Below are 228,404 nucleotides of genomic sequence, written 5' to 3' on the forward strand. Positions count from 1 at the left end.
GTGAACGTATGGGTCCGGGTACCCGACGAGGCGGTGGCGGTGGCCCGGCTCATGGGCAGCGGCTGGGCGGTGACCCCGGGCAGCAGGTTCCGAACCGACACCGCGCCCGGAATCCGCGTGACCATCTCCAACCTCGACACCGGGGACATGCCCGGGTTGGCCGACGCGGTGGCCGACGCGGTGAACGCCGCCGGGCCCCACGTCTAGCGGTATTGCCCGATCGAGGGAAAGCCCGGGGTTACCCCTCGTTGAGCCGCGGGTATGGGCGCAGCGATCATTTTGACGCCGTATCGGGGGGTAACGGCATGACCGACTATGGACCCGACGTCGGAAACGAACGACACATCAACACGGCGAGGCTGTGGACAGGGGGGCTGGCGACCGCCGTCGTGGCCGCGCTGGTCATCTTCGTCGGCACGCTGATCGTCAGGGGCGTCTTCGACATCCCGATCCTGGCCCAGGAGGAGGTCGGCTCCCTCGGCGATGCCGGGACCGCCGTCTACGCACTGCTGGCAGCCGTGGCAGCTCTCATCGCCACCGGGCTGCTGCACCTGTTGATGCTGAGTGCCCCGCGCCCCCTGAACTTCTTCGGCTGGATCGTGGGCCTGGCGACCGCGGTCGCCGTGGTCACCCCCTTCGCGCAGAACGCGCCACTGGCGAGCGCGGGAGCGACGGCGCTGATCAACCTGGTGACCGGCCTGGTGGTCATGTCACTGCTGACCGGCGTGGGCGCCTCGGTGTGGTCGGCTCGGCGGGTTCAACGGCGTCCCACCCGGGACGACGGCTCGCTGCCCGGCAGCGGCTACACCCCCGGCGTTCCCCGACAGGCCGGCTCCGTCCCGGAGCAGACGGGCGGCGGGCGCCACCGCAAGATCGCTTCGCGCCCGTACCTGCCCCACGACTGACCCCGAACGGTACAGGCGGTGGGGGCGACCGATGCCGCCCCCACCGCCTGTGTCCGGCTGTCGGCGTTCAGGCGTGCCGGCGGGACTGGACGAAGTGGAAGCGGCCCGCGACGAAGGACGGGTCGGTGAGAGAGGCGGTGGCGGCCGGGTTCGCCCCGCTGCCGTGGTAGTCGCTGAACGCGGCGGACTGGTTGACGAAGACCTGGCCGGTGAGGTTGGCCGACAGGTTGACCCCGGCCTCCAGTGCGGCCCGTTCCGCTGCCACCAGCACCTCCTCGTCGGTGGAGTAGACCGCTGCGGTCAGCGCGCCGCGTTCGGTGACGGTCTCACCGAGCAGCCGGAGCGCGTGCGCGGTGTCCTCGGTCGTGATCACGAAGGAGACCGGGCCGAAGTGCTCCCGGCCGTAGACGTCGCCCCGGGCGGCGTCCAGACGCACGACGGCCGGCGTGCGCAGGATCGCGTCGGCGAAGTCGGGGTGCGGGATGCGCTCGGACTTCAGCACCGTCTCACCGAGCCCGTCCGCCGCCTCGACCCTCTCCAGGACGTCGTCGTTGGCGAGCGCTCCCAGGATCCCGGCCGCACGGGCGGGATCGCCCAGCAGTCCCCGCACCGCCTCGGCGAGGTCGGCGGCGAACTGCTCGGGGCTCTTGTGCCCCTCGTCGGTGGCGATGCCACCGGTCGGGACGAAAAGGTTCTGCGGGGTAGTGCACATCTGCCCGCTGTACAGCGACAGGGAGAAGGCCAGATTGGCCAGCATCCCGGCATAGGCGTCGGTCGAATCGACGACGACCGCGTTCACCCCGGCCTTCTCGGTGTTGACGAACGCCTGGGTGGCGTTGGCCTCCAACCAGTCGCCGAACGAGGTGGAACCGGTGAAGTCCACGACCCGCACCTCCGGGCGGACGGCCAGTTCCGCGGCCAACCGCTCATCGGGACGTTCCGCCGCCAGGAGCACGACGTCGGGGTCGAGGCCGGCCTCGACGAGGACCTCGCGGGCCACCGCCACGGTGATGGCGAGCGGCAGCACCGCGCGCGGATGCGGTTTGACGATCACCGGGTTGCCGGTCACCAGGCTGGCGAACAGTCCGGGATAGCTGTTCCAGGTCGGGAAGGTGGTGCAGCCGATGACCAGCGCCACTCCGCGCGGTACGGCGTGAAAACGCTTGTCCATGACGATCGGGGCGCCCTTGCGCTGCGGCTTCTCCCACCGGACCTCGGGCGCGTAGGACGCGATCATGTCGTAGCCGTAGGCCAGCGCTTCCAGACCGCGGTCCTGGGCCTGCGGGCCGCCCGCCTGGAAGGCCATCACGAACGCCTGGCCGCTGGTGTGCTGGACGGCGTGGGCGACCTCGAAGCTGCGTTTGTTGAGGCGGTCCAGGATCTCCAGGCACACACCGGTGCGGGCGCGCACGCCTGCGTCGCGCCAGCCGGGCAGCGTCGCTCGGGATGCCGCCACCAGGGTGTCGGCATCGGCGTGCGGATAGCCCACCCCCAGTTCGATGCCGTAGGGGGAACGCTCGGTGACCACCCGGTCGTCGTCGCCGGCCTGGTCGAGGGGGAAGTCCCGACCGAGGTAGGCGTCGAAGGCCGCCTGCCCCTCGGCAGCGGCGTCGGGGCCATAGACCTTGGGGCTGGGCGACTCCGGGTAGGCGCTCCAGAAGTGCCGGCCGCGAATGGCGTCGACCGCCTGCCGCAGCGTCGTGTGGTGCCGGTCGAAGAACTCCATCGGGTCTGTTGCCACGGATCCGCACTCCAGGTCTGTTGCGCCGGCGGCGCTGCCGCGCTGACTGTCCAGCACCATTACTAACCGACCATTCGTTCAGTTTGCAAGCCCCGCAGCAGCGGCCTCCCGGACCGACGGAGCCGCCGGCGCCCTGACGTGCACCCGCCGGCGCCACCTAGTATTCAGAGCTGTGGCTACTACCTCTGTTCCGGACTCATCCGCCAAGCGCCGCTCGGGCCGTCCCGGCCACGACGCCGAGTCGGTGCTGCGCGTAGCGGTCGCGGTCTTCAACGAACGCGGATACGACGGCACCAGCATGGAGGACCTGGCCCGCGCGCTCGGCGTGACCAAGTCCGCGATCTACCACCACGTCGCCGGCAAGGAGGACCTGCTGCGCCAGTCCCTCGACCGTGCCCTGGACGCCCTGTTCGCCGTGACCGAGGAGCCGGGGGCCACGACCGGGCCGGCCATCGACCGGCTGGAATACGTGCTGCGCGGCAGCGTTCGGGTGCTCGCCGACGAGTTGCCGCACGTCACCCTGCTGCTTCGGGTCCGTGGCAACACCGGGGTCGAGCGGCAGGCGCTGGAGCGCCGACGCGCGTTCGACCGGTTCGTCGGCGAGCTGGTCCGCGAAGGAGTCGGCGAGGGTGACATCAGGCCCGACATCGACCCGGTCCTCGCCAGCAGGTTGCTGTTCGGGACGGTCAACTCCCTGGTCGAGTGGTACCGCCCCGAGCGCGGGCTGACCGCGGACCAACTCGCCGACACGCTGGCGGCGGTGGCCTTCACCGGAATCCGCACCCGCTGACCGACCGGCCCCGATCGACTCTCCGACGGCCCGTGCCCTCCGGTTCCGCGTACCTGTTCCCTACTTGCCCGTACCGGCCCGGAGGCGACGACCAGGGTCGTCCTCCACGGCCGACCACCCCAAACCCCGCGCGCTGACCTGCGCAAACGAATCCCACCCACTGACCGGTGTCCCGGATACCGCCGCAACCGCGAAAAGGCCGGCCCCGTGGGGCCACCGGTTTGGTGGGAAAGGGTGCGCAAGCGGACGGGGCACGGGCAGGGACGGGTCGGCCGGGGTGGAGCGGGTGGCGGTCATCCAGGGCGGTCAAAACGGCGGTTAGTGTGAGTCGGACGCTGCCTGATCATCAAGGGGGGACTGGGCGTGGCTCTGGGCAGGTGGCTTTCGCGGGCCGGGGCAACGCTCGCGACGATATGCGCGGCACCGCTGCTCTGGACTCCCGGTGCCGCGATCCAGCCCGCGCCCAAGGCGCCGTCCGGCCCGGTCGTCCTGGTCGGCGTCCCCGGGCTCTCCTGGCAGGAGATCGCCCCGGACCGGACCCCCAACCTGTGGTCGCTCGCCGAAGACAGCGCGATCGGCGACATGTCCATCCGCACCGTCACCTCGCGCACCTGCCCCGTCAACGGCTGGTTGACCGTCTCCGCCGGTCAACGCGCCTCCAGTGAGCGCCAGACCTACTCCATCTGCGAGCTTCCCGCCCGGCCCGAGATCGACGGGGCGGGCGCGGTGGCGCGGGACTACGCCGACCATGTCTCCTACAACGCCTCCTCCAAATACGCCGCCCAGGTGGGCCTGCTCGGGGACACCGTGCACGCGAACGGTGGAAGGACACTGGCGGTGGGGCCCGGAGCGGTGCTGGCCGCCGCCGACAGCGACGGCCGGGTGGACCACTACCTCGGCGGCGTGCGCAGTCTGAAGAGCGGCGACTGGGACGGCGTGACGCTGGGCGTCGTGGACCTCGACGACCTCGCCTCCCTCTATCTCGAACGCCCCGTCAAACCCGAAGCGGTGGAACCCGACGAAGTCGAGGAAGAGGAGGAACCGGAGCCTTCCCCGGGCTCCGCCGAGGACCGTCAGAACCGTCAGGACCGCTTGGAGTCACTCGACGCCGACATCGCCGCGGTACGGGCGACCCTGCCGCCCGGCGCCACCCTCATGGTGGCCGGGATCTCCGTGGAGGCGGGGACCTCCAGCCTCAACGCGGCACTGCTGCACGGTGTCGGCCCGGCCGGCGAGAACTTCGACCAGGGCTTCCTGACGTCGGAGTTGACCCGGCGGGCCGGGCTGGTGGCCCTGACCGACATCACCACCACGCTCCTGCACACGATGGGCCTGGAGGCCCCACCCGGCATGGTCGGACGCGCGTGGCACGAGCTGCCCAGACCGCCCGACACCGCCGAAGCGGTCAACGAACTGGTGGAGTTCACCACCGCGGCCGAGGTCGTGGAATCGCTCACCGCCGGGTTCTTCAGCGGCCTGGTGGCCCTCCAGCTCCTGATCTATCTGGCCGCGGCCCTGGCCCTCAAGCACTACAGCGACCGGGACCGCTCCAAACGCCATCTGGTGCTGTCAACGACCCGCGTGGTGGCCCTGGCCGGGGCCGCTTTCCCGGTGTCCAGCTACCTTGCCAACCTCATCCCTTGGTGGTCGGCTCCCGTTCCACACCTGACCCTGTTGGGCAGCGTGCTCCTGGCCGACGCCGTGGTGGTCGCGCTCGCGCTCGCTGGGCCGTGGCGGCGACACATCCTGGGGCCGATCACGGTCGTGGCGGGGATCACCACCCTGGTGCTGTTCGTCAACCTGTGCACCGGGGCGAACCTACAGATGAACTCGCCGACGGGCTACACGCCGATCGTCGCCGGCCGGTTCTACGGTCTGGGCAACATCGCGTTCGCGACGTTCGCCACCGGAATGCTCATGACGATCGCCGGACTGGCCCACCCGCTGCTGGCCAAGGGACGGCGCGGATGGGCGGTGGCGATGGCCCTGGCCATCGGCACCGCCACGCTCTTCGTGATCGGCTGGCCGGGGCTGGGCACCGACTTCGGCGGGGTCCTGGCGATCGTCCCCGGTCTGGCCGTCACGGTACTGATGCTGGCAGGGCTGCGGGTGACGCTGGTGCGGATGACCGTGATCAGCGGCGCCGCCGTCGCGGTGATCGGCGCGCTGGCCTACCTCGACTACCTGCGGCCGCCCAACGAGCGCAGCCACTTCGGGCTGTTCGCCGGGCAGGTCCTGGAGGGTGAGGCGTGGACGGTGGTCGCGCGCAAACTGGGCGCGATGCTGGGGTCCCTGGGCAACTGGCAGCTGACCCTGCTGTCGGCCTGCGCCCTGCTGTTCCTGTTCGTCGTCCTCAACAAGCCGACGAACTGGCGCATGGGTGTGCTGCAACAGGTGTACGACTACGCCCCGACCCTGCGGGCGGGGCTCACCGGCTCCCTGGTGACCGCCCTGGCCGGGTTCGCGCTGAACGACTCCGGGATCGCGATCCCGGCGCTGGCGCTGACCGTGGCGGTGCCGCTGACCTTGGCCGCCTGTACCTGGGTCCTGCAACGCGAAGGGCCGACCCGTGAGCCGGCGGGGAGCAGCGGGCCCGGCGGTTCGACCGCATCGCGCGTACTCGGGGTCGGCTGACTGCTTTTCCCGGCCCCACGCGTGAACCGGACGGGTCTCCGGCGTGTCCTAGAGTGCGGTAGGCAGCCGAGAGGGAGATGAAAAGCAGATGGAAGCGACCTCGTTCGCCGAAGTGTGGCAGGACGTGTTCTCCGTCCAGCCCGACCCGCCCCAATGGCTGATCATCGCCACCGGCGTGATCGCACTGTCCGTTGTGCTGGTGCGCGGCCCCTGGCGGGTCGCCCGCAACGTGGTGACGATCGCGCACGAGGGCGGGCACGCGCTGGTCGCGCTGCTCAGCGGGCGACAGTTGACCGGGGTGCGACTCCACTCCGATACCTCGGGGGTGACCGTCTCCCGGGGGCGGCCCGACGGCATCGGCATGATCATGACGATTCTGGCCGGGTACACCGCGCCCTCGGTGGTCGGGCTGGCCGGGATCGTGCTGTTGACCGGCGGACGGATCACCGCACTGCTGTGGATCAGCATCCTGCTGCTGGCCGCCATGCTGCTGCTCATCCGCAACGTCTACGGCGTGGTCTCGGTGGTGGGAACCGGGGCGGTGGTGTTCCTGATCTCGTGGTTCACCCCGGCCGAGGTACAGAGCGTGTGTGCCTACCTGTTCACCTGGTTCATGCTGTTCGCGAGTGTGCGACCGGTGTTCGAGCTCCAGGCGCAGCGCAGGCGCCAGCCCTCGCCCCACTCCGACGCCGACCAACTCGACCGGCTGACCGGCGTTCCGGGAACGGCGTGGGTGCTGTTCTTCGGCGTCTTCAACCTCGCCGTGGTGGCGCTGGGGGTCTGGCTGCTGATGTTCGCCGGGTAGGACGCGGTTCCGGGCCGTCGGCACCGACCAGCCGCCGGCCCGCACCCTTCTACGGGCCGCTCTACGGGCCGCGCGGCGGGATTCAGCTCTGCCGGCTACTGCTCTCCAGGGGCGCCGACAGTGCGTCGTCGGCCGTCGGGTGGACGGGGATCCGCGTGTCGATGGCGGTCACCCGCAGGATCTGGGCGATGCGCTCGGAGGGTGCGGCCACGAAGAGTCGGCTACCGTGCTCCTTGCCCGCCTTGTGGCACTGGATGAGTACCCGCAGGCCACTGGAGTCGATGAAGGTGAGCTGGGCACAGTCCAGCACCACGCGACTGTTGGGGCTGTCCACCGCAGCCTGGAGGACGGTCGCACGGAAATCGTCTTCAGTGGCGATGTCGATCTCCCCGGCGAGCGCGATGACGATGCCGTCATCGTGGTGACGGGTGGTGATCTGCAACGCGGGCATGCTTGCTCCGGAAGGATACGCCGACACGGTCGCCCTGCCGGGCGGCGTGGTGGCACGGACCTGCCATCGGGCGGAATACTCGTTGTGGTCTTCGCTCAACGCGTTGCCGGGCGCGCTGGCACGGTCGGAGGACTGAGTCATATGTGTGCTACCCCTCATGTCAACAATGAGGATTTGTCAGACATATGCGAATTCTTCGCCTGTGGACCGGAGACAACCGACCGAGACGCGGGCTGCGGGTCGCGCCCGGATGGAACGAATGGGTATTTGGGACGATTCGTGCGACGGCTTGAGGTGCGCGCAGACTGATTCCCAAGATACTAAAAAGGCATCCGTGCCCGGACACTACCACACCGTCGAACACGTGGCCCACGTCTGCGCCTCGGCGTTTCCCGGGACGGAGACGAAAGGGCGGGCGGCAGGCCCGAAATGAAGTCCTCCACGATCGTCCCCCAGGGGGCTTCGGCGGGATGCGGTCGAAAACAACAGTACCAAGCGGTTGCTTGATCGAGCCTGGCGCTCAGTGTTATCGATTGCCCCGAAAAACTCGGCCGAAACCGTGGGGCCCGAAAACGATCCGGGCCCCGCCACGGTCCGATGTCAGTCGGCGCGAACGACTGCCGATCCGGTACCCGTCTCCACCCGGATCGAGGCGTCCCCCCGTCCCCCCGGCCGCACCCGGATGTCCCGGTCGCCGAGGCCCGTCTCGCCGGTCACCCGGTACGGCGCGTCCGGAACACGGACGTCAACGTCCCCCACGTCCGACTGTGCCTTCAGGCTGCGGAACTCCTCGTCGGTCCAGACCGTCACCTCCCCGACACCGGTTGACGCCTCGGCCTTCTCGAATCCCGTGCCGAGCAGAACGTCACCGACGTCGGACTCTCCTTCGACCTCGGCGGCCCGGAACGACCGAAGGTCCACGTCACCGACATCGGACTCGGCCTTGGCGGTGGCCCCCTCGCCCGCGGCGCTGATGTCCCCCGCCCCCGACTCCAGGTCGATCGACCCCCTGACCTGAGACAACGCGATGTCGCCGCTGCCGGTGTCCACCGTGACGTCCCCGACGACCCCGGTGACGTTGACCCGGCCCCGGTCGGTACTGATGTCCAGATCGGTCCCCTCGGGCACCCCGATCACGTAGTTGACCTCGCAGGTACTGAACAGGGGGAACCGCCAACAGGAGACATTCAGCTCCAGCTTCTCGTCGTCCTGCTCGACGGATTCGAAGGAACCGGAGCCCTGCGCACCGACCAGGGCGCGCTGGACGGTGATCCGATCGCCCCCCGTCTGGCTGACGGAGACGGCCGCCACGACGTCGGCGTCGATTCGCAGCAGCGCGGAAGCCGGGTAGCTGTCCTCTCTCGTCTCACTCGTGAAGGAGACCCCATTGAGCATGTTCAACAGCCCGAACACCAGCGCGATCAGACCGATCACCGCCCCCAGGGCGAGCCAACCGAGCCGCTGCCGGCGCGGAACCTTGCTCGACGAGACGTACAGGCCCCGCCCGTTGAACGTCATTGTGGCTTCCTCTCCTTCGGAGAACGATTGCAGGTGTCAGCCGCCGGCCGCGTTGGCCCGCAGGTACTGCAGGACCGCGAGCACCCGGCGGTGGTCGTGGTCGTCCTGGACGAGGTCCAGCTTGGTGAAGATGGCGCGGATGTGCTTCTCGACCGCACGTTCGGTGACGAAGAGCCGGGCGGCGATCCCCGCGTTGTTGAGCCCTTCCGCCATCGCTCCCAACACCTCCGACTCACGCGGACTCAGCCTGTCCAACGCGGTGTCGGTGTTGCGGCTGAGCAGCTGCGACACCACCTCCGGATCGATCGCCGCGCCACCGTCGGCGATACGGCGGAGCGTGACCAGGAACTCGTCGATATCGGCGATGCGGTCCTTGAGCAGATAGCCGACCCTGGTCGCGCCGCCGCCCAGCAGTTCGGCGGCATAGGTGCCGACGACGTGCTGGGACAGCAGCAGGACCGCCACGTGCGGGTACTGGGCACGGATGCGGATCGCCGCGTGCATGCCCTCCTCGGAGAACGTGGGCGGCATGCGGATGTCCACCAGGCACAGGTCCACGTCGTGCTCGGCGACCGCGACCAACAGGGCCTGGGCATCGCCGACCTCGGCGACGATCTCGATCCCTTCGTCCTTTAGGAGTTTCACCATTCCGCTGCGCAGCAGTACGGAGTCCTCCGCGATGATCACGCGCACGGTCATGCCTCCCAGGGGATGTCGGCGGTGAGCACGGTGCCCCCACCGGTCGGACTGTGCACGGCCAGGTGGCCGTCCACCGCGTGGACCCGGTCCCACAGCCCGTACAGGCCGGTCCCGACCTCGGGGTCGGCTCCGCCGATGCCGTCGTTGACAACGGTGAGCCGCAACAGGTCGCCCTTGCGCTGGACGATCCGAACGGCGCGGACCGTGACCGTGCGCGCCGCGGCGTGCTTGGCGATGTTGGTCAACGCCTCGCAGGCCGCGTAGTAGGCGATGCCTTCGGCCCGCTGCGAGGGGCGCCCGCCGAGATCGGCGTTGACCCGGACCGGCACCGGGCAGCGCCCCGCCGCCACCGGGAGCGCGGCCTCCAGCCCGTGGTCGGTGAGGACTCGGGGATGCAGACCCCGGGCGACCTCGCGCAGTTCCGCCATCACCTCCCGGGCCTCGGCCTGGGCCTCGGCGAGAAGGGCGCGGGCCGTCTCCGGGTCCCGGTCGAACTTGGCGCGGGCCCGGGTGAGCGTCATGGTGACCGCGAGCAGCCGCTGCTGGGCACCGTCGTGCAGGTCGCGCTCGATCCGGCGACGCTCGGCCTCGGCTGCGTTGACCATGCGCGAGCGGCTGTCGCTCAGTTCGCGCATGCGCCGCTCGATCCGTACCTGGGACGAGTCGAAGAGCATCCGCCGGGCGATTCCGACGTCGGCGCGCACCAACCAGGGCGCGACCCACAGGCCGGCCAGGACGCTCACCGGCCCCAGCAAAATGGCGACGGCGGCCAGGAAGGCCAGGTCGGCGCTGTCGAGGAGTTCGGTGAGACCGCCGTCCGCCAGCGCGAGCACCACACCGAGGAGCCCGCCGATCACCGACCCCAGGCCGTAGGCGACCAGAGCCATGGCCAGGGCCCCCGACGCCAGACCGACGATTCCCGCTGTGGTGCTGTAGAGAACGGCGCTCCAGGCGTCGCGGCCGAAGAGATAGCGCAGGACACGCACCGGGAGTCCTCCGCGCGCACCCGGCGCGAGCGGTACGGCCTCCACCACCCCGAACACGGCCTCCAGCCGGGAACGCTGGACCCAGCAGGCGAGTCGGGCCAACAGGGTGACCAGCGGAAGGGGGACGATCCCCGAGGCCACGATGGTGGAGGGCAGCCGCTCCTGGGCTTCGGGGTCGCCGGCGAGCACCGACAGGACTTCGTTGGTGAGCTCGTTGACGCCGATCAGCAGGAGTGCACCGGGGGCGAGGTAGAGCAGCGCGAGCACCAACGAGGTGAGCAGGTGCAGCACCGCGACCAGCCGCTCGACCCACGGCCGCCGTGCCGGAGCAGACGCCTCGGCATCACCGATCGCTGCTGGCACCGACGGTCACTCCCTCCGGGTCGTATCACGGTGCTCCCAACGGTAGGCCGGATGTGGACAACCCTGCGATGACGACACCACACCGCCGCCCGGTGGTGTCAGCACCACCGAAGACGTTCCGGCGCTACCCTCCCGGTTGGAGCTTTCGCCAGATTTCTCTCGTTCTTACTAGGCAAAAATGACTATCTTCATGGCATATGCGAGGGGTAGATTCACGTGGTGTCGATTGTGCGAATAGGAGAAGCCGCCGAGCTGATCGGGGTCAGCCCCGACACGGTCCGCCGCTGGGTGGACTCGGGGCGCTTGACGGCACGACGCGACGAGCACGGCCACCGGCTGATCGAGGGAGCCGACCTGGCCGCGTTCATGCGCGACAACGCCGACGCCGACCCCGCCCTCTCGGCGATGTCGGCGCGCAACCGGTTCCGCGGTCTGGTCACCCACGTGGTCCGCGACGAGGTCATGGCGCAGGTGGAGATCCAGGCCGGCCCGCACCGCGTGGTCTCGCTGATGAGCCGGGAGGCCGCCGACGCACTGGGCCTGGAGGTGGGATCGCAGGCGACCGCGATCGTGAAATCGACCAGCGTCATCGTGGAGACAGGATCAGCACCGGGAGCCAGACATGCCTAGACCCCTCTTCCATCGCGTCGCCGTACTGCTGGCCGTCCCCGGCCTGCTCGGCACCGCGGCCTGTGCACCCGTGGAGGACACCACGGACGGCTCGGCCGGGCCCGAGCAGCCGGAGACGACCCTCACGGTCTTCGCCGCGGCCTCGCTGACCGAGTCCTTCGAACAGCTGGCCACCGGTTTCGAGCAGGCAAATCCCCACGTGAGCGTCGAGTTCAACTTCGCCGGCAGTTCCGACCTGGCGGCCCAGATCGGCGAGGGCGCGCCGGCCGACGTGTTCGCCTCGGCCAACACCGCCACCATGGATCTCGTCGTGGACGAGGCGGGCGTGGCCGGCGAGCCGGAGACCTTCGCGCAGAACGTTTTGGAGATCGCGGTGCCGGCGGACAACCCGGCGGGCATCGAAGGGTTCGACGACCTCGCCGACGACGGCGTCAAGGTCGCGCTGTGCGCGGAGGAGGTGCCCTGCGGCGCGGCCTCGGACACGGTCATGACGGCGACCGGTGTGCGGATCGAGCCGGTGACCCGGGAGAAGGACGTCAAGGCGGCACTCACCAAGGTCCAGCTGGGCGAGGTGGACGCCGCACTGGTCTACCGCACCGACGTGATCGCCGCGGGCGGGACGGTTCAAGGGATCGGGTTCCCCGAGACCGAGCAGGCCGTCAACGACTACCCGATCGCGGTCCTGGCCGACGCGCCGAACGCGGGACCGGCCGCCGACTGGGTGGCGCTGGTGACGTCCGACGAGGGCGCCTCGGTCCTGGCCGACGCCGGCTTCCGCACCCCGTAACCGCTCCCGGAGCTGGACGACGATTGAGCACGCAGACCTCCGCGCGACGGCGCGAACGCCCCATCAGGGTCGCCTCCGGGCGGTTCCCCTGGCTCCTCGTGGTGCCCGCGCTGCTCGGGTTCGCCTTCCTCCTCCTGCCCTTCCTCGGGCTGCTGCTGCGTGCGCCGTGGCCCACCCTCGGCACCCGGCTGCTCATGCCGGAGGTACTGGGCGCGCTCCGGCTGTCGCTGACCACCGCCACGGTCGCCACCCTGGTCTCCCTCGTCCTGGGGGTCCCCCTGGCCTGGCTGCTGGCGCGCACCGAGTTCCCGGGGCGCCGCGTGGTGCGGGCGCTGGTCACCGTCCCGCTGGTGATCCCGCCGATCGTGGGAGGAGTGGCGCTGCTGCTGGTGTTGGGACGCAACGGCGTGCTCGGCCAGTACATCTACGCCTGGACGGGGTACTCGCTGCCGTTCACGACTGCGGCGGTCGTGGTCGCACAGGTCTTCGTGGCGATGCCCTTCCTGGTGATCAGCGTCGAGGGTGCGCTGCGCGGCGCGGACCGGCGCTATGAGGACGCGGCCGCGACACTGGGTGCCAGCAGGTCCACCATCTTTCGCCGCGTGACGCTGCCGATGGTCGCCCCCGGCGTGCTCGCGGGCGCGGTGCTGTGCTGGTCCCGGGCACTGGGCGAGTTCGGGGCGACCGTCATGTTCGCCGGGAACTTCCCCGGCCGCACCCAGACCATGCCACTGGCCGTCTACCTGGCGATGCAGCAGAGCCCGGACGCCGCGATCGTGTTGAGCCTCGTCCTGCTGGCGGTCTCCCTGGTCATTCTGATCTGCCTGCGCGACCGGTGGGTGAGTGCACCGTGACCCCGACCCACCCGGCACTGGACGCGCGTCTGGTGGTCCGCCGCCCCTCCTTCGCCCTGGACGTCCACCTCCGGGTCGCACCGGGCGAGGTCCTGGCACTGCTGGGCCCCAACGGGGCCGGCAAGTTGACGGTCCTGCGCGCGCTCGCCGGACTGGCCCCGATGGTGGACGGGCACGTCCGTGTTGACGGACTCGACCTCACGGCCGTACCGACCGAGCGGCGCCCCATCGGCATGGTCTTCCAGGACTACCTGCTGTTCGACCACATGAGCGCGCTGGAGAACGTGGCCTTCGGGCCGCGCTGCCAAGGCGTTCCCAAGACGGAGGCGCGAACGCGGGCGGCGCGGCTGCTGGACCGGGTCGGGCTCGCCGACCACGCAGGCGCGCGACCGCGGTCGCTGTCGGGCGGGCAGGCGCAACGGGTGGCGCTGGCCCGCGCGCTGGCGACACGGCCCCGGCTGCTCCTGTTGGACGAGCCGCTGGCCGCCCTGGACGCGCACACGCGCTTCTCGGTCCGTTCGCATCTGCAACGGCACCTCGCAGACTTCGGCGGTGCGACCGTCATCGTCACCCACGACCCGCTGGACGCCATGGTCCTGGCCGACCGGGTGATGGTCGTCGAGGACGGTGCACTGGTGCAGCAGGGATCGCCGGTGGACGTCGCGCGCCGGCCGCGCACCGGTTACGTGGCCCGACTGGTCGGACTGAACCTCTACCGGGGCCGGGCCGACGGCACCCGGGTCACGGTGACCGGCACGTCAGGAGCACCGGTCGCCGTGACCGTCGCGGGCACTCACTCGGGGGAGGTCTTCACCGCGTTCACGCCGCGCTCCGTCGCGCTGTACCGCACCCGCCCCGACGGCAGCCCCCGCAACGCCTGGCGACTCGCAGTGGACGGGATCGAGCGGTTCGGCGACCAGGTTCGCGTCCACCTCACCGGCGAGGTCAACCTGAGCGCCGACATCACCCCGGCGGGTCTGGCAGAACTCGCGCTGGCGCCGGGCGACCTGGTCTGGGCGAGTGTGAAGGCAACCGAGGTGGCGTGCTATCCCGCCTGACCCGTGTCCGGGCGTCCCGTAGTCGGCGGGGAACAGCCGCGGACCGCGACAGGGAAAACGGGGCCACGACGGGAAAGGTCAGGACTCCAGAAGCTTTTTGAGGCGGGGAAGGGTCTCCTCGATCCCGCGGGCGTTGCGCGCGGGGTAGCCCAGCAACTGGTAGACGAAAGAGCCCGCGTAGGAGTAGTCGAAGGTCTCGGTGACCTTCGTGGTGTGCTCGTCCAGCGGCTCCAGCACCCAGCGCCACCGGTGGGGGCCCTTGTGCCGCCAGGCGATCAGCCGGTTCTCCTCGAACTCCACCACCTCGTTGGTGATGCGGTAGGGCAGACCGAGCCGCATGTCCATTCCGAACCGCGACCCCAACCCCAATCGCCCGGGCCCCTCGATCGCCCCCTGGACGCTGCCGGAACCGTCCATCTCGGGATGGCGGCGCGGGTCGGCGAGAATGTCGAAGATCTTCGGGGCCGGGGCCGCGATGACGATGGTGCGGGAGACGCGATGCTTTGCCATGGCCGTCACCCTACCCAGCGTCCGGGCGGGGTCACCCCCGGGCCGCGTGCCGCTCGACGGCGGCCAGTGCACCGTCCTCCGCTCCGACGTGCACCACCCAGAACGTGCCCTTGCGCAGCGACAACTGCTGGGAGACCGGCGCGCCCGACCGGAGCAGCGTCTCGCGCATGAGATCGGCGACGAGCTCGCCGTGGGTGCACACCAGGACCGCGCTTCGTTCGGCGAGCAGTGCGGCGAACGCCTTGCGGGCCGTGTGGCGCTCGAAGGACGGGGCACCGCTCGTCGTCCCCGTGGTGAAAGAACGCTCGGTGCGCACCTCCGCGGTGTGCATGACGGAGTAGGGCAGCACGGTCTCGGTGCAGCGCGCAGCGGCCGAGGAGACCACGTCGGCCACGCCGAAGGCACCCAGCACCGTGGCCAGGGCCAGGGCGTCGGCGCGGCCCGTCCCGTCGAGCGGGCGCAACAGGTCGTGGTCGGCCCACGCGTTCTTCTCCCCGGCGGAGCCGTGCCGGAGCAGGATCAGCGGAACGGTCCGGGCCGGCCCTCGGCAGAAGTCGTCGAGGACCTGGCGATCGTGGTCGTAGCTGAGCCGTTCACGCGCCCTGGCGAGTGGGAACCACTCCAGGGCGTCCACCTCGTCGGTGGGTTGGAAAACGGATTCGTCGGTGGCGGTGGCCGCCCACCATTCGACCTGTTTGGGCCAGCCGTTCTTCAGGTAGCGCTGCGAGGGCAGGCGGCGGCCCAGTACCGGCCGCAGACCCGTCTCCTCGCCGACCTCGCGCACCGCCGCGGAAAGGACGTGCTCGCCGTTCTTGAGCTTGCCCTTGGGCAGGCTCCAGTCGTCGCGGGCCGGTCGGTGGACGAGGGCGACCGCACGGCCGTCGGAACCCTCGCGCCACAGCACCGCGCCCGCCGCACGGATCGGTTCGAGGTAGCCGCCGACCGCACCGCCGGGAGCCGTGCAAGGGCTCCCGACGGTGCCCGGGGTCTGGTCGTCAGCCATCGACGACCCGCAGGTGCCGGTCGCCGCGCAACGTGTTCTGGAAGTCCAGCAGGGGTGTGCCGCGGCCGTCGTGGGAGGCACGGGTCCAACTCCCGTCCTCGGCCAACCGCCAGGAGGACGTGCTGTCGGCCATGGCGAGGTCCATCATGCCGATCAACCGGACCCGCTGTCCGGTGTCGGTGATGTTCACCAACGCCTCGACCCGGCGGTCGAGGTTGCGCGGCATGAGGTCGGCGCTGCCGATCCACACCTGGGGGTCTCCGGCGTTCTCGAAGACGAAGACCCTGGAGTGCTCCAGGAACCGTCCCAGGATGCTGCGTACCCTCACGGTCTCGGAGAGGCCGGGAATGCCGGGGCGCAGCACGCAGCTGCCGCGAATCCACAGATCGATGGGGACGCCGACCCGCGACGCCGCGTAGAGCGCGTCGATGATGTCCTCGTTGACCAGGGAATTGGCCTTGATCCGGATCCGGGCGGGCAGCCCCTGCTCGTGGTTGGCCATCTCGTTCTGGATCTGACGGGTCAGCGACTCGCGCAACGCCCGGGGCGCTACGAGGAGCCGTCGGTAGTGTCTTTTGCGGGAGAAGCCGGTCAGGTGGTTGAAGAGGTCGCTCAGGTCCTCGACCAGTTCGAGGTCGGAGCTGAACAGCCCGAAATCCTCGTAGATACGGGCGGTTCGGGGATTGTAGTTGCCGGTTCCCACGTGGCAGTACCGGCGCAGCGTCCCGTCCTCCTCGCGGCGGACCACGAGGGCGAGTTTGCAGTGGGTCTTCAGTCCGACGACGCCGTAGACGACATGACAGCCCGCCTCTTCGAGCTTGCGGGCCCAACGGATGTTGTTCTGTTCGTCGAAACGCGCCTTGATCTCGACGAGGGCCACGACCTCTTTACCGGACTCCGCCGCCTCGATCAGCGCTTCCACGATGGACGAGTCGCCGCTGGTCCGGTAGAGGGTCTGCTTGATCGCCACGACCTGGGGGTTGACGGCGGCAGCCGCGAGGAAACGCTCGGTGGTGGCCGCAAAGGACTCGTAGGGGTGCTGGACCAGCAGCTCGCGCTCGCGCACAGCGGAGAAGAAGTCCCCGTTGGCGAGTGCGCGCGGCTCCACCGGAACCAGCGGCGCGTACTTGAGTTCGGGCCGGTCCAGGTTGTAAAGCTGCGACAGCCCGGCCAGGTTGAGCGGACCGGGGACCCGGTAGACCTCCCCCTCCTCGGCGCCAAGTTCCTGGCGCAGGATCGCGAGGACGGCGTCGGAGATGGTCTCCTCCACCTCCAGGCGCACGAGAGGGCCGAACCTGCGGCGCAACAGTTCGTTCTCCAGGGCCTGGACGAGGTCGTCGGTCTCGTCCTCGTCCACTTCGAGGTCGGTGTTGCGGGTGACCCGGAAGGCGTGGTGCTCGCGGATCTCCATGCCCTCGAACAGCTGCGGCAGGTGTGCGGCGATGACGTCCTCGACCGGGACGAAGCGACCGCCGTCGAGTTCGATGAAGCGGGGCAGGATCGAGGGGACCTTGATGCGGGCGAACATCCGGCGCCCGCTCTGAGGGTCGTGGACGGTCACGGCGAGGTTGAGGGAGCGGCCGGAGATGTAGGGGAAGGGGTGCGCGGGGTTGACAGCGAAAGGGGTGAGGACCGGATAGATGGTGCGTCGGAAGAAGCGCTGCATCCGCTGGCTCTCGGCACTGGTGAGCTCGTCCCAGCGGACGATGCGGATGCCGGCTTCGGCGAGCGCGGGCCCCACCGAGTTGTGGAAGCACTCTGCGTGACGCGGCATCAGCTCGTGGGCGACCTTGCTGATCCGTTCCAGCAGTTCCCTGGGGTGGTGCCCCCTGGGCGAGGACACTGCGACCCCGGTAGCCAGCCGCCGTTTGAGGCCGGCGACGCGGACCATGAAGAATTCGTCGAGGTTGCTGGAGAAGATGGCGAGGAACATCGCGCGCTCCAGCAGCGGTATCGCGGTGTCCTCAGCGAGTTCCAGCACACGCTGGTTGAACCGAAGCCAACTTTCCTCGCGGTCCATAAATCGGTCTATAGGGAGTTCTTCACCATTCTTGGCCGTATACACCGGTTCCACACTCACAGGTCGCAGACTCCCCCATTCCCGTGAACGGACGCCGAACCCGACCTTTACGCCGTGTTACGGCCATACATAGTTCCTTACCCGTTCTTCGGGGCGTTGCAGCACTTCAGGGAGACGATTTACCGCATTGAGAGGGTTACGGCCGAGTGATGAATCGCGAAATACCCTGCGCTACCGGACTTTGACGTTCGGACGCCTCCCCGAAACTCCACGAATTTCTTCGGCGACAACCGAATTCGCCGGCCGGCCATTGTCCCTCGGTCAACCTCCGGCGCCGGCCGAGGCCGCCTCGCTCGACTGGACCGCCTTGCGGACCGCCCTGCCGATCGTGTCGCCGGTGACGACCGTCTTGATCCGGCGCCGGCGCTCCCTGTTGGGGAGATCGGGGAAGAGCCTGCGGTGGGCGCCCGTCGCTCCCACGAGCGCGAGCAGCACCATGGTGCGGGCGTCGGCCCGGACCTCCCCGAGCAGGACCCCACGCAGATTCCGGCGCAGCTGGGAACGCCGGTCCGGATCGCGGGGATAGTAGTCGTCCCGGGGGAAGACCACCAGGACCGTACGCCGGGCGCGGTGCAGGGCTCCTTCGCGTGTTGACCGTTCCAGCAGACGTTTGCGCAGCGTTGACGACTGGAGTTTGTTCACCCACCAGTGCACCTTGCGGTTGCGCCGGCTCACCGCGATCCGATCCGCCACGGTGTCGAGGTCGGTGTCCCTGGACGGCGAGTAGCGGTCGGCGTAGACGTAGTCGGCATCGATGCTGATACGCCCGGCCAGCGCGAGGTCGGCCAACAGCGCTCCGGCGAGCCCGCAGGCCAGCCGGGTGGAGCCGACCAACGGTTGACCCTTGGCAGGGTCGTGGGCAAGAACGATCAGGTCCTCGGCGAGCGTGGTCATGTCCCCCCGGTTCGGTCGCGTTGACGCCCATTATGTGCCGGGGCGGCTCCGGTGTCAGACGAGCACGACCACGGCCTCAAAGGACGGTGCCCTGTAGCGCGGGAAAGAGAACCAGGCAGCTCACCCCGCCGTGCAGCAGGAAGTTCAACCAGATGTTGCGATAACGCGACCACAGGTAGCCGTACATCAGGCCGACCGGGACCGTCACCGCCGCGGTCATCGCCAGCTCCTCGGACACCGACGGGACGAAGCCGGCGCCCACCAGTTCGGCGGCCGCGCAGAGCAGGGCGGTCGCGACGATCGCCGGCCACCGGCCGAGCAGCGCCTCGACCCGGGTCTGTAGGAGCACGCGGAAGAAGAACTCCTGGAGCAGCGCGGAGGTGGCGATGGTCAGCAGCAGCCCCAGGAGCAGCGAGTACCCCTGGGGGATGCGCTCCTCGCCGACCGCAGCGGTCGTCCAGCGGAGGAAGACGTTGAGGTAGAGGTAGGCGAGCACCCCGACCAGGCCGGCCCAGCGCCAGCCCAGCGGAACCCGCGTGGCCAGGGTCATCAGGTCCGGTCCGGACACGTGGCGCATGATGCCCGAACCGCCGATGAGGATCAGCGGCAGGATCAGCAGGAACACCACCTTGGCCGTGTGGTACGCCAGGCCGGAGAGACCCGGGCTCATGGTCCGGAAGGCGAACTCCAGGAACCCGTCCCCCACGAAGAACCCGAACAGGCACGCCAGCAGGACCACGACCTCCTGGTTGACCCGGCGCCCGCGGAACATGTGGCCGACCTGACCGATGAGGTCGTCATCGGGGGGCCGGCGCCACGGGATGAACCGGACGCACAGCATCGTCACGGCGACAGGCAGCCACAGCGTCCACAGCTCGCCCGAGGAGAAGTCGTCGGTTCCCCTGATCCGGGTGGACCCGACGGAGTACAGGTAGACCGCGGAGACGAGAAAGACCACCAGGCCGAGGCACACCACCAGGGCCCGGGGCAGGCGCCCTGCGAGCGCGTTCTCCACGCGCGTCATCCTGCGAGCGCCAAGGACGGCCCCAGGACCAGGGCGATCGTTCCGGCACGCAGTCCGACGTTGAGCCAGATGTTGCGGTAGTGCGACCACAGATAGCCGTAGAGCAGCCCGGCGACACCGTAGGTGGCCACCGCGAGCAGGTAGTCGCCGCCCACCGACTGCACGCCCAGTCGCAGCAGATCCACGTAACTCCCAAGGGTCGCGTAGACGAAAGCGAACATCAACGAGGCGAGCACGATTCCGGCACCCCGCCCCAGCATGCCTTCCAGCCTGGTCTGCACCATGCCACGGAAGAAGATCTCCTCCGGCACCGTCACGACCAGCAGGACCAGCAGCAGGACCAGCGAGAACGCGGGACCGGACCGGACGACGTCCTCCCAGGCGTACAGCAGCACGATGCCCAGCACCACCGTGACCGCCACCAGTCCCGACCAGCGCCACGGCTCCCGCACCCCTATCGCCAACCGCGGCATGCTGCCCCGTACGCGGCTGAGGGTCAAGCCGGCCCGGTTGACCATCAACACCGGGATGATCAGCAGGAACGCCACCCGCGACACCGGGGTCCCCAGGTTGAGGACACCGTCGTCGTGAAAGATCGCGAAGATGTTGCCGAGCAGGACCGCGCCGACCAGGAAACCCGCCAGGCACAGCATGAGGTAGCTCAGTTCCCGGGAAACAGGGTGTCCCCCGAGCGTCTGGCGCACCTGCTTGTCGAGAGCCGCCGGCCCCCGGTCAGGGGTCAGCAACCAGATCAGCGGGATTCCCACCGCGGTGGGAATCCAGACGGTCCACAACGGCGAGGGAACGCCAGAAGAGTCGGCCCACCCGACTCCCGCGAACTCGGAAGCGGCTGTGACCAGCACGGACAGCGCGAACACCGCGCTTCCCGTCCACATCACCCATACGTGCGCTCTCTTCACCCGCGCTCTCCCCCGGTTGAAGCATCAGTGTGCCCCGGGCAACTCAAAAAGCTCGTGAATGACTACGGTATGTCGCGATTACCAGGCAACTTTTCCACTAAGCCCGATAATCCGTCACGCTGCGTATCATTCACCGATCGCGCGTGGGAAAGGGAAGCGGCTGTTAAGGCGAGACGAAGTGTTCGGCAAGCACCGGCTGCCAGAGTTCCTGTCGAGCGCCGCACCGAAGCGGTGTCACGAGACCCGATGGGACTTCCATGAAGACGCTGAAGAGGTTTGCGGCCATCTCACTGGCGGCCGGTGCGATGCTGGCCGGTACCGCGCTGTCGGCCGCCCCGGCATCAGCGGCGACCTACAACGGTGTGTGCGGTTCGGGCTACCAGGTCGTCAACTCCGCTTCCGTCGGCAGCGTGGGAACGGTGTTCTTGACCTACAACAGCGCCAACGGCAACAACTGCGCCGTGACCGTGCGCAACACCCCCGGTTCGGCCGTCCTCATGGCGGTGTCGCTGAAACGCTCCACCAGCATCCCCGAGAACGCGCAGCAGGACACCGGCTACTACACGACCTATGCGGGACCGGTCTACGTCTACGGCCAGGGCTCCTGCATGGACTGGCAGGGAATCATCGGTACCGCGAACACCTACCGCGAGAAGACCAACTGCGGCTGAGCGGTCACCGGGGTGCCGGGGGTACCGCCTCCGGCACCCCGGTGACCTCGCCCCCGGTACCGGTGGGACCGTGTGGGCTTACCGCACGGTCCGACAGGGCGGAAAGAGGGGGCCGGGGCCTTGTCGGCCCCGGCCCCCTCGCCTGCGGCTGCCCGTGCGCCCCGTGGACGCGTGCAGGCCCCGGTCGGCAGGATCGCCGGTACCTCTACACGGTGGTGAAGTCGCGCGCCCCGAGGAATTCCGGCCGGGGCGAGGAGGCCGAGAAGGGCTCCGCGCAGGTGTTCTCCACACTGTTGAACACGATGAGGAGACTGGAGCGCGGGAACGGCGTGAGGCTGCTGCTGGCCGCGTGCATGCAGTTGGAGTCGAGCATGGTCGCGCTGCCGGCCGGCCCGGTGAGCATCTCGACGCCGCGCTTCTCCGCGAGGATCGACAGGCTGCACTGGTCGGGGGCACCGGCCTCTTCGCCCTCGGGCGTGGAGCGGTAGCGGTCGTCCGGTGCTTCGCCGACGCAGGAGACGAAGGTCCGGTGCGATCCGGGCATGACCATCAGCGCACCGTTGTGGGATTCGTTGTCGGTGAGCGCGATGGCGATGCTGACCGCGCGCATCCGGGGCATTCCGTCCTCGGCGTGCCAGGTCTCGAAGTCGGACGTCCAGTAGAGGTCGGTTCCGGTGAAACGGCGCTCGTGGTTCACCCGGCTCTGGTGCACGTAGACCTCGGAACCGAGGATCTGGCGAGCACGCCCCGCCACTCGGGGATCCGCGACGAGACGGGCGAACAGCTCACTGATCTTGTGGACCTCGTAGATCGAGCGGACCTTGGTGGTTCCGGGCTCGACGACGACACGCTCGTCGCTTTGCAGCCCCGCATCGGAGCGGAGCCGGTCCAGTTCGGCCCGGTACTCCCGCAGCTCCTCCTGGGTGAGCAGGCTGTCGATCTGGAGGTAGCCGTTCTCGTCGTAGCCGGCCAGCGTCTCGGAGTCGATGGGGCCGTCGGCGGCGTCACCCCAGACGGCCGGGTCCTTGCGGTAGAGCAGTGCGGGTTCCGTGGTCTTACGGGTCGGGTAGTCGTCCATGGTCGGCTGCACGAAGTCAGTGGTCAGGACAGTCATTCCGATTCCCCCTGCGGGATGCTCCTCAAAGTTCTGGTCTCGGTGGCTGCCCGCCCCCGCCGGGTGGTGCGGGCCCGGTCCTGTCCGGACGGGGCCCGCACCACCCGGCGCGCGGCCGGGCATCGCGTCGGTCAGGCAGGCGCCGACTCCTCGGTGACGAGCGGGTACACGCCGTTCTCGTCGTGAACCTCGCGCCCGGTCACCGGCGGGTTGAACACGCACAGCACCCGGAAGTCGGTCTTGGGCCGGACCGTGTGCTTCTCGTGTCCGTTGAGCAGGTAGAGCGAGCCAGGCGTGATGAGGTGGGTCTCACCGGTCTCGTCGTTGGTGACCTCGGCCTCGCCCTCGATGCAGTGCACGAGCTCGATGTGGTTGGCGTACCACATCGACGTCTCGGTGCCCGCGTAGAGGACGGTCTCGTGGAAGGAGAAGCCGACCCCGTCCTTGGCCAGGACGATACGGCGGCTGCGCCAGGTCTCGGCGTGGACGTCGGCGTCGGTTCCGTCAACGTCGGCGAGGCTTCGAACAATCACGGTGCTTGTCTCCTTGGTTCTTCTCTCGGTGCTGCGCTTGGGTCCGGTCGGCCGCTCAGACCGCCAGCGGCACCTTCACGGCCGCGCGCACCGATTCGTCGATGATGTCCAGGCCCTTCTCCAGGTCGGGCACGGAGGTGGTCAGGGCCGGAAGCAGCTTGGCGACCTCGTCCTCGGGACCGGAGGTCTCCAGGAGCAGACCACGCTCGAACGCGGCGGCCGCGACGGCCTTGGCCGCCCCTTCCTGGGCGAAGGCGAGTCCGCGGGCGAGGCCGCGTCCCCGGGTGTGCGCACCGGCCTCGGGGTACTCGGCGGCGATGGCGGCCAGCCGGTCACCGACCATGTCCCCCTTGGCCAGGGTCTCCTTGCAAAAGACCTCGTCGCGCCAGTAGGTGTTCAGGGCGGCGGTACCGGTGACGAACGCGGGGTTGAATCCGCGGAAGGTTCCGTTGTGCTCGCCGGGCTCCCAGACGTCCAGCTCACGCTTGAACAGGGTGAGCGCCATGGGCAGGCCGTAACCGCTGATCGACTTGGAGAGGGTGACGATGTCGGGGGTGATGCCGGCCTCCTCGAAGCTGAAGAACGGCCCGGTGCGTCCACAGCCCATCTGGATGTCGTTGACGATCAGGAGGATCCCGTACTCCTCGCACAGCGCCGAGAGGCCGCGCAGCCACCCCTTGCTGGCGACATTGATGCCGCCCTCGCCCTGGACGGTCTCGACGATGACGGCCGCGGGCTTGTCCAGACCGCTGCCGCTGTCCTCCAGCAGGCTGCGCAGCCACAGGAAGTCCGGCGTCTGGCCGTCCATGTAGTTGTCGAAGGGCATGGTCGCGGTGTGGCCCAGCGGAACACCCGCACCGCCGCGCTTCATCGAGTTGCCCGTAACCGCGAGCGCGCCCAGGGTCATTCCGTGGAAACCGTTGGTGAAGCTGATGACCGTCTCGCGGCCGGTGTACTTGCGGGCGAGTTTGAGCGCCGCCTCGACGGCGTTGTTGCCGGCGGGGCCGGGGAACTGGACCTTGTAGTCGAGGTTGCGCGGGGCGAGGACCACCTCGCCGAAGGTTTTCAGGAAGTCGCGTTTGGCGACGCTGAAAGCATCCAGGCTGTGCACGATGGAGTCGTTGACGAGGTAGTCGATCAGCTTGGTCTTCAACTCGGGGTTGTTGTGCCCGTAGTTGAGCGACCCGGCGCCCGCGAAGAAGTCGAGGTAGGGACGGCCCGAGTCGTCGTAGACGTAGCTGCCACGCGCCTCGTTGAACATGACCGGCCAGTTCCGGCAGTAACTGCGGACTTCGGACTCGAGCTGGGTGAAGGTCTCCATCGGGCGTCTCTCCTTGTGTGCAGGGCGAACGTGGATGCGGTCTGGGCCGGCGATCGGGTCAGGACAACGGACCGATGCGGACCAGTTCCTCTGGTTCGTGTGGCTCGCCGGTGTCGTCGGGGAAATGCGCACGCTCAAACAGGGGGGTCCAGGCCAGGTCGGCACCATGGGTGCGGGCAAACGACGCGAACAGTGCCCGTGACGCCGCGTTGTCAGCGGTCACGGTCGCTTCGAGGTAGCGGATACCGAGGGAGGGCAGCCGCCCACCGACGTGGTCCAGCATTCGGCGGGCCAGCCGGCGTCCCCGGAACCCGGGGTTGACGGCGACCTGCCAGAGGAAGTAGGTGTCGGGCTGATCCGGCCGCGTATAACCGGTGACGAACCCGCGCAGTACGCCGGAGTCGTCGTGGGCGACGACAGAGGTGGCCGCGAAGTCGCGGCACCAGAGCACGTAGGCGTACGGCGAGTTGACGTCGAGCCCGGCGGCGCGGGCGAGCCTCCACACGTGTCTTCCGTCGTCGAGCGAAGGCGACACCAGTGTCACGTCCCCTGCGCCTTCGAGGGCTGCGGAGCGGTCACGAACAGTGGTGGCGTTGTCCTTGCCAGCGGAGTGGAATCGTTGTTGGGGCACGTCCAGGGACCATAGCGAACGTTCCTGAGCAGCAATTTCAGGAAAAAAGGCAGATATGTTTCGCCGGTGTTTCGCCGGGTAGATCTCGTCCTTTTGCCCAGAGTTGTGACTTTGTGCAACCGCGGCGGGGCGCGAAACCGGGCCGTTCCCGACCGTCGAACCCTCCGGGTCCACCAGGAGATACAGGGGATCCCGAGGGCAGCGCCACGGACAGCGGCACGTGACGCGCCAACGGCCACCCCTCGACCAACAGGGCCAAACCTAAGGGTTTCTGGGGGAATTTTAAGGGTGTCTTAGGTCACACGAATTCGGGCCAAAGGCTCATCTCGCCCACAAGGGCCGAGAGTTCGCGCTCCACGATCCTCCCAGGAGACGCGTACCCCCCCGCCCCAGATGGCACGACCGCCCCACGAATCCCCCGAACAGCAGGCGATTGCGCCTCCGAAAGAAAACCGGAGCGGACACAGCGAGCCCCCCGAGGCCGGCCGCGACCCTCGGTAAATCGTGTGACCTTGTCCACCAATCGGCACACGAACGATCAGAACCCTTGAAAATTGGATTAATTTTTTGCAGACTCCCTGTAGTACGACCGTTCGTAGTACTACAATCGGTCGAGATGCGTTGATCACCCCGCACCCGTATCGCGGAGCTCGGTCATCGCATGAGACGCGGTCCGCGGAGCGAACAACCCGCACCGACCGCTTTCCCCGCGGCGGATCGCCGCGGAAGTGCACGGAACCGAGCCAGGGATCGGAGGCGCCTGGTGAACCGCCTTTACCACGAGAGCGAAGACTGGGTTGAGCAAGGGGCGTGCCGCACATACGACCCCGAGGTGTTCTTCCCGGTGAGCACGACCGGCCCCGGGCGTCATGACGCGGAGCTCGCGAAGGCCATCTGCCGCAGTTGTACTGTTCGCCAAGAGTGCCTGCGGTGGGCGCTGCGCGCCGGGGAGGCGCATGGAGTGTGGGGGGCAACCACCCCCGAAGAACGCCGCTACATGCGCCGAGAGCTGCTGCCCATCGCGAGCTGAACAGGCAAGCGCGCAGCAGCGCCGGAGCCGCCGGGATCCGCCGATCCCGGCGGCTCCGGCTTTGGCCGTCCCGAACCGAGCGCCGTCCGGCTCGCGCGATTCGCCGAATGTTAGGTTCGAAACCGTGCAGCATCCCGGCAGGGGACCCTTGTGGCTGGCGCGTACGGCCTCGTTGGCCGCCGCGTGCGGCGGGCTGGGCTGGGCCGGGCACATCACCGCCGGCCAAGGCGACACCACCCTGACCTCACTGCCGGCCGCAACCCTCTTCAGCGGCATCCTGCTGGCCCGCTTCACCAGGCGCGAATGGGGCTTCGGGGAGATCTTCGCGGTCCTGGCCACCGCACAGATCGGCCTGCACCTGCTTTTCCAACTAGGGGCGCCGACCACCGTCGTCACCACGCCCGAGCACGGCACCCACCTCGTCGGCACGGTCGTCGGCTACTCACCCGGAATGCTGGTCGGCCACCTGTGGGCCGCACTGCTCACCGCAGCACTGCTCAGTCACGGCGAAGCCGCCCTCTGGACCCTCTTCGACATCCTCACCAGCACCCTGCCCACGCTGTACCGCCCCTGGGCACTGCACCTCCACCGCCCCACCGGCCGCTTCCGACCGCCGTCGCACGACCGTGTCCTCAACGACGCGCCACCGGTCCACCACCCCCGCGGCCCCCCTCGTGTTCAGTCATGCGCGACCCCCTAGACCGAACACCCGAGGAAAGGCCCCTCCGTATGTCCATCACACCAACGTCCACCACCCGCCGAATCGGCGGTCTGCTCGCCGGCGTCGCAACGGCGGCCCTGTTGCTCGTCGGCCCGGCACCCGCCGCATACGCCCACGACACACTGCTGTCGTCCTCCCCGAAGGACGGCGCGACAGTGGACAGCCCGCCCACCGAAGTAGAACTGACCTTCAGCGCCGACATCGGTGCGGGCGGCAACGGCATCGTCGTGATCGGCCCCGACGACCAGGAATACGCCGACGGAGAGATCTCCATCGACGGGGCGGTCGCCACGGTCCAGCTCGCCCCCGTCGAAACAGCCGGCGAGTACACCGTGAACTACCGGATGATCTCCTCCGACGGCCACGCCCTCGAAGACGCGATCACTTTCACCGTGCCCGAGAGCGCCCTCCCCGAGCCGACCCCGACCGAGAGCGCGCCCGCCGGGGAGACACCCGCGACGTCCACCGCCTCCCCGGCCGCCGGCACCAACCCCGTGGACGACCCCCTGTCCCCCTCCGGGCAGTTCGGTGACTACGGCCCGGCCATCGCGATCGTGGCCGGCCTCGCCGGAATCGGGCTCATCGCCATCGTGATCATCCGGCTGCGTCGCCACGGCGACTCCGGCAACTGACACCGCGGCGGCCCCGCACCCTTGGCGGGTACGGGGCCGCTGCGCGTTCGACCGCCGCTCAACCGCGGCGCACGAGCATGATGCTGATGTTGTCCCGACCAGAGGCGTCCATCGCCGCCTTCCAAAGGTTGTAGACAGCCGCGTCATCGCTGCTGGACTCGGCGATGATCTGCTCCATCTCCTCCAGCGTCACCAGGTCAGAAAGGCCGTCGCTGCACATCAGCCAAGCACCCGGGCCCGGAGCGGGATCCTCCCCCACATGCGGGACCATCGCGGTGTTCCCGCTGCCGCCCAACGACTGGGTGATGAAGTTCGTAGTGACCGGACGACCGTCCTCCGAAGGCGGTAGCGCCGGAGAATCGTCCTCGGACAATTGGATCAGCCGGGAGTCCTGGAGACGGTACGTCCGAGAGTCCCCGACGTTGAACCAGTAGTTGCCGTTGACCGTCAAGAGCATGCCGGCAACCGTCGTACCCATACCGGAGAACTCCGCGTGCAGCCCGGCGTGCTCCTTGATCTCCTCGTCGATGTGCTTCAGCAGAAGATCCACCGCTTCGGGGCCGGTCAGCTGAGGGCCGCTCTCGGCCATCCGGTGCACGGCATGTTCGGAAGCTATTTCACCAGCGGCATGCCCACCGAGACCATCGGCGACAGCGAGGATGACGGGATCAGCGATGGGCAGCCAGCAGTGAGCCGGTGCGTTCATCTCGGCGCCCGCGACCGTGAGTGCGCCAAGCACCACGGCGTCCTCATTAGCCTGGCGAACAGCGCCCCTGTGCGTGAGGGCCGTGACCTCGACTGCCCCACCAGCGACACCCATGCGCCCTACCTCCTGTTTCATCGGCAGCGACTGCCGAACAGTGCCAAGCAGCGCCCCATCCGGACGGTGGTTGAGGCGCGTTGATCATGCAACCGTATCGGCGGACGGTTGACCGTGGTCAAAACCCGCGTACATCATGGCGGAAAACGCCCCACTCCGCAGTCTCGGGCCCCCACCAACCGCAAACCCGCACCCACCCCCCGGCGCAAAACACCCCACCCCACACTCCCGGGCCCCCACCAACCGCAAACCCGCACCCACCCCCCGGCGCAAAACACCCCACTCCGCAGTCTCGGGCCCCCACCAACCGCAAACCCGCACCCACCCCCCGGCGCAAAACACCCCACTCCGCAGTCTCGGGCCCCCACCAACCACAAACCCGCACCCACCCCCCGGCGCAAAACACCCCACTCCGCAGTCTCGGGCCCCCACCAACCGCAAACCCGCACCCACCCCCCGGCGCAAAACACCCCACTCCGCAGTCTCGGGCCCCCACCAACCACAAACCCGCACCCACCCCCCGGCGCAAAACACCCCACCCCACACTCCCGGGCCCCCACCAACCACAAACCCGCACCCACCCCCCGGCGCAAAACACCCCACCCCACAGTCTCGGACCCCCACCAACCACAAACCCGCACCCACCCCCCGGCGCAAAACACCCCACCCCACAGTCTCGGACCCCCACCAACCACAAACCCGCACCCACCCCCCGACGCAAAACACCCCACCCCACACTCCCGGAGCGGGAAGCCGAGAGGTGGCTCCCCCAGCGGGGCGGGCCTGATTGTGGCTCTGCGGGCACTTCAGCGCACCTCCTGCCGGCAGTAGCCGCGAACACCGCCGGATCCAGGAAATCCACCGCCAGGAAACATGGGATCCCCTGTCACCACGGCGCTCCAGGAACCCACTCGTTACCGATAGCTGCCGAACGCTTCGACATGGTGCGCCGGAAAACCCACGAAATACGGCAGCGGAACCGACCGGAGGACAGGCTTCCTCAACCGTCGGACGGCCGCGCGGGCGACAGAGGGCCGAGGGCCGCCCCCTGCGCCCAGGGATCAATGCTGCGGCATCATCGTTTCGGCCGGACGAACGGGACCGTCAACGAACCGGCAGGGACGCGGCAGCCCGACAGACGCGGCAACAGCGACGGCAGGACCACGGCAGCTTCGGCCGTCCCTTGTGTCCAGGCGTTCAGAACCCGGCACCACTGCGTTCGCCTGCCGCGACAACCACCCGTTGCGCGGCGACGGCGTGACAACCCAGGTGTCCGACAGCCCCCTGGTCAGCCGGTGGCCTCGTGCGAGCGGCCGGCACCCATCAGCGGGAGAACCGTTCCCGTCGGATGGTCGGCCGTACCGGTGAACAGGCCGACATACGCCTCCGCCAACCGGTAGGGGTCCGCCCTGTCGTCGGCGAGCAGCCCGTTGATCGCGATTCCGCGCTCGGCCAACGCCGGTCCCAACGAGACGGCGAGGCTGAGCGCGCCGGCCACGCCCGCCGTGTGCCCGATCCGATTCGTCCCGCGTGCTCCACTCGCCTGGGGACCGGCCAGAACCACCCTCGCCCCCTCCTCCATGTGCATCGAGACCGACTGCACCAGCCAGAACGCGCTGTACAAGGTCGCCCTCAGGTCACGCTCCAAACCGTCAGCGTCCACCTCCAGCAACCGCCTGGGCTCCGGAGGGGCGGTCCCGCACACCACCAACAGGTCGATGCCGCCGAACTCCAGGGCCGTGTGCGCCACCGCTCCTTGACACGCCTTCTCGTCGGCGAGATCGCAGTGGAGAGGCAGGGCGTAACTCCCGAAGTCCGACACCAGTCCCGCGGTTTCCACCACCATCGAGTCCGGCCGGGTCTTTGTCGCCGCCTGCCCGTCCCCCCTGCGGGGGGCCGGCAACGGCCAGGCACCCGGCGCTCCGGGGTCGCTGACGACCGCGTCCGCAAGCGCGACGGCCGCGCCCTCCTTACCGAGAGCAGTCGCCACAACCCTCCCGATCTGGGATCCACCGGTGAAACCGCCTGCGACCAGGGCCCTTCGCCCCTTCAGCCGCCCGGATCGGGCGTACTCGGGAAGTGGATCAACGTTCGGCTGCCGTTGTGCGACCGACCACAGTCGGGTCGAAAGTCCTTTCGTCATGTGTCCTCCACACGGTCCCAATCGCCCGCGACCTCGCCGGCTAGGTGATCGGACGTGCCCGTGCCACCGGGACGCAAACACGCGCAGCGCGCACCGCGCGCATCCCTAAGAACATTCGCGCAGGTCAAGTGAGGTTGTTGAAGATGCTCTCAATCTGGCACAATAGAGCTCGTTGGGTGTCTAAGACGCAGACACGCCTTCGCCTTCGCGCGCTCGCGCCTGGCTGATTGAGTCCACCTCAAGCACCAGTGTAAAAACGAGCGCTTTTTGTGTTTCCCGAAAGCGATCAAAGGTGTGTCTCTCATGCGTCTGCCCTCCTCTTCCTCCTTCTCGTCTCTCTCCGACGACGAGTCATCATCCGTTCGCATTCATCCGCATGCCACCCTCGCGCCCTGCCCGGCGTCGAGGGCGCTCGTCGTTGCCGCGAGCGCGCACGGCATGTCAGGTCGCCGCCCAATGAGGAGTCGCACATGAAGATCGCCATGGTTTCCGAGCACGCCAACCCGGTCGGTGCCCACAAGGGCGAGCCCACCTGTGGAGACAGTGTCCACCTCACCTCGGTTGCCCGCCAGCTGGCCAAGCTCGGCCACCGGGTGACCGTCTACACCCGCCATGCCGACCCCGCGACTGCCGAGCGGACCCGAATGGGCCGGGGGGTGACGGTCGAGCACCTGACCGCGGGCCCCGTGCGCAAACTCGACGAGGCAGAACTCCCCGAGCACACCGCCGCCTTCGCCTCAGCCCTGACCACGGCCCTGACCAACGATGTCCCCGATGTGGTGCACGCCTTCGGCTGGAGCAGCGGGCTGGCGACGATGGCAGCGGTACGCGACAGCGGGCACGAGATCCCCACCGTGCAGTCCTTCCACTCCCTCAGCATCTCCGAGCGCCGCGCCGGCCTGCCGGGCGCCGACCGGGTCCGCCTGGAAGCCGCTCTCGCGCAGAACGCGGACTCCGTTCTGGTCAACTCCTCCGAGCAGATGTTCGAGCTGGCGCGGATGGGTGTTCCGCGCTCCACCGTCAGTGTCGTCCCCTACGGCGTGGACGCCGAGCACTTCAGCGTGGACGGCGTCCAGCAGGGCCCGTGGCACCACCGCCGCACCGGCGCCGGGCAGCGCCTGCGCGTCATCGCCGTCACCGGCCTGGGCCGCGAGAGCGGAGCGGACTCCCTCATCGACATGATGGTCCGCGTCCCCGAGAGCGAACTGCTGATCGTGGGCGGCCCCTCCGCCGACGACCTCACCATCGACCCCGACGCCCGCCGCCTGGAGCAGCGCGCCAAGGAAGCCGGTGTTGACGACCGGATCACCCTGACGGGTGCGGTGGACCGCAAGGAACTTCCGCGCATCCTGCGTTCCGCAGACGTCTTCGTCTCCACCGCGAGCTACGACCCCTACGGCGGCGCCGTTCTGGAGGCCATGGCCTGCGGGCTGCCGGTCGTGGCCCGCGCGGTGGGCAGCGTGACCAGTGCGGTACTCGACGGCACCACCGGCGTGTTGCTGCGCTCGGCCCGCCCCGACACGCTCGGACGCATCCTGCGGACCCTCTCCGCGGACGCCACCAAGCGAACCGCCTACGGAATCGCCGGTTCCGACCGTGCCGCCTCGCGCTTCGGCTGGGAACGGATCGCCGGTGAGACCGAGCGCATCTACACCAAACTGTTCCCGATGGAGGCCGAGCTCCCCCTCGCCGTCGGTGATGATGCAAACTGATTCCTGCACGCGGTGTCCGGGTACGGGCCGAGAGAGAATCGAACTCATGCGCGAAGTGTGAGAGGCGCTTCCCCGGGGGGCAGATTCTCCTCGGATCCGTACGTCCCGCCGGCGTGTCAGCGAAGATTCACACAGGAGTCATTCCTGGCTGGAGGGACAGGTGCCGGGTGATGGCATGAGTGCAGGACCCAAGGTCGAAGGCAGTAGTTTCACCCATGACGGACTGCTGTTTCATTCACCGTCAGAGCTGTGCGCGGCTGTCGTCCCCTTGATTCGCTCGGCGGCGGCGCACGGCGACCACATCGTCGCGGTGCTCGGGGCAGAACCCGCTGAGGCGGTGCGCCAGGTGCTTCCCGATCGGCAGCACGCCGCGGTGAACTTCGTGGAACGCGAATCCTTCTACGACGCGCCGGGACGCACGCTGGCTGCCCTGCACCGGTTGACGCTGCTGCACCCCGACCAGCGCATTACCGTCATCGGACAACCCGTACTGCCCGACGAGATACCGCTCGAACTACGCGAGTGGCAGCGTCTGGACTCGGTGCTGGGGGTGGCCCTGTCGGGCGCGCGGATGAGCCTGCGGTGCGTCCACGACGCCAACGCGCTCTCCGGTGCGGCGATCGAATCCATGTACCAGACGCACCCGGCCATGGTCGGCCCCGACGGACCGCAGCCGAACCCGCGCTGTATCGGGCACTCCGACCTGATGGCCCGCACCACCGCCGAACCGCTGTCCCCGCCGGAGGGGCCGGTGGAGGCGCTGGAGATCATCTCCGACCTGCCCACTCTGCGGGATCAGGTCGTCCGGGTGGCGACGGCCATGGGCGTCCCCAAGGACCGGGCCGGTGACCTGGTGGTGGCGGTCAACGAAATGGCCGCCAACGTACTGGAGCACGGCGCGGGCAAGGGAACGATCTCGCTGTGGCGCCCGGCCGGGCGAATCGTGTGCGACGTGTTCGACGAGGGCGGCCGGCTGACCGATCCGCTCAGCGGCTACTACCCGGTCGATTCCTTGAGCGTGCGCGGCTACGGGTTGTGGATCACCCGGCAGGTGTGCGACTTCATGGAGGTACGCGGCGGGCCGGGAGGCTCGATCGTGCGGCTGCACTTCAAGGTGTGATCGGGAGCGGTTCCGGGCTTTCCCCGAGAGTCAGGCGAGCGCTGCCTTGAGCGCGCGCCCGAGATCAGCCTCGATCGTGAGGACCTGGTCGATCCCGGCGATCACGAACAACCGGTGCACCGTCCCCTTGGGGGAGGCGACGGCCAGTCCTTTGCCGCGGTCGCGCGCCTGGCGATAGGCGGACACGAGTACCCCGATGCACCGGGAGTCGCAGAAATCCACCTCGGAGAAGTCCAGGACGATCCCGCGATGGGGGTCGTCGCCGGTGAGGTACTCGTCAAGCACGACACCCAACTCGGGCGAGGTGACCGCGTCGAGCTCGCCCCTCGGGGCAACCACAACCGCCTCGCCCTCGAACCTGGTCGTAATCCCGAATTCCGCGCTCACGTTTCCCGCTCACTTCGCCACCGCCGCGACCGCAGTCCCCGGCGTTCCGTCATCGGCGTTCCTGCCACGAAACCCCGAACCGCATGTTCGAGCTGGGGCCACTCGGCAACTTTAGCGCCCCGCTCCCCGGTGAGACAGGGATCCAAACGCCTGTCACCACACCGATACCGGTCGTCGCCACACCGTGTTCACTGTCTGGGCCCGCTACCACCGGCGGCCTGCTCGTCCATGAGCCGGCGCGCGACGTCGGCCACCTTCATACCGTTGCGCTGGGCGACCTTGCGCAATTCCTCGAACGCCTCCTGAGGTCCCATCCCCCGCGCGTGCATCAGGATTCCCTTCGCCTGGTCGATGACTGTGCGTGCGGTCATCGCCCGCCGCATGTGAGCCGCTTCACGAGTGGCGTCGGAGTGTCGGTCCGCGCTACGCAACGCGGTGGCCGCGTGTTCGGCCACCATCGCCACCATCGGCAGGACCCTGGCCGCCTCGAAGGCGTCGGCCCGGCCCGAATGCACGCCGAAGGTCAGCGTCTCGGCACCCATCGCACACGGGTAGGTCACCGAGGAGCGATCGCCGCACTGCACCGCCATGCTGGTGTAACCGGGCCAGCGGTCGCCGCGCAGGACATCGTTGACGAGCACCGCGTGGCCCTCCCGCACCGCCTCGACGGCCGGCCCCTGGTCGGTGGTGTACTGGTGCTCGAAGGCCATGGCGAGGTCGGAGTGCGAGGCGCCGTAGTCCACGACGACGTGCCGGCCGACGATTCCCGCCGCGTCGTCGGGCCGGACGTCGCGCCAGATGACGACCAGCGCCGCGGAGCAGTTGGGGATCTCACGCGCGGCCACCTTTCCGACCTGGTCGAGCGCCCGCTCCGGTGCACCCGCCGCGCTTTGGGCGAGCGCGCCGATGTCGCGCGCCAATCGTTCGACCCACATCGACATCACGTCCCTCCCCTGTCCGCCTCTGGCGCCTGTCACGCCTGTGCCCTATACCTGGCTCCACGGTAGCCATCGTTTCCGCGTTCCACCGCATGCGTTAGCGTCAAACGAAAGGAAACCGATGTCAGGAGCCACGAGCTTGCCGGAGAACCTCGCCGACCTCGAACGCGCGATCACCGAGCTGAGCGAGCGGGTCGAGGCGCTGCGCACCACCCACACGACCTACCCCGACGACGCGGCCGGCACAGCCGGCGCGGCGCTCGCGGAGCTTGGCTTCGCCGAGCGGCTGCTGCGCGACTGCGGGAGCCAGCTGGCGACGCTGACCGGCGCGGGGCGCAACCGCCGCGGGACGCAGCACGACGACGAGCGGGTCGTACTGCGCGCGGTGTTCAACGAGTTGAGCATCCCGGTGGTCCTGTTGGACCACCTAGGCTACATCCGCCGGATCAACACCATCGGTGCACAACATCTGGGCAGCTCTCCCGGTTACCTGACCGGCAAGCCGCTGTCGATCTTCGTGGACCTGCGCCGGCGCGCGGCCATGCGCTCCTGGCTCGCCACCGTCCTCCAGGGCGGGGAGCCCGCGTCGTTCGACTCACGGCTGGCGCGGCGCGGTTGGGCCGAGGACGTCCACTTGACGCTGAGCCGGCTGGACGTGCCCACCGAGCCCCACCCCCTGGTGCTGGTGGCGATGTCGCCGCCGCTGGCCACCAGCACCGCTGTGGGACCGGCCCCGTTGGAGGCCGAGGTCGAAGACCAGGTGGTGGTGCTGGCTGCCCGACGACTGGACGTATTGACCCGGATGACCCGACTGTTGCTGCGCAGCGCCGGTCCCGGTGGGGAGGGCCGCCCACTCGCGTTGGACGACGCGGCGGCACTGCTGGCCGACTCCTACGCCGACTGGGTCGTGATCGACGTGTGCGACCTCCCCGACCCGGACCTGGCGCGCCGCGCGGTGGTGGCCGGCCCGGAGGAGGGCCCGCAGAACAAACTGGTGCGCTCGTTGGACCCGATGGCCGCGGAGATCCCACGGGAGGTACTGGCCAGAGGCGACTCGATCCTGAGCCAGTTGATCGAGGACGAGGCGATGCTCGGCCTGGACGGCGACGGTGTTCCCGTGCTGAGCACCCTGGGCGCGGGATCTCTGCTCAGCGTTCCGCTGCGGGGCAGCCGGGGGGTGCGCGGGGCCCTCACCCTCATCCGACGCAGCAACCGGGGCTCTTTCAGGCTCGCCGACCTCGGACTGATCGAGGAGATCGGCGAGCACATCGGCCTGGCCCTACCGCCCCGCCCCGGCTCTGCCTGAGGATGCCTCGGGGCCGCGCCCGTGGGCACCGATGCCGTGGCGCCCACCCGGGTCGGGCGGGGGCTCTTCCGGGTTGCGGATCGGTGGCCCCCGCACCAGGGCCGGGCCGCCCTGGACGCGTTCGGCAGGGTGTAACGGCGGGTGGTGTTCAGGTCGGCGTGGCCCATCAGCTCTGCGACCAGGACCACGTCTACCAGGGCGGGGGCCACCTCGCCGCGGCCGCGCACGAGGTCGGTGCCGAAGGTGTGGCGCAGCACGTGCGGGCCGAACGCCTCCCCGTCAACCGCCGGCCCGGTTCCCGCCGCAGCCTCGAGAGCGGACACCACGGTGTTGGCGGCCCGGGTGGACAGCGCCCCGCCGTCGCGGTTGCGGCAAAGGAGGCGATGCCGGCGCTCTGGTTCAACTCGTCCAACCCCAGGCCCAGGCTCGGGAACACCAGCGGTGCCGCGGCGGACCCGCCCGGTACCACCCGTGTTTCATGCGCCGATTCTCCCCTGCCCACAGGGGATAGACAGGTTTCGCCGAAAACGCCGCCCCTTCTTCGAAGCAGCGGATCGCGAGGAATCAGCGTCACCGATGAGAAGGCCGACGACTAGACGAGTCGCCGGCGTGCACCCAGCGGCAGGCAGGCACGGTGCCAACGGCCAGCGCCCCTTCCCCGTGTACGTGGCCCGCCCCTCTTCAGGATCCGCCTGCGGAACGGTCGCGCTCGACCATCAAGACCAAGACGCCCACCGCCGCCCCGAACCCGGCACCGGCGGCCAGCAAAGCGTCGGGCCACGAAGCCCCGGCCGCCAACCTCAACGCCCCCGCCAGTGCCGCGCACCCCGTACTGCCCAAGAGGATCAGCGCCGCGCGCACCTCGATCATCCCTGCTCCCTTCACGCCGGAACTTCTCGTCACAATCCAGCCTGAGGGCAGCGAAAACCTGATGCTCCGCCCGCATCCTCAAGCCCGCACCAGAGCACGAGAACGCCTGTTCCCCCCGAAACCGAGCCTGTGGTGGGCTAATCTCGTGGACACAAGTCCTTGATTGCGGAAAGTTGCTTAAAGGAGCTCGGGCATGGCGCGATCGATCCGGATGCCCTCACAAGAAGAACTCCCCACCGGGGCCCGGCGCAGGTTCATGGAGATGCTTTTTCGCCTGTGGGTCGATGCCGACATGCCGATCATGGAGAAAGTCAGCGAGGCCGCCAGCGCCACCCCTCCCCAGGAGGGGGCCGCGAGCAAGGAGACGGTGCGCAAGATGCTCACCGGCAAGACAGTCCCCCACTCCTGGAAAAACGCCGAAGCGGTCTTCCTCGGCCTGTCGGCGATGGCCGGCCGGGATCCGGACCGCCTGGTCGTGTACGACGACGACAGCGAGGGCTACGGGTACAGGGACAGACCTGACCCAGAGCCCGCTCGGATGTTGTTTCGCCGTTGCTGGGCCGATGCCTGCGGTCTGGCGGACTACCAGCACGGCACTGTGGAGGACTACGTCCCGCCCAAGCCGACAACACGGGGTCGGGGTGGTTTCGGTGGCGGTTACAACAGCGACGAACCGCCGTTTTGAGGGCCGCTGAACACGGTTCGAGCACTCCTGCCCGAGAACGGCAGCCGCAACGAATCCGGAACCGTTCGATCGCCGGCTCCCGCCATCCCCAGATCCAGGCACCGATGCGGTCAACACCCCACCGAAAAGGATCTTTCGTGACGGCGCGCACCCGCGACTCCCCCTCCGACCTGGTACGGCCGAGCACCTTCCCGCCGCGTCGTTCTCAGCGCAGGTGTGGATCGGGGTGTGGCCGGGATGCTTGACTCCCCCGCCGCTCCCATGGCCTACGGCGACGAGTCCTTCCTCGAATCGGACTCCCACGGTTTCTACGTGCTGGCCACCGCTGTGTTCGAGCCCCACGCGATTGGCGAGGCCCGCGCCGTGATGTCCACCCTGTGGAAGGGCAGTCCGACATCGAAGCTGCACTGGAACGACCTCACCCCGCGTCAGCGTGAGAACGTCGCCAAGACGGTCGCCGACCTTGCCGGATTCCATATCGTCGCGGTCGGCTCACCCGTGCCCCGCAGACGCCAGGAACGCGCACGCGCGGTGTGCCTGAACCACTTGGTGGACGAACTGCACGGTTACGGGGTTGACACCCTGTACCTCGAGGCGCGCGACAAGGCACTCAACCAGCGCGATGTCCAGACCGTCACGGGGGCCCGGTTCAACCTGCCTCGGGGCACACGGTTCCGGGTCGAGCACCACCGGGGCGGCAGCGATCCCCTGCTCTGGGTCCCCGACGTCGTCGCCGGCGCGGTGCGCGCACACCGCCAGGGCGAGCCCCTCTACCGCGACATCCTCGCCGAGTGCCTCTACGACCTGGACGTCACGACAGGTTGCTGAATGCCTCAGAAATGCGCCGAGCCGGGCTCCTGGTAATTCCCCAGGTCACCCGGCTCCACTTCCGGCCCCCCACGGGGACCGGCGTCGTTCGCGATTAGCTTACGCACTAACCGACATATTCGCAACGCTCTGACCTGCGAGTTTATAGAAAGTTATAGCGGATTGGAGCGCAACGGGACCGCCACCCGGTTGAACCCGTTGCGCCTGCACACCCGATTTCAGCGCCTCACCAGGCGAGAAGCAGGATCACGGCCAGGCGCAACGTGCGCGGCCAGCTCTCCAGCGTCCATCGGATGGCCCGCCCGGCGACCGGAGAAGAGCCAGCGCGTCCCGGGATTGGTCGCTGCGGTCAGGTTCGGTCGTCGGCCGGCGAAGGCGCGAAGCAACTCGGCGGACGGTTCAGGGACCGGGGTCGGCGGGCCGACCGTGGACGACTCAACGAAGGTCGGGAGAGCTACGCGGCCTGTTAGGACTCTCGGCACATTGATTCTTTTTCAACCCGGACCGATTCTCCCTGAAGGCCAACCACCGCCACCATCGCGGCGGAGCGGTCACAGACCGTGCCTGCGATCGCCGAGCACCCGCTCGGACGCCTCGCGCTCAGCTCGCGCGGAGAAGGGCGCGTTGCGCGCGGCAACGGCCTTGCGCGTCTCCTCGGCGGTCAGGTCGGCGTTGATCGCCGCCGCCGCGCGCACTCCCGCTCCGGCAGCCGCGACGACCTGGTCGGTCAGTGATGTGACGTTGCCTGCCGCCCACACACCGGGGGTCCGGGTCGCTCCGGACGGATCGGTGACGATGAAGCTGCCGATCACCTGTTTGCCCATCTCCTGCTCCGTGGTCTCAAGGCCGAGCCCCGTGAGGACATCGGCGCGGGCGGTGAACCGCGGAGCCACCACCAGGGCCTGGCAGGGGAGCTCCTTTCCGCCGGCAAGGGTCACCCCGGTGAGCCGGTCGCCATCGACCGCCAGACCGATGACCTCACCCGTGACCACGGCGATACCGCGGGCCGCCAACTGCTCGTACTCCTCGTCCCCCGGTTCGGGGGCGGTGTGCAGGAACAGGGTCACATCCTGGCTCCACTGTCGCCACATCAGCGCTTGGTGGACCGACAACGGTCCGGTCGCCAGGATGCCGATGGCCTGGTCGCGGACCTCCCACCCGTGGCAGTACGGGCAGTGCAGGACCTCGTTCCCCCACCGCTCGGCAAGCCCCGGCACCTGGGGCAGCTCGTTGACCAGTCCGGTGGTCACCAGCAACCGGTCCGCGACGATGACCCCGCCACCGTCGACGACGAGGCGAAAACCGCCCGTGGCCAGACGCTCGGCACCCACGACCGTGCCCGTCATGATCGCGCCGCCGTAACCGGTGACCTCGGCGCGCCCGGCGGAGAGCAACTGCGCGGGCGGGAGACCGTCGCGCGTCAGGTAGCCGTGGACCTGGGCGGCCGGCGCATTGCGGGGCCGGCCCTCGTCGATCACCAGCACCGAGCGGCGCGCCCGGGCCAGGGTCAGCGCCCCGCTGAGACCCGCGGCGCCGCCACCGATGACCACGACCTCGTAGTGACGCTCCCGCTCCACTGGTGCGTCACCCTTCTGTTCTGTTCGTGCAGTCATGTCGTGCACCTCCGTTCAAAAGAGATGCTGCATCCACGTCCCGTCGATTGACAAATATCGTTGCCAATACGGCAAAAATTACGGCGGTCAACCAGCCGGAAAACGCGTGGGAGGTGCGCGGTCCGCCTGGAACCGGCGGGCCCCACCCCCGGGGTGGAACAGATCCACCAACGGCACGCCCCGATCGTCCACGACACGCTTGGGACCTCGCCCCAGAACAACGGACACGAGTGCCTTCAACCGGGCCCGGCGGTCGCGACGGCTCTCCTAAGGCCGGTGGTGCCTCTTCCTGGCCGCCAGGGTCGCGACACCGCCACAGGCCAGAGCGACCCCGGCAAAGGCGATGAGCCCGCCCAGGGCGGCACCTGTCACGGGCAGCGGGGCCTCGCGCGCCTGCTCGTGTACCGGAGCATCCTGTTGCCCGGGGTCGGGCGGACCAACGGGCGGCGTGGTCCCTACGGGAACCCGATCGATGCTGCCGAGGTCGGCGACAGGCGCCTCGTCCGCGGTGTCGTCGCGCACCCGGCAGTTGACGGTGAGGATGCCGCCGAGGAAGGACAACTCCAGCCCCTTCACCGCCAACTCCACCGCTCCCGGCCGGTCAGGGGTGAAATACCCGGCAGCCGTGGGCAACAGGATGTCCTGCCCGGCGGGCAGACCACCACTGTTCTCCGTGCGCAACACGAAACGTCGCGTGCTCACCGCCGGCCCCGAGAGCGCCACCTCCAACTCCGCGGTCACGGCTCCCGGGCCGAGCTTCATCGGCGACTTGAGGCCGCGCTCCAGGGTGAACTCCCCCACGGCCTCGATCCGTTCCCCGACCGGGTAGCCGGTATCGGTCGTGGTGACCGTGACCGTGGCCGGGCTCTCGAAATCGGGTTGCAGGCCGGGGTCGCTGGAAGCGCACCGATAGGTACCGCTCCACTCGGTACGTCCGGGCGCGGCGACCGCAGGAGTCACCGTGGGCCCCGGGGCCTCCTCTTCTTCCTCCTGCTCGGCGACGACCAGGGTGGTGGCGACGGGGTCGGCCTCGTCCTTGGGCGAACAGACCGTGACCAGTTCGTCGCCGCGCTGATGGACCGTGATGGTGACGGGGCCCGGCGCAAAGGTGATCTCGCCCGGCGTGGTCGCCCGGACCGAGCCGACGACGGGACCGAACTCCACGGGGGTCAGCCTGGGCAGGGGAAGCTTGCCGGCCGGGCTGGCCGCGGGATTGGCACCGGTGAGTGTGACCGTCCGGACGTCGGCTCCCTTGCCGCCCACCCGTACCTGGGCACTGAGCACCGCGTCGCCTTCGGCGATCGGTTCGGTGATCCACCGGTCGAAATACCCGGTGAACCGGGCGAGCCGGACCTCGGCCGACTCGCCGGACCGGAGTTCGCCGGGGGCGGTGATGGACAGCTCGGCGGTGTAGGACTTTCCGGCGCCGTTCTCGGCGGCACAGGTGTAGGCCAACGACCCCGGAAGCAGGGTGCGAGTGGTTCCACTGCTGGTGACAGCGGCCTCCATTCCGCGTTCGGAATCGGCGGCCAACGCTGGGGAAACGGTCGCGAACGCACCGTACACGACGGTCGCAACGGCCGCCGACACGGCCATCGCCGGGATGAGCCTGCGAGGCATGGGGGGATTCTCCTCACGGCACTGGAGAGTGCGAAGCAGACGAGATCGACGCTGATCTCCAGGATGGACGTTCGGCGCGAAGAATTCCGATACTCCATCAAACCTCTGCCACGACTCTGTCCGAGATACCGTTCACATCGGTTTCATAACCACGCGGCGACAGCACTCGCCCCTGCCGCGCGGCTCGGCTCAGGACGGCCCGCGCAGGGCCTCGACGAGGACGGTCAACTGACCGACGGAGGTGTCGAGTTCGCGGATCGCCTGGAGGGTGGCGCTGTCCTCATCGTTGTCGCCGACCGCGGACTGCTCCCTCAGCCGCCCCAGTTTCTCGGTGACCGCACCGACATGCGTGGCCAGCCGGGCGACCACCGAGTTGACGGAGTCAGCCGTCTCCGTGCCGAGCTCCCGGCGCAGCACGCGGGACTGATCGTCCAACTGGCGCTTGAGCCGGTCAAGTTCGAGGAAGACCTCGACCTTCGCCCGCAGCAGCCACGGGTCGTAGGGCTTGGTCATGTAGTCCACGAACCGCGCCGCGTAGCCGCGGAAAACCTGGTGGCGGTCGGTCCCCTCCGCCGTCAGGAAGATGATCGGGACGTCCTTGGTCCTCTCGCGCTGCTTGATGTGCGCGGCCGTCTCGAACCCGTCCATTCCGGGCATGATCACGTCGAGCAGGATGAGCGCGAAGTCCTCTTCGAGGAGCGCCTTGAGCGCGGCCTCGCCCGAACTGGCCCGGACCATGTTCTGGTCCAGAGAGGTCAGGGTCGCCTCAAGGGCCATGAGGTTGTCGTCCCGGTCGTCCACGAGGAGGATGTTGGCCTTGTACGGCACACTCACTGCTACTGCTCCTGGCTTTCTTGGCTGGTGTGGCCGGTTCGATCCAACCACGTCCGCATGACGTCCAGGAGATGACCCAGATCGACCGGCTTGGTGACGTAGTCCGAGGCGCCTGCCTCCAGGCTGCGCTCCCGGTCCCCCTGCATGGCCTTGGCGGTGAGAGAGATGATCGGCAGGTCGGCGAACTGGGGCATCTCACGGATCGCACGGGTGGTGGCATTGCCGTCGAGCTCGGGCATCATGATGTCCATCAACACCAGCGCGATGTCCTCGTTGGCTTCCAGTTTCTCGATACCGGAGTGCCCGTTGTCAGCGTAGAGGACGTGCAGACCGTTGGCCTCCAGTGCGCTGGTGAGCGCGAAAACGTTACGCACGTCGTCGTCCACGATGAGTACCCGGCGTCCGGCCAGCGTCGCGTCGCGCTCGGGGTCGGCCTCCAGTTCCGCACCCGAGGACGGCCCGGTCTGGGGCTCCGGCTCCTTGAGCATGGGCACGGAGGGGGGCTCCGTATAGGGGCTCGGGTCCACCACGGGCGAAGCGGACTCGGTGTCGGCCGTCCGGGCCTCCTCGTCCCGCTCGGCCGGCGCGGGGTCGGGCGCGACCGGGATGTCGGTGGCGGTGACGGCCAGCGGCTCGACCGCGTCCACCGAGCCGTAGGACCGCTCACTCGCGCTGTCGGGCAACCGGACCGGAAGCAGCAGGGTGAACGTACTCCCCTGGCCGAGCACGCTGTCGACTCGGATCTCGCCGCCGAGGAGCTGCGCCATGTTGCGGCTGATGGACAGTCCCAGGCCGGTTCCGCCGAACCTGCGGCTGGTGCCGCCGTCGCCCTGATGGAACGCCTCGAAGATGACCTGGAGCTTGTCCTCGGGAATACCGATCCCGGTATCGGCGACGGAGAACGCGATCACCTCGTCGTCCTCGGCGAACATGTCGAGGTCGGCGTCCTCCAGCGCCCAGGCGGGCTCGATGAGGAGCCGCACCTCACCGGTACTGGTGAACTTCACCGCGTTGGAGAGCAGGTTGCGCAGCACCTGCTGGAGACGCTGCTCGTCGGTCCACAGGTAGTTGGGGATGTCAGGAGACACCTCGACCGCGAACGCCAGCCCCTTGTCGCTGGTCATCGGCCTGAACGACGCCTCCACATAGTTGACCAGCTGGCTGATCGACACGTCGATGGGGCTCAGTTCCATCCGCCCCGCCTCGACCTTGGACAGGTCCAGGATCTCGTCGATGAGCTGGAGCAGGTCGCTGCCCGCCTTGTGGATGGTCTGGGCGAACTCCACCTGCTTGGGGGTGAGGTTCTGCTCGGTGTTGTCGGCGAGCAGCCGGGCGAGGATGAGCAGGCTGTTGAGCGGCGTGCGCAGCTCGTGGGACATGTTGGCCAGGAACTCGGACTTGTACTTGGACGAGACCTGGAGCTGGTGGGCGCGCTCCTCCAGCGAACGGCGGGCGCGCTCGATCTGGCGGTTCTGCAACTCGATGGCGCGGTTCTGACTGGCGAGCTGCCCGGCCTTGCTGTGCAGCTCGGCGTTCTTGCGGCGCAGCTCCTCCTGCTGACGCTGGAGCTCGTTGGAGCGCTCCTGCAACGCGGTGGTCAGCTGCTGGGACTGGGTCAGCAGGTACTCGGTCTTGGAGTTGGCCAGGATCGTGTTGATCGTGGCACCGATGAGACCGACCAGCTGACGCAGGAAATTAAGGTGAATTTCCCGGAAAGTGCCGTAGGAACCGAGCTCGATCACGCCCAGCACCCGGTCCTCGGACAGGATCGGGAAGATGACGATGCTCAGCGGAGGCGCCTCGCCCAGGCCCGACTCGACCTTGACGTAATCACCGGGGACGTCGTTGACCCGCATCTCGGTGCGCTGCGCCATCGCCTCGCCCGCCAGTCCCCGCCCCATCTTGATCCGGCGGCGATGCTCCTTGGGCTGGTAGCCGAAGCCCGCGTAGAGCCGGAACGTCTCTTCGTCGTTCTCGTCCTCGGGCAGGAAGCACGCCCCGTGCTGGGCCGCGACCAACGGGGTCACCTCGGTCATGATCAGCCGGGCGAGGTCGTTGAGGTCGCGATGCCCCTGGATGAGGCCGGATATGCGAGCGAGGTTGCTCTTGAGCCAGTCCTCGTCGCGTTGGGCGGCGGTGGTCTCGCGCAGGTTGGACACCATCAGGTTGACGTTGTCCTTGAGTGCTGCGAGCTCGCCGCGCGCACCGACCTGGATGGACTGGGTGAGGTCGCCACGGGCCACGGCACTGGCCACCGACGCGATCGCCCGCACCTGGGTGGTGAGGTTCCTGGCGAGCTCGTTGACGTTGTCGGTGAGCTGCTTCCAGGTGCCCGACACGCCTTCGACCTTGGCCTGGCCGCCGAGCTGTCCCTCACTGCCCACCTCGCGCGCCACCCGGGTGACCTCCAGGGCGAACGTGGAGAGCTGGTTGACCATGGTGTTGATGGTGTCCTTCAGCTCCAGCATCTCGCCCTGGGCGTCCACCGTGATCTTCTTGCCGAGGTCACCGGCGGCCACCGCCGAAGTGACCTGGGCGATGTTGCGGACCTGGGTGGTCAGGTTGTGCGACATCGAGTTGACGTTCTCGGTCAGGTCCTTCCAGATGCCCGACACGCCCTTGACGTCGGCACGCCCGCCCAACTGGCCTTCGGTTCCCACCTCACGGGCCACCCTGGTCACCTCGTCGGCGAACGCCGACAACTGGTCCACCATGACGTTGATGGTGTCCTTCAGTTCGAGGATCTCCCCCTTGGCGTTGACGGTGACCTGCTTGGTGAGGTCGCCGCGCGCCACGGCGGTGGTCACCACCGAGATCTGGCGCACCTGGTGGGTGAGGTTGTTGGCCATGGAGTTGACGTTGTCGGTCAGGTCCTTCCACACGCCGGAGACACCGCGCACGTGCGCCTGGCCGCCGAGCTTGCCCTCGGTCCCCACCTCGCGGGCCATGCGGGTGACCTCGTCGGCGAACGAGTCCAGCTGGTCCACCATGGTGTTCACGGTGTCCTTGAGCTGCAACATCTCACCCTGGGCGTCCACGGTGATCTTCTTGCTCAGGTCACCGACCGCAACAGCGGTGGTGACCTGGGAAATATTGCGCACCTGGTAGGTGAGGCTGTTGGCCATGGAGTTGACGTTGTCGGTCAGGTCCTTCCAGATGCCCGACACGCCCTTGACGCTGGCCCGCCCGCCCAGCTTGCCCTCGGTCCCCACCTCGCGCGCCACCCGGGTGACCTCGTCGGCGAACGAGTCCAGCTGATCCACCATGGTGTTCACGGTGTCCTTCAGCTTGAGCATCTCGCCCTGGACGTTGACGGTGACCTTCTTGGTGAGGTCGCCGCGCGCCACCGCCGTCGTCACCTGGGAGATGTCGCGCACCTGGTTGGTGAGGTTGTCGGCCATGGAGTTGACGTTGTTCGTGAGGTCCTTCCAGATGCCCGACACGCCCTTGACGTTGGCGCGTCCACCGAGCTTGCCCTCCGTGCCCACCTCACGGGCCACCCGGGTGACCTCGTCGGCGAACGTGGACAACTGGTTGACCATGGTGTTGACCGTGTCCTTGAGCTGCAACATCTCGCCCTGGACGTCCACCACGACCTTGCGGCTGAGGTCCCCGCGCGACACCGCGACGGTCACCGTGGAGATGTCGCGCACCTGCGCGGTCAGCCGGGCCGCCATCTGGTTGACGGCCTCGGTGACGTCGCGCCAGGCACCGGAGACGCCTTCCACCCGGGCGCTGCCGCCCAGCTTGCCCTCGGTGCCCACCTCACGGGCCACGCGGGTGACCTCCATGGTGAACGCCGACATCTGGTCGGCCATGCGGTTCACCGATGTGGCGAGGCGCAGGAGATCGCCGTGCAGTTCGCCGTGGCGGTTGGTGAGCTCCACCCGCTGGGCGAGGTCACCGTTGGCCACCGAGTCCAAGATCTGGGCCACGGAGGTGACGGGTTCGCTGACCTCGTCGAGAAGCTGGTTGAGCGCTCGCACGCTCTTGCCCCAGGCACCGCGGGCCGGACTGATCGAGACGCGCTCGGCGAGGCGCCCCTCGGTACTGACCACGTCGCTCACGCGCTGGAGTTCGGCGCTGAGCTGCTCGCAGTGGTCGAGCACCTCGTTCATGACACCGGCGATCTCACCGTGCGTCCCCCGCGCACGAGGGTCGAGCCGGACGCTGAAGTCACCGTCACGCATCTTGTAGAGCGCGTCGAGGAGCGCGTTCAGCTCCGTCTCCGATGCGGCCGGGCTGGTCGCCTTGGGCATCGATCCCCTCCTCCACCGGTTGAAGCCCTGCAGTGCCCTGATGGGCAGACTTACGGTGTTACTCACACGGGTCTCCGGCCCTCAAGACTCTCAGATGGACCACGGTGCACTACGTTAATTCGACAGTCCGCTCAATAACACGACGTTCGGACAACACGACCAAGTTCCACGACTTCCTGGGAGAAGCTGGGAATCCGACCCAGTCCGACCATGCACCGACCGGGCGGCCGGAACCGGGCATCCCCCGGACGTGTCCGCCGGTGGCTGGTCGGAGACAATAGTTCAGGGAAGACACCACGATTCTCCACCTCGGCAGTCCCGCACCGAGATACAGGGGGGATCGTGTGCATTTCAACCGAACCGCCCGCAACTCAGAGGAACCGTACGGCTTCACGATGCCATATGACGTTATGAAGGTCGCCCGCCGGGAATTCTCAGCCGCTCCGGAGACCGCGGGCGAGGCTCGTTCCTTCGTGCGCGACACACTGCGCGATTGGAACGTCACGCGCGGCTCCGACGACATCATCCTCCTGGTCAGCGAACTGGTGACGAACGCGGTCATCCACGCCGAGACCACCCTGGAACTGATCGTGCGCCGCCTGCCCGGGGCGGTGGAAGTGGTCGTCGTCGACCGGGTACCGCACCGGGCGGTCCCCAAGGCGGGACCGTTGCAGGTGGACACCTCCCCCTCCACCGACGACACCCGCAGCGGCGGGCTGGGCCTTGCACTGGCCTCGGCGATCGCCTCCAGTTGGGGCGTGAGCTACAGCAAGGAGGACAAGGCCGTCTGGTTCCGTCTCGACGACGAGGAACCGCCTGCCGGCCCCACCTCACGGACATCCCTGGTACCGCCGTTGCCGGTACGCAGCAAGGTCCGTTCCCGGCCCGAACCGTGGTCCCGGCTGGATTCCGCGCTGGCTGCCAAGCTCTCGCTCCCGGACCTCCTGGACTCCACGGTCAACGTCGCGCGCACCGTACTCGGCGGGGACGCCGCCTACATCGCGCTGGCCACCACCGACGAGACCGAGTGGGAGCTCCAGGCCGCGGTCGGACTGACATCCGGGCAGTGGCGACCGTTCCGCAGCCGGACCGAAGAGACTTTTCCCTCCTCCGCACCGGAGCCCGGGCCGGTCATCAACGACGACCTGATGATCGCCCGGGCGCACCGGGGCCGGCTCGCAGCGGCCGGAATGCGCTCGCTGGTGACGGCACCGTTGATCGTGGACGGGCGGATCACCGGCCTGCTCGGGGTTGCATCCAAACGGATCCGGCATTTCGGCCAGACCGCAGCGGACCGGCTCCAGGAAGGGGCCGACCGAATCGCACTGACGGTCGAGCGCTCCCGACTGGCCCGGGTGGAACTCGCCAGGCGCGCCTCGTTGAGCTTCCTGGCCGAGGCCAGTGACCTGCTGGCCGGCACCCTCGACGAGCAGATGACGGCCGCGCTGGCCGCACAGTTGACCACCTCCCGGCTGGGCAAGTGGTGCGTGGTGCACACCACCAGCGACCTGGGGGTGGACCGGCTCGCCTTCGCCACGCACCGCGACGAGAACACCACCGACGTACTGCGCGAACTGATCACGGCGATCATTCCGCAGGAACAACGCGAGCCGGGGCAGCTGTGGCAGCCCGAGGAACTGGCAGAGGCCGGCATGGACGACGAGCTCACCCGGGAGCTCGCGGCCGGCCTGGGCATCAGCATCCCCCTCATGGCACACGGACGGTCGCTGGGGCGGATCACCATCGGCAAGGCGCCCAACGAAGAGTTTCCCCGCGAAGAGGTCAACGTCGCCGACGACCTCGCCCAACGGGTGTCGTCAGCTATGGAGAACGCGCGCCTGTACTCCGACCAGACCTCCATGAGCGAGGCCCTGCAACGCAGTCTGCTTCCGGCCAAGGAGAAGGAACCCGCGATTCCCCGGGTCGATCACGCGGTGTTCTACCAGCCGGCGGGAGAGCGCAACGTGGTCGGCGGAGACTTCTACGACGTGTTCGCCACCGACGGACGCTGGTGTTTCGCGATCGGCGACGTCTGCGGCACCGGCCCGGAAGCGGCAGCGGTGACCGGTCTGGCCCGCCACACCCTGCGGGCGCTGGCCCGGGAGAACCTCGCCCCGGCGTACATCATGCACCGGCTGAACCTGGCCATCCTGGACGAGAACACCACGACCCGCTTCCTGACCATGCTCTACGGCGAGATGACGCCTATCGGCGGCCCGGACGGCGGCAAGGGGATGCGGATCCGGCTGGTCTCGGCGGGCCACCCGCTCCCCTTGCGCCTCGACAAGAACGGCGAGGTGGAACCGCTGGCCACCTCCCAGCCCCTGCTGGGCGCGTTCGAGGACGTGGAGTTCTTCACCGAGACGGTCGAGGTCGCCCCCGGGGACGTGCTGCTCGCCGTCACCGACGGTGTGACCGAGCGCCGCAACAACGAGGAGATGCTCGGCGACGAGGGGCTGACCAAGATCTTCACCGGCTGTTCAGGGCTGACCGCCCAGGCCGTGATCGCCCGGATCGACCGCGAACTGGAGGAGTTCGCCCCGGGCGGGCACACCGACGACACCGCGATGCTGGTCCTGCGGTTCCTGTGACCGTTGGCCCCGCCCCGTGGTGGACGGGTCACGGACCGCTCAGAGCCAGCCCATGTCCTGGGCGGTGCGGATGGCCGACATCCGGTTGTCGGTGCCGGTCTTGGCGATGGCGTTGGACAGGTAATTGCGCACCGTGCCCTCGCTGAGGTGAAGGGCGCGGGCGATCTTGGCCGCCGAGGAGCCGTTGACCGCGGCCCGCAGGACGTCCGCTTCCCGCTCGGTCAGAGGGCTCTCTCCCGCTGTCATGGCAGCGGCTGCGAGCTCGGAGTCGATGTAGCGTCCGCCCGCGTGAACCTTGCGGATGGCGCCGACGAGCTGGTCAACTGGTGCGTCCTTGGCGAGGAAGCCGCGGGCGCCGGAGGAGAGCGCACGGCGCAGGTAACCGGGGCGGCCGAAGCTCGTGAGGATGAGCACGCCACAGCCGGGGGCGGCCGTGCGCAGATCGTCGGCGACCTCCAGGCCGCCGGCGCCGGGCATCTCGATGTCCAGGACCGCGATGTCGGCGTCGTGTTCCCGGACAGCAGCCAGTACCAGGTCACCGCGGCCGACCTGCGCGGCGATCTCGATGTCCTCCTCCAAACCGAGGAGCGCGGCGATGGCACCGCGCACCAGGTGCTCGTCATCAGCGAGCACGACCTTCATTCGGCCGGCCGGGGGGCTGTTCTCGGATAGCTCAGTCACGTGATCAGCGTAAGCGTCGGGCACCCCGCAGGACACCGGGAGGGGCGGACGCGCCCCGGGAACGGGCACCACCGCCTTGCCGCACGCATCGGCGCGCAACGGACCCGTTGCACGCTCCTCGACCGCACCGCAGGGGGCGGGATCTGCGGCACCTGCCCTGGACGGGTGGGCCGGGCGGGTCAGGCGGGGACCTGGTCCCCCTCCTGCCGGACGCGAGAAGCCGCCGGGGCGGAGCGGATCGGGAGGACGGCCCGCATCAGGAAACCGCCGTCGTCGGTGGTGGTGGCCGAGAGCCCGCCCCCGACAGCCGTCACCCGCTCGGTGAGTCCGTTCAGCCCGTTGCCGAAGGGCTGTGCCGACCCGGAGCGCACTCCGTCGTTGTAGACCTCCACGACGAAAGAGCGTTCCTGCCGGGTCAGGGTGATGTCACAGCGGTCCGCCCCGCTGTGGCGGAGCACGTTGGTGGCACCTTCCCTGACCAGCCAGGCGGTCAGTGCACGCAACTCCACCGGGCATTCGGCGGTGTCGCCCGCGACGCCGACCCGGGTCCCGGCCGCGCTGAGCACCTGGCGCACGCTCTCGACCTCGGCCGTGAGGTCCACGTCGCGGTACCCGCTGACCGCCGCGCGCACCTCGCGCAGCGCGTCCCTGGCGACCTGTTGGACCGCGACCATCTCGGCGGCGGCGCGCTCGGGGTCGCGCGCGGCGAGCCGGGCCGCCAGCTCGCTCTTCACCGCGATGCCCGAGAGGCTGTGCCCGACCAGGTCGTGCAGGTCCCTGGCGAAGCGCAGCCGCTCCTCGGTGACGGCGAGCCGCGCCCGCGCCTCACGGGCGACGGTGGCCTCGTTGGCGATCTCCCACAGCCACACCATCGCCAGGTCGCAGACCAGCAGCACCGCCCCGAAGAAGACCGTGTACCCGAGGACCAGGACCGTCAGCCCGATGTTGAGCTGGGGCAGCAGGAGGAGCCGGACGGCCGGCGCCGCGAGCAGCACCACGGCGAAGAGCACGGACTGGCGCCGGGTGGCGACGAGCGCCGCGGCCGACCACCACAGGGCGAATCCGACCAACACCCAGGCGTAGACGTCGAAGACCGCCAGGACGCCCAGGTTCAGGACCAGGCCCAGGTAGAGCAGTCCCGTGGAGCGGGGCCTCGGAGCGTCGAGTCGGAGGACGGCGAACCGCAGCGTCAGCCACGCCAGTGGCACCGACAACGCGAACCCGAGCACCGCGGCCCAGGGCGACGGGACACCGAACATGGCGAGGATTCCCGGGCCGGCCTCGCCACGGGCGTGGAGGACCGCCTGGAAACCGATGACGAACAGCAGCCCCAGCGGGAGGGTGGTGAACGTGAAGTAGACCGTCCTGCGGGCGAACTTCAGCCGGGCCGTGCTGCGCTCGTCGTCGGCCACCCCCGCCTCGACGGTCCCCGGACCGGTGTCCTCGTGTGTCATCGTGCCCCCCTCCAGGTCGTCAGCCTACGCGTGCGCGGTGGCCGGGGGTTTGCGCCCGGCCACCACCCCCGCCGCCGGGTTACTTGGCGCTGCGCGGGTCCCAGCGGAAGTAGCGGAGGGAGTAGGCCAGCACCGCGGTCCAGGCGAGCAGGATCGCCAGGGCGGGGACCGCCGCGGTCCACAACCGGAGGCCGGTGGCAGGCTCCGCGGCCGGGGCGGTCGCGGCGGCGAAGAAGTCGTGGCCGAAGTACGCGGACTGGGCCAGTTCGATGGCGGGGACCATCGGGAGGTAGCCGAACAGCTGCGCCAGACGGTCGGGCAACAGCTCCAGGGGCACGAAGAACCCGCTGGCCACGATCAGGAGCATGAACGGGGCCATCGCCATCATCTGCGCGCTCTCGGCGTTGCGGGCGAACCGGGTGATGACCGCCCCGAAGAGCGTCATGACGACGCTGATCAGCAGGATCGACAGCACCAGCATCACGGGGTCGGCCGGCGGCGAACCGGTCATGGCGACGAGGGCCCCGATGACGGCGAGGGACTGCACTCCGACCACTGCGATCACCGACAGGGCGGTGGCGCCGAACATCGCGACCGGCGGGACGCCGGCGACCCGGAAACGCTTGAGCACCAGCTGTTCACGCCTCGCGGCGTAGACGTTGGAGACGTGCACGACACCGATGGTCATGGCCGCCATGGCGAAGAAGTTGGTGAGGGAGAAGGCGACCGCGTCGATACCGGGGAGCAGCTCGCCGGGGCCCATGGAGAACACGGGGACGAGGAACACCAGTGGCAGGACCGCGGCGTAGAGCGCCATCCGGTAACGGTAGAAGAGGGTGAACTCGGTCCGGGTCAGGCGCAGCGTCTGACGCAACGGGTTGACCGCGCTTCGCTGCTCGGTGCTTCGTGCGGTGGGCGCGGTGGTGGTCGTGGCCATCGTGGGTCTCCTGGTGGGGTGGTTCGGGTCGGACGCCGGGGCCGGCGATCAGGCGCCGGCGGGGACGGCGGCGTCACCGTCGGCGATGTCGAGGAAGACGTCCTCCAGGGAGGCGGTGCGCACCTGTAGGCGCTCCAGGGTGATGCCGTTGGAGTCGGCCCAGCCCATCAGCGTTGCGACGGCACGGTGGGCGCGGCCGGCGATGTCGTCCCCGGAGACGTCGTAGGCGGCCCATTGGTCGCCGCTGCGCACCTCGACGGAGAAACGGGCTCCGGGCAGACGCGGCAGGTCCTCGGAGCGGATCCGGTCGGGCATACGGAAGCCGATCCGGTCGCCCTTGCCGGCGACGACCCCGGCGACGGTCCCCTCGACCTCCACCAGACCGTTGCGCATGATCGCCAGGCGGTCGGCGAGACGCTCGGCCTCCTCCAGGTAGTGGGTGGTGAGCAGCACGGCCACCCCTTGGGCCACCTGGTCGCCGATGATCCTCCAGGTCTCCCTGCGCATCTCCGGGTCCATCCCGGTGGTGGGCTCGTCCAGGAACAGCACCTCGGGGCGGGTGAGAATCGCCAGGGCGAGGTCCAGGCGGCGCTTCTGTCCCCCGGAGAGCTGACGGACGGCGACGGTGGCCTTGTCGGTGAGGCTGACCGTCTTCAGGACCTCGACGCGCCCCATCGGCCGGGCGGCCAGGTCGCGGGCGAGATCGATCGTCTCGGCGACGGTGAGTTCCTCGAAGACGCCGCTGTGCTGGAGGACGGCGTTCACCCGCGGGCGCAGCGCGGCGGGCTGGCCGAACGGGTCGGTACCGAAGACCCGCACCGTACCGGCGGTGGGCTTGCGGAAACCCTCCAGCGTCTCGATGGTGGTGGTCTTGCCGGCGCCGTTCGTTCCCAGGAGCGCGAAGAGTTCGCCGGGGGCGACATCGAAGGAGACACCCCGGACGGCCTCGAAAGTGCCGTACGCCTGGCGGAGGTCCTGGACGCTGATCGCGGTGTGCTGCTGTGCCGTCGTCATGTCCCCAAGCCTGCCGGAGCAGGCGATTGTGCTGTAGGAGCCGGTGTCACCGGGACGCCGTGAAAAACGTGGGCCCCGGGGATGACGATCGTCATCCCCGGGGCCGCGCCTCGCGTGTGGCGGTCAGCTGTCGAACCCCAGCCCTACCGCGTCCAGCCCGCGCAGCCACAGGTTGCGGCGACCGCCGTTGCGGTCGGCTGCGGCTATGGAGCGTCGGGTGAGCTCGATCCCGGCGAACCGCAGGGGTTCCGGGGGGAAGGGCAGCGGTTTGGTACGCACCATCTCCGGGCGGGTGAGTTCGGTGTCGGCCCCCGCGAGCGTGTCGAGCATGACCTCGGCACCGAAGCGGGTGGCTCCCACGCCGAGGCCGGTGTAACCGGCGGCGTAGGCCAACCGGCCGTCGTAGGCGGTGTCGAAATAGGCGCAGAACCGGCTGCACGTGTCGATCACCCCGCCCCATCGGTGGGTGAAGCGCACGTCCGGCAGCTGGGGGAACGTCTCGAAGAAGTGCTCGGCGAGCCGTTGGAAGGTCTCGGGGCGCTGGTCGTACTCCGGACGGATACCGCCGCCGTAGTGGTAGATGACGTCGTAGCCTCCCCAGAGGATGCGGTCGTCCGCGGTGAGCCGGTAGTAGTGGAACTGATTGGCCGCGTCCGACAGCCCCGCCCGGCTCTTCCAGCCGACGGCGTTCTTCTGGTCGGCGGTGAGCGGCTCGGTCATCAGCACGTAGTCGTACACCGGAACGACGTGGCGGCGGATCCGGCGCAGCGGGCCCGGGAACGCGCCGGTGCCCCAGGCGACGGCCGGGGCCGACACCGAGCCGCCCCGCGTCTCCAACCGCACCGCGACGGGCTCGCTGCGGATGGAGCGCACGGGACTGTGCTCGAAGATGCGCACCCCCAGACGCAGGCAGGCCGCGCGCAACCCCCAGGCGAGTTTGGCCGGGTGCAGCATGGCGGTGCCGTCGGGCTCGTAGAGACCGCCGAGATAGGTGGGCGAGTTCACCTCGGCGCGGGCCTGGTCGGCGTCCAGGTTCACGGCCTTGTGGCCCAGCGCGCGCAACTGTTCGCCGTACTCGGCGAGTTCGGCGTTGTGCCAGTCCCGGGTGGCCAGGATCAACTGGCCGGTGCGCTCGAACTCGCAGTCGATGCCGTGGCGCTCCACGGCATCGGCGATGCGGTCCAGGTTCTGACGGCCCAGACGCTCCAGTTCGACGATCTCGTCGGGCCAGCGCTCGGCCCCGTTGGCGTAGCCGTGGGTGAGGCTGGCTTCGCAGAATCCTCCGTTGCGCCCCGACGCCGCCCATCCGACCGTGCGGGCCTCCAGCAGCACGACGTCGCGGTCGGGGTCGCGTTCCTTTGCGATGAGCGCACTCCACAGACCGCTGAACCCGCCGCCCACGACGGCGAGGTCCGCCCGCACCCGGCCGCTCAGCGGCGGGGCGGGTTCGGGGACGTCGTGGCCGGGGACGTCGGGGTCGGTCCAGAAGATCCGGGGCGCGGCGTCGGCCAGCGCGGCGGCGGCCCTCCGGGCTGCTGCGGACACGGCTATCACTTTCTCTCTTCGCCGATCGTGACGTCATCCACGCTGCCACCGCAGGTGGAGGAGGGGCAAGGTCACGCTCGGCGGGACGAACGGGCGAGTAGGACGTTGACGAGGGCGAGCAGCACCCCGAACGCGAAGATGAGGGTGCCCATCACGTTGACCTGCGGGGGGATTCCGACCCGGGTGGACCCCCAGATCCACAGCGGGAACGTCGTGGTGTCACCGCTGACGAACGTGGTGATGATGAAGTCGTCCACCGACAAGGCCATGGCCAGCAGGCCGCCGGCCATGATCGCCGGCAGCAGCATCGGGAAGGTCACCAACCGGAAGGTCGTCCAGGCGTCCGCCCCCAAGTCGCGGGCGGCCTCCTCCAGTTTGGAATCCAGTGTCATGACGCGCGCCCGCACCGTGATCGCCACGAACGAGACGGTGAACATGACGTGGGCGATGAGAATGGTGACGAAGCCCGTGGTCAGGTTGAGGGTGAGGAACAGCGACAGCAGTGCCGCGCCGATCACGACCTCGGGGGCCGAGATCGCGGCGAACATGACGAGGTTGCTGACCCCCTGGCCGCGGAACCGGTGCCGGCCGAGCGCCAGCCCGAGCAGGCTGCCGATCCCTCCCGCGATGAGCATGGTGAGCACGCCGATCGACAGCGTGTTGATCAGCGCGTCGTTGAGGTCGGAGTACGCGAACGCCTGGCCGTACCACTTGAGGGTGAAGCCCTGCCAGGTGACGTTCTGGCGTCCGGCGATGTCGTTGAAGCTGAACGCGATCATCCCGGCGATCGGGAGGAACAACCAGCCGAGAACGGCCCAGGTGAACCATTTTCCCCAGTTGACGCCGCGCCTGCCGCGGGCGGCGCGCGCAGCAGGCCGGGACGCCCCGCTCCTCGTGGTCGTGCTCACTTGGCCTGCACCTCCATGACCTGTTCGGTGCCGAGCGCCTTGGCGTAACTGAAGATGCCGACCAACAGGATCGCCATCAGCACGAAGGTGATCGCGGAGGCCACCGGATAGGCGTTGTTGACCAGGTACTGCGACTGGATGATGTTGCCGATCATGGTGTTGTGCGTCCCACCCAGCACCGAGGCGTTGACGTAGTCGGCGCTGCTGGGCACGAAGACGAGCAGCACGCCGGCGAAGAGGCCGGGCAGCGACAACGGCAGGACCACGCGGACGAACGCCTGGATCCGGGAGGCGTAGAGGTCGTGGGCCGCCTCGACGATCCGGTGGTCCACCCGCTCCAGGACCGCGTAGATCGGCAGGACCATGAACGGCAGGAAGGTGTAGGCGAGCCCGAAGACCACGGCGGTGGATGTGCTGAGCACGTGGGCGCCGTCGGGGAGCAGCCCGGCGCTCTTGAGCGTGCCGAGGATGACGCCGTTGTCGGCGAGCAGGAACTTCCAGGAAATGGTGCGCAGGATCTGCGACACGAAGAACGGCAGGAGCAGCAGGAGCAGGTAGGTGGCCTTGTTCCTGCCGCCGTGAAAGGCGATCCAGAAGGCCAGTGGGTAGCCGATGGCGATGCACAGCAGGGTGGCGCACAACCCGTAGGCCAGGGAGCGCAGGATCTGCTCCCAGTAGGTGGCGATCACCTGGGGATAGACCCCGAAGTTGAAGGTGGGCTGGAAGCCGGTGACGATGTTGCCGGTCATGAGGGACATCCAGAGCATCCCGATGATCGGCACCACGAAGAAGGCCGCCAGCCAGATCCATCCCGGCATGGCCAGGAGGTAGGGCGTCGCTGTGGTTCTCTCCCGCGCCATGGTCTAGGCCTGCGTGATCGCGAGGAATATGGAGGTGAACTCCCCCTCTTCGCCGGCGGGCAGTGACACGTAGTTGTGCAGCTTCGCGTAGTCGGCGTCGGTGGGAAAGACCAACGGGCTGGCGGCCAGTTCCTCAAGAGCCGCCTGCTCGTCCCCGTCGAGCGTCCCGGCCTTGTCGCGCAGCACGTTCTGTGCGTCGGGAACGGGGGGCACGAACGTGATGTACTCGGCCAGACTGGCCGCGACCTCGGGGTCGTAGAGGAAGTCCATCATCATCAGGGCGTCGACCGGATTCTTCGCGGTGGACGGGATCATCATGTTGTCCGTCCAGAGGGTCGCCCCTTCCTCCGGGATGAAGAACTCCAGGTTGGTGCCCTCGGCGGCGTTCTGCTGGTAGATGTCGCCGGACCAGGCCATGGTGGCCCAGACGTCGCCGTTGGTGAGCGGCTGGATGTAGTCCTGGCTGTAGTAGGCCCGCACGATCTTGTCGTCGCGCTGCTGCTTGAGGCTTTCGGCCGCGGTGCGCCAGTCGTCGGGGGTGGAGTCGGCCGGGTCGATCCCGTTGTAGAGCAATCCGAAGTTGGCGATCTCCTGGGGGTCGGCCATCATCCCCACCCGGCCTTCGAAAGCAGGGTCCCAAAGGTCGGCGATACTGGTGAGCGTGCGGCCGGTGCGCTCGGGATCGTAGGCGATTCCGGTCATTCCCGAGGCGTAGGGCACCGTGAACGTGTTGCCGGGGTCGTAGGCGGTTTTCTTGTAGATCTCGCCGGCGTACTCGGCGAAATTGGGCAGTTGGGCCGGGTCCAGTGGCGCGAGGTATCCCAGGGCAATGAGTTTGGCCAGTTCCAGGCCGTTGGTCATGACCATGAGGTCGGCACCGATGTCGCCGCCGTTGGCGAGGATCGGCTGAATCTGCCCGAACCAGGACGGGTTGTCCTGGACGGACTCCTCATAGTCCACGGTGACCCCGGTGGCCTCGGTGAACCGGGTGAGCTGGGTGCGGTCGGAGTCCATGTAGAGCGGCCAGTTCGCGAAGCGCAGTTTCCCGTTGCTCTGCTTGTCGGCCCAGAAGTCCGTCGAGTCCTGGGGCTGCTGCTGTTGGCCCTGGACACCGCATCCGGCGAGGGCGAGTGCGGCGGCGGAGAGCCCGGTGAGCTTCAGGGTGGCGCGGCGGCTGTAGCGGGCCTGGGTCAAGCCCCGCAGCAGCGCGGGTGAGGGTCGGGGGGTGTTTCGCACGACGTCTACCGCTCTGTTCGGTGGGGATGGACGGGGTCAGCTGGGCAGTGCGTAGGAATGCTCGGGGCGCCAGGACAGCCATACGGTGTCGCCGCGCTCGGCGAGGTTGCTGGCGTCGGAGACGTTCTGTTGGAAGACCGTCATCCCGGTACCCTGCGCGGTGTCCACTGCGTAATGGGTCGTGGAACCCATGTAGACGACCTCGCGGACGGTGCCCCTGAGTCGGCTCAGGTCGGTACCGGGCTGGTGTTTGCCCAGGTGGATCTTCTCGGGTCGTACCGTCACCAGGACGTGTTCGCCCGAGATGGCGTCGGTACGCACCAGCACCTGCTGGCCGTCGCTGTAGTCCAACCTGGAGTAGCCGCCGACACCCCTGGCAACCACACCGGTCACCAGGTTGGAGGTGCCGATGAAGCCTGCGACGAACCGCGTTGCCGGGGTCTCGTAGATCTGGGCGGGTGTCCCCAGCTGCTCGATCACGCCCTTGTTCATGACGGCGATGCGGTCGGACATGGTGAGCGCCTCACCCTGGTCGTGCGTGACGTAGACGAAGGTGATGCCGACCTCGCGCTGGATTCGCTTGAGCTCGATCTGCATCGCCTGACGCAGTTTGAGGTCGAGCGCGGCGAGGGGTTCGTCGAGCAACAGCGCACTGGGCCGGTTGACCAGGGCGCGGGCCAGCGCGACGCGTTGCTGCTGGCCGCCGGACAACTGGGCGGGCTTGTACTTGGCACGGTCACCGAGCTCCACCAGTTCCAGGATCTCGGTGACGCGACGGGTGATCTCGACCGCGGCGACCTTCTTGCGCTTGAGACCGAAGGCAACGTTGTCGGCGACGCTCATGTGCGGAAACAACGCGTAGCTCTGGAAGACCATGTTGACGTCGCGCCGGTTGGGGGCGACGCCCGTGACGTCCTCGCCGGCCAGGCGCACCACGCCGGAGGTCGGCTCCTCGAACCCGGCGATCATCCGCATGGTGGTGGTCTTGCCACACCCCGAGGGGCCCAGCAGGGAGAAGAACTCGCCCTGTTCGATGGTCAGGTCAACCTGTCGGACCGCGTCGATGGTGCCGTGGCCCGAACGGTACGCCTTGGCGACGCCCTCCAGGGCGATGGCGGCACCGCCGCCCCGTGTGCTCGGTTCCTGCGGAACCGGTGTCTCTTCGGTGGTGGTGGTCGCCATGATCCAGGTCGTCCTTTTATCAGTTTCTTTCCTGAAATCCCGGCATCAGCCGGCTGGGGAGCGCTGATATTACTGCAGGGCCGATGTTTTTCCGGTTACAAGAACGACTCGTTCAGTGTTACCGGATTATTCTTTGCCGATGTAGCTCATAACGTGCTTCACCCTCGTGTACTCCTCCAGGCTGTAAAGCGAGAGGTCTTTTCCGTAACCGGAGTGCTTGAATCCGCCGTGTGGCATCTCCGCGACGATCGGAATGTGGGTGTTGATCCATACGCAGCCGAAGTCCAGACGACGCGACACGCGCAGGGCACGCGCATGGTCCCTGGTCCAGACGCTGGAGGCCAGCCCGTACTGCACGGAGTTGGCCCAGGCGACGGCGGTGTCCTCGTCGTCGAAGCGCTGGACGGTGATCACCGGTCCGAAGATCTCGTCGGTGACCATCTCGTCGCCCTGGACGAGGCCGGCGACGACCGTGGGGGCGAAGAAGTAACCGGGCCCGTCCAACGCGGCACCGCCCGCGAGTACGGACGCATGACCGGGGACCCGGTCGAGGAAACCGCTCACCCTCGCCAGTTGGTTGGCGTTGTTCAGCGGACCGTAGGCGGCATCGGTCCGGTCGGGGCCCCCGGTCGTGGTGTTCTTGGCCTGCTCGGCCAGTGCCGCGGCGAGTTCGTCGTGGATTCCCGCTCCGGCGAGTACCCGGGTGGCGGCCGTGCAGTCCTGGCCGGCGTTGAAGTAGCCGGCCTCGGCGATACCCCGGGCGGCACGCTCCACGTCTGCGTCGTCGAACACGATGACCGGGGCTTTGCCCCCCAGTTCCAGGTGGAGGCGCTTGAGGTCGCGGGACCCCGCCTGGGCCACCTCGAACCCGGCCCGCGTGGAACCGGTGAGCGAGATCAGCCTGGGCGCGGGGTGGTCCACGAGAGCGCGTCCGGTGTCGCGGTCCCCGGTCACCACGTTGAACACTCCGGGCGGGAAGAATTCCGCGGCGATCTCTGCGAGCAGCAGGGTGGAGGCGGGGGTGGTGTCGGAGGGCTTGAGCACGATCGTGTCACCCGCGGCCAGAGCGGGGCCGATCTTCCAGGCCGCCATCGCCATCGGGTAGTTCCACGGGGTGATCTGGCCGACCACCCCGAGCGGTTCGCGACGGATCCAGGAAGTGTGGTCGGCCATGTACTCGCCGGCCGCCTTGCCCTCCAGGGTGCGCGCGGCACCGGCGAAGAACCGAAGCGCGTCGGTGACCTGCCAGATCTCCTCGTCCTTGGTGGCCTGGACGGGCTTGCCGCAGTTGCGGACCTCGGCTGCGACCAGGTCGTCGGCGCGATCGTCAACGGCGTCGGCGAAGCGGTTGAGTGCGATCTGGCGCTCGGCGGGAGTGCTGTCGCGCCAACCGCCCTCGAACGCCTCGCCGGCGGCGCGGAAGGCCGCGTCGATGTCGGCCGCCGCGGAAACCGCAGCCTCTGCGAAGGGTTCACCGGTGGCCGGGTCGATAACCGGGGCGGTGCGCCCGTCGGCGGCGTCCACGTAGGCGCCATTGATGAAGTTGCGCAGGTGGAGGGGCGTGGAGGACTGGCTGGACACGTGCTGACTCTCCTCGTCGAAAGTGGCGAACCGCATAGAGCCCGTTTCCCCGACCCTGACAGATACCATGATTCAAAACAAGGGATTCCGTTGTAAAGATCCGGTTTCGCGACCGATACTTGACACTCAAATGAGAGATGCGACTATTTCACTGGAGGGATGCCTCCAGCTTTGTTGCGAGGGAGGGCCGGCCCCCGCACCACCCGAGTCTTTGGCAGCAGCAGTTCAGGGAGAGTGCAACAGTGAGCACCCAGTCAGGCAACGGCTACACCGCGGACGAACTCCAGCGAGCGGCCAAGGACCACCTGTGGATGCACTTCACCGAAATGGGCGCGTACCAGGAGTCCGACGTCCCGGTGATCACCCGCGGCGAGGGCGCCTACGTCTACGACTCGGCCGGCAAGCGCTACCTGGACGGACTGGCCGGGCTGTTCGTCTCCCAGGTCGGACACGGCCGCACCGAGATCGCCGACGCGATCGCCGCCCAGGCAAGGGAACTCGCCTACTTCCCCATTTGGACCTACGCCCACCCCAAGGCAATCGAACTGGCGGATCGGCTCGCGGGCCTGGCCCCCGGCGACCTGAACCGGGTCTTCTTCACCACCAGTGGATCCGAAGCCGTGGAATCGGCGTGGAAACTGGCCCGGCAGTACTTCAAGGCCATCGGCCAGCCCGGCCGGCACAAGGTGATCAGCCGGAAGATCGCCTACCACGGCACGAGCATGGGCGCGCTGTCGATCACCGGGGTCCAGGCCATCAAAACCCCGTTCGAGCCACTGGTCCCCAGCACCGTCCAGGTACCCAACACCAACATCTACCGGGCACCGGTCCACGGCGACGACCCCGAGGCGTTCGGCCGCTGGGCGGCGGACCAGATCGAGGAGGCGATCCTGCAGAACGGGCCGGACACCGTCGCCGCGGTCTACGTCGAGCCGGTGCAGAACTCCGGCGGCTGTTTTCCGCCGCCGCCCGGCTACCTCCAGCGGGTCCGCGAGATCTGCGACCGCCACGGCGTGTTGATGGTGTCCGACGAGGTCATCTGCGCCTTCGGTCGTCTCGGTGAGTACTTCGGCGCGCAACGGTTCGGCTACCTGCCCGACATCATCACCTTCGCCAAGGGTGTGACCTCCGGCTACGTCCCGCTGGGCGGGATGATCGCACGGGACCACCTGATGGAGCCGTTCCAGAAGAAGGGAAACTCCTTCCTGCACGGCATCACCTTCGCCGGACACCCGGTGGCGGCCTCGGCCGCACTGGCCAACCTGGATCTGTTCGAGAGCGAGGGCATCCTCGCCAACGTCCAGGCCAACGCCCCGGTGATGCGGGCGACCCTGGAGAAGCTCCTGGACCTGCCGATCGTCGGTGACGTCCGCGGGGAGGGTTACTTCTACGGCATCGAACTGGTCAAGGACAAGGCGACCAAGGAGACCTTCAACGACGAGGAGTCCCACCGCCTCCTGAAGGGCTTCCTGTCCACCGCGCTGTTCGACGCCGGACTGGTGTGCCGGGCCGACGACCGCGGCGACCCCGTCATCCAGCTCTCGCCGCCGCTGATCTGCGGCCCCGAGCACTTCGAGGAGATCGAATCCGTCCTGCGCTCCGTGCTGACCGAGGCCTGGCAACGGATCTGACCCGGCGCGCATGGCCCCCTGATAGGGGCGGGGGCCATGCGCGCCGACCGGCCGCCGCCCGCATCGGGTAGGACAGGGGCCATGCGGCACGGACGACTTCCCTGGTACACACCCGACGGCCTTTCGGAACAACAACGAGCGATCTACGACGGGGTCCTGGCCAAGTACGGCCCCGAACCCCCGTTCGCCCTGCACGACGATGCGGGCAGACTGCACGGTCCGTTCAACGCCATGCTGGCGGCCCCAGAGGTGGGCGCGGCCTGGCAACGGTTGAGCGCAGCGGTAGGCGCGACCGCAACCCTGTCCCCGCGCGTCCGTGAACTGGTCATCCTCACCGTGGCGACCATCCGGAAGAGCGCGTTCGAGTGGTCGGCGCACCGCAGGGCCGGCCTGGCCGCGGGGCTGACCGAAGCCGAGATCGCCGCGCTGGGCAGGAACCGCACCCCCGAATCCCTGTCGGCTCCCGAACGCGCCGCGCTGGACTTCGCGCGCTCACTGCTGCGCGATCGCGACGCCGACGACCCCGAGTACGCGGCCGTCCGCACCGGTTTCGGCGACGCCGGAGCCGTCGAACTCATCGTCCTGGTCGGCTACTACGACATGCTCGCGACCCTCCTGCGCACCCTGCGCGTCCCCGTCCCGGAGGACTGACCGGATTCGGCTGACCAGGACCGGAACACGCTGAATTCTGGCGGAAATTAGTTTTGGGAAGCTACCCAGAGAACCTCCGGATTCACCCAAAGAAACAATTACCAACACTCCGCCATTCACTCACGTGGGAAATGTCCCGACACGTGTTTCACTTCTGGCGTACAGGCGAACTGACTGGTCGGCGCCCTCAGCCCGATCGGAACGACGCCATTCCACGAATGGGGAGAGCTTTGCGTATCTTGACAAAGGGCATGGCGACGGCCGGAGTTTCCGCTGCGCTTCTGTTCTTTCCTGCGACGTCAGCGGCCTGGGCCGAGACCGAGGCCGGCGTGCCCGATCAGGCACGCAGTGAAATGTTCGGGCCGGTCGAGAGCCACACGCACTCCGTGGTGTCCGCCGCATGGGAGAAGGAGAAGCCCAAGAAGCACGGTCACGGCTACGGCTACGACGAGCCGAAGGAAGGCGTCAAGCACGTCGCCGCGGCCATGCCGGTCAGCGTTCCGCAGAACGACGACAAGGACGACAAGGGCGGCTCCGAGTACGAGGGCGGTGGCGACGTCTACGAGGACGACGGCAGCGAGTCGTTGTTCGAGGGCAACGAGACGTGCGCCGGGCCGGCGTGCGACGACGAAGAGGTCGTCGGCGGTGGTGGCGGCGGCGGAGCCGAAGGCGGCGGTGGCGGTGGCGGCGGTGGCGGCGCCGACGTCAAGGAAGAAGAGGAGATGACCACCCTGCCCGTCACCGGCAACGAGGTGGGCATCCTCGCGGCGGTCGCCGCCGCGGTCATGGCCGCCGGAGGCGCTGCCGTCCTGGCCACGCGCAAGCGTCGGTCGGGCACCACGGCCTAAGCACGCGGCCTCGCTTCCATCGATCGGGCCGGTCCGCCACCTCTGGTGGCGGACCGGCCTTTCCGTGCCGCCCGGGCCCCTACTCGCCGCTCCAGCGAGGTGGGCGCTTCTCGGCGAACGCGGCCGCGCCCTCCCTTGCGTCGCGGCTGGTGAACACAGGGGTGATGATCTCCTCCTGCTTGCTCCAGGCCGTGTCGGAGTGCCAGTCGCCCGACTCGGTGACCACCTGTTTGGAGGCTGCGACGGCCAGGGGCGCGTTCGCCGCGATCCGGGCCGCGAGGGCCAAAGCGCCCTCAAGTGCCCCACCACTGGGAGTGACCCGGTTGACCAGGCCGAGTTCGGCGGCACGCGGTGCGCCGACGAAGTCCCCGGTGAGCGCGAACTCCATGGCGACGTTGCGCGGGATACGGTGCGGCAACCGCAGCAGCCCGCCTGCCGCGGCGACCAGTCCGCGCTTGACCTCGGGGATGCCGAACTTCGCGTCCTCTGCGGCGACGACCAGGTCACAGGCAAGAACTGCCTCGAACCCGCCGGCGAGCGCATAGCCCTCGACCGCGGCGATCAGTGGTTTGCGCGGCGGACGCTGGGCGAACCCGCCGAACCCGCGCCCCTCGACCACCGGTCGTTCCCCCGCCAGGAACGCCTTGAGGTCCATGCCCGCGCAGAAGGTACCGCCCGCTCCGGTGAGAATCCCGACGGCCAGCTCGTCCCGGGCGTCGAGGTCGTCCAGTGCCGCGGCGATCCGGCCGGCCACCGCGGCGTTGACCGCGTTCTTGACCTGCGGACGGTTGATGGTGATGACGGCGATACCGTCCTGGACGGTGGAGCGCACCTCGTCGGACACGTGGGCCTCCTATTTCGGCTGCATACGCAGACCGCCGTCGATGCGCACGACCTCGGCGTTTATGTAACTGATCTCCAGCAGGGCACGGACGAGCCGGGCGAACTCCGCCGCGGTGCCCAGCCGCTTGGGGAAGGGGACCGGCGCGGCGAGCCGCTCCTTGAACGCGTCGGCCTCGGGTCCGTGGCCGTAGATGGGGGTGTCCAGGATTCCGGGCGCCACCGTGTTGACGCGCACGCCGATCGCGGCGAGGTCGCGCGCGGCGGGGACGGTCATACCGATGATGCCGCCCTTGGACGACGAGTAGGCGATCTGGCCGATCTGGCCCTCGATGCCCGCCAGCGAAGCGGTGTTGACGATCGCGCCGCGCTCGCCGTCGGCGTTGACGGGCTCGGTGCGCGCCATGGCCGCGGCGGCCAGGCGCACGAGGTTGAAGGTGCCGATCAGGTTGACCTCGATGACCTTCTGATAGGAGGCCAGGTCGTGGGGCGAGCCGTCGCGGCCCACCGTCCGGGTGGCCCAACCGATGCCGGCACAGGAGACCGCGACGCGCAGGGGTTTGCCGGTGTCAACGGCGGCTTGCACCGCGGCCTGCACCTGCTCCTCGTCGGAGACGTCGGCGGACACGAAGACACCACCGACCTCCTTGGCGAGCGCCGACCCGCTGTCGGCGTTGAGGTCGGCGATGACCACGGTCGCCCCGGCGCCGGCGAGTTCCCTGACGGTGGCCTCACCCAGTCCGCTCGCGCCGCCGGTAACGAGGGCGGCAACTCCATTCAGGTCCATGCGCGGCACTCTACCGACTCGCCGAACAGAAAACTAGAACGAGATTCGGTCATACTGGGCGTGGCCGTCCGTGCCCGTCCCCGCACCGACTGCCGGGACGGACACACCGACGGAGCGCGTCAGCGGCGGCCGAGTTCGTGGCTGAGCTCCTCCAGCTCCGAACCGCCGGCCATCAACCGGGTCAGCTCGTCGAGGGCGATGTCGGCCTTGGCGTACTCCCCGAGGCTCTCGCCCCGCTTGAGCAGCATGAAGCGGTCCCCGACCGGATAGGCGTGGTGCGGGTTGTGCGTGATGAACACGACCCCCAGCCCCCGGTCACGAGCCTTGGCGACGTAGCGCAGCACCACCCCGGCCTGCTTGACCCCCAGCGCGGCGGTGGGCTCGTCCAGGATGAGCACGCGCGCCCCGAGATAGACCGCGCGGGCGATCGCCACCGACTGGCGCTCACCGCCGGAGAGCGTCCCCACCGGCTGGTTGACGTCACGCAGGTCGATTCCCATGCGCAGCAGCTCGGCCCGGGTGGTCGCGCGCATCGCGGACACGTCCAGCCTGCGCAGGGGACCGCGCCCCTTGGTCAGTTCCGAGCCGAGGAAGAAGTTCCGCCAGATCGGCATCAACGGCACCATCGCCAGATCCTGGTGGACGGTGGCGATGCCGGCGGCCAGTGCCTCCCTCGGACCGGTGAATCTGGTCGGAACGCCGTCCACGAGCAGTTCGCCCCGGTCGTGCTGGTGCACTCCCGACAGGATCTTGATGAAGGTGGACTTGCCCGCACCGTTGTCGCCCAGCACACAGGTGACCTCACCCGCGACCACCTCGGTCGTGACGCCCTGCAACGCGACCACCTGTCCATAGGACTTCCCGCAGTCGCGCGCCTCGATGAACGCGGTCCGTCCCGCCGTGTCGTCTCGCACCGCTGTCATCCCTCCTCGCCTCCCCGGTTGACCGCAGGCCCGGCCTCCTCTGGGTCCGGCGGCCCTACCTGAGGAGTCGTCTGCTTGGTCTCCGCGGCACCGGCGGTCTCCGCCCGCTTGCGGACGTACATGTTCACCACGACCGCCGCCAGCAGCATCGCCCCCAGGAAGGCTTTCAACCAGTTGTTGTCCCACCCCGCGAAAACGATCCCCTGGTAGGTCATCCCGTAGATCAACGCGCCCAGCGCCCCGCCGACCGCCGACCCGAACCCACCGGTGAGCAGGCAGCCGCCCACGACCGCGCAGATGATGTAGATGAACTCCACCCCCACACCGGTGGACGCCTGAACGGTGGTGGTGCGAAACAGCGACAACATGCCCACCAGCCAGCCGGCAAGGGCGGTGGTCATGAACAGTCCGATCTTGGTGGCCAGCACCGGGACACCGGTCTGGCGCGCGCTCCTGGCGTCACCGCCGACGGCGAAGATCCAGTTGCCGACGCGGGTGCGCAACAGCACCCAGGTCGCGGTGGCGGTGAACAGCAGCCACCACAGCACCGACACCTGGATGGTGGCCGAGCCGATCGACATGCTGGATCCGAAGAGCCACCGGGCGTCCCAGAAACCCGGCACCGCGGAGAACCCCTGGACCGCGACCTGGTTGGTAACGGCCTTCGTCACCGCGAGGTTGAGCCCCTGCAGGATGAAGAAGGCGCCCAGGGTGACGATGAAGCTGGGCAGGCCGGTGCGCATCACCATCATCCCGTTGCCGAAGCCCACTGCAAGGGCGACCATCAGCGAGATGACCATTCCGACCCAGATGTTGACGCCGAACGCGGTCGCCAGCACCCCGGTGATCAGCCCGGTGGAGCCAACCATGACGCCGGTGGACAGGTCGAACTCGCCGCCGATCATCAGCAGGCTGACCGCGACCGCCATGATCCCGAACAGCGCCGCCGACTCCAGCCAGGTGGCGACGCCGGCCGGGGTCAGGAAGGCGTCGGTGACGACGGAGAAGAAGACGAAGACCACGACCGCCGCGACGAGCGCGCCGACCTCGGGGCGCCGAAGGACGCGGACCCGCAGCGGTGCGCGGGGCACATCGATTCGGTCAGGCCCGGTCACGGGGATGGTCGCGGTGGCCATTACCGGGTTCCCTGGTCCGCGAACGCCTGGACCTGCTCGGCGTTCTCCTTGGTGATGAAGGCAGGACCGGAGTAGACCGGCTGGCCGCCGCCGACGTCGTTGCCGTTGCGCGCCTTGAGGGCGAGCAGCGTCACCGGGAGGTAGCCCTGGACGTAGGGCTGCTGGTCGATGGCGAACAGGACGGTGCCGTCGGTGAGGGCCTTGGTGATGTCGGCGGAGACGTCGAAGGTGGCGATCGCCGCGTCGGAGTCCGCGTCGGCCGCCGCGCCGACCGCAGCGGTGGCGATACCCGGGTTCAGGGTGAGGACCGCGTCCACGTCGGTGTCGGAGATCAGCTTGTTCTGGATGGTGGTGCGCGCGTCCGCGGCGTTGGAGACGTTGACCTGGAGGTTCTCCATCTCCCCGCCGAACGTCTTTGCGGCACCTGCGCAGCGGTCCTCCAGCCCGACGTTCCCGGCCTCGTGGATGACGCAGATCGCCTTGGCCGCACCCGATTCGTCGAGCCGTTCGCCTGCCGCCTCACCCGCCAGCCGCTCCCCTTGGCCCACGTGCGTGATGGCCCCGTACTCCTGCGACTGCTCCAGACCCGAGTTGATGGTGACGACCGGGATGCCGGCGTCCACGGCGGCCTCCACGCCGGAGCGGACTCCTTCGGGGTTGGCCATGGAGACGATGATGCCGTCCACCCCTTGGGCGACCTGGTTGTCGATCAACTGGCTCTGTTGGGCGGGGTCGGGGTCCCCCGCGTAGTTGACGGTGACGCCCAGATCGGTCCCGGCCTGCTCGGCACCGCTCTTGACCACGTCCCAGAAGGTGTCGCCCGGCTTGCTGTGCGTCACGACCGCGAAGGTCAGCGGCCCCGAGCCGAGCGCCTCCGGTGACTGGCCGCCGGCATCCCCGCCGGTCGGCTCGCCAGTGGTGCAGCCGGCGAGCAGCAGCCCCCCGACCGCCAGTGCCGCCAGGGTCCGCTGGCTCTGTCCGAACCTCATTGTTTTGCCTCCACCGTTGCTTGGACCCCGCGGACCGGCATTGGGACGTATCCGTCCCCGCCAGGCGTTTTCCGTGAGGGTGCTGCCCATTTTCTTCACTTTCGGGGGTGATCGCCACCGGAGCAGTGACCGGCGGCCATCGACTGCGAATGCTCAACCGAGCCGGTCACGGATGAAGGCGACTCCGACCCGCACGTCGGCGAGCGGTCCTTCTCCCTCCGGCGCAGCAGCAAGCATGACGTCTTGTTCCAGCACATACCACCCGGAGTAGCCCGCTTTCACGAGGTCGTCGAGAATTCCGGCGAGGTCCACGTCACCGTGGCCGAGGGGACGGTAGAGCCCCGTGGCGACGGCTTCGCTGTAGGCGAGGGCACCGCAGACCACCTGCTCGGCGAGTACTCCGTCCACGTCCTTGAGGTGGGTGTGCGCGATCCGTCCAGCCGCGGCACGGGTGAACGTCCGGGGGTCGGCGCCGCCGACGAGGAGGTGGCCGGTGTCCAGACAGAGGGGCATCTCACTGCCCTGGAGGACCCGGTTGACCTCCTCCGCCGTCTCCACGAGGGTGCCGACGTGGGGGTGCAGGCTGGCTGTGACGGCGCGCTGCGCGGCGTGTTCGCGCAGCCGGTCGAGGTTGGCCAGCAGCACCGTCCACTGGTCGGCGTCGAGCCGGGGCCGGGCGTCGTAGCCGTCGGTACCGGTCGCCGCCGCCAGGACGAGGGAATCGGCCCCGGCCGCGAGGAAGCCGTCGATGGCCCGGTCCACGTCGGGGAGCGGGTCGTGGGCGGCCTCGTGCAGCACGACCGGGACGAACCCCCCGACCGCGGCAAGGCCGTGTCCGGCGAGCGCCGCGGCCTTGTCCCCGGGAGCTGCGGGGAGGAAGCCGTCGGGACCGAACTCGGTCGCGCTCAGGCCGGCCTCGCGCATCTGCGGGAGGACGGCGTCGGGGGCGAGCTGGTACCCCCAGCCGGGGACCTCGCAGACCCCCCACGAGATGGGGGCTCCGGCTATTCGGGGCTGCTCGGGGGTGGGGGTCATGGAGGTCTCCCGTCTCGGGACCGGATCAGAGGGTGGGGCGGACTTCGGCGATCGTCACGGGGCGGCCCTCGCGCCGGGAGCGGTCCGCTGCCTCGGCGATGAGCACTGCCTCCAGGGCGTCGGCGACCCCGCACGGGCTCGGGCCGCCGTCCTTGACCAGCTGGAGGAACGCCACGATCTCGGCCTCGTAGGCAGGAGTGAAGCGGGTCCAGAAGTCGGGCCAGGCGGCCTGGGCGGGAAAGGCCGTGCCGGGTTCGGCCGAACGCAACGGGACCCGCTCGTCCAGGCCGACGGCGATGGTCGCGCGGTCTCCCGCCAGCTCCATGCGCACGTCGTAACCGCCGCCGTTGTAGCGGGACCCGTGCAGGGTGGCCAGGGTGCCGTCGTCGAGCCGCAACAGCGCCACGGAGTTGTTGACGTCGTTCGCCTCGGCGAAGAAGTCCGCCCCGCGGTTGCTGCCGAGCGCGTAGACGTCCACCACCTCCCGGCCGGTCACCCAGCGCACGATGTCGAAGTCGTGGACGTGGCAGTCCCGGAAGATACCGCCGGACGTGGGGATGTAGGAGGCGTGCGGCGGCGCGGGGTCGGCGGTGATGGCGTGTACGCGGTGCAGTGTGCCCAGCTCACCGTCGCGCAGCGCCGCACGGGCCCGGATGTAACCGGCGTCGAAGCGGCGCTGGAAACCGATGTGCACCAGCGCGTCGGCCTCCTCCACGGCACGCAGGACCTCGACGGTGCCGGCGACGGTGGGAGCGACCGGTTTCTCGCAGAACACCGGGATCCCTGCGCGCACCCCGGCGGTGATGAGCGCCGGGTGGGCGTCGGTCGCCGCGGTGACCACCAGGGCGTCGATCGCCCCGGGCGCGGTCAGCTCCTCCGCGGTCGCCGCCAGGGACGCGCCCACCCGGCCGGCGACCGCGCGTGCCCGCTCGGTGTCGGCGTCCGCGACCACCAGCTCGCTGACCTCTGGCCGGGACGCGATCACGGCGGCGTGCGAGGCGCCGATCCGTCCGGTTCCGACGAGACCGATCCGCATTTCTTCCTCCGAGTATGACTGTTGAACGTGTTTGAACACACCTGGGCGTGTCTGCTACGTCACATGGATGTTTCTACGCCGCCCCAAAAGAGCGTGTCAACACTTTGTCTAGACATATTTACTTGAGGGCGACGTGCTTCCTGATGGCCGTCATTTCCCGACCGGTTCGGTATGCACAACGGATCCGGCAGGCCGGCCCGGTGCTGGGAACCGGCGGCAACGATGCCACTGCCCGGCATCCCCGAGGGACCGCGGCCCACCCTTACGCACCCTCTCGACGGGCGGTACGGCCCCCCGCGACCGCCCGGGGGAACGAGAACAGCCCGCCGTACCAAGAGGTCACAGGGATTCGTTGGAGGCAGTGGACCAACGCGGTCATAATCGGTCATCACCACCGCACCTTCGGGGAGGTCCGCATGGCCGAGTGGTTCGCCGCCGGCATCGTGGCAACAGGTCGGCTGCCCCTGTTCAGTTTCTTCGTGGCCTTCGTCACCGGCTTTCTCCTCATCCGGCTCAGCGTCCGGATGATCCGCGCCCGGGTCCGTTGGTGGTTCAGCGACATCACCCCCGGTGGACTCCACATTCACCACGTGGTGTTCGGCGTCGCGTTCATGCTGTTGGGCGGGGTCGGCGGCCTGCTCGTCACCGACCGCGAGGGCTGGGCGATCGCCGTGGCAGCAGGGGTGTTCGGTTTCGGGGCGGCCTTGGTCCTGGACGAGTTCGCGCTGATCCTGCACCTGCGCGACGTCTACTGGACCGAACAGGGCCGTGCCTCCGTAGACGCGGTGTTCGTGGCGATCGCCCTCAGCGGGCTTCTTCTGACCGGCCTGCGGCCGGTGGGCTGGACCGAATTCACCGAAGCCGATCCCAGCGGCGCACTGGCCCAGGCGGGGCCGGCCGTCCTCGTCCTGGCCAACGCCGCAAGCTCGGTCGTGAGTCTGGCCAAGGGCAAGATCTGGACCGGGATCGCAGGTGTCTTCATCCCCGTGATCGGCATCGTCGCCGCGATCCGCCTGGCCGTCCCCGACTCCCCCTGGGCCCGGTGGCGCTACCCCGAGGGGTCGGCCAAGCTCATCGCGGCAACCCGCCGCGACCACCGCGTGCGACGCCCGTTGATCCGCGCCAAGATCCGCTTCCAGGAACTCATCGCGGGCCGCCACGACCTCGACCAGGAATGCCCGGCCGGAGCCGCCGCGCTGGTCGGCGCGCCGCGAAACGCCCTGGGCGAACCCCGTGCCTGAACCGACCTCGCGGGTCCAATAAGGTTCTTGGCGCTATGGCATTCACCAAAGGGGCCGGCCCGACCCGGCGAGGACTGACGGTCGGGGTCAACATCGGCGGAACGAAGGTGGCGGCCGGCGTCGTCACCCCCGCGGGCCGGGTCCTGGCCCGTCTGCGGACCGAGACCCCGCACCGCAGCAAGAGTCCCAAGGTCGTCGAGGACACCATCGTCGGCGTCGTCGAGGAACTGCGACGCGACTACCGCGTGGAGGCCGTCGGGGTCGGCGCGGCCGGGTTCGTCAACGAACGACGGGCCAACGTCCTGTTCGCACCCCATCTGTCCTGGCGCGACGAACCGCTGCGCGACTCGTTGAAGACACGGCTGGGCGTCCCGGTGGTGGTGGAGAACGACGCCAACGCCGCCGCGTGGGCGGAGGTGTGCCTGGGGGCGGGGCGCGGCCTACGCGACGTGGTCGTGGTGAACCTGGGCACCGGTATCGGCGGTGCCGTGATCATCGACGGCCGTCTGCGGCGGGGACGCCACGGACTCGCCGGAGAGTTCGGCCACATGACGCTGGTCCCCAACGGCCATCGTTGCGAATGCGGCAACCGCGGCTGCTGGGAACAGTACGCGAGCGGCAACGCCCTCACCCGGGAGGCACGCGAGCTGGCCGTCGCCGACTCCCCCGTGGCGACCCGGCTGCTCGATGCGGTGGGCGGGGACCCCGGGTTGATCACCGGCCCGCTGGTGACCCAACTGGCCCGGGAAGGCGATCGCGCGAGCTCGGAACTGCTGGAAGACGCCGGCGCCTGGCTCGGGGTGGGACTGGCCAATCTCGCGGCGGCCTTCGACCCGCAACTGTTCGTCATCGGCGGCGGCGTGTGCGAGGCCGGGGACCTGTTGCTGGAGCCGACCCGTCAGTACTTCCGCCGCAACCTCACCGGGCGCGGTTACCGACCCGAGGCGCAGATCGTGCGCGCGGCCCTGGGTAACGAGGCCGGCATGATCGGCGCCGCCGACCTGGCCCGGGACGCCCTGCCGCGCCGGCGGGCGGGCCGGCGCCAGAACCGGCTGGCCGTGCGCGACGGGCGCTGACCCGCACACCCGCGTCGGGCGTGCGGCGGCGGTCCTCAGGGCAGAGTGTTCTCGCAGCCCCACCGGACGCGAGGAGTCTCATGGCCGCTTTACGGGGAAACCCGTGGATGATCCTGATCGCCCTGTGCATCGGGTTCTTCATGACCCTGCTGGATCTGACGATCGTCAACATCGCGATCCCGGACATGATCACGCACCTGGACGCCGCCCTCGACGAGATCCTGTGGGTGGTCAACGCCTACGCCCTGGTCCTGGCGGTCCTCATCATCACCGCGGGGCGGCTGGGCGACCTGTACGGGCCGCGCCGCATGTTCATCATCGGCGTGGCGCTGTTCACGACCGCCTCGACCCTGTGCGGCCTCTCCCCCGGCATCGGGTTCCTGATCGCGGCCCGCGTGGTCCAGGGGATGGGTGCGGCGATCATGGTGCCGCAGAGCATGGCCCTGATCATCCGGGTTTTCCCGGCCCAGCACCGTGGTGCCGCCCTGGGAGTGTGGGGCTCCGTGGCCGGCCTGGCCACCGTGGCCGGACCGACACTGGGCGGGCTCCTGGTCACCGCGCTCGACTGGCGGTTCATCTTCTTCGTCAACCTCCCCTTCGGGGTGGTGGCACTGGTCCTCGCGGTCCTGCTGATCCCCCGCGAGACCGGGGAACCGCAACGGCGGCAGCGGCTGGACTGGAGCGGGGTGCTCCTGGCAACGCTCGCGCTGTCCCTGTTGGCCTTCGGCCTCGTCGAGGGCGAACGCTTCCACTGGGGCACCGTTTACGGCGTGGTGAGCATCCCGGTGATCCTGACCGCCGGCGGCCTCCTGTTCGTCGCACTCCTGTTCCAGCAGCGGGCACGGCAGGGCCACGACCCGCTGATCCCGTTCGCCCTGTTCGCCGACCGCAACTTCGGGCTGATGAACATCACCGCCGCACTGCTGTCGATGTCGCTGCTGTCCTTCTCCCTGGTGTTCGTCATCTACCTGCAGTCCGTACTGGGCATGAGCGCACTCCAGGCCGGTCTGACCCTGATCCCGACGTCGCTGGTCTCGATGGTGACCGCGCCGATCGCGGGACGCCAGGTGGACCGATACGGCGGCAAGTACATCCTGTTCGCCGGGTTCAGCGCGTTCGCGATCGGCGTCGGCTGGCTCCTGCTGACGGGTGGACCGGACAGTTCGTGGCACAACTTCCTGGCTCCGCAGATCCTCATGGGTCTGGGCACCGGATGCGCGTTCGGGCCGATGAGCTCACTGGCGATGTACAACGTTCGGTCGCAACTGGCCGGGGCGGCCTCCGGCATGCTCAACACGACCCGCCAACTCGGGTCGGTACTGGGCGGAGCGATCGTGGGCGCGCTACTCCAGGTCGGATTGAGCAACCAGATGGGCGCACAGGCAGCACAACAGGCCCGGCAGCTCCCGCCGGAACTGCGCAAGGCGTTCACGGACGGACTGGACCGGACCGGCGGAGGGGTGCAACTGGGCGGCCCCGCGACACCCCCGGTTCTGCCCCCGGGGACGGGCCCCGGTGCAGCGGAACAGATCAGCAGGCTGATGTCCTCGGTGTTCCGGGACGCCTATCTGGACACCATGCACCTGCTGGCGGTGTTCCCCGCGGCTGCGATGGTCGCCGCCGCCGTGTTGACCCTGTTCACCCGAAACAACACCCCTCGCGGGGCACGGGGCGGGGCTCCCCGCACCACCGAGGAGGCGGCGCCGCGGGCGCCGCGGAAATGACGGCAATTCCCCCTTCAGCGCGCACAACCACGACTCCCCCTTTCATCCACCGTGAATCCACCGGAGAAATGCGCCTGTACCCGCCGGTCACCCCGCAGGAGAGCCTCGCCCGCCTTCCGGGACGCTCCTCGGCGCGCCGGAGGGACGGGCTCGCCCCGCCTCCGTCCGCGGCCCGCGCTACCGGGTATGCGCTGTGAAAACCGCGCGCCTCCCGACCAGGAAGACGCAAAAAACAACATAAAGCCAATTATTGACAGACATTGCCACACGCATTCATGCTGTCTTCATGGACCTGTCAGACAGATCGGCGACAGGGTCACCTCAACCGGTTCTCCGCACGGGAGCGGTCGAGGCGGTCCTGGCCGACCTCCGCGCGGCAATCGAGAAAGGCGAGTTTCCCGTCGGTGCGAAACTGCCCGCGGAAACCGCGTTGGCGCAGCGCCATCAGGTCAGCCGCTCGGTGGTCCGCGAGGCACTGCGCGCGCTCCAGGCAGTCGGTATGACGGTCACGCACACGGGCAAGGGGACTTTCGTCCAGTCCGCCGCCGCGGTCGAGCCCACGAGGTTCGGTTCCTACTCGGCCCGCGACCTGATGGAAGTACGACTGCACGTGGAGATACCGGCCGCCGGCTACGCGGCGGTCCGGCGCACCGACGAGGACCTCCTCATGCTCGCCGGTCTACTGAAACGCATGGAGCAGGAACGCGACGAAGCCGCTTGGGTCGAACTCGACACCCTGCTGCACATCACGATCGCCCAGGCGTCGGGCAACCCGGTCTTTCGGCGGGTCATCGAGGAGATCCGCGACGCCCTGGCCCGCCAGTCCACCTTCGTCAACCAGATGCACGGGCGCCGCGAGCGTTCCGATCGGGAACACCGGATCATCGTCAACGCGATCGCCCACGTGTCGCCCGACAAGGCCAAAACGGCGATGCAGGCCCACCTGAACCAGGTGGAGACCAGCCTCACCACCATCACGCTTCACACCTCCGCCGCGCAGTGACGGTCTGTCCGGCCACGATCGTGCTCCCCACCGCTCGGCGCTGCCGCCTCCTTCCGACTGACAAAGGACCGCTCCCATGCGCGCACCAGTAGCCGTCCGCCTCCCGCGTCCGCCCGCCGGCCGGATCGCGAAACCCGCGACAGCCGGCCTCGGCCGGATCGAGCGGGACCGACTCGGCGAGGGCGTGATCCCCGGTAACGCCTACTGGGGGATCCACACCTGCCGAGCCCTGGGCAACTTCACCATCAGCAGGGTCCCGGTCAGCGCCCACCCGCACCTGGTCAACGCCCTGGCGGCGGTCAAGGAGGCCGCCGCACAGGCCAACCGCGAACTGGGACTGCTGCGCGGCGGCCGAGCCGAGGCGATCATCCAGGCCTGCCAGGAGATCAGGTCGGGGAACCTGCACGAGCAGTTCGTCGTGGACGTGGTCCAAGGCGGCTCGGGCACCTCGACCAACATGAACGCCAACGAGGTCATCGCCAACCGGGCCCTGGAGATCCTGGGGCACAACAGGGGCGAGTACCAGTACCTGCACCCGACCGAGGACGTCAACCTCGGCCAGTCAACCAACGAGGTCCACCCCACCGCCGCCAAGATCGCCACGATCACCGCCCTCGACGGCCTGATCACGGCTCTGGAGACGCTCCGCGAAGCGTTCGCGAAGAAAGCCGCGGAATTCGACGGGGTCCGCACGATCGGCCGCGCCCAGGCCCGCAACTGCAGTCCGATGTCACTGGGGCAGGGATTCCACGCCTACGCGGGGATGCTCGGCCGCGACGAGGGACGCCTGCGCGACGTCGCACGCACGCTGTACGAGGTCAACGTCGGCGTCCCCGGCATCGGCAGCAACGCGGTGGCCGGGTACTCCGAGGCCGTGCGCCGCCACCTGTGTCTTATCACCGGTCTTCCCTTGACCTCGGTGGCCACCGTGGCGGAGGCGACCCAGGACTGCGCGGCGTTCGTGGACCTGTCGGGGGTGCTCAAACGCATCGCGGTGGAACTCTCCAAGATCTCCAACGACCTGCGGCTGCTGTCCTCAGGAACGCGCAGCGGCTTCAACGACATCGACCTGCCCGTGGTGCAGGCCCACCCCGGCTCGGTGCGGGGCGAGGACGCCTCGGTGATCCCGGAACTGGTGAACCAGATCGCGTTCACGGTAGTCGGCAACGACGCGGCGATCACCATGGCGGCCGAGGCCGGACAGTTGCAGTTCAACGCCTTCGAACCGGTCATCGTGCACTCCCTGGCCCAGAGCATCGCGCACCTGCGGGAGGCATCGCTCCTCCTGGCCAGGCGCTGCGTCGCCGGGATCACCCCGAGCGAGACGGTCCCGAGTGCTCCCCCCCAGCAGGGACTTCATTACGGAGCTCCCGAACCGTCCGGGCACGTGGCGCTGTTCGTCTGACCGGGACGGGCCTGCCCCCGCGCGATGTGCCGGGCAGGCCCGTCTGCTCCGGATCAGCGCGGTGGCGCGGTGGCGACCGGTTTGAGGGCACGCGCCTGGATCAGGTGCACCACGAACGCCTTCTCCCCCGTTGACCTCGGCGGGTCCGTCCACACCGCCCCCGCCCGGCGATCCGTGCGACGTCCTCGCCGGGAAGGATGTCCGCCCGGGGAAGGGCGAGCAGGTGCATCGGGTCGTCGGAGCGGCGTCCCGGTCGGTCGGCCCGTCAACGACGTAGGCGGTGTACCGGCAGGACGGCACGGCGGCCACCGCGCGGACCGCGAAGGCGGCTCGGCCCGCTGCGACCGCGACACCGCGACGTTTTCGCGCAGCGCACAGCCACGACATGACGTGAAAAATGAGGCTTTGGGAAGAGGACGACCGGATTCGTTTCCCGCGCCGCAGACTGGGCGCGCGGTCCAGGAATCTTTGCACCCACCCATTCCCGCTCTGATCTGGGGCTTTGCCGAAAAGGCGTCACCGGTGACGGGTGGGCGCGCCGGAATGCGCCGTCTCGTCCGGTGTTCTTCCAACTCGGCATAACCTTGCGCAGGGGCGGCTGCCGCGGACCGCCCCCGCATCCCCGGAGGTACCCATGACCAGTACGACCGTCGTGCGACGGCCCGTCCCTCCGCCCCAGCCGGTCATCGCGGTGGACGCGATGGGCGGCGACCACGCTCCTCGGGAGATCGTCTCAGGCGCGGTACAGGCAGTACGCGAGCACGGACTGCGGCTGTTGCTGGTGGGGCGTGGCCCCGAACTGGCCCCGCTGGTGGCCGCGGAAGGCGCGTCCAGGGAACTGCCCATCGTGCACGCCGAGGAGACCCTGGCCATGCACGAGGGCGCGCTGGCGGCATGGCGCCGGGCCCGCTCCAGCGTCGCCGTGGCGTGCAAGCTGATTCGCCAGGGGGAGGCCGCCGCCCTGGTGTCGGCCGGATCCACCGGCGGGGTGGTGGCCACCTCCACCGTGCGGTTGCGCACGCTGCCCGGTGTGCTGCGCCCGGCCCTGGCCCTGGTCCTGCCCACCCGGCCCAAGCCCACGATTCTGCTGGACGCGGGCGCCAACGCCGACGCCAAGCCCGAGATGCTGATGCAGTTCGCGCACCTGGGCGCGGCCTACGCACGCATCGGACACGGCATCGCCGAGCCCCGGGTCGGCATCCTGACCATCGGTTCGGAGCCGGGCAAGGGCAACCGGCTCGCGCGCAAGGCGGCGGAACTGCTCTCCGCGCACGCGGAGGAGGCCCGACTGGACTTCCGCGGCAACATCGAGGGCCACGACCTGCTCGCCGGTCTGGTGGACGTGGTGGTCACCGACGGTTTCACCGGGAACGTCGCGCTGAAGTCCGTGGAGGGCGCGGTACGGTTCGCCTTCGGCGAGATCCGGGAGGCCCTCACCTCCAGCCCGATGGCCAAGGCGGGAGCGCTGCTGCAACGCAAGGCGCTCCGGGAGCTGGGCGAACGGCTCGACTCCGAGAGCTACGGCGGCGCGGTGCTGCTCGGCCTCAACGGCACCGTGGTCATCGCGCACGGGGACAGCCACGCGCGGGGCGTGACCGGCGCCTGTCTGCTCGCCCGGGATCTCGCCGCCGGGCGCATCACCGACCAGATCCGCCGCGGTGTCGCAGGGCTCAGCCGCACCCCCACCTGGCTGCACCGACTGGGGCAGAGCGAGGACTGATCCCGCTTCCCGACCCACCGCGTCGCTGCCGTCGGGTGGCACAGGGCGTACCGCGGGGGTGGGGCATGATGGGCCGATGGACACGCCCCAGCCCCGCCAGAGCCCGTTCCGGACCGTGGCCGCCGTCCTGTTGACCCTGTCGGCCGCCGCCGTGGCCGCCGGCGCCGGTCTGGTCGGCGTCCGCTCCTACACCCCTTCCCCGTTGGCACGCACCGACGCCGAGACGGTCGCCGACGCGCTCCCCCGGTTGGCCTTCGTGGGCGACGCCCTGCGCGAAGGCGCGGGGGAAGACATGCAGGGGTTGTTTCCCGAAGGGTACTTCTTCTCCCACGCCCTCTACGGACTTACCTGGTTGGACGTCGCCGACCGGGAGACGGCACACCGTTCGGAGGCACTGGCCGAGGCTCGTTGGGCCCTGGAACGGCTGGACTCCCCGGCCGGAACCGCGCCGTTTCCCGCCGAGGGGAGCCCCGCCCACGGGGTGTTCCACTCGGGCTGGTCGAACTGGTTGCGCGGACGGATCGTATCGGTGGCAGGCGGCCCCGAGTCCGCCGAAGCCGAGATGGACACGCTGAACACGGCCACCGCCGAGCTGTCCGCTGCGTTCGACTCCTCGATCGGGCGCGGCACCCCCTTCCTGGACGCCTATCCCGGCCAGGCATGGCCGGTGGACAGTGTCGTGGCCGTGGCCGCGCTGCGGCTGCGCGACGACCTGGCCGGCGACGGCCGCAACACCGAGCTCGTCGAGCGGTGGATCACTGCGGCCTCGGCCCTCCCGGACCCGGCGACCGGTCTGCTCCCGCACCGGGTGGACTCCGGCGACGGCAGCACGGTCCAGGGGGCACGGGCCAGCTCGCAGTCGCTGCTCCTGCGTTTCCTGTACGAGATCGACCCCGAGTGGGCCGCCGTGGACTACGCGGTCTTCCGCGAACTGTTCAGCTCCCCCCACCTCATGCTCCCGGGGGTGCGGGAGTACCCGCGCGGGGACGACTCCCCCGGCGACGTGGACTCCGGACCGCTGCTCTTCGGACTGTCGGCGTCGGCCAGCACCGTGGCACTCGCGGGCGCCGTCCTCCTGCGCGACGAGCCGGCCGCCTCCGCCCTGACCGGTTTCGCCGAGGCGAGCGGCGCGGCCGTGGAGTTCAACGGAAAACGCCGCTACCTGGGCGGCACGCTCCCGGTAGGCGACGCCTTCCTCATGTGGTCGCTGGCCACCGTCCCCGCCCTGTCGGGACAGGTCGAGCCGGTGGCGACCCACCAGGTCGGCCCGTGGTGGCGGGTTCCGTGGCACCTGGCCACCCTGATCCCCTCGGCCGCACTGGTGTGGGCCGCACTGCGCGCGTGGCGGCCCACACCCCGCGGGGCGGTCGAGCGTTTTTGCACCGACCACCGGCCCGCTTAACCGGCGCCGCCACCATCGCGTGCAGCGATTCGCCCCGTGGCCCCGGGCGACCCACCGGCGTTCCGCAGGACTCGCGGCGATCGCCCCTGCCGGGCCCGGACCGCCCGCTACTCCCCGGGCCTCGGGTGCGGCGGGCAGCAGCGGGACGGCCGGTGAGGCCGCGGTCCGGAGCCGAGCACATCGACCGGTGCGGGCAGGGCTCAGGGCCCGTGACCGGTGGGTGCGGTCGCGGGCCCTGGAGGAACGTCGGGGGCGGATCATTTTCTGGCCGGGGGTTCGGTGGCGGGCCCCGGACCCCGTGCGTGGTCGGCGATACGCCGGAGTGTGGCGACGTGGTCCGAGAACGCCTTGCGGCCGGCGTCGGTGAGGTTGAGCCATGTGCGCGGGCGTTTGCCGACGTAGCCTTTCTCGGCTTGCACGTAGCCCAGTTTGTCAAGCGCGCTGACCTGCTTGGACAGTGCCGAGTCGGAGAGTTCGACGGCCTCGCGGGTGTAGGCGGACTCCGCCCAGTGGGTGGCCGCCAGTACCGAGACGATCGACAGCCGGGTGGGGTTGAGCAGCGACTGGTCGAGGGCACCGTGTCCGGTCATGGCGTCACACCTCCGCGGTGCGCGCGGCGCGGTTGAGCAGTCCGCGCCACAGCGGGATGGTCAGCACGACGACGGTGATGCCGATGGTGGTGGGGTAGGGCACGTCGAAGGTGCGCATGGCCACTCCCGCGGCCGCGGCCAGGGCCATCAGGACGAGCATCACGCCCCCTCGCATCACCCTGGCGCGTCCCGACATCTTCGGCCGGTCGCCCGTCGAGCGCTTCCAGCGGGGCAGGGCGGCCAGTGCCAGTGCGGCGGCCACGAGGACGAAGAGCAGGGGGGTGCTCAGGTCCGGTCGCAGGTCGGAGACGACGCCGTAGCCGATGGCCACGGCTCCCAGGACCCACAGCGTCCAGGCGGGGTGGGCGTCGGGGGCCTGCTCGTGGTGTCCATTGGGGGTGGGGTGCGATGCCATTGCGAAAACTCCCTCGCGGTTGTCGTCCGGGACGGCGAGCGCCTCGTATGCTTCGGCGCTTGCCGGGCTTTCATGCTGTTGCCTATAAGGAAAGTACACGAGCACTTGCCCATTAGGCAAGTAGATGCCTGAAAGAAAATACAGTCCGCATGCGACAGAAGTGGTGGGAGCGGTCGTGGGCCGGGAGCCGCACCGCGTTCCCAGCGGCCGGATCTCCGGCACCTTCTCCAGGAGGCCGAGGACTCAAGACCGGACACGGCCACGACCTGGGGCATCCGAAGGCGAGCCCGCGCGCTTCGACAGCGTCCTGCCGACCGGCTTGCCGGTGATTCCGTCAGCCCTTGGGACGGTGGCCCCGTTGCCACCCCTTCGGGAGGACCGGGTCCGCCGGAGAACCCCACTGGAACCCGCCGGCCGACCGGGCCGCGCCCCGGCGAGGACGGCCCGCAGCCGGTCATGACCGCCGCGGTGTGACCCCGAGCCGGATCCGATTCGGTCCCCGCTGGTCAGGCCGTGCCGGTCGGGAGTACTCACTAAGCTGTCTGGCATGGCCGACCCGCAAGAAGTTCTCACGCAACGGGTCCAGTCCGCGCTCGGCGCCGCCTTCGGTGCCGACTACGCCGAGACCGACCCTGTCATCCGTCCCTCTCAGTTCGCCGACTACCAGGCCAACGCCGCCCTGGCCCTGGCCAAGCGCCTCGGCAGGAAGCCGCGCGACGTGGCATCCGCGATCGTCGAACACCTTGACGTCACCGACGTCTGCCGAGAGGTCGAGATCAGCGGACCGGGTTTCGTCAACCTGACGCTGCGCGAGGACTGGATCGCCGACCGGACCCAGGACCTGGTCGGCGACGAACGCAGGGGCGCACCGCTCCAGGAGCGCCAGAACATCCCGCTGGACTACTCCGCTCCGAACGTGGCCAAGGAGATGCACGTCGGCCACCTGCGCACCACCGTCGTTGGCGACGCGCTGGCCCGGACGCTGGAGTTCCTCGGGCACAACGTCATCCGGCAGAACCACATCGGCGACTGGGGCACCCCCTTCGGCATGCTCATCGAGCACCTGTTGGAGGTCGGCGAGGGCTCCGACGAGGCGGCTCTGCTCAAGAACGACCCCAACGCCTTCTACCAGGGCGCGCGGGCGAAGTTCGACGGCAGCGAGGAGTTCGCGGCACGCGCCCGCCGGCGCGTGGTCGCGCTCCAGGCCGGCGACCCCGAGACCCTGCGACTGTGGCAGGACCTCATCGACCTGTCCACGGTCTACTTCAACAAGATCTACGACAAGCTCGACGTCACCCTGACCGACGCCGACCTCGCCGGCGAGAGCACCTACAACGACACGCTCGGCTCCATCTGCCAGGAGCTGGAGGACAAGGGCCTCGCGGTGGTCAGCGAAGGCGCACTGTGCGTCTTCCTCGACGGATTCACCGGCCGGGAGGGCAAACCCGTCCCGCTGATCATCCGCAAGAGCGACGGCGGTTACGGCTACGGCACCACCGACCTCGCCACCATCAAGCACCGGGTCCAGGAGCTCAAGGCCGACCGCGTCCTGTACGTGATCGGGGCCCCTCAGTCCCTGCACCTCCAGATGATCTACGAGACCGCGCGCAAGGCCGGCTGGCTGGGATCGGCCCAGCCCGTGCACGTGCAGATCGGCAACGTGCTCGGCGGCGACGGAAAGATCCTGCGCACCCGCAGTGGGGCGCCCATCCGGCTGATGGCACTGCTGGACGAGGCGATCGAGCGGGCCGCGAAGGTGGTCGCCGACGCCCGTCCGGACCTCGACGAGGCGACCCGCGCCCAGATCGCCCGCGAAGTGGGGATCGGGGCGGTGAAGTACGCCGACCTGTCGATCTCCCACGACACCGAGTACGTGTTCGACTTCGACCGCATGCTGGCACTGACCGGCAACACCGGTCCCTACCTGCAGTACGCGACCGCACGGATCAGGTCCATCTTCCGCAAGGGCGGTCTTGAGCCGGCCGAGGCCACCGGACCGATCACGGTCGACGAACCGGCCGAACGGACCCTCGCACTGGCCCTGCTGGGCTTCGGCCCGACCGTGGTCCAGGTCGGCGACGAACTGGTTCCGCACCGGCTGTGCGCCTACCTGTTCGAGCTGGCGCAGGCGTTCACGTCGTTCTATGAGAACTGCCCGGTGCTCAAGGCCGAGGATCCGGCGGTGCGCGCCTCGCGTCTGGCGTTGACCGCGGCCACCCTGGACACCTTGGTAAAGGGGCTCGACCTGCTGGGGGTCCGTTCTCCCGAGCAGATGTAGCCGATCTCTCCCCCACGCCCGAAAGCCGTCCGCCATCCCCGTGGTGGGCGGCTTTCGCGCGTTCGCCCCCCCCGGCCCGAAACCGTCCCGGTCCGGACACAACGCCCCCCTTTGACCAGCGGTTCCTTTCCTGCGGTGATACTCGTTTGGGGAATCGAGCAGATTTCATCGTCAAAAAGGGGGATCAGAGCATGACGTCACGACCGGAGGAACAACAGCGAATCGGGCCGACACCGGGCGAGTGGCACCTGGACCCGCTGCACTCCAGCCTGATCTTCGTCGCGCACTACCTGCGCTTCGGCCGGGTACAGGGCACGTTCGGCCAGGCCAAGGGATTGATCACCGTTTCCGCGGACCCGTTCGCCTCGACGGTGGACGTGACGGTCCGGGCGGACAGCGTCAACACGGGGGTACGGGCGCGCGACGAACACCTGCGCTCCGCGGACTTCCTCGACGTGGACGCCCACCCCGAACTGCGTTTCGTCAGCACAGGGGTGACGGCGGGCGGGCGGGGGGAAGGCGCCTTCCGCATGTACGGCGACCTGACCGTCCACGGCCGGACGCAGCAGACGACCTTCGACTGCCAGTGGGTCGGCGAGGCCCCGCACTACGGGGACCACGAGAACGGCCACGGGCACTTCTTCACCGCCACCACCCTGATCAGCCTGTCGGACTTCGGGATCGGCGACGGCGGCGCACTGCCGTGGGGCGGACGCCTGGTCGGGGACGAGGTGGACGTCGTCCTGGAGACCAGGGTGCAGAACCAGGACCCGGAGCCGTTCCTGCGCCAGATCGGGCACGGGTGAACGGCTCCGGGAACGATCAGCCCTTCGAGGAGGGGCGGAAGTGGCGCTGTTCGACCTCTTCGGGCCGCACCCGCCGCATCCGGCTCTTGCCGGCCTTGCGCGCGCGGTGGGTGAGCGGCGTCGGGGCGGCCGGGTCCGGGACCGGCTCGGAACCGGTTCGCGTCTTCCCGGTCGCTTCGCTCCCGGCTGTGCGGGCGGGCTTCGCGGTGGTCACGCGCACCGGGGCCTGCTCCTGGTCCACGGCACCGGTCAACCGCGGCTTCGGGGGCCGCGGGTGCGATTCGGAAGCACTCGACGGGGTGGAGGCGTTCAGCGCCGAGAAGGCGCTGGCGATCTCCGCCGACACCGCCTTCGTCGCACCCTCCGACGCCACCGACTCCGACGGGGCGGCGGCTACGGGCTCCTCGACCGACCTGTCGGGGGCCTCCGCCCTCTCCGGGGCCGCCTCCTCGGGCTCGGCCGGTTTCTGAGCCACGGGCTCCCGGACCGGCTCGACGCTTTGGACCGGCGCCTCGACGACGTCGGACCTGGCGTCCCGCCGTGCTTCCAGCACGGGCTCCCGGACCGGCTCGGCGGCCTCGACGGGCTCCTCGACCACCGGAGCCGACTCCGCGACCACCGGAACATCCACCGGACGACCCAACGCCCACCCGGTGTCCGCAGCCGACGCACGCACGGGCTCGACCGTCTCGACCGGCTCGACCGGCTCGACCGGCGACTGCGCGGACTCCTCGACCTCCACGTCCTGCCGTTCGTGCGCGACGGGCTCCCGGACCGGCTCGGCGGCCTCGACGGGCTCCTCGACCACCGGAGCCGACTCCGCGACCACCGGAACATCCACCGGACGACCCAACGCCCACCCGGTGTCCGCAGCCGACGCACGCACGGGTTCGACCGTCTCGACCGTCTCGGCCGGCTCGGCCGGCGACTGCTCGGACTCCTCGACCTCCAGGCCCCGGTGCTCCTCCGCGACCACCGCGTCGCGGCGCGCCTCCGCGACGGATTCCCGATCCTGCTTCCAGGGCGAGGGCCCGTCCGGGGCGGCGATCATGGACAGGACCCGGTCGATGTCGTGCTGGTCGGGTATCGGACGCCCGCTGCCGCCCACCGCCGTGTCGGCCCACTCGGCGGCGACCTCCTCGGTCGTCAACCAGCGGTCGGCACGCACCGGCGTGGCAGGGGCCCTCTTCTTCGCGGACTCGGCCTTCTTCCCCGTGTCCGCGGTGGGCACGATCAGCTCCGCCGCCCATTCTGCGGACCGGTATCCGACCGTGCCGCTGTGGCTGTCGTACTCGACCGTGGCGCCGTCGCAGTCGTATTCCCGGACCAGGTCCATGACGTGCTCGGCGTCGCATCCGGGCCACTGGGCCTGGAAGATGCGGCTCAGCGGCGGGCTGGTGTCGGTGATGACCCCGTCCTCGCCGATGGTGCAGGTGCCGCCCAGCGGCCAGCGCCCCAGCAGGACCGCGGTGATGCCGCGCTCCTGGCCGTGCAGCAGCAGCCCCGACAGCGCGGTCTCGTACTCCGCGACGGGGGTGGCGACCAGGACCAGGGGCTCCTGGTCGTCGACGGCGTCGGGGTCGGCCGCGTTCTCGTGCAGCTCGCGCTGGAGGATCGCCAGGGCGTCGTGCATCGTGTCCACGACCCGCACCGCCTCGAAGCCCTGCTCGCTGAGCAGTGTGCGCCCCTCGTCCCCCAGCAACATGCTGGCGTCGGAGTCGGTGATGAGGACCCGCGCGGACCGCTCCTCCTCACCGGAGAGGGCGTTGGCGATCAGCCGCCGGGCGGCCCCCGGCGCGCCGGGACCGGTGATGCCGATGCCGGGGATGTGGTTGAGCTCGACGACCACCCGGTCGTCGATGCCGTCGGTGAGCTCGGGCGGCGGCTTGGGCGGGTCGATCTCGGGGGATTCGGGCCGTTCACGGCGGATGCCTGCCGTGAGCGCACGGGGCTTGGGCAACGACAGCGCCAGGCCGCCGGTACCGCGCCGGCCGACGAGGAACCCGCCGACGAGACCGGCGAAGGCTGCGGTGCTGAGGAGCCCACCGGCCGGAATCTCCATGACCACGACCTTGGGCGGGCTGTCCACCGCCGCCTGCTGGAGGGCCGCTTCGTCGGAGTCCGCGCCGGGCACCTGGGTCACGGCCTTGACCATGGCCATCTCGGTGATCTCCTCGGCCTGCCCGGCCGCCGGCGCCTGCTCGGGCTGCTGCACCGGTTCCTGGACGGGCTGGTGCACCTTCGGCTTGGCGGCGGGCGCGACCGTGTAGCTGACCTCCACCCTGCGCTGATCCTGGGTGTCGGCGCCGTCCTGCAACCGGGTGGCGCCCAGACCCTCGACCTGGATGTCGGGGGCCTTGTCCCCGAGTTCGGCAGCGAGGTGGTCGGCGACGCCCTGCGCGCGGCGCTCGGACAGCTCCTGGTTGACCGCGTCGCTGCCGGAGGCGTCGGTGTGCCCGGTCACCACGATGGGAGAGTCCGGTGCGCCGTGCTTGCGGATCAGCTCGACCGTCGAGGCGAGGTCCTCACGCATGTCCTCGGTGGGCTCGGCGGAGTTGAGTGCGAAACCGGAGAAGGAGCGGACCCGTTGGGTCTCCTGCTCCTGACCGGCGTCCTGGTCCGCAGGGGCCTGCGGTGCGGCGGCGGGGGCCTGCGCGTCGGAGGCGTCGGCCGTGTCCGTCTGCACGTCGTGGACCACGACGGTGTCGGCCATGGCCTGCGCCGGCACGGCCAGCGTGGTGCCGATCGCGGTGGCCGCGATCACCTGGAGCGGCCCGAACAGGCGGAAGCCGCGCTGCCGCCCCCTCGCCCGGGCCGCGATCTCGGTGACGACGCTCAGCGCGAAGAGGCCCCACACGCCCCAGAGCGTCCCGATGAGCAGTGCCTGGGGCACCCCCGGGGGCAGGGACAGCCCGCTCAGGTGCACCGCCAGGACGGTCCAGGACAGGGAGAGGTCGGGCCACGGCAGGTGCACCAGTAGCGCGTAGGGCAGCCCCAGCAGCAGGGCCGAGGTGAGAAGTAGCGCGCTCAGCCGTTGGATGGTTCGCATGGCCGCCTCCACGAGACGTTCAGGGGGTGGTGGGTCCGGAATAGGGGCGGGCACTCGCGGTGCCACTGACAGTCGTATTACCCAATGGTAGGAGGACAAAGCTATAAGAGACCGACGTGGTGACCGTCACCGTGTCGCCGCTCACCTCGGCGCTGCCGCTCGCCCCGGAGGAGGCCAGGAAGCCCTGGGCCGCCCCCACCGCCGCGGCGGCGTCGATGGCGACCGGGTCGCCCGCGCGGTAGGCCGCCCAGTCCAGCTGCTGGGCGCCGACCCGGGCCGCCTCCTGGGCCAGCAGCGACGCGCGGTTCTTGGCGCGCAGCGCGCCACCGCCGTCGAGGACCAGGCCCAGGCACATGACGAACGCCGACACCATGACGACGACGAAGGCGGTGACCTGGCCGCGGTCCGATCCGGTGCTCACGGGGTCCCCCGGTAGGTGTCGATGACGACGGTGGACTCGCCGCGCACGGTGCTGCTGCCGGGCAGTCCCAGGCCGGAGATGTCGCTGAACGAGACGTTGCAGGTGAGCGCCGCGGTGACCGCGCCGCCGGGCTGCAGGCCGCCGTGGTCGAGTTCGAGGCTGTAGCTGGCGCACTTGAGTCCGTGGGTGGCGAGGGTGTCCGCGGCGACCTGGTTGGCCGCCGCCTCCGCCTGGCCGGGTTCGCGCTCGATGGACGCGGCGCGGGCGGCGGCGTGCGCGACCTCGTCGGCGGTGCTGCCCGCGCCGGTGACCCGGCCGCCCAGGATCATCAGGAACGCGAACATCAGCAGCAGCGGGGTGATGACGGTGAGTTCGACGGCCGCCGAGCCGCGGTCCCTGCCCCTCACTGGGTTCCTCCTGCCGGGGTGGGCGGTACGAAACGCTCCACGGGCGCGGTCAGCTCGTGGCGCACCGGCCAGGTGAAGCCCGGCACGATGCTGGGCGCGTTGCCGGACACCACCACCCGGGCGGTGGTGGCGCCGACCTGGACCTGGATGCTGCGGTCGGTCAGGAGGCCGCCGCCGAGATCGTCGGCCACCGACTCCGCGTAGCCCTGCGGGTCGGTGGCCTCCGCGGCCCGGGCCGCCGCGACGGAGCGCTGCGCGATGCTGGTTGCGACGTGGTCGGCGTGCATCCACACGGCCATCTGGATCACAAAGAACACCAGAAAGAGCAGCAGTGGCGCCGCCACGACGAGCTCGGCGCTACCGCGATCCTCCGAAGGACGGTCGGGTCGCATCGCCTATTCGCCGGCGTCCAGCGAGATGGACGTGGCCTTGTTCTGGATCGTCGTGCCGACAGCCGTAACCGCGGCGATGGCGATGCCGACCAGGAGTGCGATGACAACGATGGTCTCGGTGGTGTAGCCGGCGTCGCCCTTGTGGCGGCGGCGGGCGAGGAACTCTCTGATGGTGTTCATGCGGGGGCTCCTTGTTTCGTGAAGGGAGGGACTGCTTCAGAGGCTGGACATGATCAGGCTCACTGCCGGATAACCGAGCAGGAGGAGAAAGCCGGCGAAGAGCAGCACCACCGGCAGGCTCATCTTCTCGGTGGCCGCCTGGGCGTCGGCGTCCAGCTCGGCCAGGTGCTGGGTGCGCAGCGTCTTGGCCTTGGCGGCCAGCGAGCCGCGCACCCGGGCCCCGTCGGCCCCGGCCAGCTGGAGGCTGGCCGAGAGCTCGTCGAACTCCGGGACGTCGTAGCGGTCGCCGAGCTCGCGCAGTGCCGTCCAGGCCGGCTGGCGGTCCAGCGCGGCGCCGCGCAGGGCGAGGGCGATCCGGGTCATCGCCCAGCTGCTGCTGGTCGCGGTGGCGTCGGACAGCGCGCCGTTCACCCCGGCGCCACCGGCCAGCGCCACCACCACCAAGTCGGCGAACCCGGCGAGGGCGTGCCGCATACGCTCGCGGCGCTTGCCGGCCTCGTCGCGCAGCGCGAGGTCCGGGGCGATCCACAGCACGACGGCGAACAGCGCCCAGCAGGCCCCGGCCACCAGCGGGGAGAGGCCGACACCCAGCACCGTCATTACGACGCCCATGACCGGCGGCCCCAGCAGGCCGAGGAGCAGGCCGGTGGCCTTCTCCGCGAGGTAGCGGTCCACGTCGCGGTCGCACACCACGAGGTCGCGCCGGGTGCGGGCCGTGGGCAGGCCGAAGGAGGCCATCAGCGGGGTGCCGAGGCGGCCCAGCCGGGCGGTGAACCCGGCCTCTTCTTCCGAGACCACCGGGCGCGGCGGCTGCTTCGGCGGGGGGTCGGCGAGCCGCTCGGCCAGGCTGGGCCGGGCGTAGCCCACCGCGAGTACCAACCACACCCCCAGGCCGACCAGCAGCCCGGCCCCCAGGGTCAGCGGCGACACGTCGGGGATCACGCGGGCACCTCCTCGGATCGGGCGGCCGGCGCGAGCACGCGCGGGCCCAGTTTCGGCCGGGACAGCCGGACCAGCCAGACCAGCGCGGCGGCCCACAGCCCGCCGATCCCGGCGAGTACCAGCTGGCCGACGAAGCCGTCGAACGGCGCCAGGTAGTCCGGGCTGAACAGCAGCATCAATGCAGCCATCCCCATCGTGACACCGATGATGATGCGGGTGGAGGTGCGCACCCGCGCCCGGTTCGCGGCGAGGCGGACCAGCATGGCGGCCTGCTCGCGCGCGGCCTCGGCCAGGCTGCCCAGCAGGGTGCCCAGGTCGGCGGCATGCCGCGCGGCGGCGGTACTCAGCGCGGCGGCCACGAGGTCGGCGGTGGGGTTGTCCACCTCGTTGGCGAACAGCTCCAGCGCCTCCTGCGGCGACCGCCCAGCGCGGATACGCTCGGCGAGCCGGGCGACCTCGTCGCGGATCGGCTCCGGCGCGATGGGAACGGTGGCGGTGATGGCCTGGTGCAGGCCCGAGGAACCCGCCATGAGGTCGCGCAGCATCTCGGACCAGGCGGCGACCGCCTCGACCCCGGCGACCTGCTGCTCGTGGTGCTTGTCCGAGCCGAACAGGACCGGGGCGAACCAGCAGCCGACCCCGATGAGCACGCCGGCGACCGGCCAGCCGGTGACCAGCCACGCCGCGGCACCGCCGGCCACCGCCAGCACCAGCCGGAGGGGACGGCCCCGCTCGAAGGGCAGGGTCCGCAGCCGGTACAGCGCCGTCCCGGTGGGGAAGGAGGCCAGCGCGGCCAGCGCGAGCCACAGGCCCGCGCCGGCGATGACACCGGCCGCGGCGATGAGGAGGGTCTGGACGTCGGGCACGGTCACCACCCCCCGCCCATGCTCACGTCGGCGTGCAGCAGGCTGGTGTCGAATCCGACCTCGGTCAGCGCGGCGACGGTGTCGGTCCCGGGCGGGGCCGCGGGCAGCTGCTCGCCGTTGGGGCGGCGGCGGTAGATCTCGTTGGAGACCACGCGCTGCTCCTCGGCTCCGACCACCTCGCGCACGCTGGTCACCATGCGCCGGCCGGCGGGGGTGGAGGAGACGTGCACGACGAGGTGCACGGCGGAGGCGACCAGTGCGGCGGTGGCCTCCAGCGGCAGCCGCTCGGCGGACTGCGCGGCGTAGGCGCCGAACTTGGTGAACGCCCCCGAGGAGTCGCTGGCGTGCAGCGTGGTGAGGCTGCCGTCGTTGCCCTGGCTCATGGCGTTGAGCAGTGGGACCGTCTCGTGGCCGCGGGTCTCGCCCACGATCACCCGGTCCGGCGACATCCGCAGCGCGGTGCGCACGAGATCGGCGATGGTGACCGCGCCGGCCCCCTCGACGTTGGCCGGCCGCGCCTGCAGCGCGACGCAGTCGGGGTGGGCCTCGTCGCGGTCCAGGCCGAGCTCGAAGACGTCCTCGATGGTGACCAGGCGCTCCTCCGGCGGGATCTCGGCGGCGATGGCGCGCAGCAGAGTGGTCTTGCCCGCTCCGGTTCCGCCGGTGACGACCATGTTGCGGCGCGAGCGCACCGAGGCGCGCAGCAGCGCCACCAGGGTGTTGTCGAGGGTGCCCAGGTCGCGCAGCTGCTCCAGGGTGGTGGTGCTGTAACGGTGCCGGCGGATGGACACCGAGGGCTCGCGGGCGACCTCCATGACGGCGTTCATGCGCTCGCCGCCGGGCAGCTGCATGTCCAGGATCGGCGCACCCGGGTCGAAGCGGCGCTCCCCCGTGGTCGCCTCGGCGGCGATGCGCCGGACCAGCGCGATGAGCTCGGAGGAGTCACCGAAGATCGCCGTCTTCTGCTCCCGGCGGCCGTCGGCGTAGCGGATCCAGACCCTGGTTCCGTTGCAGTTGATGTTCTCGATCTCGGGGTCGTCCAGGAACACCTGGAGCGGGCCGAACCCGCACACCTGGGCCAGCACGCGGCGGGCGATGTCGGCCTCGGTGGCCGCGTCGAGCACAGCGCGGCCCTCGGCCAGCGCGTCGCCGGCCGCCTCGTCGAGGACCTGGGCGATGACGCGCTCCGCGCGCCTGCGGTAGTCCTGCCCGGAGTACGACTTCTCGTCGCGCATGACCTCGCTGAGGCGCCGGGTGGTCTCCGAGGCGACCCAGTTGGTCCAGTCGTTGACCAGCCTGAGCCGCTGGTGGTTGACGACCTGGCCGGGGTCCTCGTAGAAGGGCGAGTCCAGGTTCATGAGGGCGACACCGCCGGCTGGTGGCCGCTCTGTGCCGGGGCGGCGTCCTTGAGCAGGTCGGCGGCCAAGGCGGCCGCTGACTTGAACAGGGGGCGGCGCTCGGGGCGGCGGTTGTTGCGCTCGCCGCGCAGGAACGCGGCGCCCTTCTCGTCGCGGGGCAGCCGGCCCCACACGGGCAGGCCGACGGCCGCGGAGATCTCCGCGGTGGAGTCGGAGCCGCCGGTGACGACGACCCGCAGGGAACGGAAGGAGTCCGCGAAGGCCGCGGCCGACTCCTTGACCCGGCGCAGCTGGGCGACCTCGTCCTGGACCACCAGGATCGCGGTGTCGGCGGCGACGGCGAGGTGCGCCGTGGGGGAACGGGGCGCGATGCGGCCCAGGTTGACGACCGTGACCGGCCCGTGGTCGGCCCGCAGGACGGAGGCGTGCTGGGCGAGCAGGCCGACCGCGCCGGCCGACCGGTCGGCGGTGGCGGGTGCGACGCACACCGGCAGCCCGCCGGGCAGGACCTGGGCGTGCTTGAGCGGGCTGTGCTCGCCGCTGTCGGCGGGCTGCACCTCGCGGTGCCGGGCGGCCGCGGCGAGGTCGATCAGTCCGGGCGAGGTGTGCAGGCGGCGCCAGGTGGCGACGTCGCCGCCCCCGGAGTCGGCCTCGACGAGCACGGCGCCCGCCTCGTCCGGCCAGACACTGGCCAGCGCCATCGCCAGGGTGGTGACGCCGGGGGCGCCGCCCAGGGAGAAGAGGGAGATCGTCCGGGTCATCAGGACCCCCCGCCGGCGGGGACCTGGACCAGGGCGATGCCGTCCGCCGCGGCGGCGGTGGAGATCTGGCCCGCGTCGCCCGCGTCCACCAGGAGTTCGGCGGTGGCGGAACCGCCGTCGGCGGCGGTGAAGGACTGCAGGTGGGCGGCATATGCCTGGACGCCCCGGCGCGTGCCGGACTCGCCCTCGCTGACGACCACGACCGAGACCTGCGCGCCGGGGCGCAGCGACTCGGGGAAGCGGCCCGGCTTGAGCGAGGCGCCCACCACGGCCCGGCCGCTCTCGGGGTAGTCCGAGCCGGGGCCGACGGCCGTCTCGGGCAGCACGCTGTCGGCCGCCACGGGCACGGTGAGTGTGCTGCCCACCACCTGCTCCAGCTGGTCGCCGGAGACGACCGAGAGGCCGCTGGTACCGGAGAGGTCGGCGACCCGGAGGTCGCCGGCGGTCAGCAGGTGACCGGCCGGCAGGTCGGCGTCGGCCACCAGCACCTGGCGGCGCTGGTCCAGCTGGTTGACGGCGGTCGTCGCGACCAGCGCGCCCGCCGCCATCAGTGCGATCCCCAGACCCAGCCAGCGCCATCGCCTGGGGCCGGTGCCCAGCAAACGGACCGGCTGGGCCGCGCCCGCCGCCCGGGGCGCCTTAGTCGGGGCTGTCGCTGTCTCGACCACGTTCGTTCCGTCCTCTATCCGCGGCCGGTGGAGGTCACCAGGCCCTGCGATTCTTCAACCGGCAACTCGATCTGCGCGGCCGTGACGACCGGGTCCATCTCGCCCGTCTCGGTGCCCTCGTCGTCGGAGATCTCCCAGCCGATGCCCCAGGTGACCTCGGCGGTCACCTGGAACACCCCGCCGGGCTCGGCGAAGGAGGAGGTGGTGTAGACGTGGCCGCAGTCGGGGGACTCCGCCGCCGGGTCGTGCGTGGCGGGGTCGAAGGGGGTGCCGGGACCGTCGCAGATGATCTGCGTCCCGTCGCCCAGGGTCCACCGGGTCTGGGTGGGGGTGGCGGAGACGCCGACCGAGAGCCCCGGGACCTCGGCGGAGGTGCTGGCGGGCTCCCAGCCCTCCGGCTGGAGCCAGAACCAGATCGGGGTGTGCACCAGCAGGCGCGACCCGACGGCCGGCGAGGTGACGATCTCGGGGGCGGGGAGCTCGAAGGACCCCAGGGCCTCCTGGATGGCCACCATCGGGTCCTGGGGGGCGGCACCCGCCCCGTCGCCGTAGTCGACGGCGTCCCAGTCGATGGACTCCCAGTCCACCGCGTCCCAGTCGATGGCGCTCCAGTCGATGGCGTCCCAGTCGATGCCGGCATAGGGGTCGTCGGCCCCGCCCGTGCCGCCCCCGTCGCCGGAACCGGTCGAGGTGCCTCCGCCCCCGCTGCTGCCGGGCACCCCGCCGTACTCGATGGCCCACTGGAGCAGGACCGAGCAGCCGGCGCCCCCGGAACTTCCGCACTGGATACTGCTGAGGAAGTCGGGGGTGTCGGCGTTGGCCGGCGTGGTGGCGGCCAGCAGGAGGGCGGCAGTCATGGCGACGGCGCCTGTTCGTCTCAGCACGTTCCCGGCTCCCAGATTCGCAGTTCGAAGACCCGCCAGACGAGTCCGTCATGGCCGACCCCGGCATCGACCCGGCGGGGCGCCCCGCCGGAGGACTGTCCGTCCACGCTCCACTGGGAGTCGTTGACGCAGTCGGTGACATTGGCTTTGGCCGAGCCGTCCATCACGACCTCGGGGTCGAGGACCGGTTCCCCGGTCGGTGGCTCCCCTGAGATCTTGGCCGATTGGAGGGCCTGGTTCATCAGTTCCAGGGCACCGCCCGTGGCGTAGCGCTCCAGTTCGGCCGGAGCGGTCTCTCCGGCGTGGGACGCGTTGACCACTACGGCCCACATGCCGTTGTATGCGGCGAGTGCGGCTCCCTCGGGGGTTTCGGCCGCACCGCTCTGCGCCTCGTTGACGAGGGTCGCCTCGGGGGAGGCGGGTTCCTCGTCGTCGATTCCGGCCGCGGAGCAACCGATACAGGCCGCGAGCAGTACAGCACAGCCGGTGGCGACCACATCGAGTGACCGCATCGTGTCCTCCCGCTTGTTTTCGGTCCGCGTCCCGACTCGGGCGAGCGCGGTGTCGGTTTCACCCCGCGCCGGTCGAAGCCGGTGGAGAACGTCCCCATGATCCGAAAGGCCACTTCGCAATGCTCAGCCACCATAATACTAAACACCCGAAACCCCCTTTGCAACCATTCCGAAAATGTCCGAAAGGCAACGATCAACCGCAGGGCGACACGACGGGAAACCCCGACGGGCCGGGACGTTAACCCGACACGGAAGTCGCAGGCAGAGGGGGTTCTCAATGATGGATGAACCGGCACCAACGGTTCGGTGAATATCGATCCGAACTCATTTGGAAACAATTTCGTTACCCGAAATTGCTCGATACGGGCATTTTTTCGCGGAGCCCGAAACCCTGGAAGAAAAAAATGTGGATTCGGACATGGCCGATGTGTGAAACGGATCCGCTTCCGAGGGGAAGACGGCGGGGACGCGACCCGGGCGGCGGGGGCCTCCAGGTCCGCCGGAGGCCGACCCTGGGGGCCGGTGTGGCTTCACCTGCTCTTGAACTTGGCTTTAGGTGAGTTTAAAGAAATAGCACACAGCACACAACCCTTGCCGCTTCATGGCTTCCCCCCATGCCTCCGAAGATGACGTATCACCACGTCAGGGCAGCCATGAAGCACAAAAAAGTCTCACTTGATGGTTTTCACAGACGAATCGATCGCCATGAACGACCATCAGGCAACAAACGGCCGGTCACGATCCGGGGCAACCCGCGATCGCGACCGGCCGCCGTGGCTCGTCAGGCAGCGTCGATCTCCGCGCGGGTGGGCATCGAGGAGCTCGCACCGTGGCGTTGCACCGAGAGCGCGGCGGCCGTCGCCGCGAACTCCAGGGCCGCCCGAGGCGAACGGCCCTCGGCGCGCGCGACCACGAACGCACCGCAGAAGGTGTCGCCGGCTGCGGTGGTGTCCACGGCCGTGACCTGCACGGCGGCGACCCGGGTGGGCTCCTCTCCGCGGCGGCCGTGGATCGAGCCGTCCGCGCCGAGCGTGATGATGGCCTCGGGCACCAGTTCGAGCAGTGCGGCGAGAGCCCGCTCCGGGTCGTCCTCGCCGGTGATGGCGGCCGCCTCGTGCTGGTTGGGCACGATGAGATCCACCGAGTCCAGCAGTTCACCGGGCAGTGGCCGTGCCGGTGCCGGCGTCAGCACGGTGGGCACCCCCGCCGCGCGACCGGCACGCGCCGCGGCGACGACCCCCTCCATGGGCAGCTCCAACTGGAGCAGTAGAGCCGCACTTCCCCTCAGCAGCGGGAGGTCGTCCTCCTCCAGGCCGGTCACGGTTCCGTTGGCGCCGGGGATCACGATGATGGAGTTGGACCCGTGCCCGTCCACCACGATGTGCGCGACCCCGGAGGCGCCGGGCTCCATGCGCAGCCCGGACACCTCGACTCCGGTGTTGACGAGGTTGGAGCGCAGTTGGGTGCCGAAGGCGTCGTCCCCGACCGCGCCGATGAAGGTCACATCAGCGCCGGCCATGGCCGCCGCGACCGCCTGGTTGGCGCCCTTGCCCCCGGGGATCTGCCGGAACTCCCGGCCCTGAACGGTCTCCCCGCTGGCGGGGGCGACGTCGGCGTAGGCGACGAGGTCCATATTGATACTGCCGAATACCGCGATCTGCGGTGCCGATGCTGGATTCACCCCTCGTACGTTACCGAGGTTCGGCGGCCCTCTCGGTTTCGGGCCTCAGCAGCGACGACACCGGCACTCGACACGCTTTCCCGCGCCTTCCCGCGTCGTCCGGCGGCAGGGGTCACTCGGAGGCGAACTCGACGAAGACCGGGGCGTGGTCGGATGCGCCCTTGCCCTTGCGCTCCTCGCGGTCCACCGAGGCGCCTGCCGCCCGCCGGGCCAGAGCGGGCGAGGCCAGCACGAAGTCGATGCGCATTCCCTTGCGCTTGGGAAAGGCCAAACCCTTGTAGTCCCAGTAGGTGTAGACGCCCGGCCCCGGGGTGTACGGGCGCACGACGTCGGCGAACCCCGCGTCCACGACAGCCTGGAAGGCGTCGCGCTCGGGAGCGGTGACGTGTGTACTGCCCTCGAAGACGTCCATGTCCCAGACGTCGGCGTCCTGCGGAGCGACGTTGAAGTCACCGCACAGCGCGATCTGCGCGGCGGGGTCCCGAGCCAGCCACTCGGCTCCGGCCGCGCGCAGTCGGTCCAACCACCGCAGCTTGTAGGTGTAGTGCGGATCGTCGATGGCTCGGCCGTTGGGAATGTAGAGGCTCCAGACCCGCACCCCGCCGCAGGTGGCACCGATGGCGCGCGCCTCGGGCGCGACCGGGTCGCCGAAGCCCGGCTGTTCGGGGAAACCGACCTGGACGTCGGCGAGCCCCACCCGCGAGGCGACCGCGACGCCGTTCCACTGCGACAGCCCGTGGTGGGCGACCTCGTAGCCGAGGTCGGTGAACACCTGTTCGGGGAACTGCTCGGCCTTGCACTTGGTCTCCTGGATCGCCACGACGTCAACGTCGCTGCGCTCCAGCCAGGCGGCGATACGCTCGCCGCGGGCCCGGACACTGTTCACGTTCCATGTCGCCAATCGCACCCCGCCAGGGTAGCGCCGGCCGAGGACATCCCGTGGCGAGCGCACCGAACAGGGCCGGCACGGGTGGTGGTTCCTGGCGCGGCCGTCCTCCGCACCAGGAACCGGGCACGACTTCTGGCACACGGTGGAGCCCTTGGAGTCGCTGTCCAGCTAGAGGACCACATCCGACCCACTGTTCACATGGTTTTCTCCGAATTCATTCCGTAGTTGGACGAATACCTTGAGTTCGCGGCAGGCGCGACTCTCGCCTCCCGTACGGAAAACCCAGTGTTTTCCCAGTCTCGGCGGACCGGCCGGTTCAGCGCCGCTCTGCGGGGGATCAGCGTCCCGCGCACGATCGGCCCCCGCTCCACCGGCCCTGTCACGCCCCCCGTCCCCCACTCGGCGAACGGCCCTGCGGCATGATGGGAGCGCGTGTCGAACACGCCGCCGTCCACGCGAAACGCACGCCCACGCGATCGCGATGCCCGCTACACCAAGGTGAACCGATGACCGACGCAGAGACCGCGACGAAGCCGCACGTGCTGGTGATCGACGACGAGCCCAACATCCGGGACCTGGTCCAGGCGGCGCTGCGCTTCCACGGCTTCGACGTCAGCACCGCCGGCACCGGCGGCGAGGGGCTGTCGATGGCCCGCGCCAACCACCCCGACCTCATCGTCCTGGACGTCCTGCTGCCCGACATCAGCGGATTCGACGTCTGCCGTCAGCTGCGCGAACGCGACGACGACGTGCCCGTCATATACCTCACCGCGCGCGACACCCCCTCCGACACCGTCACCGGGCTCTCCCTGGGCGGCGACGACTACGTCACCAAGCCCTTCTCCGTCGAGGCGCTGGTCGCCAGGATCCGCGCACTCCTGCGCCGCACCAAGCGCGATTCCGGCCCCGCCGAGACAACCGCGGACGGGGTCCTGCGGGTGGCCGACCTGGAACTGGACGAACGCACCTGGACGGTACGACGCGGCGGCACCCCCGTCGAGCTCTCCCCCACCGAGTTCCGGCTGCTGGCGTACCTGATGGGCAACGCGGGGCGGGTGCTGACCCGGGCCCAGCTGCTGGAGAACGTGTGGGGCTGGGACTACGCCGGACAGTCGCAGATCGTGGAGACGTACGTGAGCTACCTGCGCCGCAAACTGGAGCCGCTCGGCCCCAACCTCATCCACACCCAGCGCGGCGTGGGCTACGCGCTGCGCAGCAAAGACGAGAAGTAGCGGGACGGCCCCCGTGCACCCAGGCCGTCCCCTGCGCTCCCGGCTCCTGGTCGGGCTGCTCGTCGTGACCGGTGTCGGGCTGCTGGTGAGCTGCCTGGTGAGCATCCTGACGCTTCGGACCTTCATCACCGAACGGCTGGACGCACAACTGGTCCTGACCGCCGAGCGGGCCATGGTGCGCCTGGACAACGGCACCCCGCCGGTCGGCGTGGACGCCCCCAGTCCCTCCCCCTACTTCGTGGTGCTGATCCACCCCGGGACCGGGGAGGTCAACCAGATCTACGGCGACACCTTCCGCGAGGACGTGGTGTTGAACCGGATCGCCGCGCTGTCCCTGGCCGACCTGCGTTCCTACGGCCGCTCCCAGGAACTCTTCGAACTCAACAGCACCGAGGACTCCGTTCCCCCGCACCGGGCCACGGTCCGGCTGCGCGACGACGCGATCATGGTCAGCGGCGTTCCCACCGAGGAGCGCGAGGACTACCCGCGCCAGTTGATGCAGGTGCAGCTGGTCACCGCGATCATGCTGCTGGGCGGGCTGACCCTGGTCGGGCGGCGGCTGATCGTGCGCGGCCTCGCCCCGCTGGACCGCATGGCCACCACCGCCGGACAGATCAGCACCGGTTCCGACCTCGCCGACCGGATGCCCGACGCCGACCCCTACACCGAGGTGGGCCGGCTTGGCATGGCGATCAACACCATGCTGGGCCGGCTGGAGCACGCGTTCAAAGCGAAGGCCGCGTCGGAACGCCGGGTGCGGGACTTCGCCGCCGACGCCTCGCACGAACTGCGCACACCGCTGACCACCATCCGCGGCTACACCGAGCTCTACCGGCAGGGTGCGATCCCTCCGGAGGAACTCCCCGGGGCGATGCGGCGGGTGGAGGGCGAGGCGGAGCGCATGAGTCGGCTGGTCGCCGAACTCCTGGAGCTCGCCCGACTGGACCGCACCGGGTCGCTGCAACTGGCCGACTGCGACCTGGCAGCGCTGGTACGCGAGATGGCCGCCGACGCCGCCGCGGTCAACCCCGACCGCAACCTCGTGCTGGACCTGCCCGAAAGCCTCGTCCAGCCGATCGACGAACCCCGGTTCCGCCAGATCCTGGCCAATCTGCTGGACAACGTCCGCGAGCACACCCCCGAAGGCACCCCGGTGACGATCCGGCTCGACGGCGAAGGCGACGAGACGGTCCTGGTGGTCGCCGACGCCGGTCCGGGAATGCCCACCGACGAGGCGCATCGGGCCTTCGACCGGTTCTACCGGGGCAACCGCTCCCCCGGTGTGGGCAGTGGGCTCGGACTGTCGATCGTGCAGGCCATCGCGACCGCCCACGGCGGTTCGGTCGGCATCGAGTCGTCCCCGGGCGCAGGGACGACCATCACGGTGTGGCTGTCAACCAACGGCGCGCTCCTCCCGCCCGAGACAACGGACTGACCGTGCCGGCCCCGCCTCCCGCCCCCGGCCGGGCCGGACCGTCCTCGGGCCCGGAGGCTACATTGGCGTCATGGACATAGCGATCGTGTGCCAGGACTGCCATGGAAGCGGGTACCGGGTGCGGGTCTACGGCTACATGAGTGTCAACGGCCACGCCGAGATGCTGGTCCCCAGGGACTGCCTGTCCTGCGGAGGTTCCGGCCGGGTCCTGACCTCGGGCTGGTCTGCCGCGTAGCGGCTTTTCGGCCCGGCTTCGCGGCGGCCGTCCGGCGTGCCGGATTGGCCACGCGTTCCCCGGGCAAATACCGTTCGAGAGGAGATTCTCCGGATCCCCAGCCCCGCACAGAGGCTTCCGGACCGTCTCGAGAAGGCGTTTCGATGAGCGTTGACGTCTCCGTCCCACCCGGCCCGGGTCGGACCCGACGGCACAGGAGAAGTTCCTGGGCCACGGACCACCCGCGGCTGAAATGGGCGCCCCCGGCCGCCGTGGCAACGGTGACCGTCCTCGGCATGTTCTGGGGACTTGCCGCACTGGCCGGACCGTCGGAGCCGACCGGACCGGCCGCTCCTCGGGCCGCGGGCTCCGCTGCGCCCTCCGCGTCGCCCAGCCCCAGCCAGCGGGGTGAGGCCCAGTTGAGCGCAATCCTCAACCAGGCGACCGCTCCCGTGGTCACCGTGGTCAGCGCTCCCTTGCTGCTGCCGCCTCCCGAACCCAGTCCCGAGCCGAGCCCGTCCCCCGCCGACCCATCGCCCGGCGCGTCCCCTGCTCCGCAACCCGAACAGCCGTCGCTTCCGGTCATACCGGACCCCGATACCGCCCCCGCCGGATCGAACGACCGGCTGCCCGAGTCGGGGCCTCCCGGATTCGACGACCCCGCGCCCGAGATCCCCGACTAAGTTAGTACGCGTGTACGAACAACGACCGGCCCCCCATCCCAGACGCGATGCCACCCTGTCACTGGCCGAGGCCAGGCGGGTGGCACTGGCCGCACAGGGCTTCGCCGACCGACGCCCCTCCTCCGCTGCGACGCAACGGCACCTGCAACGGGTGATCGACCGTGTCGGGATCATCCAGATCGACAGCGTGAACGTGCTCTCACGCAGCCAGTACCTCCCCGTCCACGCGCGCCTGGGGGCCTACGACCGCACCCTGCTGGACCGGGCCGCCACGGGCCGCGGCGGACGCCTGGTCGAGTACTGGGCGCACGAGGCGAGCCTGATCCCTCCCACGACGCACCGACTGCTGCGCTGGCGGATGGCCCGTGCGCGCGACGAGGCGTGGGGCGGGATGCGCCGGGTCGCCGCCGAGCACCCCGAATTGGTCAAGGCGGTGCTCGGCGAGGTCGAGCGGACCGGACCGGCCACCTCCCGTCAGATCGAGACCGCCCTGGAACACGACGTCCCACGGGGCAAGGAGCACTGGGGCTGGAACTGGTCGCTGGTGAAGTCGGCGCTGGAGTACCTGTTCTGGTGTGGCGAGGTGACCACCGACGGGCGCACGCCCCAGTTCGAGCGCCGTTACGACCTCACGTCACGGGTACTGCCCGCCACGGTGCACGAGGCCCCCGACCCCGATCCGGCCGACGCCCGACGGGAACTGGTCGCGATCGCGGCCCGTGCCCACGGCGTGGCCACACAGAAGTGCCTGCGCGACTACTTCCGCCTCAGCGCCGGGGAGGGGCGCGCGGCGGTCACCGATCTCGTGGAGTCCGGCGAACTGGTGCCCGTGGGCGTCGAGGGCTGGGGGCAGCCCGCCTATCTCCACCGCGACGCCCGCTTCCCGCGCCGGGTGACGGCAAGCGCGCTCCTGAGCCCATTCGACTCACTGATCTGGGAACGCGCCCGCACCGAGAACCTGTTCGGTTTCCGGTACCGCCTGGAGATCTACGTCCCCGCCCCCAAACGGGTGCACGGATACTACGTGCTGCCGTTCCTGCTGGGCGAGCGGCTGGTCGCCCGGGTGGACCTCAAGGCCGATCGCGCTGCCGGGGTCCTGCTGGTGCGCCGGACCACGCTGGAACCCGACGCTCCGCCCGAGGCCCCCGAGGCGCTGGCCGCCGAACTGGGGCGCATGGCCCAGTGGCTCGGGCTGAACGGTGTGGCAGGCCCAACCGGATAGCCACCCAACCGGACACCGACGGACACTCAGGTCGGAGCCGGCGGCGCACCCTCTTTTCTGGTGAAACGCACGGCCGGATACGGCCTCCTCATCAGCGTAAATTTCGGCAACCACCAGGTCGGGGCGGGCGTCAATGATGACGTATCCCGCGGGGCGCCCAGCCCCGCGAGCGGTTTTTCAGAGAAGAGAACCCCCTATGCGTACCCGCAGCCTCATCGCCTCACTGCTCATGGCGTTGACCGCCTCGCTGCTCATGGCGACCCCCGCGGAGGCGGCGCCGGCCCTGCAGTTCACGTTCGTCGCGTACGACAGTCCCGGCACCGACAACCGCTCGAACTCCTCCCTCAACGCGGAGTACGTGGTCATCAAGAACACCACGAAGAAGGCCGTCAACCTCAAGGGGTACGTGCTGCACGACGCACCGTCAACCGCGAACAAGAGCAAGGGGCGAAAGTGGAACTACGCCTACACCTTCGGGTCCTTCAGCCTGGCCGCGGGCAAGTCGGTGACGGTGCGCACCGGTTCGGGCGGCAACACCGCCACGACCCGCTACTGGAACTTCCGCCAGTACGTCTGGAACAACGACCGCGACACCGCGACGCTGCTCAACGCCAAGGGCGCCAAGGTCAACACCTGCTCCTGGACGACCACGAAGCCCGGCTCCACCAAGTGCTGAGCCGTCCGGCAGCGTCCCGGTGAGCAGGGCGTGCCGAAGACCCTCCCGCACGGGCGGTCTTCGGCACGCCGGGCCGGCTACACCCGCTCGATGATGGTGACGTTGGCCTGCCCGCCGCCCTCGCACATGGTCTGGAGCCCGTAACGGCCACCGCTGCGCCGGAGCTCATGGACCAGCTTGGTCATGAGGACGGCCCCGGTCGCGCCCAGGGGATGTCCCAGGGCGATGGCACCGCCGTTGGGGTTGACGGTGGCCGGGTCGGCGCCCAGTTCCTCGGTCCAGGCCATGGGAACCGGCGCGAATGCCTCATTGATCTCGGTGACGTCGATGTCGCCGATCCCGAGGCCGGCCTTGTGCAGCGCGACGCGGGTGGCGGGAATGGGCGCCGTGAGCATGTACACCGGGTCGTCGCCCACCAGGGAGAGCTGGACGATCCGGGCCAGCGGGACAAGGCCGTGCTCTGCCACGGCGCGCTCGGAGGCGATCAGCACCGCGGCGGCGCCCACCGAGATCTGGCTGGCCACCGCCGCGGTGAGCGCCCACCCCTCGCGCAGCGGCGTGAGGCCGGCCATCTTCTCCAGGGTGGTGTCGGGACGGATCCCTTCGTCGTGGGACACCCCCGCGAGCGGGACGATCTCGGCGTCGAAGCGCCCAGCCTCGCGGGCCTCTGCCGCTCTGTGGTGGCTCTCCAGGGAGTAGCGTTCCAGGTCCTCGCGTTCGTAGCCCCACTTCTCGCACATCAACTGGGCACCGCGAAACTGCGAGATCTCCTGGGTTCCGTAGCGCTCGGCCCACCCCTCCCCGTAGAGCGAGAGCCCGTTGTCGAGCGCGAACTGCACGTTGGCGCCCATGGGAACCATGCCCATGTTCTCGACACCGGAGGCCACCACGAGGTCCTGGGTGCCGGACATGACGCCCTGCGCGGCGAAGTGCACGGCCTGTTGGGAGGAACCGCACTGCCGGTCGATGGTGACACCCGGCGTGCTCTCGGGCAGGCCGGCCGACAGCCACGCCGTGCGGGCCAGGTCCAGCGCCTGCGGTCCTGCCTGGCTGACGCACCCCATGATCACGTCCTCGACCGCGGCGGGGTCGATGCCGGTGCGCCTGACCAGTTCTTTGAGGACGTGTGCTCCCATGTCCGCGGGGTGCACGGCGGCCAGCGCCCCCTTGCGGACTCCCACGGGGGTGCGGACCGCCCCGACGATGAATGCCTCAGCCATGGCTTTCTCCTGGAGAGTGGTGGTCGGACCCAATAAACCGAACCATATTCGGCCAAGAGGGGAAGGCAAGCCGCCGGAGAGCGGGCCTGCACGGCAGCAGCGGCCGTGCGCCCGAGTACCGGCCGCCTCCTCTTGACCCCGCCCGTCTTTCGACAGGGGCTTTGCGGTTGCGGCGTTCGGCTCATTCCGAACCCCGTGATGAGCGACAATCCTCCTGCACGACTACGCGACAGGGGTGAACTGCCACCGGGAACCGCGTCCCTGCCCCCGAAGGACGCATTGAACGCCCCGGGGGGAACGGCGGCACCGAAGACGACACCCCTATCAAGCCGAACCCGATTCGGTTAACGTGGCCGAGAACGAGGACGGGCGTTGAGGAGGCAGTCCATGCGGCGCGAGCTGTTCGAGACCGAGCACGACCTGTTCCGCGACTCGGTCGCCGAGTTCCTCAAGCGCGAGGTCGTCCCCTTCCACCAGCAGTGGGAGGCCGACGGGATCGTGCCGCGCGCGGTATGGGGCAAGGCAGGAGAGATGGGCCTGCTCGGGCTCGGCGTCCCCGAGGAGTTCGGCGGGTCGGGAAGTACCGACTACCGCTTCAACACGGTCCTCGCCGAGGAGATCTGCCGGGTCGGCGCGAGCGGCCTGGGCTTCGGGCTGCAGAACGACGTGAACGCGCCCTACCTCGTGGAGCTGACCACCGACGAGCAGAAGCGCCGCTGGCTGCCCGGCTTCTCCTCCGGGGAGCTCATCACCGCCATCGCCATGACCGAACCGGGTGCCGGCAGCGACCTCCAAGGCATCACGACCACCGCTGTGCGCGACGGTGCCGACTACGTCCTGAACGGACAGAAGACCTTCATCACCAACGGCATCAACGCCGACCTGGTCATCGTGGTGGCCGTGACCGCGCCGGACGCGGGGGCGCACGGCCTCTCGCTGATCGCGGTGGAGCGCGGTATGCCCGGCTTCGGCCGGGGACGCAACCTCGACAAGATCGGACTCAAGGCACAGGACACCGCCGAACTGTTCTTCACCGACGTCCGCGTTCCGGCGACGAACCTGATCGGCCGGGAGAACCAGGGCTTCGTCCACCTGATGAACAACCTGCCCCAGGAGCGGCTGTCCATCGCCGTCTCCGCCACGGCGGCGGCCGAACAGACCCTCGCCGCGACGATCGCCTACTGCACCCAGCGGACCGCTTTCGGCCACCCCATCAGCACGTTCCAAAACACCCGTTTCGTCCTCGCCGAGCTCGCCACCGAGGTGGACCTGGCCCGCGTCTACGTGGACCGGGCCATCACGCTGCACAATCGCGGCGAACTCACCGTCGAGGACGCGGCGAAGGCCAAGTGGTGGACCAGTGAACTCTGCAACAAGGTCATGGACCGGTGCCTGCAACTCCACGGCGGGTATGGGTACATGATGGAGTACCCCGTGGCAAAGGCATGGCAGGACGTCCGCGTTTACTCGATCTTCGGTGGCACCACCGAGATCATGAAGGAGATCGTGGGCCGCTCTCTGGGCCTTTAGCGCCACACCCCTGCGAGCCCCGGCGAAAGGCCCCCTGACATGAGCGGCTCCTACGACGGCGCGATCGTCCTCGGCCTCCTGGTCATCTTCGTGATCCTGGGAATCCGCTGGCTGCGCAGACGCGTCCACGTCCCGTGGACCACGGGCGGCCTGGTGCTGTTCTTCATCATCGTGGTGCTGCTGCTGTGGGCGTATCAGACTCGCTGACCGACGTGCGTCGCCCCGAGGCAGTCGTACGCCGATGAGCACGCGCGCGACGACGCAACTGGGTCGGCCGAGGCGAAGCTCCGTACGAGCGGACCACGCGGGCACGCAACGAGTCGGCCCGGGTCGCCGCGATCCGGCGGTCCGTTTGCCCTATCCACGGGTGGGGCGACACCGGCCCAGGTGAGAGTTGTTCCCAGGCCACGCCACCGAAGGACCGGAGAGGACCGCATCCCTTCCGGCGGCTTTCCCGCCCACGGGGCCGACGGTCCCCTGTTCCTCTTTCCGCCAGGACTGCGCCGCCGAGAGGACGCACCGAGCCCTTCGGCCGGGATCTGCCATCCCGCGTCCGCCCATGCGGCAGGCCGAGAACCGTCGGAGCGCGGAATCCGCGCCTCCTGCCCCCCAGCGAACACGAACTGTGACAACATGTCACACTAATGGCGTGTCTCCTGCAAGGTACCTTGCGTTGCAGGGTACTTTGTCATGCATGAACAAGGATCCTCCGTTCATGACCCCGGGTCAACGGCGACACGGGGCCGCGGGCCTACCCGTACCGGCCCGGCCGCGCGGCCACCACCGCCCGTTCCCACGACGAAGAACCCGCACCTTGCGCCCGCACACGACGATCACCCATCGCGACGCCACGTCAACGACGGCGTCGCCCCCGCATGCCGGCTCCGAACGAAAAAGGGATTTATATGCTCTTCACCGCGTTGACGACCAACTCCCCCGCCGAGACCACCCTCGTGGTCCTCGCCATGGTAGGAACCCTGGCAGCGGCCGTGGTCGTTATCGGATTGATCATCGCCGCCCTGATCAGCATCCTGGGGTCCCGGGTGAGTGGCGGGATGAAGGTGGTGTGGATCATCTTCATCATCTGCGCCCCCCTGATCGGAGCCTTGCTGTGGTTCCTCATCGGCCGCCGGCAGGTCAGTTTCACTTCATGACGACCGGAACTCGCCCCGCGGAGATCCGCCCCAGCGCACCCGGGACCACCCCACCGCCGAGCAACGCGGGAGGAAGCCCGTCCCCGGGAGGGTTTTCGCGGGGCACCGGCCCCTGGAACGGGGCCGGCGTCCGGGGGGTCGGCTACTCGTCCTCGCCGTGCATCGGAATCTCGAACCAGACGGCCTTGCCCTCAGGCGTGGGACGCGATCCCCAGCGCGAGGCCAACTGGTTGACGAGGTAGAGACCGCGGCCGCCTTCGTCGTCGGCCCCTGCCTTGCGGATGCGGGGCAGCCGCAGGTCGTGGTCGAAGACCTCGACCCACACCGAGTTTCCGCCGCGGCGCAACCGGATCAGGAACTCCCTGCTCGACGAGTCCTCGGGCTCGCCGGCGGAGCTCTCCTCCAGCAGATCCGACCAGTCCTCGTCGAAGTCGTCGAAGCCGTCGAGCTCCGGCGGACCGTCGGAGTCCTTCACACCGTTCTCGGTGAACTCGCGGCTGACCGGGTGCGGGGTGGCATGGATGACGACGTTCGTGACGATCTCGGAGACCAGCAGGCAGGCCAATTCGGCCTGGTCGCGGTCCATTCCCCATTCCTTGAAGGTGGTGGACGCGAGATGACGCGCCTCGGCGACAGTGGGGGCTTCGGCCGGGAACCATCCCTGTTGCAGAGCCAGTTCCTCGGGGTGGGAGCGCACCACCAGCAGCGCGGTGTCGTCTTCCATCTCACCGGGAACGGCGTTGTCGGCGACGACCGCGATCTGCTCGACGTCCTTGTCGGCGACCTCACGGACCCGCTCGTGCAGGATGTCCAGCGAGTGCTCGACGTTGACGGCCCGCCCGGGCAGCCGGCGGTTGACCAACCCGTCGGTGTAGAGCAGCAGGGTGGCTCCGGGTGGCAGGGTCAGCGTGGCCTGCTGGTACACGGACTCCCCGGGGACGCCCTTGTGCTTGGCCCCGAGCAGTTTGTCCCGGAACTGGAGTTCCAGGTCCTCGACCCGACCGTCGCAGATCAGCAACGGAGGCGAGTGGCCCGCGTTGGCGTAGGAGAGCTCCCGGGACCAGGCGTCGTAGGCCATGTAGAGACAGCTGACGCTGGGCACCCAGGTTCCGCCCTCGTCGTCGGGCGTACCGAGCTGGCGTACCCACTCGTCGAGCGCGCGCAGGATGTCGCCCGGCTCGCGGTCGGCCTGCGCGAAGGCGCGGAGTGCGGCGCGCAACTGGCCCATGACGGCGGCGGCGTGCGGTCCGCGGCCCTCGACATCGCCGATGACGATTCCCACGCGGCCCGCGGACAGGGGGATGACATCGTAGAAATCGCCGCCGACCTGGGTCTGGATGCCGTGTCCGTGGACCTCCAGCGGCTTGGCGGGGGTGTAGCGGTGCGCGATGGAGAGGCCGTCGAAATCTTGGAAGTCGCGCGGCAGCAAGCTGTTCTGGAAAGCGAGCGCGGTCGTGCGCTCCTCCTCGAACAACCGGGCGTTGTCGATGGCCAGCGCAACCCGGGAGGCGATCGCACCGACCAGGTCACGGTCGAAACCGTCGTAGTCGGTCTTGTCGCGGGCACTGAGCGCGGACAGGGCGAGGGTGAGCACGCCCAGCACCTCACCGCGGGCCCGCAGCGGCGCGGCAACGGCGGAGGTCACCCCCACCTGCTCCGAGACTCGGGCCGAACGCTCGTTGGGGGCCACGTCGCTGCTGTGCACGTAGTCGCCCACGACCACGGTCTCCAGGCGCCGGATGGCCTTGTAGACGAAGTGGTGATCGGGATAGCGGACCTCTTCGCCGACGTTGACCCAGCTGGCCGGTGGCGGGCTCCACCCCTCGGCGTGCACCGAGACACGGCGCACCAGGCGGTCGTGGTCGTAGAGGTCGATGAAGCAGTGGTCGGCGAACTGGGGGACGAGGATCTCGGCCACGGCCTTGAGGGTGGCGCTAAACTCCAGCGAACCGGCGAGGCGTCGGCCGATCCGGTCGAGCAGGCCGTACTGTTCTTCCACCCGACCGTTGCGCAGGGCCTCGCTCGCAAAGAGCATCACGCCCTCGACCGCACCGGAGGGGTGCTTCGTCGGGACGGCGGTGGCCCGGACGTGGATCCAGGTGGAATCGCCGCGCAGGACGGCGAAGGTTCCCTCCCAGGACTCGCCCTTGAGAACGCGGCGGACCAGTTGTCCGGCCTGTTCGTGGTCCGCCTCGTGGATGCCGATGTCCAGCAGCGAGGCGCCCAGGTAGTCGCGTCCGCCGACGAACCCGAAGAGGTCGCGCGCGAATTCGTTCCAGTAACGGAGGTTACTGAAGCGGTCCAGTACCACTACGGCGATCTGCGCCTGCTCCAGAACCTCGGCTCCAGCAAGCGCGTTGTCGCCGTAGAAGGCTTCCCCCCAACGCTTCATAGCGCAGCCACCTCGCCGTCACGGAACGTACTCATGATGACCCACGCAACCCGCATCGCCCCCGCGTAGTGGGCGTTTGCAGTTTCATGCCGACTGGCCCACGCCATGCAGCGAGCGTAGCAACAGCGGGAACACATCCGCAGAGCAACATGACATCTCGCGGAGCACCCACGTGACCTGCCGTCCCCCGGCTACGGCTTGGCGACGAAGATATGACTTGCGACCTGCCTGGGCAGTTCGGTTGACTCGCCATCCTCGGTGGTACCACCAATCACTCGCACGCCGTCATCACTCGCGATGAGTGTAACTTCCTCTTCGGGTTGTACCCCAGCGCGCTTGAGAACGAGCATTACCTCGGTGTCACTTTGGAGTTGCTCGCTGATACGGCGGACCGTGACCGTGGACTCCGCGCCGGTGGCGATGTCAACCATAGGGACGATCGTGGTGCCCGAGAAGGGTTCGGGGGAATAATCCTCCAGCCCGAGCTCGTCGAGGCCGGGAATCGGGTTGCCGTGCGGGCAGGCCCACGGCCCCTTGAGGAGGCCGACCAGACGCTCCTCGACCGCCTCGGAGATGACGTGCTCCCAACGGCACGCCTCGACGTGCACGTCCTCCCAGGGGAGGCCGATGACGTCCACGAGCAGTCGCTCGGCGAGCCGGTGCTTGCGCATGACCTGCGTGGCCAGCCTGCGGCCTTCCTCGGTCATGACCAGGTGACGGTCGTTCTCGACGCGCAGCAGTCCGTCGCGTTCCATGCGTGCAACCGTCTGGCTGACCGTCGGGCCGCTCTGCTGGAGCCGTTCGGCGATGCGCGCCCGAAGCGGGACGATGCCCTCTTCTTCGAGCTCGAAGATCGTACGGAGATACATCTCCGTGGTGTCGATGAGTCCGTGTGCGGTCAAGACTCTCCCTCCCTCCGTGGGCCCGTTGAGAGCAGTCAACGCGGCAGTTGTCTCAACACGGGCCAGTGCGCGACTGTTCCGGCAAGGTCGCGCACCCTGGGATGAGCGGTGTTGCACCGGTTCGACCGTGATGCGCCCCGGCCGTGGAAACGGCCACCGATGGGTCCAATCATAGCGTGGCGACGGCCACCCCAATTCCGCCAAGTGTGACGCACGACACTTAACGAATCGGACACAAAAATCCCCGCCCAGCCGGGGTTTCATGGCGAGAGGCGGTCGATCGCCCATTCCGCGTCGCCCTCACCCGACGTACGGAGATAGCGGAAACGGTCGTGCATTCGATCGTTGCGCCCCTGCCAGAACTCCGCTTCCTCGGGGAGGATGCGAAAACCTCCCCAGTAGGGCGGCCTGGGGATCGATTCGTCCGGTGCCCACTTCGCCGCGAGGCGCGCATAGCGGGCGTCGAGCTGCGCGCGATCGGCCACTGGCGAGGACTGGTACTCACTCGCCCATGCCCCGATTTGTGAACCCCTGGGACGTCGTGCGAAATAGGTGTCGTTCTCTCCATCGGTGAGACGTTCGACACGGCCGGAGACGATCACCTGACGGCGCATCTGGTGCCAGGGAAAGACCACCGAGACACGCGGATCACCGGCCATGGCCACCCCTTTGCGCGATCGGTAGTTAGTGAAAAACCGCAGGCCAGAGCGGTCGAAACCCTTCAAAAGGACGGTCCGCGCACGGGGGGAACCGGAAGGATCGACCGTCGTCAGAACCATCGCGTTGGGCTCGACGAGGCCCGCGTCGCGGGCCTGGGTAAACCAGGCATGAAACTGCTCCATAGGGTGCTGAGACAACCCAGAACCGGACAACGGCGTACCGTCATAAGGTTCACGCAGCTCAGCAGGGTCACAATGGTTCACAGTGCTGCATCCTCACACGACCTGTGGGGCGCACGCCATCGTGGCGGCACCGCCATTGACGACACCTCGCGTGTCATTGGAAAAATCCCAAGCGGTTCACGGGGCCACCCTTGCCCCTGGATCGAGGAGACGGAGGAAACCGGTATGTCGGACTTCAAACCCGGACTCGAAGGAGTCGTGGCGTTCGAGACCGAGATCGCCGAACCCGACAAGGAGGGCGGCGCCCTACGGTATCGGGGTGTCAACATCGAGGACCTCGTCGGTCACGTGACCTTCGGACGCGTCTGGGGCCTGCTGGTCAACGACGACCTGGACCCCGGGCTTCCCTTCGCCGACCCGTTCGCCCGGCCGGTCTCCACCGGTGACGTACGCGTCAACGTGCAGAGCACGCTCGCGACCCTTGCTCCACTATGGGGCTTCAAACCGCTGCTGGACATCGACGACGCCGAGGCACGCGACAACGTCGCCCGGGCCACCGCGGCCGCTCTCTCGGTGATCGCCCAGTCCGCACGCGGCGACCAGCCCGAGGTGGGACGCGAGCGCGTCGAAGCGGGCCGTACCGTCGTCGAGCGCTTCATGATCCAACTGCGCGGCGATCCCGACCCCCGGCACGTCAAGGCCGTGGACGCCTACTGGACCTCCGCTGCCGAGCACGGCCTCAACGCCTCGACGTTCACCGCCCGGGTCATCGCCTCGACCGGCGCGGACGTGGCGGCGGCGCTCTCAGGAGCCGTGGGCGCCATGTCCGGCCCGCTGCACGGTGGTGCACCGGCGCGTGTGCTGCACATGCTGGACGAGACCGAGCGCATCGGCGACGCCGGCACGTACGTGACCCAGGCCCTCGACAAGGGCGAACGTCTGATGGGCTTCGGCCACCGCGTGTACCGCGCGGAGGACCCGCGTGCCCGCGTGCTGCGCCGGACGGCAAAGGAGCTCGACGCGCCCCGTTACGAGGTCGCGGCGGCGCTGGAGACCGCGGCGCTGAAGGAGTTGCACGCCCGCAAGCCCGACCGGGTCCTGGCCACCAACGTGGAGTACTGGGCCGCCGTCGTACTCGACTTCGCAGAGATCCCGTCGTCGCTGTTCACCTCCATGTTCACCAGCGCCCGTACCGCCGGCTGGTCGGCGCACATCCTGGAGCAGAAGCGGACCGGCCGCCTGGTGCGCCCCAGCGCCCGGTACACCGGGCCCGCCAAGCGCGACATCACCACCGTCAACGGTTCCGCGGCCGCCATCGAGCAGGGCGCCTGATCGGTCACCACCGCTGAGGCGGTAGTGGGTTCCGCCGGTCGCCATGGCGACCGGCGGAACCCACTACCGGTGGGGTCGGTACGGTGCCGAACGCCTAGCGCACGCACCCGTTCGCCGCCAGGTTGGCCTCGGACTGGTCGTCGAGGTCGCTGACCCGGCCGCAGGCGGCGATCGTGACGGGTTCGGCCCCGAGGCGCGCCAGGACCAGCTGGATCAGCTTGTCCTCGATCCAGTTGCCTCTCTCCCCGGGGGTGCCGTAGGAGATGTAGCCGCTCACCCCGGGAACACCGAGGCGCCCCGACAGCAAGGAGGGCGCCAGACCGGTCGGCAGCGCCGCGGAGTCGGCGGGGTCCTGGTTGCGGCGGGCGTCGGCCAGTGCCTCGCCGATCACGGTCAGGGCGTCGTAGGCCATCACCCCGTGGGGCACCGAGGGACGTTCCGCCGGGGTGGCCGACCGGATGGGGATCGCGGCGACCAGGTCGGCGAACTTCCCGTAGAACGCGCCCTTCCCGGCGTCATCCTCGGTGACCGCGCCCCACCCGCCGTCCGCGGCGAGCGGGGTGTAGTACAACGGGAAGTCCGAGTCGCTCGCTCCCTGGTCGGAGACGTACTTGACGATGTCGTCACCGGCCATGATCGACACCCCTCCCTGGCAGCCGTCGGCCAGCAGCAACTCGTCCTGGAACAGCGGGAACTGGTCGGAGCGGCCGGCGTAGTAGACCATGTCCGGCTCCTCCTGGCAGACGGAGCGCACGGTGTCGCGCAGGCCGGTGCCCTGGGGGTCGTAGCCCGCGTCGAGGGCGACCCCGCCGGGAATCCCCCCGCCCAGTGCGCCGGGGCGGTTGAACTCGCCCATGAACACGCTGGCGAGCTGACCGCCGTAGAGGTCCTCCTTCGAGCGCTGCCAGAAGACGGCGACCCTTTCCGCCCTGGGGAGCTGCCCCTTGTCCGTTGTCACCCCTTCCCGTGCCCACGCGGCCGCCTGGGTGGCGATGCGGGTGTTGGACGGTGCGAGGGGAAAGAAGAAGTCGCTGTGCCGGCCGTTGACGAGGTCGATGTCGTCGAAGGTCGGGGTCGTGGCGATCATCGGGATTCCCGCCTTGGCCAGGACGCTGATCGCGTCCCTGGTGGACTGGCGGCTCTGGCCGAAACCGAGGGCCGCGACCACTCCGGGATCGCGAGCCGCCTCGGCCGCGACCGCCTCGGCCACCTCCACCCCGTGCCTCAGCACCGGTCCCGCGTTGGCGAGCAGGATACGGATCCGCAGCTCGTCGTCCGAGCGCAGCGCGTTGTACTCGCGTTGGCGCAGGGCAAGCCCGACGAGTTCGCCGTGCACCCCCGCCAGGAGCGCGCGCTGGGCGGTGTCGTCGTCGACCGAGAGCGCGGCGAAGTACACCACCGTGACGTGCGGTCCCGCTTCCGCCTGGACGTTCTGTTCGGCGATGGTCTCCTGGGCAGCCCCCAACCGCTCGTGGAAGACGTAGGAGCCGTCGGTGAAACCGACGCAGTCGAAGGGGCTGGGGCCCTGGACCCCCTCGGGCTTGGGCAGTTGCAGGATCTGGTCGGGCTGCTCGGCGAAGCGGCGGCCCCACCAGCACTCGTTTCCGGTGGACTGGTCATAGGCGACCACGGACACCCCGGCCAGCAGGACCAGCGCCAGGAGAAGGGCCGCGGCGGGCATCGCGGATCTGACCCGCATCGACCGGGTCGGCAGGAAGGTGGGGGCGGCAACCGCGTTCTCACCCCTGCGCTGGTCGGCGGAGGCACTGATGTCGAAGGACAGGGTCCGTCCCGCTCCCAGGCGCCCCAGCCGGCGGCGCAACAGCTGCCACGCCACGACGTCGTCGGCCAGCCGTCCCGGAGCCTCCGCCCGGCTGGGCACCCGCGAGCCGAACCGGGTCGGGGGCATCCCTTCCGCGCGGAGCACGACCACCACGAGCGGGTCGGGGAAGTACTGGCTGGTGCGGATCTCTTCGACGAGGAACAGTACGTCCGCGGCGCGGGCCGTCCCCACTGCCGTGCTGACCGTCGGATCCTGGACGGTGTCGCCGCCGTTCCACCGTGTGCGCGCCCGGTCCACGACCAGCGCGGGGCGCAGCAGGCCGCGCGCGCGGGCCGCGCGCCTCCACTGGTACCAGGGGAAAGGACCGTAGGCGGCGTCGAGGTCGGTGAGGAAAGCGTTCACGATGAGCAGCCGCATCTGGTGGATCCGGTCGGCGCTCGTCCGCCCCGTCTCCGACAACACCAGTTCCGCGTACTCCTTGCCGGCCCGCTCGGCGACGGCCCGGTAGGCGCGGCGGCTGCCCCACCGCTGCCGACGGTCGGCCTCGGTGTCCAATCGGTAGGGCTGTCTGGCCAGCCAGCGGTAGGGCTGCCAGGGATAGCCCCAGCACACGTAGCCGATGAGCCGGTAGACCCCCAGGACCAGCAGCAGGAGGATGGCGGTGAAGCCCTCCACCAGGTCCTTGGGCAGGTTGAGGGTGACTCCGGTGACCAGCAGGCCGAGGATGCTGATGTTGAGCACGACCCCCAGGGGGGTGAGGACCTTGGCGTCGAAGAGGTCGAAGTTCAGATCGGCCCGGCCGGAGGATTTTCCGTTGTCGCCCTGGCGGCGCGGGCGCCAGAACAAACTGAGCCCCTCGTACAGCACCCGGTAGAACCGCCGATAGATCCACGAACCGATCGTGCTGACCACGAATCGCCAGAAACGGGTCAACGGTCGTCCCGGAATCGCAGCGGTCCTGCCCACCCGCCAGGCACCCAGCTCGTGCAGGCGCAGTGCCTGCGCGATCTCCTGGCCGGTGCCCAGGCGCCCGCCCTGGTCGGACTGCCCCTGCTGTTCGAACCGGTCGGCGGCGAAGACGTCGAACAGTCGGAACAGGGACTCCACCCGCGGGAAGGAGGGCGGCTCCGGGGCGGCCCGGTCACGGGCCTGCTCCTCCGGTACTCCGCTGGGCGTCCCCTTGATCGCGTTGACGAGGGCCTGGACGTCCATTCTGGTCTGGAAGAGCGGGCCGCTCTCCTTGACGAAGCCCTCGGGAGAGGTCCGGTACTTGTCCTCCGCCTGGTGGAGCAGGGCCATCGGCTGGTTGGCGGCGCGCACGACCAGCGCGCGGGTGACGAGGTCCGCGTCGGTCCCGGTGCGGTCCGGCTCGCTGCTCGACACCCCCGGCGACGGGACCGACTGCTGGGCGGTGGGACTGTCCGCCCCCGATCGGGACACCCCCTGCTCGGCGTACTCGGGGAGGGAGCTGCGCGGGAAGAGCAGGCTCGGCAGCCAGGAACGGAAGCCGCCGCGCCGAAGCCTGCGCGCTTCCTGAGCCCTGCGTACGCCGTGATCCTGGGCGGGTTTCCCTCCGGTCGCGGGCTCGGCGACCACCAACTCGACCACCGGCAGCGGGGTGTCTCCCAGCCCGAAGACGCCCTCGCGCGAGTCGTAGCGGTCGGCGTCGCCGCGTTTGCGCAGCGCGCGGTCGGCCGCGGCCTGTTGGCTTCGCTCCAGCAGACTCGGGGGACGACGGAGCGCGTCGAAGAGGGACACGAAGGCGAGCGGGTCCGAACGCCGCTCCCTTCCGCTCGGCCTGTCGCCCTCGTGAGGGGATGGAGTCATGGATTCCTCGTCTGGGAACCGTGGTCGCCCGTGTGTCGAGGTCTGCGGTCGGGCGGTTCCCGGTCTCGCGATCGGCTGCACGTGCACGGAGGTGCGCACGGTCGGGTCATCGAAAGTCTTGAACCAATAGACGTCTTTCGTCACCTTTTGGCCCTGGCCGATATCGGACACAGCAACCGACCGCCCGAAGGTTTGCCCCCGTGCCTGCGCCGGACCGAACGGCAAGAGTAGGGTGACCGATGTGACCGAGATCCACATTCCCGAGAACCTCCTGCCCAGTGACGGCCGCTTCGGTTGCGGCCCGTCCAAGGTCCGTCCCGAGCAGTTGAGCGCACTGGCTTCCTCCGGTGCCTCCTACCTCGGCACCTCCCACCGCCAGAAGCCGGTGAAATCGCTCGTCGGCCGCGTTCGCTCCGGCCTCGCCGACCTCTTCTCCCTGCCCGAGGGCTACGAGGTCGTCCTCGGCAACGGCGGGACCACCGCCTTCTGGGACATCGCCGCACACGGCCTGGTCCGGGCCAAGTCCCAGCACCTTTCGTTCGGCGAGTTCTCCTCGAAGTTCGCCAAGGTCACCAAGGGTGCTCCCTGGCTGGGCGAGCCCACCGTCGTCGCCTCCGACCCCGGGACCCACGGTGTCGCGGTGGCCGAGCCCGGCGTCAACGTCTACGCGCTGACCCACAACGAGACCTCCACCGGTGTGGCCGCGCCCATCGCGCGCGTCAGCGGCGCCGACGACGACGCCCTCGTCCTGGTGGACGCCACCAGCGGTGCCGGCGGGCTTCCGGTGGACATCACCGAGACCGACGTCTACTACTTCGCGCCGCAGAAGTGCTTCGCGGCCGAGGGCGGGCTGTGGATCGCGATCATGTCGCCCAAGGCGCTGGAGCGGGTCACCGAGATCGCCGACGGCGGCCGTTACGTCCCGGAGTTCTTCTCGCTGCCCACCGCCGTGGACAACTCCCGCAAGGACCAGACGTACAACACGCCGTCCGTGTCCACGCTGCTGCTGCTCGCCGAGCAGGTCGAGTGGATCAACGGCCAGGGCGGCCTGGGCTGGGCGGTCAACCGCACCGCCGAGTCGTCGCAGGTGCTCTACGGCTGGGCGGAGAAGTCCGCGTTCGCGTCGCCGTTCGTGACCGACCCCGCGCAGCGCTCGCAGGTCGTGGGCACGATCGACTTCACCGACGAGGTGGACGCGGCGGCGGTGGCCACGGTACTGCGGGCCAACGGCGTCGTGGACACCGAGCCCTACCGCAAGCTCGGCCGCAACCAGTTGCGCGTGGGCATGTTCCCCGCGATCACGCCGGCCGACGTGCAGGCGCTGACCGAGTGCGTCAACCACGTGGTGGGCCGGTTGGCCTGAGTGCCACCCAGCGGATAGACATAGTGGCCGGTCCGGATGTGTTCCGGGCCGGCCGCACCCTTTCTCGGCGACCCCTCGGTACGGACGGACCTCGGCTTTGCGCAGGAACAAACAGCTTCCCCACATCAAGATCATTTCGCACCGCGGCGCGTCGGGGCACCGCCCCGAGCACACACTGGCCTCCTACACGCTGGGCGCACGCTACGGCGGCGACTTCATCGAGGTCAACCTGGTCTCGACCAAGGACGGTCATCTGATCGCGCGGCACGAGTCGGAGATCGGACACACCACCGACGTCGCCACGCGCCCGGAGTTCGCCGACCGCGCGGGCACCCGGACCATCGACGGGGCGGAGGTGACCGGGTTCTTCGCGGAGGACTTCACCCTCGCCGAGATCAAGACACTGCGCGCCGTCGAACGGTTGCCCGAGGTGCGTCCGGACAACACCGCGCACGACGGCGACTATCCGGTGCCGACGCTGGAAGAGATCATCGCGCTGGCCAAGGCCCTGACCAAGGAGCTGGGCCGCCCGATCGGGATCTACCCCGAGACCAAGCACCCGGCCTACCACGCCTCCATCGGACTGGAGTTGGAGCCGCCGCTGATCCGTGCCCTGAGCGAGCACGGCCTGGCCGGCCCGGAACCGCAAGTTCCGGTCTTCCTACAGTCCTTCGAGGCCGAGAGCCTGCAAAAACTGCGCGACCTGGAACTCCCCCTGGTCTTCCTGATGGGGACCGAGGAGAAGTGGCGCCACTTCACCACTCCCGAAGGGCTGGCGGAAGTCGCGGAGTTCGCCGACGCGATCGGCCCGCACAAGTCCATGATCATCGCGGTGACCGATGAGGGAAAGCTGGGCGAGCCCACCGCGCTGGTCAACGACGCCCACGAGGCGGGCCTGCTGGTGCACCCCTACACTTTTCGCAGCGAGAACCACTTCCTGCCCGAAACGCTGCGCTCGGGAACGGACGCCACGACCTACGGCGGTTTCGCCACCGAGTACGACGCTTTCTTCGTGGCGGGCGTGGACGGCGTCTTCACCGATCATTCCCGGCACGCCTTCCTCGCCCGGGAGATCTTCATGGAAGAGGGGTGATCCGGGGACGCCGGCGCCCTACCCGGTCCGGGCCAACCAGACGATGCCCGCGATCACGATAGCGGCGAGGACGGCCCCGCCGAGGATGAACACCCCGGCCCCCACGGGTTGCGCCGGCTCGTCCCGCGTGTCGGATTCGGGGGCCGACGACTGTTCCGCGCCCGGCTCGGCGGTCGGTTCGGCGGGCTCCACCGGTTCGGCCAACGGGATCCGCCAGACGGGGCTTTGCTCCCCTTCGGTGCCGACCAGCAGTGCGGTGCCGTCCCGGGTGTAGGTGAGCGACTCCCCCTGGTCGCTCGTGGGCAGTTGGATCCGGTCGGTGCTCGGCCCGGGAACACCGTCGGAGGCGTCGTAGAGGACCGCGCCCCAATAGGTGCGGATGGCGTACTGCGAGCCGTCGGGGGAGAACGCGGCGTCCGTGGCGAACAGCGGCGCGGGGCCGACCCGGGTGAGGGTGTTGGTGCCGGTCGCGTCCAGTTGCTCGGGGGCGGCGTAGACGCTTCCGCCGATCTCCTTGCTGACGACGTAGAGCCGGTTGTCGCGCGGATCGATCAGGATGCCTTCCGCGTCCCGGCCTCCGTCGGCATAGCCGAAGGTGAACGTGGTGGCCTGAATGGTCTGGTTGACGAGCTCCGCCGGTTCGGGAAGCCGGTAGACCCGGACCGAGGGCCAGCCACCCTGGAAGTTGTCGCCGATGTCGGCGACGTAGAGGGCGGGTTCCCCGGAGTCGTCGGTCCCCAGTGCGATGGCCTCCCAGTCGCGGGCCTCGACCCCTTCCCCCACCAGGCGGACGGTGGCCAGCGTCTCGCCCTGATCGTTCACCGCGTAGATGTCGGGCCCGTACTGGGGCCCGCTGTCGTTGTGCGTCCAGTAGACGTTCTCGTGACGCACCGAGGCAGCCAGGCCGCTGGATTCGGCGATGCGGGGATCGGTGATGGTGAAAGCGCGCTCGGTACCCGGAGGAAGGCTTTCGGCGGCCGAGGGGTCGGGTTCGGGGGTGGCGTTCTGGGCAGGAGCGGCGCCGAGCACCGCCGGAAGCAGCGCGAGGGCAGCGACCCACCGCGCGGCGGCGCTTCTGGTCATGTTCGTATCTTTTCACCCGTGTCCAGGGCACGGGGGTATGCGACCCGCAGTCGGGGCAGGGAGGCTCTCAGGAGGGCAAACCGCTCCACCAGCGGAGGAGGACCATGAGAATCGTCGCCTGCCTGAACGGGGACCGCCGCCCCGGCGAGCATCCCGCGTTACCGATCTCACCGGACCAGTTGGCAGCGGACGCTGCCGCGGTGGTCGGGGCGGGGGCGACCGCAGTGCACGTGCACCCGCGTGACGGCCGGGGGCGGGAGTCTCTGGACCACCAGTTGGTGACCGCGCTGCTGGACCGACTGCACGACCGGGTCCCGGGCGTCCCGGTGAGCGTGACGACCTCGTTGTCGGCCGAGCCGGACGCGTGGCGACGGCTCGACCTGGTCGGCAGGTGGGGGACGCTGCCCGATTCCGCGACGGTGAACATGCACGAACCCGGTTCGCTGGAGGTGGCCCGGGTGCTGGCCGGACACCGGGTGGCGGTCGAAGCGGGCGTCTGGACGGTGGAGGCCGCGCGCGTCCTGGTTGCCTCGCATGTCATCGAGGTGTGCTCATCGGTGCTGATCGAGCCCGTGGAGCAGGGCACGGACGAGGCCCTGCGGACCCTTTCGGGCATCGCCTCCGTACTGGACCGTGCCCGGAGCACCGTGCCGCGGATGCTGCACGGCCGGGACGCGACCGCGTGGCCGCTCCTGGACAAGGCCGTGGCGTTGGACCTCGACGTGCGCATGGGCTTGGAGGACTGCTTGCTGACCCCCGACGGCGCGGAGGCCACCGACAACACCGCCCTGGTCGGGGAGGCGGCTGCCCGCGTCCGGGCCGAACGCTGAGCGGCTCCGTGGGCGGCGACTGCGCGCAGACACGGCACCGGCGAAGCAGAGCGTGCGGGGAGAGGTGGTCTTTCGCTACTGGAGCAGCGCACCGATGATGACGATGAGCATGATCGCAGCGAGAACGGTCGGCAGCAGCCAGCGCTGCTTGCGGTTGTTGGTGAGCATGCTCATGGCCGGCCCGGCTCCTCTGCTGGTGCGATCGGTCTTCAGGCTAGCCCCCAGCTGGCAACGGTGTGGTACCGGGGCGTGTGCCCGGGGCGGCTGTGGACGAGGTGAACCTGGTCGGCGGTCCATTCGGTGCCGACCGGACCGGCCAGGTCGGCACGGGTACGCGACAGATCGGTGGGGGCGCCCGCGCGGGCCAGGGTGAGGTGGGGCACGTAGTCGCGCTCCTCCCCCGCCTCGACCCCGGCGGCGGCTGCGGCCGCGCGAATCCCGTCCGCCATCCCGGCGAGGGCACCGGTCTCACCGGTCAGCCCGGCCCACAGCACCCGGGCGGCGCCGGCGTCGCCCGGGAAGGTCCCGGCACCGGCCAGTCCGAGCACACACCGTTTGTGCAGGGTCAGCGAGCGCTCCAGCTCCCAGCGCAGCGCGGCGACCCGTTCCTCCGGCACCTCTCCCAGGTAGAGCAGGGTGACGTGCCACTGCTCGCGCGGCGACCAGCGCAGGCCCTCGGGCGCGCGCTCGCGGACGGGGACGAGTGCGCGCCGGAGTTCGTCACAGACGGGGGGCGGCGGCACGACGGCTGCGAACAGGCGCAACGAGGGCTCCGGGGCGTGCTCAGGCCGACTCGGCCAACGGCCGCCGGGTCAGCTCGACGAAGGGACGACGCAGCGGGGTCACCCGTACGCCGACACCGAGGGTACGTCCAAGGGCGATCGCGATGACGGTGGTCACCACCACGCCCACGACGCCCCCGGTGATCAGGCTCGCAGCAGGGCCGAAGGCGTCCGCCAGGAACCCCACGATCGGTGCGCCGATGGGCGCCACCCCGAGGAAGACCAACATATACATCGCCATGACCCGGCCGCGCATCTGTCCGTCCACGTTGAGCTGGAAGAACGCGTTCATCGTGGCGGTGAACGTCATGAAGGCGATGCCGAGCGGGATGAGGACCAGGGTGAAGACCAGGTAGGTGGGCATGAGGCCGGCGACGATCTGGCAGAGGCCGAACGTGAAGGCCCCGGCCAGCAGTACCGGCAGCCGGGGAGCCTCACGGCGGGCAGCGATGAGCGCACCGGCCAGCGCGCCCACGGCGAAGCAGGCGGCGGCCACCCCGTACGCCTGGGCGCCGGCCCGGAAGACGTTGTTGACCATGAGCGCGATCAGGTTCTGACCGTTGGAGCCGAACAGCTGCACGAACGCGATCATCACCAGCAGCAGCACCAGGTCCCGGCGTCCGGCGACATAGCGCAGGCCCTCCCTGATCTGGCCCTTGGCGCGGGGGGCGGGTTCGGTGACGTTGAGTTCGGAGGGGCGCATCATCGCGAGGCCGGCGATCACACCGAGGAAGGACAGCGCGTTGACCAGGAACACCGGTCCGCTGCCGATCGCGGCGATGAGCAGGCCGGCGACCGCCGGGCCGACGACCCGGCCGAGTTGGAAGCTGGCGCTGTTCAGCGCGACGGCGTTGGACATGTCCTTGGGGCCGACCATCTCCATCACGAAGGTCTGGCGTGCGGGGTTGTCCAGGACGGTGATGAGACCGAGGGCGAGAGCGAACAGGTAGACGTGCCAGACCTGCGCGGCGCCGAGGGTGACGAGCAGTCCGAGCCCGAGGGCGAGGCCGCCCATGAGCGCCTGGGTGGTGATGAGCAGGCCACGCTTGGAGAGCCGGTCCACGATGGCTCCGCCCCATAGGGCGAAGAACAGCATCGGCAGGAACTGCAGCGCGGTGGTGACGCCCAGGGCGACGCCGCTGCCACCGCTGAGCTGGAGGACGAGCCAGTCCTGGGCGACACGCTGCATCCAGGTACCGCTGTTGGAGACGATCTGACCCATGGCGTACAGACGGTAGTTGCGCACGCGCAGCGAGCGGAACATGGTCGGCTTGGCGTCGGACGCCGGCACCGGAGGCGCCGGCGCTGAGTCGATCGGTCGGGGGCGTTCGTCGAGCGCCTCAGCGGGTCGGGCCGGGGTGACGGCGGGCGGTTGGGGGCGGATGGCGGTAGCCGTGGCGTGCTCCTTCGATCAGATGCGCACCCCGACGGCGCGGGCTAGGACTGGCTGAGCCTTCCGAGGATCTGCGCCGCCTTGCGCAGCGTCGTCTTCTCGGCCGGGGTCAGTTCGGCCAGGCGCAGGGTCAACCACGCCTCGCGGCGCTCCTGGTCCTGATGCACCAGGAGGGCGCCTTCATCGGTCAGTTCCACGAGCTGTTGGCGGCGGTCGTCCGGGTGCTTCATCCTGCGCACCAGACCGCGCTCCTCCAGGGCGGAGATCACCCTGGTCATGGACGGCGGCTGCACCTTCTCGTACTCGGCGAGGCCACCGGGCGTCATCTGCCCGTGCCGTGCCAGTGCGAACAGCACCGCCCCCTGACCGAGGGACAGGGAGGAGTCGGGCCGCTGCGCGCGCAGCCGCCGGGCAAGTCGCCCGACGGCCATGCGGAGCTCGGCCGCCAGGCCCGCGTCAGTCCTGGTCTGCTGGGAAACGTCGGGGTGCTTCATTAGCATGACTCATTACTCTTGCTAACGATATCTCGAAGTCGCGCATTCCTGCTCGCACCACTCGAGAAACCATGGTCTCGATCACAATCGGCCGGGAAAACCAGGGTGCCCCGGCCGCTGCGCGGACGGGGCACCCGGTATTGGAGCGTAGCGCGGCCACAGGAGACCTAGCCGATGAGCGCCTGGATCGGCCCCAGCCCGAAGTAGACGAGGAACGCCGCCGCCACGATCCACATCAGCGGATGGACCTCCCCGGCCCGCCCCTGCGCGGTGCGCAGCAGGACGTAGCTGACGAAACCCGCGCCGATACCGTCGGCGATGGAGTAGGAGAAGGGCATGACCACGATGGTGAGGAACGCGGGGATCGCGACACCGAAGTCGGTGAAGTCGATCTTGGTGATCTGCGTCATCATCAAGAAGCCCACGACGATCAGCACCGGGGTGGCCGCCTCGAACGGCACCAGGTTGACCAGGGGCGAGAACAGCGTGGCCACGAGGAACAGCACCCCGGCGACGATGGGCGCGATACCGGTCCGCGCACCCTCGCCGACCGCCGCTGCCGACTCCGCGTAGACGGTGGCCGAGGAGGACGAGGAGGCACCGCCTGCCACCGCTGCCAGGGAGTTGACGACCAGCACTTCACGCGCCCCCGGGAGGTCGCCGTTCTTTTCGAGGAGGTCGGCCTGGCCCGCCACCCCGACCATGGTGCCCATCGTGTCGAAGAAGTCGGCCAGGATCAGCGTGAAGACCAGCAGAATCAGCGTGATCACGCCGATGTGCTCCAGGCTGCCGAAGAGGGTGAACTGGCCGAGCAGCCCGAAGTCGGGCAGGGCGACGACCGGGCCGGACAGCTCCGGGACGTTGAGCGACCAGCCGTTCGGGTTGACCGCACCGCTCACCGGGTTGACCATCGGGCCGACCTTGGCGACCGCTTCGACGACGATCGCGACGACGGTGGCCACGATGATTCCGATCAGAAGCGCGCCCTTGGTCCCGCGCACCATGAGCACGATGGTGAGCGCCAACCCGACCACGAAGACCAGGATCGGCCAGCCGTTGAGGTGGCCGTCGCCCAGCTGGACCGGGACCGTGGTCCCCGCCGCGTCGGGCACGCGTCGCACGAACCCGGCGTTGACGAAGCCGACCAGCGTGAGGAACAGGCCCAGCCCCACCGCGATCGCGGTCTTGAGCTCAGCGGGGATCGCGCGAAAGACCGCGGTGCGAAAACCAGTGAGGACGAGCACCAGCAGGATCAGGCCCTCAAGGACGACGAGTCCCATTGCGTCGGCCCAGGTCATCTGGGGGGCCAGCGTCACGGCGACGATGACGTTGAGCCCCATTCCCGCGGCGAGCCCGAACGGGTACCGGCCGATCACCCCCATCAGGATGCTCATCACGCCCGCGACCAGCGCGGTGGCCGCGGCGACCATCGGAATGGAGATGCCCGCGTCGGCCGCTCCCCCGATCAGGTTTCCGTCCCCGTCCGTCCCCGTTCCGATGATCAGCGGGTTGAGGACGATGATGTAGGCCATCGCGAAGAACATGGCCAGACCACCGCGGATCTCCCGCGCGAAGTCGGACTTGCGCCGGGAGACCTGGAAGTAGCGGTCAAGGGTTGCTCTGAACCCGGTTGCCGCAGGCGGCTCCGGATCGGCCTCGGATGCGGGCGTGGGCGTCTCGTTCACCCAACCGATCCTGACAAACCGGGATTACGGAGTCGAGACGACACCGTTGCGGATTCCTACCCGCGCGCACGGCGCCCGAAGCCCGGCCGCCGAAGACGCCGGCCCACCAGCCGGGCGCCGGAGAGGACCGCCCGCGGATCGATTAGCCTGAAAGGGTGCGCACACCCCGTCAGCCCGACCCCGAGGTCCTGGAAACCGACTACCGCGTCCCCACCGCCCTGGGCTCGCTCGCCTGGGCGGTCGCGCTGGTCGTGCTCCTCGCATCGGGCGATTCCCTCGCACCGGACGAGCGGTGGTGGATCTGGGTGTGCGTCACCGGGATCGGTCTGGGCGTCTTCGCCTTCCTCTACATTCCCCGGCTGCTGCGCAAGCGCACCGAAGCCGACGAACGGGCCGTCGCCAAGCGCACCGCCCGGGCCGAGGCGGCCGAACACCCCGGACGGCACCACCCAGAACACCCCTGACCAGCACGGATAATGACCCGTCCCAGCATTTTGCACATGTACTCGATAATGGGTCCGTGCCTGATTCGCTTCGCCCCTTTCCGCGCCACCTCGCCGAACGGCTGCGCCAGACCCTGATCGACGCCGACTACACCGTGTCCGGCGTGCGCGATCGGCTGGGCGACACCGCTGCGAAGGCGCTGGCCCGTGAACAGTTGGTGCCCGCACTACGCGCGACCGGTGGTGACGAACGCCTCGGGCTGCTGCTGCGGCTGTGGTGGTTGCAGGAGACGGTGTCCGAGGAGGCCGCGCGCACGATCCTCCCGGTGACCGAGCTCGCCGGAGCCGGCCTGCTCACCGTGCGCGACGGCCGGGTGCGCGCGCTCGTCCACCTGGGCCCCTGGGAGTTGGACGGGGGCCTTCCCGGCTACGTCGTCTCCGACCCCACCGTGCGCCCAGGACAGGGGTCCCCGCGCCCCGACCACGTGGTGGGTGCGGGCGGGGCGTCGGCAACGCTGTCGAAGCTGATCGTGGACGGTCCCGTCGAGCGCGCCCTGGACCTGGGGACCGGCTGCGGCGTCCAGGCCCTGCACCTGGCCGCGCGGGCCGGCGAGGTCATCGCCACCGACCTCAACCCGCGCGCCCTGTGGATGACCGAGATCAGTTGCGCCCTCTCGGGGCTGGACAACGTGCGCGTACGCGAGGGGTCGCTGTACGAGCCGGTCAAGGAGGAGCGGTTCGACCTGATCGTCTCCAACCCGCCGTTCGTGATCACACCGGACTCCGCGCGCTACACCTACCGGGAGTCCGACCTCGCGGGCGACTCGGTATGCGCCGAGATCGTGCGCGGCGCCCCCGCACACCTGACCGACGGCGGCTGGGGCCAGCTGCTGGCGAACTGGCTGCACGTGGGCGGGGAGGACTGGCGCGACCGGGTCGGCGAATGGGTGACCGGGACCGGGTGCTCGGGGTGGGTGGTCCAACGCGATGTGCAGGATCCCGCCGAGTACGTCGAGTTGTGGCTGCGCGACTCCTGCGAGCACGGCACCCCCGAGTACACCCGGCGCTACGACGCGTGGCTGGACTACTTCGAGCGCGAAGGCATCAAGGGCATCGGTTTCGGCTGGATCTGCCTGCGCAACGACGTCGCCCAGGACGCCACCGTGCGGGTGGAGGAACTGCGCCACTCCATCACCCAACCGGTCGGCCCCTATCTGCCCGAGGTGGTGGACGGGGCGATGACCGCGCACCGGTTGACCGACGCCGCACTGCTCTCCGCACACGTGGCACTGGCCCCGGACGTCAAGGAGGAGCGCATCGGCGCCCCTGGCGCGCCCGACCCCGAGCGCATCCTGCTGCGCCAGAGCGAGGGCCTGCACCGCGTGGCCCAGGTCGGTACGGTCGAGGCCGCCCTGGCGAGCGTGTGCGACGGCACCATGCCGGTGGGGCCGCTGCTCGATGCCATCGCCGACCTGACCGGCCAGGACCAGGACGAGCTGCGGGCACGCACCCCCGACGTGCTGCGCGCCCTGATCGCCGAGGGCTTTTTCCGGGTCGCCCGCTGACCTCGTGGGACGGCAGCCGCGGCGGTGCTTTCGGGACACCGCCCGGCGACCACGCGCATTAACGACCGCAGCGGTCGGAGGTCGCGTACGGTAGTGCAGCCACTATCTCTGGAAGGGTCCCGATGAGCAGCACCACCGCTGATCCGTACGGTTTGGAGACGCTGCGCCGCCACGTCCTCGACGGCTGGGCCAACTCCGCGGCACGGTTCCGCGAGGACGCCAACACCGAAGAGGACTACGCCCTCGGCGGGTACCGGGACCGCGTGATCGTGGAGCTCGCCCAGAACGCCGCCGACGCCGCACGGCGCGCCGGGGCGCCCGGACGGCTGCGGTTGCGGCTGCACGACGGCGAGTTCAGCGCCGCCAACACCGGGGCCGCGCTGACCGCCGAGGGCGTGCAGTCCCTCGCCACCTTGCGGGCCTCGGCCAAACGCGACACAGGGGAAGGGCTGGTGGGCCGGTTCGGCGTAGGGTTCACGGCCGTGGCATCGGTCAGCGACGACGTCGTGATCGCCTCCCGCGGCGGTGCCGTGCGCTGGAGCCGGGAACGGGCCGAGACGGTGGTCGGCGACGAGTTGGTGGGGACCGGCCGGGCCGGGACCGAACTCGCCGACGAACTCGGGCGGCGGGGCGGCCGGGTCCCCCTGCTGCGGCTGCCGTTCCCCGACCACGCCGAGGTCCCCGAGGGCTACGACACATCGGTCGTCCTGCGCCTTCGCGACTCCGACGCCGCCTCGGTCCTCGCCGCACAACTCGCCGAGACCGGGGAGACCCTGCTGTTGGCCCTGCCGTGGCTGGCCGAGATCGAGATCGACGCCGACGGGGTGACCCGGCTGCTCAGCGCCCGACGCGGCGAGGACGGCCGGGTGGTGACCCGGGTCGCCGACGGATCGGGCGAACACGTCCGGCACTGGCGGACCCTCACCCGCACCGGGCGCCTCACCCCCGAGCAGCTCGCCGACCGGCCCACCGAGGAACGCGACCGGGTCAACTGGTCGCTGACCTGGGCGGTCGTCGTCGATCCAGACGGCGGAATGGCCGGCCTGCCCGGCGATGTCCCGCGGGTCGTGCACGCCCCCACCCCCAGCGACGAGGAACTGCACGTTCCCGCACTGCTGATCGGTGCGTTCCCGCTGTCCCCCGATCGTCGCCGGGTCGCCTCCGGTCCGGCCGCCGACGCCCTGATCACCGCGGCGGCAGGAGCCTACGCCGACCTGCTGTGCCTCCTGGAGGCCCGGGCCACCTGGGACCTGATCCCGCAGGACCTGATGCGCGGCGGCGAGTTCGACGCCCGGTTCCGGGCAGCCGCGGCCACGGCGCTGCGCGATTCCCCGTTCCTGGTGACGGCCTCGGGCGAGCCGGTGCGTCCGCGCGACGCCGTGGCCATCGAGGGCGGCCCCGAACTCGTGGGGGTCCTCTCCGGCCTGGCCCCCAACGCGCTTCCCGGCGACTGGAACCTGCGCCACCCCGGGCTGCGCGCATTGCGACTGCGCGCGATCGCGCTGGCCGACCTCGCCGACCTGCTCGGCGACCTCGACCGGGAACCGGCCTGGTGGGCGCGGCTCTACGCTGCGCTGCGCGCGGCCGGACAGCAGGGGTGCGACCTGGGCGACCTCGGTGCGCTACCGGTGCCCCTGCTGGACGGGCGCCTCGTGCGCGGGCCGCGCGGCCTGCTCCTGCCCACCGGGGACTCCTTCGTCTCCGGGGCGCTGACACCGGAGTCCCTGGCTCCGCTGGGGTTGCGGATCGTCCATCCGGAGGCGGCCGACACCCTGCTGGTCCGTCTCGGGGCGATCGAGGCCAACGAACGCGCCGTACTCACCGATCCGCTCACCCGCGCCGCGGTGGAGAACTCGCTGGACGCCGACGATCCCGACGAGATCGCCCGCGCCGTACTGGAACTGGTCGCGGCCTCGGGGACCACCCTGGAGGACGCGCCGTGGCTGGCGGAGCTGGCGCTGCGCGACGACGAGGGCGAGTACGGCCCCGCGAGCGAGCTGCTGCTGCCCGACAGTCCTCTGCTGGACGTCTTCACCGACGACGCGCCCTTCGGGGTGCTGGCCGAGGACCTGGCCGAGGACTACGACCCCGGCACCCTGGAGGCCGTGGGCGTGCTTCGACTGTTCGCGGTGTGTCGCGCCGAGGACGTGACACTGGGTGAGGCCCTGGTCCACGCCCAGGACGAGCTGCCGCTGGACAGCCTGGAGGAATGGGCCGCCGACGTGTCGGCGCGACTGGGCGACCCCGCACTGCCGCCGGTGGTCCCCGAGCTCACCGGCGTGCGTGACCTGGAGTTCGTGCGGGAGGACCGTTGGGAGCGGGCGTTGGAGCTGCTGTCGGTCCCCGGGCCGCGCTCCATCGTGACCGAGCCCACCAGGGTCCTGGGGCCGGACGGGCGCTCGGTGGATGTCCCGTCCTACACGGCGTGGTGGCTGCGCACAGGTGCGCTCCTGGACGGGCAGGCCCCGGTGGAGCTGCGCTCCGCCGACGCCGATGCGGCGCTGACCGGACTGTACGACGAGGCCCCGGCCGCGCTCGATCCTGAGCTGGCGCGCGCGCTGGGGGTGCACACGGACCTGACGGAACTGCTCACCGACCCCGACGGCGCTGACGACCTCCTGGAGCGCCTGGGCGACCCTCGGCGGCACGTCACCCGTGAGTCGTTGCGCCGGATCTGGGCTGCCCTGGCCGAGGTTCCGACCGATCGGGTCTCGCCCCCTTCGTCGGTGCGCGCGGTACGCGACGGTTCGATCGTGGTGGCCGACGCCGACGACACCGTGGTACTGGACACCCCCGATCTACTCCCTCTGCTGGTGGGGCGGCCGGTGGTCCTGGCGCCCGCCGGGTGCGCTGCCGCCCTGGCCGATCTGCTCGACCTCGACCTCGCCTCGGAATCGGTGGAGGGCCGGGTGACCTCCTCCGGGGAGGTCCGCACGGTCCCCGGCGAAGTGCAGTCCCTGTTGGACACCGGGCCGTTGACCTACCTGCACCACGAAAAACTGCTGCTGGGCGGGTCGTCGGTGGAGTGGCGCGACACAGGGGGCCAGTTGCACGCCTCGACCCCGGACGGTCTGGCGCGTGCGCTGTGCTGGTCCGCGGGCCAGTGGCCGCGCCGCCACCTCGTCGCGGCACTGCTGCGCGACCCGCAGACCCTGTCGGAACTGCTCGCCGAGGCCGACCTGGACTGAACAGCGCCCCGACGGCCGCGTCAGGAAGAGGACTGCTGGACGACCTGCGGGCCCTCGGACGCCTGGACCAGGACGAAGCCCTGCCCCTGGAAGGCGAGCTGGAACGCCTCACCACTGCCCCGGCCGATCAGCGCGCCCATCTTCGCGGTCCTGCGCACGCTGGTCTGCAGCGAAGTGGACCAGGCCACGGCCGAGTCGGTGTCAACGAAGGTGGGCTGGTCAACGTTCAACAGAACGGGGGTGCCGTGGCAGGCGATGGCGAGACGCCCGTGCCCGGTGAAGACGGTGTTGAAGAGGCCGCCGGCCACCATGCCCACCCCCTCGACACGGCGGATGTCCCAGCCCAGGGTGGGCTCGAAGGCGAGGACGTTCTCCCCGCTGACCGTGACGGAGTCGCCCTCCAGGTCGATGATGTGGATCTCCCAGGCGTCGCGGGCCAGGAAGACGTCGCCCTGCCCGCTGACCTTCATCAGCGGCAGGCCCTCACCGGTGAACGCCTTCTTGAACATTCGGCCGATACTGCCCGCGCCCTGGTAGGCGAAGTTGACGTTGCCCTGGTAGGCGACCATCGCGCCCTGTCGCGCGTAGAACTCGCCGTTGAAGCCGACGCGCAGCATGCGCGGGTTCTGCAGGCTCATCCCCGGCTGCTGGGACTCCTGGGCCTGCTGGAACAGGTTGCTGCGCATAGTGTCGCTCCTACTCGTGGTACCGCGTTCGTGGACGTGTCGTTCGACGTCAAAGAACCCGCCCGGGTTCCGTATCGGGATCATGCCACCGAGGTGTGACCGTCAGGGGAACGGGGCGCCGACGTGCCTGGTGAAGAACGCGACGGCCTCGGAAGCGACCTCGACGCGGATCTTCCCCCCACGGGGCTCGGAACCGAGGAAGTCGTAATGGGCGACGTCGAACCCGACCGACCTGGCGTCGGTGCCGGGGATGAACCGGGCATAGTGCCGGGCGTTCTCCTCCGGAACGGTGACGTCGTCGGCGTCGCCCCAGCGCACGGCGACGGGGCGGTTGATTCGTTCCAGGCTGTTCTCGTCGATCAACGGCCCGGCGCCGGGGCAGATCAGGAAGGCGCACTCCACCCGCCAGTCCGAGTAGTCGGCGGCAGCCGTCATCGGCCAGGAGTGCAGGACGGCGTCGGGGAGCCGGCGGATCTCCCCGAGCAGACCGGGGTACTCGGGGACCTCCGGGACGGGAACCTTCAGGTCCAGCATGGCGCGGTAGCGTTCCTCGCTGATCCGGGCGCCCAGCAGCGCGGCTGCGGTGTAGCCGCCGGCGGAGAAGCCGGCCGCACCGACCGGACCGAGTTCGTTTCCCCTGGCCAGATGGTCCAGCACGAAGGAGAGGTCGCGGGCCCGCTCCCAGAGGGCGGCGAACTGCGTGGCGAGGTAGCCGTCCACGTGGTTGTTGCCGTGGTGGTCGACCGCGGCGATCAGGAACCCGGCCCGGGCCAGCGGTTCGGCCAACCAGTCCATCTGCCCGGCCGAACCACCGGTGCCGTGGGACACCAGCACGGTGGGGCGCGGGTCCCTGGTCCCGGCGGGCCGCCAGAGGTGCAGCCGCACGGGGCGCGGGCCGCTGCGCGCGGCGTGCTGGCGAGCGGGATCGGTGAGTTCACGGGTCTCCGTAGGCGGCATGCCCAGAACGCTACTTGAACCGGTTCACGACGTTCCACATCCTTATGCCCTTTTCCGCTGCCCTCGTGCCGATGGCGCACCTAGCCGAAGGACCACCCCCGCCATCGGACGACCCCGATCAGAATCACCGCGCCGTTCGGCGGATTCTCCCGGTACTGGGGATAGCGCCGGGCGAGCCGGGCGAGGGCGTCGGCCCGGTCCGCTCCCTCGTGCTCGACACGTGCGACACCGTCGGCGCGGGCCCACCAGAGGCGGTGCCAGTCGTCGCTGTACTCGTTGACGATCAGGCACACCTCGGGGTTGGCCCGGATGTTGGCGAGCCGTTTGAGACCGGTCCCGGACTTCGGCTTGTGATCGACTGCGACGGCGACCGTGTGGCCGTAGGCAGCAAAGGTGACGGGCACGAGATGAGGCCGGCCGTCGGCGGACACGGTCGCCAGGCGGGCGACCCGCGCCGCGGCGAACCGGGCACGGGCCACGTCGGGATCGAGGGTCACGGGCGCCACCCTACGATCCGGGGGCAGGCCGCACCCGGACCGGGAAAAGGGTGTTTTCTATCGGGGCCGGGGCGGTCCCCGGCCCGGCGGGGACTCGGCGGAAAGGGCCGGTCCGCAAAGGGGCAGTGCTCGGTCCGGGGCGAGGAGAGCGGGGAGCGCAGTTCTTTCACCACCCCGGCAGGCCCGAGGAATCTTTCACCCCAGGCAACCGGGCCGGGCCGGTGGGACCACCGACGTGTGCGGAGTCCGGCGGCGACGCCCGACTGAAAAGCAGGGGTGCCGTCCTTCGACAACGCCAGCGGGATGCCGCGGGCGGCCGCGCGCTGCTGGTCGGCTTCGACCGGTGACCGCAGGAACGCGGTCAGGGTCAGCCCCTGCCTGCGCCCGGTCCAGGGGTACCCGGGTCCGGGTGTCCCGGAATCGGGCACGGGCGTCGAGAAGCGGTGGACACCCGGCTTCGGCCGCCGGTGCGGTCCCGTGCGCTGTCGCCTGTCGGTCAGGGCTTGGGTTCCGTGGGGGAACCCAGGGCGACGAGTTCGCGGTCGGTGGTGTCGTGCTCGACCGGCTCGGTCTCCTCGTCGAAGACGAGGGCGTCGTAGCCCATCTCGTCGACGACCGGGGTGAGCGGTTCGGTCTGGGTCACGGGGACCTCGGCCTCGGAGTGGGCTCCGCAGCCGTGGTCCAGCGAGACCACCTTGCCGTCGTCGGGTGCGAACTCGTTGGCGCACACCCCGAACATCTGACGGAACTCACCGGCCAGCGGGGTCATGAACCCGCAGGTCGAACACTTGCCGGGTGCGGCATTGGCGATGGGACTGTCGGGACCGGACTCTCCGGTGTACCAGCGCTCCGCGGCCGCCTCGCGGCCGGACTCGGAGAGGACCCGGGCGCGTCCGAGCCCCAGTTCCCAGACCATCTGCTTGTCGTGCCCGTCCTCGTCGGCCTCGTTTCCGGCAAAGACCTGGGCGTAGCCGGGCATGAGGCGCTCATCGTCCTCGGGGCTGGGCAGGAGGTCGCCCACGCCGAGGTCGCCCGGGCGCAGCCGCTCCTTCCAGGGAAGCCACTCGGGCGGGAGCAGGGCCTCGGGGCCGGGAAGCAGAACCGACTCGTTGACCGTGACGTGCTTGGCCCGCGAGGCGCGGACCACGGTGACGGCGTAGTGCCAACCGGGGTAGGCGGGATCGAGGCATGCGAAAAGGTGGGTGACCAAGCGATCACCCTCTACCTGCGCTTCGATACGTTCACCAACCCACTCCGGGCGCCCGATCTCGGCGGCGGCGGCGCGTGCCTGCCCTTCCGCTTCGATACATGCCTGATCTGGTGTGGGAGAACGACGGGTACGGCTCACGGTTCCATTTTCGCTGATTACCGGCACCAAGTTGACCATGTTGACGATCGATAGAGGACCGTTACGTGTCTTGGGGCAGCATCGCACGCCCTGTCACGACAGCGCGACAGGGCGCGCCATGCCCGCGGAACAGGACCGCGGCATATGTCGGGAAGCCTTATGCCTCCAGGTCATCGGCCACGACGCGCAGCGCCTGCGCGATCTTCGCCGCCTCGCGCCGATCGGGATGTCGGTCACGGCGATAAGAGTTGGAGGCCCGATCGAGAAGCGTGATCAGATCCTCGACGATCAGAACCATCTCTTCGGGTTTCTTGCGCACCCCCTTGGCGATCGAGGGCGGTGCGTCAAGGAGCCGGGCGTGCAGCGCCTGCGCACCCTTGCGACCCTGGACGATGCCGAACTCGACCCGCTGCCCCGGGGGCAGGGTGGTCGTGCCGGCTGGGAGTGCGGAGGAATGCAGGAAGACATCACCGCCGTCGTCATCGGTGAGGAAGCCGAAACCCTTGTCCCCGTCGTACCACTTGACCTTGCCGGTGGGCACGTGTGACCTCTTCGCTCTCGCTCGCTAACCGTCGAAACACGAAAGAAGCCCGCTCGCGCTCTCCCTCGAAGGGACTCACACGACGCTGAGCTTCCTGCCCCGGTATCGCATCGGGGCTGTTTCAGGCTAGTGCGGAACACTCCGGACAGGCGACTTAATAAATCCGCCAATCATCACAAAAATGCGCAAACCACCGGGCCATAAACGGCCAGCGAGAGGACCGGGGAACCAGGTTTGACCGGCGAACGCAGGCGCTCCCCACGACGAGGAGGCCCGGGACGGTGTTCCCGGGCCTCCTCAACAACAGCATCCCGCGCACCGCTGGTTGCGGAGTTGTGGGACGGGACCCAGCGGTCCGGGACACCGTCTCGGTAGATGGCCCTCCGATGACGGGTTTGCCCCGGCCGGCCATCGCGCCCCGCCTACGAGCGGCGGCGGGACTTGATGCCATCATCACCCAGGGGGAACAGGTGCGCACGCACAAAAAACACAGGTCAACGACGATATTCCCGAGCGTTTGCCAGGAGATGACCCACGCGAATCCGCCGTCAGGACGTGTCCTCGCGGGCGATACGGGAGAGGCGCACCAGCAGGTAGCAACCGCCGACGAAGGCGGCGAACCGCATACCGACCAGGCCCGGCCCCATGAGGGACAGTCCGATGATCTCGTCGATGTAGATGTAGACGACATCGGACCGCCAGGTAGCCATTCCCATCACCGTCCCCAGGAGCGGAATGGCGACGCCCGCCCACTTGTCGCGGGTGCTCCACACCCGGCTCAATCCCACCTGCACCACACCGACCAGCCAGAGGAAGACCACCGCTTCGGAGAGGCCGCTCGCGAGGTAGAGCAGCACTGCCGCGGCTTCGAGCGGATTGGCCCGGGAGCCGGCGAGGATCCAGTAAGCGGTGCTCTTGGCGGCAGGTGCCATCCCGCCGGCGACACTCGTGCCGCTCCCCCGCGCGGGTACGTGCCGACGCAGCCGTCCGCGCCGGGGGCCACCGCGCCAGGGCGGGGGGTCGCGACGGTAGACGGCCGGGCGGGTGAGACCACCGACGGTGCTCGGCTCCTCCACCTCTTCCTTGGGGACGTCCTCTCCCTGCGGCCCGCACTCGCGCAGCACGAGTTCGGCCGGATCGCCGAGCCGACGCAGGACGCGTGCCACCTGCTCGGACTCGGTCGCCCCGGCCGTGGCGCAGTCCTTGGTGATCCGCGCGCGCAGCCCGGAGAGGTAGACGGTGCGCCGGGCCGGGGGCAGGTGAGCGGACGCGACACCGCCGGCCCTGGCGAGGTACTCCAAGACCAACTGTTCCGCACGAGGGGTCATTGGGCCATCGTGCCGCACAACCGGGAATGGGAGCTCCCAACAGATAGCGAGAAATTGCGGGCCGCCGAAAAGGAATCCACCACATAACCCAAAGTGCTGGCGCCACTACTTTAAGTACTGAAAGGATGGAAGTGATCCCCCGCACAACCCGATCAACCCGACTCTGATTCAAGGAGCACCATGCGCCTGCGCAGCACCGCCGTGGCCCTCGTGGCCGCGGCCGCGATCGGCGGAACCCTGGCCTCAGCAGCCCCCGCCAACGCCGCCACCGGTTCCTTTGCGGTCCACTCCCTCCCCGGCTACGAGGAGGTCAAAGGAGGCAGCGGCTGCTACGCACTGGACTCGCGCATCGTGACCCTGGCCAAGGCCAGCAACAACGGCGAGTACCTGCTCTACGGCGGCCCCGACTGCACCGGCCAGGTCCTCGGCTTCGGCTTCGACGAGACCCAGTGGATTCCCCCGCTGATCGGCGTGCGCTCGGCCCGCGTCACCTTCCCCGGCTAGGCCGACGGACCCCTGCGTCCACCCTCGGCCCCGGCGTGGGCGCCCCGCGACGGGTGCGGGGCCTGCCCCGGGGGCCGGGGACGGGCGCCCCCCGAAGGTCCCGGTATGGATTAGCGTTGGTTGCGATGACCGACGACGCAGGGCCCGCGGCGCGCCTGGAATCGGGGCGCGCTCTGACCTATACCTCCTGGTTACGAAGCCTCTCCAACCCGGAACTGACAGCACTGTTCGCGGCACGCCCCGACCTCATGGCCCCCGTGCCGGCAGGAATCGCCGCCCTGGCGGCACGCGCCACCTCCAAGCCCACCGTGCTGCGCGCGCTGGATCAACTGGACCGGTTCGGGCTCCAGGTCCTGGAGGGGCTACTGGCGCTGGGCGATCCACGTTTCTCCGGTACCCCCGAGGGCACCCGTCGCGAAGAGCTCGCCGTCGCCTTGGGCGTCCCGTGCGACGCACTGGACGCACCCCTCGGCCAACTGCGAACGACTGCCCTGGTCTGGGACGACGCGGGCCTGCTGCGACCGATCGCGATCCTGCGCGACATCCTCGTCGAACCTGCGGCCCTGGGCCCACCGGTGACGGCGCTGATCGGGGCTCTTCCCCTGGACCGGCTCAACCGGCTGGCCGCCGATCTGGGCCTGCCCACCGGCTACGCCGACGGAGCGCCCGCCGAGCGGATCGGCGCCGACCTCACCCGCCCCGGCCGCATCGAGGAGTTGCTCGCCGTGGCCGGTGACGCGGCCCGTCCCGTCCTGGACCGTATGGCCTGGGGCCCCGCACACGGCAGCGTCTCCAACGCCCAGCGGGAGACCAGCCTGGCGACGGCGGTCTCCCCCATCGACCGACTGCTGGCCCTCGGCCTGATCATCGGCACCGACGACCACACCGTCGCCCTGCCCCGCGAGGTCGCCCTGCACCTGCGCGACGGACGGCTCTTCTCCCCGACCGAAGCCGAACCACCCCCCGTGTCCGGCCCCATCGTCAACGCAGCGCTGGCGACCCGTGCCGCGGCCGGGCAGGTGTTCACCGTGCTCCGCTCGCTGGAAGAGCTCTTGGACGCCTGGACCGCGGACCCGCCCGGGGTGCTGCGCAACGGGGGGTTGGGGGTGCGCGATCTCAAGCGCGCCGCTCACCTCATGGACACCGACGAGGCCGGGGCTGCCCTACTCATGGAGACCGCCCGTGCGGGGGGCCTGATCGCCCCCGGCAGCGAGGTGGACGGGGAGTGGCTGCCCACCGTCGAGTACGACGTCTGGCGGGCATGCGATCCGGCACGCCGCTGGCTGTGGCTGGTGGGCGCCTGGCTGCGGTCCCCCCGAGCGGCCGGCCTGGGTCGGGGCAAGGACGCACGCGGCCGGTCCCGCAACGTGCTGGGCGAGGGGTTGGACCGCCGCTTCGCACCCGAGGTGCGCCTGGACGTCCTTGCCGCCCTGTCCAGTGCGCCCGCGGGGTGCGCCCCCGACCCCGAAACGGTGTCCGCCCGGTTGGCCTGGCTACGGCCGCGGCGCCAGGGAGCGGCCTTCGACGAACTGGTGCGCGACACACTGACCGAGGCCGAGACGCTCGGACTGACCGGGCGCTCTGTCCTCGCGCCCTTCGCCGTCACCGTCGCGGCCGAGGCGACCGCCGACTCCTTCGCCTCCGCCCCCTCAGGAGCAGCGGATTCCGTAACGGCTGCCCGGTTGGCAGCCGAACTCCCCGTCCCCCTGGACCACTTCCTGCTCCAGGGCGATCTGACCGCGGTCGCGCCCGGACCGCTCGTCCCCGCGCTGGCCCGCGAACTCGCCCTGGCCGCCGACGTCGAGTCCACCGGCGGGGCGACCGTCTACCGGTTCAGCGCGGCGTCGGTGCGCCGTGCCCTGGATGCCGGGCGCGGCGTGGAGGAACTCGTCGAGCTGCTGGAACGGCACTCGCGCACGCCGCTGCCCCAGCCGTTGCGCTACCTCGTGGCCGATGTCGCACGCCAGCACGGCCGACTGCGTGTGGGAACCGCGTCCAGTTACCTGCGCTGCGACGATCCCGCTGTTCTCAGTGAACTCCTCAGCGACCGCCGGGCAACCGACCTGGGTCTGTTCGGGCTCGCCCCGACGGTCGTCGCGTCGAGGGCCAGCCGACCGATCCTCCTGGACCGGTTGGGCGAACTCGGCTACCACCCCGTGCCCGAGGCAGTCAACGGATCGGTGCAGATCAGCCACCCCCAGGCGCGTCGGTCCGTGGGACGGGCCGCCGGTTCGGAACTGGCCGGACCGCCCGTTCCCGGCCCGGAACTGCGGATGGCTGCGGTACGGGCGCTGCGGGCCGGCGACGAGGCCGAGACCGCGGTGCGCCACCCTGTCGCCACCCCCGGCTCCGAACCGCCGCGCTCCCCCACCGCCACGACCCTGGCCGTGCTCAGCGCGGCGGCGCGGGCCGGCGGCCGGGTGTGGATCGGTTATCTGGACTCCGAGGGCATCGCCAGCAGCAGCATCGTCGAGCCCGCGAGCGTGGACGGTGGATACCTGACCGCCTACGACGCGACCAAGGCCGCCGTTCGGCGGTTCGCCGTGCACCGGATAACGGGGGTCTCCCCGCTGGACTCCGAGCCCGCCCGGTAGATCCCGGGTACCCCGAGGCGGACGGAAAAGCCGAGTCGTGGGTATCGATGCCCTCGTCACGGAGGCCCGCCTTCTGGTGAGATAGAGGCTGCCATTCGGAGCACGGAAGACAAAGAGGTCCCTCTCCCCCATGAGCAACCAGTCGCTGCCCCCTGGAGCGTCGGCCCCCCGTGACGAGCCGACCGGCCGGTCCCGCGGCCACGACCGGGAGGCCACCACCCGCGGCGACCAACCACAGGCCGGAGCCACCGGTGCGAGCAGCTCCACCATGGCGTTGATCGTGCACGCGCTGACGTTTCTGTGCTGCGCGAATTGGCTGTTCGGGATCGTCGGGATCGTCTTCGCGGTCCGCGCCGCACACAAACGCGATCGAGGGCTTTACACTCAGGCCGAAACCCTCACCCGCTATTCCTGGTACTGCCTGGGCGCGGCGGCGGTGATGTTCGTTGTCATGGCCGTCTCCTTTCTCGTCATCCTCACCCAGGCGGGTTCGTGGTTCGAGGGAGTCAACCCCGGGCTGAACTACTGACCCGCCCCCATCCCCCGCGGTGCCGTGGTCCTGGTCGCGTGTCCGTGAACCGTAGAAAAGGCAGGAGCTCATGAGCAGCCAGTGGTCTGGCCCACCCGACTACTGGGGAGACCCGCGACAACCGCGCCCACCCGGCTGGGACGGCGGATACGGCCAACCCAGCGGGCCCTGGCAGCCCGGCTATCCGCCACCGCCCCCGCCCGGCTACGGCCGGCCCCCGGGCCATCCCCCGCACCCCGGCCCGCCCCCCGCCCGGGGAAACGCGATCCTGTCACTGATCATCGCCATCATCGTGACGCTGTCCTGCTTCGGATTCACCAACATCATCGGAATCGTGTTCGCCGCGATCGCGTTGAGCAAGGAGCAGGATCCGGTCGAGTTCGAGAAGTACACGCGCTGGGCGTGGCTGAGCAACTTCATCCACATCGGCATCCTGATCCTTCTCCTGGTCCTCTTCCTGAGCCTGACGAACAGCTGACCCGCCCCGGGACGCGCTCGCGGCAGGGGAGAGCGACCCGTCGGACCTGGTCACTGCGTACACTCCAACAGGAAGTTCCCTCTGCCCCTCGGGAGGCACGCGTGTCCTGCCTGATCGTCCAGTCAGACAAGACCCTGCTGCTGGAGGTCAACCACGAGTCGGCCGACGAGTGCCGCCGGGCGATCGCCCCGTTCGCCGAACTGGAGCGCGCACCCGAGCACGTGCACACCTACCGGGTCACCCCGCTGGCGCTGTGGAACGCGCGCGCCGCCGGACACGACGCCGAGCAGGTGGTGGACGCGTTCCTGACGTACTCCCGCTACCCGGTCCCGCACTCGCTGCTGGTGGACATCGCCGAGACGATGGGCCGCTACGGCCGCCTGAAGCTGCTCGCCCACCCGGTCCACGGCCTGGCTCTGCAAGCCGTGGACCAGGCGGTGCTGGAGGAGGTCGTGCGGGCCAAGAAGATCAAGCCGATGCTGGGCGAGCGGGTCGAGACCGACACCGTGCTGGTGCACCCCAGCGAGCGCGGCAACCTCAAGCAGGCGCTGCTCAAGCTCGGCTGGCCGGCCGAAGACCTCGCCGGGTACGTGGACGGCGAGGCACACCCGATCGACCTGGCCCAGGACGGCTGGGAGCTGCGCGGCTACCAGCGCGAGGCCGCCGAGAGCTTCGACGCCGGCGGTTCGGGCGTGGTCGTGCTGCCCTGCGGGGCCGGCAAGACCATCGTGGGCGCGGCTGCGATGGCGATGACCAAGGCCACCACGCTGATCCTGGTCACCAACACCGTCTCGGTCCACCAGTGGCGTTCGGAGCTGCTGCGCCGCACCTCCCTGACCGAGGACGAGATCGGCGAGTACTCGGGCACCCGCAAGGAGATCCGGCCGGTCACCATCGCCACGTACCAGGTGATGGCGGCACGCCGAAAAGGCGTGTATACGCACCTGGAACTGTTCGAGGCGCGTGACTGGGGCCTGGTCGTCTACGACGAGGTCCACCTGCTGCCCGCACCGATCTTCCGGATGACCGCCGACCTCCAGGCCCGCCGCCGGCTCGGGCTGACCGCGACCCTGGTGCGCGAGGACGGCCGCGAGGGCGACGTGTTCTCCCTGATCGGCCCCAAGCGCTACGACACTCCGTGGAAGGAGATGGAGCAGCAGGGGTGGATCGCCCCGGCGGACTGCGTGGAGGTGCGGGTCAACCTGACCGAGTCCGAGCGGTTGGCCTACGCAACCGCCGAACCGGAGGACCGCTACCGGTTCTGCTCCTCGACCGCGACCAAAACCACGCTCGTGCGGGAACTGGTGGCCAGGCACCCCGACGAACGGGTCCTGGTGATCGGTTCCTACATCGACCAGTTGGACGAGGTCGCGGCCGCACTGGACGCACCCGTCATCAAGGGCGAGACCCGGATCAAGGAACGCGAGCGGCTGTTCGACGCCTTCCGTTCGGGAGAGCTGAACACCCTGGTGGTGTCCAAGGTCGCCAACTTCTCCATCGACCTGCCCGAGGCCGCGGTGGCCATCCAGATCTCGGGGTCCTTCGGCTCCCGCCAGGAGGAGGCCCAGCGCCTGGGCCGGGTGCTGCGCCCCAAGTCCGACGGGCGCACCGCCCGCTTCTACGCGGTGGTCGCCCGCGACACCCTCGACCAGGACTACGCCGCCCACAGGCAGCGTTTCCTCGCCGAACAGGGCTACGCCTACCGGATCGTGGACGCCCACGACGTGCTGTCGGGCAACGAGATCTAGCACCGACCGGATACCGGGCGCAGCGGACGACGGCTCACTGCGCCTCGCCGGCGCCGTGCTGGTCAGATGGCGGGCAGCCCGCCCATCACGAGCGTGCCGCCGGCGATGAGCCAGGCCACCAGCGAGTAGCCGAGCGTCTGGGCGCGCAGCCCGGGCCGCTCCCGCACACCGGGGGTGGCGAATGCGGCGATCATCAGGATCAGGGCAAGCATCGCGGGGATCAGCGAGGCGATGGCGAACAGCGCCATCTGGTTGACGCATTTCTCATAGCCCTGGGTCAGCGGGTCGCCGCAGAACACCTTGTCTCCCGGTTCAGTGAAAACGAGCAGCGAATATGCCGTCGCCGCCAGAACGTTCACGGCCGAGGCACCGAGCACGGCGGGACTCCCCGCCCGTGTCGGCCCGAAACGACCACGCCCGGACAGCACCCCCTGACCGTACCCGCTTCCGGCCGGTATTCGGCAGCCCGTGAACGGCTTCCCCACAGGGCCGGCACCGGCCGGATCACGAGCCATCGCCGAAGGAGTGTTTACGCGAGCACGATCAGTGATGATCATGAGAGGAGTCCACCAATCCGGAGGGTGCCCTGATGATCAGCCAACCCGATTCCAGCACCGGCGCGTCAACCGTCCCTGCCCGGACCCGCAGAGAGGGCCGAGGATTCCACTCTCTGCGCGCGGGCGGCCTGAACTGGGATTCTCTGCCCCTTCGGCTCTTCGCCAAGGGCAACGCCCGGTTCTGGGACCCCGCCGACATCGACATGGACCGGGACCGGGAAGACTGGGCGGCACTACCCGAAGCCACTCGGCAACAGGTGCTGCGGCTGTGCGCACAGTTCGCCGGCGGCGAGGAGGCCGTCACCGAGGACATCCAACCGTTCATCCGGGCGATGGCCGTGGAAGGACGTCTGGGCGACGAGATGTACCTGACCCAGTTCGCATTCGAGGAGGCCCGACACACCCAGGTGTTCCGTCTCTGGCTGGACGCGATCGGCGTCGAGCACGACCTGAACTCCTACGTCGAAGGCAGTCCCGGTTATCGGGCACTGTTCTACGAGGAGCTGCCCTCGTCACTGGACGCGCTGAACCGCGATCCGAGCCCGCGCAACCAGGTACGCGCGTCGGTGACCTACAACCACGTCATCGAAGGGTCTCTTGCGCTGACCGGCTACTACACCTGGAACCACATCTGCACGGTCCGCGACATCTTTCCCGGGATGCGGGAGATCGTTCGACGCATCGGTGACGACGAGCGTCGCCACATGGCGTGGGGCACCTTCACCTGCCGGCGACACGTCGCGGCCGACGACGCCAACTGGCAGGTGGTCAACGAGCGCCTCGAAGAGCTGCTGCCGCACTTGTCGAGTGCGGTGGAGTACGACGGCGGACAGGCCGACGACCAGCAGGATGCGGCCCACCGGCTGCCACCCGGGGAGCTGACGCGCTATGCGGTCAACCGCGCGACGCGCAGGCTCGGTGCGATCGGGACCGCCCGCGGCATACCGGTGGAGCACATCGACGTGGACGCGGCCCCCGAGGAACTGGAGGAGGAGTTCGGGCGGGAGGACCGCGCGGCCATGGCGCGGCTCACGTGAGAACCGGCCGTCCCCGGTCAAGCAGGCGCTCTAGAGTCGAAAGCATGACACCATCCGATCGGTTCCCCTCCGCCCCGGTCATCGACGCCATCGCCTGGGTGCGCGTGCGGGAGGGCCGGGTGCTCAACGTCCGGGCGCACGGCAAGGACGCCTTCTACCTTCCGGGCGGCAAACGCGAACCCGGTGAGACCGACGCCCAGACGCTGGTGCGCGAGGTCGCCGAGGAACTGGCGGTGCGCCTCGACCCCGAAACCCTCGCGCTGTTCACGGTGATCGACGAGGCCGCACACGGCTATCCGGCCGGGACCAGGGTCCGGCTGGCCTGTTACACGGGCGAGGCCGCAGGTGATCCCGTTCCCAGCGCCGAGATCGCCGAGTTGGCCTGGCTCGGCCCGGATGACGCCGACCGGTGTGCGCCCGCCGGGGTCCGGGTCCTGGCAGAACTGACGGCCCGGGGCCTGCTGGCCGCTTGACGGTCGGGACCGGGAAGACCGAAAGGGCGGCTCCCGCGAACGGGAGCCGCCCTCAGAGGCGGTGGAGCGGGCGCGGACTTAGAAGTCCATGCCGCCCATGTCGCCGCCCGGAGCGGCCGGAGCGGCCTTCTCCGGCTTCTCGGCGATGACAACCTCGGTGGTCAGGAACAGACCCGCGATGGAGGCAGCGTTCTGCAGAGCGGAGCGGGTGACCTTGGTGGGGTCGATGACGCCGTCCTTGAACAGGTCGGTGTACTCGCCCGTGGCGGCGTTCAGGCCGACGCCGGCTTCCAGGTTCTTCACCTTCTCCGCGACGACGCCACCCTCAAGGCCGGCGTTGATCGCGATCTGCTTCAGGGGCTCCTCGACGGCGCGACGCACGATCTCGGCGCCGATGGCCTCATCGCCGGTCAGCTCCAGCTTCTCGAAGGCCGGGACACTGGCCTGGAGCAGCGCGACGCCACCACCGGGGAGGATGCCCTCTTCGACGGCCGCCTTGGCGTTGCGGACGGCGTCCTCGATGCGGTGCTTGCGCTCCTTGAGCTCGACCTCGGTGGCGGCACCGGCCTTGATGACGGCAACGCCGCCGGCCAGGCGCGCGAGGCGCTCCTGGAGCTTCTCGCGGTCGTAGTCGGAGTCGGTGCGCTCGATCTCGGAGCGGATCTCGTTGACCCGGCCCTGGATCGAGGCTGCCTCACCGGCGCCGTTGACGATGGTGGTCTCGTCCTTGGTGACGACGACCTTGCGGGCGCGGCCGAGCAGCTCCAGCTCGGTGCTCTCCAGCTTGAGGCCGACCTCTTCGGTGATGACCTGGCCGCCGGTCAGCACGGCGATGTCGCCGAGCTGGGCCTTGCGACGGTCGCCGAAGCCCGGGGCCTTGACGGCAACGGACTTGAAGGTGCCGCGGATCTTGTTGACCACGAGGGTCTGGAGGGCGCCGCCCTCAAGGTCCTCGGCGATCACGACGAGCGGACGACCGGCCTGGAGAACCTTCTCCACGACCGGCAGGAACTCGTTGTTGTTGGAGATCTTGGAGTTGGCGATGAGGATGTAGGGGTCCTCCAGCACCGTCTCCATGCGCTCCAGGTCGGTGGCGAAGTAGGGCGAGATGTAGCCCTTGTCGAAGCGCATGCCCTCGGCGAGCTCGAGCTCGAGCCCGAAGGTCTGCCCCTCCTCGACGGTGATGACGCCTTCCTTGCCGACCTTGTCCATGGCCTCGGCGATGTACTCGCCGATCTGGGGGTCGCCGGCGGAGATCGAGGCGGTGGAGGCGATCTGCTCCTTGGTCTCGATGTCCTTGGAGAGGTTGGCCAGCTCCTCGCTGATGCGGGCAACAGCAGCCTCGATGCCCCGCTTCAGGCCGACCGGGTTGGCGCCGGCGGCGACGTTGCGCAAGCCCTCGCGTACCAGGGCCTGGGCGAGCACGGTGGCGGTGGTGGTGCCGTCACCGGCGACATCGTCGGTCTTCTTGGCGACCTCCTTGACGAGCTCGGCCCCGATCTTCTCCCACGGGTCTTCGAGCTCGATCTCCTTGGCGATGGAGACACCATCGTTGGTGATGGTGGGGGCGCCCCACTTTTTCTCCAGGACGACGTTGCGACCCTTGGGGCCGAGCGTCACCTTGACGGCGTCCGCAAGCTGGTTCATGCCGCGCTCGAGGCCGCGCCGGGCTTCCTCGTCGAACGCGATCAGTTTGGCTGCCATAGAGTTTGTCCTCCCGGGACCGGGCTGATACGCGAAGGAACGAGGCGACGCCCGCGACGGACGGCCGCGCCCGGTACCGGCAACCCGTCTGCCGGAGGCCGCGACCTCATCGTCTCGATCCGCGATTAGCACTCGACTAATGAGAGTGCTAACGGTCTTCTTTTTAGCACTCTCCCCTGTCGAGTGCAAACGCCCACGGAGTTTTCCACAGGGAGTTACCCGCAGGTCAGAGCGCCGAAATCAGGCGTCCACCAGCGAGATTGGCACTTCTGCGAGCAAAAAGGAGACGGCCGGAGGCGCGATGCGCGCTCCGGCCGTCGGTGCCCCCGGTGCCGCGGGGCCGGCTTCAGCAGCCGCCCGCGACCGCGGGGATGATCGAGATCTGGCTCCCGCTGGGGATCGGGGTGTCGAGCCCCTGGGCGAAACGCACGTCCTCGTCGCCCACGTAGACGTTGACGAAGCGGCGGATCCGGCCGTTGTCGTCGAGGATGCGCGGCCGGATGCCCGGGAAGTTCGCCTCCAGGTCGGCGAGGACCTCGGTGAGGGTGGCGCCCTCAGCGGCGACCTCGGCAGCATCCTTGGTGTAGGTCCGCAGGATGGTGGGCACGCGAACGCTGACGCTCATGGCTAGGGGACTCCTTGGCTCGGGTCGGAGAACGGGGTCGGGGTACGGCGGCGGACTCAGGCGAGTCCGGCGGCCCGGAAGGCGTCGAGGGAGGGCTTGATCGTGGCGGTGACCCCGGCGCCCTGGACGGCGTTGAGGGTCTTGAGACCGTCACCGGTGTTGAGCACCACGGTCTCGGCGTCGGGGTCGAGCAGACCGTCCGCCAGGAGCTTGCGCAGCACCCCGGTGGTGACACCGCCCGCGGTCTCGGCGAAGACGCCCTCGGTGCGGGCCAGGAGCCGGATGGCGTCCACGATCTCGGTGTCGTCAACGTGCGCCACGGCGCCGCCGGTCCGCTTGCAGATGTCGAGCACGTAGGGGCCGTCCGCGGGGTTGCCGATCGCCAGCGACTTGGCGATGGTGTCGGGCTTGACCGGCTGGATGACGTCGTGGCCGTTCTCCCACGCCTTGGCGACGGGTGAGCATCCCGTGGCCTGCGCCCCGAAGATCTTGTAGGGGGTGTCCTCGACCAGGCCGAGCGCGATCAGTTCCTGAAAACCCTTGTCGATCTTGGTCAGCTGCGAGCCCGAGGCGATGGGGATGATGATCTGCGCGGGGAGGCGCCACCCCAGCTGCTCGGCTATCTCGTAGGCCAGCGTCTTGGAACCCTCGCCGTAGTAGGGGCGCAGGTTGACGTTGACGAAACCCCAGTCCTGGCCGGCGTCGTCGCCGATGAGCTCGGAGCAGAACCGGTTGGTGTCGTCGTAGTTGCCGTCGATGGCCACCAGGCGGCCACCGTAGACCGCGGCCATCACGACCTTGGCCTCCTCAAGGCCCGCCGGGATGAACACGCAGGACTTGAAGCCCGCCCGCGCGGCAGCGGCGCCGACCGCGCCGGCGAGGTTGCCGGTGGAGGAACAGGAGAGAGTGGTGAAACCGAAGGTGCGGGCGGCCTCGACCGCGATCGCCACAACGCGGTCCTTGAAGGAGTGCGTCGGGTTGCCGGAGTCGTCCTTGACGTGCAGCGACCGCAGGCCGAGCTCGGCTGCGAGACGGTCGGCGCGCACCAGGGGGGTCATGCCGGGGTTCATGTTGGGCAGGTCGCGGACGTTGGCCGGGACCGGGAGGAGGGCGGCGTAGCGCCAGATGTTGTTGGGGCCCTGCTCGATGGACGCGCGGGTGACGGTGCCGAACGAGTAGGCGACCTCAAGAGGGCCGAAACAGAAATCGCACGCGAAGCGCGGGCCGAGTTCGTAGCGCTCGCCGCATTCGCGACAGGACAGCGCGACGGCGGGGCCGAAGGAGTGGGTGGCGGATGTGCTGGGTTGCTCGGCAACGATCGCCATGAGGCGTCTCCCCTCATCTTCGCCTGAGCCGCTTTGGCACAGGCCGGAGTTGGCACCTGCCTCGGCCGCCTCGCACCTGACGAGAAACGTGTACCGAGATGGTTGCCGGGGCTTCGTAGGGCCGGTCCCTCCACCCCTCTGGATGAGCAATATGAAGTTGTCAACGGCCCGGTGACCGAACCTGGTGGTTACTGTAACCGACGGCCTGTCCGATTCTCCAGCCGGGGTGAGCCACCTGACACCATGCCGCGCCCCGACCGGCTTCCCGCACCACCCACCTGCCCTGATACCACCCTTGCGACCGACCGAAAAGACGCGCCGGGCGGAAAGTACGGGTTTGCGGTCCACCGCACGGGGCGAGAACGGCAGTATCAACCGCCCCGCCTCTCGTTGACATACGGGCGGTGTAGTCAAATGGACGTTCGCGCTCAATCGGTGGAGAGGTGGACCAAGAGGTGGACAAGGCACAGATCCTCGTCGCTTCCAACAGGGGACCGGTGTCCTTCTCGATCGGGGACGACGGGACGATCGACTTCCGGCGCGGTGGCGGCGGGCTCGTCTCCGGGCTGAGCTCCGTGGCCGCCGAGACCGACACCCTGTGGGTGTGTGCGGCACTGTCCGACGCCGACCGCAAGGCCGCCTCGGCCGCCCCCGAGGGGCGACTCGACCGAGCCGGCTACGACCTGGGCGGGGCGAGCGTGCGGATGCTCGACATCCCCGAGCAGACCTTCACCAACGCCTACAACTCCGTGGCGAACTCAACGCTGTGGTTCGTCCACCACATGCTCTACGACACCCCCAACAAACCGCACTTCGACGCGGCCTTCCGGGCCGAGTGGGAGGACTACCGCACCTACAACGCGGCGTTCGCCGAAGCCCTGCTGACCGGAGCCGACGACGGCGCGAAGGTGGCCGTGCAGGACTACCACCTGGCTCTGGTGCCCAGGATGATGCGCGGCCGCCGACCCGACCTGCGCATCGCGCACTTCTCCCACACCCCGTGGGCCCCTCCGGAGTACTTCCGCATGTTGCCCGGCGACGTCGGACGGCAACTGCTGGAGGGCATGCTCGGCGCCGACCACATCGGGTTCTTGAGCCCGCGCTGGGCCGATGCCTTCCTGCGCTGCTGCGCGACCTTCCTGCGGGCCGACGTCAACTGGGACAACCGGACCATCGACTACGGCGGCCGCGTCGTGGAGGTGGGCGTGCACGGCCTCGGCGCGGACGCCGAGGGACTGCGCGAACGGGCCGCGGCCGAGGACGTGGCCCAATGGCGGTCCCGACTCCGCGAGACGGTGGGCGAGCGCAAACTGGTCCTGCGGGTGGACCGCAGCGAGCTGTCCAAGAACATCGTGCGCGGCATGGCGGCGTTCGGCGAACTGCTGCGCGACCGGCCGGAGTGGCGCGGGGCGGTCACCCACCTGGCGTTCGCCTACCCGAGCCGTGGCGACGTGGCGGAGTACCGCGCCTACACCGAGGCGGTGCGCCGGACCGCCCAGGAGATCAACGACGAGTTCGGCACCGACGACTGGACACCGGTGATCCTGGAGGTCAAGGACGACTACGCGCGTTCACTGGCCTCCTACCAGATCGCCGACGTCTTGCTGGTCAACCCGATCCGCGACGGCATGAACCTGGTCGCCAAGGAAGGCCCGGTGCTCTCGGAGAACGGGGTCGCGCTGGTGCTGTCCACCGAGGCCGGCGCGGCGGACGACCTGGGCTCCGACGCTCTTCTGGTCAACCCCTACGACGTGACTGAGACCGCCCAGGCGCTGCACGACGCTTTGAACATGCAGGACGCGGAGCGCCAGGAACGCAACGCTCGCCTGGTCGAGGCCGCGGTGGCGCTGCCCCCGCAGCGCTGGTTCGGTGACCAGTTGCGCGCGCTGGACTGATCCCCGGATTCGTCCGCATACGGGTCCCCGATCGTTTCCCGGTCGGGGACCCGTGCCGTTCGATGCGATCCGTGTGCCGGACCGCACCTCGCTACCTCGGTCAGGCGTCGAGTGCGCCCGCCAGCTCGACCAGAAAATCCACCAGGCCGTCGGGACCGTCAACGACCAGGTCGGCCCGCTCGGCGAGCTCGGCGACCTCCGTCGATCCGCTGCACACCTTCGTTCCCTCGATCCCGGTGGCCCGCAGCTCCTCGACAGCGGCGAAAGCCGGAAGGTCGCCGAGGTCGTCGCCGGCGTAGAGAACCGAGGCGGCGCCGACCTCACCGACCAGGGCGGTCAGCGCGGCCCCCTTGTCCATGCCGTGCGGGCGCAGTTCGATGACCATTCGCCCCGGCTCGACCGCCAGTCCGGCCCGTTCGGCGAGATCCGCCAACGGAGCGCGCAGCAGGTCGAGCGCGGCCTCGGGGTCGGCGGCGCGTCGGGTGTGTACCGCGATCGCGTGGTCCTTGTCCTCGACCCACGTCCCCTCTGGTGCGCCGAGGTCCTGGAGCATCCCGGGGAGCGCGTCACGGACCTCGGCGACACCGGCCGGAGCCGGAGGAACCGTAAGGCGGCCGTCCTCCCAGCGCTCCCGGCCGTACTGGCCGAGCACCACCAGACCGGGGACCGCGTCGAGGCCCCCGTACTCCACGGCGACCCCCGCCGGGCGCCCCGTGACGACGGCGATCCGCCCCACGTGCACGGCCAGTGCGCTCAACGCGGCAACGGCCCCGGGATGCGCCCTGGAATCCCGGGGATCGGCAACGATCGGGGCCAGGGTGCCGTCGAAGTCGAAAGCGAGGAGGGCACGACCTGGCTCCGTGCGGATGCGGTGGAGACCGGTACGGCCGTCCTCGGTCGTCGGGGTGGACACGGTCATGCTCGGCTCCCGGTCGGATGCTGGGACAAGAGGTGGAGGACGACCGTGCGGCGCCCGAGGGCTTGCGCGTTCCCGCGGACGGCCGTCCGGCTAGAGCTGGAGGCCGAGCTTACGCGCGGTGCGCTGACGGCGGCGGTCGGCACGCAGCCTGCGTAGCCGCTTGACGGTCATGGGGTCGAAGACGAGCGCCTCGGGGCGCTCGATGAGACCGTTGAGGAGCTGGTAGTAGCGGGTCGCGGAGAAGCCGAACCGGTCGCGGATGGCCTGCTCCTTGGAGCCCTCCAACTTCCACCACTGACCCTCGAATTCGAGGATGCGGCGCTCGCGCTCGTTCAGGCCGGTCTCGTCCACACTGTTGGGGCCGACGGCCGACGCATCGGACGCTTCTTGGTCTATTGGCCCGACATCTGACATTGGGCGCCTCCTCGTCCGGATTGGCGCGACTTATCGTAGCGACTGAAGCTGAGCAAGGAGGAGGAGTATCCCGATGACTGCCCCGGAGGGCCACAGTTGCCTGTCCTTTCTGACCGACTACGGCAATACCGACGGCTTCGTGGCCGCCTGCCACGCACAGATGCTGCGTTACGCCCCGGCCCTACGAGTGATCGACATCACGCACCAGATCCCGCCCGGTGACATCCGACGCGGGGCGACGGTGCTCGCCGATACCGCTCCCGAACTCCCCCGGGCAGTGCACGTGTGCGTGGTGGACCCGGGGGTCGGCACCCGGCGCCGCAGTGTCGCCGTCGCCGCCGGAGGGCACGTCCTGGTCGGCCCGGACAACGGGCTCCTGGTCTGGGCTGCCGAAGCCCTGGGCGGGGTCGCAGCGGTGCACGAACTCACCAACGAGACGCTATGGCGCCACCCCGTGTCAACGACGTTCCACGGTCGCGACGTCTACGCGCCGGTCGGGGCACAGATCGCCGCGGGTACCCCCCTGGCCGACGTCGGGCGCGCCCTGGCTCCGACCGATCTGGTGCGCCTGCCCCGCCCGCGCCGCGAGGTCCGCCCCGGAGCCGCGTACGGCGAGGTGCACGCGGTGGACCGCTTCGGGAACTGTCAACTGTCGCTGAGCGCGCAGGACCTGCGTGCGGCCCTGGCCGGCTCGCCGCAACCGGAACACCTCGCCGTCGGCCTGCCGGGCAGCGCACACACACTGCCCCTGGCGCCGACCTTCGGCGCGGTCGAGCCGGGGGCTCCCCTGGTGCTGACCGACTCCGCCGGGCGCCTCTCGCTGGCCGTGAACGGCGGTGACGCCGCCCGTACCCTGGACCTGTCGGTCGGTGACCCGGTGGACCTCACCGTCTGACCTCCCGGGCCCCGCGGACCGCACCATCCGATCGCGCCCGCGCACCACGTGGGCCCCATGACACAATGACCAGCGTCCGAGCGGCTTTTCGGCCAGGTCGCACGGGGTCAACCGGGCCGTACGCGGAGAGGATGCGTCGCCATGCGCAGCACACTGACCGGCACGTCCATCGGGCTCGGGGCCTGCGCGGCACTGCTCGGTGGGCACCTCCTCACCGCGGTCCCCGCGTCCGCCGACACGACCGAGCTCGCCTACGACCAGTGGGGACTGGACTCCATCGGCGCGACCGAGGCATGGTCAACCGGCCGGGGTGCGGGCGTCACCGTCGCCGTTCTGGACACCGGCGTGGACACCGAGCACCCCGACCTCGCCGGGGTCACCGTGGGCCCCGATCTCACCGGCCAGGACCTCGCCCCGGGCAGCGCGGGCTACGGGGAACACGGAACCGCGATGGCCGGGATCATCGCGGCCAACGGGCACGGTATCGAGCACACCGGCGGTGTCCTCGGCGCCGCACCCCAGGCCGCGATCCTGTCGATCCGGGTCGCCCAGGACGGGGGCGCCACCGGGCAGGCCCCCGACCCCGAAGCACTGGCCAAAGGCATCCGCACCGCGGTCTCCGAGGGCGCGCAGGTCATCAGCATCCCGCTGGCCGACTCCAACACCACCACCGGCGGGAACGACGCCGAGCAGTCCGCCATCGACTACGCCCTCACCAGCGGTGTGGTGGTGATCGCCTCCGGCGGCGACGGCGGTGACGGCGGCGCCGACGAATCCGGGGGACCGACCTACCCGGCCGCCTACGAGGGCGTGCTGGCGGTGGGTTCCGTCGGGCAGGACGGTCAGCCCTCGGCCGTCTCCACCGGCCAGGACCACGTCGTGTTGACCGCACCGGGCGAGGAGATCGTCACCACGGGCACCGACGGCGGGTACCCCACCGTCACCGGCAGCGGCGCAGCAGCGGCATTCACCTCGGGGGTCGCCGCACTGATCCGCTCGGCGCATCCGCAACTGCGCCCCGAGCAGGTCGTCGAAGCGCTGACCCAGGACGCGTCGGGCACCCTGAACGCGCCGGGCGCGCTGGCGGCCGCCGAACTGATCGCCGCAGAGACACCCGCGTTCGATCCCGAACTCGCCCAGGAGGCCGACGAGCAACCGCTCGTGCCGGTGTGGGCGCTGTGGACGGGCGGCGCCGTGCTGCTGGGCGTCCTGGTCGTAGTGTGGATCCTGGTACTGCGCAAGCGCATGTCCAACCCCTACGGCCTGCCCCCGCGCGAACCGCTGCCGGAGCCGGAGCGCCGCCCCCGTCCCCCGCGCGGCGGACGACGCCGGATCAGTCGCTGAAGAACGCTCCCCGTATGGTCGCCCGCAGATCGAACAGTCCCGGGCGGCGGCGGCCGAAGTGCACGGCGTTGGTGAGCATCCCGACGTAGCGTCCGGTCTCGGGATGCAGGTAGAGGCTGGTCCCGGTATAGCCGTTGTGGTAGACCAGCCCGTCGTCGGTGGTCAGCCAGGCCAGTCCGCGCGAGTAGTCCTTGTGCACGCGCTCGTGCGGTCGCCAGCTCTGCCGGACGAAGCTGGTGAAGGCGTTGGCACCGTGCTCCCCGGAGTAGCGCGACAGCAGGTCGCGGGCGAAGACACCCAGGTCGGTGGCCGTGCTGAAAACTCCGGCGTGCCCGGCGACGCCCCCCATCAACGCGGCGCTCTCGTCATGCACCACCCCCCAGATGGCGGCTGCTCCGGGAATCCGGCGCTCGGTGGGCGCGACCGACACCGAGCGCGGGAGCGGCCCGTACTGGGTCGCCGACATCTCAGCGGCGCTCCACACCTCACCGGCCAGGACGTCCAAAGGCTGTCCGTGCAACCGCTCGAGCAGCAGTCCGAGCAGGATGAAACCCCGATCGATGTAGCGGTAGCCCGGCTCCTCCAACTCCTCGGCGAGGATCGCCAGGGCCAGGTCCTGCTCGGTCCCGGCATAGCGCTCCAGCCAGGTCACCGGGTTGAGCCGGGACGTGTGCGTGAGGATCTGCCGAGCCGTGACACCGCCGCCCGGGTAGGGTCCCCCCGAGTAGTAGGCCGCTACAGGCGTGTCCAGGTCGAGGAGTCCCTCTGTGACGGCCCGGCCCGCCAGCGCCCAGGTCGCCATCACCTTCGTCAGACTCGCCACGTCGTAGTGAACGTCAGGGGCGGTCGGAGCCTCCCCACACTCGATCCCGACCTGCCCGACCGAAACGAACTCCCATGTCCCACCGGAACCGACCACCGCCGCCCCACCGGGCAGCCATCCGGCGTCCACCATGACCTTCAGCACCCCACGCAATTCCGTGCTGGTCTGCGCAACCCAATCGCCGTCCCGCACACGCTCTCCTTGCTTTCGACCAGCCCCACCAACTCGAATACCCGGGGGGAGGTTGCGTCTCACCACGAGAAAATTCGGACAGACCTTTTCAGCCCGATAAAAACCGTGCCGGCACAGCGGCGCCGGCGATGACAAGGGACGGACCGCTTCGATCATCGATCAGAACACCTCTGATCAGCATGAACGGCAAGGACCGACATACCGCGGAGCACCGGTGAAATGATCTTCCGCGCGAGCGGCTCGGGCGCCGGTCGTCGCACGATGATCATGGAGGTCGGCCGGATGGGACATCGAAGAGCGCTCCGCAGCCGTTGAGGAGGTCTCCGCGGGCCGCGGCCGTCGGCATCGAGCGCGGCTCCGACCGGTTTCTGACGGCCGGGACGCACGATGGGGACGTCGGGGCGGCCGTAGTCCGAGAGCGGCTGCCCCGGGCACGTTGACCGGGCACCGACGCGACTCCGGTGCAGGACCGTTCACCGGGGACCCACCGAAAAAACGACGGGGCCGGCACCCTGGTCAACGACTCCGCGAGGAATCGCCGACCAGGGTGCCGGCCCCGTCCGACGAGCCGGCGAGGGGACTTGAACCCCTAACCTGCCGCTTACAAGGCGGCTGCTCTGCCAATTGAGCCACGCCGGCCGGTGTCGGAACACCAAGTGGAATGGTACAGGCTAAGGCCCTAGTTCGCGGACGAGCGTCGGCGGGCGACCTCGTAGAGGGACACACCGGCCGCGACGGACGCGTTGAGCGACTCCGCTCCGCTGATGGGGATGCTGGCCACCGCGTCGCAGGTCTCGCGCACCAGGCGGGACAACCCCTTGCCCTCGGAACCGACCACGACGACCAAGGGGCCGGTGGCGAGTTCGAGCTCGTCGAGTCGGGTGTCGCCGTCGGCGTCGAGGCCGACCACGAACAGACCGTTCTCCTTGTAAAGCTCAAGGGCACGGGTCAGGTTGGTCGCCTGGGCGACCGGGAGCCGGGCCAGTGTCCCGGCCGAGGTCTTCCACGCAGCCATGGTCACACCGGCCGCACGACGCTCGGGGATGAGCAGGCCGTTGGCGCCGAAAGCCGCGGCCGACCGGGCGACGGCGCCCAGGTTGTGCGGATCGGTGACACCGTCCAGGGCGATGATCAGCGGCGGGTTCTCGCCGGCCAGCGCCGCGTCCAGAAGCCCTTGGGGGTCCCAATAGCGGTAGGGACGGATCTGCAACGCGATGCCTTGGTGGACGGCGTTGGGCAGCCCGTTGCTGTCGCAACGGCGGTCCAGTTCGGTCCGGTTGATCTCCAGGATCTCGATGCCCTTGGCACCGGCCAGCTTGCTGGCCTCGACGATGCGGTCGTCGGGGTCGAGGCTGTTGGACAGGAAGAGCTTCGCGGCGGGCATGCCCGCGCGCAGCGCCTCCACGACCGGGTTGCGGCCGATCAACAGCTCGGAACTGCCGCCGCTCCCACCGCGGATCGGGCTGCTGGGGGTGTCATCGCCGCGCCCCGGCGCCTTCTCCGAGGCGGCCTGCGCCCGCTTGGCGGCAGAGGAGCGCTGCTTTCCCCCGTACCAGTGCCGCTCCTCGGCGGGCAGCGTGCCCTTTCTTCCCTCCAGGGAGCGGCGGCCCTTGCCACCGCTGCCCTTGGTCGGGCCCTTCTTCGTCTTCTTCGAGGGCATAACGCCCGTCCTCTCTCAATTCGCCTACCGTGTAAGCATGGTGAAGGCCACGACCGCGACCGGCCGTGGCCCAGGGTCCATCATCTCCCGCGCTACCCGCGCTTGAGCTCCCAGCGGGGGCCCTGCGGGGTGTCCTCGACGAGGACGCCCGCAGCGCCGAGCTGGTCGCGGATCTCGTCGGCTGCCGCGTAGTCCTTGCGGGCGCGGGCTGCCTGGCGCTGCCCGAGCGCGACCGACACCAGTGCGTCGATCACGTCGCGCATGCCGGCCGACTCCGCCCCCGATCCCGCCCACTGCTCCGAAAGCGGGTCCAGCCCCAGAACCGCGAGCATCGTCCTGAGCTCCGCGGCGAGTTCGGCCGCCCGCTCCTTCGCCCCGTCGGCGAGCGCGGTGTTGCCTTCGCGGACGTGTCCGTGCACGATGGCCAGCGCCTGGGAGACCCCGAGGTCGTCGTCGAGGGCTGCGGCGAAGTCGGCGGGGACCTCGGCCTCGGCGGGGACCGGCCCGGCGACCTCGGCGACGCGGGTCAGGAAGCCCTCGATGCGCTGGTAGGCCGCTGCGGCCTCCTGGAGGGCCTCGTCGGAGTAGTCGAGGCTGGAGCGGTAGTGCGCCTGTCCGAGGTAGTAGCGCAGCTCAACCGGCCGGACCCGGCGGATCATCAGGGGGATGAGCAGCGAGTTGCCCAGCGACTTGCTCATCTTCTCACCGCCGGTGGTGAGCATTCCGTTGTGCAGCCAGTAGCGCGCGAAGCCGTCCCCGGCCGCCTTCGACTGCGCGCTCTCGTTCTCGTGGTGCGGGAAGACGAGGTCGATCCCGCCGCCGTGGATGTCGAAGACCGGACCGAGGTACTTGGTGGCCATCGCCGAGCACTCCAGGTGCCACCCGGGGCGGCCGGGGCCCCAGGGGGTGGGCCACTGCGGCTCGCCGGGCCGGGCGCCCTTCCACAGCGCGAAGTCGCGGGGGTCGCGTTTGTCGCGCTCGTCGCCCTCCCCCGTACGCATCTGCTCGACGCGCTGGTTGGACAGCTCCCCGTACTCGGGGTAGGAGGGGACGTCGAAGTAGACGTCGCCCGATCCGTCCTCGGCGGCGTAGGCGTGCCCTCGGTCGATGAGGCGGTGCATCAGCTCCACCATCTCCGGGACGTGACCGGTGGCGCGCGGCTCGACGGTGGGCGGCAGGCAGCCCAGGACGTCGTAGGCGTAGGTGAACGCGCGCTGGTTGCGCTCGCTGACCTCCCACCACTGGACGCCCTCGTCCTTGGCGACCCGGATGATCTTGTCATCGATGTCGGTGACGTTGCGGCAGAAGGTGACCGCGTATCCGCGGTGGATCAGCCAGCGCCGCAGGATATCGAAGTTCACCCCCGAACGGATGTGTCCGATGTGCGGGGGAGCCTGCACCGTGGCACCACACAGGTACAGCGACACACACCCCTCGTGCAACGGGGTGAAGTCGCGGACCTGGCGGGCTCGGGTGTCATAGAAGCGCAGACTCACGTTGTCAAGGGTAACCGTTTCCGGGTGCGCCGCGGAGTGGCTTGCGATGACGGTTGACCCTCGAATTCTTCCCGTCTCCCGGCGAGTGGGGCAGCCGGAAACGGTCATTGCGCAATCCACCTGACTTTTACCCGCCGGAATCGCGACACGCCGCGTCCGAGGCGCAGGCCCGGTCCCACCGAATTGCCCACCGGACGCCTCGAACTGCGGAAATCACCCAAACCCCCCCGGAGTCCCCGGCCCCGGTCCCACCGATTCCGTGCGAAGCCCTCGTCTGGGCAACGCCCCTCGGCTAATCTGACCCGCACGATGCCAGCTAATTCCTCCCAAACCCCCCACCGCCCCCGTCGGACTCCGGAACCGTCCGGCAGCGGATCGCGGGCCGGGGTCATCACGCTCGCCACACTCGGTGTGCTGGTGATCGCGGGCTGCGCGATCCTGCTGTCGTACAACGGGATCTACCAGATCGCCGTCCAGGGCGGGATGAGCGCGGAGCTCGCACACCTCTATCCCGGCCTGTTCACGCTGTTGCTGATGATGGCGTTCTGGACGACCTACCTGCTGCGTGCGGCGCCCCTCGCCCGCAGGATCTGGGTGGACGCGCTCGTCCTGGTCCTCATCCTGCTGGCCGCAGGGGGCAGCGCGATGCGGGCCCTGGACTACCGCCTGTTGGACTGGGTCGCCACGGTGGTCGTGGCGGTCGGCCCGTGGGTGGCGCTCCTGGTGGCGTTCCGGCTGTTGTTGTGGATCGTGGTGGAGCTGCGCGGCGAGCGGGTCCGTCCGCGACGCCCGCGCCCCCGCAGTCCCGAGCAGCCCTCCGAACCGACCGGGGACCGGCCCGAGGCACACCCCACCCAGGACATCGACTGGAAAAATGCGGAGGACACCACCCAGGTACTGCGGCGCGAAGGCACTCCGGCGACCGCGCCCGCGCTGACCCCGCGAGGAGAGCCCGAACCCGAACCCGCGCTCGCCGTCCCTCCGGTTCCCCGGGAGGCACCGGAGGCCCCGACCCCTGCGGAACGGGGCGAGGAGATGTCCGCCCCGCCTGCGACCCCGGCGCCCGAACCGGCCGAGGAGCACCGTTTCCCCGTCGAGGCGCGGGATGAGCCGGTCGCCGCCGAGCAGCCCGCCGAGCAGGAACCCGAGCAGGAACCCGAGCAGGTCCCTCCCCCAGGTCCTGCTCCTGTCCCCGAAACGGTTGACGTACCGGACCAGGCCGACGTGCCCGGGACAAAGCCCGCACCCGCACCCGTTTCGGCGGAGGAACTGCCCAAACGCACCCCCGCCGAGGGCGGAGGCGTGATCAAGCGCGCCGCCGGTTCGCCCGAACCGTTGCAGGACGCCGGAGCCGCCCGCGAACGGGCCGAGGCACTGAACCGGCAGTTGGAGACCGACGACGGATTCGATCCCGACCCGGTGCCGGACGACCCTGCCGGCGACGAGGCATACGAGGCCCCCGTCGAGGCGGAGCAGCGCCCGGCCGAGACTCCGGCCCACGCCGTCGGACCGAGCTCCCCACCGGTGGAACCGGTACGCAAGCGCCCGATGGTGCTCAAGCCGCGCAAGTCTCCGGGGGTGCCCGCCGAACCCCCGTCCTGGCGGGTCCGCAGTGCACCCACCCCGCCGAAGGACTGAGAACGGAGTCGGGCCGGTGCGGCGATGAACAGCCGCACCGGCCCGAACCGGGGTGGCGGCAGCGCACCGAACGCGGCCGAACAAGCCCGGTATGAAGCACGGACGGCGTACCCGTCCCTTAAGGACTATCCCGGGTCCGCAGGCGAACCCGTATGGACGCACAGGGCGGTGGCGATCGCTGCGATGCCCTCTCCACGCCCGGTGAGGCCCAGACCGTCGGTGGTGGTCGCCGAAACCGTCACGGGCGCCCCGACGGCCGCGGAGAGGACCTTCTCGGCCTCGTCCCGCCGCGGAGCGAACTTCGGTCGGTTGCTGATGATCTGAACGGCGACGTTGCCGATCGTGTAACCGGCACCGCGTACACGCTCCGCGGCCTCGGTCAGCAGCGTGACGCCCGACGCCCCGTGCCAACGGGGGTCGGAGGTGCCGAACTGCTCACCGAGGTCTCCCAGCCCGCAGGCGGAGAAGAGCGCGTCGCAGGCCGCGTGGGCGGCGACGTCACCGTCGGAGTGCCCGCTGACACCGTCTTCGCCGGGCCATTCGAGCCCGGCGAGGAAAAGCGTGCGGCCAGACGCAAAGGGGTGGACGTCTGTTCCAACGCCCACCCTTGGCATATCGCGCATCAATGCGTATTTCTCAACTGGTGAGAACCTCGTCGAGGAGTGCCTCGGCCTTGTCCTCATTGGTCTTTTCGGCGAGGGCGAGTTCACTCACCAGGATCTGCCGGGCCTTCGCGAGCATTCGCTTCTCACCGGCGGAGAGACCGCGCTCCTTGTCCCTCCTCCAGAGGTCGCGCACGACCTCGGCGACCTTGTTGACGTCACCGGAGGCAAGCTTCTCCAGGTTCGCCTTGTAGCGTCGCGACCAGTTGGTGGGTTCTTCGGTGTGCGGTGCACGCAGCACCTCGAAGACCTTGTCCAGACCTTCCTGGCCAACCACGTCGCGGACGCCGACGTCTTCGGCGTTGTCCGCCGGCACTCGAACCGTCAGGTCGCCTTTGTCAACCTTGAGAACGAGGTAGATCTTGTCCTCGCCCTTGATGGTTCGCGTTTCGATGGCTTCAATACGAGCAGCCCCATGATGGGGGTAGACAACGGTGTCGCCGACCTTAAAAGTCATGTGACAAGTACCCCTTCCGCTACCTGGAGGATACCACGAATCCATGACTTAAAGTACCTATTAGGTTTGCGTAGCCCCAGGTCAAACACGGTATCGAAGGCTTGACAAAGCAAACCCCTAGTGCTTTGGCGAGGCTCCGAGAAAGCGGTCCGGAGCGCTTGACGCAGTGGACACGGCCTGTCTCAGCGGGAATCCCCCAGTCTACCCGCGATCCCTTCGAGCGGCCACGACGAAGGGTCGCGGCACGTGCCGCGACCCCCGAGAAATCCATCACCGGCCCATTACGACCGGATCGGCTACGCCTCCTGCTCGTAGTCCTTCCGCTTCTCCCCGGTGACCATGTAGACCAGGTTGTCGGCCACGTGTACCGCGTGGTCGCCGAAGCGCTCGTAGAACCGTCCGGCAAGGGTGACGTCCATGGTCGCCTCGACCCCGTGGGACCAGCCCGGGTCCAGGATGCGCTTGAGCAGCTTGCGGCGCAGGCGGTCCATGCGGTCGTCGTCCTCGTCGAGCTCCAGCGCGGTCTCGGCATCGCGGTTGGACACGACCTCGCCGGCCTTGATGACCAGCAGTTCCGCCTGATGGCCCATTTCGAGCACGATGGAGCGCAGCTCGGCAGGAATGGCGGAGTCGGGGTGGCGGCGGCGCGCGATCTTGGCGATGTGAACGGCGTGGTCGCCCATCCGCTCCAGGTCGCCGGCCATGTGCAGCGAAGTGATGATGGTGCGCAGGTCCTGGGCGACCGGCTGCTGGCGGGCCATCAGGTCGAAGGCGCTCTTGCCGATCTCCTCGTCGAGGCGGTTCAGCGCCTCGTCCTCGGAGATGACCTCCTGCGCGGCGGTCAGGTCGGCGTCGAGCAGCGCGGTGGTCGCTCTGGCAATGGCATGCCTGGCGAGTCGGGTCATCTCGACAAGGCGTGCGGTGAGGGCGTCGAGGTCCTCGTGATAAGTGTCGCGCATAGTCCCAATCGTTCCAGTTCGTAGCTGAATCGCCGCAAAAGCGATGATGAATTCTCGGGGAACCTCGGTTGTAACACATGGTCAGCGGGGTAACCCCGGCCTCTACCCGCTTACGATCAAAGCGTGCAAGGGGAGCTGCTGGCCGCTGTGGCGGGAATCGTTGGGCTCGTGACGGGTGTCGCGGCCGGTCTGGCGTTTCGGATGAGTGAGGCGGGCCGTAGCCGTACCCCGGATACGGCTCCGCAGTCGGAACTGCCCTCGGGGATTGCCGAGGTGCTCTCGGCCCTGCCGTCCTCGGCGGTGGTGCTCGACTCCGCCGACCGGGTACTTCGGGCCAGTTCAGCGGCCCGGGCCTTCGGGATCGTGCGCGGGGAGGAGCTCGTCATCGGCGAGCTGCTGGCACTGGCCCGCCAAGTACGGCGCGACGGGGTGATCCGGGAGACCGAGATCGAAGTCGCGGTGCGCAAGTTCGGCCCCGACTCCACGTCCTTCGCCGTGCGGGTGGCTCCGCTGGGCGGGACCGGCCTGGTGCTGGTGCTGGCCGAGGACCAGACCGAACGCCGCAGGGTCGAGGCGGTGCGACGCGACTTCGTCGCCAATATCAGCCACGAGCTCAAGACCCCGGTCGGCGCACTGTCCCTGCTGGCGGAGACGGTCGCCGACGCCAGCGACGACCCCGAGGCGGTGCTCCGGTTCACCGGACGCATGCAGACCGAGGCGACCCGGTTGACCAGTCTCATCCAGGACCTGATTACGCTGTCGCGCATCCAGGGGGCGGAGCCGATGGCCGAGCCCGCCGACGTGCAGATCGAACAGGTGGTCGATGAGGCGCTGGACGCGGTGCGCATGGCGGCCGATGCCAAGGAGATCGAGCTGGTCTCCAGCGGCACCAGCGGCGTCTGCGTGATCGGTGACGAGAGCCTGCTGGCCACGGCGATGCGCAACCTGGTCGCCAACGCGGTGGCCTACAGCCCGGAACGAACCCGGGTGTCGGTGTCGGTACTGGTGACGGCGGCGACGATCGACATCAGTGTGGCCGATCAGGGAATCGGCATCCCCCAGCAGGACCTGGAACGGATCTTCGAGCGCTTCTACCGGGTAGACGCCGCTCGGAGCCGGGCTACCGGAGGAACCGGTCTCGGCCTGGCCATCGTGAAACACATCATGACCCACCATCGCGGTGAAGTGACCGTGTGGAGCAAGGAAGGCTCGGGCTCGACGTTCACCCTGCGTCTGCCCCGGCCGGAGACCCGGGAGCCGCAACGCTCCGGTGCAAATACCTATCAGGAGGCAGCACAGTGACGCGTGTACTCGTCGTCGAGGACGAAGAATCCTACAGCGACGCCCTGTCGTACATGCTCCGCAAGGAAGGCTTCGAGGTTGCCGTCGCGCCGACCGGCACGGTGGCGCTGGAGACCTTCGACCGGACCGGAGCCGACCTGGTTCTGCTCGACCTGATGCTTCCGGGCCTGTCCGGCACCGAGGTCTGTCGCACGCTGCGGCAGAAGTCCAATGTCCCGGTCATCATGCTGACCGCCAAGGACAGTGAGATCGACAAGGTCGTCGGCCTGGAACTGGGTGCCGACGACTACGTCACCAAGCCCTTCTCCTCCCGCGAGCTCGTGGCGCGTATCCGCGCGGTCCTGCGCCGCCGGGGCGAGGACGAGCCGCTGACCCCCGCCACCCTGGAAGCCGGCCCGGTCCGCATGGACGTGGAGCGGCACGTGGTGACGGTGCGCGGAACCAGCGTGCAGTTGCCCTTGAAGGAGTTCGAGCTCCTGGAGGTCCTGCTGCGCAACGCCGGGCGGGTCCTGACCCGGCCCCAGCTCATCGACCGCGTCTGGGGCGCCGACTACGTCGGTGACACCAAGACCCTCGACGTCCACGTCAAGCGTCTGCGCGCCAAGATCGAGGACGACCCGGGCAACCCGAAGTTCATCGTGACGGTGCGTGGTCTGGGCTACAAGTTCGAACCTGCGGGCTGACTCCCGCGTCCGGCACTGCCGGACGGACGCCGAACGCCCCCGGTCGGCACGGGACTCCTCGACGGGGGCGTTCGACGTGCGGGGCTACTTGCCCTGGTTCTTCACTGCCTCGATGGCGTCCTTGGCGGCCTCGGGGTCGAGGTACTCGCCGCCGGTCTTGCGCGGCGTGAAGTCCTCGTTGAGGTCGTAGACCAGCGGAATGCCGGTGGGGATGTTCAGGCCGGCGATGGTGGCGTCGTCGATGCCGTCGAGGTGCTTGACCAACGCGCGCAGCGAATTGCCGTGCGCGGCGACCAGCACGGTGCGCCCCGCGGCGAGGTCGGGCACGATCGCGTCATACCAGTAGGGCAACATGCGGTTGACGACGTCGGCCAGGCACTCGGTACGGGGCAGCAGCTCCGGCGGCAGGGTGGCGTAGCGCACCTCCCCGGCCTGGGAGAACTCGGCGTCGTCGGCAAGCGGGGGCGGCGGGGTGTCATAGGAACGACGCCAGGTCATGAACTGCTCGTCGCCGTACTCGGCGCGGGTCTGGGCCTTGTCCTTGCCCTGAAGTGCGCCGTAGTGGCGCTCGTTGAGCCGCCAGGAGCGCTTGACCGGCAGCCAGTGCAGGTCGGCGGCCGAGAGAGCGATGTTGGCGGTGCGGATCGCACGCTTGAGCAGCGAAGTGTGCAGGACGTCGGGGCGAACGCCTGCGTCCAGCAACAGTTTGCCGCCGCGACGGGCCTCCTCCTCGCCCTTCTCCGAGAGGTTGACGTCCACCCAACCGGTGAACAGACCCTCGGCGTTCCAGACACTCTCACCATGACGCAGCAGTACCAGAGTCAACATAGCGCTCAGCCTAGCGAGTCGCCTCCGGTGCCCTGCCACCGCACCACGGATTGGTCTACGCCAATTCGCTCAGCTTTCACCCTGTGGCCGGCTCCTGCGCGAGGTGGCGGAACGCCTGGAGGTTCCGGGTGCTCTCGCCGCGCTTGGCACGCCACTCCCACTCCTTGCGGATGGCGGTGGCGAACCCCCGCTCCAGCGCGGGGTTGAAGTTCTCGTCGGAGTAGGTGAGGGCGCAGCCGAGGAGCCGGTTGACCTCGCCGGGGGTGATCCCGGCCAGGGGCAGGCGGCCGGTGAGATAGACGTCGCCGACGTCGTCGGCACTGAAGGCCATCCCGTACATGTCGGCGCTCTTGCGCATCAGGTACCGGTAGAACGCGCCCTCGTTCTCGTCGGGACGGCGGCAGAAGAACGTCTTGAGCAGCAGGCTGTGCTCGCCGACGTTGAGCCAGACCAGGGTCTTGAGCTTGCGTTTCCCGGGGATGGTCACCAGGAACGCTTCGGGACGGGGGCGCTCGTAGTCGAGCCCCGCCTCGTCGAGTGCGGCCTCGATCGCGGCGGTCGCGCCGGCCTGCTCATGGTCGGGCATACGGGGTCCTCTCCATACGGAAGCGCTTACTGACACGCAGCGGCCGGAAGCCGCTGCCCGGCCAGGGAGCCGCGGTAGACGTCGAGCAGTCCGTCCACGGTGGCCGACCAGCTGAGGCCCGCGGCGTGTCGCACGGCGGCGACACCCATCTGGTCGCGCCAGGCGGGCGCGCCGATGACCCGGTGCAGCACTCGGGCGTAGTCCTCGGGGTCGTGTCCGTTGACGAGCACGCCGGACACCCCGTCGTGCACCGCGGTGGGCAGGCCGCCGACCCGGGAGGCGACCACCGGGGTCCCACACGCCTGGGACTCCACGGCCACCAGCCCGAACGACTCCGAGTAGGAGGGAACGACCGTGGCGGTGGCCGCACGGTAGAAGTGCGCGAGCTCGGCCCGTGAGCGGGGCGGCTCCATGCGGACGACGTCGGCGACCCCCAGCGACTCGGCGAGTTCGACGAGGTGCCCCGGTTCTTCGCGACCGGTTCCGGACAGACCGCCCACGATGGCCACGACGAGTCGGTCGCGCAGCTCCGGCGCGCGCTCCAGCAGTCGTGCCGCCGCGCGCAGCAGTACGTCGGGGGCCTTGAGCCGTTGCACACGGCCGACGAACAGCAGGAGTTCGGCGTCAGCGGGCAGGCCGATGCGGCGCAGCGACTGCGCGCGCGAGCCGGGAGCGAAGACGTCGAGATCCACCCCGGGCGGCACGGTGGCGATCCTGGCCGTGTCGGCCCGGTAGTAGTCCCGGAGCTGGGCTGCCTCGTCCGTGGTGTTGGCCACCAGGCGGTCGGAGAGGCGGACCAGCTGGTCCTCGCCGCGAACCCGCTCCTCGGGTTCGGGGGTGTCGCCCTGGGCCAACGACATGTTCTTGACCCTGGCCAGGGTGTGCATGGACTGCACCATCGGCACGCCCCAACGGTGCGCGGCGGCCAGTCCGGCCTTGCCGGACAACCAGTAGTGGCCGTGGACAAGGTCGTAGTGCCCTGCGAGGTTGTCGGCCTCGGCGCGCAGGACACCGAACACGAACGGGCAGAGATAGCGGGCCAGGGAGTGCTTGTCCAGCGGCCCGAACGGCCCGGCCGCGATGTGGCGAACGGTCACTCCGGGAGCCAACTCGACCGCGGGCGGCTGGTCGTAGGAGGTGGCCCGGGTGAAGACGTTGACGGCCACCCCGCGCTCGGCGAGGCGCTTGGCGACCTCGACGACGTAGACGTTCATTCCGCCCGCGTCACCGCTGCCGGGCTGTTCCAGCGGAGAGGTGTGCAGGCTGATCGTCGCGACCCTGCGGGGGGTCGGTGTCCCGACTCCCCGCTCCACCGCACTCTCTGGCACCACCACTTGGATTCTCGCCCCTTCACCCGTCTGCGCGCCTCTACCGGGCACCACAAGCGTCAACATCCGCGGCCACGCGCGGTGTTCCCATAATGACCGGGGCCCTCGCGCGGACCGGTGGGCGGGGGCGGTTAGCGGCCCCTGACGAAAGTCAGTCCGTGGGCGGCGGCTCGGGCAGCTCGAAGGGCTGCACCCACTCCTGTACAAGGAACTCGACCGCGTCGGGGAAGGTGGGCCCCCATGCCGCCATGTCATGGCCGCCCGGGGTGAGCAGTGTCTCGTGCTCGATTCCGTGGCGGGTCAGCAGGCCGGAGAAACGCTGGGCCTCACCGTGGATACTGCCGGTCTGCAAGGGGGTGTGGTCCTCGGTCCCCTCAATGAGCATGAAACGGATGTCGTGGGCTCCGGGGGTGTCCAGGAGCTGGTCGGGGGCGTGCTCGTCGGGGGTGTCGCCGAAGGTGCCCGAGGGGTCGTCCACCTTGAAGTACCCGGCCCAACTGATCGCCTGGGCGTACTTCTGGGGATGGCGCAGGGACAGGGCCGCGGCGCCGTAACCGCCCATGGAGACTCCGCCGATCGCGCGCAGTGCCCGGGGACGCTGCTGGTCGCCCTCGACCGCATCGATCGCGGCGCCGGTCACGAAGCTCTCGATCGAGTAGCTGCCGTTGACCGCGTCCCCCCACTCGGTGTCGCGGTTGCCGACCTCCTGGCCGTGGGGCGCGGCGAGGACGAACTCGACACCCGCGCGGCACATGGCCTTGTCCATGAGCGGTCCGAGGTCGTTGTCCCAGAGCCAGTCGGGTGTCCCGGTCGAACCGTGCAGGAAGTACAGGACCGGCCGATCGGCGGTGTCGGGGCCGGGAGGTCGCCGGACCCAGATCTCGCGTTGGCCGCCGGGGGCGGTGTCGTCGGGGACCGTGAGGATCTCGTCGCTGCTGCCCGAGTCGCATACGGCGACGCTTCCCGGGCGCGGGTGCAGGCCCTCGTATCCCACCAGTTGGGACAGTGCTCGGTCGGAACCGGCCCAGGGAAAGCCCGAAGCCGCGTCCTCGGTGTCGCCGGCGGCGGACGGGAGGACGGCGACGGAACACGCGACCATCACCGCCAGTGATGAGGCGGCGATAGCGGCGGTCTTGACCGAGAACTTCCTGGACACGCACTGTTCCTCAAGGTCAGGGATTCGCTCCAGGGGGCAGCTCGGCGAGCGCGGAGACAAGGACAGCGTAGGCGGCGACTGGAAAAAGGACCAACAACCCGCCATCGCCTCACCGAGGGTAGCCGAGGCACCGGATCGGTTCGGCAAAGCGCACCCCGATCGGTACGCGGTGCGCCGGGGGTACGGATCCGGTGGGCGCGGCAGAGCACCGGCGGCGCGGGGCAGGTCGGTCCACAGGTGCCGGACAACGCGGGGATCCCGCACGCACGAGCGCGCGGAACCCCTCATCTCGCGTCCGGGGGACGCCGCCGTTGCGGCGACGACTACCGGGGGGCTGCGACGTCCAGGGACTCGTCGTCCTGTTGGTAGGCGCGTCGAGCGCTCTCAAGCAGTTCGATCCAGTTCTCGACCTCGGGCCGGCGACGCAGCAATGCCCGCCGCTCTCGTTCGGTCATCCCTCCCCAGACACCGAACTCCACCCGGTTGTCCAGCGCATCGGCCAGACACTCGGTACGAACCGGACAACCCCGGCAGATGAGCTTGGCACGATTCTGCGCCGCCCCCTGCACAAAAAGGGCATCCGGATCCATTTCCCGACAGGCGCCCTGCGACGCCCATTCTTTTTGCCACATGTTGTCCCACTCCCAAAGATCACATGTGTTGTTTTGTGGTAATTCAGCCCGATGGCGCGGTATCAGGCAGACAGCGGAGGGGAATTCCCCTACCACCCGATTCAGGGGGTCGGATCGGTGTGGAAATTCTTGTCTCCCCGCTGGTCAAGAAATTACGGTCTGGGACGGGTGGGCGGCCAGACCCCATTAGGCCCATTTCGGGTATGGCCCACACGGACTATTTACGACCAGGCGCCAACTAGTCACCCTCCGTTTTTCTTTGACTACGCTCCGATCTCATCGGCGTGTTGCGCCTTCTCGGGCCGGGTCGCCCCCCATGCCCGCACCTGACCCCGGGTTCCCGCCGCCACCGCCCTCCGAGCGCTTGTGGCACGCGACGCTTCGGCGCGCCCGCAGCCGAAAGGGCCAGAACAGGTACCCCCTACGCGTCGTAGTACTACTGGAAGTAAACTGACCACATGAATCGGCTCGGTGATCTTGAACGTGCGGTGATGGATGTACTGTGGGAAAGAATCGAGCCAATGACGGTTCGGGACGTGGGTCGCGCCCTGTCTGACCGCGATCTCGCGCACACGACCGTCATGACGGTGCTCGATCGACTCGCCAAGAAGGGAGTTGTGCAACGCACCCGCGAGGGACGCGCGTGGCGCTACCGTCCGGCAGCCAGCCGGGAGAACTACGTCTCCGAGCTCATGTTCGACGCGCTGGGCCAGACGGGTGACCGGGATGCCGCGCTGGCCGCCTTCGTCCGTTCGATGAGCGGCCCGGAAGCCGAAGCGCTCCGCCGCGCGCTCGCGGAGAGTGACGAGCCCTAGGACGTAACCGAATGGTCAGTGCCGTGCTGCTCGCGATGATCTCGGGCAGCTGCCTCCTCGCCGCCACCCACCTCAGGCGGGCCCAGTGGCCGGCCCGGGGCCCCTATGTCGCGATCATCGCCTGGCAGGCGCTCGGCCTGGCCTGGGGGATCTCCACTATCGGAGCGTTGCTGGCCCTTGGGTTGACCCCCTATGAACGCGGTGTCGTGGGCGGCCTGTTCGCTTTGGTGCGCGACGCCGCGGCACACGGACTGATGCTTCCGCAACTGGCCGACCCCCGCCTGGGCGCGCTGCGGGGTGTGGCAATCGTCGCGGCGGTGGGCCTGACCCTGCTGCTCTTCTGGGGCCTGGTGCTCTCCTTCGTCCAAGTGCTGCGAACCCGAAGCCGTCACCGCCACCTGCTGGAGCTCGTGGGCCGGGATGATCCCGATGTCCCGGGGGCCCGGGTGCTGGACCACCCCGCAGCCGCCGCCTACTGCCTGCCCGGGGTGTTGAACCCCCAGGTCGTGATCAGCGCGGGCGCCCTGGCGATGCTGGACCGCAAGGAGCTCGCCGCCGTCCTGGCGCACGAACACGCGCACCTGCGCCAGCGTCACGACCTCGTGCTGCTGCCCTTCTCCTCGCTCAAGCGGGCCTTTCCACGGGTTCGGTTCATGGCGACCTGCTACAACTCCGTGGCGCTGCTCATCGAGATGTGCGCCGACGACCAGGCCCGCCGCGCACACTCGCCCCGCGAGCTGGCGACCGCGCTGGTCCGGTTCGGCACCGCCGGAAATCCCACGGTCCCCGCCGGCGCCATGGCGGTCGTGCCCAACCCCGACCAACCGGAAGTCCTGACCCGGGTATCCCGACTTCTCAACCCGGGTGCGCGGCTGTCCCGGACCACCTCGACAGCGGTCCTGCTGGGGTCGGCCGCGCTCATGGCCACCACGCTGGGACTGTGGAACCTTCCCATGTGACTCGGGCCGCGCGCTCGGGCACCATTCACGCATCCTGCGCGTTTATCCTGAGCAAGAATCCTCCTAAACGCTAGGCAAGGGCCGGGTGCTCACATGTACACCATGACCTTCATGGATCTGCTGTTCAGGGCCATCTTCCTGGCGATCTTCGTAACGAGCCTGTACGCCCTGGTGGAGGCGGCACGCACACCGGCCCAGGCGTTCCCGGCGATGGACAAGCAGACCAAGGGCCTGTGGGTGGGGTTGCTGTCCCTGGGGTCGTTGCTGTCGCTGAGCGCCACTCTCGGGTACGGCGCGTTCCTGGTCTTCCTATCGCTGGTCGTGGCGTTGATCTTCATGCTGGATGTTCGTCCCGCGGTCCGCAGCATCACCCGCCCCGGTGACGGGCCCTACGGCCCCTGGTAGCCCCGCTTGCGGCGGGACGCGTCCGCCACCGCCGCAGGCCCTGGTCTCGCCCAGCCGACGCACCGCTGCCCGCACCGCCGCCCGGTAGGCGGGATCACGGGTGTACCAGGAGTGGCCCAGGATTTCGGGGTAGAGCGCTTCCCCCTCCTGGTGGTCGAAGTGGCGGGGGTCGGGCAGCGGTTCGGCGAACCCCACGGTGTCGTCGTCGGTGTGCACCGGCCCCCCGACCGCGTCGGTCAGCCGCCAGAGATTGCGCCACCAGGCCACCCTGCCCCGAAGCTCGCTGAGGGCGGCCGTGCCGAAGTACGCCGGGAAGTAACGGGCGTAGAGGCGGTAGAGCGGCGATCCGTGCGTGATGAGCGCGACCTCTTTCCTGCATCGTGCGGGCAACTGCCAGACGGTGGCCGCCGCCAGCACCGACCCCTGGGAGTGCCCGGACAGCACCACTCCGGTCCCCTTCCCGGTGAGCGCCGCCACCCTGGCCGCGAGTTGGGGGACGGCCCGCTCGGCGTAGCAGGGCGGGGCCAGGGGATGGGCTCCCCGCGGCCAGAAGGTCCCTATGTCCCAGAGAACCCCCACCGCCTGACGGGTGGGTTGGCTGCGATAGGCGCTACGCCCCAGCCAGACCAGTGCCACCAGGAACGCGCCGCCCAGCCACGACCCGACGGTGACCATGGCCGTGATGACCTCCTGGACCCCGTCGGCGGCACCGGCCGTCATGGTGGCCGGGCTGAGCTCGGCGTCCTCCTGGGGCGATGCGGTGAGGGTGCCCGTGACCACGGCATAGAGCACGACGCCTACGAGCGGGACGACCGGAAGCAGGAGTGCGACCAGGCAGGCGGGCAGCAACTCGGTCATCGTCCCCAAGGCCCGGGCCGAGGCGATCCGGCGGGTGCGCGGGGAATCGGGATGGCGTCGGTAACGCGCGGCGGTCTGCGCACGCTGCTGCCGGGTACGCCTGCGTGCCACCACCCACAGCATCGCAAACGCGAACAGTCCGATGGCCGCCTCGAAGGTGAAGGCGAGCTGGAGCCAGGCGTAGGCGCTGGGCGGCCGGAAGAGGAGACATCCGGTCGCCTCGGCCCCGGGGTAGTAACAACCGCCCAACCAGCCGGCGGCCTGGTAGACCAGCGCGGCGGAGAAGACTCCGCCCAGAAGGACCCCCAACGCGGCCACTGCGGGCCCGGCCAGCCCGCGCATCGCGGTGCCGACATGGGCGTTGGCCCCCCGATACAGCACGACAGCGGTCAGCAACAGGAGTCCGACCAGGGCGCACTGAAGGGCGAACAGGCTGTTGAGGACCACCGAGTACCCGGGGAGGGCTCCTTCGGCGGTCCAGTCCGGTCGGTGCCAGACGGCGTAGAGGAGCGTCGCCGCCAGGAGCACCAGGGATACGTCGCGCAGGATTCGACAGGCCGTGCTCGCGAAGGGCTCCAGACGGGTGCGGCCCGGGAGCAACGCCCCCAGGGCCGCGAGAAGAGCGGCCGCTGCCAGGAGCGCGGCCAGGGTCCACCCCGCGATCGCCAGGGACGTCTCCACGTCGTTGCGCAGAGCGGGCACCAGAAGCTGCGCCGCGACCACCGACACCGCCAGGGCGACGTGCACCGAGCGCAGCCGGCCCATCGCCGGACTGTTGCGCCAGAACTCGGGGTGGCTGAGGGGTGCGTTGGGCGCGCGGACCCCGGTGGGCGCGGACGTGGCCTCGTAGGTGGCGTCCGTGCGGCGGGAGAGCCGCCACAGCACGGTGGTCACGGCCATCGGCAGGAGGGCGCCCACGGCCAGGGCCCGCCCCGGTTCGGCGAGGACCGCACCGGGCGCGGAGAGGAAGCCCAACCAGGGGCGCAGCTCGGCGCAGGACGCACCGTAGGCCGTGCACTGCCAGGCCAAAAGGTCCATGCCGATCCCGGCTGCGGCGAGGACCATGAGCACGGTGAGACTCAGGGCCAGCAGCCGGACCAGCACGTCGTAGCCGGCGTCGGCGATGCGGTGCGCGACCGTCGGTTCACCGAGAAGGCGCCGGGGCCGCATCCAGTAGGCGACGTTGGCGAGCATGAAGGGCAGGAGCAGCAGCCACAGTGCCCGGGAGGAGCGCCCGGAGGTGAGGTTGCCCCAGGCGAAGACTTCGCGCGGCACCCCGGGAAGGGTTCTGGTGTCGCGCTCGAAACGGTAATGGTAGAAAGCCGCGAGGTCGTCGCCGGAGACCCGCATCGCGGGCTCGACGTCCAACAGCTCGTCGGCCGGACCGCCGCTGACACCGTGGATACGCAGTTCGACCGCGCGCTCGTCGGGCATAGGTCCGATCATTCCGCTTCCGGTGCCCGCAATCGCCCCGATCCGCCCAATCGGTGCGCACATGTGACCCTGAGAAACCAATTGGTAACTAGATGCGCTTCTCGTTCCTGCCGGCCCTCGTTGTCCGATCCCCGCGCCGAGGAACTACTGGAGGACCTCGTCATCGGCCACCCAGGTGTTGCACGCCCCGGGGTCCTGATGCTCCATGCCGTGCTCCATCCAGAGCACGCTGTTGGCCGGGGAGCCGTGCGTACGCTCCTCGTCGGTGCTTCCCTCCCGGTCGGCGGTGGCAGCCGCATCGGCCAGTAGAAGGTCACGGTCGCCGCCGGTGAGGGGGTAGGTGACCTGGATCGCGCCCAGGAACGCACCGGCCAGGCAGTTGGCCTGAAGCTCCCCCTTCCGGGTCCACCCGCTCTGCTCCGCCGGATCGGGTTCCAGGCCGCGGCGCTCGTGGTAGTACTCCAGCAGCCCCGATTCGCCCTGCACGTGGTGGCCGTACTCGTGGGCGAGCAGCGAGGCGTAGACGACGCTGTCGGTCGTACCGTTCCACTTCTCGACGATGTCGGCGGTACCGATGTACACGCTCTTGCTGGCACGACAGTAGAAGGCCCCCGCGCTGGAGGGGTACTCGCGGCAGGGACTCGTCCCCGGTTCGTCCCAGAAGACGCGGCTCGGCGGATCGAAATGGATGCCGGCCTTGGCGAACTGGGCGGCCCACGCCTGGTCCAGACAGTCGCTGACCGTGTGCAGGAACTCCCCCATCGACACCTGGTCGGTGACGTCGAGTTCGGGGGCGGGACAGGGCAACGGGGCCAACCGGCCGGTGGTGTAGAGGGGATTGTCCAGCAGGGCGGTCTCTCCGGTGGGACGTCCCTGGTAGAGCCCGCTACGGGAATCGGCCTCGGCGCTCGTCTCGACGCCGGGCACCGCGTGGCGGTCGCCCTGGGCGGTCGGCGCGGGCTCCTCGACGGCCGGGGTGGCCGCGTTCCACACCAGGATTCCCAGCGCCAGTGCCACCGCCCCCAGTGCGAAGCAGAGCGCGGCCCACCGGGCCGGAGGCAACGAGGCGTCCGCCCCCGGTTCCCGCCCGTCTCCGTTCACGTCCCGCCCCCACGCTCACGCGCCCGTGGCGCTGCCCTTTTCAGTTGACCAGTTCCGTTCTGGCGTCCCAGGTGTTGCAGGCCGCCGGGTCCTGGCGGTCCATACCGTGGTCCGTCCACATCTGCCCGTTCTGCGGGGTCCCGTGCGTACGGTCGTCACCACGGTCCGAGCGCAGCCCGACGTCCTTGAGAATATTCGCCCGCCCTTCGCCACCGATCGGAAAACTGTCGGCCACCGATCCCAGGAAGACGCCCCCGAGGCAGTTGGCCTGGAGTTCGCCTCTCCGGGTCCACAGGTCACGGTCGGCAGAGGTCCCCTGGCCGCTGCGCTCGTCCTGGTAGCGGTCGAGGATGCCGGCTTCGCCCTGCACGTGGTGACCGTACTCGTGACTGAGCAGGAAGCCGTACGCCTCGGCGTCGCCAGTACCCGCAGACGTCTCGACTATGTCTGCGACCCCGAGATAAAGCCCCTGGTTGGCCTGGCAGTAGAACGCGGAGGTTCCTTCGACGGGATAGTTGCCGCACGGGCTCTGCCCGGAGGCGTACCAGTAGACCCGGTTGGGTGGTTCGAACGGCATCGCCGAGTCCGCGAAGTGCTCGCCCCACGACTCGTCGAGGCAGTCGGTGACGGTGTGCAGGAAGACTTCCATGGAGGTCGCGTCCCTGGGGTGCAGCCGGGGTGCCTCGCAGGCGACCTCGGCGAGGCGCCCACTGCTGTAGAGCCGGTTGGCGTCGAGCCCGTCGTCGTGGTTGCTGACGGCCATGGTGTCGTCCTGCCGGACGGCGGGCCCGTGGGCAGGGGCTGCCGTGGAGGGCGCGGGCCGGTTGCCGCCGTCGAAGAACGCCGCGACGGTGACGAATCCGGCGAGCGCGACGGCTCCCAGGCCGGTGATCAGGACCACCATGACGCCGATACCCAGGTGGGGACGAGGCTTGGCAGCGTGTACGGGCAGCGCGTACTCGGCCCCTGCGTCGGTGGCGCTGCGGCGGCTCGGCTTGCCCATGTTCTGCGTCCCTTCCGGCGGGCCCGGCTCGTGGCGACGGTCTACCGCACAACTCGCCTTCACGATTATGACGGGTCAAATGGGGCAGCTCCTGCCTGACCTGGCTCGGGCGGCGGCCGACACCGGCCGATAGGCTGATCCGCCATGTGGTGGTGTCAGCCCGAACCGGTGTCGGGCTCCGTGTGCACTGTTGCCCGTGCGATGGCCGGGGCGGCGGCTCTCGCGTTGCTCGCTCTGCCCTTTACCGCCCATGCCTCCCATGCCTCGGAGAGCGAGCCCCCCACACACTCGACACTTCCGGGTGCGGTCGTCAATGGCCAAATCGTGAACGAGATCTCACTGGTACTCGACCGCGAGGGCGTTCTGCACGCCGAGGAACGCATCGCCTTCGGCGGCGGAGGACCCGAGGAGTTCACCCGGGACTTCGTGATCCGCGAGCCCTACGACACCGATCATGACCGCCTGTACCGGTTGAGCGGCCTGAAGGCCGTCAACGGCGAGGGTGCGCCGGTCGAGGTCGCCACCTCCGAGAACGGCACCGTGTTGACGGCCGACATCGCCGTGGCCGGGGCCTCCGAGGTCGTACTGGACTACACCGTCGAGGGCACCGCCGGACAACTGGGCGACCGGCTGGAACTGGAGTGGACGGCCGTGGGCGGCTACAGCCTGCCCGTTGACGAGACGAAGGTGACGGTGGACGCCGAGCGGCCACCGCTGGCGCTGTCGTGCGCCGCCGGAGATCCGCGCAGTTCGATCTACTGCACCTCCTCCGACATGGGCGGCCACCAGGCGCTCATCGCTCGGTTCCTCCAGGCCGACCTGGGCGCGGGCCAGACGCTGAGCATCGTGGTGAGCTATCCGGGGAGCGCTGCCCGGAGCGCGCACATCCTGAGCAAGAACTGGTCGCTCACCTCGGCGTTCGCGATCACTCCGGCGACCGGGAGCGTATTCGGGCTGCTGTTGGTGGTGCTGGTGGGCGGCCTGGTCGTACTGATCCGGGTGCGCGGCCGCGACGAGCGGGCGCTGCGCGCCGAAGCCAGGCTGGGCGACCACGCTCCGGTGGAGGAGGGCGGCGGGACGCTGCGCTTCCATCCGCCCGACGACGTGCACCCCGGGCAGATCGGCACGCTCATCGACGAACAGGCCGACGTCGTGGACATCACCGCGACCGTGCTGGACCTTGCGGTGCGCGGCTACCTGACGATCGAAGAACTACCGCACGAGCACTTCGCATCGGTTGACTGGCTGCTGGAACGTGCCGGTCGGCGTGGCGAGCAGGCCCTGCTCCCCTACGAACAGCTCCTGTTGGACGCCCTCTTTTACGACCGGGACTCGATCCGACTGTCGGAGCTGGGCGAGGGGTTCGCCCAGCGCCTGGCCGGAGTACGCAACGAGTTGTACCGGGACATGGTCCGACTGCGCTGGTTCGCGCGCAAGCCCAACCTGGAGCGCAACCAGTGGACGACGACCGGCATCGGGCTGACGGTGTTCGGAGTGGTGACAACCATCGTCCTGGCGACCTACACGAGCGCCGCGTTCACCGGGCTGGCCATTGTCATCGCCGGCGCGGCGGTCACCGTCGGCGCGCAGTACATGCCGGCCAAGACCCGACTGGGAAGCGCGGTGTTCGCCCACACACTGGGCTTTCGCGCGTACCTGCACCGTGCGGGGGTGGAGGACATCCCTCCGGGGCGCCGGGTGCAGTTGTTCTCCCGCTACCTTCCCTACGCGATCATCTTCGACAACGTGGAGCGGTGGGCGCGCATCCTGGCGGCGGCGGGTTCGGAGGAGGAGGCCGAGCTGCCCTGGTACCACGGTCCGGAGAACTGGGGTCTGGACGATTTCGCCGACTCCATCAAGACCTTCACCCTGACGCTGTCCGGCGTCATCTCCAACACGCGGCAGTTCCGCGCGCTGGGCTGAACCCATCCACCCCGAGGAACGGACATGAGAGCGGTAGTACAGCGGGTCAGCCACGCCTCGGTGACCGTGGGCGGGCGCACCGTCGGGTCGATCACCGAGCCGGGACTGATGGCGCTCGTGGGCGTGACCCACACCGACGGCACCGCCGAGGCCGCGAAGTTGGCCCGCAAGCTGTGGACGGTGCGGCTGCTGGCGGAGGAGAAGTCGTGCTCGGACGTCAACGCCCCCCTGCTGGTGGTCAGCCAGTTCACCCTGTACGGCGACGCGCGCAAGGGGCGCCGGCCCACCTGGCAGGCCGCGGCTCCGGGGCCGGTGGCCGAACCTCTGGTGGATCGGGTGGTCGAGGAGTTGCGCGCGCTGGGGGCCCGGGTCGAGACCGGTGAGTTCGGCGCGGACATGTCGGTCTCGCTGACCAACGAGGGCCCGTTCACGGTCGTCCTGGACGTGTGAGGCCCGGCGCGTCTGCGGGCGGTCGGGGCGGATTCGTTCTTTTCTCCCGAACCGGACGGTGTTAGATTCGTCACTGTCCGCATAATTTGGGAGCGCTCCCAAATTATGCGGCACCCTGGACCGGCACCTGAGGGGGCACGCCGGCCGCGCAGAAGCAGTGATGCGTCCTCACACGAAAGGAAACGACCATGACGGACAACCGTCACCGTCGCGCGACCCGACTACTCGGCCTCCTCGCCACCGGGCTGTGCGCAGCAGGACTGCTCACCGCCCCGACCGCCCAGGCCGCCGACCCCACCCCCTTGCGGGAGCTTGCCGCGGCCGCCGGGATCCATGTCGGCAACGGCATCGAAGCCGCGCCGCTGGCCTCCATCCCCGCTTACGAGGCGATCGTGGGTCGCGAGTACGAAGCGGTCACCCCCGGAAACGAGATGAAATGGGGGTCGGTCGAACCCACCCGCGGCCAGTACAACTGGGGCCCCGCCGACCAGATCGTCGCCTACGCAGAGGCCAACGACCAGATCGTGCGCGGGCACACCCTCGTCTGGCACAGCCAACAGCCCAATTGGCTGACATCGGGCAACTTCACCCCGGCCCAGCTCCGCACGATCCTGAGCGAGCACATCGCGGTCCAGGCCGGACGCTACGAGGGCCGGGTATACGCCTGGGACGTGGTGAACGAACCCTTCAACGAGAACGGCAGCTACCGCGGGACGATCTGGTACGACAACCTCGGCGTCAACTACATCGCGGACTCGCTGCGCTGGGCGCGCGCGGCCGACCCCGGCGCCAAGCTCTACATCAACGACTACAACATCGAGGGAATCAACGCCAAGAGCAACGCCCTCTACAACCTGGCCGTGGAACTGCTGGCGGCGGGCGTCCCGTTGGACGGGATCGGCATCCAGGGCCACATCATCATCGGCCAGGTGCCTTCGACGTTCGCGGCCAACATGCAGCGCTTCGCCGACCTCGGGCTCGACGTGGCCATCACCGAGCTGGACATCCGTATGCAGCTTCCCGTGACCGACGCCAAACTCCAGACCCAGGCCGCCGACTACCGCTCGGTGTTCCAGAGCTGCATCGCGGTGGACGGCTGCATCGGCGTCACGGTCTGGGGGGTCACCGACGGCCTCTCCTGGATCCCCGACACCTTCCCCGGTGAAGGGGCGGCGCTGATGCACGATGCGCAGTACCGGCCCAAGCCCGCGTGGAACTCGGTGTACCAATTGCTGGGCGGCACTCCCCCCGAGGAACCGGGGGAACCCGGAAACGGGACGTGCGCGGTGCGGTACTCGGTGGCCGACCAGTGGAACAACGGTTTCACCGGGGCGATCACCGTCGCCAACCCGGGTACGACGGCCATTGACGGCTGGGAACTGTCGTGGACCTTCTCCAGCGGTCAGTCCGTCACCAACGGGTGGAACGGGACCTGGTCGCAGAGCGGCTCCACCGTGCGGGTGACCAATGCGGCGTGGAACAGGGCGATCGCCCCCGGCGGCAATGTCACGCTGGGCTTCAACGCCTCCCACAGCGGCACCAACCCCGCACCCGGCACGTTCACCCTCAACGGCACGGCGTGCACGTCCCAGTAGTCCGCCAGGTCCGCCGGCCCGGCCGCCGCTCCGTTGTCGCAACGGGCGGCCGGGCCGGGCGGCTGCCCGTCAGTAGACGAGCGCCTGCACGCCCTCTTCGGTGATCTCCTCGACGAAGCTGGGCGCGCCCGCGATACGCACGCCGTCAACGAGGTCGTCAACGGTCAGCTCGCGCCGGGCCGCGCACTGCGTGCACACGGTCACCGTGCCCTGGGCCAGCACGAGGTCCAGAAGATCGTTCAGCGGCGCGGCATGGGGGAGGGTGAACTTCGCGGCCCTGCCGGGAACCGCCAGCCAGCTGGCCTCCCCGGTGAGCCACAGGGACACCCGCACCCCACTGGCCACGGCCGCGGCCGCAACAGTGAACGCCTGATTGCAGCGTTCGGGGGCGTCCTCACCGGCTGTCGCCTTGATAACCAACGCGCGATTCATGGCCAAAGCGTAGTGCTCCCGACGCACGCTTCACAAAGAAGCCACGAGCACCAGGGCCAGCCCCGCAACGCCTGCCGCAGCGGCCCCCGCGCCCAGCAGCACTCCCCCGGCGGCACCTGCCGGGGGCGCCTCCTCCTCGGTCCCGCCGAGCGCGATCCCGAGCCGGCCGTCCCGGGGAGCCACCAGGACCGGGTGCCCCTCGCGCAGTTCGACCCGGCCGCGCACGGTGACCCGATCACCGGGACGGATCACCCACTCGCGGTACTCGAACTCGATGGTCTCCCCCCGGAAGATCCCGGAAATACGCCCTTTGACCCGGCCGAGCAGGTCGTCGGCCGGGGCGGGGACACCCCTCTGCGGCCGGCCGATCACGCGTTGCAGGCACATGTGCACGCCCTCGACGTGGGCGTCCTCGGGGTCCACCAGCAGGGGAAGCGGTCGGGAGGGCCGGGCCCCCTCCGACACGACGACACCGAAGAGCTCGGGCGAGGTGTGATCGGCGATGGAGTCGTTGCCCGTCACCCGCTCACGCTCAGCGCCCTGCCGCTCCTCCCAGGTCGCGAAATGGCGCAGCACCTCGTGCCCGTGCCAGACGCAGACGGCCCCGGCCAGCCGCGATTCCAGCACTCCGTTGGGGCCGGCTACCGCGACACCGGAAAGGGTGACGTCGTCGCCGGCCATACCGACCAGGGCGGAGGGCCGCAGTTCGGCGAGAGCGCGCCGGGCGTTCGCCCTCCGAATCGCAAGGTAGGCGAGTGGTACCAGGATCGCCGCGCCGAGGAGGAGGGCCGTCCCGATTACCAGCATTAAAGCCGCCTCTTTCCAATCGTCGAACGCCGCAGAATATCTATGATCCTGCGTCCTGGGACCCGTTGCTTCCTCTTTACCAGGATTGGCCGGGATATCCGGCACTCAGGAGTCCCGCCGACAGCGCCGATCACAGTGGTACCGAGCCGGGTGGGCCCCGGTGCGAATGGCGGGTGGACACCCGCGAAGAGAGAGACGAATGCCCGGTCGCGATGATCGCCGCCAACCGACCGGGGTGTAGGGGTACGGGAAGTCCCCGGCGCCGATAACCTTGGGGATATGCAGCCTGACCTTCACCCCGACCTCGCGAAACTGTCCTTCCTCGTCGGCCGCTGGGAAGGCGTCGGCGTCGCAGGTTACGAGGGCGCCGAGGAATTCCAGTTCGGCCAGGAGGTCGAATTCACCCACCAGGGACACCCCTACCTGAGCTACAGCAGCCAGGTGTGGCGCCTGGACGCGGACGGCAAACTGGGCGAGCCGGTGACGTCGGAGTCCGGCTACTGGCGGGTCCGACTGGGCGACGACAGCGAGAAGACCGACGACGACAAGCCCGGCGTGCACCTGGAGGTGCTGCTGTCGCATCCGGAGGGGTTCAACGAGGTCTACCTCGGAACCATCTTCGCCAGCCGGGTGGAGCTTTACACCGACGTCGTGATGCGCACCGAGACCGGACTGGGTGTCACCGGCAGCCACCGCCTCTACGGCCTTTTCGGCGACGACCGCGAGACGCTGGGCTACGCCTGGGACCTCGCCGCGGACGGCCACGAGCTCCAGTCGTACATGTCCGCGCAACTGAAGCGGATCGACAAGTAGGACCGCCGTACGTCCTGCCGGGGGCTGCCTCCCCCGGCCCCGTACCGGTGGGGGGAGGCAGGGAGGCGGTCGTCGTGCACCGTGGGGATCGACGGCCCACCGGTGCGGCGGCCGCGCATGCGGGCATGGACAGACCCCCGGGCGTCTTATCCGGTCGGGGTGACCAGGGCCGGTTGGACAAAGCCGGCCGCCCGAGGGTCTGGGTGTCCATCGCGGATTCGCCGGAGCGATCCGAAAAGCGGCTCGCCCTAGCGGACGAACACCTCGCGAGTCCTAAAAGAATGCACTTTCGGACCACCTCCTCTCTTGCGTGCCTCCGACGGTACGTCGCGTCCCGGCGCAGGGGCAAATGTTTTTCCGCGACCGCCGCACACGGCCCCTCCGGGCTTGGCGGACGCCACCGGAGCCGGCCTTTCTCCCCCGTTCATTCCCGGTGACCGGCCCCGGGGTGGACGCCGACGGTGCGCCCCGAACGGGACATAGGCTTTGGTCCATGACTTCGCCGCTGCTCAATCGCCCGGGCGCCGTGGCCGCCGAGGCTCCCGACTCCGCCGTCGCCGCCCATTACGGAGAGCCCGCCCAGGAACAACGCGCACTGGAGCGTGCGACGGGGTGGGTCAACCGCAGCAACCGGGGCGTGGTGCGGGTGACCGGTGCCGACCGGCTCGGATGGCTGCACAGCATGACCAGCCAGGCTCTGGAATCCATCACCCCGGGCACGGCGACCGAGACCCTGCGGATGGACGCCAAGGGGCACATCCACGACCACCTGTTCGTCGTGGACGACGGCTCGGCGTTGTGGGCGCACGTGGAGCCCGGTACCGCTGCGGAGCTCACCCGGTTCCTGGACTCGATGCGATTCATGATGCGCGTGGAGGTGACGGACCTCAGCGAGGAGTACGCCGTACTGACCCTCCTCGGCCCGGGACGCGGCGACGCGGTGGCCGCCCTGGCCTCGGCCCTGCCCTCGGCGGTCGAGGCTCCCGTGCGCACCACCGAGCACGAGACCGACCTCTTCGTGCCGCGGGAGGCGTTGGAGTCCGCAGCCGACGCGCTGACCGCCGCGGGTGCGCGCCCTGCCGGCCTGTGGGCCTACGAGGCGCTGCGGATCGCCGCGCACTCCCCGAGGCTGTTCCTGGACACCGACCACCGCACCATCGCCCACGAGACCGGGTGGATCGGCGCGGCCGTGCATCTGGAGAAAGGCTGCTACCCGGGCCAGGAGACGGTCGCGCGCGTGCACAACCTCGGACGTCCGCCGCGCCGTCTGGTCATGCTGCACCTGGACGGAACGGCCGAGCGGCTTCCAGCACGGGGCAGCGCGATCGAACTCGACGGACGCGCGGTGGGCTTCGTGGGCAGTTCCGCGCGCCACCACGAACTCGGTCCGATCGCGTTGGGTCTGGTCAAGCGCAACGTCCCGGTGGACGCCGAGTTCACCGTGGAGGGCATTGCCGCCGGGCAGGAGGTCGTGGTCAGTCCGGATACCGGGGCCAACGCCAACATCACGCTGCGTCGCCGTCCCGCCTGACGTCCCGCCGAGGGGCGGGCGCGGCCTGTCCCCGTACCTGCCCTCGGCACGCGGGTGGGCCGCGACCCGCAGTGCGGATCGCGGCCCACCCGCCGAAACGGCGCGGACTAGTTGAGCCGGAAGACCTGTGCCTCGGCACCCGCGTCGTAGTCGCTGTCGAGGGTGACCACGTACGTCCCGGGGCGCGCGTCAACATCGGAGCCGCGGCAGTCGGTCCAGGACCGCTTGCGGTCCCAGTTGACGTCGCTGATGTGCGGGATGCCGCGGCGCAGCTGCTGCTTGTCGGTGGCGGCCGTCCCTTCGACGCAGTCCGCGGTGGAGAAGATGCGGTCCTCGCCCGAGGTGACACGCAGCTGCATCGCCTTGTCTCCGACGTCCACCGTGCAGGTCTGGTCGCCGGTGTTGACCGCGGTGAGCCGGAACCGGGGCTTGACGCCCGACCCGTAGTCGGTCTTGTCGGTGCTCAGCGTCACCACGACGTCCTCGACGCGGCAGGGGTCCTCGGCACGCTTGGGTCCGGCGTCACCGCCGGAGGAGCCGCCGCCGTTCTTCGCCTCGGACTTCTCGTCGCCCTCGTCCTTGGAGTCGTCCTTTGCGCCGGCCCCACCCCCGCTCTCGCCGTCCTTGTCAGCGTCACCGCTGGGCGATGCGCTGGGTTCTGCGCTGGCCGAGGGGTCCGCGGAGGGCGAAGCTGGGATACTGGGCGGCAGGGACGCCCCCGGGGCGGGACCCTCCGACGCAGAATCCTCGACGTTGGCCGCCCGTTCGGCGTTTTCGGAATCCGAGCCCGAACAGGCATAGGCGAACAGGGTCAGTACCACGAGCAGCCCGATCAGCAGGAAGACACGCCGTTTCCAGTACGTTCCCCTGCTCACCGGTCCGGGGTGTCCAGCAGTCGAAGCCATGGGCGTAGTATCCCGGCTTTCATTATTTGCACCTACCCGACCCGCCGTTGAAATTCGGATTGCGCATGAACGAAAACCCTTACCGCACAACGGTTCTCGCCTGGTACGAGCGCAACGCGCGCGATCTTCCCTGGCGGACCGAGTCAGCCACTCCCTGGAGCATCCTGGTGAGTGAGATCATGCTCCAGCAGACCCCGGTGGCCCGGGTACTGCCTGCTTGGGAGGCATGGATGCGGCGCTGGCCCACCGCCGCCGACCTCGCCGCCGAGCCTTCCGGCGAGGCGGTGCGGATGTGGAACCGCCTGGGGTATCCGCGACGCGCGCTGAATCTGCACGCGTGTGCCACCGCCATCGTCGAGCGGCACGGCGGGAACGTCCCCGAGACGCACGCCGAGTTGCTGGCATTGCCCGGGGTCGGCGTGTATACGTCGGCGGCGGTGGCCAGTTTCGCCTTCGGCCAGCGCCACGCGATCCTGGACACGAACGTGCGCCGGGTCCTGGCCCGCCTGGAGACGGGAATCGAGTATCCGCCCAAGGCCCCGGCCAAGGCCGAATTCGCGCTGGCGGAGTCTCTGTTGCCCGAGGAGCCGGCCGTGGCGGCGCGCTGGGGGGTGGCGGTCATGGAACTGGGCGCCCTGGTGTGCACCGCCCGGTCTCCCGCGTGCGGGAGCTGCCCGGTCATCGCGGACTGTGCGTGGGTGTTGGCCGGAAAGCCGCCGCACGACGGTCCGCCGCGTCGCGGGCAGACCTACGCGGGCACCGATCGGCAGGTGCGCGGCAAACTACTGGCCGTGCTGCGCGAGGCCCCGGGGCCGGTCAACAAGTCGGCATTGGATGTGGTCTGGGAGGATTCGGTGCAGCGTGAGCGCGCCTTGGACGCGTTGATCTCCGACGGACTCGTGGACCCGCTGGACAGCGGGGAGTACGCGCTTCCCGGCTGAGCCGGCCCGCACCGGATGGGGTGCGGACCGGCCCGGCCGGGGCGGGCTCAGCGAACGGGGTTGCCGACCATTCCCGAGCACGGGGCATCCGGCTCGGGTGCGTTCATGCTCATCTCGTAGGCGTTGATGAACGCGTCCAGCCGGGGGTCGGTGGCGTCGTCCAGTCCGAGCTGCTTGCCCCACGCCGAGGCGACGACCGGGGCGGGCAGTCCCTCGACCGGGCTGATGATGAGGTAGGAGCCGGGGTAGTACCGGCTGTGCAGCGCCTGCACCTGGTCGTGGTCGAGTGCGGCGTCGTAGGTGATCCAGACCGCGGCGTGCTCCAGGGAGTGCACCGCGTTCTCCGCCGGAACGGGGGCGTCGTAGATGCCGCAGTTCAGCCACTTCTCGTTGTGCGGACCACCGGCCGGCGGGTTCTGCGGATAGTCAACGGTGCCGCTCACATGGTCCAACGACAGGTCGTCGAAGGTCTGTACGCCCTCGACGTCGCCCGGCTCCACGCGGCCCGCGGCCAGCCCCGGGTGGGGCCCCGTCTCCTTGCCGAGCACGAGGACCAGGACGAGCGCGCTGATCAGGACGAGGACGACCGCTCCTACACCGCCCAGGATCCAGGGCAGCTTCGACGAGCGCCGTGGAGACCGGTCGCCCGGTCCGGGCGGAAAGCCTCCCGGTGCGAACGGGGAGGCTCCGGACTGCGGACCGTAGTAGGGCTGCTGGGGGTGTCCATAAGGGACCTGCCCGTAGGGGGGCTGCGGAGGATACCCGGGCGGCGGCCCCTGCTGCGGCCACTGGCCGGGGGGCGCCCCCTGCCCGGGAGGCGGTTGGCCGGACGGCTGTTCGTGGCCGTGGGGCGGCCACTGTCCGGACGGCTGCTGGTCGGGCCGCTGCTGCTGCCAGCCCGGTGGACCGGGCGGCCCCGACTGCGGGGGCGGGCCGGCACCCCGCTGAGGCTGATGGGGTCCACTGCCATGGGGCTGCTCCGGCGGTTGCGACACGGTCAGGACCCTACCCGAAGCATGCCCGCGCAGGCGGGACAAAACGGCTTGTGGCAACGATCAAGGGGGACGCCCCTGTGGGAACGTCCCCCTTGATCGTTGCCGGTGCCGCTAGCGGCGGTGCCTACTATTCACCGCGGGTCGCGGACTCCTCCACCTGGGGGGTGTCGGGGACCGCTTCGGGCTTGGGAACGCCGCGGAAGGTGAACTTCGCGTCGGTTCCGGTGCCCTCCGCGTTGACGATGATGATCTGCCCGGCCTTGAGCTCGCCGTACAGGATCTTCTCCGACAGGTTGTCCTCGATCTCGCGCTGGATCGTACGGCGCAGCGGCCGGGCCCCCAGCACGGGGTCGTACCCGCGCTCGGCGAGGATCGCCTTGGCGGCCGGACGCAGCTCCAGACCCATGTCGCGGTCCTTGAGCCGCTCGTCGAGGCGCGCGACCATCAGGTCCACGATGGTGACGATCTCGGCCTCGGTGAGCTGGTGGAAGACGATCGTGTCATCGACACGGTTGAGGAACTCGGGACGGAAGTGCGTCTTGAGCTCTTCGTTGACCTTCGCCTTCATCCGGTCGTAGTTCGTCTTGGTGTCGTCGGCCCGCTGGAAACCCATCCCCTGGCCCTTGGAGATGTCGCGGGTGCCCAGGTTGGTGGTCATGATGATGACCGTGTTCTTGAAGTTGACGTTGCGGCCCTGGGCGTCGGTGAGCCGCCCCTCTTCCAGCACCTGGAGCAGGGAGTTGAAGATGTCGGTGTGGGCCTTCTCGATCTCGTCGAAGAGCACGACGGAGAACGGCTTGCGGCGCACCTTCTCGGTGAGCTGGCCGCCCTCTTCGTAGCCGACGTAACCGGGAGGCGAGCCGAACAGCCGCGAGACCGTGTGCTTCTCCATGAACTCGCTCATGTCGAGCTGGATCAGCGCCTCCTCGTCGCCGAACAGGAACTCCGCCAGCGTCTTGGACAGCTCGGTCTTGCCCACACCGGACGGGCCGGCGAAGATGAACGAACCACCCGGGCGCTTGGGGTCCTTCAGGCCCGCGCGGGTGCGTCGGATCGCCTGGGAGAGCGCCTTGATGGCGTCTTCCTGGCCGATGACGCGGCGGTGGAGCTCGTCCTCCATACGCAGGAGCCGGGAGGACTCCTCCTCGGTGAGCTTGAAGACCGGAATGCCGGTGGAGGCGGCGAGGACCTCGGCGATGAGCTCCTCGTTGACCTCGGCGACGACGTCCATGTCGCCGGCCTTCCACTCCTTCTCCCGCTGCGCCTTCTTCGTCAGGAGCTGCTTCTCGTCGTCGCGCAACGAGGCGGCCTTCTCGAAGTCCTGCGCGTCGATCGCGGATTCCTTGTCCCGACGCACCTGGGCGATCTTCTCGTCGAACTCGCGCAGGTCCGGCGGAGCGGTCATCCGACGGATGCGCATCCGGGAACCGGCCTCGTCGATGAGGTCGATCGCCTTGTCGGGGAGGAAGCGGTCGCTGATGTAGCGGTCGGCCAGCTGGGCGGCTGCCACCAGGGCACCGTCGGTGATCGACACACGGTGGTGCGCCTCGTAGCGGTCGCGCAGGCCCTTGAGGATCTCGATCGTGTGCTTGATCGTGGGCTCTTCGACCTGGATGGGCTGGAAGCGGCGCTCAAGCGCGGCGTCCTTCTCCAGGTGCTTGCGGTACTCGTCCAGCGTGGTGGCACCGATGGTCTGCAGTTCACCGCGGGCCAGCATCGGCTTGAGAATGGAGGCCGCGTCGATCGCGCCCTCGGCCGCGCCCGCACCGACCAGCGTGTGCAGCTCGTCGATGAACAGGATGATGTCGCCCCGGGTGCGGATCTCCTTGAGGACCTTCTTCAGGCGCTCTTCGAAGTCGCCTCGGTAGCGGCTGCCCGCCACCAGTGCACCCAGGTCGAGCGTATACAGCTGCTTGTCCTTGAGCGTCTCGGGGATCTCCCCCTTGACGATCTTCTGCGCGAGACCTTCGACGACGGCGGTCTTGCCGACGCCGGGCTCACCGATGAGGACGGGGTTGTTCTTGGTCCGGCGCGACAGCACCTGCATGACGCGCTCGATCTCCTTGTCCCGGCCGATGACCGGGTCGAGCTTGCTCTCGCGCGCGGCCTGCGTCAGGTTGCGGCCGAACTGATCGAGGACCAGGGAGGTCGAAGGCGTGGACTCCGAGGATGCCCCGGTGGCCTGGGGCTCCTTGCCCTGGTAGCCGTGCAGAAGCTGAATGACCTGCTGGCGGACCCGGTTGAGGTCGGCGCCGAGCTTGACCAGCACCTGGGCTGCGACACCCTCGCCCTCACGGATGAGGCCGAGCAGGATGTGCTCGGTGCCGATGTAGTTGTGGCCCAATTGGAGTGCCTCGCGCAGCGACAGCTCCAGGACCTTCTTGGCGCGCGGGGTGAAGGGAATGTGCCCGGAAGGAGCCTGCTGGCCCTGCCCGATGATCTCCTCCACCTGCTGGCGCACGGCTTCCAGGCTGATGCCGAGGCTCTCCAGGGCCTTCGCCGCGACGCCTTCGCCCTCGTGGATGAGGCCGAGCAGGATGTGCTCGGTGCCAATGTAGTTGTGGTTGAGCATCCTGGCCTCTTCTTGGGCCAGGACAACCACGCGCCGTGCGCGGTCGGTAAACCTCTCGAACATGTCTCGTCGCTCCTCACAGAGCGGTCAGGCAGGGACGGAAGTTCCGACCCTCACTTTTCCGCATATCGGCCCTTGGCGAGAAAGTCTCTCCAGGGGCGCTGCCGCACCCGTCCACACCGCGCCGTCCGGGTTTCCCCGACCGGCCCCACGAATACACCCACCGCGGATCGTCCGCACATGAGTCGTGCAAGAGACTTTCCCCAGCGATAGGGCGTTCACCCTCATCCAACTACCAATCGGGCCTTCGGTGTTCCAAGTACGCCGCAAGCGAACGGCCCGCGCCTCTCAATGAGTGAGAGAACACGGGCCGTGATGCATGTTCGTCGATTATTTGCTCTTAGCGAACAACGTTTCCGAGTCGCGCTCGGGCGGCAGGCCATGGCTTTGCAACCGGGGCCCGACCGCTTTCATGCCATCAGCGGCGAGGCACGAAGGGGTCGTCCGATCGGAGCGGCGATCAGCGCTGGGCGGCGTGGTACTCGTCCATGATCGACTGCGGAATGCGACCGCGCTCGTTGACCTGCTTGCCGGCGGCCTTGGCCCAGGCCCGGATCTCGGCGCTGCGCTCCCGGCTGGGGGCGTTGCGCTGCTTGGTGCCGCGAGCGGCGCGACCGGCCTTGCCCGGAGCTTTGCGAGCGGCGTCGACGAACGGCGCCAGCGCACCGCGGAGCTTGTTGGCGTTGTCGCCACTGAGGTCGATCTCGTAGGTGGAGCCATCGACCGCGAACGAGACCGTCTCTTCGGCCTCGCCACCATCGAGGTCATCGACGAGAAGCACCTGAACCTTTTGTGCCATGGAACAGCCCTTTCAACGGAGAAGTGCGTAAGCACTTGAATATAAAGCTATACCGCATACAGCGGTAAAGACAATTAAGTGAGACCTAAAATCGCGTTGACTATCCACTTGGGACAGACGAAAAAGTAGTTCGGGCGCGGCACTCGACCCCACCCCGCGGATGCGACCAGAGGCAGATAAGGTCGGCGCGCCCGCGCCCCATTCCCTAACCGACGGCGCTTACCGATCCTCCGGCCCCTGTTGGGAACCCGGAAGTTCACCGGGAGATGCGAGTGCGCTCTTTGCGCCGTCTTCGGGTGCAACACCAGATGTCGAATCGACATCTTCGGCATCGGCTTCCTTGACCAGTCGCCCGTCCGAAGTCCTTGGCGCCATCTCCTTGCGGAGCACGGTGTAGACGATCGTGCAGAACACCGTTGCGACAACAGCGGGCGGGAGCAAGGCTGACAATACATCCCACACGGCAGCCGATTCCCTTCTCCTTGTTGTTACTTTATGGAGTGATTACCCCAGGTAGAGGATGGCCACATGGGCCTTCGGCCGCCCGGACGCGCGATGCCTCCGCAAAGACGCTTCGGTCATCATAGACAAGCCGCGTCACTGTTCTGGCAAGCCACCCCGCTTCTGCTTTAGCGGATCATCTTCCGTAAGCAAAGAGAGACATGACCGCAGGATGTCGGTCACCCTAAACACCCCGTCTGCGCGGACGAAAGACGCCCTCCCACAACCTGCGCCGAACTGATAAGGATCGGGTACAGATCGGGCCCCTGGAAATACTCACATGGACCGCAAAGCCGCGCGCAAGGTTCACGCCGAACAAGACGACCCCGACTTCTTGGCCACAATGCACAGATTACCTGCCTGTATACGACTACCGGCACCGGAGGTCATTACCGGCTAACCAGGCTCGGAAGTTGTGGGATCGTGGCATCGTAACCGGGACGGACCGAGCAGCCGCCTAAGTGTGCCGTAAGTACCGGCAGGCCCTGCCGCCGTGGGCATTGGGAGGACCCAGCCGTGGAGTTCCACGCAGATCTACATATTCACTCCAAGTACTCACGGGCTTGCAGCAAGGATTGCGACCTTGAACACCTCGCCTGGTGGGCGGCCCGCAAGGGGGTGGGGCTGGTCGGAACCGGTGACTTCACTCACCCTGCCTGGCGGGCCGAGCTGGAGCGCGATCTGGTTCCCGCGGAGCCGGGCCTGTTTCGGCTGAACCCCGAAACCGAAGCGCGGGTGTTGCGTACCCTGCCCCCCAGTTGTCAGCGCCTTCCGCGTTTCATGCTTTCGGTGGAGATTTCCACCATCTATAAGCGCGGGGACCGCACCCGCAAGGTCCACCATTTGCTCTACGCCCCCTCGATGGACGCGGCGCGGACCATAACAGCCGATTTGGCAAAGATTGGGAATCTGGCGTCGGACGGTCAACCGATCCTCGGCCTGGACTCGCGCGACCTGCTGGAGATCACCCTCTCCAGCGACCCCGACTCGTATCTGGTTCCCGCCCATATTTGGACACCGTGGTTCTCAGCACTGGGCTCCAAGTCGGGTTTCGACGCGATTGCGGACTGCTACGCCGATCTGGCCGGGCACATCTTCGCGGTTGAAACCGGGCTCTCCAGTGATCCGGCGATGAACTGGATGGTCTCCTCACTGGATTCCTACACCCTGGTGAGCAATTCCGATGCCCACTCCCCTCCGATGCTCGCGCGCGAGGCGAGCCGGTTCGACACCGAACTGGACTACTACTCGGTCAAGCGCGCACTGGAAACCGGATCGGGCTTCCGCGGATCGGTGGAATTTTTTCCCGAAGAGGGCAAGTACCACCTCGACGGGCACCGCAAGTGCGATATCCGCTTCACCCCGGAGGTGACGCGTGCGCACAAAGGCCGGTGCCCGGTGTGCGGAAAACCCTTGACGGTCGGCGTTTTCCACCGCGTGCACGAGCTGGCCGACCGGGACGAGGGCTACCAGGTTCCCGGCTCCGCACAATTCACCAGCCTGGTCCCCCTACCCGAAATCGTCGGGGAAATCGTCGGAGTGGGCCCCAAGAGCAAACGCGTCATGGGTGAAGTGGCGCGGTTGGTCGGGGCGCTCGGCCCCGAGCTGGAAATCCTGCACTCGGTCCCGCTGGACGAGGTGTCCCGGGCCGGCGGCGAACTGCTGGGCGAGGCCATCACACGGTTGCGCCGCGGTTCGGTGATCCGGGATTCCGGTTATGACGGCGAATACGGCGTTATTCGGATGTTCACCCCCGAGGAGCTCCACGCCGAGACCGGGGCGATGACGCTTTTCGGCGAGGACGAGATCGCCCCGGCCAAACGCCGGGCGACGCGCCCCTCCGCCCCGAAGCGTCCCGCACCGCCTGCCGCCCCCCTGATGGAACCGTTGCCCACGGACCCCGTCGAGCCGGATCGCCCGACGGCGGAGCAGCCGGGTGATCCCATGCTGTTTCCCCAGGCGTCCAATGGTCAGCCGCGCCGGGCACAGGGGTTGTTGGACGGATTGGACCCGGATCAGCGGGCGGCCGCGGAACGCGTGGCCGGGCCACTGCTGATCGTGGCCGGCCCGGGTACCGGCAAGACCCGGACCCTGACCCACCGCATCGCCCACCTCGTCGCCGAACGCGGTGTGGCCCCGCAAGGCTGCCTGGCGATCACCTTCACCCGGCGGGCCGCCGACGAACTGCGCGAACGGTTGACCGGGCTGCTCCCCGACGAGGCCGCTCGGATGACCGTCACCACCTTCCACGGTCTGGGGTCGCTGATCCTGCGCGAGCAGGCCGGGCGTGCGGGACTCACCCGCGACTTCGGCATCGCCGACGAGGCGCAGCGCCTGGTGATCGCCGCGGAGCTGTGCGGGTCCGAGGCGCAGGGGCGCAAACTACTGGCACAGCGCGACCGCGGTGCCGGGACCGCCCCGGACTCCGACACCGGCACCGACGACTCCGCTGCCGAGGCCGACTACGAGCGGAGGCTGCGGGAGCGGAACCTGGCCGACTTCACCGACCTGCTCCGGCTTCCCGTGCGGTTGCTGGACGCCGACCCCGACCTTGCGGCGGCCTACCGCGACCGGTGGCCGTGGGTCAGCGTGGACGAATACCAGGACATCGACGGCACGCAGTACGCGCTGCTGCGGCTGCTCACCACCGCCGACGGCAACCTCACCGCGATCGGCGACCCCGACCAGGCGATCTACGGTTTCCGCGGTGCCGACGTCGGCTTCTTCCTGCGGTTCGCCCAGGACTTCCCGGCCGCCCGCAGCGTGCGGTTGACCCGCAACTACCGGTCCAACGCCACCATCGTGGCCGCCGCCGTCCAGGCGATCGCCCCGACCTCACTGGTTCCGGGGCGGGCACTGCGCGCGGTCGGCGACTTCTCCGATCCGCCCAGGATCGGCCTGCACGTGGCCGCCGACGAGCGGGCCGAGGCGTCGTTCGTGGCGCGGGCCATCGACCGGCTGCTCGGCGGGACCTCCCTGCATTCCCTGGACAGCGGGCGGGTGACCGACGACGGTCACGACGGTCTGGGGTTCGGCGACGTCAGCGTGCTGTACCGGACCGACGCGCAGAGCGCGGCGCTGATGAGCGCGTTCGACAACGCGGGCATCCCGTTCCAGAAGCGCTCCCACGACCGTCTGCTGGCGCGCCCCGGTGTGCGGGCGCTCGCCGCGGAACTGGCGCACCAGTCCCAGGGGCCGCTGACCGAGCGGGTCCGGGCGGCGGTGGCCGCGCTGTGCGAACGCGCCGGCACGGACACCGAGACGGTGACGGACCTGCGCACAGCGGGTGAGCTCGTGGCGCCGCTCGCCGCTCGCGCCGGTGACGACCTGTCCGGCTTCCTGGCGGAGCTGTCGCTGGGTGCGGAGGTGGACGCCCTGGACCCCCGCGCCGACCGGGTCGCGCTGCTCACACTGCACGCCGCCAAGGGTCTGGAGTACCCGGTGGTCTTCCTCGTGGGGTGCGAGGACGGAATGCTGCCGTTCCGCTTCCCGGGCGCCGAGCGCGACGACGAGGCCGAGGAACGGCGGTTGTTCTTCGTGGGCCTCACCCGGGCCCAACAGCGGCTTTACCTGTCCAGGGCACGGGAGCGCACCCGCTACAAAACGGTGCGCGAGGCCGCGGCGTCCCCGTTCCTGGCCGCCATCGGACCGGAACTGACGATGCCCGTTGACGAGGAGTCAGCGACCCGCAAGCGTCCCAGCGACCGGCAGCTGCGGCTGATCTGACGTCGGCGCACGGGTCCGGGGAATCTCCCGGACCCGTCCGTTCGTCGCGGGGCGGGGGCGGCTAGGCGTCGAGGTGCAGCAGCATACGGACGTTGCCCAACGTGTTGGGTTTGACCCGCTCCAGGTCGAGGAACTCCGCGACGCCTTCGTCGTAGGAACGCAGCAGTTCCTCGTAGACCCGGGCCGAAACCGGGGTCCCGTTGATCTCGGTGAACCCGTGCCTTCCGAAGAAGGCGGTTTCAAAGGTGAGGCAGAAGACCCGGCGCACCCCGATCTCGCGGGCGGTGTCCAGGAGCGCGTTGACGATGCGGTGACCGACCCCGCGGCCCTGGACAGCGGGGTTGACCGCGACGGTGCGCACTTCGGCGAGGTCTTCCCAGAGCACGTGCAGGGCTCCGCAGCCCACGATGCCGGGCCCGCCGGTGTCGGCGAGTTCGGCGACCCAGAACTCCTGGATGTCCTCGTAGAGGTTGACGGTGCTCTTGGAGAGCACGCGTCGCTCCCCGCTGAAGGCGTCGATGAGTCGGCGGACGTGGACGACGTCGCGGGTCCGCGCGCGGCGGACGGTGATCTGTTCTGCTGGCATGACCGAGCCAGATTACCCGTCCCATCGGGGGCGCAGGCGCAGCGACTTCTCCACAGGGGAGAAGGTCGGCCCCTGGTCGTGGAACGAATCGGCCCGGCCCGTTCGCCGGCCGGACGGCGTCGCGCCCTGGGGGCGGTCCCGTCCGGCAGACGAGGTCTTGGTCAGGGGGATGGTGGTCTAGATGAGCTGGCGGCGAGCTGCCCAGACGACCGCCTCGATGGGGGTGTTGACGCCGAGGCGATCGCAGACGGCCCGGAGGCGACGGCGCAGGGTTCGGGCGCTCAGCTCCAGACGGCGCGCTGCCACGTCGGTGGTGACACCGGTGGCGATCTCCGCCAGCATTTTGAGGTCGCCCTCGTCCAGCCCTCCGCTGTGCATACCCAAAATGCCCGCGTCGCGGGAGGGGACCTGCGTGGGCACGATGGTGTCGCGCGACACCGGGGCGCTGGTCTCCTTGATGACATGACGTACGAGTGTGGCCTGTTCCACTCCGTCCTCCCTCATTTGTGGTGAGTGCGGAACAACGACTCATCGCCGCGAAGGCACTCAATGAGACGGGGGCCGCAGCCTCCTGGTTCGCACGCTTTCGGAATCTTCATGAATCCGGAACGCGGTGGGGAACCTGCTTCCTGGCACAGAAACAGGAATCCAGGCGTGAACCGGATTCAAGTACCGAGCTCGGTGATCTGGGACGGACAGATCACGCGAAGGCGCACTCACCAAAGGATGACCGAAACCGACCGGGGCCGTTGTCGGGCCATCCCCCTCATCTTGTTATAGGTCCTCTGCGACAAACATGCGGAATTCTCCGCTCGCAGCAAAACGCTAAGCGGATCACGACGGACCGTCAAGAGCCTTTCAATGACCGCGCGTAATTGGCCGCATCCTATTGGTTACGAAGAGTGACCGCAAAAACCTGCCGGAACCTTATTGACCTGCGAAGATAAACTCCATCGACTCGGCGCCGGAGCTGCTCCTCCGCAGGAAAGAGTATTCTGAAACTGACTCGTAGGACAGGTGGATTGGCCAGCTGATTCGCCTGGCGACAGCATCGCCCGAACCCCAAACGTGGCGTGAACCACACCATGATCACGCGAAGGGCCGCCCTCTCACCAGGCGAGAAGACAGCCCCCGGACAAGTTAACCCTCGTTAACTCGGCTTCACGAGCGGGAACAGAATGGTTTCCCGGATGTTTTTTCCGGTGAAGGCCATCAGAAGCCGGTCGATGCCCATTCCCACGCCCCCCGAGGGCGGCATCGCGTATTCCAACGCGCGCAGGAAATCCTCGTCGAGCTGCATGGCCTCGGGGTCTCCCCCGGAGGCCAGCAGCGACTGCTCGGTGAGGCGGCGACGCTGCTCCACCGGGTCCACCAGTTCGGAGTACCCGGTGCCCAGTTCCATGCCGAATCCGATGAGGTCCCACTTCTCGGTGAGCAGTGGGTCCTCGCGGTGCTGGCGGGTCAGCGGGCTGGTCTCCAGCGGGTAGTCGCGCACGAAGGTCGGCTGGACGAGCGTGTGCTCCACCAGCTCCTCGAAGAGGTGCTCCACCAACTTGCCCTGCCCCCAGGCGGGGCTCCACTCGATCCCGCGCGCGTCGGCCAGCTTGCGCACGGTCTCGATCGGAGTGGCGGTGCTGATCTCCTCGCCGAGCGCCTCGCCGACCGCCCCGTACAGCGTGACCTGGGGCCAGTCGCCGCCGAGGTCGATCTCCTGGCCGTCGCGCTCGACCACGGTCGTACCGAAGGCCGCGACCGCCGCCTCTTGGATGAGGTCGCGGGTGATGTCGGCCATGACGTTGTAGTCGGCGTAGGCCTGGTAGAACTCCAGCATCGTGAACTCGGGGTTGTGCGTGGAGTCCGCACCCTCGTTGCGGAAGTTGCGGTTGATCTCGAAGACCTTCTCGATGCCGCCCACGACCATGCGCTTGAGGTAGAGCTCCGGCGCGATGCGCAGGAACAGGTCGAGGTCGTAGGCGTTGATGTGCGTCGTGAAGGGCCGTGCCGTCGCGCCGCCGTGGACCTGCTGGAGCATCGGGGTCTCGACCTCGATGTAGCCGCGGTCCTGGAGGCCGTCGCGGACCGCGCGCACGGCCTTGGCCCGGGACACGACCATGTCGCGCGACTCGGGGTTGACGATGAGGTTGACGTAGCGCTGGCGCACGCGGGCCTCTGGGTCGGTGAGGCCCTTGTGCTTGTCGGGGAGCGGGCGCAGGCACTTGGCGGTCAGCGCCCAGGACTCGACCATGATCGACAGCTCGCCGCGCCGGGAGGTGATGACCTCTCCCTCGACTCCGACGTGGTCGCCGAGGTCGATGTCGGACTTCCAGGCGTTCAGGGAGTCGGCGCCGAGCTTGTCCAGGGAGAACATGACCTGGATGTCGCCGGAGGAATCGCGGATCGTGGCGAAGCACAGCTTGCCGCCGGTCCGGTAGAGCATCACCCTGCCGGTCAGGCCGACGCGCTCGCCGGTGGCCACGTCCGCCTCCAGGCCGGCGTGTTTCTCCCGGACCGCCGCCACGGAGGTGGTGCGCGCAAAAGTGACGGGGTAGGGGTTGACCCCGTTCTCGCGCAACCGGTCGAGCTTCTCGCGGCGAACCCGCATCTGTTCGGGCAGATCATCCAGTGCTTCACTCACGCGCTCGATCCTAACGGCGCTCGTGGCAGCCCGCGCACGGCCGTCCACAGCCCGAACGGTTCCGGCCCGCGCGCCCGCCTCAGGGACGGGAACCGCCGTCACGCGGACACGGAAGGGCGCCGAACGGCCGTGTGACCGGCCCGGGACGCGGGTGGCCGGGCCTCGACCTGCCGGTTGTGGACAACCGCTGACCGAAGGGGCAACGGCCGACGTCGCCGACCGTTCCCCCGAACCGCCCCGGGGCGATCGCGGGAGGGGTTGACCTGTGAGTCGGCTTCAAGGTCTAGCGTTTGCGGGTGGGTACTTACCGGGTGTCCGATCTGGCACGACGCTGCGGCGTGGCGCCCTCGACCGTCCGTTTCTACGAGCGGGAGGGACTGTTGCCCGCCACGCGTTCGGCGTCGGGTTATCGGCTCTACGACGACCAGGCGGTCGATCGGCTCGCGTTCATCGCCTCGGCCAAGCACCTGGGCCTGGGCGCACGGGTCACGCTGGAGGTCACCGCCCCCGACCACGCCCGGGGGCTCCTCAAGGAGCTTCTCGGCACCCTGCCCGCCTGAAAACCCCTCCGTAGTTCTCCGTCTGCCGGAAGGCGAAACCATGCTGCCGTTGCGTTCCATCCTGTTGTTCGTCGTCGCCGCCGTCTTCGAGATCGGCGGGGCATGGCTGATCTGGCAGGGAATCCGCGAGCACCGCGGCCTGCTGTGGGTCGGCGCGGGGGTGATCGCGCTGGGGCTCTACGGGTTCTTCGCCACCCTGCAACCGGACGCCGATTTCGGACGCATCCTGGCCGCCTACGGCGGCGTCTTCGTGGCGGGGTCGCTGGCCTGGGGCATGGTCCTGGACGGTTACCGCCCCGACCGCTTCGACGTGATCGGCGCACTGGTGTGCCTGGTCGGGGTCGCGATCATCATGTACGCCCCCCGCGCGGCGGTCACCGGGTAGCGCCCGCCGCAGGGGCGTCGCCGGTGGCCTCAGGCGCGGACCGCGGCCACGGCCTCGTCCCAGAGCTGTTCGAGGGGAACCGAGCCGTCGAGGCGGAGCCAGGTCTCGCTGGCGACGTCCAGGCAGGCGAGGGCGGTGGCGATGATCGCGGCGGCGCGGTGGTCGGCCGCGACCCCGTCCGGGTCGTCCGGGCCGCGCAGCCGCCGGGCGAGTTCGGGAACCAGGACTTCCTGCCAGGCGAGGTGCTTCTCCAGGTGGCGGGCGCGCAGGGACGGGGTCCCGTGCAGCATCCGCGTGATCCGCAGCTCGGCGTCGGTGTCAACCGGGCCTTCGTCGCGCAAAGCCAGCAACGCGGCCCGCACCGCCTCCCAGGGCTGTTCCCCGGGCGGCCGCACCGCCAGTGCCGCGCAGATGCGGTGCCCCCGATCCGCCAGGTCACCGAGGACGACGTCCTCCTTGGTCGCGAAGTAGCGGAAGAAGGAACGGCGGGAGATCCCGGCGGCCTCCGCGACCTGGTCGATGGTCGTCTCCTCGAAGCCGCGTTCGAGGAAGAGGGCCATCCCGACCTCGGCGACCTCCCGGTGTACCGCGCGGCGGGTGCGTTCCCGCAAGCCGGGTGTCGGTTCTTCGTTGCGCACGCCCCCACCCTATCCAGAAGACATCAAGAGCCAAGTGTGGCACTAAGTGCCATTAATGACTTACAGTGTCGGCATGATCGTTGACCACTCCGCCCAGACCACCCTCATCACCGGCGCCAGCTCCGGTATCGGCGCCGCCCTGGCCCGCCGGCTCGCGAAGCGCGGATCGAACCTCGTGCTCGTCGCCCGCCGTGCCGAACGGTTGGAGGCGCTGGCCGCCGAGCTCCGTAGTTCCCACGGTGTCGTCGTCGAGACCGTCTCAGCCGACCTCGGACGCCCCGGAGCGGGAAGGGCGCTGGCCGCGGAGATCGACCGCCGCGGCATCCGCGTGACCAGCCTCGTCAACAACGCCGGGGTCGGCGCGGACGGCGCGTTTCGCGACCAGGACCCCGAGGAGCTCGACGCGCTGGTCGCGCTCAACGTGACCGCGGTCGTGGACGTCACCCGGGCGTTCCTCGACCGACTGTGCGAGAACGGCGGCGGCTACCTGGTCAACGTCGCCAGCGCGGCCGCCTACCAGCCGATACCGGGAATGGCCGTGTACGCGGCGAGCAAGGCGTTCGTGCTGAACTTCACCGAGGCGCTGTGGTGGGAGACCCGCGGCAGCGGGCTGCGCACCATGGCGTTCTCCCCCGGGCTGACCCGGACGGAGTTCTTCGACGCGATCGGCACCGAGGGGTACGAGGGCGGTTTCCAGACCCCCGACGAGGTCGCCCTGGCGCTGGTGCTCGCCCTGGACCGCCGCAGGTCGGCACCGAGCGCGGTGGCGCAGACGAGCATCACCGCCGCCTCGGTCCTGAACGGTCTGCTGAGCCGCCGGGCGAGCCTGCTCGTCACTGCGCGCGTGGCCGGATCGGCGGGGCTCATGCGCAAACGGCGCACCGCCACGGCGTAGACCCCGTGCTCCCCTGTCCGGTGGCGGCCACCGGCGCCGGACAGGTCCGGCACGCCCCCCGCCCCCGTGACGTCTAGGCGTCCGGCGCGGTGGCCGAAGATGGAGCCATGTCGGGAGAGACGAGCGGGATCGTTCTGAGCAAGCAGGACCTGCGCGAGGTCACCGCGTTCGCCGCGGCGTGTGCGGAGACGGTGGTCGAGGTGTTCGAGGCCGACCGGCCCGGCGATCCGCGGCCACGGGAGGCCGTCAGGACCGCGTGGGAGTTCGCCCGGGGCGGCGAGCGCGGGAAATCCCTGCGCGACACGGCGTGGGCGGCGCTCAAGGCGGCGAAGGGCACGGACACAGCGGCCGGGCGCGAGGCGGCGTTGGCGGCGATGGCCGCGGCAGGCTCCGCCTACCTGCATCCGCTGGCCAAGGCCACCCAGGTCAAGCACATCCTCGGCGCGGGCGCCCACGCGGCCAGGGCGGCCGAGCTCGTCGCCGGTGACGACCGGGCCGTCGGCGCCGACCACGTCGGCCAGGCGGCACAGCGCGCGACGCCAGGCGTCGTCAACGTGCTCGGACGCTTCCCTCCCGCACCGGAGGGCGGCGGGCGGGTCGGCGAGCTGATCCGCGCACTGGACGCCGAACTGCGCCGCTGACCGTCGCGGAAGAAGAAGGGGAAACCGGTCAGCTCCATCCCCACGTGCGTGGGGCTCACAGACTGCGGCGCTGCTGGGATTGGCGGCGCCGCGGTCCATCCCCACGTGCGTGGGGCTCACCCGGCCACGATCGAAGTAGCCGGTCACGTGACCGGTCCATCCCCACGTGCGTGGGGCTCACAGGAGTTCCGACCGGACATCGGCTCGCAGGTTCGGTCCATCCCCACGTGCGTGGGGCTCACTGCTCGCGCATCTGGAGCTGGCGGCTCCGGAGCGGTCCATCCCCACGTGCGTGGGGCTCACGCGTCGGCGTCGAATTCGTGGTAGCGGCCGCGCGGTCCATCCCCACGTGCGTGGGGCTCACGACTCGATGAGTTCCGCAAGGTCAGCCCATTCTGGTCCATCCCCACGTGCGTGGGGCTCACCCCGCGGATCGAGTCTCGACCTCACACCCCTGCAGGTCCATCCCCACGTGCGTGGGGCTCACCCCAGGTCGTGCGCTACGACCCCCGGTCTCCGCGGTCCATCCCCACGTGCGTGGGGCTCACGCGCGCGGCGGCATCGTCGGCGCGGTCGGCAACGGTCCATCCCCACGTGCGTGGGGCTCACCACCGGCGCCTGCTCAGGCCCGCGCGTCTCGTCGGTCCATCCCCACGTGCGTGGGGCTCACGAGGTCAGTTGACAGCTCAGCGGCACGCGCCGCGGTCCATCCCCACGTGCGTGGGGCTCACCTTGGGATCGTTCGAGAAAACGTACCCGCCGTAGGTCCATCCCCACGTGCGTGGGGCTCACGCCTTGAGGGTCCTCATCGCCGGTTCTCCTGATGGTCCATCCCCACGTGCGTGGGGCTCACTTTGGCGGGCGATGCGGGCGGCGGCGCCTTCGCGGTCCATCCCCACGTGCGTGGGGCTCACGTTGGATGAGTGCCCGGATGGCTGTGTGCTCAGGGTCCATCCCCACGTGCGTGGGGCTCACGCCCCGTTTCTCGTCGAGCACCAGGGCGGCTCCGGTCCATCCCCACGTGCGTGGGGCTCACACCGCGCCCCTCGCCCTCGTTCTCGACCTGGCCGGTCCATCCCCACGTGCGTGGGGCTCACTCCTGCTTGCGTGCTTGCCGCTGGTCGCGAAACGGTCCATCCCCACGTGCGTGGGGCTCACGGGACGGTGCGACGCGCAGCCAAGCAAGGGAAAGGTCCATCCCCACGTGCGTGGGGCTCACATTCTGGTCGTCGGCGTGAACGTGGAAGAGATCGGTCCATCCCCACGTGCGTGGGGCTCACACGCCGAAGAACTACTAAGCGAGTTAGTTGATCGGTCCATCCCCACGTGCGTGGGGCTCACGGGCTGTGGTACAGGCAGGCGTGGCCGTCGTGCGGTCCATCCCCACGTGCGTGGGGCTCACCGCGCGGCGATGACTGGTGATGGGTGCAGTGACGGTCCATCCCCACGTGCGTGGGGCTCACGCTGATCTGGAAAATCGTGTCGCGCGCATTGAGCGGGTCCATCCCCACGTGCGTGGGGCTCACAGTTAATGACCTGAGGCTTTGTGGGACGTTATCGTAATGAGACTTTCGATGATCGCACCCACCCCACCATTATCCACCCGCTCGCACCCCAGGGGCGGAAGAACCAATCATCGCTCCCATCAGGCATTACCGCCCTGACATGGGCACGCGCCCCTCTGGCCGGCGGGTCATGCGCTTCTCTCTCCGCTGCTCAGTGTTTTCGCCTCGGCGCAAAGACAGGAACCATTGCGGAAAGGAACTGACCGGGTTACCCGTCACAGTGGGCCCATGAACGACGCGAGCACCCGCCCCGCCAGCCTGCACACCTACTACAGCTACCGCGACGCACCCGCCGCCCTGCGGTGGCTGGAGCGGGCCTTCGGCTTCACCACCACCCTGGAATTCCCGGACGGCAACGGCGGCATCATGCACGCCGAGCTGCGGCGCGAGGACGTCGCGATCATCGTCTTCAGTGACGACAACGACTACGACCGCCCTCCGGTCAAGGGCGAGACGGTGGGGCACGGCGCCTACATCAGCGTCTCTTCCGGCAAGGAGGTGGACGCCGTGTACGCGACCGCCGTCGAAGCGGGCGCCATCGTCGTCTGGACCCCCGCGAACACCGAGTGGGGCTCGTACCGGTGCCGGGTGCTCGACCTCGAAGGCTACGAGTGGACCTTCGGCACGCACCTCCCCGGCCAGGACCAGGGCGACTGGTCGGAGGGCTGACCGCACCAGGGATGAGGCTTTTCGGCCTGCGGTGACCCCGCAGGCCGGTTCGTGTCGGCCACCGGGTCCGCGTCACGCACCGTTTCGGTTCGCGGCGCGGACCCCTCACCCGTCCCCGGCGCACGGGGCCACCGCTCCCCCGCGCCGCGTCGCCCCGGCGCTCACAGCTCGTAGGGCCGCGCCGCGTGGAAGAGGTCCTGGAAGTGGGCGAGGTAGTGCCGGGTCTCCTTGATCGGCAACGCGATCGAGAAGGGGATGCCCTCGATACTGGTGGCGTTCTCCGAGATGGTGAACCCGCACGACCAGATCACCGGATGCCGGTCCTGCTCGGGCAGCACCCGCACCGTGACGTGCGCCAGTTCGGCCAGCGCCAACAGCAGCACCCGCTGCTCCGCCATCACCTCCACGCCGCCGATCGTGCGGCGCAGCGCGGATTCGGTGACCACATAGGTGCGCGGGTACTCGGCGTCGCGCAGCGCCCGCTGACGCCGTCTCCGGATCTCCACGATCTCCTCCACGTGCTCGGCGCGGACCAACCCGCTGGCGGTCGCCACCGCCCGCGCGTACGCCGGGGTCTGCATCGGCGCCGGCACCACCGAGGGCGAGAACGATCTGATCCGTCCGTTGGGCTCGTCCAGGGCCAGGTTGCGCTGTTGTTCCACCAGCGCGCGGGAGACATCGATAGTCACGGTTTTTTCCTCGTCCAGGAAGGCTGACTCAGGGCGGGGGACGTGCGCGAGTACCGGTGAGGTCATGCGTCGTCGAGGAGGTGGCGGAACTGTTCGGCGGGGTAGCGCCGCGCTCCGCCGGGGGTGTGCAGGTAAGCGATCAGTCCTTGGCTGCCCCAGCGGGCCACGGTGGAGGCGCCCACCCCGAACAGGGCGGCGACCTGGCGGTTCATCAGTAATCCACCATTGACGTCGCCGAATGGCGCATCCGGGTCGGGAACGGGAGCAGTGGCACGGCCGGTGGGAGTCGGGTCGGAGGAAGACATACGAGGAGGAGTCCCTTCAGCATCGCAGGAGTGCCCCGCGCGCGGAGGCACATTCCGTCGGTTCGAGGAGAAGGGGCCGCGCGTCGGGGTGAGCGAACGCGCGACCCCCGCTTGAGGGCCGGTCACTCACCGGCCGGGGCGGTCCCGGTGGCCGGCGTGGTCGTCCAGGGCCCGCTGCTCGGCGCCCAGCTGGGTGAGGAGGGCGTCGAGGGTGAAGGCGTGCAGGTGACGCCTGCGCCCGTGTGCGTGTTCGGCCCGGGTCAACGGCGCTCGAAGGTGCGCGCTCCACGCCCGTTCGGGGTCGGTGTCAGGGGTGTGGGTGATGGTCCAGGCCGGGAAATCCCACCGCACCCGGGCCAGGGCCGCAGCAACACTGTCGGGGGTGCACACCGCGCTCACCGGCTCTGGCACTGCGTGGGGGCGTAGGCGCGTACGCGGGGTGCGGTGTAGGCGCGCAGGGGTGAGGGCGGCTCGTAGACGTGCAGGCAGTGGTCCAACAACTCCACGTCCGAGACCGCCACCACGTGGGCGGTGACCCGGTTGCGCGCGGCATAAGGCGCGGCCTCGCCATAGCGGTAGGTCACCTCCCACAAAGCCGAATGCGACTCCGCTACCTCCGCGAAACGCGGATAGTCCGGGATACGCGGCACCACCCGCGCCTGACGCGCAGGCACAGGCTGCGGCCCAGGCACACCCGGCACGGCACCGGGAGCAGCGGCGCAGTGACGGCCCGCCCGCCGAGCGGGCATCACCGCCGCCACCACCAACACACTCGCCAACGCGAGCAGAGAAAAGAAACGCATGAGGGTCCCCTCCTGGGGGTGTACGGCCGCTGGATGAAGGCGGCCCACCGAATGAATACCTCTCCCCTCATAATGAATGCTTCAATTTGAAGCGTCAAGGTGAACTCTTCAAGTTGAGCGAAATAGTCCGATTTTCGAGGCGGTCATATGATCAGCACGCCATCCACACCCACCCCTGACCTTGAGGCAGACATGAGGCAGAGCCCTACCGTGCGCAAACGCAGACTCGCTGCGGAGCTGAAACGGATGCGCGAGGCTGCGGGGTACACCGTGGACGGGGCCCGACGCGCACTCGGATGGTCCTCAGGACGGCTCAACCACATGGAAGCAAGCCGGTCCAGGCCCGACTCCAGTGCACTTAAAGACCTCATGACCACCTACGGCGTCACCGAGCCCGCACGTCGTGAGGCCATCCTCGCCCTGGGGCGGCAATCAAAGGAGCGCGGCTGGTGGGACGTATACAGCGACGTCCTTCCCGACTCCTACATCGGCTTCGAAGCCGAGGCCGCAACCATCTCGACTTACCAGCCGATCGTGGTTCCCGGCCTTCTCCAGACCCCGAGATACACAACAGCCACCGCGCGCGTGGCCTGGAACTGCTCCGACAAGGACATCGAGCGCATCCTCGCCGCGCGAAAAGAGCGACAGGAAATCCTGGCCCGCCCCGACGCGCCACGCCTGCACGCGATCATCGACGAAACCGTGTTGCTGCGGCTTCAAGCCGACCCCGAGCTGGGGCGTGACCAGATCAGTCACCTGATCGCAACGGCTGAAGCCGACAACACCGTCGCTCTTCAGCTTCTCCCTCTCTCGGCTGGCCTGCACGCTGCGACATTCGGCGCGATGGTCATCCTGGACTACGACGATCCACTGGACGCCAGCCTGATCTACCTGGAAACCAAAGCCGAAGGCCTGTACCTGGAGAAGCCTGCCCAGGTGGCCAGTTACCGAGAGGCGTTCAACCGCGTGGTGACGGCTGCTCTTCCCGAAGCAGAAACGATCAACCTCATGAAGCAACTCATCCACTAGCGAGGCACAATGACGCATTCATCCTCTGATGCCCTGGCCTTCCGCAAAAGCAGCTACAGCGCGGGAGCGTCCGAGTGCGTGGAAATCGCAGACATGGGCGACGGTGCCGCAATCCGCGACACCCAAAACCGCGCACTCGGCCACATCGAACTTCCCGCACAGGAGATGGCGGGTCTGCTCGGAATGTTGCGCAACGGGAACTTGTAGTTCCTGGAAAATACGAAGGGCCCCGGAAAACCGGGGCCCTTCGAGGTATTCATCCACGACCGAGCCTACCCCTTCGAACGACACCAGGCGAGCAGTTTCCGCCAGAGCAGAGCACTCTCAACCATCACGTTGTACACGACGCTCCGGGTTTGAGCCCGTTTCCTGAACCATCCCCGCATGCGCGGGGAGCGCCTGTCCAAGAACGTGTGGCCATCTCTGCCGCTGGGACCATCCCCGCATGCGCGGGGAGCATCCGGCAAGGAATGGGCCGCGTTCCTGGACGCTGGGACCATCCCCGCATGCGCGGGGAGCACCGGGGATCGGACCCCGGATGTGGAATCGGAAAAGGACCATCCCCGCATGCGCGGGGAGCACCGGAGCCGTCACCGGAAGACGATGAACCCCGACGGACCATCCCCGCATGCGCGGGGAGCACCATCGGGTCGGGCATGCGCAAGGGAACTCGCACGGACCATCCCCGCATGCGCGGGGAGCACCTGGGTCAACCTGGCGGTGACCCTGACCGGAGGGGACCATCCCCGCATGCGCGGGGAGCACGATTTTTCGCGGCACGGGCACCACCCGACCAAAGGACCATCCCCGCATGCGCGGGGAGCACGATTTTTCGCGGCACGGGCACCACCCGACCAAAGGACCATCCCCGCATGCGCGGGGAGCACACGACTACGCCGCGCCCGTTCTCCACGATCTGCGGACCATCCCCGCATGCGCGGGGAGCACCCTTACTGACCAGGGACTCTACCAGCGGGTAACCCCTTTTTCATTCACTTGTCGAGAAAAGAACATTCGACGCAAAACCCACCTTTCCCGCTCCGGGGCGGTTTCCACGCGGCCCCTCTCCACGGGAGCGGCGACCGCGTTGCGGGCCGAGGACGCACGCGGCATCGGAGCGGGGCACCTCACTCAGCGGTCACGGCTGCTTCCCGGTGCCGTTGCACAGCGGGCAGGGCACCTTCACCACGGTGCCGTCCCGGGACTGCTCAATCGTTTTGCGACCATTGCACCCGGTGCAGTCAACCTCTTTGCGGTGATCACCCACCGAAGCCTCCCGTAACCCGGTTGTCGGGGGTGTCGAGCCAGACGTGCTGCCCCTGCTCGTCAACGGTGACGCCGAATCGCCGCGCCTCCGGCCGCCCCCAGCCCACCCACGTGTCGAAGGCGTCCTCCAATTCGGTCCAGAGGTCGCGGACGCCGATCTGCGTCACCGCGTACTCCCCGTCGCCGTCCTCGGCGACGGCCGCGTAGTTGCCCTCGGCGTCACGCAGCCCGCCGGTGGTCGCGTCGAACTCGTTGAGCAACACACCGGGAACCAGGGCCGCCAGCGCCACCTCCACCCCTCGGCCCGCGTCGCGGACCTCACACGGTGAGACGCGGGCGGTCGAGAAGCGCCGTTCGCCCCTGGGCGGCGGGTAGGGAAACCGCTGCTCGCGCAGCATCATGAACGCCGTGTCACCGAGCAGGCGCCCCTGCGCGCAGCCGTCACCGACGTCGAGCCGCACCATGAACCCGCCGACGCGGACCGGGGCCCACGGCAGGACGATCACCCCGCCGGGCCGGGTCTGGCACACCCAGGCATACGGGATCTCGCGGATACCGCAGGTGACGTGCACACGGTCGAACAGCGCCCCTTCGGGCAGGCCGTGCGCGCCGTCCCCCACCACGAGGCCGGGCGCGAAACCGGCGTGCCGCAGGTTCGCGGCGGCCTGCGCGGCCACCCGTTCGTCGACCTCGACCGACGTGACGTGCGACGCGCCGAGCCGGGCGCTGAGCAGTGCCGCAGTCCACCCCGTTCCGGTGCCGACCTCCAGGACGCGGTGGCCGGGCCGAGCGTCCAGGAGCCGCAGGAAGTCGACGACGACGCTGGGCGCCGTGCTCGAACTCGTGGGCATGCCGGTGGGGGCGGACTCGGGCGTGAGGTCGGTGTCCCCGTCGTTGACCTGGGTCAGGATCGTGGTGTCGCTGTTGACCGCCCGCTGCCAGGCGTCAGGGTCGGCCGCGCGGTCGATCCAATGGCCGGGGTCACCGTTGACGGGCGTGGCCAGAGCCGTGGCGGGGATGAAGTGCTTCCGGGGCGCGGCCCTGATCGCGTCGGCCCACTCGGGGGGTGCGGCGACGACGGAGAGCAGGTCCGGACGGGTGGACATGCGCCGACCGTAACCCGGGGAGCCCGGCGCGCGCCGGGCATGTCCGGGTGCGGCCACCGGGCAGCCGGAGCGGGCCGCGCCGGTGGGGGTGCGCCCCGCGCTTCTCGTGCTGTGGGGATGGGCACCCCCGTCACCGGCACGGGGAAGGGTCAGGCGTTGCGCTCGAAGACCATGCGCAACCCCACCAGGGTCAGCCAGGGCTGGTGGACGTCCACGGTCTCGCACTCGTCCACGACCAGCGGAGCCAGGCCGCCCGTGGCGACCACCGTGACGTCGTCGGCGTTGTCGGCGAGCTCCTGGGCCATCCGGTCCACGATGCCGTCCACCTGCCCGGCGAACCCGAAGACGATGCCCGAGCGCAGGGCCTCCGTGGTGTTCTTCGCGATCACCGATCTCGGCTTGACGATCTCCACCATGTGCAGCTGGGCGCCGCGCCGCGACAGCGCCTCCACCGAGATGTCGATGCCCGGGGCGATGGCGCCGCCCACGTACTCGCCCTTGGCGCTGACCGCGTCGAAAGTGGTGGCGGTGCCGAAGTCCACGACCACGGCCGGGCCGCCGTAGAGCTGCACGGCCGCCAGGGCGTTGACGATGCGGTCGCTGCCCACCTCCTTGGGGTTGTCCATGCGGATGGGCACCCCCGTCTTCACGCCGGGCTCCACGATGACGGCGGGGACGTCCCCGTAGTGGCGGCGAAACATCTGCCGCATCTCGTGCTGCACCGTGGGCACGGTGCAGCACATCGCGACGCCGTCCACGCCGCCCGGCGCCATCAGCGAACTGGAGTTGATCAGGCCGTGGATGACCACCGCCCACTCGTCGGCCGTGCGCCGGGACTCCGACGAGACCCGCCAGTGCTCCACCAGGCTGTCGCCCTCGAACAGTCCGAGGACGGTGTCTGAGTTTCCGACGTCGATCGCGAGCAGCATGTGGGCCTATCCATGGGTCGTTCGCGGCCGGGTCTCCGCGCGGGTCAGGGCGTTTGCCTCAGGTCGAGCGCGATGTCCAGCGCAGGGCTGGAGTGGGTCAGCGCACCAACGGCAAGATAGTCCACCCCCGTGGCCGCTACGTCGGCCGCGACGTCGAGGGTCAACCCGCCGCTGGACTCCAACCGGGCGCGGCCGGCGACCAGTTCCACGGCTTCCCGCAGCTCGGCGACGGTGAAGTTGTCCAACAGGATCTCTTCGGCGCCCTCTGCGAGGGCCGGTTCGATCTGATCGATCCGATCGACTTCGACTTCCAGCGGCACGTCGGGAAAACGCTCCCGGACCGCGCGCACGGCCTGGGCGACGCCCCCCGCGGCGAGCACGTGGTTGTCCTTGATGAGTGCCGCGTCGGTCAACCCGAAGCGGTGGTTTACTCCTCCGCCGCAGCGCACCGCGTACTTTTCCAACGTTCGCAGGCCCGCGTGGGTCTTGCGGCTGTCCCGGACGGCCGCCCCCGTACCGGCGACCGCCTCCACCCAGGCGCGGGTGGCCGAGGCGATACCGGAGAGATGGGTGAGAAAGTTGAGGGCCGTGCGCTCAGCGGTGAGTAGATCGCGGGTTCGGGCCCGCACCGTCAGGAGGACGTCGCCGCGCTTGACCACGTCGCCGTCGGCCGCGTGGCGGCGCACCTCCAGCACGCCCTGGCACACCTGGCGAAACACCGCCTCGGCCAGCGGCAGGCCCGCGACCACCCCGTCGGCCCGCGCGACCACGTCGGCGGTGCGGATCTGGGCGGCGGGAATCGTGGCGGCGCTGGTGACGTCCACCCCGTGCCCCTCGGCGAGGAGTTCCCCGCCCGGCCCGAGCAGCAGGTCCTCGTGCAGGGCGCCGGCGACGAGAGGCCCCAGTTCGGGGGGCGGCGCCTGGCGCGGCCCCGCGGGGAGCCGGTCGGCGAACGCGGTCGCCACCTCGTACCCGGCGGTGCGCTGCGCCGCCCGCACACCGGAGTCCGCCCCGGTGGTGGGCACGGTCCAGGACCGGGCGAGCCCGTTGACGCCGAGGCCGGAGCACACCCCCTGGGCGAGCGGGGAGGTCACGGGATAGTCGGCGCGCCAGTGCGCGCCGCGGGTCTCCGTGCGCTCGATCGCGGCCTGCACGAGGACCGTGGCGACGGTGAGCATGTTGGCGGCCTGCCAGGCGGCGACCCCCGGTTCGACCGGGCCGCGCGCCGTGTCCGCCAACCGCCCGAGTTCGGCGCGGGCGGCCTCCAGTCCTTCGGCGTCGCGGCGCACGCCCACGTGGCGCGACATGCACGCCTGGAGGTCGGGGAGTACCGCGGGGTCCACGAGGGTCCCGGCCGCACCGGCCGCCTGGGCGGCGGGGACGACGGCCACCGGTTCTTCGCCCGCCAGCCGGGCCGCGATGCGCCCGGCGAAGACGATCCCCTCCAGCAGCGAGTTGGAGGCCAACCGGTTGGCGCCGTGCACGCCGGTGCGCGCGACCTCCCCGACCGCGTACAGCCCCGGGACGCTGGTGCGCCCGTCCAGGTCCACGGCCAGTCCGCCCGAGGCGTAGTGCGCGGCCGGCGACACCGGAACGAGGTCGGTGACGGGGTCGATGCCGTGGGCGCGGCAGGAGGCGAGGATGGTGGGGAACCGGCGTTCCCACACGTCCGCGCCGAAGTGGCGGGCGTCCAGGTGGACGTGGTCGGTGCCGGTCTCCGCCATGACGCGGGCGATGGCCGTGGCGACGACGTCGCGCGGTGCGAGGTCGGCGAGTTCGTGGACGCCCGTCATGAACCGGCGGCCCTCGGCGTCCACGAGGAACGCGCCCTCTCCGCGCACCGCCTCCGACACCAGGGGCTGGCGGCCCTTGGAGTCGGGGCCCAGCCACAGCACCGTCGGGTGGAACTGGACGAACTCCAGGTCGCGGGCCTCGGCCCCGGCCCGCAGGCCCAGCGCGATGCCGTCGCCCGTGGACACCTCGGGGTTGGTGGTGGCGGCGAAGACCTGGCCGAGGCCGCCGGTGGCCAGGACCACGGCTCTGGCCAGGACCGACCCCACGCCGTCGCGCTCGCCCTCCCCCATGACGTGCACGGTGAGGCCGCGGACCCGGGGTTCCCCCGCGCCGGCCTCGGCAAGGAGCAGGTCGGGCACGAAAGCGTGCTCGACGAGTTCGATGCGGCTCTCGGCGCGCACCGCCTCCACGAGCGCGCGTTCGATCTCCGCGCCGGTGGCGTCCCCGCCGGCGTGGGCGATCCGGTCGGCGCGGTGCCCGCCCTCACGGGTCAGCGACAGCGCACCGTCCTCGGTGCGGTCGAAGGCGGTGCCCTTGGCGATCAGCCAGCGCAGTGCGGCGGGGCCCTCCTCTGTGAGGATTCGCACGGCGTCGGTGTCGCACATCCCGGCGCCCGCCTCAACGGTGTCCACCATGTGCGCGAGCGGGTCGTCCGCCGGGTCGAGGGCGGCGGCGATGCCGCCCTGCGCCCAGCGGGTGGACCCGCTGGTGAGCAGGTCCTTGGTGACGAGGACGACCCTGCCCCCCGGGTCCTGTTCGACGTAGCCCAGCGCGGTGCTGAGGCCGGCGATGCCTGATCCGACGACGACCACGTCGGTCTCGATGGTCCAACCGGGCTCCGGGGCGGTGAGCCGGAGCGGAAGGGGGGAAGGGCCCGTGCGCACGACGAAGCACCTCTTATCAAGTTGGGAGCGGCTGATCACAACGTCAGCGGCACGTTATCAATCAGCCTCGTCTCGCCCACCCACGCGGCTACCACTAGGACGGCGTCGCCGCTGTGCCCCTGCTCCACCTCGACGAACGTGGCGGGGTCCACCAGGGCGAGGTAGTCGGGGCTGACCGGGGGCGCGGCGTGCGCGGCGTCGTTGAGCACCGCCCGCGCGGCGGCGAGGACCGCGGAGGCCCCGCCCCCGGCTGCCCGCTCCCCCGCGAACAGTGCCCGCGACAGGGCCAGAGCGCTGTGGCGTTCCTTGACGCTGAGGTACACGTTGCGGCTGGAGGTGGCCAGGCCGTCGTCGTCGCGCCGGGTGGGGACCGCGGCGATGTTGACGGGCAGGCAGAGGTCGCGCACCATCCGACGCACCACCGCCAGCTGCTGGGCGTCCTTCTGGCCGAACACCGCGACGTCCGGGCGGACCAGGTTGAACAGCTTGGCGACGACCGTGAGGACCCCCTGGAAGAAGCCGGGCCGAAACTCCCCCTCCAGGACCTCGCCCATGGGGCCGGGGCCGACCGTGACGAGCTGGCCCAGGCCGGTGGCGGCGGTCGCGGCGTCGGGGTACATCACGTTGACCGGGGGAGCGAACACCACGGTGGCGCCGGCCTGCGCGCAGGCCGCGAGGTCGGCGTCGAAGGTGCGGGGGTAGCGGTCGAGGTCGTCGTTGGGCCCGAACTGGAGCGGGTTGACGAAGATGCTGACGACCACGGTGTCGGCCTGTTCCCGGGCCGCCGCGATGAGGGCGCGGTGGCCGTCGTGCAGTGCGCCCATGGTGGGGACGAGGGCGGTGCGTCCCAGTTCGGGGCGCAGTGCGGCCAGTTCCCCGGCGGTGCGCACGACCGTGGGGGCCGGCCGGGAGGAGAAGGCGGACTGGGTCATTCCTGGCCTCCGGGATCGAGGGGGACGAGGGAGGAGCGGGCGGGAGTCACGCCAGGACGTCGAGCAGCCGTTCGGCGTCCTGGGGTTTGAGCAGGCCGGCGGCAAGGGCGCGGTCGGCGGTGAGGCGGGCCAGCGCCACGTATCCCGCGACGCTTTCCGGGGAGTGCTCGCGCAGTTGGGCGATGTGGTCGGCCACCGTCTGAGCGTCCCCGCGCAGCACGGGGCCACTGAGGCCGTCGATGCCCAGGCGCAGCGCGTTGTCCAGCGCGGCTCCCAGGATCGGGCCGAGCATCCGGCCCGGGTGCTCGACCCCGGCGACGCCCAGCAGGGCCGCGCTCTCGGCGACGAGCGTGACCAGGTGGTTGGCGCCTCCGGCGAGAGCCGCGTGGTAGAGCCCACGGCGCTCCTCCTCGATCCACACGGGTTCGGCGCCCATCTCCACGACCAGTGCTTCGGCGATGGGGCGCAGCGGCTCGGGCGAGGTGATGCCGAAGGAGCAGTTGGCGAGCCGGTTGAGGTCCTCGTCACGGCCGGTGAAGGTCATGACGGGGTGCAGGGCCAGGGGCAGGGCGCCCTCGGCCGTGACGGGCGCGAGCACGCTGTAGCCGTGTGCGCCGCTGACGTGCGCCACGAGCCGGCCCGCGACCGGGGCGCCGGTCTCGGCAAGGCCGTTGGCGAGGGGGGCGAGGGCGTCGTCGGGGACGGTGAGCAGGATGAGGTCGGCGGCTTCGACGACCTCGGCGGGTTCACACAGGTGCGCGCCGGGAAGGCGTTGCGCGGCGCGTGCCCGGGATGCCTCGGACACCGCGGAGACCGCGACGACGGAGTGGCCGACCTGTTCGAGGGCCGCTCCCAGGACCGAGCCGACCCTGCCGGGGCCGATGATCCCGACCTTGAGGCGGGCGGGGCGTTGCTGGGCGGGATTCGCCGTGTTCATGCGGGTTCCAGTCCACTCGGGTACCGGACGTGATCGGCTTCAGGCTACTCGCCGGCCGTACGCGCCCGTGCGGCGGCACCGGGCGGGTCCGGTGCCGGTGCGAAGGTACCGGGCCCGTGGACGACCGTGGCCGGCGCGGGGCCGCCGGAGCGGTCCGCGCCGGCCACGGCGGGGTCACCGGATCTAGTCGATGACGAAGGCGCCGGAGTGGCTGCACTGGGCGCCGGAGACACCGAGCACCGAGATCGCGTTGCCGCAGATGTTCACGGGGATGTCGAGGTCGGCGATGATCTGGTTGCCGCCGAGGATCGAGCCGTTCCCGGAGGTGAAGACGTCGTCAACGGCGTGCGCGGGCGAGGCCATGAGGAGTACGCCGGCGGACGCGGCGGTGACGGCACCAACGGCAAGGAGCTTCTTGAGCAAGAGAATTCCCTTCTCGGGGTATCGGGCGGCAATGAATCCACCCAAGAGACTGTCACTTATCGCATCCATGTGGACACGCTGAGTGGCGCATACCCACGGTAGCGGGTAATCACTCCATCACGCTCAGTTTTTTTGAGACTCTGACCTGCGATTTCCTCGACAAAGAGGTCATAACAGAAAAACGCCGCCCCGAGTAAGGGCGGCGCCAAGAAGTTCGACGACCCGCTTGACCCCCGCCGCGCCGACCACCCGGATGCGTGGGCGGCCGTCGCGGCGGAAGCCAGGCGCGAAAGGGTCTACCAGCCGTAGTGCCAGGGGGTCTTGATGACGCCGGCACCGGAGTTGTGGCAGCTGGAGCCGGCGATGCCGAGGATGGCGATGGAGTTGCCGCAGACGTTCACGGGCACGTTGACGTCAGCGATGACCTGGTTGCCACCGAGCACGGAGCCGTTGCCGGAGGTCTCGGGCCCACCGGCGTATGCGGCGGCGGCACCGGTCATGAGCACACCGGTGGCGGCGGCGGTGACGGCAACGGTGGCGAGGGCCTTCTTCAGCACAGCGAGTCTCCTCAATACACGTCCGGCGGAACCATCTCCACACCGGACATTGATCGACAATGAGTATTACTGCGAACACGTGGCGTGTTCAGTCCCTATCTAGCCATATGCCCGAGCATCCCCGCCGGGGTTTGCGAAAAGTAAATAACCATACGGAGCCGTTCGATGACCCTTAGTAGTCACGAATGTCGTGATTTACCCGGCAAAGACCCGTCACTCGCGCCGATCATGATCGGCGCGAGTGACGGGGGTCACATGTCGGGATCGGTCCGGATATCGCTCCGGGTCGCCCAGCGCTCGGGGCCGCCGACGTCCGCACGGGCGCGGTCGGCACGGTCCGCGATCCCGTCGATCACCCGGCGGGCCTCAGCGAGATCACGGTGCGGTGCGCGGGCCCGGACCGGGCCGGGGGGCGTGTCCACCTCGACGGTGGCGACACCCAGACGACGCCCCAGCGGCCCCATGGTGAGACGCAGGGTGTGCATGCGTGAATGCGGGACGATCTCCACGACCCGGCAGAACCGGCCGCGTCCGGACACGAAGACCCGGTCGCCGACGCCCAGCACCTCCTTGGTGAAACGCCCCCGGGCCGCCGGGTGCACCGGCACCGAGGACACCCCGGCACCGGGGAACACCTCCTTGACCAGTGCGTAGGCCAGTTCCTTGGGCACCACCGGCAACAGGGTCGAGGAGTCCATCTGCCGCTCGCCCGCGTAGCCGGCCACGTTCGCCTCGACCCGCACCACTCCAAGGAAGCGCCACAGCAGCGGCTCGACGATACGCAGCGCCTGCACCCTGCCCGGCGGAACCGTCTGCATCCGCGCCTGGAAGACGCCGTAGCGCAGCCGCAGACCGTCCGGGGAGAGCGAGGCGTAGAAGTTGACGTAGCGGAACAAGGGCCCGAGCATGCCGCGCATCAGCCCCAACAGCAGCGGGACCGCACCACCGAGCACGCCCACCTCCCCGAACGCCATGCCCGCGACGATCAGTACCAGGAACGCCGTGAAGGACAACAGGACCGGGATGCGAAAGGCCAACGCCCCGATCAGCAGCGAGAACGGAAGCTTGTAGAACGGGGTCTCCGGAGCCTCCGGGGTCCCCCCGGACAGCCCCGCCGCGTGGGCGAGCATGCTCGCCCGCAGCCGTTCGGCGGGCTCACGGCCCAGGTAGCGCAGCCGGATCTCGCTGCTGTCGCCACCGGCCAGCTCCACCCGCAGCTCCGCCAGCCCCAGGACCTGGATGAACAGCGGGCGCACCACGTCCACCGCCTGGAGCCGGCTCAGGGGGATCTCCCGAGTCACCCGTCGGAACAGCCCGCTGTGCAGAACCAGGTGGTCCTCCTTGAGGCCGAACACGGTGTTCCACCAGGCCACCAGCGAGTAGGCACCGGCAGCCAGCCCCACTGCCACGGTCAGCAGCAACGGGGTCCACGCCGACCCCACCCCCAGCAGGAACGGGGCGGGGAGCGCCAGGAACACCAGCGCCACCACGGCGGCGTGCAGCGCGACCGTGGCCAGGTGCAACCGGTGCGAGCCACGCGTGAGGTCCACCGTCGGGCGGGGCGGCGGCGCGGGCCGCACGGGCGGCCCGTACCCGGGCGGCGGCCACGGTCCGGGGCGCGCGGCATAGGTGGGCGGGACGAATCGCACGTGCGAACCGGTCGGCGGGACCGACTGCGGAGGGCCGCCCGGCACACCGCGGTACCCCGGGGGCGGTCCAGGGTGCCCGGGAGGCCCCGGCGGATAGGCGTGCGGATGGGGAGGCGCCGTGCCCTGGCCGGGCGTCGGCTGCTGCGGCGGCGCCGGCGGCAGATTGACCGGCGGCACGTAGGGCTGTCCGCGGGTCGAGGCGGGCGGTTGCGGACCGGGGGCGAACCTGGGGCCCCGCTGTCCGGGCGGGGCACCGGTGGGCCCGGGCCGCGGATGGGGAGCGAAACGCCCCCCGCCCCAGAACGGGGTGTGCCCGTGCCCCGTACCCGCGGGCGGCTCACCGTCGGGCGCACGCCACCACGGCCGCGGTTCGTCCGCGGGCGAACCGGCTGCCGCGGGAGCGGAGCGGCCGGGCTCGGCGGGGTGGTCGGCTTCCGGGCGGGCGTCCGGCTCACCCGTGGGCGCACCAGGGGCGTCGTTCGTGGTCGGCGAACCCCAGAACGGGGTGTGCCCGTGCCCGTGCTCGGCCGGAGGCGCAACGGGATCGGCCTGCGCGGGCTCCTGCACGGAGTTCTTCGGCGCGGGTTCACCGGTGGCCTTCCCGGCGTCCTCGTTCCCGCCGGGCGGAACCTCCGGGGTTCCCGGGGCGTCCGGGGGTGCCAGGACGGGCGGAGCCGCCGGAGCCGCCGGAGCGGCCGGAGCCGGTGGAACGGCCGGGGCCGACCGGTCCGGGCGTTCGACCGGACGGGGTTTGGGCTCGGCCGGGTGGGAACCCCAGAACGGGGTGTGCCCCGGGGCGCAAGGCCGCTCCTCCTTCCCCGCGTCCTCGCCGTCGCCGGACCGGCCGTCGGCACCCGAAGCATCCGGGGTGTCCGGGGTATCCGGGGTATCCGGGGCGTCTGCCGGTTCCCCGGGGAAACGGTGGTCCGCGGCCGGCGGCTCGGCCTCGCCGCCCGACCGGGCCGCGTCGCGCAGGTCGGAGAACGACCAGCCGGCGATGGGCGCCGGGGCCTCGAACCCCACGAGGTTGGTGTCGGTGGGTGCGGTGACCTCGCGCAGCGGGGCGCCGGAGTCGCGTGGTCCGGGCTCCTCGAACAACCAGTCGTCGGGGTCGGCGGGCCCGGCGGATCGCGGCCCCTGTCCCTTCGCGGGCGGCCGGGCGGCGGCATCGGGCCCGGACCGGCCACCGACGACCGGCGGTTCCGGGGCGGGCAGCGGTTCCGGGGCGGGCAACGGCTCGGCGGCCGGCAGCGGCTCGGGTTCGGGCAGGTCGGCCCGCACCACGTGCCGGCTGCCGAACCAGGTGGCGGGGTCGGCCGAGGAACGGTCGTTTCTGGGATCGGTCACGCGGCTACAGTCCCGTGGAGAAGGTCTCGCTGCGCGCCGCGAGTCGGTCGCGCAGGGCAGTGGCGTCTTCCAGGCTCAACCCGGGGATGCGGGCGTCAGCGGTCGTCGCCGCGGTGCGGACCCGGACCGTGGCGATCCCCAGTGTCTGCTCCAGCAGGTTGGAGGTGACGTCCACGACCTGCATCCGGCCGTAGGGCACCACGACCAGCTGGCGAACGACGATCCCGGAGACGATCAGGAAGTCGCTGCGCCCCTCGGCGTACCCCCAGGAATCCCTGATCCTGGCGGCACCGAACCAGGCGGTCGCCCCCGCGGCCAGCGCGGCCAGCGCACACACCGCCCCCCAGGGCCAGCCCTGCCAGATCCCCAGGGCGGTCCCGCCGAGCACCGCGACCGGAACCGCCACCAGGGCCGCGAGGAGCTTGCGGTACCAGGTGAACGCGGAATCCACCCTGCTCCATGTCTGACCCTCCGGTGGGGCGAACGCCGCCTCCACCGGTGGCATGCCGCTCGTCGCGGGGGTCCGGTCAACCATGCGGGGCGGCTCTGAGGCCTCGGCGAAATCCACGATTGCAGTCAATCATCCCGGAGCGGATAGGACGGCCCAAGCAACACGAAACCGCCCCGGTTGCCCAAGCACACCGAGAAACCGGCGGTCAAGCGCGCGCCCCCGGCTCATCGTCGCTCTTGGGCACCCGGCAGGCGTATTCCAGGAACAACGCCGAGCCGAGCAGGATCAGCCCCGACAGTGCGGTTCCCCCGGCGACGAGCGCGTCGGCACGCGCGTGCGTGCTGTGCAAGATGTCCAGCAGCGCGAGCGCGAACCCGCCGAAGACACCCGCCGCCAACGCCCCGAACAGGGCACTGGCCTTGGCGAACGCCACCAGCCGGGCCACGCTCAACGGTTCGATCGGCTCGGTACCGGGCGCCCGGCGGATGCGGCGGCGGGTCTGGACGGCGGCGATCCCCTCGCCCAGCGCCAGGAGCAGCAGCGTGGGGATGGCCGTCCAGGGCAACAGCACGAGATCGCTGTAGAACCGCGGGACCACGACGAACGTCAGGATTCCCGCGCCCAGCACGATGCCCAGCGGCACCCGCCACCCGGTGGGGCGCATCCTGTGGTTGTTCTCCTGCTCGTCCTTGGGCATCTACTCGGGCACCCGCAGTACGAGATCGTCGCGACGCCGCACGTCCTGGCCGTCCTGGCCGTCAAGGTCCGACAGCAACGCGCGCACCGGACCGCGTCCGGCGATCTCGGCGTCGGGCTGGACGTCGGACCAGGGCTGGAGGACGAAGACACGCTCGTGGGCGCGCGGGTGCGGGACGGTCAGCTCCGGATCGGTCCGGGTCTCGTCCCCGTAGGCGATGATGTCCACATCGAGGGTGCGGGGGCCCCAACGCACCTCGCGCAACCGGTGGAACGCCTCCTCCACGCCCTGCGTGCGCTCCAGCAGCGTGTCGAGGGTGAGCAGGGTGTCGGCCACGACCACCGCGTTGAGGTAGGGGTCCTGTTCGGGGCCGCCCACCGGGGCGGTCTCGTAGACGGGGGACAACTCCACCAGGCGCAGTCCGCGCGCCTCGAAGAGGGAGTCGATCGCGCCCTGAAGGGTCTCCATCCGGGCGCCCAGGTTGCTGCCCAGGGACAGCACGACCCGGCGCGCCTGGGTCCAGTCGGTCCTCACGTACGCCTCCGCACAATCGTCACGGTCACATCATCAAACGGGTGCGGGATCGGGGCCTGCGGCTTGTGGACGGTGACCTCCGCCTCCAGAACCTCGGGTTCGGCCAGGCAGACGTCGGCGAGCAGCTGGGCGAGCCGCTCGATCAGGTTCACCGGCGGGCCCTCGATCACCGCGACCAGCGCGTCGCTGAGCACTCCGTAGTGCACGGTGTCGGCCACGTCGTCGCTTCGGGCGGCGAGGCGGGTGTCCACGCCGAGCCGCACGTCCACCACGAACTCCTGGCCCTCGCGCCGCTCGAAGTCGAACACCCCGTGGTGGCCCTTGGCGCGCAGGCCGCGCACCGTGATGCGGTCCAGGGCCGGCTGCGGGGCGTCCAGCGCGTCACTCATCGTCGGGGTCGTCCTCCTCCAGCATCACCGGCGACGCGTGGTGCGACCACAACCGCCACCCCTGCTCGGTCTGGATGAACAGGTTGGTGGTGACCACCTGCCCGCCGGCCACGAACCCCGGGTTGTCGTCCTCGGCGGTGAGGACGTTCTCCTCGCAGGTCACCATCGCGATCTCGCCGCTCACCCCGATGTGGGTGTCGGTGAGCACGTACTGGATGTAGGGCACGTTCGCCATCACCAGCGACCACGCCCGCATGATCTCGGCCCGCCCGCGCAGCATCGGCCAGCCCGGGTTGACGCAGACCAGGTCGGGGGTCTGCTCCTCCTCGGCCCACACGCGACCCATCAGGTCGATGTCCCCGGTCTCGATGGCCTGGTAGAACTCCGCGTTGGCCTCGGCCACGCGCTCCATGATCTCCTGGCGGGATCTCACCGGCTCCCCCTTGGGGCGGGCGCGTCGGCTCGGCCCTCGGTCAGGGACTCGCCCCCGCTCCGCCACGCCTGGGCGACCCGGACCGCGTCCGCAGTGGGGCCCACGTCGTGGACGCGCACGCACCAAGCGCCGTTGGCCGCCGCCAACGCGCTCAGCGCCACGGTCGCATGGTCGGAGCCGGCGAAGTCGCGCGGTCGCCCCTGCGCATCGCTGAGCAGGCGGCCGAGGAAACGCTTACGGGACCCGGCCACCAACAGGGGGCGACCCAGCGCCGTGAACCGGTCGAGGTGGGCCAGCAGTTCCCAGTTGTGTCCCTGCTCGGCGGTCTTGGCGAATCCGAGTCCCGGATCGAGGACGATCTGTTCGGGATCGACGCCCTCATCGAACATCACAGCCATGCGTTGACTCAGCTCATCGTGGACTTCTTGGACGACATCCGCGTACACCGCGCGCTTTTGCATGTCATGACTATGCCCACGCCAGTGCATCAACACGTATGCGACACCGGTCCTGGCCACCAATCTCGCCATGGCCGGATCGGCGAGACCGCCACTGACGTCGTTGACCAGCACGGCACCCGCGTCAACGGCCGCGGCGGCAACCTCGGCGCGCATCGTGTCGATGCTCACAGGGACACCCTGGCGGGCCAATTCGGCAACCACCGGAATGGTGCGCCGCAGTTCCTCGTCCCCCGAAACCCGTTGCGCACCGGGCCGGGTGGACTCACCCCCGACATCGACGATGTCGGCTCCCTCGTCGGCCATCCGCAGGCCGTGCTCGACAGCGCGGGCAGGATCGAACCAGGCGCCGCCGTCGGAGAACGAGTCCGGGGTGACGTTGACGACCCCCATCACCAGGCAGCGGTCCGGCGCGGGCAGGCCGGGCGGTCTCATCTTCGTCGCCATACCGCCACCCTACCGATCCGTTCGCTTGGAACCGCGAGTCCGATTCGGCTGTCGGGCGCGTTCTTTCGACGGTTTTCGTCAACCCTGACCCGTTCGACACGTCGAACACGGCTCCGCGGAAGCCGTGGACGGACGTCAGCGCCGGCCGGGGCGTGTCGGAAAACGACCCCTGGGAGTCCGCGGGAACGTGTCGGCCCGGCGCCACTCGCCGACCACTGCGCGGGACGCCCGTCAGGGGAGGCGCACGCTTGAGCAGGCCCACGCGAACAGAAAAGGCGGGCCGCCCCGAAACCAGGACGGCCCGCCCTTCACCGGCGTGTCGTGCGCGTCAGCTCCGCCCCAGGATGAGGCTCATCGCCTCGGCCCGGGTCCGGTCGCTGTCGCGGAAACCGCCGCGCACCGCGGAGGTCACCGTCTTGGCTCCGGGCTTGCGCACCCCGCGCATGGTCATGCACAGGTGTTCGGCCTCGATGACCACGATGACACCGCGCGGGCGCAGGTTCTCCATGATCGCGTCGGCGACCTGCGAGGTGAGGCGTTCCTGCACCTGCGGCCGCCGGGCGTAGACGTCCACCAGTCGGGCGAACTTGGACAGCCCGGTGATCTGTCCGGCCGTGTTGGGGATGTAGCCCACGTGCGCGACCCCGTAGAAGGGAACGAGGTGGTGTTCGCAGGTCGAGTAGAGCTCGATGTCCTTGACCAGGACCATCTCCTCATGACCGGCCTCGAACACCGTCTTGAGCACGTCCTCGGGCCGCTGCTTGAGCCCGGCGAACTGCTCGGCGTAGGCACGCGCGACCCTGGCCGGGGTCTCGACGAGCCCGTCACGGTCGGGGTTCTCCCCGATCGCGAGCAAAATCTCCCGGACGGCTTTCTCGATGCGGGGCTTGTCGATCCCCGCGGGGGCGGAGTCCGCCCCCGCGGTGCCGTCGGCCCCGGTCACGAACCGTCCCCGGTGCCGTCGGCATCATCGGTACGGTCGGTGGCGCCGGGGCGGCCCTCCCAGGCACTGGACCCGCCGTTGGACGAGTGGCCGTTGGACGAGGCGAGCCCTTCGACATCCTCCGGACGGACGGGATCGGTCTCCTTGGCGGTCATCACCGGCGGCCGGTCGGAAGGCAGCCGCTTGCCGTAGCCCGTGTAGGAGCCGCGCGCCGGACGCTTCTGCACCGGGGCGAAGATCTCCAGGACCTTCTCGCGCGAGAGCGTCTCCTTGTCCAGCAGCTCCAGGACGAGGGCGTCGAGGACGTCGCGGTACTCGACCAGGACCTCCCACGCCTCGTCGTGAGCCGACTCGATGAGGCGGCGCACCTCCTCGTCGATGAGGGAGGCGATCTCCTCGGAGTACTCCCGGCTGTGCGACATCTCCCTGCCCAGGAAGGGCTCGGTGTTGCCGTTGCCGAACTTGCGCGCGCCCAACCGCTCGCTCATGCCGTACTCGGTCACCATGTTGCGGGCGAGCGAGGTGGCCTTGTCGATGTCGTTGGCCGCGCCGGTGGTGGGCTCGTGGAAGACGAGCTCCTCGGCGGTGCGCCCGCCCAACATCATCGCGAGCTGGTCCATCATCTGCGAACGGGAGGTGAGGAAGGTGTCCTCCTCCGGCAGCGACATGGTGTAGCCCAACGCGCGACCGCGCGGCAGGATCGTGATCTTGTGCACCGGGTCGGAGTTGGGCAGCGCGTGGCCCACCAGGGCGTGTCCGCCCTCGTGGTAGGCGATGACCTTCTTCTCCCGGTCCGACATCGCCCGGGTCTTGCGCTCGGGGCCGGCCATGACGCGGTCGATGGCCTCCTCAAGGGTTTCCATGTCGATCTGGGTGCGATCGCCACGGGCCGACAGCAGTGCGCCCTCGTTGACGACGTTGGCGAGGTCGGCGCCGGTGAACCCGGGGGTGCGCCGGGCGATGACGTCGAGATCGACGTCGGGGCCCAGCGGCTTGCCCTGGGTGTGCACCTGGAGGATGCCCTTGCGTCCGGCCATGTCGGGACGGTTGACGACGATCTGGCGGTCGAAGCGGCCCGGGCGCAGCAGCGCGGGGTCCAGGATGTCGGGACGGTTGGTGGCGGCGATCAGGATGACCCCGCCCTTGACGTCGAAGCCGTCCATCTCGACCAGCATCTGGTTGAGGGTCTGCTCGCGCTCGTCGTGTCCGCCGCCCATTCCGGCACCGCGGTGGCGGCCCACCGCGTCGATCTCGTCGATGAAGATGATCGCCGGGGCGTTGGCCTTGGCCTGCTCGAACAGGTCGCGCACCCGGGAGGCGCCCACGCCGACGAACATCTCGACGAAGTCCGAGCCGGAGATGGAGTAGAACGGTACCCCCGCCTCGCCGGCGACGGCCCTGGCCAGCAGGGTCTTACCGGTTCCGGGCGGACCGTACAGCAGCACGCCCTTGGGGATCTTGGCCCCCATGGCCTGGAACTTGGAGGGGTTCTGCAGGAACTCCTTGATCTCGTGGAGTTCCTCGATGGCCTCGTCGGAGCCCGCGACGTCGTCGAAGGTCGTCTTGGGCGTGTCCTTGGAGATCAGCTTCGCCTTGGACTTGCCGAAGTTCATGACCCGGGAGCCGCCACCCTGCATCTGGTTCATGATGAAGAAGAAGATGGCGATGATCAGGATGAGCGGCAGGAAGCTGAACAGCAGGGAGACCCAGATGCTGTCACTGGGGACCTCGACGTCGTAGGCCTCAAGGTTGCCGGTCTCTTTTTCCTGCAGTTTCTGGGCCAGCTCATAGCCCTGACCAGTCACCCAGAACGCCTTGTAGAGGTCGCCATCGGTGGTGGTCAGCTCGATTCGCTGATCCTTGTCGATGATCTTGGCATCCTTGACCTGGTCCTGCTCGATCAGGGAGAAGATCCGGGAGGTGTCGGTCTTTTCGTGCTCGGGCGCACTGCCCCAGCCCATGAGCTGGGAGACCACCAGCAGCATGAGCAGGATGGCGGCAAACCACAGCCACGGTCCACGGTACAAACGCTTCAGATTCATCTATACGGAACCCCGCTGGGTCCGTCCCTCCTGACGGCGGCCCACGCCCAGGGAACCGCAGAGGCGCCGATACGGGGAAACGGGCGGACCGGGCGAAGACGTGTCAACGCACCGGAGATTTCCGCCGTTCCACCGGAGGGCCTCATGCCGGCCACCAGAAGCGGGACCTATCGGACATGTGCTCCCTACAATGATGCCGGGATAATCGACGGTACACCCTGGGCAGGGCACCACACCTGATCGGTGCGCGTGCGTTCGGGGGGATGTCCCGTCACGACACCAACGCTCACGGGATGCCTTGTTGTTCCCGCGGGCACCGGCCCCGGGTTCCGGGGCCGGTTCTCACGCCCTACTGGTACACGTGCGGCGCCAGCGTGCCGATGAAGGGCAGGTTGCGGTACTTCTCGGCATAGTCGAGCCCGTAGCCGACGATGAACTCGTTGGGCAGGTCGAAGCCGACGTACTTGACGTCGATGTCCAGGTCCAATGCCAGGGGCTTGCGCACCATGGTGCAGATCTCGACGGAGGCCGGGCCGCGCGACTTCAGGTTGCCCACCAGCCAGGACAACGTCAGGCCGGAGTCGATGACGTCCTCGACGATCAGGACGTTGCGGCCCTGGATGTCGGTGTCGAGGTCCTTGAGGATGCGGACCACTCCGGAGGAGACAGTGCCCGCACCGTAGGAGGAGACCGCCATCCAGTCCATCTCGCAGGGATGGTGCAGTTCGCGCGCGATGTCGGCCATCACCATCACCGCACCCCGCAGTACGCCGACCAGCAGCAGGTCCTTGCCCGCGTAGTCGGCGTCGATCTGGGCGGCCATCTCCCGGTGTCTGGCCTTGATCTGCTCTTCGGTGACCAGGACCTTTTCGAGGGCGTCGCCCATGTCTTTCGCGTCCACGCTTACAAGTCCTCGCTGCTCAGCTCGCGGTTGCTGGAACGCCAACCAGAATAAAGGGAGCAAACCACCTGCCGCGGAAGAACGCTCCGCGACGCGACGTCCGATCGAGACGAGAACGCCTCAGAAACCCTTTTTGTTGGCGAAGAAGACAATACGCCCGGTTTTCCGACCGCCGGCCAGCCCACCCGGCAGGTCCACCCGCCTCTGCCCGCGCCAGTCGGTGACCAACCGGTCCAGCTCGAACACGTGCCGGGCGGCCAGGGCCCCGGCGGGACAGCCCGCCTCCAGCGCCGCGCGACGCAACAGCCTGGTGCGTACCGCCCGCGGCAGTTCGGCCAGCGCCGCGGCGTCGAGCTCCCCGGGAGCAGCCGTCACCCCCTCCCGGGCACGATCCGCCCATTCGTCGAGGGCATCGGCATCGTCGCGCAACAGACCGGCCGTGCGGGCCAGCGCCTCGGCCACGCCCGGCCCCAGGGCGCGCTCCAGCCCGGGCAGCGCGTCGTGGCGCACCCGCGAGCGCGCGTAGGCGAAGTCGGCGTTGTGCGGGTCCTGCCAGGCGGCCAGGCCCATCAGATCCGCGGCGGCGTGGACGGTGGCGCGATCCACGTCCAACAGCGGGCGCAGCCAGCGGCCGGACCGGGCCGCCATCCCCGCCAGGGAACGTGCTCCCGACCCTCGGGCCAGGCGCAACAGCACCGTCTCGGCCTGGTCGTCGCGGGTGTGTCCGAACAGGACGGCCGCCGCGGCGTGGGCCTCGGCACGCTCGGCCAGCGCGGCATGGCGGGCGGTGCGGGCCGCCCCCTCGGGCCCGCCCGTACCGCCCACCTCGACCGCGACCGCATCGACAGGGTCCAACGCCAGGCCCCGCAGCAGCAGGGCGACCTGCTCGGCGCGCTCGGCAGAGCCGTCCTGGAGCCCGTGGTCCACCGTGACGGCACCCGCCCGCAGTCCCAGCCGCGGGGCGACGAACGCCGTGGCACCGGCCAGGGCCATCGAATCGGGCCCTCCGCTGCACGCGACGAGGACGAGCGCCCCCGTCTCCAATTCGGCCAGCGCACGGCGCACCGCCACGCGCACCGCCGCGACGGCGGGGGCCGGTCCGGTCATGGAGTCCTCATTCGGGGTCTGGTCCCACCTGTGACGCACGGCGAACGCCCCTGCCGCCGATGCGGGCGGGAGGGGCGTTCGAGAACTGCGGTCGCTCAGCTCGCAGCAGGGGGCGGCGGGCTCTTGGGGTCCTCCTCGGTTGTGGAGGAGTCGGGCTCCGCGTCGCCGTCGGCGGTGGGAGCCGCGGGTTCGGCATCCGGCACGGGGACGACCGGCGGCGCATCGGCGGCCGTGCCAGCGGTGGGCTCGGGAGCATCGGGCACGGGGACGACCGGCGGCCCATCGGCGGCCGTACCAGCGGTGGGCCCGGGTTCCTTCGGACCGGTCCCGGCCTCGTGCCGGCCCCCCGCAGTGATGGGCACCGGCGGATGGACGACCCTGGCGATCCACGCCTCCGGGCTGCGGATCTCGGCCAGTGTGGGCAGGGTCTCCGGGGATTCCCAGACCCGGTTGAAGTCGGCCATCCCGACCTGCGTGACGACCGTGCGGACGAAGGCCGCGCCCTCTTCATACTGCTTCATCTTGAGGTCGAGGCCCAGCAGCTGGCGGATGACCTTGTCGATTCGGTTGCCGCCCTCGCGCCGCTGCTGGAAGCGGCGGCGGATCTCGACCACGGTCGGGACGACCTCGGGTCCGACCGCGTCCATCACGTAGTCGCCGTGGCCTTCGGCAAGGGTCATGACGGCGGTGACCCGGTCCAGGATCTCGCTCTGCTGCTCGGTCTGGAAGGCGTCGATGAGGTTGGCGTCGTTTCCGCGCACCGCATCGGCCACCGCCTCGCCGGCGGAGCGCAGGCGGTTGAGGAAAGCGGAGGTGTCGAGGTCCGAGGCGAGGAGGTACTCGCGCATCTGGTCCTGCACGTACTCCCGCAGCCACGGGTTGGCGGTGAACTGGGTGCGGTGGGTCTCCTCGTGCAGGCAGACCCAGAGCCGGAAGTCCCGGGGGTCCACCCCGAGTTCGCGCTCGGCGTGCACGATGTTGGGCGCGACCAGCGTGAGCCGGCCGGTGCGGGCCTTGTTGTCGGGGTCGGGCGGCAGGAACAGCTCGTACTGGCCGAGCACCCGGCCGGCGAGGTAGGAGAGCACCGCGCCGAGTTGGACACCGGTCACCCGTGCGCCCACCGCGGTGGTGAGGTTGGCGGCGGCGGAGTTGCCCGGACGGGAACGTCCCAACCGGTCCAGCAGGGGGTCGAGAACCGCCCGGAAGCCTTCGACGTTGGCCTTGATCCATCCTGGGCGGTCGACGATCACCGCCGGCCCAGCGGGTTCCAGACTGCGCATCCCGGTGAACTCGCGCACGTGGGACTGCGCGGTCACGGAGAGTTCTCGCAGCTGGGTCACTGCCTGGCGCGCCTCGGCGAGATCAACCTGCGGGCCCGGGCGCACGAGTCGGACACCGGTGTTGACGGCTACTTCCCAGTCGATCAGAGTCACGGTTTCAACGTACCCACTGATTCGCTCCCAACCGGGTTTCCACCCCCGGATCCACGGGTTTTCTCAGGGCCTCCCCGAGTGCGCGGCCAGGGTCGGCAAAGACTCCGAAGAAATCGGACGCCGTCCGACCGCGCGCCTCACTCGAACACGAGTTCGACAAAAGGGTATCGTGCTGGCATGCCCGATCACCTGCCTCCGGACTGGCCCGCGAGCGTGCACCCACCGGGGAGCGCGGACTTCGCCGAGACCGCCACGGCCTGGCTCTTCGACCAGGTTCCCGCCGACTACCGACTGCACGGCGTGCTGCGCAGGCATCCGATCGCACTCTCCCGGCTCGCGTCGGACCACCTCGGCGCCTGCCTGGAAGCGACCCGGCAGGGGTACCGCACCGCGCGGGTGGACCTGCGCGAGCATCTCGCACCGCCCGTGCTCGACCAGGTCATGAACGCCTACCTCGTCGAAGGACGTTGACTGGCCGAGACCCTGCGCGCGGTCCGAACCGTTGACGAGGCGCTGCGCGCCGCGGCCAAGAGCGTGCCCGGTTGAAGCGCCCGGGCCGACCCTCAGGAACTGACCCGGATCACCAGGGCGGGTTCGACACCCGTGTTGAGCAGTTGGTGTCCTGCCTCTCCCCCGAGCACGCGGGCCCGGCCCGGAGTGAGCTCCTGCACGGCCAGCAATTGACCGGCGGCGCCGGTGACCACGGTGTGGGCACGACCACTGACCAGTTGGACCACCTCGGAGGTGGGCACCGGGTCACCGGGCCCTCGCTCTGCGGCCAGCGAGACGAACCCGTTGGGCTCCAGCGTCACCGCGGTCACCCGCATCCGTCCTCTGGCATGGCGCCGGGCCACACGCGGGACGAGCTGCCAATGCCCACGACGCTGCGGCCACAGGGTCGGACGCAGCAGGGACTGCGCCGCTCCGCGGGCGGCCGTCATCAACTGACCCACCGTGGGCACCGTGCGGGTGCGCAGGTGGTCGTAGGCACTGCGCTGCCCCGCCATCACGATGTCGCCGATCCCGGCGAGGGAGTCGGCGAGCGCTGCGCTGTCGATCCGGGGTCCGGGGGCAGCGGGCGACTCGGTGCGGGAGGCGGGGCGTGTGGGGCTGGAAATGTCGTACGACACCGACAGTGGTCCTTTGTGAAAGGGATCGCGGGTCCAGGATCGGGGACGCTCACGATGGTGAATGCTGCGGAACCGCCCCTGCGCGCGGCGACGGGGTGCGGGTGGAAGCGCGTGGTTGCGCCGAAGGTCGCGGAGGGGCCGGTTAGCGGGGCGCTCTCTCCACGGGCATCGTCGGATCTAGTGGATCAACGACAACACGAGGAAGGCGAACACAGCGAGCTGGCAACACGGCGAAAGGCCACGGGGGCCTTGCGAGCCATGGCCGACCGGACCAGCTGCGTACGCGGATGCATGGTGGTAAGCAGACCAACCCTGGACGGCCATGTCAAGCCGAACGAATAATCCGGAGTGTCTTACCGATCACGCCCCTTCTGCGGGGCTGACGCAGCGAACCGGCCATTTTTTCGGCAAACTCATTGCGATTCCGGGGCTTTCGGTGATGGCATTGGATTTCCGGGTAGAGCGGAAGCACCCGCAGCGCGGAATCGGGGGCGGAGCGGCAGGCGGTGGGACCGGAGCGTTTCCCGGAAGGAAACGGGCTCGCACACGGCGAGCGGACGGGCTGTCGGCCGGCCCGGCGACGCGGGCGATCCACTCGTCCGCTCCGCGAACGGCGACACGATCGGCCACGCCCCCCCAGAGCCGCGGCCCCGGTCTCCGGGCCGTGTCGGAGGTGACCAGTGGGACATGGCGGACCACCACGCCCGGGGGAGCCCGAGCGACCCGCCGTCATGTCTGACTCGGGCAGCGCGCGGGCAGCGCGCTTCGCCGTGCGTGTCCTGGTCGTCGCAGCCGCGGGCGTCATGGCTGCCGGGTTCTTGAACTGGCGGGCCGGGATTCTGGTGTCGGTGCTGGCCACCGTCAGTTACCTGCTGTTGGGAACGGCCGGCGCCAGGCTGCCCGCCCCCTACGGTCGCGGTCAACTTCTGCGGTCGCTGCACCGGCACGGATACCAGGTGGTGCCGGACGGCCATTCCCGGCACCTGGTGGTCGGACCGGGCGGGGTGTACCTGCTGGAGACCCGGGTCTGGCAGCACGCGGTGTCCTGGGCGGGCGACGACTGGATGATCGGCGACCTTCCCGCCTCCCGGGCGGTGGAACGGCTCACCTCCCAGGCGGCCAGGCTGGAACGCACGCTGCGGCTGTGCGAGAACTGGCCGGAGGTCGGGATCGTCCCGGTCATCGCCGTTGTGGGGCGCCTGCCGGAACCCGTCATGCGCGCGGGACGCAGCATCATCGCCCGCCCGGGAAGCGTGGTGGGGCACATCCTGGCCCAGCCCGCGATCCTGACCGGCGAGGACGTCAACGGGATCGCCGAGCAGATGACCGCCGGGGCGACGTGACCCCGGAGCGCCATGCCCGACAAGACATCCCATGGTCGGCGGTATTCGGCGCGAACTTGGGGAAACGCCGGTGCTGAAGCCGGATCGACCGTAATTTTGTGATCATGACCGATCGTGAGCTGGCCAGGGCCCTGCGGTCGAACGGGTTCACCGCCGCGCACGCGTGCGGGCTGCTCTTCGACGCCTACGGGGTGACGCTGTACCAGCACTGCGTTCGCACCCTGGGCGATCGCGCCGTGGCGCAGTCGGTGGTGCGCGACACCGTCATCGTCGCCCGGGCGCACATCGGGCGGTTGACAGCACCCGACCGGCTGAAGGAATGGCTGCTGGCCCTGGCCGACGCGGAATGCGCACGACACACCGCGGTCGCCGAGGCCACCCGGGAGACCGCACCGGGGCCGGAGCCGGAGACCACCGGCCAGCACGCGGCGCTGCGGGTCCGTGTGCTCAGTGGAGTGGTGGCTCCCGAGCTCGCCGACTACCGCAAACACGTTGCGCACCGGGCCGACCATCTCGATCGCGCGGGCTTCCCGGTCCCCATGGGCGCAGGAAGCGAACCGGGAGCGGGGGCGTATCTCATTCCGGGGCTGTTCATCACCGGCTGCGCGGTTGCCGTACTGGCCCTGGTCCTGGTCTGGGCCTCCGGCAGCGCACCGGCACCCGGCTGGTGACCGGCGCGGGAGCACGCACAGCTCGGGAGGCGCGTTCACGGCGAGCCGGCCCGACCAGGACCGCGACCCAGCGCGGAGCGGATGGCACCCACCCCGGGTCGCGGACGAGAACGCCGTTCTAGTCCAGCTTGAAGTGCGTGGTGTCGCCGTGCACACCGTGGTCGGCCGCACGCTTGATGGAGTTCTTGATCTCCTCCTCGGCCTCGTGGCGCCCCACCCAGGTGGCCCCCTCGACGGACTTGCCCGGTTCGAGGTCCTTGTAGACCGTGAAGAAGTGCTGGATCTCCAGCCGCTCGAACTCGTTGACGTGGTGAATGTCACGCATGTGTTCCATGCGCGGGTCCGTGGACGGCACGCACAACACCTTGTCGTCACCGCCTGCCTCGTCGCGCATACGGAACATGCCGATGGCGCGGCAGCGGATCAGGCACCCCGGGAAGGTGGAGTGCTTGAGCAGCACCAGCGCGTCCAGCGGGTCGCCGTCGTCACCCAGCGTTCCGTCGATGAAACCGTAGTCGGCGGGGTAACTGGTCGAGGTGAACAGCATGCGGTCCAACCGGATGCGGCCGGTCTCATGGTCCATCTCGTACTTGTTGCGCTCGCCCTTCGGGATCTCGATCGTTACGTCGAATTCCATGCTGTCCTCGGCTCCCCTTGCGACTAGTGTCGCTCCATAGTTCACAGGTTTCTCGCGATGCCACGGAAAGGCAGGTACCAGGGGTGCGGCACGATCGGATCTTGGCCTGCCTCACATTGGGCCTGCTGAACGTATTCGTGCTGGCAACCGGTGTGGTCGCCCTGGACGTGATCGAGTCGCGCCCCGGAGAAACCGCGCCTTATCCCGTAGCCCGGGCCGAAGAGGGACCGGCTCCGGCCGCGGCGGACGCGGGAGCGGAGGCGGTCGGCCCGGATCGGCTCGCGGACATTCTCGATGATCCCATGTCGCGTTCGGACATCAGCGAGGGGCTCTTCGCATACGTCGCCGATGCGCAGACCCACCAGGAACTTTACGCGCGCCAGGGGACCAAGGGGGCAGTTCCGGCGTCCACCACCAAGGTGGTCACGGCTGTGGCGGTGCTGCACTCCCCCGGGCCCGACACCCACATCACCACCCGGGTGGTCCGCGGCGAGGACCCCGATGAGGTCGTGCTCGTGGGCGGTGGTGATCCCACTCTCACCCGCAAGGACGACGGGGAGCGGTATCCGCGCCTGGCGACCCTTGAGGATCTGGCACGGCAGACGGCCGCCTCCCTGGACGAGGAGGGCATCGACGCGGTCCGGCTGGACTACGACGACAGCACGTATCCGGGGTCGGCCCTCGGTCCGGGGTGGAAGAAGAACTACGTCCCCGAGGGCAGTACGGGGGCGGTCCACGCGCTGATGATCGACGAGGGCCGGGTGGAGCCGGATTCGTCCAGCCGGGTGGAGAACCCGCCCC

Annotated in this window: 208 protein-coding genes, 1 tRNA gene, 3 pseudogenes, 2 CRISPR repeat arrays and 1 riboswitch (2 of these 215 running past the window's edge); of the genes and pseudogenes, 82 read left to right on the plus strand and 130 right to left on the minus strand. The window is 69.5% G+C overall.

All coding sequences use genetic code 11. From position 1 onward, the window contains the following. Positions 1–207 carry the 3' portion of an aminotransferase class I/II-fold pyridoxal phosphate-dependent enzyme gene (locus AC0VYP_RS21380; RefSeq protein ID WP_285758662.1) on the plus strand. It extends 1,107 nt beyond the left edge of the window, so only the last 207 of its 1,314 coding nucleotides appear in the window; its start codon lies beyond the left edge, outside the window; it ends in the stop codon at positions 205–207. Positions 208–305: 98 nt separating this feature from the next. Further along, positions 306–905 carry a DUF6069 family protein gene (locus AC0VYP_RS21385; protein WP_285758660.1) on the plus strand — a complete coding sequence of 200 codons (600 nt, stop codon included), beginning with the start codon at positions 306–308 and terminating at the stop codon, positions 903–905. 67 nt (positions 906–972) lie between these two features. On the opposite strand, the gene paaN is transcribed toward AC0VYP_RS21385, so the two are convergent. Continuing rightward, entirely contained in the window at positions 973–2,631 is a 1,659-nt protein-coding gene (paaN, locus tag AC0VYP_RS21390) for a phenylacetic acid degradation protein PaaN (RefSeq protein WP_285758797.1), read from the minus strand. 187 nt (positions 2,632–2,818) lie between these two features. Between paaN and AC0VYP_RS21395 the strand changes: the two genes are divergently transcribed. The 3 genes from AC0VYP_RS21395 (at position 2,819) to AC0VYP_RS21405 (ending at position 6,875) form a co-directional block, all read left to right on the plus strand. Then, a complete protein-coding gene (locus AC0VYP_RS21395; protein ID WP_475471512.1) occupies positions 2,819–3,436 on the plus strand; it encodes a TetR/AcrR family transcriptional regulator in 618 nt (205 codons plus the stop codon). Between the two features lie 363 nt (positions 3,437–3,799). Further along, the gene (locus tag AC0VYP_RS21400; RefSeq protein ID WP_475471513.1) at positions 3,800–6,070 is read left to right on the plus strand and encodes a hypothetical protein; all 2,271 of its coding nucleotides are present in this window, start codon (positions 3,800–3,802) and stop codon (positions 6,068–6,070) included. An 88-nt stretch (positions 6,071–6,158) separates the two neighbouring features. Next, entirely contained in the window at positions 6,159–6,875 is a 717-nt protein-coding gene (locus tag AC0VYP_RS21405; protein ID WP_285758659.1) for a M50 family metallopeptidase, read from the plus strand. Positions 6,876–6,957: 82 nt separating this feature from the next. Here AC0VYP_RS21405 and AC0VYP_RS21410 read toward each other — a convergent pair whose 3' ends face one another. The 4 genes from AC0VYP_RS21410 to AC0VYP_RS21425 form a co-directional block, all read right to left on the minus strand. Then, on the minus strand, positions 6,958–7,467 hold the full coding sequence (locus AC0VYP_RS21410) for an STAS domain-containing protein (RefSeq protein WP_349497195.1): 510 nt from the start codon (positions 7,465–7,467) through the stop codon (positions 6,958–6,960). A 459-nt stretch (positions 7,468–7,926) separates the two neighbouring features. Further along, positions 7,927–8,844, minus strand: a complete 918-nt coding sequence (locus AC0VYP_RS21415) for a DUF4097 family beta strand repeat-containing protein (RefSeq protein ID WP_475471515.1) — start codon at positions 8,842–8,844, stop codon at positions 7,927–7,929. Between the two features lie 36 nt (positions 8,845–8,880). Beyond that, positions 8,881–9,537, minus strand: a complete 657-nt coding sequence (locus AC0VYP_RS21420; RefSeq protein WP_285758792.1) for a response regulator transcription factor — start codon at positions 9,535–9,537, stop codon at positions 8,881–8,883. 2 nt (positions 9,538–9,539) lie between these two features. Next, on the minus strand, positions 9,540–10,892 hold the full coding sequence (locus AC0VYP_RS21425; protein WP_475471517.1) for a sensor histidine kinase: 1,353 nt from the start codon (positions 10,890–10,892) through the stop codon (positions 9,540–9,542). Positions 10,893–11,111: 219 nt separating this feature from the next. Between AC0VYP_RS21425 and AC0VYP_RS21430 the strand changes: the two genes are divergently transcribed. From AC0VYP_RS21430 to AC0VYP_RS21445, 4 genes are read left to right on the plus strand one after another with little or no spacing between them, the layout of a single operon-like run. Next, positions 11,112–11,522, plus strand: a complete 411-nt coding sequence (locus AC0VYP_RS21430) for a TOBE domain-containing protein (RefSeq protein WP_285758654.1) — start codon at positions 11,112–11,114, stop codon at positions 11,520–11,522. Beyond that, a complete protein-coding gene (gene modA, locus AC0VYP_RS21435) occupies positions 11,515–12,309 on the plus strand; it encodes a molybdate ABC transporter substrate-binding protein (RefSeq protein ID WP_285758653.1) in 795 nt (264 codons plus the stop codon). The genes AC0VYP_RS21430 and modA overlap by 8 nt, the downstream gene beginning before the upstream one ends. Before the next feature lie 23 nt (positions 12,310–12,332). After that, a complete protein-coding gene (locus AC0VYP_RS21440) occupies positions 12,333–13,163 on the plus strand; it encodes an ABC transporter permease (RefSeq protein WP_285758652.1) in 831 nt (276 codons plus the stop codon). Next, positions 13,160–14,221, plus strand: a complete 1,062-nt coding sequence (locus AC0VYP_RS21445) for an ABC transporter ATP-binding protein (RefSeq protein WP_475471520.1) — start codon at positions 13,160–13,162, stop codon at positions 14,219–14,221. Before AC0VYP_RS21440 ends, AC0VYP_RS21445 begins: the two co-directional genes overlap by 4 nt. 78 nt (positions 14,222–14,299) lie before the next feature. Here AC0VYP_RS21445 and AC0VYP_RS21450 read toward each other — a convergent pair whose 3' ends face one another. From AC0VYP_RS21450 to AC0VYP_RS21475, 6 genes are all read right to left on the minus strand, one after another. Continuing rightward, complete coding sequence (locus AC0VYP_RS21450) at positions 14,300–14,731, minus strand: SRPBCC family protein (RefSeq protein ID WP_285758650.1); 432 nt, start codon at positions 14,729–14,731, stop codon at positions 14,300–14,302. Between the two features lie 31 nt (positions 14,732–14,762). Continuing rightward, positions 14,763–15,734: an NUDIX hydrolase gene (locus AC0VYP_RS21455; protein ID WP_285758649.1), complete on the minus strand. Its 972-nt coding sequence runs from the start codon at positions 15,732–15,734 to the stop codon at positions 14,763–14,765. Continuing rightward, on the minus strand, positions 15,727–17,814 hold the full coding sequence (locus tag AC0VYP_RS21460; RefSeq protein ID WP_475471521.1) for an RNA degradosome polyphosphate kinase: 2,088 nt from the start codon (positions 17,812–17,814) through the stop codon (positions 15,727–15,729). The genes AC0VYP_RS21455 and AC0VYP_RS21460 overlap by 8 nt, the downstream gene beginning before the upstream one ends. A 261-nt stretch (positions 17,815–18,075) precedes the next feature. Continuing rightward, a complete protein-coding gene (locus AC0VYP_RS21465; RefSeq protein WP_475471523.1) occupies positions 18,076–18,708 on the minus strand; it encodes a GOLPH3/VPS74 family protein in 633 nt (210 codons plus the stop codon). Positions 18,709–18,784: 76 nt separating this feature from the next. Further along, complete coding sequence (locus AC0VYP_RS21470) at positions 18,785–19,723, minus strand: lysostaphin resistance A-like protein (protein ID WP_475471524.1); 939 nt, start codon at positions 19,721–19,723, stop codon at positions 18,785–18,787. Between the two features lie 5 nt (positions 19,724–19,728). Beyond that, positions 19,729–20,652 (minus strand): lysostaphin resistance A-like protein, encoded by a 924-nt coding sequence (locus AC0VYP_RS21475; protein WP_475471526.1) that lies wholly within the window; start codon positions 20,650–20,652, stop codon positions 19,729–19,731. Between the two features lie 257 nt (positions 20,653–20,909). On the opposite strand from AC0VYP_RS21475, the gene AC0VYP_RS21480 reads away from it, so the two are divergent. Continuing rightward, entirely contained in the window at positions 20,910–21,323 is a 414-nt protein-coding gene (locus AC0VYP_RS21480) for a spore-associated protein A (RefSeq protein WP_285758643.1), read from the plus strand. Between the two features lie 205 nt (positions 21,324–21,528). Here the strand turns inward: AC0VYP_RS21480 and thpD are convergent, their stop codons facing one another. From thpD to ectA, 4 genes are all read right to left on the minus strand, one after another. Continuing rightward, positions 21,529–22,437 carry an ectoine hydroxylase gene (thpD, locus tag AC0VYP_RS21485; RefSeq protein WP_285758642.1) on the minus strand — a complete coding sequence of 303 codons (909 nt, stop codon included), beginning with the start codon at positions 22,435–22,437 and terminating at the stop codon, positions 21,529–21,531. Between the two features lie 131 nt (positions 22,438–22,568). Then, positions 22,569–22,970: an ectoine synthase gene (locus AC0VYP_RS21490; RefSeq protein ID WP_285758641.1), complete on the minus strand. Its 402-nt coding sequence runs from the start codon at positions 22,968–22,970 to the stop codon at positions 22,569–22,571. Between the two features lie 55 nt (positions 22,971–23,025). After that, positions 23,026–24,291: a diaminobutyrate--2-oxoglutarate transaminase gene (ectB, locus tag AC0VYP_RS21495; protein WP_475471529.1), complete on the minus strand. Its 1,266-nt coding sequence runs from the start codon at positions 24,289–24,291 to the stop codon at positions 23,026–23,028. A 58-nt stretch (positions 24,292–24,349) separates the two neighbouring features. Then, on the minus strand, positions 24,350–24,922 hold the full coding sequence (gene ectA / locus AC0VYP_RS21500) for a diaminobutyrate acetyltransferase (protein WP_475471530.1): 573 nt from the start codon (positions 24,920–24,922) through the stop codon (positions 24,350–24,352). A gap of 763 nt (positions 24,923–25,685) precedes the next feature. Between ectA and AC0VYP_RS21505 the strand changes: the two genes are divergently transcribed. From AC0VYP_RS21505 to AC0VYP_RS21515, 3 genes are all read left to right on the plus strand, one after another. After that, on the plus strand, positions 25,686–25,952 hold the full coding sequence (locus AC0VYP_RS21505; RefSeq protein ID WP_285758638.1) for a WhiB family transcriptional regulator: 267 nt from the start codon (positions 25,686–25,688) through the stop codon (positions 25,950–25,952). A 124-nt stretch (positions 25,953–26,076) separates the two neighbouring features. Then, positions 26,077–26,652, plus strand: a complete 576-nt coding sequence (locus AC0VYP_RS21510) for a copper resistance protein (protein ID WP_475471531.1) — start codon at positions 26,077–26,079, stop codon at positions 26,650–26,652. Between the two features lie 29 nt (positions 26,653–26,681). Next, the gene (locus tag AC0VYP_RS21515; protein WP_285758636.1) at positions 26,682–27,305 is read left to right on the plus strand and encodes a copper resistance CopC family protein; all 624 of its coding nucleotides are present in this window, start codon (positions 26,682–26,684) and stop codon (positions 27,303–27,305) included. Positions 27,306–27,363: 58 nt separating this feature from the next. On the opposite strand, the gene AC0VYP_RS21520 is transcribed toward AC0VYP_RS21515, so the two are convergent. After that, positions 27,364–28,011, minus strand: a complete 648-nt coding sequence (locus AC0VYP_RS21520) for a PP2C family protein-serine/threonine phosphatase (RefSeq protein WP_475474326.1) — start codon at positions 28,009–28,011, stop codon at positions 27,364–27,366. On the opposite strand from AC0VYP_RS21520, the gene AC0VYP_RS21525 reads away from it, so the two are divergent. Next, positions 27,907–28,209 (plus strand): hypothetical protein, encoded by a 303-nt coding sequence (locus AC0VYP_RS21525; protein WP_285758804.1) that lies wholly within the window; start codon positions 27,907–27,909, stop codon positions 28,207–28,209. The genes AC0VYP_RS21520 and AC0VYP_RS21525 overlap by 105 nt on opposite strands. 1,204 nt (positions 28,210–29,413) lie before the next feature. On the opposite strand, the gene AC0VYP_RS21530 is transcribed toward AC0VYP_RS21525, so the two are convergent. Next, on the minus strand, positions 29,414–30,268 hold the full coding sequence (locus AC0VYP_RS21530; protein ID WP_285758634.1) for an SDR family oxidoreductase: 855 nt from the start codon (positions 30,266–30,268) through the stop codon (positions 29,414–29,416). 470 nt (positions 30,269–30,738) lie between these two features. Here AC0VYP_RS21530 and AC0VYP_RS21535 point away from each other — a divergent pair, with 470 nt between their 5' ends. Together AC0VYP_RS21535 and AC0VYP_RS21540 are read left to right on the plus strand one after the other, a co-directional pair. Then, positions 30,739–31,980 carry a glycosyltransferase gene (locus tag AC0VYP_RS21535; protein ID WP_475471534.1) on the plus strand — a complete coding sequence of 414 codons (1,242 nt, stop codon included), beginning with the start codon at positions 30,739–30,741 and terminating at the stop codon, positions 31,978–31,980. 175 nt (positions 31,981–32,155) lie between these two features. After that, the gene (locus AC0VYP_RS21540; protein WP_285758630.1) at positions 32,156–33,100 is read left to right on the plus strand and encodes an ATP-binding protein; all 945 of its coding nucleotides are present in this window, start codon (positions 32,156–32,158) and stop codon (positions 33,098–33,100) included. Positions 33,101–33,130: 30 nt separating this feature from the next. Here AC0VYP_RS21540 and AC0VYP_RS21545 read toward each other — a convergent pair whose 3' ends face one another. Together AC0VYP_RS21545 and AC0VYP_RS21550 are read right to left on the minus strand one after the other, a co-directional pair. Continuing rightward, positions 33,131–33,487: an STAS domain-containing protein gene (locus AC0VYP_RS21545; RefSeq protein ID WP_285758628.1), complete on the minus strand. Its 357-nt coding sequence runs from the start codon at positions 33,485–33,487 to the stop codon at positions 33,131–33,133. A gap of 188 nt (positions 33,488–33,675) precedes the next feature. Then, positions 33,676–34,422: an ANTAR domain-containing response regulator gene (locus tag AC0VYP_RS21550; RefSeq protein ID WP_475474328.1), complete on the minus strand. Its 747-nt coding sequence runs from the start codon at positions 34,420–34,422 to the stop codon at positions 33,676–33,678. A gap of 142 nt (positions 34,423–34,564) precedes the next feature. Between AC0VYP_RS21550 and AC0VYP_RS21555 the strand changes: the two genes are divergently transcribed. Then, the gene (locus tag AC0VYP_RS21555; protein WP_285758788.1) at positions 34,565–35,731 is read left to right on the plus strand and encodes a GAF domain-containing protein; all 1,167 of its coding nucleotides are present in this window, start codon (positions 34,565–34,567) and stop codon (positions 35,729–35,731) included. Between the two features lie 176 nt (positions 35,732–35,907). Here AC0VYP_RS21555 and AC0VYP_RS21560 read toward each other — a convergent pair. After that, positions 35,908–36,081: pseudogene (locus tag AC0VYP_RS21560) on the minus strand (hypothetical protein); the annotation flags it as partial. Between the two features lie 331 nt (positions 36,082–36,412). Further along, positions 36,413–36,601 (minus strand): hypothetical protein, encoded by a 189-nt coding sequence (locus AC0VYP_RS21565; protein ID WP_285758626.1) that lies wholly within the window; start codon positions 36,599–36,601, stop codon positions 36,413–36,415. Between the two features lie 193 nt (positions 36,602–36,794). On the opposite strand from AC0VYP_RS21565, the gene AC0VYP_RS21570 reads away from it, so the two are divergent. Then, positions 36,795–37,286, plus strand: coding sequence for a hypothetical protein (locus tag AC0VYP_RS21570; RefSeq protein ID WP_285758625.1), 492 nt, complete (start codon positions 36,795–36,797; stop codon positions 37,284–37,286). Between the two features lie 237 nt (positions 37,287–37,523). Beyond that, positions 37,524–38,114, plus strand: a complete 591-nt coding sequence (locus AC0VYP_RS21575) for a hypothetical protein (RefSeq protein WP_475471536.1) — start codon at positions 37,524–37,526, stop codon at positions 38,112–38,114. Between the two features lie 551 nt (positions 38,115–38,665). Here the strand turns inward: AC0VYP_RS21575 and AC0VYP_RS21580 are convergent. From AC0VYP_RS21580 to AC0VYP_RS21595, 4 genes are all read right to left on the minus strand, one after another. Then, on the minus strand, positions 38,666–39,727 hold the full coding sequence (locus AC0VYP_RS21580) for an NAD(P)/FAD-dependent oxidoreductase (RefSeq protein ID WP_475471538.1): 1,062 nt from the start codon (positions 39,725–39,727) through the stop codon (positions 38,666–38,668). Positions 39,728–39,994: 267 nt separating this feature from the next. Beyond that, complete coding sequence (locus tag AC0VYP_RS21585) at positions 39,995–41,347, minus strand: hypothetical protein (protein ID WP_475471540.1); 1,353 nt, start codon at positions 41,345–41,347, stop codon at positions 39,995–39,997. 189 nt (positions 41,348–41,536) lie between these two features. Continuing rightward, positions 41,537–42,175, minus strand: coding sequence for a response regulator (locus AC0VYP_RS21590; protein WP_475474330.1), 639 nt, complete (start codon positions 42,173–42,175; stop codon positions 41,537–41,539). Between the two features lie 8 nt (positions 42,176–42,183). Then, positions 42,184–46,440: a HAMP domain-containing protein gene (locus AC0VYP_RS21595; protein ID WP_475471541.1), complete on the minus strand. Its 4,257-nt coding sequence runs from the start codon at positions 46,438–46,440 to the stop codon at positions 42,184–42,186. A 395-nt stretch (positions 46,441–46,835) separates the two neighbouring features. Here AC0VYP_RS21595 and AC0VYP_RS21600 point away from each other — a divergent pair, with 395 nt between their 5' ends. Beyond that, on the plus strand, positions 46,836–49,031 hold the full coding sequence (locus tag AC0VYP_RS21600) for a SpoIIE family protein phosphatase (RefSeq protein ID WP_475471543.1): 2,196 nt from the start codon (positions 46,836–46,838) through the stop codon (positions 49,029–49,031). Positions 49,032–49,070: 39 nt separating this feature from the next. Here AC0VYP_RS21600 and AC0VYP_RS21605 read toward each other — a convergent pair whose 3' ends face one another. The 10 genes from AC0VYP_RS21605 to AC0VYP_RS21650 all read right to left on the minus strand — a co-directional run bounded on the left by AC0VYP_RS21605 (position 49,071) and on the right by AC0VYP_RS21650 (position 60,465). Continuing rightward, positions 49,071–49,673: a response regulator gene (locus AC0VYP_RS21605; RefSeq protein WP_475474332.1), complete on the minus strand. Its 603-nt coding sequence runs from the start codon at positions 49,671–49,673 to the stop codon at positions 49,071–49,073. Positions 49,674–49,891: 218 nt separating this feature from the next. Next, the gene (locus AC0VYP_RS21610; protein WP_475471544.1) at positions 49,892–51,166 is read right to left on the minus strand and encodes a sensor histidine kinase; all 1,275 of its coding nucleotides are present in this window, start codon (positions 51,164–51,166) and stop codon (positions 49,892–49,894) included. A 79-nt stretch (positions 51,167–51,245) separates the two neighbouring features. After that, entirely contained in the window at positions 51,246–52,103 is an 858-nt protein-coding gene (locus AC0VYP_RS21615) for an ABC transporter permease (protein WP_285758614.1), read from the minus strand. A gap of 48 nt (positions 52,104–52,151) precedes the next feature. Next, positions 52,152–53,117, minus strand: a complete 966-nt coding sequence (locus AC0VYP_RS21620; protein WP_285758612.1) for an ABC transporter ATP-binding protein — start codon at positions 53,115–53,117, stop codon at positions 52,152–52,154. Positions 53,118–53,240: 123 nt separating this feature from the next. Further along, the gene (locus AC0VYP_RS21625; protein ID WP_475471547.1) at positions 53,241–54,662 is read right to left on the minus strand and encodes an NAD(P)/FAD-dependent oxidoreductase; all 1,422 of its coding nucleotides are present in this window, start codon (positions 54,660–54,662) and stop codon (positions 53,241–53,243) included. Between the two features lie 71 nt (positions 54,663–54,733). Beyond that, positions 54,734–55,570, minus strand: a complete 837-nt coding sequence (locus AC0VYP_RS21630) for an ABC transporter permease (RefSeq protein ID WP_285758609.1) — start codon at positions 55,568–55,570, stop codon at positions 54,734–54,736. Further along, a complete protein-coding gene (locus AC0VYP_RS21635) occupies positions 55,567–56,430 on the minus strand; it encodes an ABC transporter permease (protein WP_285758607.1) in 864 nt (287 codons plus the stop codon). Before AC0VYP_RS21635 ends, AC0VYP_RS21630 begins: the two co-directional genes overlap by 4 nt. Positions 56,431–56,433: 3 nt before the next feature. Continuing rightward, on the minus strand, positions 56,434–57,666 hold the full coding sequence (locus AC0VYP_RS21640; RefSeq protein ID WP_475471550.1) for an ABC transporter substrate-binding protein: 1,233 nt from the start codon (positions 57,664–57,666) through the stop codon (positions 56,434–56,436). A 36-nt stretch (positions 57,667–57,702) separates the two neighbouring features. Continuing rightward, a complete protein-coding gene (locus tag AC0VYP_RS21645) occupies positions 57,703–58,848 on the minus strand; it encodes an ABC transporter ATP-binding protein (RefSeq protein ID WP_285758603.1) in 1,146 nt (381 codons plus the stop codon). Positions 58,849–58,974: 126 nt separating this feature from the next. Beyond that, positions 58,975–60,465 (minus strand): gamma-aminobutyraldehyde dehydrogenase, encoded by a 1,491-nt coding sequence (locus tag AC0VYP_RS21650; RefSeq protein ID WP_285758602.1) that lies wholly within the window; start codon positions 60,463–60,465, stop codon positions 58,975–58,977. A gap of 206 nt (positions 60,466–60,671) precedes the next feature. Between AC0VYP_RS21650 and AC0VYP_RS21655 the strand changes: the two genes are divergently transcribed. The 3 genes from AC0VYP_RS21655 (at position 60,672) to AC0VYP_RS21665 (ending at position 63,559) form a co-directional block, all read left to right on the plus strand. After that, positions 60,672–62,060 carry an aspartate aminotransferase family protein gene (locus AC0VYP_RS21655; protein ID WP_285758600.1) on the plus strand — a complete coding sequence of 463 codons (1,389 nt, stop codon included), beginning with the start codon at positions 60,672–60,674 and terminating at the stop codon, positions 62,058–62,060. Between the two features lie 81 nt (positions 62,061–62,141). Further along, positions 62,142–62,711: a carboxymuconolactone decarboxylase family protein gene (locus tag AC0VYP_RS21660; RefSeq protein WP_285758598.1), complete on the plus strand. Its 570-nt coding sequence runs from the start codon at positions 62,142–62,144 to the stop codon at positions 62,709–62,711. A gap of 230 nt (positions 62,712–62,941) precedes the next feature. Further along, the gene (locus tag AC0VYP_RS21665) at positions 62,942–63,559 is read left to right on the plus strand and encodes an LPXTG cell wall anchor domain-containing protein (RefSeq protein ID WP_285758597.1); all 618 of its coding nucleotides are present in this window, start codon (positions 62,942–62,944) and stop codon (positions 63,557–63,559) included. 79 nt (positions 63,560–63,638) lie between these two features. Here AC0VYP_RS21665 and AC0VYP_RS21670 read toward each other — a convergent pair whose 3' ends face one another. The 7 genes from AC0VYP_RS21670 to AC0VYP_RS21700 all read right to left on the minus strand — a co-directional run bounded on the left by AC0VYP_RS21670 (position 63,639) and on the right by AC0VYP_RS21700 (position 70,305). Then, positions 63,639–64,403 carry a crotonase/enoyl-CoA hydratase family protein gene (locus tag AC0VYP_RS21670; protein ID WP_285758596.1) on the minus strand — a complete coding sequence of 255 codons (765 nt, stop codon included), beginning with the start codon at positions 64,401–64,403 and terminating at the stop codon, positions 63,639–63,641. A gap of 9 nt (positions 64,404–64,412) precedes the next feature. Beyond that, positions 64,413–65,186: an SDR family NAD(P)-dependent oxidoreductase gene (locus AC0VYP_RS21675; protein ID WP_285758595.1), complete on the minus strand. Its 774-nt coding sequence runs from the start codon at positions 65,184–65,186 to the stop codon at positions 64,413–64,415. Between the two features lie 119 nt (positions 65,187–65,305). Continuing rightward, on the minus strand, positions 65,306–66,109 hold the full coding sequence (locus AC0VYP_RS21680; RefSeq protein ID WP_475471552.1) for an ATP-binding cassette domain-containing protein: 804 nt from the start codon (positions 66,107–66,109) through the stop codon (positions 65,306–65,308). Beyond that, the gene (locus tag AC0VYP_RS21685; RefSeq protein WP_475471554.1) at positions 66,106–67,245 is read right to left on the minus strand and encodes an ABC transporter permease; all 1,140 of its coding nucleotides are present in this window, start codon (positions 67,243–67,245) and stop codon (positions 66,106–66,108) included. The genes AC0VYP_RS21680 and AC0VYP_RS21685 overlap by 4 nt, the downstream gene beginning before the upstream one ends. Beyond that, positions 67,245–68,234, minus strand: coding sequence for a substrate-binding domain-containing protein (locus AC0VYP_RS21690; RefSeq protein WP_475471555.1), 990 nt, complete (start codon positions 68,232–68,234; stop codon positions 67,245–67,247). The genes AC0VYP_RS21685 and AC0VYP_RS21690 overlap by 1 nt, the downstream gene beginning before the upstream one ends. A gap of 153 nt (positions 68,235–68,387) precedes the next feature. Further along, positions 68,388–69,269 (minus strand): sugar phosphate isomerase/epimerase family protein, encoded by an 882-nt coding sequence (locus AC0VYP_RS21695; RefSeq protein WP_475471557.1) that lies wholly within the window; start codon positions 69,267–69,269, stop codon positions 68,388–68,390. A gap of 25 nt (positions 69,270–69,294) precedes the next feature. Then, complete coding sequence (locus AC0VYP_RS21700) at positions 69,295–70,305, minus strand: Gfo/Idh/MocA family protein (protein ID WP_475471558.1); 1,011 nt, start codon at positions 70,303–70,305, stop codon at positions 69,295–69,297. A 416-nt stretch (positions 70,306–70,721) separates the two neighbouring features. Between AC0VYP_RS21700 and AC0VYP_RS21705 the strand changes: the two genes are divergently transcribed. The 7 genes from AC0VYP_RS21705 (at position 70,722) to AC0VYP_RS21735 (ending at position 79,876) form a co-directional block, all read left to right on the plus strand. Continuing rightward, positions 70,722–71,546 (plus strand): hypothetical protein, encoded by an 825-nt coding sequence (locus tag AC0VYP_RS21705; protein WP_285758587.1) that lies wholly within the window; start codon positions 70,722–70,724, stop codon positions 71,544–71,546. Positions 71,547–71,581: 35 nt separating this feature from the next. Next, positions 71,582–72,622 (plus strand): ROK family glucokinase, encoded by a 1,041-nt coding sequence (locus AC0VYP_RS21710; protein ID WP_475471560.1) that lies wholly within the window; start codon positions 71,582–71,584, stop codon positions 72,620–72,622. 80 nt (positions 72,623–72,702) lie between these two features. After that, complete coding sequence (locus tag AC0VYP_RS21715) at positions 72,703–74,346, plus strand: MFS transporter (protein WP_285758585.1); 1,644 nt, start codon at positions 72,703–72,705, stop codon at positions 74,344–74,346. 286 nt (positions 74,347–74,632) lie between these two features. Beyond that, positions 74,633–75,349, plus strand: coding sequence for a FadR/GntR family transcriptional regulator (locus tag AC0VYP_RS21720; protein ID WP_475471562.1), 717 nt, complete (start codon positions 74,633–74,635; stop codon positions 75,347–75,349). Positions 75,350–75,425: 76 nt separating this feature from the next. Next, complete coding sequence (locus AC0VYP_RS21725; RefSeq protein WP_475471564.1) at positions 75,426–76,754, plus strand: lyase family protein; 1,329 nt, start codon at positions 75,426–75,428, stop codon at positions 76,752–76,754. 634 nt (positions 76,755–77,388) lie between these two features. After that, positions 77,389–78,474, plus strand: coding sequence for a phosphate acyltransferase PlsX (gene plsX / locus AC0VYP_RS21730; RefSeq protein WP_285758582.1), 1,086 nt, complete (start codon positions 77,389–77,391; stop codon positions 78,472–78,474). Between the two features lie 76 nt (positions 78,475–78,550). Next, entirely contained in the window at positions 78,551–79,876 is a 1,326-nt protein-coding gene (locus tag AC0VYP_RS21735) for a hypothetical protein (protein ID WP_285758581.1), read from the plus strand. A gap of 257 nt (positions 79,877–80,133) precedes the next feature. Here the strand turns inward: AC0VYP_RS21735 and AC0VYP_RS21740 are convergent, their stop codons facing one another. After that, entirely contained in the window at positions 80,134–80,466 is a 333-nt protein-coding gene (locus AC0VYP_RS21740; RefSeq protein ID WP_285758580.1) for a winged helix-turn-helix domain-containing protein, read from the minus strand. Positions 80,467–80,470: 4 nt separating this feature from the next. After that, the gene (locus tag AC0VYP_RS21745; protein ID WP_285758577.1) at positions 80,471–80,881 is read right to left on the minus strand and encodes a hypothetical protein; all 411 of its coding nucleotides are present in this window, start codon (positions 80,879–80,881) and stop codon (positions 80,471–80,473) included. Between the two features lie 547 nt (positions 80,882–81,428). On the opposite strand from AC0VYP_RS21745, the gene argS reads away from it, so the two are divergent. Continuing rightward, positions 81,429–83,159 (plus strand): arginine--tRNA ligase, encoded by a 1,731-nt coding sequence (gene argS, locus AC0VYP_RS21750; RefSeq protein ID WP_475471566.1) that lies wholly within the window; start codon positions 81,429–81,431, stop codon positions 83,157–83,159. A 191-nt stretch (positions 83,160–83,350) separates the two neighbouring features. Next, complete coding sequence (locus AC0VYP_RS21755) at positions 83,351–83,965, plus strand: YceI family protein (protein WP_285758575.1); 615 nt, start codon at positions 83,351–83,353, stop codon at positions 83,963–83,965. 16 nt (positions 83,966–83,981) lie between these two features. Here AC0VYP_RS21755 and AC0VYP_RS21760 read toward each other — a convergent pair whose 3' ends face one another. From AC0VYP_RS21760 to AC0VYP_RS21825, 14 genes are all read right to left on the minus strand, one after another. Next, positions 83,982–87,014, minus strand: coding sequence for an OmpA family protein (locus AC0VYP_RS21760; RefSeq protein WP_475471569.1), 3,033 nt, complete (start codon positions 87,012–87,014; stop codon positions 83,982–83,984). Between the two features lie 19 nt (positions 87,015–87,033). Then, on the minus strand, positions 87,034–87,435 hold the full coding sequence (locus AC0VYP_RS21765) for a pilus assembly protein TadG-related protein (protein ID WP_285758573.1): 402 nt from the start codon (positions 87,433–87,435) through the stop codon (positions 87,034–87,036). Further along, positions 87,432–87,842 (minus strand): TadE family protein, encoded by a 411-nt coding sequence (locus tag AC0VYP_RS21770; protein ID WP_285758571.1) that lies wholly within the window; start codon positions 87,840–87,842, stop codon positions 87,432–87,434. Before AC0VYP_RS21770 ends, AC0VYP_RS21765 begins: the two co-directional genes overlap by 4 nt. After that, positions 87,839–88,234, minus strand: coding sequence for a TadE/TadG family type IV pilus assembly protein (locus AC0VYP_RS21775; protein ID WP_285758569.1), 396 nt, complete (start codon positions 88,232–88,234; stop codon positions 87,839–87,841). The genes AC0VYP_RS21770 and AC0VYP_RS21775 overlap by 4 nt, the downstream gene beginning before the upstream one ends. Before the next feature lie 3 nt (positions 88,235–88,237). Continuing rightward, positions 88,238–88,414, minus strand: coding sequence for a hypothetical protein (locus AC0VYP_RS21780; RefSeq protein ID WP_285758567.1), 177 nt, complete (start codon positions 88,412–88,414; stop codon positions 88,238–88,240). A 36-nt stretch (positions 88,415–88,450) separates the two neighbouring features. Next, positions 88,451–89,356, minus strand: coding sequence for a type II secretion system F family protein (locus AC0VYP_RS21785; RefSeq protein ID WP_285758566.1), 906 nt, complete (start codon positions 89,354–89,356; stop codon positions 88,451–88,453). Continuing rightward, on the minus strand, positions 89,353–90,228 hold the full coding sequence (locus AC0VYP_RS21790; RefSeq protein WP_432707451.1) for a type II secretion system F family protein: 876 nt from the start codon (positions 90,226–90,228) through the stop codon (positions 89,353–89,355). The genes AC0VYP_RS21785 and AC0VYP_RS21790 overlap by 4 nt, the downstream gene beginning before the upstream one ends. Beyond that, a complete protein-coding gene (locus AC0VYP_RS21795) occupies positions 90,225–91,580 on the minus strand; it encodes a CpaF family protein (RefSeq protein WP_475471572.1) in 1,356 nt (451 codons plus the stop codon). The genes AC0VYP_RS21790 and AC0VYP_RS21795 overlap by 4 nt, the downstream gene beginning before the upstream one ends. Then, complete coding sequence (locus AC0VYP_RS21800) at positions 91,577–92,341, minus strand: CpaE/TadZ family protein (RefSeq protein ID WP_475471574.1); 765 nt, start codon at positions 92,339–92,341, stop codon at positions 91,577–91,579. The genes AC0VYP_RS21795 and AC0VYP_RS21800 overlap by 4 nt, the downstream gene beginning before the upstream one ends. Continuing rightward, positions 92,341–93,009 (minus strand): SAF domain-containing protein, encoded by a 669-nt coding sequence (locus AC0VYP_RS21805; protein ID WP_475471576.1) that lies wholly within the window; start codon positions 93,007–93,009, stop codon positions 92,341–92,343. The genes AC0VYP_RS21800 and AC0VYP_RS21805 overlap by 1 nt, the downstream gene beginning before the upstream one ends. 14 nt (positions 93,010–93,023) lie before the next feature. Beyond that, a complete protein-coding gene (locus AC0VYP_RS21810; RefSeq protein ID WP_285758560.1) occupies positions 93,024–93,893 on the minus strand; it encodes a hypothetical protein in 870 nt (289 codons plus the stop codon). Further along, on the minus strand, positions 93,887–94,405 hold the full coding sequence (locus AC0VYP_RS21815; protein WP_475471578.1) for a hypothetical protein: 519 nt from the start codon (positions 94,403–94,405) through the stop codon (positions 93,887–93,889). Before AC0VYP_RS21815 ends, AC0VYP_RS21810 begins: the two co-directional genes overlap by 7 nt. 781 nt (positions 94,406–95,186) lie before the next feature. Next, positions 95,187–96,086: a ribokinase gene (locus AC0VYP_RS21820; RefSeq protein WP_475471580.1), complete on the minus strand. Its 900-nt coding sequence runs from the start codon at positions 96,084–96,086 to the stop codon at positions 95,187–95,189. Positions 96,087–96,198: 112 nt separating this feature from the next. Next, entirely contained in the window at positions 96,199–97,038 is an 840-nt protein-coding gene (locus AC0VYP_RS21825) for an exodeoxyribonuclease III (RefSeq protein WP_475471582.1), read from the minus strand. A gap of 443 nt (positions 97,039–97,481) precedes the next feature. Between AC0VYP_RS21825 and AC0VYP_RS21830 the strand changes: the two genes are divergently transcribed. The 6 genes from AC0VYP_RS21830 (at position 97,482) to AC0VYP_RS21855 (ending at position 102,437) form a co-directional block, all read left to right on the plus strand. Beyond that, positions 97,482–98,207 carry a response regulator transcription factor gene (locus tag AC0VYP_RS21830; protein WP_285758555.1) on the plus strand — a complete coding sequence of 242 codons (726 nt, stop codon included), beginning with the start codon at positions 97,482–97,484 and terminating at the stop codon, positions 98,205–98,207. A 13-nt stretch (positions 98,208–98,220) separates the two neighbouring features. Continuing rightward, on the plus strand, positions 98,221–99,642 hold the full coding sequence (locus AC0VYP_RS21835) for a sensor histidine kinase (protein WP_475471584.1): 1,422 nt from the start codon (positions 98,221–98,223) through the stop codon (positions 99,640–99,642). 70 nt (positions 99,643–99,712) lie between these two features. Then, complete coding sequence (locus AC0VYP_RS21840) at positions 99,713–99,877, plus strand: hypothetical protein (protein WP_475471586.1); 165 nt, start codon at positions 99,713–99,715, stop codon at positions 99,875–99,877. A 143-nt stretch (positions 99,878–100,020) separates the two neighbouring features. After that, complete coding sequence (locus tag AC0VYP_RS21845) at positions 100,021–100,539, plus strand: hypothetical protein (protein ID WP_285758550.1); 519 nt, start codon at positions 100,021–100,023, stop codon at positions 100,537–100,539. A gap of 10 nt (positions 100,540–100,549) precedes the next feature. Beyond that, positions 100,550–101,761: a winged helix-turn-helix domain-containing protein gene (locus tag AC0VYP_RS21850; RefSeq protein ID WP_285758549.1), complete on the plus strand. Its 1,212-nt coding sequence runs from the start codon at positions 100,550–100,552 to the stop codon at positions 101,759–101,761. Between the two features lie 196 nt (positions 101,762–101,957). Further along, a complete protein-coding gene (locus AC0VYP_RS21855) occupies positions 101,958–102,437 on the plus strand; it encodes a lamin tail domain-containing protein (RefSeq protein ID WP_475471588.1) in 480 nt (159 codons plus the stop codon). A 77-nt stretch (positions 102,438–102,514) separates the two neighbouring features. On the opposite strand, the gene AC0VYP_RS21860 is transcribed toward AC0VYP_RS21855, so the two are convergent. Then, positions 102,515–103,657, minus strand: a complete 1,143-nt coding sequence (locus AC0VYP_RS21860; protein WP_475471590.1) for an acetyl-CoA C-acetyltransferase — start codon at positions 103,655–103,657, stop codon at positions 102,515–102,517. 387 nt (positions 103,658–104,044) lie between these two features. On the opposite strand from AC0VYP_RS21860, the gene AC0VYP_RS21865 reads away from it, so the two are divergent. The 3 genes from AC0VYP_RS21865 (at position 104,045) to AC0VYP_RS21875 (ending at position 106,341) form a co-directional block, all read left to right on the plus strand. After that, positions 104,045–105,187 (plus strand): acyl-CoA dehydrogenase family protein, encoded by a 1,143-nt coding sequence (locus tag AC0VYP_RS21865; RefSeq protein ID WP_285758544.1) that lies wholly within the window; start codon positions 104,045–104,047, stop codon positions 105,185–105,187. Between the two features lie 39 nt (positions 105,188–105,226). Continuing rightward, entirely contained in the window at positions 105,227–105,394 is a 168-nt protein-coding gene (locus AC0VYP_RS21870; RefSeq protein WP_285758542.1) for a hypothetical protein, read from the plus strand. A gap of 698 nt (positions 105,395–106,092) precedes the next feature. After that, positions 106,093–106,341 (plus strand): PLD nuclease N-terminal domain-containing protein, encoded by a 249-nt coding sequence (locus AC0VYP_RS21875; protein WP_432707450.1) that lies wholly within the window; start codon positions 106,093–106,095, stop codon positions 106,339–106,341. Between the two features lie 142 nt (positions 106,342–106,483). Here AC0VYP_RS21875 and AC0VYP_RS21880 read toward each other — a convergent pair whose 3' ends face one another. From AC0VYP_RS21880 to pdxH, 3 genes are all read right to left on the minus strand, one after another. Beyond that, positions 106,484–108,733, minus strand: coding sequence for a SpoIIE family protein phosphatase (locus AC0VYP_RS21880; RefSeq protein ID WP_475471592.1), 2,250 nt, complete (start codon positions 108,731–108,733; stop codon positions 106,484–106,486). 191 nt (positions 108,734–108,924) lie between these two features. After that, positions 108,925–109,635 (minus strand): iron-dependent transcriptional repressor DtxR, encoded by a 711-nt coding sequence (locus AC0VYP_RS21885; protein WP_285758539.1) that lies wholly within the window; start codon positions 109,633–109,635, stop codon positions 108,925–108,927. A gap of 260 nt (positions 109,636–109,895) precedes the next feature. Continuing rightward, positions 109,896–110,558 carry a pyridoxamine 5'-phosphate oxidase gene (gene pdxH, locus AC0VYP_RS21890; protein ID WP_285758538.1) on the minus strand — a complete coding sequence of 221 codons (663 nt, stop codon included), beginning with the start codon at positions 110,556–110,558 and terminating at the stop codon, positions 109,896–109,898. 144 nt (positions 110,559–110,702) lie between these two features. Here pdxH and AC0VYP_RS21895 point away from each other — a divergent pair, with 144 nt between their 5' ends. After that, positions 110,703–111,809 (plus strand): citrate synthase 2, encoded by a 1,107-nt coding sequence (locus AC0VYP_RS21895; protein ID WP_475471594.1) that lies wholly within the window; start codon positions 110,703–110,705, stop codon positions 111,807–111,809. A 94-nt stretch (positions 111,810–111,903) separates the two neighbouring features. On the opposite strand, the gene AC0VYP_RS21900 is transcribed toward AC0VYP_RS21895, so the two are convergent. Continuing rightward, a complete protein-coding gene (locus AC0VYP_RS21900) occupies positions 111,904–115,419 on the minus strand; it encodes a hypothetical protein (RefSeq protein WP_475471596.1) in 3,516 nt (1,171 codons plus the stop codon). Between the two features lie 232 nt (positions 115,420–115,651). Between AC0VYP_RS21900 and serC the strand changes: the two genes are divergently transcribed. Together serC and AC0VYP_RS21910 are read left to right on the plus strand one after the other, a co-directional pair. After that, complete coding sequence (serC, locus tag AC0VYP_RS21905; protein WP_475471597.1) at positions 115,652–116,782, plus strand: phosphoserine transaminase; 1,131 nt, start codon at positions 115,652–115,654, stop codon at positions 116,780–116,782. A 97-nt stretch (positions 116,783–116,879) separates the two neighbouring features. Next, on the plus strand, positions 116,880–117,875 hold the full coding sequence (locus AC0VYP_RS21910; protein WP_475471599.1) for a glycerophosphodiester phosphodiesterase family protein: 996 nt from the start codon (positions 116,880–116,882) through the stop codon (positions 117,873–117,875). Positions 117,876–117,893: 18 nt separating this feature from the next. Here AC0VYP_RS21910 and AC0VYP_RS21915 read toward each other — a convergent pair whose 3' ends face one another. After that, positions 117,894–118,958, minus strand: coding sequence for a hypothetical protein (locus tag AC0VYP_RS21915; RefSeq protein WP_475471601.1), 1,065 nt, complete (start codon positions 118,956–118,958; stop codon positions 117,894–117,896). 104 nt (positions 118,959–119,062) lie between these two features. Between AC0VYP_RS21915 and AC0VYP_RS21920 the strand changes: the two genes are divergently transcribed. Then, on the plus strand, positions 119,063–119,788 hold the full coding sequence (locus AC0VYP_RS21920) for a 3-keto-5-aminohexanoate cleavage protein (RefSeq protein ID WP_285758529.1): 726 nt from the start codon (positions 119,063–119,065) through the stop codon (positions 119,786–119,788). Between the two features lie 209 nt (positions 119,789–119,997). Here the strand turns inward: AC0VYP_RS21920 and thpR are convergent, their stop codons facing one another. The 4 genes from thpR to AC0VYP_RS21940 form a co-directional block, all read right to left on the minus strand. After that, positions 119,998–120,552, minus strand: a complete 555-nt coding sequence (thpR, locus tag AC0VYP_RS21925; protein ID WP_285758528.1) for an RNA 2',3'-cyclic phosphodiesterase — start codon at positions 120,550–120,552, stop codon at positions 119,998–120,000. A 19-nt stretch (positions 120,553–120,571) separates the two neighbouring features. Then, positions 120,572–121,834 (minus strand): MFS transporter, encoded by a 1,263-nt coding sequence (locus AC0VYP_RS21930; RefSeq protein WP_285758783.1) that lies wholly within the window; start codon positions 121,832–121,834, stop codon positions 120,572–120,574. 173 nt (positions 121,835–122,007) lie between these two features. Beyond that, positions 122,008–122,457, minus strand: coding sequence for a MarR family transcriptional regulator (locus AC0VYP_RS21935; RefSeq protein ID WP_285758526.1), 450 nt, complete (start codon positions 122,455–122,457; stop codon positions 122,008–122,010). Positions 122,458–122,624: 167 nt separating this feature from the next. Next, positions 122,625–124,142 (minus strand): NCS2 family permease, encoded by a 1,518-nt coding sequence (locus AC0VYP_RS21940; protein WP_475471604.1) that lies wholly within the window; start codon positions 124,140–124,142, stop codon positions 122,625–122,627. Between the two features lie 155 nt (positions 124,143–124,297). On the opposite strand from AC0VYP_RS21940, the gene AC0VYP_RS21945 reads away from it, so the two are divergent. The 3 genes from AC0VYP_RS21945 to AC0VYP_RS21955 all read left to right on the plus strand — a co-directional run bounded on the left by AC0VYP_RS21945 (position 124,298) and on the right by AC0VYP_RS21955 (position 129,338). Continuing rightward, complete coding sequence (locus AC0VYP_RS21945) at positions 124,298–124,606, plus strand: DUF2530 domain-containing protein (protein ID WP_285758522.1); 309 nt, start codon at positions 124,298–124,300, stop codon at positions 124,604–124,606. 56 nt (positions 124,607–124,662) lie between these two features. After that, complete coding sequence (locus AC0VYP_RS21950) at positions 124,663–126,150, plus strand: DUF7059 domain-containing protein (protein ID WP_285758521.1); 1,488 nt, start codon at positions 124,663–124,665, stop codon at positions 126,148–126,150. Between the two features lie 122 nt (positions 126,151–126,272). Then, positions 126,273–129,338 carry a sacsin N-terminal ATP-binding-like domain-containing protein gene (locus AC0VYP_RS21955; protein WP_475471605.1) on the plus strand — a complete coding sequence of 1,022 codons (3,066 nt, stop codon included), beginning with the start codon at positions 126,273–126,275 and terminating at the stop codon, positions 129,336–129,338. Positions 129,339–129,358: 20 nt separating this feature from the next. On the opposite strand, the gene AC0VYP_RS21960 is transcribed toward AC0VYP_RS21955, so the two are convergent. The 6 genes from AC0VYP_RS21960 to AC0VYP_RS21985 form a co-directional block, all read right to left on the minus strand. Beyond that, positions 129,359–130,024: an AIM24 family protein gene (locus AC0VYP_RS21960; RefSeq protein WP_475471607.1), complete on the minus strand. Its 666-nt coding sequence runs from the start codon at positions 130,022–130,024 to the stop codon at positions 129,359–129,361. A gap of 102 nt (positions 130,025–130,126) precedes the next feature. Continuing rightward, positions 130,127–130,981: an alpha/beta hydrolase family protein gene (locus AC0VYP_RS21965; protein WP_475471608.1), complete on the minus strand. Its 855-nt coding sequence runs from the start codon at positions 130,979–130,981 to the stop codon at positions 130,127–130,129. A gap of 80 nt (positions 130,982–131,061) precedes the next feature. Then, a complete protein-coding gene (locus AC0VYP_RS21970; RefSeq protein ID WP_475471610.1) occupies positions 131,062–131,478 on the minus strand; it encodes a TIGR03668 family PPOX class F420-dependent oxidoreductase in 417 nt (138 codons plus the stop codon). A gap of 496 nt (positions 131,479–131,974) precedes the next feature. Continuing rightward, on the minus strand, positions 131,975–132,826 hold the full coding sequence (locus AC0VYP_RS21975; protein ID WP_285758513.1) for a DUF3027 domain-containing protein: 852 nt from the start codon (positions 132,824–132,826) through the stop codon (positions 131,975–131,977). 157 nt (positions 132,827–132,983) lie between these two features. Beyond that, the gene (locus tag AC0VYP_RS21980) at positions 132,984–133,367 is read right to left on the minus strand and encodes a cold-shock protein (RefSeq protein WP_475471611.1); all 384 of its coding nucleotides are present in this window, start codon (positions 133,365–133,367) and stop codon (positions 132,984–132,986) included. A 548-nt stretch (positions 133,368–133,915) separates the two neighbouring features. Then, positions 133,916–134,695 (minus strand): hypothetical protein, encoded by a 780-nt coding sequence (locus AC0VYP_RS21985; protein WP_475471613.1) that lies wholly within the window; start codon positions 134,693–134,695, stop codon positions 133,916–133,918. 180 nt (positions 134,696–134,875) lie between these two features. Here AC0VYP_RS21985 and AC0VYP_RS21990 point away from each other — a divergent pair, with 180 nt between their 5' ends. The 5 genes from AC0VYP_RS21990 to AC0VYP_RS22010 all read left to right on the plus strand — a co-directional run bounded on the left by AC0VYP_RS21990 (position 134,876) and on the right by AC0VYP_RS22010 (position 140,548). Continuing rightward, positions 134,876–135,199 carry a hypothetical protein gene (locus AC0VYP_RS21990; RefSeq protein WP_285758508.1) on the plus strand — a complete coding sequence of 108 codons (324 nt, stop codon included), beginning with the start codon at positions 134,876–134,878 and terminating at the stop codon, positions 135,197–135,199. Positions 135,200–135,324: 125 nt separating this feature from the next. After that, entirely contained in the window at positions 135,325–137,793 is a 2,469-nt protein-coding gene (locus AC0VYP_RS21995; RefSeq protein ID WP_475471615.1) for a helicase-associated domain-containing protein, read from the plus strand. A 130-nt stretch (positions 137,794–137,923) separates the two neighbouring features. Continuing rightward, positions 137,924–138,322: a CD225/dispanin family protein gene (locus AC0VYP_RS22000; protein ID WP_475471617.1), complete on the plus strand. Its 399-nt coding sequence runs from the start codon at positions 137,924–137,926 to the stop codon at positions 138,320–138,322. A gap of 70 nt (positions 138,323–138,392) precedes the next feature. Next, complete coding sequence (locus AC0VYP_RS22005) at positions 138,393–138,800, plus strand: hypothetical protein (protein ID WP_475471618.1); 408 nt, start codon at positions 138,393–138,395, stop codon at positions 138,798–138,800. A gap of 101 nt (positions 138,801–138,901) precedes the next feature. Then, entirely contained in the window at positions 138,902–140,548 is a 1,647-nt protein-coding gene (locus AC0VYP_RS22010; RefSeq protein ID WP_475471620.1) for a DNA repair helicase XPB, read from the plus strand. Between the two features lie 62 nt (positions 140,549–140,610). Here AC0VYP_RS22010 and AC0VYP_RS22015 read toward each other — a convergent pair whose 3' ends face one another. Further along, positions 140,611–140,925: a hypothetical protein gene (locus tag AC0VYP_RS22015; RefSeq protein WP_475471622.1), complete on the minus strand. Its 315-nt coding sequence runs from the start codon at positions 140,923–140,925 to the stop codon at positions 140,611–140,613. 212 nt (positions 140,926–141,137) lie between these two features. Between AC0VYP_RS22015 and AC0VYP_RS22020 the strand changes: the two genes are divergently transcribed. Together AC0VYP_RS22020 and AC0VYP_RS22025 are read left to right on the plus strand one after the other, a co-directional pair. After that, positions 141,138–142,142: a R2-like ligand-binding oxidase gene (locus tag AC0VYP_RS22020; RefSeq protein WP_475471623.1), complete on the plus strand. Its 1,005-nt coding sequence runs from the start codon at positions 141,138–141,140 to the stop codon at positions 142,140–142,142. Positions 142,143–142,186: 44 nt separating this feature from the next. Then, a complete protein-coding gene (locus AC0VYP_RS22025) occupies positions 142,187–142,615 on the plus strand; it encodes an NUDIX hydrolase (protein ID WP_475471625.1) in 429 nt (142 codons plus the stop codon). A 78-nt stretch (positions 142,616–142,693) separates the two neighbouring features. On the opposite strand, the gene groL is transcribed toward AC0VYP_RS22025, so the two are convergent. The 3 genes from groL to thrC all read right to left on the minus strand — a co-directional run bounded on the left by groL (position 142,694) and on the right by thrC (position 146,269). Beyond that, positions 142,694–144,319 carry a chaperonin GroEL gene (groL, locus tag AC0VYP_RS22030; RefSeq protein ID WP_475471626.1) on the minus strand — a complete coding sequence of 542 codons (1,626 nt, stop codon included), beginning with the start codon at positions 144,317–144,319 and terminating at the stop codon, positions 142,694–142,696. Between the two features lie 346 nt (positions 144,320–144,665). Continuing rightward, a complete protein-coding gene (locus AC0VYP_RS22035; protein ID WP_285758497.1) occupies positions 144,666–144,944 on the minus strand; it encodes a MoaD/ThiS family protein in 279 nt (92 codons plus the stop codon). Between the two features lie 56 nt (positions 144,945–145,000). Further along, positions 145,001–146,269, minus strand: coding sequence for a threonine synthase (gene thrC / locus AC0VYP_RS22040; RefSeq protein WP_285758495.1), 1,269 nt, complete (start codon positions 146,267–146,269; stop codon positions 145,001–145,003). Between the two features lie 10 nt (positions 146,270–146,279). Next, positions 146,280–146,418: riboswitch (SAM riboswitch) on the minus strand. Positions 146,419–146,724: 306 nt separating this feature from the next. Between thrC and AC0VYP_RS22045 the strand changes: the two genes are divergently transcribed. Continuing rightward, positions 146,725–148,164 (plus strand): alpha,alpha-trehalose-phosphate synthase (UDP-forming), encoded by a 1,440-nt coding sequence (locus AC0VYP_RS22045; protein WP_285758780.1) that lies wholly within the window; start codon positions 146,725–146,727, stop codon positions 148,162–148,164. 100 nt (positions 148,165–148,264) lie between these two features. Here AC0VYP_RS22045 and otsB read toward each other — a convergent pair whose 3' ends face one another. Together otsB and AC0VYP_RS22055 are read right to left on the minus strand one after the other, a co-directional pair. Next, positions 148,265–149,083, minus strand: a complete 819-nt coding sequence (gene otsB, locus AC0VYP_RS22050) for a trehalose-phosphatase (RefSeq protein ID WP_285758493.1) — start codon at positions 149,081–149,083, stop codon at positions 148,265–148,267. A gap of 90 nt (positions 149,084–149,173) precedes the next feature. After that, positions 149,174–149,497 (minus strand): DUF3263 domain-containing protein, encoded by a 324-nt coding sequence (locus AC0VYP_RS22055; RefSeq protein ID WP_285758491.1) that lies wholly within the window; start codon positions 149,495–149,497, stop codon positions 149,174–149,176. A gap of 73 nt (positions 149,498–149,570) precedes the next feature. Between AC0VYP_RS22055 and AC0VYP_RS22060 the strand changes: the two genes are divergently transcribed. Together AC0VYP_RS22060 and AC0VYP_RS22065 are read left to right on the plus strand one after the other, a co-directional pair. Then, a complete protein-coding gene (locus AC0VYP_RS22060) occupies positions 149,571–150,392 on the plus strand; it encodes an SAM hydrolase/SAM-dependent halogenase family protein (protein WP_285758490.1) in 822 nt (273 codons plus the stop codon). A 141-nt stretch (positions 150,393–150,533) separates the two neighbouring features. Next, complete coding sequence (locus tag AC0VYP_RS22065) at positions 150,534–151,736, plus strand: S8 family serine peptidase (RefSeq protein WP_475471630.1); 1,203 nt, start codon at positions 150,534–150,536, stop codon at positions 151,734–151,736. Here the strand turns inward: AC0VYP_RS22065 and AC0VYP_RS22070 are convergent. The 4 genes from AC0VYP_RS22070 to cysS form a co-directional block, all read right to left on the minus strand. Next, positions 151,726–152,751, minus strand: a complete 1,026-nt coding sequence (locus tag AC0VYP_RS22070; protein ID WP_285758488.1) for a serine hydrolase domain-containing protein — start codon at positions 152,749–152,751, stop codon at positions 151,726–151,728. The two genes, AC0VYP_RS22065 and AC0VYP_RS22070, sit on opposite strands and share 11 nt — an antisense overlap. Positions 152,752–153,317: 566 nt before the next feature. Further along, a tRNA-Thr gene (locus tag AC0VYP_RS22075) sits at positions 153,318–153,390 on the minus strand. 40 nt (positions 153,391–153,430) lie between these two features. Further along, the gene (gene rlmB / locus AC0VYP_RS22080) at positions 153,431–154,411 is read right to left on the minus strand and encodes a 23S rRNA (guanosine(2251)-2'-O)-methyltransferase RlmB (RefSeq protein ID WP_285758487.1); all 981 of its coding nucleotides are present in this window, start codon (positions 154,409–154,411) and stop codon (positions 153,431–153,433) included. A 92-nt stretch (positions 154,412–154,503) separates the two neighbouring features. Further along, positions 154,504–155,907, minus strand: coding sequence for a cysteine--tRNA ligase (cysS, locus tag AC0VYP_RS22085; protein ID WP_475471632.1), 1,404 nt, complete (start codon positions 155,905–155,907; stop codon positions 154,504–154,506). A 309-nt stretch (positions 155,908–156,216) separates the two neighbouring features. On the opposite strand from cysS, the gene AC0VYP_RS22090 reads away from it, so the two are divergent. Beyond that, entirely contained in the window at positions 156,217–157,545 is a 1,329-nt protein-coding gene (locus AC0VYP_RS22090; RefSeq protein WP_475471634.1) for a DUF2637 domain-containing protein, read from the plus strand. A gap of 125 nt (positions 157,546–157,670) precedes the next feature. Here AC0VYP_RS22090 and ispF read toward each other — a convergent pair whose 3' ends face one another. From ispF to phoU, 3 genes are all read right to left on the minus strand, one after another. After that, positions 157,671–158,159 carry a 2-C-methyl-D-erythritol 2,4-cyclodiphosphate synthase gene (gene ispF / locus AC0VYP_RS22095; RefSeq protein ID WP_475474335.1) on the minus strand — a complete coding sequence of 163 codons (489 nt, stop codon included), beginning with the start codon at positions 158,157–158,159 and terminating at the stop codon, positions 157,671–157,673. A gap of 22 nt (positions 158,160–158,181) precedes the next feature. Then, on the minus strand, positions 158,182–158,664 hold the full coding sequence (locus AC0VYP_RS22100; protein WP_133739733.1) for a CarD family transcriptional regulator: 483 nt from the start codon (positions 158,662–158,664) through the stop codon (positions 158,182–158,184). A 296-nt stretch (positions 158,665–158,960) separates the two neighbouring features. Continuing rightward, positions 158,961–159,623, minus strand: coding sequence for a phosphate signaling complex protein PhoU (gene phoU, locus AC0VYP_RS22105; protein WP_285758484.1), 663 nt, complete (start codon positions 159,621–159,623; stop codon positions 158,961–158,963). Positions 159,624–159,770: 147 nt separating this feature from the next. On the opposite strand from phoU, the gene AC0VYP_RS22110 reads away from it, so the two are divergent. After that, the gene (locus tag AC0VYP_RS22110) at positions 159,771–160,925 is read left to right on the plus strand and encodes a sensor histidine kinase (RefSeq protein ID WP_432707458.1); all 1,155 of its coding nucleotides are present in this window, start codon (positions 159,771–159,773) and stop codon (positions 160,923–160,925) included. Further along, complete coding sequence (locus AC0VYP_RS22115) at positions 160,922–161,608, plus strand: response regulator transcription factor (RefSeq protein ID WP_285758481.1); 687 nt, start codon at positions 160,922–160,924, stop codon at positions 161,606–161,608. The genes AC0VYP_RS22110 and AC0VYP_RS22115 overlap by 4 nt, the downstream gene beginning before the upstream one ends. 84 nt (positions 161,609–161,692) lie before the next feature. Here AC0VYP_RS22115 and AC0VYP_RS22120 read toward each other — a convergent pair whose 3' ends face one another. From AC0VYP_RS22120 to AC0VYP_RS22140, 5 genes are all read right to left on the minus strand, one after another. Continuing rightward, complete coding sequence (locus tag AC0VYP_RS22120) at positions 161,693–162,436, minus strand: phosphoglyceromutase (protein ID WP_475471637.1); 744 nt, start codon at positions 162,434–162,436, stop codon at positions 161,693–161,695. A gap of 76 nt (positions 162,437–162,512) precedes the next feature. Continuing rightward, complete coding sequence (locus AC0VYP_RS22125; protein ID WP_475471639.1) at positions 162,513–163,022, minus strand: YbjN domain-containing protein; 510 nt, start codon at positions 163,020–163,022, stop codon at positions 162,513–162,515. Positions 163,023–163,048: 26 nt separating this feature from the next. Then, positions 163,049–164,353, minus strand: a complete 1,305-nt coding sequence (gene mshA, locus AC0VYP_RS22130; RefSeq protein WP_475471640.1) for a D-inositol-3-phosphate glycosyltransferase — start codon at positions 164,351–164,353, stop codon at positions 163,049–163,051. Positions 164,354–164,501: 148 nt separating this feature from the next. Then, a complete protein-coding gene (locus tag AC0VYP_RS22135; protein ID WP_475471642.1) occupies positions 164,502–165,506 on the minus strand; it encodes an alpha/beta hydrolase in 1,005 nt (334 codons plus the stop codon). A gap of 323 nt (positions 165,507–165,829) precedes the next feature. Then, positions 165,830–166,138 (minus strand): WhiB family transcriptional regulator, encoded by a 309-nt coding sequence (locus AC0VYP_RS22140; protein ID WP_285758472.1) that lies wholly within the window; start codon positions 166,136–166,138, stop codon positions 165,830–165,832. Between the two features lie 458 nt (positions 166,139–166,596). Between AC0VYP_RS22140 and AC0VYP_RS22145 the strand changes: the two genes are divergently transcribed. The 3 genes from AC0VYP_RS22145 to AC0VYP_RS22155 all read left to right on the plus strand — a co-directional run bounded on the left by AC0VYP_RS22145 (position 166,597) and on the right by AC0VYP_RS22155 (position 168,317). Then, the gene (locus AC0VYP_RS22145; RefSeq protein WP_285758471.1) at positions 166,597–166,953 is read left to right on the plus strand and encodes a BlaI/MecI/CopY family transcriptional regulator; all 357 of its coding nucleotides are present in this window, start codon (positions 166,597–166,599) and stop codon (positions 166,951–166,953) included. An 11-nt stretch (positions 166,954–166,964) separates the two neighbouring features. After that, complete coding sequence (locus AC0VYP_RS22150; RefSeq protein ID WP_285758469.1) at positions 166,965–167,912, plus strand: M56 family metallopeptidase; 948 nt, start codon at positions 166,965–166,967, stop codon at positions 167,910–167,912. Positions 167,913–168,014: 102 nt separating this feature from the next. Continuing rightward, positions 168,015–168,317 carry a DUF2516 family protein gene (locus AC0VYP_RS22155; protein WP_285758776.1) on the plus strand — a complete coding sequence of 101 codons (303 nt, stop codon included), beginning with the start codon at positions 168,015–168,017 and terminating at the stop codon, positions 168,315–168,317. Here AC0VYP_RS22155 and AC0VYP_RS22160 read toward each other — a convergent pair. From AC0VYP_RS22160 to AC0VYP_RS22170, 3 genes are all read right to left on the minus strand, one after another. Continuing rightward, positions 168,222–170,609, minus strand: coding sequence for a hypothetical protein (locus AC0VYP_RS22160; RefSeq protein ID WP_475471644.1), 2,388 nt, complete (start codon positions 170,607–170,609; stop codon positions 168,222–168,224). The genes AC0VYP_RS22155 and AC0VYP_RS22160 overlap by 96 nt on opposite strands. A 144-nt stretch (positions 170,610–170,753) precedes the next feature. Further along, positions 170,754–171,710, minus strand: coding sequence for a neutral zinc metallopeptidase (locus tag AC0VYP_RS22165; RefSeq protein ID WP_285758467.1), 957 nt, complete (start codon positions 171,708–171,710; stop codon positions 170,754–170,756). 40 nt (positions 171,711–171,750) lie between these two features. After that, on the minus strand, positions 171,751–172,713 hold the full coding sequence (locus tag AC0VYP_RS22170) for a neutral zinc metallopeptidase (RefSeq protein WP_475471646.1): 963 nt from the start codon (positions 172,711–172,713) through the stop codon (positions 171,751–171,753). Positions 172,714–172,857: 144 nt separating this feature from the next. On the opposite strand from AC0VYP_RS22170, the gene AC0VYP_RS22175 reads away from it, so the two are divergent. The 3 genes from AC0VYP_RS22175 (at position 172,858) to AC0VYP_RS22185 (ending at position 176,681) form a co-directional block, all read left to right on the plus strand. Further along, positions 172,858–174,636: a DUF2207 domain-containing protein gene (locus AC0VYP_RS22175; RefSeq protein ID WP_475471648.1), complete on the plus strand. Its 1,779-nt coding sequence runs from the start codon at positions 172,858–172,860 to the stop codon at positions 174,634–174,636. Between the two features lie 24 nt (positions 174,637–174,660). Beyond that, the gene (gene dtd / locus AC0VYP_RS22180) at positions 174,661–175,086 is read left to right on the plus strand and encodes a D-aminoacyl-tRNA deacylase (RefSeq protein WP_475471650.1); all 426 of its coding nucleotides are present in this window, start codon (positions 174,661–174,663) and stop codon (positions 175,084–175,086) included. A gap of 188 nt (positions 175,087–175,274) precedes the next feature. After that, a complete protein-coding gene (locus AC0VYP_RS22185) occupies positions 175,275–176,681 on the plus strand; it encodes an endo-1,4-beta-xylanase (protein ID WP_475471652.1) in 1,407 nt (468 codons plus the stop codon). 69 nt (positions 176,682–176,750) lie between these two features. Here AC0VYP_RS22185 and AC0VYP_RS22190 read toward each other — a convergent pair whose 3' ends face one another. Next, positions 176,751–177,113: a DsrE family protein gene (locus AC0VYP_RS22190; RefSeq protein ID WP_285758462.1), complete on the minus strand. Its 363-nt coding sequence runs from the start codon at positions 177,111–177,113 to the stop codon at positions 176,751–176,753. A 30-nt stretch (positions 177,114–177,143) separates the two neighbouring features. Next, positions 177,144–177,920, minus strand: a complete 777-nt coding sequence (locus AC0VYP_RS22195; RefSeq protein ID WP_475471654.1) for a hypothetical protein — start codon at positions 177,918–177,920, stop codon at positions 177,144–177,146. 279 nt (positions 177,921–178,199) lie between these two features. Between AC0VYP_RS22195 and AC0VYP_RS22200 the strand changes: the two genes are divergently transcribed. Both AC0VYP_RS22200 and ygfZ read left to right on the plus strand, forming a co-directional pair. After that, positions 178,200–178,733, plus strand: a complete 534-nt coding sequence (locus AC0VYP_RS22200; RefSeq protein WP_285758460.1) for a nitrobindin family protein — start codon at positions 178,200–178,202, stop codon at positions 178,731–178,733. Positions 178,734–179,226: 493 nt separating this feature from the next. Continuing rightward, a complete protein-coding gene (ygfZ, locus tag AC0VYP_RS22205) occupies positions 179,227–180,264 on the plus strand; it encodes a CAF17-like 4Fe-4S cluster assembly/insertion protein YgfZ (RefSeq protein WP_475471656.1) in 1,038 nt (345 codons plus the stop codon). Positions 180,265–180,371: 107 nt separating this feature from the next. Here the strand turns inward: ygfZ and AC0VYP_RS22210 are convergent, their stop codons facing one another. Next, positions 180,372–181,169, minus strand: a complete 798-nt coding sequence (locus AC0VYP_RS22210) for an ICP22 family protein (protein WP_285758456.1) — start codon at positions 181,167–181,169, stop codon at positions 180,372–180,374. Positions 181,170–181,234: 65 nt separating this feature from the next. On the opposite strand from AC0VYP_RS22210, the gene AC0VYP_RS22215 reads away from it, so the two are divergent. After that, on the plus strand, positions 181,235–182,110 hold the full coding sequence (locus AC0VYP_RS22215) for an HhH-GPD family protein (protein WP_475471658.1): 876 nt from the start codon (positions 181,235–181,237) through the stop codon (positions 182,108–182,110). Between the two features lie 47 nt (positions 182,111–182,157). Here AC0VYP_RS22215 and AC0VYP_RS22220 read toward each other — a convergent pair whose 3' ends face one another. From AC0VYP_RS22220 to AC0VYP_RS22230, 3 genes are all read right to left on the minus strand, one after another. Continuing rightward, positions 182,158–183,105, minus strand: a complete 948-nt coding sequence (locus AC0VYP_RS22220) for a DUF3105 domain-containing protein (RefSeq protein WP_475471659.1) — start codon at positions 183,103–183,105, stop codon at positions 182,158–182,160. Positions 183,106–183,232: 127 nt separating this feature from the next. Beyond that, the gene (locus AC0VYP_RS22225) at positions 183,233–185,740 is read right to left on the minus strand and encodes an ATP-dependent Clp protease ATP-binding subunit (RefSeq protein WP_475471661.1); all 2,508 of its coding nucleotides are present in this window, start codon (positions 185,738–185,740) and stop codon (positions 183,233–183,235) included. Positions 185,741–186,197: 457 nt separating this feature from the next. After that, complete coding sequence (locus tag AC0VYP_RS22230; RefSeq protein ID WP_285758449.1) at positions 186,198–186,536, minus strand: histone-like nucleoid-structuring protein Lsr2; 339 nt, start codon at positions 186,534–186,536, stop codon at positions 186,198–186,200. A gap of 1,017 nt (positions 186,537–187,553) precedes the next feature. Here AC0VYP_RS22230 and AC0VYP_RS22235 point away from each other — a divergent pair. Beyond that, positions 187,554–190,763 (plus strand): UvrD-helicase domain-containing protein, encoded by a 3,210-nt coding sequence (locus AC0VYP_RS22235; protein WP_475471662.1) that lies wholly within the window; start codon positions 187,554–187,556, stop codon positions 190,761–190,763. A gap of 61 nt (positions 190,764–190,824) precedes the next feature. Here AC0VYP_RS22235 and AC0VYP_RS22240 read toward each other — a convergent pair whose 3' ends face one another. The 3 genes from AC0VYP_RS22240 to lysX form a co-directional block, all read right to left on the minus strand. Continuing rightward, positions 190,825–191,349: an amino-acid N-acetyltransferase gene (locus AC0VYP_RS22240; RefSeq protein WP_475471664.1), complete on the minus strand. Its 525-nt coding sequence runs from the start codon at positions 191,347–191,349 to the stop codon at positions 190,825–190,827. A gap of 177 nt (positions 191,350–191,526) precedes the next feature. Then, on the minus strand, positions 191,527–191,838 hold the full coding sequence (locus AC0VYP_RS22245; protein WP_285758442.1) for a LuxR family transcriptional regulator: 312 nt from the start codon (positions 191,836–191,838) through the stop codon (positions 191,527–191,529). Between the two features lie 661 nt (positions 191,839–192,499). Next, positions 192,500–193,993 carry a bifunctional lysylphosphatidylglycerol synthetase/lysine--tRNA ligase LysX gene (gene lysX, locus AC0VYP_RS22250; protein ID WP_475474337.1) on the minus strand — a complete coding sequence of 498 codons (1,494 nt, stop codon included), beginning with the start codon at positions 193,991–193,993 and terminating at the stop codon, positions 192,500–192,502. Between the two features lie 302 nt (positions 193,994–194,295). On the opposite strand from lysX, the gene AC0VYP_RS22255 reads away from it, so the two are divergent. Beyond that, positions 194,296–194,544, plus strand: coding sequence for a MerR family transcriptional regulator (locus tag AC0VYP_RS22255; protein WP_475471666.1), 249 nt, complete (start codon positions 194,296–194,298; stop codon positions 194,542–194,544). 40 nt (positions 194,545–194,584) lie between these two features. Continuing rightward, the gene (locus AC0VYP_RS22260; RefSeq protein ID WP_285758440.1) at positions 194,585–194,929 is read left to right on the plus strand and encodes a YnfA family protein; all 345 of its coding nucleotides are present in this window, start codon (positions 194,585–194,587) and stop codon (positions 194,927–194,929) included. Between the two features lie 29 nt (positions 194,930–194,958). Here AC0VYP_RS22260 and AC0VYP_RS22265 read toward each other — a convergent pair whose 3' ends face one another. Next, positions 194,959–195,567, minus strand: a complete 609-nt coding sequence (locus AC0VYP_RS22265; protein WP_475471668.1) for a TetR family transcriptional regulator — start codon at positions 195,565–195,567, stop codon at positions 194,959–194,961. A 55-nt stretch (positions 195,568–195,622) separates the two neighbouring features. Here AC0VYP_RS22265 and AC0VYP_RS22270 point away from each other — a divergent pair, with 55 nt between their 5' ends. The 3 genes from AC0VYP_RS22270 (at position 195,623) to AC0VYP_RS22280 (ending at position 199,337) form a co-directional block, all read left to right on the plus strand. Further along, entirely contained in the window at positions 195,623–196,462 is an 840-nt protein-coding gene (locus AC0VYP_RS22270; protein WP_475471670.1) for an SDR family NAD(P)-dependent oxidoreductase, read from the plus strand. A gap of 107 nt (positions 196,463–196,569) precedes the next feature. Continuing rightward, on the plus strand, positions 196,570–197,103 hold the full coding sequence (locus AC0VYP_RS22275) for a putative immunity protein (protein ID WP_475471671.1): 534 nt from the start codon (positions 196,570–196,572) through the stop codon (positions 197,101–197,103). Between the two features lie 30 nt (positions 197,104–197,133). After that, a CRISPR array of direct repeats spans positions 197,134–198,629; the repeat unit is 29 nt; unit sequence CGGTCCATCCCCACGTGCGTGGGGCTCAC. Positions 198,630–198,896: 267 nt separating this feature from the next. Beyond that, a complete protein-coding gene (locus tag AC0VYP_RS22280; protein ID WP_285758428.1) occupies positions 198,897–199,337 on the plus strand; it encodes a VOC family protein in 441 nt (146 codons plus the stop codon). 161 nt (positions 199,338–199,498) lie between these two features. On the opposite strand, the gene AC0VYP_RS22285 is transcribed toward AC0VYP_RS22280, so the two are convergent. From AC0VYP_RS22285 to AC0VYP_RS22300, 4 genes are all read right to left on the minus strand, one after another. Further along, complete coding sequence (locus tag AC0VYP_RS22285; protein ID WP_475471672.1) at positions 199,499–200,026, minus strand: Scr1 family TA system antitoxin-like transcriptional regulator; 528 nt, start codon at positions 200,024–200,026, stop codon at positions 199,499–199,501. Between the two features lie 62 nt (positions 200,027–200,088). Next, complete coding sequence (locus tag AC0VYP_RS22290) at positions 200,089–200,238, minus strand: helix-turn-helix domain-containing protein (protein ID WP_475471674.1); 150 nt, start codon at positions 200,236–200,238, stop codon at positions 200,089–200,091. 219 nt (positions 200,239–200,457) lie between these two features. After that, positions 200,458–200,730 carry a hypothetical protein gene (locus AC0VYP_RS22295; protein WP_475471676.1) on the minus strand — a complete coding sequence of 91 codons (273 nt, stop codon included), beginning with the start codon at positions 200,728–200,730 and terminating at the stop codon, positions 200,458–200,460. Continuing rightward, a complete protein-coding gene (locus AC0VYP_RS22300) occupies positions 200,727–201,134 on the minus strand; it encodes a hypothetical protein (RefSeq protein WP_475471678.1) in 408 nt (135 codons plus the stop codon). The genes AC0VYP_RS22295 and AC0VYP_RS22300 overlap by 4 nt, the downstream gene beginning before the upstream one ends. Positions 201,135–201,326: 192 nt before the next feature. Between AC0VYP_RS22300 and AC0VYP_RS22305 the strand changes: the two genes are divergently transcribed. Together AC0VYP_RS22305 and AC0VYP_RS22310 are read left to right on the plus strand one after the other, a co-directional pair. Continuing rightward, positions 201,327–202,163, plus strand: coding sequence for a helix-turn-helix domain-containing protein (locus AC0VYP_RS22305; RefSeq protein ID WP_475471679.1), 837 nt, complete (start codon positions 201,327–201,329; stop codon positions 202,161–202,163). Positions 202,164–202,172: 9 nt separating this feature from the next. After that, complete coding sequence (locus AC0VYP_RS22310) at positions 202,173–202,370, plus strand: DUF397 domain-containing protein (protein ID WP_475471680.1); 198 nt, start codon at positions 202,173–202,175, stop codon at positions 202,368–202,370. 164 nt (positions 202,371–202,534) lie between these two features. Next, positions 202,535–203,111: direct repeats of the CRISPR family, unit length 28 nt; unit sequence GGACCATCCCCGCATGCGCGGGGAGCAC. A 311-nt stretch (positions 203,112–203,422) separates the two neighbouring features. Here AC0VYP_RS22310 and AC0VYP_RS22315 read toward each other — a convergent pair. From AC0VYP_RS22315 to AC0VYP_RS22405, 19 genes and pseudogenes are all read right to left on the minus strand, one after another. Continuing rightward, the gene (locus tag AC0VYP_RS22315; RefSeq protein WP_475471682.1) at positions 203,423–204,535 is read right to left on the minus strand and encodes a methyltransferase domain-containing protein; all 1,113 of its coding nucleotides are present in this window, start codon (positions 204,533–204,535) and stop codon (positions 203,423–203,425) included. A gap of 149 nt (positions 204,536–204,684) precedes the next feature. After that, positions 204,685–205,464 carry a type III pantothenate kinase gene (locus AC0VYP_RS22320; RefSeq protein WP_285758420.1) on the minus strand — a complete coding sequence of 260 codons (780 nt, stop codon included), beginning with the start codon at positions 205,462–205,464 and terminating at the stop codon, positions 204,685–204,687. A gap of 44 nt (positions 205,465–205,508) precedes the next feature. Beyond that, complete coding sequence (locus tag AC0VYP_RS22325) at positions 205,509–208,142, minus strand: L-aspartate oxidase (protein WP_475471685.1); 2,634 nt, start codon at positions 208,140–208,142, stop codon at positions 205,509–205,511. Positions 208,143–208,177: 35 nt separating this feature from the next. Continuing rightward, positions 208,178–209,074 (minus strand): pantoate--beta-alanine ligase, encoded by an 897-nt coding sequence (gene panC / locus AC0VYP_RS22330; RefSeq protein ID WP_475471686.1) that lies wholly within the window; start codon positions 209,072–209,074, stop codon positions 208,178–208,180. Between the two features lie 46 nt (positions 209,075–209,120). Then, positions 209,121–210,011, minus strand: coding sequence for a Rossmann-like and DUF2520 domain-containing protein (locus AC0VYP_RS22335; RefSeq protein ID WP_475471687.1), 891 nt, complete (start codon positions 210,009–210,011; stop codon positions 209,121–209,123). Positions 210,012–210,194: 183 nt separating this feature from the next. Continuing rightward, positions 210,195–210,434 carry a chaplin family protein gene (locus AC0VYP_RS22340; RefSeq protein WP_285758415.1) on the minus strand — a complete coding sequence of 80 codons (240 nt, stop codon included), beginning with the start codon at positions 210,432–210,434 and terminating at the stop codon, positions 210,195–210,197. A gap of 296 nt (positions 210,435–210,730) precedes the next feature. Then, on the minus strand, positions 210,731–210,991 hold the full coding sequence (locus AC0VYP_RS22345; RefSeq protein WP_285758414.1) for a chaplin family protein: 261 nt from the start codon (positions 210,989–210,991) through the stop codon (positions 210,731–210,733). Between the two features lie 251 nt (positions 210,992–211,242). Continuing rightward, positions 211,243–213,987, minus strand: a complete 2,745-nt coding sequence (locus AC0VYP_RS22350; RefSeq protein WP_475471689.1) for a PH domain-containing protein — start codon at positions 213,985–213,987, stop codon at positions 211,243–211,245. A gap of 4 nt (positions 213,988–213,991) precedes the next feature. Further along, a complete protein-coding gene (locus AC0VYP_RS22355; RefSeq protein WP_349497198.1) occupies positions 213,992–214,522 on the minus strand; it encodes a PH domain-containing protein in 531 nt (176 codons plus the stop codon). A 121-nt stretch (positions 214,523–214,643) separates the two neighbouring features. Then, positions 214,644–215,135, minus strand: a complete 492-nt coding sequence (locus AC0VYP_RS22360) for a DUF3180 domain-containing protein (RefSeq protein ID WP_285758413.1) — start codon at positions 215,133–215,135, stop codon at positions 214,644–214,646. Further along, positions 215,136–215,669, minus strand: coding sequence for a 2-amino-4-hydroxy-6-hydroxymethyldihydropteridine diphosphokinase (folK, locus tag AC0VYP_RS22365; protein WP_285758412.1), 534 nt, complete (start codon positions 215,667–215,669; stop codon positions 215,136–215,138). Then, positions 215,666–216,058 (minus strand): dihydroneopterin aldolase, encoded by a 393-nt coding sequence (gene folB, locus AC0VYP_RS22370; RefSeq protein WP_285758411.1) that lies wholly within the window; start codon positions 216,056–216,058, stop codon positions 215,666–215,668. The genes folK and folB overlap by 4 nt, the downstream gene beginning before the upstream one ends. After that, a complete protein-coding gene (locus AC0VYP_RS22375; protein WP_285758410.1) occupies positions 216,051–216,491 on the minus strand; it encodes a nuclear transport factor 2 family protein in 441 nt (146 codons plus the stop codon). The genes folB and AC0VYP_RS22375 overlap by 8 nt, the downstream gene beginning before the upstream one ends. Continuing rightward, positions 216,488–217,396, minus strand: coding sequence for a dihydropteroate synthase (gene folP / locus AC0VYP_RS22380; protein WP_285758408.1), 909 nt, complete (start codon positions 217,394–217,396; stop codon positions 216,488–216,490). The genes AC0VYP_RS22375 and folP overlap by 4 nt, the downstream gene beginning before the upstream one ends. 328 nt (positions 217,397–217,724) lie before the next feature. Next, complete coding sequence (gene folE / locus AC0VYP_RS22385) at positions 217,725–218,339, minus strand: GTP cyclohydrolase I FolE (protein WP_285758406.1); 615 nt, start codon at positions 218,337–218,339, stop codon at positions 217,725–217,727. After that, entirely contained in the window at positions 218,336–220,381 is a 2,046-nt protein-coding gene (ftsH, locus tag AC0VYP_RS22390) for an ATP-dependent zinc metalloprotease FtsH (protein ID WP_475471692.1), read from the minus strand. Before ftsH ends, folE begins: the two co-directional genes overlap by 4 nt. A 349-nt stretch (positions 220,382–220,730) precedes the next feature. Next, the gene (hpt, locus tag AC0VYP_RS22395; protein WP_285758402.1) at positions 220,731–221,282 is read right to left on the minus strand and encodes a hypoxanthine phosphoribosyltransferase; all 552 of its coding nucleotides are present in this window, start codon (positions 221,280–221,282) and stop codon (positions 220,731–220,733) included. 120 nt (positions 221,283–221,402) lie between these two features. Continuing rightward, positions 221,403–222,389, minus strand: coding sequence for a tRNA lysidine(34) synthetase TilS (gene tilS / locus AC0VYP_RS22400; protein WP_475471694.1), 987 nt, complete (start codon positions 222,387–222,389; stop codon positions 221,403–221,405). 365 nt (positions 222,390–222,754) lie between these two features. After that, a pseudogene (locus AC0VYP_RS22405) lies at positions 222,755–223,816 on the minus strand (zinc-dependent metalloprotease); the annotation flags it as partial. A 183-nt stretch (positions 223,817–223,999) separates the two neighbouring features. Between AC0VYP_RS22405 and AC0VYP_RS22410 the strand changes: the two are divergent. Further along, positions 224,000–224,290, plus strand: a pseudogene (locus AC0VYP_RS22410) (hypothetical protein); the annotation flags it as partial. Positions 224,291–224,385: 95 nt separating this feature from the next. On the opposite strand, the gene AC0VYP_RS22415 reads toward AC0VYP_RS22410, so the two are convergent. Beyond that, a complete protein-coding gene (locus tag AC0VYP_RS22415) occupies positions 224,386–224,952 on the minus strand; it encodes a hypothetical protein (RefSeq protein WP_285758396.1) in 567 nt (188 codons plus the stop codon). 731 nt (positions 224,953–225,683) lie between these two features. Here AC0VYP_RS22415 and AC0VYP_RS22420 point away from each other — a divergent pair. Beyond that, a complete protein-coding gene (locus tag AC0VYP_RS22420; protein WP_475471696.1) occupies positions 225,684–226,295 on the plus strand; it encodes a hypothetical protein in 612 nt (203 codons plus the stop codon). 104 nt (positions 226,296–226,399) lie between these two features. Continuing rightward, positions 226,400–226,966 carry an RNA polymerase sigma factor gene (locus AC0VYP_RS22425; RefSeq protein WP_475471697.1) on the plus strand — a complete coding sequence of 189 codons (567 nt, stop codon included), beginning with the start codon at positions 226,400–226,402 and terminating at the stop codon, positions 226,964–226,966. A 118-nt stretch (positions 226,967–227,084) separates the two neighbouring features. Here the strand turns inward: AC0VYP_RS22425 and AC0VYP_RS22430 are convergent, their stop codons facing one another. Then, positions 227,085–227,603, minus strand: coding sequence for an inorganic diphosphatase (locus tag AC0VYP_RS22430; RefSeq protein WP_285758391.1), 519 nt, complete (start codon positions 227,601–227,603; stop codon positions 227,085–227,087). Positions 227,604–227,704: 101 nt separating this feature from the next. Here AC0VYP_RS22430 and dacB point away from each other — a divergent pair, with 101 nt between their 5' ends. Beyond that, positions 227,705–228,404: the 5' portion of a D-alanyl-D-alanine carboxypeptidase/D-alanyl-D-alanine endopeptidase gene (gene dacB, locus AC0VYP_RS22435; RefSeq protein WP_285758390.1), read on the plus strand. Its footprint extends 632 nt past the window's final position; only the first 700 of its 1,332 coding nucleotides appear in the window; its start codon is at positions 227,705–227,707; the stop codon falls past the right edge of the window.

Source organism: Nocardiopsis sp. iso_186, assembly GCF_056173365.1.

Excerpts from the sequence above, each read along its gene's own strand:
- AC0VYP_RS21385 (WP_285758660.1), top strand. The coding sequence starts at position 306 with ATGACCGACTATGGACCCGACGTCGGAAACGAACGACACATCAACACG.
- paaN (WP_285758797.1), bottom strand. The coding sequence starts at position 2,631 with ATGGAGTTCTTCGACCGGCACCACACGACGCTGCGGCAGGCGGTCGAC.
- AC0VYP_RS21405 (WP_285758659.1), top strand. The coding sequence starts at position 6,159 with ATGGAAGCGACCTCGTTCGCCGAAGTGTGGCAGGACGTGTTCTCCGTC.
- AC0VYP_RS21410 (WP_349497195.1), bottom strand. The coding sequence starts at position 7,467 with ATGACTCAGTCCTCCGACCGTGCCAGCGCGCCCGGCAACGCGTTGAGC.
- AC0VYP_RS21415 (WP_475471515.1), bottom strand. The coding sequence starts at position 8,844 with ATGACGTTCAACGGGCGGGGCCTGTACGTCTCGTCGAGCAAGGTTCCG.
- modA (WP_285758653.1), top strand. The coding sequence starts at position 11,515 with ATGCCTAGACCCCTCTTCCATCGCGTCGCCGTACTGCTGGCCGTCCCC.
- AC0VYP_RS21450 (WP_285758650.1), bottom strand. The coding sequence starts at position 14,731 with ATGGCAAAGCATCGCGTCTCCCGCACCATCGTCATCGCGGCCCCGGCC.
- AC0VYP_RS21455 (WP_285758649.1), bottom strand. The coding sequence starts at position 15,734 with ATGGCTGACGACCAGACCCCGGGCACCGTCGGGAGCCCTTGCACGGCT.
- AC0VYP_RS21465 (WP_475471523.1), bottom strand. The coding sequence starts at position 18,708 with ATGACCACGCTCGCCGAGGACCTGATCGTTCTTGCCCACGACCCTGCC.
- AC0VYP_RS21480 (WP_285758643.1), top strand. The coding sequence starts at position 20,910 with ATGAAGACGCTGAAGAGGTTTGCGGCCATCTCACTGGCGGCCGGTGCG.
- thpD (WP_285758642.1), bottom strand. The coding sequence starts at position 22,437 with ATGACTGTCCTGACCACTGACTTCGTGCAGCCGACCATGGACGACTAC.
- ectB (WP_475471529.1), bottom strand. The coding sequence starts at position 24,291 with ATGGAGACCTTCACCCAGCTCGAGTCCGAAGTCCGCAGTTACTGCCGG.
- AC0VYP_RS21515 (WP_285758636.1), top strand. The coding sequence starts at position 26,682 with ATGTCCATCACACCAACGTCCACCACCCGCCGAATCGGCGGTCTGCTC.
- AC0VYP_RS21525 (WP_285758804.1), top strand. The coding sequence starts at position 27,907 with ATGTTCGGAAGCTATTTCACCAGCGGCATGCCCACCGAGACCATCGGC.
- AC0VYP_RS21520 (WP_475474326.1), bottom strand. The coding sequence starts at position 28,011 with ATGAACGCACCGGCTCACTGCTGGCTGCCCATCGCTGATCCCGTCATC.
- AC0VYP_RS21530 (WP_285758634.1), bottom strand. The coding sequence starts at position 30,268 with ATGACGAAAGGACTTTCGACCCGACTGTGGTCGGTCGCACAACGGCAG.
- AC0VYP_RS21535 (WP_475471534.1), top strand. The coding sequence starts at position 30,739 with ATGAAGATCGCCATGGTTTCCGAGCACGCCAACCCGGTCGGTGCCCAC.
- AC0VYP_RS21540 (WP_285758630.1), top strand. The coding sequence starts at position 32,156 with ATGAGTGCAGGACCCAAGGTCGAAGGCAGTAGTTTCACCCATGACGGA.
- AC0VYP_RS21550 (WP_475474328.1), bottom strand. The coding sequence starts at position 34,422 with ATGTGGGTCGAACGATTGGCGCGCGACATCGGCGCGCTCGCCCAAAGC.
- AC0VYP_RS21565 (WP_285758626.1), bottom strand. The coding sequence starts at position 36,601 with ATGATCGAGGTGCGCGCGGCGCTGATCCTCTTGGGCAGTACGGGGTGC.
- AC0VYP_RS21570 (WP_285758625.1), top strand. The coding sequence starts at position 36,795 with ATGGCGCGATCGATCCGGATGCCCTCACAAGAAGAACTCCCCACCGGG.
- AC0VYP_RS21575 (WP_475471536.1), top strand. The coding sequence starts at position 37,524 with ATGCTTGACTCCCCCGCCGCTCCCATGGCCTACGGCGACGAGTCCTTC.
- AC0VYP_RS21580 (WP_475471538.1), bottom strand. The coding sequence starts at position 39,727 with ATGACTGCACGAACAGAACAGAAGGGTGACGCACCAGTGGAGCGGGAG.
- AC0VYP_RS21585 (WP_475471540.1), bottom strand. The coding sequence starts at position 41,347 with ATGCCTCGCAGGCTCATCCCGGCGATGGCCGTGTCGGCGGCCGTTGCG.
- AC0VYP_RS21595 (WP_475471541.1), bottom strand. The coding sequence starts at position 46,440 with ATGCCCAAGGCGACCAGCCCGGCCGCATCGGAGACGGAGCTGAACGCG.
- AC0VYP_RS21600 (WP_475471543.1), top strand. The coding sequence starts at position 46,836 with ATGCCATATGACGTTATGAAGGTCGCCCGCCGGGAATTCTCAGCCGCT.
- AC0VYP_RS21605 (WP_475474332.1), bottom strand. The coding sequence starts at position 49,673 with ATGAAGGTCGTGCTCGCTGATGACGAGCACCTGGTGCGCGGTGCCATC.
- AC0VYP_RS21610 (WP_475471544.1), bottom strand. The coding sequence starts at position 51,166 with ATGACACACGAGGACACCGGTCCGGGGACCGTCGAGGCGGGGGTGGCC.
- AC0VYP_RS21615 (WP_285758614.1), bottom strand. The coding sequence starts at position 52,103 with ATGGCCACGACCACCACCGCGCCCACCGCACGAAGCACCGAGCAGCGA.
- AC0VYP_RS21620 (WP_285758612.1), bottom strand. The coding sequence starts at position 53,117 with ATGACGACGGCACAGCAGCACACCGCGATCAGCGTCCAGGACCTCCGC.
- AC0VYP_RS21635 (WP_285758607.1), bottom strand. The coding sequence starts at position 56,430 with ATGGCGCGGGAGAGAACCACAGCGACGCCCTACCTCCTGGCCATGCCG.
- AC0VYP_RS21645 (WP_285758603.1), bottom strand. The coding sequence starts at position 58,848 with ATGGCGACCACCACCACCGAAGAGACACCGGTTCCGCAGGAACCGAGC.
- AC0VYP_RS21650 (WP_285758602.1), bottom strand. The coding sequence starts at position 60,465 with ATGCGGTTCGCCACTTTCGACGAGGAGAGTCAGCACGTGTCCAGCCAG.
- AC0VYP_RS21660 (WP_285758598.1), top strand. The coding sequence starts at position 62,142 with ATGCGGCACGGACGACTTCCCTGGTACACACCCGACGGCCTTTCGGAA.
- AC0VYP_RS21675 (WP_285758595.1), bottom strand. The coding sequence starts at position 65,186 with ATGGACCTGAATGGAGTTGCCGCCCTCGTTACCGGCGGCGCGAGCGGA.
- AC0VYP_RS21680 (WP_475471552.1), bottom strand. The coding sequence starts at position 66,109 with ATGACAGCGGTGCGAGACGACACGGCGGGACGGACCGCGTTCATCGAG.
- AC0VYP_RS21685 (WP_475471554.1), bottom strand. The coding sequence starts at position 67,245 with ATGGCCACCGCGACCATCCCCGTGACCGGGCCTGACCGAATCGATGTG.
- AC0VYP_RS21690 (WP_475471555.1), bottom strand. The coding sequence starts at position 68,234 with ATGAGGTTCGGACAGAGCCAGCGGACCCTGGCGGCACTGGCGGTCGGG.
- AC0VYP_RS21695 (WP_475471557.1), bottom strand. The coding sequence starts at position 69,269 with ATGACCCCCACCCCCGAGCAGCCCCGAATAGCCGGAGCCCCCATCTCG.
- AC0VYP_RS21700 (WP_475471558.1), bottom strand. The coding sequence starts at position 70,305 with ATGCGGATCGGTCTCGTCGGAACCGGACGGATCGGCGCCTCGCACGCC.
- AC0VYP_RS21705 (WP_285758587.1), top strand. The coding sequence starts at position 70,722 with ATGGCCGAGTGGTTCGCCGCCGGCATCGTGGCAACAGGTCGGCTGCCC.
- AC0VYP_RS21710 (WP_475471560.1), top strand. The coding sequence starts at position 71,582 with ATGGCATTCACCAAAGGGGCCGGCCCGACCCGGCGAGGACTGACGGTC.
- AC0VYP_RS21715 (WP_285758585.1), top strand. The coding sequence starts at position 72,703 with ATGGCCGCTTTACGGGGAAACCCGTGGATGATCCTGATCGCCCTGTGC.
- AC0VYP_RS21720 (WP_475471562.1), top strand. The coding sequence starts at position 74,633 with ATGGACCTGTCAGACAGATCGGCGACAGGGTCACCTCAACCGGTTCTC.
- AC0VYP_RS21725 (WP_475471564.1), top strand. The coding sequence starts at position 75,426 with ATGCGCGCACCAGTAGCCGTCCGCCTCCCGCGTCCGCCCGCCGGCCGG.
- plsX (WP_285758582.1), top strand. The coding sequence starts at position 77,389 with ATGACCAGTACGACCGTCGTGCGACGGCCCGTCCCTCCGCCCCAGCCG.
- AC0VYP_RS21735 (WP_285758581.1), top strand. The coding sequence starts at position 78,551 with ATGGACACGCCCCAGCCCCGCCAGAGCCCGTTCCGGACCGTGGCCGCC.
- AC0VYP_RS21740 (WP_285758580.1), bottom strand. The coding sequence starts at position 80,466 with ATGACCGGACACGGTGCCCTCGACCAGTCGCTGCTCAACCCCACCCGG.
- AC0VYP_RS21745 (WP_285758577.1), bottom strand. The coding sequence starts at position 80,881 with ATGGCATCGCACCCCACCCCCAATGGACACCACGAGCAGGCCCCCGAC.
- argS (WP_475471566.1), top strand. The coding sequence starts at position 81,429 with ATGGCCGACCCGCAAGAAGTTCTCACGCAACGGGTCCAGTCCGCGCTC.
- AC0VYP_RS21755 (WP_285758575.1), top strand. The coding sequence starts at position 83,351 with ATGACGTCACGACCGGAGGAACAACAGCGAATCGGGCCGACACCGGGC.
- AC0VYP_RS21760 (WP_475471569.1), bottom strand. The coding sequence starts at position 87,014 with ATGCGAACCATCCAACGGCTGAGCGCGCTACTTCTCACCTCGGCCCTG.
- AC0VYP_RS21775 (WP_285758569.1), bottom strand. The coding sequence starts at position 88,234 with ATGCGACCCGACCGTCCTTCGGAGGATCGCGGTAGCGCCGAGCTCGTC.
- AC0VYP_RS21780 (WP_285758567.1), bottom strand. The coding sequence starts at position 88,414 with ATGAACACCATCAGAGAGTTCCTCGCCCGCCGCCGCCACAAGGGCGAC.
- AC0VYP_RS21795 (WP_475471572.1), bottom strand. The coding sequence starts at position 91,580 with ATGAACCTGGACTCGCCCTTCTACGAGGACCCCGGCCAGGTCGTCAAC.
- AC0VYP_RS21800 (WP_475471574.1), bottom strand. The coding sequence starts at position 92,341 with ATGACCCGGACGATCTCCCTCTTCTCCCTGGGCGGCGCCCCCGGCGTC.
- AC0VYP_RS21815 (WP_475471578.1), bottom strand. The coding sequence starts at position 94,405 with ATGCGGTCACTCGATGTGGTCGCCACCGGCTGTGCTGTACTGCTCGCG.
- AC0VYP_RS21830 (WP_285758555.1), top strand. The coding sequence starts at position 97,482 with ATGACCGACGCAGAGACCGCGACGAAGCCGCACGTGCTGGTGATCGAC.
- AC0VYP_RS21840 (WP_475471586.1), top strand. The coding sequence starts at position 99,713 with ATGGACATAGCGATCGTGTGCCAGGACTGCCATGGAAGCGGGTACCGG.
- AC0VYP_RS21845 (WP_285758550.1), top strand. The coding sequence starts at position 100,021 with ATGAGCGTTGACGTCTCCGTCCCACCCGGCCCGGGTCGGACCCGACGG.
- AC0VYP_RS21855 (WP_475471588.1), top strand. The coding sequence starts at position 101,958 with ATGCGTACCCGCAGCCTCATCGCCTCACTGCTCATGGCGTTGACCGCC.
- AC0VYP_RS21860 (WP_475471590.1), bottom strand. The coding sequence starts at position 103,657 with ATGGCTGAGGCATTCATCGTCGGGGCGGTCCGCACCCCCGTGGGAGTC.
- AC0VYP_RS21865 (WP_285758544.1), top strand. The coding sequence starts at position 104,045 with ATGCGGCGCGAGCTGTTCGAGACCGAGCACGACCTGTTCCGCGACTCG.
- AC0VYP_RS21870 (WP_285758542.1), top strand. The coding sequence starts at position 105,227 with ATGAGCGGCTCCTACGACGGCGCGATCGTCCTCGGCCTCCTGGTCATC.
- AC0VYP_RS21875 (WP_432707450.1), top strand. The coding sequence starts at position 106,093 with ATGCTCTTCACCGCGTTGACGACCAACTCCCCCGCCGAGACCACCCTC.
- AC0VYP_RS21880 (WP_475471592.1), bottom strand. The coding sequence starts at position 108,733 with ATGAAGCGTTGGGGGGAAGCCTTCTACGGCGACAACGCGCTTGCTGGA.
- AC0VYP_RS21895 (WP_475471594.1), top strand. The coding sequence starts at position 110,703 with ATGTCGGACTTCAAACCCGGACTCGAAGGAGTCGTGGCGTTCGAGACC.
- AC0VYP_RS21900 (WP_475471596.1), bottom strand. The coding sequence starts at position 115,419 with ATGACTCCATCCCCTCACGAGGGCGACAGGCCGAGCGGAAGGGAGCGG.
- AC0VYP_RS21915 (WP_475471601.1), bottom strand. The coding sequence starts at position 118,958 with ATGACCAGAAGCGCCGCCGCGCGGTGGGTCGCTGCCCTCGCGCTGCTT.
- AC0VYP_RS21920 (WP_285758529.1), top strand. The coding sequence starts at position 119,063 with ATGAGAATCGTCGCCTGCCTGAACGGGGACCGCCGCCCCGGCGAGCAT.
- AC0VYP_RS21930 (WP_285758783.1), bottom strand. The coding sequence starts at position 121,834 with ATGTTCCGCTCGCTGCGCGTGCGCAACTACCGTCTGTACGCCATGGGT.
- AC0VYP_RS21935 (WP_285758526.1), bottom strand. The coding sequence starts at position 122,457 with ATGAAGCACCCCGACGTTTCCCAGCAGACCAGGACTGACGCGGGCCTG.
- AC0VYP_RS21955 (WP_475471605.1), top strand. The coding sequence starts at position 126,273 with ATGAGCAGCACCACCGCTGATCCGTACGGTTTGGAGACGCTGCGCCGC.
- AC0VYP_RS21960 (WP_475471607.1), bottom strand. The coding sequence starts at position 130,024 with ATGCGCAGCAACCTGTTCCAGCAGGCCCAGGAGTCCCAGCAGCCGGGG.
- AC0VYP_RS21965 (WP_475471608.1), bottom strand. The coding sequence starts at position 130,981 with ATGCCGCCTACGGAGACCCGTGAACTCACCGATCCCGCTCGCCAGCAC.
- AC0VYP_RS21985 (WP_475471613.1), bottom strand. The coding sequence starts at position 134,695 with ATGACCCCTCGTGCGGAACAGTTGGTCTTGGAGTACCTCGCCAGGGCC.
- AC0VYP_RS21990 (WP_285758508.1), top strand. The coding sequence starts at position 134,876 with ATGCGCCTGCGCAGCACCGCCGTGGCCCTCGTGGCCGCGGCCGCGATC.
- AC0VYP_RS21995 (WP_475471615.1), top strand. The coding sequence starts at position 135,325 with ATGACCGACGACGCAGGGCCCGCGGCGCGCCTGGAATCGGGGCGCGCT.
- AC0VYP_RS22000 (WP_475471617.1), top strand. The coding sequence starts at position 137,924 with ATGAGCAACCAGTCGCTGCCCCCTGGAGCGTCGGCCCCCCGTGACGAG.
- AC0VYP_RS22005 (WP_475471618.1), top strand. The coding sequence starts at position 138,393 with ATGAGCAGCCAGTGGTCTGGCCCACCCGACTACTGGGGAGACCCGCGA.
- AC0VYP_RS22020 (WP_475471623.1), top strand. The coding sequence starts at position 141,138 with ATGATCAGCCAACCCGATTCCAGCACCGGCGCGTCAACCGTCCCTGCC.
- AC0VYP_RS22025 (WP_475471625.1), top strand. The coding sequence starts at position 142,187 with ATGACACCATCCGATCGGTTCCCCTCCGCCCCGGTCATCGACGCCATC.
- groL (WP_475471626.1), bottom strand. The coding sequence starts at position 144,319 with ATGGCAGCCAAACTGATCGCGTTCGACGAGGAAGCCCGGCGCGGCCTC.
- AC0VYP_RS22035 (WP_285758497.1), bottom strand. The coding sequence starts at position 144,944 with ATGAGCGTCAGCGTTCGCGTGCCCACCATCCTGCGGACCTACACCAAG.
- thrC (WP_285758495.1), bottom strand. The coding sequence starts at position 146,269 with ATGGCGATCGTTGCCGAGCAACCCAGCACATCCGCCACCCACTCCTTC.
- otsB (WP_285758493.1), bottom strand. The coding sequence starts at position 149,083 with ATGACCGTGTCCACCCCGACGACCGAGGACGGCCGTACCGGTCTCCAC.
- AC0VYP_RS22055 (WP_285758491.1), bottom strand. The coding sequence starts at position 149,497 with ATGTCAGATGTCGGGCCAATAGACCAAGAAGCGTCCGATGCGTCGGCC.
- AC0VYP_RS22060 (WP_285758490.1), top strand. The coding sequence starts at position 149,571 with ATGACTGCCCCGGAGGGCCACAGTTGCCTGTCCTTTCTGACCGACTAC.
- AC0VYP_RS22065 (WP_475471630.1), top strand. The coding sequence starts at position 150,534 with ATGCGCAGCACACTGACCGGCACGTCCATCGGGCTCGGGGCCTGCGCG.
- rlmB (WP_285758487.1), bottom strand. The coding sequence starts at position 154,411 with ATGCCCTCGAAGAAGACGAAGAAGGGCCCGACCAAGGGCAGCGGTGGC.
- AC0VYP_RS22090 (WP_475471634.1), top strand. The coding sequence starts at position 156,217 with ATGCCAGCTAATTCCTCCCAAACCCCCCACCGCCCCCGTCGGACTCCG.
- ispF (WP_475474335.1), bottom strand. The coding sequence starts at position 158,159 with ATGCCAAGGGTGGGCGTTGGAACAGACGTCCACCCCTTTGCGTCTGGC.
- AC0VYP_RS22100 (WP_133739733.1), bottom strand. The coding sequence starts at position 158,664 with ATGACTTTTAAGGTCGGCGACACCGTTGTCTACCCCCATCATGGGGCT.
- phoU (WP_285758484.1), bottom strand. The coding sequence starts at position 159,623 with ATGCGCGACACTTATCACGAGGACCTCGACGCCCTCACCGCACGCCTT.
- AC0VYP_RS22120 (WP_475471637.1), bottom strand. The coding sequence starts at position 162,436 with ATGTTGACTCTGGTACTGCTGCGTCATGGTGAGAGTGTCTGGAACGCC.
- AC0VYP_RS22125 (WP_475471639.1), bottom strand. The coding sequence starts at position 163,022 with ATGCCCGACCATGAGCAGGCCGGCGCGACCGCCGCGATCGAGGCCGCA.
- AC0VYP_RS22140 (WP_285758472.1), bottom strand. The coding sequence starts at position 166,138 with ATGTGGCAAAAAGAATGGGCGTCGCAGGGCGCCTGTCGGGAAATGGAT.
- AC0VYP_RS22145 (WP_285758471.1), top strand. The coding sequence starts at position 166,597 with ATGAATCGGCTCGGTGATCTTGAACGTGCGGTGATGGATGTACTGTGG.
- AC0VYP_RS22150 (WP_285758469.1), top strand. The coding sequence starts at position 166,965 with ATGGTCAGTGCCGTGCTGCTCGCGATGATCTCGGGCAGCTGCCTCCTC.
- AC0VYP_RS22155 (WP_285758776.1), top strand. The coding sequence starts at position 168,015 with ATGACCTTCATGGATCTGCTGTTCAGGGCCATCTTCCTGGCGATCTTC.
- AC0VYP_RS22160 (WP_475471644.1), bottom strand. The coding sequence starts at position 170,609 with ATGCCCGACGAGCGCGCGGTCGAACTGCGTATCCACGGTGTCAGCGGC.
- AC0VYP_RS22170 (WP_475471646.1), bottom strand. The coding sequence starts at position 172,713 with ATGGGCAAGCCGAGCCGCCGCAGCGCCACCGACGCAGGGGCCGAGTAC.
- AC0VYP_RS22175 (WP_475471648.1), top strand. The coding sequence starts at position 172,858 with ATGTGGTGGTGTCAGCCCGAACCGGTGTCGGGCTCCGTGTGCACTGTT.
- dtd (WP_475471650.1), top strand. The coding sequence starts at position 174,661 with ATGAGAGCGGTAGTACAGCGGGTCAGCCACGCCTCGGTGACCGTGGGC.
- AC0VYP_RS22185 (WP_475471652.1), top strand. The coding sequence starts at position 175,275 with ATGACGGACAACCGTCACCGTCGCGCGACCCGACTACTCGGCCTCCTC.
- AC0VYP_RS22190 (WP_285758462.1), bottom strand. The coding sequence starts at position 177,113 with ATGAATCGCGCGTTGGTTATCAAGGCGACAGCCGGTGAGGACGCCCCC.
- AC0VYP_RS22195 (WP_475471654.1), bottom strand. The coding sequence starts at position 177,920 with ATGCTGGTAATCGGGACGGCCCTCCTCCTCGGCGCGGCGATCCTGGTA.
- AC0VYP_RS22200 (WP_285758460.1), top strand. The coding sequence starts at position 178,200 with ATGCAGCCTGACCTTCACCCCGACCTCGCGAAACTGTCCTTCCTCGTC.
- ygfZ (WP_475471656.1), top strand. The coding sequence starts at position 179,227 with ATGACTTCGCCGCTGCTCAATCGCCCGGGCGCCGTGGCCGCCGAGGCT.
- AC0VYP_RS22210 (WP_285758456.1), bottom strand. The coding sequence starts at position 181,169 with ATGGCTTCGACTGCTGGACACCCCGGACCGGTGAGCAGGGGAACGTAC.
- AC0VYP_RS22215 (WP_475471658.1), top strand. The coding sequence starts at position 181,235 with ATGAACGAAAACCCTTACCGCACAACGGTTCTCGCCTGGTACGAGCGC.
- AC0VYP_RS22225 (WP_475471661.1), bottom strand. The coding sequence starts at position 185,740 with ATGTTCGAGAGGTTTACCGACCGCGCACGGCGCGTGGTTGTCCTGGCC.
- AC0VYP_RS22230 (WP_285758449.1), bottom strand. The coding sequence starts at position 186,536 with ATGGCACAAAAGGTTCAGGTGCTTCTCGTCGATGACCTCGATGGTGGC.
- AC0VYP_RS22240 (WP_475471664.1), bottom strand. The coding sequence starts at position 191,349 with ATGCCAGCAGAACAGATCACCGTCCGCCGCGCGCGGACCCGCGACGTC.
- AC0VYP_RS22260 (WP_285758440.1), top strand. The coding sequence starts at position 194,585 with ATGCTGCCGTTGCGTTCCATCCTGTTGTTCGTCGTCGCCGCCGTCTTC.
- AC0VYP_RS22270 (WP_475471670.1), top strand. The coding sequence starts at position 195,623 with ATGACTTACAGTGTCGGCATGATCGTTGACCACTCCGCCCAGACCACC.
- AC0VYP_RS22275 (WP_475471671.1), top strand. The coding sequence starts at position 196,570 with ATGTCGGGAGAGACGAGCGGGATCGTTCTGAGCAAGCAGGACCTGCGC.
- AC0VYP_RS22280 (WP_285758428.1), top strand. The coding sequence starts at position 198,897 with ATGAACGACGCGAGCACCCGCCCCGCCAGCCTGCACACCTACTACAGC.
- AC0VYP_RS22290 (WP_475471674.1), bottom strand. The coding sequence starts at position 200,238 with ATGAACCGCCAGGTCGCCGCCCTGTTCGGGGTGGGCGCCTCCACCGTG.
- AC0VYP_RS22300 (WP_475471678.1), bottom strand. The coding sequence starts at position 201,134 with ATGCGTTTCTTTTCTCTGCTCGCGTTGGCGAGTGTGTTGGTGGTGGCG.
- AC0VYP_RS22305 (WP_475471679.1), top strand. The coding sequence starts at position 201,327 with ATGAGGCAGAGCCCTACCGTGCGCAAACGCAGACTCGCTGCGGAGCTG.
- AC0VYP_RS22310 (WP_475471680.1), top strand. The coding sequence starts at position 202,173 with ATGACGCATTCATCCTCTGATGCCCTGGCCTTCCGCAAAAGCAGCTAC.
- AC0VYP_RS22315 (WP_475471682.1), bottom strand. The coding sequence starts at position 204,535 with ATGTCCACCCGTCCGGACCTGCTCTCCGTCGTCGCCGCACCCCCCGAG.
- AC0VYP_RS22320 (WP_285758420.1), bottom strand. The coding sequence starts at position 205,464 with ATGCTGCTCGCGATCGACGTCGGAAACTCAGACACCGTCCTCGGACTG.
- panC (WP_475471686.1), bottom strand. The coding sequence starts at position 209,074 with ATGACCCAGTCCGCCTTCTCCTCCCGGCCGGCCCCCACGGTCGTGCGC.
- AC0VYP_RS22335 (WP_475471687.1), bottom strand. The coding sequence starts at position 210,011 with ATGAACACGGCGAATCCCGCCCAGCAACGCCCCGCCCGCCTCAAGGTC.
- AC0VYP_RS22355 (WP_349497198.1), bottom strand. The coding sequence starts at position 214,522 with ATGGTTGACCGGACCCCCGCGACGAGCGGCATGCCACCGGTGGAGGCG.
- AC0VYP_RS22360 (WP_285758413.1), bottom strand. The coding sequence starts at position 215,135 with ATGCCCAAGGACGAGCAGGAGAACAACCACAGGATGCGCCCCACCGGG.
- folB (WP_285758411.1), bottom strand. The coding sequence starts at position 216,058 with ATGAGTGACGCGCTGGACGCCCCGCAGCCGGCCCTGGACCGCATCACG.
- folP (WP_285758408.1), bottom strand. The coding sequence starts at position 217,396 with ATGGCGACGAAGATGAGACCGCCCGGCCTGCCCGCGCCGGACCGCTGC.
- ftsH (WP_475471692.1), bottom strand. The coding sequence starts at position 220,381 with ATGAATCTGAAGCGTTTGTACCGTGGACCGTGGCTGTGGTTTGCCGCC.
- tilS (WP_475471694.1), bottom strand. The coding sequence starts at position 222,389 with ATGACCGGACCGGCCCCCGCCGTCGCGGCGGTGCGCGTGGCGGTGCGC.
- AC0VYP_RS22420 (WP_475471696.1), top strand. The coding sequence starts at position 225,684 with ATGTCTGACTCGGGCAGCGCGCGGGCAGCGCGCTTCGCCGTGCGTGTC.
- AC0VYP_RS22425 (WP_475471697.1), top strand. The coding sequence starts at position 226,400 with ATGACCGATCGTGAGCTGGCCAGGGCCCTGCGGTCGAACGGGTTCACC.
- AC0VYP_RS22430 (WP_285758391.1), bottom strand. The coding sequence starts at position 227,603 with ATGGAATTCGACGTAACGATCGAGATCCCGAAGGGCGAGCGCAACAAG.